The following is a 230,686-nucleotide window of genomic DNA, read 5'->3' on the forward strand; positions in this document are numbered from 1 at the left end:
GCACAGCGCCCACTTCAACCACCCGGCACCGCGTCGTTCTGCGTCGCTGCATCAGCAGCAGAGAAACGAGATTATGGAGAACTTTCGCAGCAGCGTCAACAGGTTTTTATCGCTTGCCCAACCTGCCCACCGCGCTGGAAGCCTTGCCACTGCTGGCTTTCCCGCTTCTCCGTGCCCCGGCGTCCGGAGCACGAAAGAGCGGAATTCTAGCGAGCCCCAAGAGGACTTGCAAGTGTTATCTCAAACTTTACTCAAGGCGTCTTTTCTATGCGCCGCGGTTCGTCGACCGCAGGCTCCTTCAGATCGGGCGCCAACGCACGCGCACCCGGCGAGCCGATCGTCCAGTCGTGGAGCACGGTGTACGCAACCGCCAGCAAAGTCGGCCCGATGAAAACGCCGAGGAAACCGAACGCCAACGCGCCGCCCAGGATACCCAACATCACCAGAATGAGCGGCATGTCGCTGTTCTTGCCGATCAGAATCGGCTTGATCACATTGTCAGACATGCCGACTGCCAGCACACCCCACACCACCAGAAAGATCGCCCAGCCGGTCTCGCCGCCGTGATACAGCCAGATCGCAGCAGGAAGCCACACGATCACCGGACCGCCCGGTATCACCGACAGGAAAAATGTCGCCAGTCCAAGCAGCGCCGGCGCCGGCACCCCCGCGATCCAGCAACCGAAACCAGCCAGAACCCCTTGCACGAGCGCGGTACCAAGAATCCCGTAGACCACCCCCTTCACGGTGCTGCCCGCCAGCGCCAGCAGATAGTCGGCGCGCTCGCCGGCGATGCGCCGCATGCCCGCATTGAGCCACGCAGCCGCACCCTCTCCGCCCGTATAAAAGAAGAACGCGAGCACGATGCTCAGCGCCAGCAGCCCCAGACCGTGCGTCACAGCAATCGCCGCCGCCAGAATCCACTTGCCGGCCGGCGCAGCGAGCGTGCGCAACTGCGCGATCAGCTCGGAATTGCTACTGGTCAGATGCTCCCAGAAGGCCACGATATTGGACCCAATCAGCGGAACCCGACCGACCCATGGCGGCAGATCAGGCAAGCCATCCTCGAAGAGCCTTTGCACCAGCGCGACGATCTCGTGAACGTGCGCGCCGAACGCAAAACCCGCATAGACGAACGGCCCGAGCACAACCACCAGAATGATGAGCACGATCAAAGTGGCGGCCCATTTGCGCCGCCCGCCGAGCGCGGCGGTAAGCCGCCGGTAAAGCCCCCACGAGCTATAACTGAGAATCGCGCCCCACAGCAATGCGGTCGTGAAAGGCGCCAGCACCAGCAACGAGCCGCCCACCAGAATAATCAGCGCGAATACAGCGGCAAGACGTTCGATCAGTTGGTCTGATTTCACGACGAATCTCCTCTTGCGCCAAACCACGGCGGCAAATTGACCTACGCTTGTCAGGCGCCCCACTGAACGCCGTCAGTATAGAAGCGAGTCCCGCCCTCGGGGGTGTCTTATACCATCCGGCCAAGTCGATGTGCGGCTCGCGCGGCAGACTGATTTTTCGTGCGGAAACGTCCTAATCCATCCGGCATTGCCGGCCAAACAATATGACGGCATAGAAAAGACTAGAATATAAGGTTCTCTGCCCCCCAACTTCCGGATTTATGCGCTCGCGAATCGCCAAACGTCTCCCCCCCGATGCCGACAAGCTGGTCGGTCTCTCGCTCGCGCTTTTCGCGTCGGGCAGCCGCACTGAGGACCGCTTCTGGGAAGCAAAGCTCGATGCACTGCTCGCCAGGATCGTCCGCAACGCCAATCAGACCACGCTTGACGCCGCGCTCGATCATCTGCAGCAGAATCATCCCGATGCCTATGGCGCGCTCGCCGATATGGCGGAAACCCACAGCGAATCGTTCGTGATCGAACATGACGGCGTGCCTTATGAAGCGCTGTTGATCGCGGCGCCCGTGCTCGCCTGGACCCGCTACATGATTCCGTCCGGCCCGCTCAAAGCCGAGGCGGCCGACGCGCTGCGCGCGCACCTGCAAGCGCACGTGCTTGCCGCCAACACCCGAGTCGCGATGGCACCGTTTCTGTACAGCATCGACCAGCTGCCGCGCCATCACGTCGAAACGTGGCGCCTCGCCCAGCAGCTGGCTCAGGCGGCGATGGGCGGTGGCAACGTCAAGCTCAATTTCACCGAACTGCCGGAAACCTCGCCGATTCTGGCCGACCCGCGCTTCCTGCTCGCCGTCGTCGCGGCGCCGGTGGGCGAGCCGACGTTCCGCTGGCAGGAAGAAGAGCACGGCAGCCGGATCGAGCGCGGCCAATGTCTCGAACAATGGACGACCCAAGGCGGCGCCAATCTGTCGCTGGTGCTGCCGGGCTGCGAATTCGAGTGTCTGTTGCCGGATGCGTACTACTCGGCCTGCCGCGACGCTGACGAAAGCGTGCGCCCTCACACGGTGCGGACCGCCGTGCGTTATCTATTCGACACAATTGGAGCGGCACCGCAGGAATTGCGCGCGGTTGTCGCGGGCTTCGGCGAACGCCGCATCGACGAATACCGCGTCGGCTTTACGCGCCGGGCCAGCAATGACGTGATTTACGGCGTCGTGTGGCCGCTGTACGGCCGCGAGAACGGTGAACCCGGCATCGACGAAGAACCGCAAGAGAGTTCAGCGTCCGATGATCCGCTCGAGGAAATCGTCGCGCTGCTCAAGGAGACCGGCGTGACCGACGTGCGTCGCCATGCGGGACGCTTCGAGCCGGAATATTGCGATGACTGCGGCATACCGCTTTATGCGGATCCGCTCGGCGAAATCGTCCACGCCGAAATGCCCGAGGATGCGGAGCCCGCGCAGCCGCATTTCCACTGAGCATAAGCGCGGCCATGCCGCGCGTTGCCCGAGAAAGAAAAAGCCCCGCTCAGCGGGGCTTTTTGTTTGATGGCGCATGCTTCTTATGCCTTTCGGACAGGCCGTCAAACGGGAGGGAATTTGTCATCATAGAGACGGCGACGCATTGGATGCGTCTGGCTCATACACCGGACGGATACGTCGCGCCACTTCGCCCGATTCATCTGGAGACATGCATGAGATTCTCGATACTCAACTCAAACGCTGAACGACGTGATGGACTCAAAGCATTACTGCGGCAAATCGACCGACTGGCGCGCTTTACCGAAGCCCAGGATTGGCGCCAGATCGAACGCACCTTCAAGCGTCACCGGCCCGATCTGCTCGTGATCGACTGGCAGGACTGGATGTCGATCGCGGACGCCCGCGAACTGCTCAGCCACTACCCCGATCTGCGCGTCGCAGTGCTAACCGACGACATCTCGCCCATCATCGTGCGAGCGCTCATGGACGAAGGCGTGCTCGGTGTCGTGCCGCGCGATACCGATCCGTGTCTGATTGTGCGCGCCTTCGAAATGGTGCTGCTCGGCGGTCACTACGTGCCGCCCGGCGCGCTCGCCCTCGATCCCCCGCTGCCGCCCGATACCGCCATCCGCGAATTCGACGCGAAGAATCCACCGCCACGCCGCAACCGGCTTTCCAGTGGACTGTCGCCGCGCCAGGAGCAGATCATGCGCTGCGTCCACATGGGCAGCACCAACAAGATGATCGCGCGCACGCTCGGGATCAGCGAGGGCACGGTCAAGATCCATCTGACCAGCATCTTCCAGCAACTCGGCGCGCCCAATCGCGCCGCCGCGGTCGCGCTTTACAACGGCTGGCTGACCAACCATCTACAGGTCTTACGCAACAACGGCGAAGGCTCGACTCGTCCGTTGATGGGACAAGCCGGCGTCATTCCGCTGCGGCGTCACAAACGGCGGCGCTTCCAGTATCCGTTGCCTGCCGGCGACACAAGCGCCCCGCTGCCGATGGCGGCCGAGCCCAACACGACCTACGGCGACACACCGGCCGCCGACTAACGTCGCAGCCGCTCGCGCCCGGTTCGGCATGAGGATCGCGACCACGCGCGCAGCCGCCTGAAGACACCCTCGAGGGCAGCGTTTGTATCGGCTGGCATGGAATCCGCTCACACCTTTTCTCGTCCAACGAGTAATATGAGACACATGGGTTTCCTCTACACACCGCTTCCGTTCTGGGTCGCTGTCGGTGGCTGGATCGCCACCGCGATAGTGGTCGCGCTCGCGCTGTGGAAAAATCCTTTCAAACGACTGCACGACGGCACTCTGCAGCATGTCTGGCTTGCGATCATCGTCGCTGTGTCGGTGCTGTGGGCGAGCAATGCCTGGCTCGACGACGGCACCGTGATGCACCTGCTCGGCGCCACGCTCTTTGTCACGCTATTCGACTGGGCGCTGGCAGTGATCGCGATGGCCGTCGTCACGGGTCTTGCCGCCATGATCTTCGATGCGCCCTGGCAGGGCATCGCACTAACGTTCCTCGTGTACGGTGCGGTGCCTGTCGGCATCTCGACTCTGCTCCAGCGCGTCAGCATTGCCTGGTTGCCGCGCAACCTTTTCATGTTTATCTTCGGCCAGGGTTTCGTTTCGCCCGCCATTGCCGTGTCGCTCACCGCAGCCGCGGCGCTTGGCGTCCACATCGCGCTTGCCGATGGTTCGACGATGGTGGTGCCCGCCGGCTATGTGTTCAGCGTGTTTCTGCTTGCCACCGGCGAGGCCTGGTTCACGGGCATGTCGACCGCGTTGATTGCGGTGTACCGCCCTGCGTGGGTCACCACGTATGATGTGCGCCGATACCGGTTGGGCGGCCCCCGCACCTGACACCGGCGAATGTCTAACGGATTCAGGCAGCGGTCGGCCGCGCAGGCATATCGGGCTTACCGAAGTCGCGCACAGCCCAGGACAAAATTATTTGTGTCAGGATTGAACTCCCCGCTCCCGGCGGGCATCTTACTTGCCTCATATCCTCTTCGCGTTTAAAGAACTAGATGGATCGCACCAACGTACCGCGCCGATTGCTGCGGCTGGTCGGCCGGTTGGCGACAGTTGCAGCGAGTCTTTCGCTCATCTGCGCCGCTCCCGCATTCGCCGATCAACTCGAACAGCACAACGACCTCGTCAACAAATTTGTCAATGACCTGCACGCCGACCCGCTAGTCGCGGACTGCGCCGCTCACGGCGACTTTGTCGCCGGCACTTCGACCGCCTTCGACCATGTTGATTTTCCACCCAGCTCGTTCGACAGCGCGCACGCGTCGGTCACGCCCTGGAACGATTCGTTCGATGAAGGCAAGCAGCGCGTGAAGGTCGAGAACATCGTCACCGTCGAAGGGATCGGCGTCCGTCAGAATGGGGAAGGCGACCCTACCGCACTGAAATTCCGCTGCGGCTATGTCGGCGCCCAGATGCTCGCATTCAGCTGGAACGATCCTGTGCCACCGGCTCGCGCCCGCAGCGCGGAGTCGTCAGGATCGCGAGCCGCGTCGGGCAAGCACAAGAGCACCAAGGGCAAGCACTCCGCGAGCGGCAAAACGACGAAAAAAGCGATTTCGAAGCCGTCCAAGACAAGCTCGGGCAAGTCGTCGAAAGCGACGTCGAGCAAGTCGACCGCCAAAAAAACGACGGTGAAGAAGAAGAAAACCCCATGACGGCGCCGCCGCGGCATCGATTCATCCGCCCGCGCCGCCACGGATAGCGGCGGCCCAATGAAAAAAGAGGCGCACACGTCACATCGTGTGCGCCTCTTTTTTTCAGCATCGTTCAGGCCAACGTCTCCACGTGCCGCAAAATCGCCTGCAACATCGCGGCGCCAAGCGACGCGCTGCGCTCGCCGTTCCAGCCCACCCGCTCGTCGGGCAGATTGGCGTTGTCCTTGAACGGCATCTCCAGCGTCAGCGACAGGCAGCCGAATTCGTTACCGATGTACTTCGACGCAAGCTTCAGCGCATCCTCGCGATACTTGCTCGCGGCATACCCGTACTTGTCCTGGAAATCAGGGCTCGCGTGCTTGAATGCTTCGATGAACGCTTTCTGGTCCTGACCTTGCCGTTCGGTGAAACCCGGCAGCATTTCGGAACCGGCCACGAACACATACGGCAGCGCTTCGTCCCCGTGGATGTCGAAGAACAGGTCGCATCCCGTCGCGTGAATCGCGTCGCGCACCAGCAGCACTTCAGGACTGCGCGCGGCGTCCGGCTCCATCCACTCGCGATTCAGGTTCGCACCGGCCGCGTTGGTGCGCAGATTGCCGTGCACGCTGCCGTCCGGATTCATGTTCGGCACGATGTAGAACACCGCGTGATCGTAGAGTTTGCGCGCAACCGGATCGCCCGCCCAATCGCCCCAGCCCACGAGGCGTTTGACGAGACCTTCGATAAACCACTCGGCCATCGTCTCGCCAGGATGCTGGCGCGCGATCAACCAGATCTTCTTCCTGGGCGTGTCGCCGGTTTGCGGCGTGCCGAGCGTCAGCAGCGACATCGGCCGGCCTTCGACGCTCGTGCCCAGTTCGGTGAGCGTGGCCTGCGGCATCTGCTGCACGGCGCCGAGAAACTCCGAATGACGCTCTTCGCTATACGGCTCGAAATACGCGTAGTAGATGCGATCGAAATCCGGCGTGTGATCGATCGTCAGCAGGCGGCCGTCGTACGAGGTCGGCACGCGAAACCAGTTCACCCGGTCATAGCTCGCCACCGCCTGATAGTCGCGCCAGCCTTCGGCGAACGCGCACGCGGCCGCATTCTCGAAAGTCATCACGCAGCGCGTGCCCGCCGCGCCCGACACGCGGAAATAGAACCATTGCGCAAACTCGGCGTGGCTGTCCGGCCGCACGCGCAGACGGATATTGCCGGCGTCCTCGCAGGACAACACTTCAATTGCGCCGGCGTCGAAATTGCTCGTAATCGATAACGTCATGATGTTCTTCCCTGCCTCTCTGCACGGTGCAACGCTTATTCAGCGACGCGGCGGCGGAATACGTAAGTGGAATCGTTCGAAGCCGCGGCGTCGAACCCGTAGCCTTCGGAGTCGAATGCCCTCAACTGCTCGGGCCGTTCGAGGCGGTTTTCCACCGCGTAGCGCGCCATCAGGCCGCGCGCGCGCTTTGCATGGAAGCTGATGATCTTGTAGCGGCCGCCTTTCCAGTCTTCGAACACCGGCGTGACGACGGGCGCGTCGAGCAGCTTCGGCTTGACCGATTTGAAATACTCGCCCGACGCGCAATTCACCAGCACGCGCGACGCCTTGGCGTTCTTCTTCATTTGCGCGTTCAACGCCTGCGTGATGCGCTCGCCCCAGAACGCGTACAGATCCTTGCCGCGCGGATTGGCGAAACGCGTGCCCATTTCGAGCCGGTACGGCTGCAGCAGATCGAGCGGACGCAGCAGGCCGTATAAGCCGGACAGCACGCGCACGTGATTCTGCGCATAGTCGAGATCGGCCGACGAGAGCGTCTTCGCGTTGAACCCTTCGTACACGTCGCCGTTGAATGCGAGCACCGCCTGCTTGGCGTTGTGCGTGCCGAACTGCGGCGACCATTCGGCGTAACGCTGGAAATTGAGGTGCGCGAGCTGATCGGAAATGTCCATCAGCGAAGCGATCTGCGCGGGAGACAAACGGCGCAATCCGCCGATCAGTTCGGCCGCGTCGTCGACGAAATCGGGGATCGTGTGTTTGCTGACGTGCGGCGGGGTTTCGTAGTCGAGCGATTTCGCCGGCGACAGAACGATTATCATAGAGGCTTGCAGGCACGCCGTGCCTGGCGGTCAAAGACGAAAGCCAGATTGTAACGAATGCCCGGTTCCCATGCCTCACACGGCGCTTTGCGCGTCGTCCTCGATTCCAATGTCTGGATCGATATTCTCGTGTTCGACGACCCGCACACGCGGCCGATCGCGGCCGCACTCGAAAGCGGCGCGCTGGCCGCGCTGATCGACGCGCGCTGCCTCGCCGAACTCACCTTTGTGCTCGACTATCCGCAATTCGTGCATCGGAACGTGGACAAGGCCGCCGCGCTCGCGGTCGTCGCACGTCTCGCGCAACTGGTCGAACCCGCTGCGCCCGCGGAGGACGTCAAGCCCCTGCCCAAATGCAAAGACCGCGACGACCAGAAGTTTCTCGAGCTCGCGCATGCCGCGCAGGCCGACTGGCTGGTGTCGAAAGATCGCGCGGTGCTCAAGCTCGCGAAGCGGATTGCGCGTGATTTCGGCTTCCAGATCGCGCAGCCGGCGCCGTTCGTTGCCGCAATCGGCGCTTCGATGCGCGCCGTCGGCGAGCCGGCGCCCGCATGACCCCGGCGGCATGACACCCTGGCCAAACGGCCAACGCGCAGTTCGTGGCGCGCACAGAGCGCCGCGATTCCCTACAATCAGGCTTCGTCCTTCGACGGCTCCGTTCGTCTATTTCGCCAACCCACTCGCCCACGCTCCGGACAGCGCCATGAATGCACCGCACGATACGCCCATGAGTCCCTCGTTTCCGTCTCGCCTGCCGAACGTCGGCACGACGATTTTCACCGTGATGAGCGCGCTCGCCGCCGAGAAAGGCGCCGTGAATCTGGGCCAGGGCTTTCCCGACTTCGGCTGTGACCCGCGCATTGTCGACGCGGTCGCGAACGCGATGCGCGATGGCCACAATCAGTACCCGCCCATGGCCGGCGTCGCACCGCTGCGTCAGGCGATTTCGGACAAGGTAAAGAACCTGTACGGCCGCCGCTACGACGCCGCGAGTGAAATCACCGTCACGGCAGGCGCCACCCAGGCATTGCTCACGGCGATCCTCTGCACCGTCCATCCCGGCGATGAAGTGGTCGTGATCGAGCCGACCTACGACAGCTATCTGCCGTCGATCGAACTGGCCGGCGGCAAGCCCGTCTTCGTCACGCTCGACGCGCCCTGCTACGCGATCCCGTTCGACAAACTCGCCGCTGCGATCACACCGAAAACGCGCCTGCTGCTGATCAACACACCGCACAATCCGACCGGCACGGTGTGGCGCGCCGAAGACATGCGCAAGCTCGAAGAAATCGTGCGCGGCACCAACGTACTGATCCTGTCCGACGAGGTGTATGAGCACATGGTCTACGACGGTGCGCCGCACGAAAGCGTCGCGCGTTATCCCGAACTTGCGCAGCGCAGTTTCGTGGTGTCGAGCTTCGGCAAGACCTATCACGTGACGGGCTGGAAAGTCGGCTACGTCGCGGCGCCCGCCGCGCTCACCGCCGAATTCCGTAAAGTGCACCAGTTCAACGTGTTCACGGTCAATACGCCGATGCAGATCGGCCTCGCCGACTACATGAAAAACCCGGCGCCGTATCTCGAGCTGCCGGCGTTCTATCAGACAAAGCGCGACTTCTTCCGCGCGGGCCTCGCGAATTCGCGCTTCAAGTTGCTGCCGTGCACGGGGACCTACTTTCAGTGCGTCGACTATTCGGCGATCAGCGACCTGCCCGAAGCCGAGTTTGCCCAATGGCTGACTGGCGAGATCGGCGTCGCGGCCATTCCGGTCTCAGCCTTCTATCACGAGGCGCACGAATCGGGCGTAGTACGCTTCTGCTTTGCCAAACAGGAAAGCACGCTCGCCACCGCGCTCGACCGGCTGGCGCGACTCTAGGATGTCCCGCGCGATGCTGCGAACGAACCCATGTTCCTCGCCATCGCGCGCCGCGGCCAACGCCTGCGTTGCCGCTTGCATCGCATGCATCGGCCCGTTTCAGCGGCGGCGTCTGCGCTCACGCGGAGCGCGTCGCCGCGATGTACGCCTTGCGGTCTTCGGTCACGCGCTGCGCAGCCGGCCGGGCGCCGACCGTCTTCACGTAGCTCTTCCAGTCGATGCCCGCTTCGAGCAGAAAATCACGGCCATAAATGGCCTGCGTCGCCATGCCCACGAGCGGCAAGCTCACATACCCTGCCGTGTCCGCGACGCCGAAGCGCTCGCCGCACAAATACGGACCGAACTTCGCGATCCGCCCGAACCCGGCGATGTGCTGCGCAAGCAACTTCTCGACACGCCCTTTGGTCGCATCGCTCACGCTCCCGCCGAAGAACGCTTCCTTGTAGAGATTGCGCACGGTCAGTTCGAGATGCACGTCGACGAACATGATCATCTCGCGCTCCTTGGCCGCCTGCCACGGGTCGGCCGAGAAAATCGCCTTATCGGGAAAGCGCGCGGCCAGATACTCCACGATGCATTGCGATTCGCACAGATCGCCGTCCTCGGTTTGCAGGTAAGGCACCTTGCCGAGCGGCGAATGCGCGAGCACGGCATCGTCCTGGCTCGGCAGCACCAACACCTCTTCGAACGCAATGCCGTGTTCGAGCAGTACGAACTTTACTTTGTTGTAGTAGTTGGACAGCGCGAAACCGCAGAGCTTGATCATCGGGTGTCTCCTTGCTTCAAGTTGTATGAGACCGCCTGTCACTGCCGACGCGACAGCCAAAGCAACGGCCTTCGAACAATCATCCAGTAAATTGCACGATCGTGCTATTCTAAAATAACCATGGAGTCGAGCATCACAATGAACTCTCGCAATTTCAGCATCGAGACTATCGGCATTGTTGGCACCGGCGCAATGGGCCGTGGCATTGCGCAAATCGCCGCGCTCGCGGGTCTCAAGGTGCGCCTGTATGACACCAACCCGGCCGCCGTCGGCGCTGCGCGCGATTATCTCGCCGAGACTTTCGCCAGGTTGACTGCTAAAGGCAAGCTCGACCAGGCACGCTCGCTCGCCGCGTTGGCCAACGTGAGCGGCGCGCAGGCGATTGGCGAGCTGGCAGGCTGCGACCTGGTCGTCGAGGCGATCGTCGAAAAGCTCGATGTGAAGCAGGCGCTCTTTCGCGAACTCGAAACCGTGGTGAGCGGCCGTTGCGTGCTGGCGTCCAACACATCGTCGCTATCGATCACGGCGATTGCCGCCGGTTGCACCGACCCGTCACGCGTGGTTGGCTATCACTTCTTCAATCCCGTTCCGTTGATGAAGGTGGTCGAGGTGATCGACGGTCTGCGCAGCGACCCCGCGGCGGGCGACGCCCTAATGGATCTCGCGCGCCGCATGGGCCACACGCCGGTGCGCGCGAAGGACATGCCCGGCTTCATCGTGAATCACGCGGGCCGCGGCATGAACACCGAGGGCTTGCGGGTGGCGGGTGAAGGCGTCGCGAGTTTTGCGGAGATCGACCGCATCATGCGCGAACAGGCGGGCTTTCGCCTCGGGCCGTTCGAATTATTGGACCTGACCGCGCTCGATGTCTCGCATCCGGTGATGGAGTCGATCTACCATCAGTTCTATGAAGAGCCGCGCTTCACGCCGTCGCCGATTACCGGCACGCGGCTCGCCGGCGGATTGCTCGGCCGCAAGACGGGGGAAGGCTTTTATCGCTACGAGGACGGCAAGCAGCAGGTGAGCGCCGAAGCGTCCGCACCGACGGCACTGCCGCCCAGCGTATGGATCAGCAAGCGTTATCCACAAGCTCATGAGGCCGTCGTGCAACTCGTCGGCCAAGCCGGCGTGAAGCTCGACGACGGCGCCACACCCGCATCGGACTCGCTGATCGTCGTGACGCCGTTCGGCCACGATGCGACGACGGCCGCCGTCGACGAAGCGCTCGACGCGAGCCGCGTGGTCGCCATCGACGCCCTCTTCCCGCTCGTCGGCGCACAGCGCCGCACGCTGATGACCACGCCGGCCACCACACGCGCCGCACGCGACGCCGCGCATGCGTTGTTCGCCGCCGATGGCGTGCCCGTCACCGTGATTCGCGACTCGACGGGCTTCGTCGCGCAACGCGTGGTGGCGACGATCGTCAACATCGGCTGCGACATCGCGCAAAAGCAGATCGCCACGCCCGAGGACATCGATCTCGCCGTCATGCTCGGTCTCGGCTACCCACGCGGCCCGCTCGCGCTCGGCGACGCACTCGGCGCGACCACCATCCTCACGATCCTGCGCAACATGTTCAGCGTGCTCGGCGACCCGCGTTACCGTCCGTCGCCCTGGCTCGCACGGCGCGCGCAACTCCGTCTGCCGCTCACGCAACGCGACGCAGCGGACATTCAAACGCAGACGCAAAAGGAGACCCTCGCATGAGCGCCGAACTGCTGACCTCGCGCCCGACCGAAAGCGAATCGACGCTGGTTCTCACGCTGTCGAACCCCGGCGCGCGCAACGCGCTTCATCCGGACATGTACGCGGCCGGCATCGAAGCGCTCGACTCGGCAGAGCGCGATCCGTCGCTCCGCGCAATCGTGATCACCGGCGCCGACAACTTTTTCTGCGCGGGCGGCAATCTGAACCGCCTGCTCGAAAACCGCGCGAAAGATCCGTCCGTGCAGGCGGAGAGCATCGATCTGCTCGGCCAGTGGATTTCAGCGCTGCGTCTGTCGTCGAAACCGGTGATCGCCGCGGTCGATGGCGCCGCCGCTGGCGCGGGCTTCTCGCTCGCCCTCGCGTGCGACCTGATCGTCGCCGCGGACGACGCCAAATTCGTGATGTCGTACGCACGCGTGGGCCTCACGCCCGACGGCGGCGGTTCGTGGTTTCTCGCCCAGGCATTGCCGCGCCAGCTGGCCACCGAAGTGCTGATCGAAGGCAAGCCGATGGGCGCCGTGCGTTTGCATGAACTCGGCGTCGTGAACAAGCTGGCCAAGCCGGGTGCGGCGCGCGATACCGCGGTCGGCTGGGCCGACGAGCTCGGCAAGGTCTCGCCCAATTCGGTCGCGCGTATCAAGGGGTTGATCGGCGCGGCCGGCACGCAACCGCTCGCCGAGCATCTGGTCGCGGAGCGCGACAGCTTCGTCGCTTCGCTGCATCACCGCGAAGGGCTCGAAGGGATTTCCGCGTTTCTCGAAAAACGTGCGCCGGTCTACAGATGACCTGCGAGTGAACCGCGATTGAACGAGGAGTGAATCCAGCGACCATGCCTGACTACCAACTGCCCAAACGCCGCCGCATCTTTCTGATGCGCCACGGCGACGTCACCTACTTCGACGACTCCGGCCGTGCGATCGATCCCGAGACCGTGCCGTTGAACGCGAACGGCTGCGAGCAGGCGCGCGCGGCGGGCCGCGTGTTCGCCGGGCAACAGGTGCGCTTCGATCGTGTGATCGTCAGCGGTTTGCCACGCACGGTGGAAACCGCTCAGCGCGTGCTGGCCGAAACCGGCCAGCAGATCGAACTCGAGGTCGAGCCCGCATTGCAGGAGATTCGCGGCGGCAAGCTCGGCAGCATTCCAATGCAGGATCTGGAGGCCGCGTTTCTCGGCGTGTTCGACGGCATCGTGCCGGAAAGCACGCGCTTTCTCGACGGCGAAACCATCGGCGCGTTGTTCGACCGCGTGCTGCCGGCAGTCGCGGCGCTGCGCGAAGACAGCTCGTGGGACACCATGTTGCTGGTCCTGCACGGCGGCGTGAATCGCGCGATTCTGTCGCACGCGATCACCGCGGGCGGACGCACGTTCTTCGGCCACCTGGCGCAGGCTACCGGATGCATCAATGCGCTCGATGTCGGCGCGGCGCCGCGCGACTGGGTGCTGCGCGCGCTCAACTATTCACCGCCGTCGCCGCTGCATCGCGATGTCCGCAACACCACGATGGAAATGCTCTACGCACAATTCATTCAATACAAGCGTAGCTGAACCCGACTTGGAGGAGACACATGGCGCAAGCCACACCGACTGGCGAACCCGCACACAAGCCGGACTATTCGGCCTTCGAGGGCACGCGCCCGCTCAACGAGCGGCAGCGCTTCGACACCGACGTGCTCGCCGCATGGCTCACCCGGCAGGTGGACGGATTTGCCGGACCGCTCACGCTCGAGCAATTCGCGGGCGGCCAGTCCAATCCCACGTTCAAGCTGGTTACGCCGTCGCGTTCGTATGTGATGCGCGCGAAGCCTGGGCCTGCGGCGAAACTGCTGCCCTCCGCGCACGCCGTCGAACGCGAGTACCGCGTGATGCGCGCGCTCGCCGACACCGACGTGCCGGTCGCGCAAATGCTCGCGCTGTGCGAGGACGAAAGCGTCATCGGGCGCGCGTTCTACGTGATGGAGTTCGTCGAGGGCCGCGTGTTGTGGGACCAGTCGCTGCCCGGCATGACGCCCACCGAGCGCGCGGCGATCTACGACGAAATGAATCGTGTGATCGCGGCGTTGCACAGCGTCGATGTCGAGGCCGCAGGTCTTGCCGATTACGGCAAGCCGGGCAATTACTTTGCACGGCAAATTGGCCGCTGGAGCAAACAGTACCTGGCGTCCAAGACCGAACCGATCGACGCCATGCAGCGCCTGATCGAATGGCTGCCGCAGCACATGCCGGCCGAGACCGGTGGACGCGCATCGGTCGTGCATGGCGACTACCGGCTCGACAATCTGATCTTCCATCCGCACGAACCGCGCGTGCTCGCGGTGCTTGACTGGGAACTGTCCACGCTCGGCGATCCGCTCGCCGACTTCGCCTATCACTGCATGGCATGGCATGTCGATCCGGCGCAGTTCCGCGGCATCGCCGGTCTGGATTGGGCAGCCCTCGGTATTCCCGATGAAGCGCAGTACGTCGCACGTTACTGCCAGCGCACTGGCTTCGAGATTCACGGCGACTGGAATTTCTATCTGGCCTACAACATGTTCCGCATCGCCGCGATCCTGCAAGGGATCATGAAGCGCGTCGTCGATGGCACCGCGGCCAGCGCGCAGGCGCTCGATGCGGGACGTCGCGCGAAGCCGATGGCCGAGCTTGCGTGGCGCTATGCGCAGAAGGTGCGCTGACTGAATTCGCGCGCGGGGCCGGGTGTCCGGGGCGAGGCTGCGGGGCGTACGCTCCGGGCCAGGCGTCCCGGACTGCGCGCTCCGAACCCCCATCATCCGCTGTCCGTTATCCGCGAGGTCCTAGATGAATTTCGATTACACCCCGAAGGTTCAGGCGTTGCGCGAAAAGCTGCTCGCCTTCTTCGACGAGCACATTTATCCGAACGAGCAGGCGTTCTATGCGGAGATTGCGCGCAATCGCCAGAACGGCAACGCATGGGTGCCGACGGATTTGATCGAGCAACTCAAGCAGAAGGCGCGCGACGCCGGCTTGTGGAACTTGTTCCTGCCCGACTCCGTGCGCGGCGCCGGGCTGACGAATCTCGAATACGCGCCGCTGTGCGAGATCATGGGCCGTGTGCCTTGGGCGCCCGAAGTGTTCAACTGCAACGCGCCCGATACCGGCAACATGGAAACGATCGAGCGCTACGGCAGCGAGGACAACAAGCGCGAGTGGCTCGAACCGCTGCTGCAAGGCCATATCCGTTCGGCGTTTCTGATGACGGAGCCGGAAGTGGCATCGTCGGACGCGACCAATATCCAGACCAGCATCGTGCGCGATGGCGACTATTACGTGATCAACGGCCACAAGTGGTGGTCGTCGGGCGCGGGCGATCCGCGCTGCAAGATCTACATCGTGATGGGCAAGACCGATCCGGACGCGCCGCGCCATCAGCAGCAGTCGATGATCCTCATCCCCGCCGACGCGACCGGCATTACCGTGCACCGCCCGCTGACCGTCTTCGGTTACGACGACGCACCGCACGGCCATATGGAAATCACGCTCGATAACGTGCGCGTGCCCGCCACCAACATGCTGCTCGGCGAAGGCCGCGGCTTCGAGATCGCGCAAGGCCGGCTCGGGCCGGGGCGCATCCATCACTGCATGCGCTTGATCGGCCTCGCCGAGCGCGCGCTCGAACTGATGGCGAAACGCTCGCTGCAACGCGTCGCGTTCGGCAAGCCGGTCGCGGCGCAAGGCGTCACGCAGGAACGCCTCGCCGAGGCGCGCTGCATGATCGAGCAGGCGCGCCTGCTCACGCTGAAAACCGCCTACATGATGGACACGGTCGGCAACAAGGGCGCGCGCGGCGAGATCGCGATGATCAAGGTGGTCGCGCCCAACATGGCGTGTCAGGTGATCGACTGGGCGATCCAGGCGCACGGCGGCGGCGGCGTCAGCGATGACTTTCCGCTCGCGTATGCGTACGCGTCGGCCCGCACGCTGCGCTTCGCCGATGGTCCCGACGAAGTGCACCGCAACGCCATCGCCAAACTCGAACTCGCGCGTCACATGGATGCGGGCGCGGCGGCTCGCGTGGAGATGCCGGTCACGCGGGTTTGAGCGCGCGCGCGATTGAGCCGGCGTCAATGCGCGGCTCGAAGGGGTCGTAGCGTCGAGTGTGATTCGCGGCGGCGCAAGCAGTATCGTGCGAACTATGCTCTAATTTTCGTCAATGGCGGCGCCTTGTTTCGGCGCCGCTTTCACGAACAAGGAGCCAGGATGATCGACGTCTATAGCTGGGCGACCCCGAACGGCCACAAGGTCCACATCATGCTCGAGGAGACGGGCCTCGCGTATACCGCACACGGTGTGAATATCGGCGCGGGGGACCAGTTCAAACCCGAATTTCTCGCCATCAGTCCGAACAACAAGATCCCGGCGATCGTCGATCCCGACGGCCCGAAAGGCGCCGACGGCAAACCTTTCGCGCTGTTCGAGTCGGGCGCCATCCTGATTTATCTCGCCGAGAAAACCGGCAAATTTCTACCGGCCGACCCGGCCGCGCGCTATTCGGTACTGCAATGGCTGATGTTCCAGATGGGCGGCCTGGGTCCGATGCTCGGGCAAACGCACCACTTCCGCCTCTACGCGCCCGAGCCGATCGAATACGCGATCAACCGCTACACGAACGAGACGCGGCGCCTGTATGGCGTGATGGACACCCAACTCGGCAAGACGCGGTACCTCGCGGGCAACGACTATACGATCGCGGACATCGCGGCGTTTCCGTGGACCCGTTCATGGAAAAATCAGGGCATCGACCTCGATGCGTTTCCAAACGTGAAGCGCTGGCATGAGGAGATTGCGGCGCGGCCGGCGGTGATGCGCGGCGTCGAAGTGCTGGCGTCCGCCCGTGTACCGCTGATGGACGACAAGGCTAAAGAGATGCTGTTCGGCGCGACGCAGTACGCCAAGCATTAGTCATTTCCGCTGCACCGGCAGGGGCATTGCCGTTTCTTCGGCTCAGCCAATTGCTCATTGCTCATTGCTCACTGCTGCGAAAAAAGCGCGAGCCGGCATGCGTGCCGCTCGCGCTTTTTTACGACATGTCCGCGCTGAAACGCTAGAAGTAATGCCGCGTGATGAACTCTGCCACACACACCGGCCGTTCGCTGCCCTGCCGCTCCAGCGTCACGCTCCATTGGACTTGCACGCCGGCGTTATCGACATCCGTGACCGCCTCGACCGCGAATTTCGCGCGCAGTTGCGAGCCGACCAGTACCGGCGATGTGAACCGCACGCGGTTCAGGCCGTAGTTGACGCCCATGCGTTGTTCGATCGCGACCGTCTTGCCGAGCAGAGCCGGAATCAACGACAACGTCAGAAAACCATGCGCGACAGGACCGCCGAATGGTGACTCGTGCCGGGCGCGTTCCGGGTCGACATGAATCCATTGATAGTCGCCGGTGGCCTCGGCGAAACGATCGACCTTGGCCTGATCGACGGTCAGCCATTCGCTAACCAGCGGCTCGGTGCCGATCAGCGCACGCAAGGCCGCCGCATCAGGCAGAGTCGCCGCAGGCGCTGCGACGGCCGTCATACCGCGGCTCCCGGACGACGTAGTCCAAACATGCCCTTCGAGCGCACCGTGATCACCGTTTCGCCATGCTGATTGATTCCCTCCCAGCGCGTCGACACGATGCCGCGATCCGGCTTGCTCTCCGATACACGCTTGTCGATCACGACGTTCATCATCGTGATCGTGTCGCCGACACGCACCGGTTTTAACCAGCGAATCTCGTCGATACCGGGTGAGCCCATCGACGTCGAGCCCGCCAGCACGTTGCGCACCAGCATGCCCATCATCACCGAACAGGTGTGCCAGCCGCTTGCCACCAGCCCGCGAAACGGCGACTCGGCCGCCGCCACCTCGTCGAGGTGGAACGGCTGCGGGTCGAACTTCTGCGCAAACTCGATGATCTCTTCACGCGTGAACGTGTGCTTGCCGACTTCCGTGGTCGTGCCGGCTTCCATGTCCTCGAAACTCAATCCCATCGTCGCACCTCTTTTTATCCGGTTGAACGGTTTGATCAGGCTTCGGCCGTGATGAAGCCAGGCAGCGCGGCGAACCGCGCGAGATGATGATCGACATCGCCCAATGTGGTTTCGATGATGGCGAGGCGCTTGAACAGATGCGCCGCGGCCACTTCGTTCGTGACGCCCATGCCGCCATGCAACTGCACCGCCTGTTGCCCGACGAAACGCGCGGCCTGACCGACCCGCACCTTCGCGGCGGAAATGGCGCGGCGACGCTCATCGACGTCTTCGCTCGAATAGCGCATCGCGGCCAGATAGGTGATAGAGCGCGCCTGCTCGGCGTGGATCAGCATGTCGACCATGCGATGCTGCAACGCCTGGAAGCGCGCGATCGGCTGGCCAAACTGCTGCCGCGTCTTCGTGTAGTCGACCGTGGCGAGATTCAGCGCGTCGAGCGCGCCGATCGCCTCTGCGCACAGTAGCAACGTGCCATAGTCCGCGATGTGTTCGAGCGCTGCCGCGCCCGCATGTTTGCCGGCGAGCCGACGCGCGGGCGTGGCGTTGAACTCGAGCGTCGCGGCGCGTTGCCCGTCGATCGTGCGGTAATCCGTGAGCGCGACGCCGGCCGCGTCGCGCGCAACGACAAAGAGCGCGATCTCGCCGTTCAGACGGGCCGGCACGATCCACGCATCCGCTCCTGCCCCGTGCAGCACGACCGATTTCGTGCCGGTGAGTGTGTGCTGCTCGCCCTGCCCGCTTGCTGTCGTCTTTAGTTCGAACAGGTCATAGCGCGCATGCGGCTCGTGAAATGCGACGGCCAACTTCAGCTCGCCCTTCGCCGCGCGTTCCAGCAGCGATGCGTCTTCCCCCTCGCCCGTGCCCGCGAGGCGCAGCGCCTCGATGCCAACCGCGGTCGCCCAATACGGCTCGACGACCAATGCGCGGCCAAGCTCCTGCATCACCACCAGCATGTCGATCGGACCGCCGTTGAAGCCGCCCTGCGTTTCCGGCACCGGCAGTGCGGTCAGACCCAGTTCGGTAAAGGCTGCCCAGTGCGTATCCGACACGCCGGACTCCGAGCGCACGATCGCCTGGCGCGCTTCGAACCCATAGTTCTTATCCAGATAGCGCCGCAGCGCGTCGGCGAATTGCTGCTGCTCGTCGTTGAAAGTGAAGTCCATGCGCCGCTCCTCAAAGTCCGAGAATCATCTGCGCGATGATGTTCTTTTGAATTTCGTTCGAGCCGCCGTAAATCGACGTCTTGCGGTAGTTGAAGTAGTAGGCGGCCAGCGGCGCGGCATCGTCGTCGCCAGCGAGGCTGTGCTCGCGCTCGCCTTCGAGGAACGGCACGTCGAACGGTGCCGCGAGCGGCCCGACGGCATCGAACATCAGTTCGGTCAGGCCCTGCTGCACTTCCGTGCCTTTGATTTTCAGCATCGACGCCTCCGGTCCCGGCCCACGTCCGCCGGCCTCATTGGCGACCACGCGTTGCACGGTGACTTCGAGCGCCATCAACTCGATCTCGAGACTCGCGACTTTGGCAGCGAATACCGGGTCCTGCAGCAGCGGTTTGCCGTTCTTTTTCTGATTCAGCGCAACGCGTTTCAGGAATGCGAGTTCGCGCTTCGACGAACCGACGCGTGCAATGCCCGTGCGCTCGTGGCCGAGCAGATACTTCGCATAAGTCCAGCCGCGATTCTCTTCACCGACCAGATTCTCGACCGGCACTTGCACGTCTTCGAAAAACACTTCGTTGACTTCGTGATCTTCGTCGAGCGTGATGATCGGCCGCACCGTGATGCCCGGCGTCTTCATGTCGATCAGAAGGAAAGAGATGCCCTCCTGCTTCTTCGCGCCGCTGTCGGTGCGCACGAGGCAGAACATCATGTCGGCGTACTGACCCAATGTGGTCCAGGTCTTCTGACCGTTGACCACGTAGTGGTCACCAACGCGCTCGGCGCGTGTGCGCAACGACGCCAGATCCGAACCGGAGCCCGGCTCGGAATAGCCTTGGCACCACCAGTCCGTGCCGTCGAGAATGCGCGGCAAATAGTGGCGCTTCTGTGCGTCGTTACCGTATTTCATCAGCACCGGCGCGACCATCGACACGCCGAACGGCAGCACCGAAGGCGCGCCGATACGCGCGCACTCTTCTTCCCAGATGTGCCGTTGGGTCGCGTCCCAGCCCGGGCCGCCGTATTCCCGCGGCCACGCAATCGCCGACCAGCCGCGCGTGCCGAGCAGCTTATGCCAGCCTGCGAAGTCTTCGCGGCCAAGACGCTTGTGATTGAGTACCTTGTCGCTTAGCTCGCGAGGCAGGTTCGCTTCGAGCCAGGCGCGGATGTCGGCGCGGAATGCGTCGTCAGCGGGGGAATAGTCCAGATTCATGCGTAGTGTCTCCTGGCCGCCACCATCCGCCGCCACGGAGCCACTGCGCTATTGCAGCGGTTCCTTCAGAGCGGCCGGGACCGGAAGCGGCATCACTTCGATGCCTTCTTCGACCAAGGCACGCGCGTCTTCGGGTGTCGTGACACCGCGAATGTTGCGTGCAGGCGCTTCGTTGTAGTGAATGCGCCGCGCTTCCTCGGCGAAGCGGTCGCCCACGTTCTCCGTCTTTTCCAGTACCTCGCGCAACGCACGCATGACACGCGCCTGCATTTCGCCTGCGCCCGCCGGCTTTGCGTCGGTCGCGCCCGACAGATTCAGGCGCGGGGCCGACGGCAAACGGCTGACTTCATTCGCACCGCAGATCGGGCATTCGACGAGCTTGCGCGACTGCTGCGACTCGAAGTCATCGGCCGAAGCAAACCAGCCTTCGAACCGATGGCCATGCGGACACTGTAAATCGAGGACCTTCATGTGGAATCAGGGCTTGCGTGCCAGTTTAGCGCAAAACGGAATTTTGTGAACGATCGTTCGAAAATTATTACGGACGACGCATCGACGTCAGATGCAGCGGATAAATCCGACGCGGTGCGCGATTTTAACGCTTTGCGCAAAGGGCTGCCGAAGGCTAGCTGATGTATGAGACGGAAGCCAGCCCAGACATAAAACGGAGTCGCCACAGTAATCGGCCTCTGCGGTCTTTGCGCGCTGGCCGCCGCCGTCATGGCTTCTATGACACGAGACTCGCAAGCTCGCAGTTGAGCCGTGGTTCGAGTTGATGCGCTTCCCTGGCGAGGTTGATCTGCTTCGCCGATTTTGCGACGTCCGACACGTCGGCCTTGATGTCATATCCACCGCGTTCGGACAGCCACTCAAGAATGTCCGACAGATGCCATACCGATGCACTGCCCTCGTGGACCGGTGGCGGGAAGTCGATCGGGTGGCTCAGCATCAGCTTGCGCATGTTTTGCCGCGACACGCCTGCAACCTCGGCAACGTCAGTGAGGCCGACGAAATCAGGACCCGCTTCGACGAGCCGCGCTGACGGCACTGCTCGTTTGATATCTTTGAGCGCACTGACCAATGCCTCGAACGCAGACCCCGCTTCGCGAGAAAAAAACAGCGCGATGCGGCCAGGTTGCCCGACGCCCACTGTTGCGTCGTCGCACCCTGCTTCGCCCAGGCGTTCGACGATCTCGTCGGAATCGCAATCCTGCGCCGCGAGCCGATACTTCAAGGTGAACACATATTCCATACGTTACTCCTGCGTCATTCAGCCTTAACCCTTCGCTGTTGAACAACCATGCCGCTACCGGCGAGCCGAACAGTTGTCGACGATTCGCCGCAAGTGCCTTGCGTGGTTGCCGGGATTCTTTGGCGTACTCCAGACACTCGATATGCAGAACTCTCCGCAACGACATTCCGCGTCGTTGTAAGGGCAGTAGATTTTTCCCCACGCGTGGCCTTTACCGCCGCGTTGAACCCACCAGCCGTGTTGCTCCGCATGGGCCAATGCGGCCTCGATCTCTTTCTTGGCGTGCGTTCCTCTCACCATCGACACCCTCCCAATTTAGCTGCATCCAATTAGGTTGTCAAGTGACAACCTAATTGGATGCCAACCTAGCCTCGCCCGCATACTTCGTTATCCGAAACAAACAGGGCGCGCCCGCCATCCCTCGGAAGATCCATACTAGTGCTACGGCAAGCGCTTGGCGAGACAGCCGGATGGCATAGGAAAGCGGCACCTTTTTTCAGATGGACAAAAAACCCTCGCTCGATATCGCGGCCCCTGCCAAACACAAAGCCCCTGCCGGTCATAGACCGACAGGGGCTTCTCCAGCAGACTTCAAACCGACGTGCGCCACACACGCATCGCGCCTGGCAGCGTCACTCCGGCGCCGCCATCGCCCACTCACCCGAGAGTACCTTCTCCAGCCAGAACGTGCCGATGATCGTCTTGACATCGGTGATCTTGCCAGTGCGGACCCACTCGGACATCTCGGCCACGGTCGCGGTGAAGAGCTCGAGGAACTCGCCTTCGTCCAGCTTGCGCTCGCCCGCCGTCAGACCGCGCGCGATATAAATGTCTATGAACTCGGTCGAATAAGAGATGATCGGGTGAATGCGCGTCAAATACACGTATTCACGCGCGGTATAACCGGTTTCCTCGCGCAGCTCGCGTATCGCGCACGCCAGCGCACCCTCGTTCGGATCGAGCTTGCCGGCCGGATACTCGACCATGACCTTGCCCATCGGATAGCGGTACTGGCTTTCCAGCAGCACGCGGCCGTCGTCGAACAAAGGAATCACCATCACGGCGCCCGGATGCTGCACATATTCGCGGGTCGCGTGCTTGCCGTCCGGCAGTCGCACGGTATCGCACTTGAGCGTCAGAAACGGCCCTTCATGGACCGTCTTGCTGTCGACACAGGTCTCGGTAAGCGCGGCGTCGTGATTGGGAAGTTCAGCCATATGCGGACCTCGGGACAGCTTGGTGCGCGACGGCGAGACGCCGTCAGCGGCGTTTGACGAGATATTGGAAGGTAAAGCCAGGAAAGGCGAACACGACGAACAGGGCGAAAGTGATCGCATAAAACTGCCAGCCCTGTTCGAAGCGGTTCCCCGCTCGCGCCTCGAGCAAAAAACCGAGCGCGCCGACCACGAAGTACAGCACGATCAATTCGGCAATCCGGACCCACGCGCTCTTCTTCGCCGCTTTCAACGGCACCGCGGCGAAGAGACGCTGATTCAGGAAAGGCAGGTTGGCGCCGACGAGCGCCAACAGCACGATAAACCAACCCGCAGCCGACATCAGAGCAGCAGCGTGTGCTGGATAGCCTGCAGGCAGGCGCGCAGCAGCGGATCCGGGACGATACCGAGCACCAGCACCGCGACACCGTTGAGCGCGAGCAGCGCACGCGTGCCAGTGTCGGCGACGATCGGCGATTTGTCTTGCGGCTCGTCGAAGTACATCAGCTTCACGATACGCAGGTAGTAGAACGCGCCGAACAGCGACGTGATCACCGCCAGCACCGTCAGCCAGGTCAGGCCGGCGTTCATGGTTGCCTGCAGCACCGCGAGCTTCGCGTAGAAGCCGACCGCGGGCGGAATGCCGGCGAGCGAGAACATCATGATCATCATCACGAACGCGAACACCGGGCTGCGCTGATTCAAGCCCTTGAAGTCTTCGAGCGTGTCCGCTTCGAAATCGCGGCGCGCCAGCAGCATGATGACGCCGAAGGTGCCGAGCGTCGTGATCAGGTAGATGATGCTGTAGAACATTGCCGAGCCGTATGCGCTCGCGGCGCCCACGGTCTTCTGGTCAACCACACCGGCCAGCAGACCGAGCAGCACGAAGCCCATGTTCGAGATCGCCGAGTAAGCGAGCATGCGCTTGACGTTGCGCTGCACGATACCGGTGATGTTGCCGACGATCAGCGACAGCGCCGCCAGAATCACCAGCATCTGCTGCCATTCGACCGCGAGCGGCAGCAGGCCCATCACGAGGAAGCGCAGGCCCCACGCGAATGCCGCCACCTTCGGGCCCCCGCCGACGATCAGCGTCATTGCCGTCGGAGCGCCCTGATACACGTCAGGCACCCACATGTGGAACGGCACCGCGCCCATCTTGAACGCCACGCCCGCCACGATGAAAATCACACCGAACAGCAGCACGCCCGGATCGTAATGGCTCGAGCCGATCGCCTTGAACACTTCGTTCAGGTCGAGCGAGCCAGTCGCGCCGTACAGCATCGAGATGCCGTACAGCAGGAAACCGGAAGCCAGCGCGCCGAGCACGTAGTACTTCATCGCAGCTTCGTTCGACTGCGGCACTTCGCGGCGCAGCGCGATCACAGCGTAGAGTGACAGCGACATCAGTTCCAGACCGAGATACAGCGTCAGGAAGTTGTTGCCGGAGATCATCACGAGTTGGCCGAGCAGCGCGAACATGCCTAACAGGAAGAAGTCTCCGCGGAACAGATTGCGATCTTCGAGGTAACGGCGCGAATAAACGATCGATACCGCGTAGCCGAGCGACACCACCGCCTTCATCACGCTGGCGAACGGATCCACCACGTACATGTGGCCGAAGAAATAATGCACTTGCGGGTCGAACGCATTCACCGCAAACCAGACGCCGGCAACCAGCGTCGAGAAGAATGCGATGAAATACGTGGTACGACGACCGTCCTGGCCGACGAACGTGTCGTTGAGCCACGCGACGACCACGGCGAGCATCACCAGTGCGTCGGGCAACAGAGCAGTCATAGGGGCGTTTTGCATGGTCTTTAAATTCCTCCGCTCGGCGTTACTGAGGCAACGGCAGCTTCGATTGCGCAACGTGGGAGAGGAGGTTTTCCACGGATACGTGCATCACATCGGTAAAGGGCTTCGGATACAGGCCCATGAACAGCGTCAGTGCGGCGAGCACTGCCAGCATGAAAAATTCGCGGCGGTTGATGTCGAGCAGGCTCTTCACATGATCGTTGGCGATCGCGCCGAAGTACACGCGCTTGTACATCCACAGCGTGTAGGCCGCGCCGAGAATCAGCGTGACTGCCGCACCGCCAGCAATCCAGAAGTTGTACTGGACGGCCGCGAGAATCACCATGAACTCGCCGACGAACCCAGAGGTGCCCGGCAAGCCGCAGTTGGCCATCGCGAACAGCATCACAAACGCCGCGAATTTCGGCATGACGTTGACGACACCGCCGTAATCGGCGATCTGACGCGAGTGCATACGGTCGTACAGCACGCCGATGGTCAGGAACATCGCGCCCGACACGAAACCATGCGAGATCATCTGCACGATCGCGCCTTCCGCGCCAAGCTGATTGAAGATGAAGAAGCCGAGCGTGACGAAACCCATGTGCGCGATCGACGAATACGCGACCAGCTTCTTCATGTCGGCCTGCACCATCGCGACGAGACCGATGTAGATCACCGCGATCAGCGACAGCGTGATGACGACCGGCGCCAGAAAGTGGCTCGCGTCCGGCGTGATCGGCAACGAGAAGCGCAGGAAACCGTATGCGCCCAGCTTCAGCATGATCGCGGCCAGCACGACCGAGCCGCCCGTCGGCGCTTCCACGTGCGCGTCAGGCAGCCACGTATGCACCGGCCACATCGGCACCTTCACGGCGAAGGCCAGGAAGAATGCTATGAATATCAGCACCTGAGGCGTCATCGCGATCTGTGCGTGCTGCCACGTGGCGAGATCGAACGTGCCGGTCTCGTTGTACAGGTAGAGCAACGCGACCAGCATCAGCAGCGAGCCCATCAGCGTGTACAGGAAGAATTTGAACGCCGCGTACACGCGGTTCGCCCCACCCCACACGCCGATGATGATGTACATCGGGATCAACGTCGCTTCGAAGAACACATAGAACAGCATGCCGTCGGCCGCGCTGAACACGCCGACCATGATGCCCGACAGGATCAGGAACGCGGCGAGGTACTGCGCGACGTTCTTCGTGATCACTTCCCACGCGGAGATCACGACGATCACCGTGATCAACGCGGTCAGCACAACGAACCACATCGAGATGCCGTCGACACCCAGGTGGTACGAGATGTGGAAGCGCTCGATCCAGGTCGCCTGTTCGACGAACTGCAGATCGGCGGTGCTCGAATCAAAACTCGTGATCAGCGGGATCGTCACGATGAAGCTGACGACCGAGCCGATCAGCGCAATCCAGCGCGCGGGAGCCGGGTTCCGGTCGGAACCGATAGCCAGAACCAGAAGACCGACGAGGATCGGTAACCAGATCGCGATACTGAGAATCGGATAAGCGTGCATTAGTGTCCCTCGCCTTATTTGCCGCCGAGCGTTACAAACAGGGTCAGGAGCCCCAACATGCCGATAATCATGGCAAACGCGTAGTGGTAGATGTAGCCGGATTGGAGGAAGCGGATCACACCGGCAAACCAGCCGATAAAGCGTGCGCTGCCGTTGACGATGCCGTCGATCACGACGACGTCGCCTTCCTTCCAGAGACCACGGCCAATTGCCACGGCGCCCCGCGCAAACACGACTTCGTTGATCTTGTCCATGTAATACTTGTTATCGAGCAACGTGTAGATCGGGCCGAATGCGCGCTTGATGACAGCCGGCAGATCCGGGCGAACCAGGTACAGGAACCACGCGACCACCACGCCCGCGAGCGCGAGCCATACCGGCAGACCCGATACCGAGTGCAGACCCATTGACGCCCAGCCGCGGAACTCCTCGGCCATCTCGTGCAGCGCCGGATGGTTTTCGCTGATGTAAATCACCTTGTCGAACGCCACGCCATGCTGGAAGAAGTCACCGAACAGCATCGGACCGACGCCGATCGCACCGATCACCACCGACGGAATCGCCAGCAGCACCAGCGGCAGCCACACTACCCACGGCGTTTCATGCGGCTCGTGCGCGTGGTCGTCGTGACCGTGGCCATGTGCGTCGTGACCATGGGCGTCATGCGCATGCGCCGCGGCTTCCGCGCCCATCGGCGATTCCGGATGCTTCGGATCGCGGAAACGCTCCTTGCCGTGGAATACCATGAAGTACATACGGAACGAATACAGCGCAGTGACGAACACGCTCGCCACCACCGCGAAGTACGCGAAACCCGAGCCCGGCAGATGCGACAGCTTCACGGCGTCGATGATCGAGTCTTTCGAGTAGAAGCCTGAGAAGAACGGCGTACCGATCAACGCCAGCGAACCGACCAGCGACGTGATCCACGTGATCGGCATGTACTTGCGCAGGCCGCCCATGTTGCGGATGTCCTGATCGTGGTGCATGCCGATGATCACGGAGCCCGCGCCGAGGAACAGCAGCGCCTTGAAGAACGCGTGCGTCATCAGGTGGAACACGGCGACGGAGTATGCCGACGCACCGAGCGCGACCGTCATGTAACCGAGCTGCGACAGCGTGGAATAAGCCACCACGCGTTTGATGTCGTTCTGGACGATCCCGAGGAAACCCATGAACAACGCGGTAATCGCGCCGATGATCATGACGAACGACAGCGCCGTGTCCGACAGCTCGAACAGCGGCGACATGCGCGTGACCATGAAGATACCGGCCGTCACCATGGTCGCCGCGTGAATCAGTGCGGAGATCGGCGTCGGGCCTTCCATCGAATCCGGCAGCCAGACGTGCAGCGGGAACTGCGCCGATTTGCCCATGGCACCGATGAACAGGCAAATGCAGGCAACCGTCAGCAGACCCCAGTCCGTACCCGGGAAAGTCAATGCCGCGAGCTCGGTGCGCTTCGCGAACACGTCGCCGTAGTTCATCGAACCGGCGAACGCGAACAGCAGGCCGATACCCAGCAGGAAACCGAAGTCGCCGATGCGGTTCACGATGAACGCCTTCATGTTCGCGTAGATCGCGGTCGGGCGCGTGAAGTAGAAACCGATCAGCAGGTACGACACCAAGCCCACCGCTTCCCAGCCGAAGAAGAGCTGCAGGAAGTTGTTGCTCATCACGAGCATCAACATCGAGAACGTGAACAGCGAGATGTACGAGAAGAAGCGCTGGTAGCCGTCGTCGTCGGCCATGTAGCCGATCGTGTAGATGTGCACCATCAGCGACACGAAGGTCACCACGCACATCATCATCGCCGTCAGCGAGTCGACCAGGAAGCCGACTTCGAACTGCGTCTTGCCGATCGCCATCCATTGATAAATGGTCGCGTTGAAGCTCGCGCCGTCCAGCACCTGGAAGAACACGATGGCCGACAGGATGAACGAGATCGCGACACCGAGGATCGTGACCGAATGCGCGCCCGCTCGCCCCACCGCTTTGCCGAACAGCCCTGCAACTAGGCAGCCGGCGAGCGGTGCCAGCGGGATCGCCAACAACAGGTTTTCATTGAGTATCGTGGACATAACCGCTTTTCCTGAAATTAACCTTTGAGCTGATCGAGATCCTCGACATTGATCGTGTCGAGGCTACGGAACAGGGTCACCAGAATTGCGAGACCGATCGCCGCTTCCGCGGCTGCAACCGTCAGCACGAAAAAGACGAAGATCTGGCCATGCACGTCGCCCAGGTAATGCGAGAACGCGACGAAATTGGTGTTCACCGCGAGCAGCATCAGTTCGATCGCCATCAAGATGATGATGACGTTGCGGCGGTTCAGGAAAATGCCGACGACGCTAATCGCAAACAGGATCGCGCCGAGGACAAGGTAATGGGCAAGGGTCAACATGATTTCTATCTCCTGTCCGCTCAGCTGTTCTTGGCAGAGGCCTGTTCGGCCGCTGCCGCCGCTGCGGCGGCTTCTTCTGCCGCGACGGTTGCCGCGGTTTTTTCCGACGCCATCTTCACCACGCGCACACGGTCCTGAGCACGCACCTTCACTTGCTCGCTGACGTTCTGGCGTTTGCTATCTTTCTTGTGGCTCGTGGTCAGTGCGATCGCCGCGATGATCGCCACCAGCAGCACGAGGCCGGCGATTTCGAACGCGAAGATGTAGTCGGTGTAGATGACCTTGCCGATCAGGCGCGTGTTCGACCAGTCGCCCATACCGTTCGCGGCCGCCGTGGTGTCGCGCAGCGCGGTGCCGGTTGCGCCGTAGCCGTGCCACAGGATCAGTGCGGTTTCGATCACGATGATCGCGCCCACCAGCGTGGCCATTGGCACGAAGCGTTTGAAGTCTTTGCGCAGTACGTCGAGATTGATGTCCAGCATCATCACGACGAACAGGAACAGCACCATCACCGCGCCGACATAGACCAGCACCAGCAGAATCGCCAGGAACTCGGCCTCCAGCAGCATCCAGATCGCGGCTGCGTTGAAGAACGCCAGCACCAGAAACAGTGCGGACGACACCGGGTTGCGCGAAGTGATCACCTTCAGCCCCGAGACAACCAGGAGCAGCGCGAAGATGTAGAACAGTACGGTCGTGAATTCCATGATTACCGGTTCATCGTTAGGCCATCGTCAGGCATTGTTCTTTGGCACGCGTGGTTAGCAAAAGCGGACGAAACCGCGAGAACTGCCGCACAGGTGCGCCGTGCCGCGGCATTCAGGCCGCGGCGTCCGGCCCGACAGCAGGCCGTGTTACTGCTTTTACTGCTGCATTTACTGCCGCGCTTATCCCTTAACCGGGAAACGCTTCAACGATACGGTGCGTCGGCTGCCTTGTTTGCAGCGATCTCCGCTTCGTAGCGGTCGCCGACGGCCAGCAGCATGTCCTTCGTGAAGTACAGGTCGCCGCGCTTTTCGCCGTGATATTCGAGAATGTGCGTCTCGACGATCGAATCGACCGGGCAGCTTTCTTCGCAGAAACCGCAGAAGATGCACTTGGTCAGGTCGATGTCATAGCGCGTCGTGCGACGGGTGTTGTCCGCACGCGTTTCCGATTCGATCGTGATGGCGAGCGCCGGGCACACCGCTTCGCACAGCTTGCAGGCAATGCAGCGCTCTTCACCGTTCTCATAGCGGCGCAGCGCATGCAGACCACGGAAACGCGGCGAGATCGGGGTCTTCTCTTCCGGGAACTGCACGGTCACCTTGCGCTGGAACGTATAACGTCCGGTCAGTGCGAGTCCCTTGAGCAGTTCCGTCAGGAAGAAGGTCTTGAAAAAATTTTGGATTGCGGTCATGGGTTCATCCGCCCTTTATTTCCAGATGTTCAACGGCGACATGATCCAGAAGCCGACCACCACCAGCCACACCACGCAGACCGGAATAAAGACTTTCCAGCCCAGACGCATGATCTGGTCATAGCGGTAGCGCGGGAATGTGGCGCGCGCCCAGATGAACACCGACAACAGGAAGAAAACCTTGAGGACGAGCCAGAAGATGCCCGGGATGAACGACAGAAACCCGAACGGAGCGCTCCAGCCACCAAGGAACAGCGTTGCAGCCAATGCCGAGATCACGATCATGTTGATGTACTCGGCGAGGAAGAACAGCGCGAACGCCATCCCCGAGTAATCGATCATGTGGCCCGCGACGATTTCCGACTCGCCTTCCACCACGTCGAACGGGTGACGGTTCGTTTCGGCGATGCCCGAGATGAAGTACACGACGAACATCGGCAACAGCGGCAGCCAGTTCCACGACAAAAAGTTCAAGCCGTGCGACGCGAAGAAGCCGTGTTCCTGCGAACCGACGATGCCCGACAGGTTCAGCGTGCCGGCCGTCATCAGCACGACGACGAGCGCGAAGCCCATCGAGATTTCGTATGACACCATTTGCGCCGCGGCGCGCATCGCGCCGAGGAACGCGTACTTCGAGTTCGACGCCCAACCGGCCAGAATCACGCCGTACACGCCGATCGACGAGATCGCCATTGCATACAGCAGACCGGCGTTGATGTCGCCGAGCACCGCGCCCGCCTGGAACGGAATCACCGCCCAGACCGCGAAGGCCGGCACGACCACCATGATCGGCGCGATCAGGTAAATCCAGCGGCTCGCCTGGGCCGGCTGAATCACTTCTTTCAGCAGCAGCTTCAGCACGTCGGCGATCGGCTGCAGCAAACCTGCGGGGCCGACGCGGTTCGGGCCGAGACGCACGTGCATCCAGCCGATCAGCTTCCGTTCCCAAAGAATCAGGTAAGCCACGCACAGCAGGATCACGACGGCTACCACCAGGATGCGCACTAGCGCCCACACCGTGGGCCATGCCACACCGAGAAGCTGGGTGCCGCCCGAGTTGATCGTATCGAACAAGCTCATTTACGCCTTCTCCACCACCAGTTCACCGAACAGGCTGCCCAGCGCTGCACCGGCAGGCGTAGCCGCCGATACGCGGACGACCGTCTCCGCAAGATTCGCGTCGCGCACGGCCGGCAACTGCACCGATTGCTCGCCCTGGCGCACGCGCACTGCGTCGCCTTCCTTCAAACCCAGCTTGTCGAACAGCGCGGCCGGCAGGCCGACCGAGTTCGCCGCGCGTGCCGCCGCCGTGAGGTGCAGCGAATCCGCGCGACGCGCGAGCGCGTCGGCGTGATAGATCGGTACGTTGGCGATGCGCTCGAACTTGCCTTCGGCCGCGTTTGCCGCCTTGCCACGCGCCACTGCAACACCCGTCCTGTTCGACAGACGTGAGTTCAGATCGCCGTCGCCGAGAGCGGCCACGCGCACTTCTTCTGCCGTGTCGAATTCGAAGCCCGGTACGCCGAGCAGGCTGCCCAGCACGCGCAACACTTTCCATGCCGGACGCGTGTCGCCCAGCGGGCGCACGACGCCGTTGAAAGTCTGAGCCGTCCCTTCGGCGTTGACAAACGTACCGGCTGTTTCGGTGAACGGCGCGACCGGCAACAGCACGTCCGCGTATTCGGCGCCGATCTGGAATGGCGACATCACCACGACCATTTCAGCCTGCTTCAGCGCGGCAAGCGCCTGTGCCGGGTTGGCCGTGTCGAACTCCGGCTCGACGTTCAGCAGCACATAGCCCTTGCGCGGTTGCTCGAACACTTCGCGAGCGTTCAGACCGCCTTCTCCCGGCAGCGCGTTCACAAGATGCGCGCCGACCGTGTTGGCCGCTTCCGTGAGGAAGCCGAGCGTCGCGCCCGTTGCGTCCGCGATCCACTGTGCGGCAGCGTGAATGACCGCGAAGTCCGGATGACGGACCGCGACGTTACCGAGCAATACAAGACGGCGTTCGCCAGTGGCCAGCGACTTCGCGACCTGCCTGCTGGCATCCGTAGGCTGCGTGCCGGCAAACGCTTCTGGCAGTGCAACGCCGTTGGCTTCCGCAATCGCGCCCGCGATACCGGCCAGCGCATCGAGCCATGCCGACGGGGCCGCGACCACGCGTTGCGCTTGCGGAATCAATGCGTCTTCGCCGCTGGCTTGCACGAGCGTGAGCTTCGCGCCGTTCTTCGCCGCCTGACGCAGACGCGCTGCGAACAGCGGATGATCGCGACGCAGATCCGAACCGATCACGAGCGCCGCATCGACGTTCGACAATTCGGCGATTGCCGTACCCAGCCAGGGCGCGCCGTTGGCCGGTGCGGAGAAATCCGACTGACGCAGACGGAAATCGACGTTCGGCGTGCCGAGCGCTTGAGCGAGCTGCTTCAACAGGAACAGTTCTTCGACCGTGCTGTGAGCGCTGCCGAGCGCGGCCAGCGCGTTCGCGCCGTGGTCGCCCTTGATGCCCTTCAGGCCCTTGACCACGTACTCGAGCGCGGTCTGCCAGTCGGTTTCGACCCAGTTGCCGCCTTGCTTGAGCATCGGCTGCGTCAGACGCTCGGGGCTGTTCAGGGCTTCATACGAGAAGCGGTCCTTGTCCGAAATCCAGCATTCGTTGATGGATTCGTTTTCGAACGGCAGAACCCGCATCACGCGATTGTTCTTCACCTGCACCACGAGGTTCGCGCCGACCGAATCGTGCGGGCTCACCGACTTGCGGCGCGACAGCTCCCACGTACGGGCGCTGTAACGGAACGGCTTGCTGGTCAGCGCGCCGACCGGGCACAGATCGATCATGTTGCCCGACAGTTCGGAGTCGACCGTCTTGCCGACGAACGAGGTGATTTCCGAATGCTCGCCGCGGCCCAGCATGCCCAGTTCCATCACGCCGGCAATTTCCTGGCCAAAGCGGACGCAACGCGTGCAGTGGATGCAACGCGACATTTCTTCCATGGAGATCAGCGGGCCGACGTTCTTGTGGAACACCACGCGCTTTTCTTCGCTATAGCGCGACGCCGACTTGCCGTAACCCACGGCCAGATCCTGCAACTGGCACTCGCCGCCCTGGTCGCAGATCGGGCAATCCAGCGGGTGGTTGATCAGCAGGAATTCCATCACGGCTTGCTGGCCCTTGACGGCCTTGTCCGACTTGGTGCGCACGATCATGCCCGCCGACACCGGCGTCGCGCATGCGGGCACGGCCTTCGGCATCTTCTCGACATCGACCAGACACATCCGGCAGTTGGCCGCAATCGACAGCTTCTTGTGATAGCAGAAGTGAGGAATGTACGTGTCGACCTTATGCGCAGCCTGGATCACCATGCTGCCTTCAGGCACCTCTACTTTCTTGCCGTCTATTTCAAGTTCAACCATGATGGTCAATCTTCCTTAACCTGTTACCGCTCAATCGTTCGCCTGTTCATCGCCGTGTCAGGCGATGAATCCCGCGGTTGACGTGTTCGTCTGGTGGTTATCTGGTGAGCCAGTCCAGCTGACCAACTCAAGCGGCCACTGTTTCCGTCGCCGCCGCCGCGCCGGCATGACCGCCGGTGAGGCAATGCTTGTGGGCGACGTGATATTCGAATTCGTCCCAGTAGTGCTTGAGCATGCCGCGAACCGGCATGGCCGCCGCGTCGCCGAGCGCGCAAATCGTGCGGCCCATGATGTTTTCCGCGACCGAGTTCAGCAAATCCAGATCTTCCGGACGGCCGAGCCCATGCTCGATACGATGGACGACGCGGTACAGCCAGCCCGTGCCTTCACGGCAAGGCGTGCATTGACCGCACGACTCTTCGTAATAGAAATACGACAGACGCAGCAGCGAGCGCACCATGCAGCGCGTTTCGTCCATCACGATGACCGCGCCCGAACCGAGCATCGAGCCGGCCTTGGCGATCGAGTCGTAATCCATGTCGGTCTGCATCATCATCTCGCCCGGAATCACCGGTGCCGACGAACCGCCAGGAATCACAGCCTTGATCTTCTTGCCGCCGCGGATGCCGCCGGCGAGTTCCATTAGCGTGGCGAACGGCGTGCCGAGCGGAATTTCATAATTACCCGGACGCTCGACGTCGCCCGACACCGAGAAAATCTTCGTTCCGCCGTTGTTCGGCTTGCCGATTTCGAGGTAATTCTGCGGACCGATCGCAAGCAGAAACGGCACTGCCGCGAACGTCTCGGTGTTGTTGATCGTGGTCGGCTTACCGTACACGCCGAAGCTCGCCGGGAACGGCGGCTTGAAGCGCGGCTGGCCTTTCTTACCTTCCAGCGATTCGAGCAGCGCGGTTTCCTCGCCGCAGATGTAGGCGCCGTAGCCGTGATGCGCATGCAGTTCGAACGAGAATCCCGAACCCATGATGTTCTCGCCGAGGAACCCGGCGCGGCGCGCTTCGTCCAACGCCAGTTCAAAGCGTCGATAGACTTCGAAGATTTCGCCGTGAATATAGTTGTAGCCGACCGTGATGCCCATCGCGTACGCGCCGATGGCCATGCCTTCGATCAGCGAGTGCGGATTGAAGCGCAGGATGTCGCGGTCTTTGAACGTGCCCGGTTCGCCTTCGTCCGAATTGCAGACGAGATACTTCTGCCCCGGAAACTGACGCGGCATGAAGCTCCACTTCAGACCGGTCGGGAAGCCCGCACCGCCACGGCCGCGCAGACCCGACGCCTTGACGTCGGCAATCACCTGCTCGGGCGGAATCTTTTCTTCCAGGATGCGGCGCAGCTGGGCGTAACCGCCGCGCGCCACATAGTCTTCGAGATGCCAGTTGTCGCCGTTCAGGCCGGCGAGAATCAGCGGTTTGATGTGACGATCGTGTAAAGACGTCATTTCGAAAGTTCCTCGAGCAGCTGGTCGATCTTCGCGCGGCTCATGAAGCTGCACATGCGATGGTTGTTCACCAGCATCACCGGCGCGTCGCCGCACGAACCCATGCACTCACCTTCTTTCAGGGTGAACTTGCCGTCGGGCGTGGTTTCGCCGAAGTCGATGCCGAGCTTCTGCTTCAGATAATCAGCGGCGCTGTCGGAACCGCCGTCCGGGCCGAGCTGGCACGGCAGGTTCGTGCAGAGCGTGATCTTGTGCTTGCCGACCGGCGAGGTCTCGTACATCGTGTAGAAGGTAGCCACCTCCTGCACGGCGACCGCCGGCATGCCGAGATAGTCCGCGACGAACTGCATGAGTTCGGGCGACAGCCAGCCATGCTCTTCCTGAGCAACGGCCAACGCCGACATCACGGCGGACTGTTTCTGATCGGCGGGATACTTCGTGATCGCACGATCGATTTCTTTCAGGCCTTCAGCTGAGATCATTTTCAGACACGACTCTTTCAATTCCTACCGAACGAAAACCCGTCGCTCATTCATGCTGCGACAGACCCGGCGTTCCTTTGCTTGACGCGTGTCCCCGGTGCAATCCGAAGACACGCGCCGATGAATACGTCCTAGCGATCCACTTCGCCGAACACGATGTCCTGAGTGCCGATGATCGTCACGGCGTCGGCGATCATGTGGCCGCGCGCCATTTCGTCCAGCGAGGACAGGTGCGCATAGCCCGGTGCGCGAATCTTCAGGCGATACGGCTTGTTGGCGCCGTCCGAGATCAGATAGATGCCAAACTCGCCCTTCGGATGCTCGACCGCAGCGTACGCCTCGCCTTCGGGAACGTGGAAGCCTTCCGTGAAGAGCTTGAAGTGGTGAATCAGCTCTTCCATGTTCGACTTCATGCCGACGCGCGACGGGGGCGCAACCTTGTGATTGTCGATCATCACGGGGCCTGGATTCTTGCGCAACCACTCAACGCACTGTTTCACGATGCGTATGGATTGGCGCATTTCTTCGACACGCACCAGATAGCGGTCATAGCAGTCGCCGTTCACGCCGACCGGAATGTCGAAATCGAGCTTGTCGTAGACTTCGTACGGCTGCTTCTTGCGCAAATCCCATTCGATGCCCGAGCCGCGCAGCATTGCGCCGGTCATGCCGAGCTGCAGTGCACGTTCCGGGCTGACCACGCCGATGCCGACCAGACGCTGCTTCCAGATCCGATTGTCGGTGAGCAGCGTTTCGTATTCGTCGACGCACTTTGGAAAACGCGTGAAGAAGTCGTCGATGAAATCGAGCAGCGAACCTTGACGGTTCTCGTTCATCTTCGACAATGCCTTCGCATTGCGGATCTTCGAAGCCTTGTACTGCGGCATCGCATCGGGCAAATCGCGATAGACACCACCCGGACGATAGTAGGCCGCGTGCATCCGTGCGCCGGACACTGCTTCGTACACGTCCATCAGGTCTTCGCGTTCGCGGAACGCATACAGAAACACCGCCATCGCGCCCACGTCGAGCGCATGCGCGCCGATCCACATGAGATGGTTCAGCACGCGCGTGATCTCGTCGAACATCACGCGAATGTATTGCGCGCGCACCGGCACGTCGATGCCGAGCAGCTTTTCGATCGCCATCACATAGCCGTGCTCGTTGACCATCATCGACACGTAGTCGAGACGGTCCATGTACGGCACGGACTGGATGAAGGTTTTGGTTTCGGCGAGCTTTTCAGTCGCGCGATGCAGCAGCCCGATGTGCGGATCGGCGCGCTGGATGACTTCGCCGTCGAGTTCGAGCACGAGACGCAGCACACCGTGCGCTGCCGGATGCTGAGGGCCGAAGTTGAGCGTGTAGTTCTTGATCTCTGCCATGGCGTTCTCTTAGTGTTTCAGACCGCCATAGCGATCCTCGCGGATCACGCGCGGCGTGATTTCCCGCGGCTCGATCGTCACAGGCTGATAGACGACGCGCTTCTCTTCCGGGTCGTAACGCATTTCGACGTAGCCGGAGACAGGGAAATCTTTACGGAACGGGTGACCAATGAAACCGTAGTCGGTCAGAATGCGGCGCAGGTCCGGGTGGCCTTCGAAGACGATGCCGTACAGGTCGAATGCTTCGCGCTCGTACCAGTTGACCGAATTCCAGATTTCGACGACGGACGGCAGGATCGGCACTTCGTCGTCCGGGGCGAATACGCGCAGACGCAAACGCCAGTTGTTCTGCACCGACAACAAATGCAGAACGGCTGCGAAACGCGGGCCGTCGTAAGCGCCGTCGGCATAAGTCTGATAGTCGACGCCGCACAGGTCCACGCACTGCTCAAAACCGAGCGAGCGGTCGTCCCGCAGACGCGTTGCCACGTTGAGGTAGTCGCTTGCCTTCACGACGATCGTCAACTCACCGATTGCCTCGGTGGTGCTCAGCAGGAGGCCGCCAAAGGCCGCCTCGAGGTTCGCTTTCAGGGTCTCGAGTTTGCTTGCCATATTGTGGGGGAGGCGTTGGCCTTATTGACGGGCGATGGTGTTGGTGCGGCGAATCTTGGCCTGCAACTGGATCACGCCGTAGACCAGCGCTTCAGCGGTAGGCGGGCAACCCGGCACATAGACGTCGACCGGCACGATCCGGTCGCAGCCGCGCACTACCGAATACGAGTAGTGGTAATAGCCGCCGCCATTCGCGCACGAGCCCATCGAGATCACCCAGCGCGGCTCGGCCATCTGGTCATAAACCTTGCGCAGAGCGGGCGCCATCTTATTGCACAGCGTGCCGGCGACGATCATCACGTCCGACTGACGCGGACTGGGACGAAACACCACGCCGAAGCGGTCGAGGTCGTAACGGGCAGCGCCCGCATGCATCATCTCGACCGCACAGCACGCAAGACCGAACGTCATCGGCCACAACGAGCCGGTGCGCGTCCAGTTGATCAGTTTGTCTGCCGTGGTGGTGACAAACCCTTCCTTCAAGACCCCTTCGATACTCATTTGCTTTCCACTCCAGACGGGGCGGCAAGCCTTGGCCACCCACGCAAACCGGCGATTAATCCATCATTCCCAGTCGAGGCCGCCCTTCTTCCAGATATAGGCAAAACCAAGCAGGAACTCGAGCAGGAAAATCATCATTGCCATGAAGCCAGGCCAGCCGATGTCACGCAAGGCCACGCCCCACGGGAACAGGAACGCGGTTTCAAGGTCGAAAATGATGAAGAGAATGGCGACGAGGTAGTAGCGCACGTCGAACTTCATGCGCGCATCTTCGAATGCTTCGAAGCCGCACTCGTACGGTGCGTTTTTCTCGGTATCGGGCTTGTTGGGACCAAGGATCTTACCGATACTGACCAGCGCTACGCCTAAACCAGTGCCTACAACGAGGAACAACAAGACGGGGAAATAGGCTGCGAGGTTCAAGACTATCCTCAATCGGTTGGTTCTAAAGTGCCGCCAAGAGCATAGCACTCCTGACGCGAAATCACTTCCGAAACGCACATGCCGCAAGCCCAACGCAAGCCGTGCCCTGAAAGTGAAAATGCCAGCCGAAGCGAAGCAAGCGGCTGGCATTTAGATAACATTTTGGTGCCGACGGCGAGACTCGAACTCGCACAGCTTTCGCCACTACCCCCTCAAGATAGCGTGTCTACCAATTTCACCACGTCGGCACTGCATGCAATCCGGGAAAACAACTTGTAAAACCCGCGAATCGCTTCAAGACTTGAATTGTAACTTGTTTAAACAGTTTGTTCAACGCACCAAAGGCAGTTTGAACGAAAATTTATTTCGGCACACCGGTGGCCGGAACGGACGCCGGCGAGGCCGGCGATGCCGGCAGTGCAGCCGAGCCGGCGACCGGCGCGGAAGCGCCGGGCGTGGCCGTCGGCGCAGCCGGTGCGGTCACCGCCGCGCCCAGCAAGCCCGCGGAAGGTTTCGACCGATACGCGCCAAGATAAGTGAGCGCGAGCGTCGTGACAAAAAACACTGCGGCGAGTACGGCCGTCGTCCGCGACAAAAAGTTGGCCGAACCGGTTGCACCGAACAGGCTGCCCGATGCGCCGCTACCGAAAGCAGCGCCCATATCGGCGCCTTTGCCGTGTTGCAGCAAGACAAGGCCGATGACCCCAAGAGCCGACAACAGCTGAACGACGATAATCAATGTTTTCAAATACAGCATCACACTCACCTGAGTCTTTATTTAACCGCGCCACACACAGTGTGTTTCGCGGGATGGGGTCATCCTCGACAGGGCGCCCTGCTTAACCGGCGACGCTGGTTGCAGCCGCGGCCTTGCAGATCGCCAGAAAATCCTGGTCCTTCAACGACGCGCCGCCGATCAGGCCGCCGTCGATATCCGGTTGACGGAACAATTCTTCCGCGTTTTCCGGCTTCACGCTGCCGCCATACAACAGCGGCACATCCGCCACCGCCGCGCCCTTTGCCGCCAGACGCGCGCGCAGAAACGCATGAACTGCCTGCGCCTGGGCCGAGCTCGCGCTCTTGCCGGTGCCGATCGCCCAGACCGGCTCGTACGCGACGACCAAACGGGCCGCCTCCTGCACCGACAGCTTCGCCAGCACTTCATCCAGCTGAGCGCCGACCACCTGCTCGGTCGAACCGGCTTCGCGCTCTTGGAGCGTTTCGCCGACGCACACGATCGGCGTCAAACCCGCTTCCAGCGCGCGCTGCGTTTTCACCGCGACCAGTTCGGCGCTTTCGCGATGATAGGCACGACGCTCCGAGTGACCGACGATCGCGAACGTCGCGCCGAAATCCGTCGCCATGGGTGCCGCCACTTCACCGGTATAGGCACCATGCGTGAACGCTGACACGTCCTGCAGGCCCCACGCGACCCGACTGCCTTCCAGCAACGATTGAGTCTGCGCGAGATACAGACTCGGCACACACACGCCCACGCGCACGTCAGCCGGCAGATCGCCCGAGCCTTGCGCCACAGCCTGCAACAGCGTGGCATTCGCAGCGAGACGCCCGTGCATCTTCCAGTTACCGACTACCAGTTTGGCTCGTTGTTGTTTCGACATCGTCTCGTCTAGTCTTGGCGGGCGGACTTTGTTTGCGCTTGCAGTCCGCCGTTCGGATTCATTCGGCGTGCGCAAAACGCGCAATTTTACTGCGTGGGGTGGATCGGGTCAAACCGACCGTGTCAAGCGCCCTGCCCCCAAGCCAGTACGATCTTGCCGACGTGCGTGCTGCTTTCCATCAGCGCATGCGCGTCAGCCGCCTGCGCGGCCGGAAATACGCGGTGCACGACAGGCTTGATACGGCCCGCTTCGAGATGCGGCCACACCTGTTCTTTCAGTCGCGCGGCGATCTTCGCCTTGAATTCGATCGGCCGTGGACGCAGCGTCGAGCCGGTCACGGTCAAACGGCGGCGCAGCACCTCGTTCAGATTCAGCTCCGCCTTCGCGCCGCCCAACAAAGCGATCACGACGATGCGACCACCGTCGGCGAGCGCCGCGAGCTCGCGCGGCACGTAGCTGCCCGCCACCATGTCGAGCACCACGTCGACGCCACGATCGTTGGTCAGCGACTTGATCACTTCGACGAAGTCTTCGGTCTTGTAGTTGATCGCCCGCTCGGCGCCCAGCGCCTCACATGCACGGCACTTTTCATCCGACCCGGCGGTGGCGAACACGCGAAAACCGAGCGCATGCGCAATCTGGATCGCCGTCACGCCGATGCCGCTCGAGCCGCCCTGCACCAGCAGCGTTTCGTTCGGCGCGCCCTCGCCTTTGCCGAGTTGCGCGCGATCGAACACGTTGCTCCACACCGTGAAGAAAGTCTCCGGCAGCGAAGCCGCTTCCACGTCCGACAAACCCGCCGGCACCGGCAAGCACTGCAACAGCGGCGCGACCGCATATTCCGCGTACCCGCCGCCCGCCAGCAAGGCACACACACGGTCGCCGATTTTCAAACCAAACGGGTTGCTCTTTTCGTCGATCGCACCGCCGACGATCTCACCCGCCACCTCCAGCCCCGGCAGGTCCGACGCACCGGGCGGCGGCGCATAGCCGCCCTTGCGCTGGAACACATCCGGACGGTTGATGCCGGATGCCGCCACCTTGATCAGCACCTCACCCGCTTTCGGCTGCGGCGTGGGTCGTTCCGCCAGCTTGAGGACGTCCGGCGCACCGAATTCGGTGATTTCGATCGCTTTCATCTGCGTCTACTCCAAGATTGGATTGCGTTGCATACCCGTTGCTCAGCGCGACGGACGCCATTCGTCCGACCTGCGGCAAAGCGCCCGACGCAAACAGAGTACCCGCTTGTCGCCACTTGCACTCATCTGCAACGCAATCCACCCTGCATGAAAAACGGCCGGCGCGCATGCGCGCTGCCGGCCGTTGCTCCGCTACCGCATTACTGCGGCGTCGGCTCGCCTTGCGGCGCGCCGTTCGCGGCGTCGTTCAGCAATGCCTTGGCCGACAAACGCACGCGGCCCTTCTCGTCCGTCTGGATGACCTTGACCTTGACCTGCTGGCCGTCCTTCAGATAGTCGTTGATGTCTTTGATGCGCTCGTTGGCGATTTCAGAGATATGCAGCAGACCGTCCTTGCCCGGCAGGATGTTGACGATCGCGCCGAAATCGAGCAGCTTGAGCACGGTGCCTTCGTACACCTGGCCCACTTCGACTTCCAGCGTGATGTTCTCGATACGCTTCTTCGCTTCGGCCATCCCTTCGCTGCTCGTGCTCGCGATGGTGACGACGCCGTCGTCTGAAATATCGATCGTCGTGCCGGTTTCTTCGGTCAGCGCGCGGATCACCGAACCACCCTTGCCGATCACGTCGCGGATCTTTTCCGGGTTGATCTTGATGGTGATCATGCGCGGTGCGAACTCCGACAACTGCGTGTTCGCGCCCGACACCGCCGAGGTCATCTTGCCGAGGATGTGCATACGGCCTTCCTTCGCTTGCGCGAGCGCGACCTGCATGATTTCCTTCGTGATGCCCTGGATCTTGATGTCCATCTGCAGCGCGGTCACGCCTTGCTCGGTACCCGCCACCTTGAAGTCCATGTCGCCGAGGTGATCTTCGTCGCCGAGGATGTCGGTCAGCACGGCAAAACGGTTGCCTTCGAGGATCAGGCCCATCGCGATGCCGGCGACGTGCGCCTTCATCGGCACGCCGGCGTCCATCAGCGCGAGGCAGCCGCCGCACACCGAAGCCATCGACGACGAACCGTTCGACTCCGTGATTTCCGACACGACGCGGATCGAGTAGCCGAATTCGTCGGCGCTCGGCAGGCACGCAGCCAGCGCCCGCTTGGCCAGACGGCCGTGACCGATTTCACGGCGCTTCGGCGAACCGACGCGGCCCGTTTCGCCGGTCGCGAACGGAGGCATGTTGTAGTGGAGCATGAAGCGTTCGCGGTACTCGCCTTCGAGCGCGTCGATGTTCTGCTCGTCGCCCTTCGTGCCGAGTGTGGCAACCACCAGCGCTTGCGTTTCGCCGCGCGTGAACAGTGCCGAGCCGTGCGTACGCGGCAGCACGCCGGTACGGATTTCGATCGGGCGCACGGTGCGCGTGTCACGGCCGTCGATACGCGGCTCGCCGTTCAGGATCTGCGTGCGGACGATCTTCGCTTCGATGTCGAACAGCACGTTGCCGACGGTAGCCTTGTCGGCTGCCGGCGTACCGCTTGCCGCTGCGTCTTCTTCGAGCTTCGCCGACGTCGCTGCGTAGACCTCCTTCAGCCTGGCCGAACGCGCCTGCTTGTCGCGGATCTGGTAAGCGGCGAGCAGGTCGGCTTGCGCCAGTTCCGTCACGCGTGCGATCAGCGGCTCGTTCTTCGCCGCCGGTTGCCAATCCCATTCCGGCTTGCCGCCTTCGCGGACCAGATCGTGGATCGCGTCGATCGCGATCTGCATCTGCTCATGGCCGAACACCACGCCGCCGAGCATCACTTCTTCGCTCAGTTGCTGGGCTTCCGATTCCACCATCAGCACCGCGCGCTCCGTACCGGCGACGATCAGGTCGAGCGCCGATTCCTTCATTTGCGAACGCGTCGGGTTCAACACGTATTCGTTGTTGATGTAGGCCACGCGCGCTGCGCCGACCGGGCCATTGAACGGCAGACCGGACACGGCGAGCGCCGCTGACGCGCCGATCAGCGCCGGGATGTCGGCGGGGATTTCCGGGTTCAGCGACAGCACGTGGATCACGACCTGGACTTCGTTGTAGAAGCCTTCCGGGAACAGCGGGCGCAGCGGACGATCGATCAGGCGCGAGGTCAGCGTTTCGCCTTCCGACGGACGGCCTTCGCGGCGGAAGAAGCCACCCGGGATCTTACCGGCGGCGTAGGTCTTTTCGAGGTAGTCGACGGTCAGCGGGAAGAAGTCCTGGCCCGGCTTGGCCGTCTTGGCGCCGACCACGGTTGCCAGCACGACGGTGTCTTCGACGTCGACGATCACCGCACCGCTCGCCTGGCGAGCGATTTCGCCGGTTTCGAGGCGAACGTTATGTTGTCCCCACTTGAACTCTTTGACGATCTTATTGAACATAGTCATTGCTTTCCTCATCGTAATGCCGCGCGGACCAGAAGCGGCGCGGCAACGCCAGACCGGCGCCACATGGGAAGAGTAGTGTTATGCCATTCCAGAGAACCACGCGCTGCGTCGGGTACATGCGTGGACCGCTGGAATGACACAAAGCTCTGCCCTGGGGCCCGGCCGTGTTTCTTTTTTGCTGCTTGCTCTACTGCTTTGATTACTGTCTGGGTTACTGCAAATACTGCTCTTGCCTGCCCCCGCTGCATGAACCGGCACGCCACTGCGGACGACAGGCGATGCGCACCACGTGAAGCGCATCGTGCAAAAACAAAATGCCTGTATCAGCGAAACTGACACAGGCATCTTGCTGAACGACTGGCCGATTACTTACGCAGACCCAGCTTCTCGATCAGGCTGCGGTAACGATCCGCGTCCTTGCTCTTCAGGTAGTCGAGCAGCTTACGACGGCGGCTGACCATGCGCAGCAGACCGCGGCGGCTGTGGTGATCTTTCGCGTGTGCCTTGAAGTGAACGGTCAGTTCGTTGATGCGGGTCGTGAGCAGCGCGACCTGAACTTCGGGGGAGCCGGTGTCGTTAGCTGCGCGTGCGAATTGCGCAACGACTTCGGACTTCTTGCTTGTTTCAACTGCGGACATGTCTATTTCCTTGAGAACTGGACAGGCGGTCACGGAAGAAAGGCCGTGCCGTGGATTACCCCGCATGCATGACAGAATCACAACCCTGCCTCATAACGGGACGCGTATTGTAGCACAGGCCGATCCGGCCGCGAACCCGGCCGAGCCGGGGCGAATGGTACCCACCCGCGTACGCGCGACGCCCTCGCACGCCCGCCGGCGTCACGGTCGCCGCATCTTGCAAACGGTCGGCGCGACGGTGCGCTCGGGCGGCAACGCCAACACGGTGCGGAAGCCTTAGCCGGAGCCTTCGTTGTCGAAGCGCACGCCCGGCGTGCCGGCTTTGTCCATCTCCATCACATACAGGGGCTGAATCAGCTGATGGTCGTCGGCGCGCATCCACGATGCGTGAAAGCCGTTGTCGAAGCGCAGCCCCTCCAGCGCGCGGGCAACGGCTGTGGGATCGGCGCTGCCGGCCCGCTTCATCGCCGCGGCAAGGGTTTCGATCATCAAGGGCATGCGCAGCACCGGGTAGTCGTCCTGCGCGGCGGAGAAACGGGTCCGGAACGCGGCGTACCACGCGTCGGAAGCGGCGCCGCCCGCATTCGGGTGCCAGTCGGCGACCGCAATCACGTGACCGACGCCGGCGTCGCCCAGCGCCGCTGGCGCCCCGAGGCTGTTGCCGTAGAAAGTGTAGAACTTCGTGTCCAGCCCCTGCTCACGCGCCGCCTTGACGAGCAGCGTCAGGTCGTTGCCCCAGTTACCGGTGATCACCGCGTCGGCGCCGCTCGCGCGGATTTTGGCAATGTAGGGCGCGAAATCCTTGACTCGGCCGATCGGATGAAATTCGTCGCCGACCACCACGATATCCGGGCGCTTCGCCGCCAGTGTCGAGCGCGCGAGGCTGCTGACGTCATGGCCGAAGCTGTAATCCTGATTCAGCAGATACACCTTCTTCACCGCCTTGTCGCGCTGGATCACGTCGGCCAGCGCGTCCATGCGCATGCCTGCGTGCGCGTCGAAGCGGAAATGCCAGAAGCTGCAATTGGCGTTGGTGAGCGCGGGGTCGTCGGCGGAATAGTTGAGGAACAGCGCGCGGTTGCCCGGCTCGCGGCTGTTCTGCTTGTCGATTGCGCCGATCAGCGCGGCGGCGACCGCCGAACTGTTGCCCTGCATGACGTAGCCGATATGGCGGTCGGCGGCCGCGCGCAGTTGCGTGAGCGCATCTTCGGCGCTGCCCTTGCTGTCGAGTACGACCAGTTCGAACGGGTGAGCGCCGTCGGCGAGCTTCACGCCGCCCTGCGCATTCACCTGCTCGACGCCGAAGCGCAGATTGCGCTCGACCGCTGCGCCCGCATTCGCGAACGGCCCCGACATGCCTTCGATCAGCGCGAGCCGGATCGGCGCACCGGCCGGCTTCGTCGCCGCGTTCGCGGTCGAATTGGCGCCCGGGTTCGCCGCCGTCTGGGCCGCCGCATAAGCCGCCGCGGCCATCGAAATCGCCGCCAGCGCCGTCAGCGCCGCTGCCGCCCGCCGTTGCCACATCGCCATCGTCATCGCCCCGCCTGAATCGTCGAAGCGCGGATCATAGGACGTACTGGACGGAATAAGCAAGCCGGCACAGCCGTTATCGCACCAGGCGCACGGCGTGCGCGCGAAGCGCAGATCCTTTGCCACAGCGCGTGTCAAAATGATGCGTCTCGATGATAAAAACCGCTACTCAAACACCATCGGAGGAATCCATGTTGAACCGTCATCACGCCACAGCGGCCTCGAGCGCAGCGCCGGCCGCCGGACGTCTGCGCCGCGCGGCGCTCGTCTGCCTGAGCGCGTTGACGCTCGCCGGCTGCGCGCAGCCCTGGCAGCAGTATCAACCGGGAGCCGACGAATCGACCATCGTCGCGCGCCTCGGCCCGCCGCGCGAAGTCTACGACCTGCCGAACGGCGCCAGACGCCTGATGTGGCCAACCCAGCCGATGGGCGAAACGACCACCGCCGCCGACATCGACGCGGCCGGCAAGATCGTCAACGTGCGCCAGGTGCTGCAACCCAACGAGTTCTACCGGGCCGAAATCGGCAAATGGACCAAGAGCGACGTGCTGGTGAATTTCGGCCGCCCGGTCGAAACCGCGTATTTCCCGTTGATGAAGCGCGAAGTCTGGACGTATCGCTACCTCGAAGACAACGTCTGGTACATGATGTACAGCTTCTATTTTGACGAACAGGGCATCGTGCGGCTCACGCAGAAAACGCCTGACCCGTTGCACGATCCGGGGCGCCGCAACATGTTCTGAGCGCTTGCCCGAACGCTATGCGCGGGCATCCACGAAGCCGCCTTCCTCGAGGCGGCTTTTTTTTATTTATTTATTGCGCATACCCGCGAATTTTGTTCGGGCACAGCTGATTTATTTTTTGATAGAAAGGCATTCGTAAGCATTAATTCGGCGCCGGCTCCCTGAAGAGCAGCAGGGCACAGCCCCGTGATCCGGCACCGAAAGGGTGCTCTCTCACTTACGGAGCCGCTATCGATGAACCGTCCCAAACGTCTGCTGGTCGCCAACGTTGCATGGGCGCATGAAACCGCCGCGCGCAACCCCGGTTTTTTTCGTGACCTGGTGCGTGGCCAGAACCCTCATGTGCTGTGGATCGGCTGTTCGGACAGCCGCGTGCCCGCCGAAACCATCACGCAATGCGAGCCCGGTGATCTGTTCGTCCACCGCAACATCGCCAACCTCTTTCATCCGGGCGACGACAACTCCGCGAGCGTCCTCGAATACGCGGTGCGGGTGCTGAAGGTCGGCCATGTGATCGTCTGCGGCCACTACGGCTGCGGCGGCGTGCGCGCCGCGCTGCTGCCACCGGACCCGGGGCTACCGCACGTGAATCGCCGGATCGCGCCGCTCTGCGCGCTCGCGAAAACGCTTCGCGAGGAACTGCATGGCCACGCGAGCGAACGTGAGCGTGTCGATCGCCTCGCCGAACTGAACGTGCTCGAACAGGTACGCCGGCTGCGCGCGAGTCCAATCGTGCTGGAAGCCGATCCGGCGCCGCTCGTCCACGGCTGGATCTTCGCGCTCGACGATGGGCGCATCAAGGTCCTGACGTCCGGCTATGAAGCCGACGACGCGACGACCTGCACGACCGCCGCCCATAGCGCCGCCTAGCGCACAGCGCCGTGCGCCGCGTCGTTCGAACCGCCGCTGGAACCGAAGCCGGTCCAGCCCTTTCCAGCCATCTGCCGCCATCCCTTACCGCACCGACACCATGAACCTTCAGGCTTTTTTCTCCACGTTTCAGCGCGATCTGCTAGCGGGCACGGTCGTTTTTCTGGTGGCGTTGCCGCTCTGTCTGGGCATCGCCAATGCCTCGGGTGTCGAACCGTTCGCCGGGCTGGTATCGGGCATCGTCGGCGGGCTGGTGGTGGCCGTGCTGAGCGGCTCGCGCCTGAGCGTGAGCGGACCGGCGGCGGGTCTCGTCGTGATCGTCGTCGACGGTATCGCGCAACTTGGCAGCTTTTCCGCCTTCCTGCTGGCCGTGCTGCTGTCCGGCGCGATCCAGTTCGGCTTCGGCATGCTCAAGGCCGGCCGGTTCGCCGCCTATGTGCCGTCGCCGGTCATCAAGGGCATGCTCGCGGCCATCGGCGTGCTGTTGATCGTCAAGCAATTTCCCCTCGCGCTTGGGTGGGTCGGCGCTCACGCGTCGTCCAGAGCGCAAGCCGCGGCTCAGGCGGGCGGCTCGGTCGCGACAGGGTTCGGCTCGATCTCGCTGACGGCCGGCTTGATCACGTTGCTGTCGCTCGCGATCCTGGTCGGCTGGGAAACCCGCGCGCTGCGTCGCTTCGCGCTGGTGCGCCTCGTGCCGGCGCCGCTCGCGGTGGTGCTGCTGGGAATTGGCGCGACGTTGCTGCTGAGTCTGCTGGCGCCGTCGCTCACGCCGCCTGCCGAACATCGGGTCGCGCTGCCTTCATTGGAATCGTTCGCGGCGCTGCGGCTCGCGCTCGAATGGGCCGACTTCGGGCCGCACTTCGCACAACTCGTCAATCCCGATGTCTGGCGGGTCGCCATCACGCTCGCGATCGTCGCGAGTCTTGAAACGCTGTTGAGCCTGGAAGCGATCGAGCAGATCGATCCCGAACGACGCGCCGCGCCGCCGGATCGCGAGTTGAAGGCACAAGGCGTGGGCAATCTGATCGCGGGCGCGATCGGCGGCCTGCCGATCACGTCGGTGATCGTGCGCAGCTCCGCCAACGTGCACGCGGGTGCGCAGAGCCGGCTGTCGGCGATCATTCACGGCGTCCTGCTGCTGGTCAGCGTGTTTGCGCTGACCAGCGTGATTAATCTGATTCCGCTCGCCTGCCTTGCGGCGATCCTGATCTTCACGGGGCTGAAGCTCGCCAAGCCGTCGTTGTTCGTCGCTATCGCAAGGCAGGGGTTTGCGCCGTTCGCACCGTTCATCGTCACGCTGCTCGGCGTGCTTGCGACCGACCTGCTGATCGGCATCGTGCTCGGCATTCTGTGCAGCGTGCTGCTCGCGCTGTATGCGAACCTGCGCAGTCCGATCGTGCTCGCGCAACATGGCGATCACTATCTGCTGTCGTTCCGCAAGGATGTGTCGTTTCTCGGCAAGGTGCCGCTCAAGCATTACCTGCGGCAGATTCCCGACGGCGCCACCGTGATCGTCGACGCGACGCGCGCCGATTTCGTCGACCACGATGTGCGCGAGTTGCTCGACGCGTTCGTCGTCGATGCGCCGCGCCGCGGGATCGCCGTCGACGTGCGGCACCAGGTTCAGGCGCAGGCTCGCGCGGCACGCGGCTGGTCGATGCGGCGCACGGCGGCGCAATAGTTCGCAGGACATCCAGATACGCGCAAAACGCCGCGCTGATGGCGTCATGGCATGCGCACAGCAATCCAGGCGCACCAAAACAAAAGCCCCGCGCCTGCAACGGCACGGGGCTTTGCTTCGGCATAGACGGTCACGCCATCAGCGCGCCGCGCTCGCGTCACTCCGAGCGCTGCGGATTCAACTTGTCGACATTCGAATACAGCTTGTTGAGCGCCGAGATATAAGCCTTCGCGGAAGCCGCGACGATATCCGGATCGGTGCCCACGCCATTGACGATGCGCCCGCTCTTCGACAGGCGCACGGTCACCTCACCCTGTGCCTGAGTGCCGGTCGTGATCGCGTTGACCGAGTACAGCAGCAGTTCCGAGCCGCTGCCCACTTCCGTTTCGATCGCGTTGAGCGTGGCATCGACCGGGCCGTTGCCCCGCGCCTCGCCGGTGATCTCCTTGCCTTCCACCGAGAACACGACCTTCGCGTGCGGCTGCTCGCCGGTTTCCGAATGCTGCGACAGCGCCACGAACTTGTAGTGCTCCTTCTGCTGCGCTTCGGCCGATTCTTCAGTGACGATCGCGATGATGTCCTCGTCGAAGATTTCGGCCTTGCGGTCGGCCAGTTCCTTGAAGCGCGCGAACGCGGTGTTCAACTCCGCTTCGCTGTCGAGCGCGATGCCGAGTTCCTGCAAGCGCTGCTTGAACGCATTGCGGCCCGACAGCTTGCCGAGCACGATCTTGTTCGCGCTCCAGCCCACGTCTTCGGCGCGCATGATTTCGTAGGTGTCGCGCGCTTTCAGCACGCCGTCCTGATGAATGCCGGACGCGTGCGCGAACGCGTTCGCGCCGACCACCGCCTTGTTCGGCTGCACGACGAAACCGGTGATCTGCGACACCAGCTTTGAGGCCGGCACGATCTGCGTCGTGTCGAGGCCGAGTTCGAGGCCGAAATAATCCTTGCGGGTCTTCACCGCCATCACGATTTCTTCGAGCGACGTATTGCCTGCGCGCTCGCCGAGACCGTTGATCGTGCACTCGACCTGGCGCGCACCGCCGATCTGTACACCCGCCAGCGAATTCGCCACCGCCATGCCGAGGTCGTTATGGCAATGCACCGAAAACACCGCCTTGTGCGAGTTCGGAATGCGCTCGCGCAGCGTCTTCACGAGTTGACCATACAGCTCCGGCACGCCGTAGCCGACCGTGTCCGCGATGTTGATCGTGGTCGCGCCTTCGGCGATCACCGCTTCGAGCACGCGGCACAGGAAGTCCATGTCCGAACGGCTGCCGTCTTCCGGCGAGAACTCGACGTCGTCCGTGAATTTGCGCGCAAAACGCACCGCCAGCTTCGCTTGCTCGAACACCTGGTCGGGCGTCATGCGCAGCTTCTTTTCCATGTGCAGCGGCGACGTCGCGATGAACGTATGGATGCGGAAATGATCGGCCGGCTTGAGGGCGTCGGCAGCGCGCTGGATGTCCTTGTCGTTCGCACGGGCGAGCGAGCAGATCGTGCTGTCCTTGATCAGCCCCGCGATCGTCTGGATCGAATCGAAGTCGCCGTTCGAACTTGCCGCGAAGCCGGCTTCGATCACGTCCACTTTCATCCGTTCGAGCTGCTTGGCGATGCGGATTTTCTCTTCCTTCGTCATCGACGCGCCGGGCGATTGCTCGCCGTCACGCAACGTCGTGTCGAAAATGATCAGTTTGTCGGACATGTCGGGGCTCCTCAGGAGTCGTTCAGATGGGGGATTGGATAGTGGAGTTCGGGTGTTTTGCGTGCGCTGGCGACGCTCGGCCGCTGACGCGGCACACGGAGGGCGAAATGATTGTCGACGATCAGTGCGGCAGCGGCGCCGGCACTCGCACGTGGGGACGGTATGCCGGCTTGCCGAGGCTCGCATTGCGACTCAAATGCGAGCCTGAACGCACGTTATCCGACGACTATAGCGGCATTCCCGCCGCCACGCAATTGGCGTCGGACCTGCCTTGGAAGCGTCGCCAGACAGGCCTGGCAAAACAAAAAAACGGCACCCAGAAGGATGCCGTTTTTGCATGTCGTGGCCAGGTGGACAGCCGCAGGCCGTTACCTGTCGTGCGCCACCGAGCGGGCTGGATTCGCCCTGCCGCGCAACGCCTGGTAGCCCCAGAACACATACCCGGACAAACCATACAGCACGAACAGGCCGAACAGCATCAGCGGCGGATCGGACGACACCAGCACGAACGCGACCACGACCAGCAGGATCACGCCGAACGGCACGCGATGCCGCACGTCGAGTGCCTTGCCGCTATAGAACGGCGCATTTGACACCATCGTCACGCCGGCGTAGATGGTCAGCACGAACGCGACCCACGGCAGCCAGACCAACTTCAGCGGCACGCGGTTGTCGGTGGCGAGCCACACGAAACCGGCGATCAGCGCCGCCGCAGCCGGGCTCGGCATGCCCTGAAAGAAACGCTTGTCGACCACGCCGATGTTCGTATTGAAGCGCGCAAGCCGCAACGCCGCGCCCGAACAGTAGACAAACGCCGCAAGCCAGCCCCAGCGGCCGAGGTCCTTCAGAATCCACTCGTACATGACGAGCGCGGGCGCGACACCGAACGACACCATGTCCGACAGGCTGTCGAACTGCTCGCCGAATGCGCTTTGCGTATGCGTCATACGTGCGACGCGACCGTCCATGCCGTCGAGCACCATCGCCACGAAGATCGCGATGGCCGCGATTTCGAAGCGCACGTTCATTGCCTGCACCACGGCAAAGAAGCCGCAGAACAGCGCCGCCGTCGTGAACGCGTTCGGCAACAGATAAATGCCGCGCTTTCTCAGGAACTGCTGACGCTGCGCGCGCCGGCTCTCGACGGCCGGCGACTCCGCCACCATCGGCTTGTTGCGGCGGAACGGACGCGGTAGCGGTCCGCCGCTATTACGGGGTCGACGCGGTTTGAATGCGGCCATTCGAAAACCTCCTGTGTGCCGCTTTAGAGTTCAGCGAGGATCGTGGACGATGCGGACACCTTCTCGCCGATCGACACACGCGGACGGCTGCCCACCGGCAGATAAACGTCGACGCGCGAGCCGAACCGGATGAACCCGTAACGCTGGCCACGGGTAAGCGGCTCGCCTGCCCTGACGTAGCAAAGAATACGCCGCGCGATCAACCCGGCAATCTGCACCGATGTCACCGTCTGGCCGCCGGCCATTTCGATCACCACCGCATTGCGCTCGTTCTCAGTCGAGGCCTTGTCCACCGCGGCATTCAGATAGGCGCCCGGGAAGTATTCGACCTTGGAGATCGCGCCATCCACCGGCGAACGCTGCGAGTGGACGTTGAAGACGTTCATGAACACGCTGATCTTCAGCGCTTCACGATTCGCGTACGGATCGTGCGCGGTTTCGACTGCGACGATGCGGCCGTCGGCCGGGCACAGCACGGCGTTCGCCTGGGTGGGAATCGGGCGGGCCGGATCGCGGAAGAACTGCACTATGAAGATCAGGATCAGCCAGAACAGCCATGCAATCCCGAACCCCGCGAAGGCGTGAACCAGTAATGCAACGACAGCCGCGATGGCGATGAACGGCCAGCCTTCTCGCGCGATGATCGGATGAGGGTAATTCATGGATGGCTTCTGTATTTTTGTAAAACCGTAGGATAGCAAAAGCCGCCCAGGGTTCAGCACCCTTGGACGGCTTTTTGATTTGTCCGGCCGCTGCGGGACTGCATCAGCAGCACACCGCGCCGGACTCAAGCAGCAATTCGCTTAGTTCTTCGACTGGTCGACCAGCTTGTTCTTCGCGATCCACGGCATCATCGCGCGCAGCTTCGAACCGACCTGTTCGATCTGGTGCTCGGCCGTCAGACGGCGGCGCGATTGCAGCGTCGGTGCGCCTGCCTTGTTTTCGATGATGAAGCTCTTTGCGTACTCGCCCGTCTGGATGTCGGTCAGCACGGCCTTCATCGCCTTCTTCGTTTCAGCCGTCACAATACGCGGACCCGTCACGTACTCGCCGTATTCGGCGTTGTTCGAGATCGAGTAGTTCATGTTCGCGATGCCGCCTTCGTAGATCAGGTCGACGATCAGCTTCAGTTCGTGCAGGCACTCGAAGTACGCCATTTCCGGCGCGTAACCGGCTTCCACCAGGGTTTCGAAGCCGGCCTTGATCAGGTCGACCGTACCGCCGCACAGAACAGCCTGTTCGCCGAACAGGTCGGTTTCCGTTTCTTCGCGGAAGTTCGTTTCGATGATCCCGGCACGGCCGCCGCCGTTCGCCGCTGCGTACGACAGCGCGATGTCACGTGCTGCGCCCGACTTGTCTTGCGCGACAGCGATCAGGTGCGGCACGCCGCCACCTTGCGAGTAGGTGCCGCGAACCGTGTGGCCCGGCGCCTTCGGCGCGATCATGATCACGTCGAGATCGGCACGCGGAATCACTTGACCGTAATGCACGTTAAAGCCGTGCGCGAATGCCAGCGCTGCGCCTTGTTTGGCGTTGGCGTGCACTTCCTTCGCATAGACTTCGGCGATCTGCTCGTCCGGCAGCAGCATCATGACGACGTCCGCACCCTTGACGGCTTCCGCCACTTCCTTGACTTGCAGGCCGGCGTTCTCAGCCTTGCTCCACGATGCGCCGCCCTTGCGCAGACCGACCGTGATGTTCACGCCGCTTTCCTTCAGGTTCAGCGCGTGCGCATGGCCTTGCGAGCCATAGCCGATGATGGTGACTTGCTTGCCCTTGATCAGGGAGAGGTCGGCGTCCTTGTCGTAGAAAACTTTCATGTCGGTTCCTTGGCTAAATTCGATGAATCAGTGAAATGCAAATACTGCGAATAGTGTGTTGCTGGCCGGGTTCGTCATGCACTGCCCGAGCTCGATCGAAACGTTTGGTCACGGCGCCCCAGGCACGACACCCGGGCGCCGCGCGTCAGACCTTCAGAATGCGCTCGCCGCGCCCGATGCCCGAGCTGCCCGTACGGACCGTCTCGAGAATCGCCGTGGAATCGAGCCCTTCGATGAAAGCGTCGAGCTTGTCGCTCGCACCCGTCAGTTCGATCGTGTAGGTCTTTTCAGTGACGTCGATGATGCGGCCGCGGAAAATATCCGACATCCGCTTCATTTCCTCACGTTCCTTGCCGACCGCCCGCACCTTGATCAACATCAGCTCACGCTCGATGTGGGCGCCCTCGGTAAGGTCGACCACTTTCACCACCTCGATCAGGCGGTTCAGATGCTTCGTGATCTGTTCGATCACGTCGTCCGAGCCAATTGAGACGATGGTCATGCGCGACAGCGAACGGTCTTCGGTCGGAGCCACCGTCAAGGTTTCAATGTTGTAGCCGCGTGCCGAGAACAGACCCACCACGCGTGACAACGCGCCCGGTTCGTTTTCCAGCAGGACGGAAATGATGTGTCTCATGATTCGCTTCTTCCAGATGTTTGTCGATGTCTGCGAGCCGCCTTGCGCCCCTTCGTCCGCGTTCGCCCTTCGTGAAGGCGCGCGTGACGAAGCCGGCGTCGGAAACGGTCGCTATAGATCTTCCGAACCCATGAGCATCTCGGTGATGCCCTTGCCGGCCTGGACCATCGGCCAGACGTTTTCGGTCGGATCGGTCTGGAAATCGAGAAACACCGTGCGATCTTTGAGGCGCAGCGCTTCCTTCAACGCCGGTTCGACGTCCGCCGTGCGTTCGATACGCATGCCGACGTGGCCGTACGCTTCGGCGAGCTTCACGAAGTCCGGCAGGGCATCCATGTACGAATGCGAATAGCGCTTGCTGTACTCGATCTGCTGCCACTGGCGCACCATGCCCAGATAGCGGTTGTTCAGCGAAATGATCTTCACAGGGGTGTCGTACTGCTTGCAGGTCGACAGTTCCTGGATGCACATCTGGATCGAACCTTCGCCCGTGATGCAGAGCACGTCGTCGTCCGGGTGCGCCATCTTCACACCCATCGCCGCCGGCAGGCCGAAGCCCATCGTGCCGAGGCCACCGGAATTGATCCAGCGGCGCGGCTTGTTGAACTTGTAGAACTGCGCGGCCCACATCTGGTGCTGGCCGACGTCGGAACACACGAAGGCATTGCCGTCGGTCAGTTCCCACGCCTTTTCCACCACGTACTGCGGCTTGATGATGTCGCTCTTGCGGTCGAACTTCAGGCAGTCTTTCGCGCGCCAGGCTTCGATGTCCTTCCACCAGTCGGCGAGTGCCGCGGTGTCCGGGCCATGCTCGGCCGTCTGCAACTGCTCGATCAGTTCTTTGAGCACTTCCTTCACGTCGCCGACGATTGGAATGTCGACTTTGACGCGCTTGGAAATGGAAGAAGGATCGATGTCGATATGGATGATCTTGCGCGGACGCGACGCGAAGTGCGTCGGGTCGCCGATCACGCGGTCGTCGAAGCGCGCGCCGATCGCGATCAACACGTCGCAGTGCTGCATCGCCATGTTGGCTTCGTACGTGCCGTGCATGCCGAGCATGCCGAGGAATTTTTTGTCGCTCGCGCGGTAGCCGCCCAGACCCATCAACGTGTTGGTGATCGGGTAGCCGAGCAGGTCGGCGAACTGATTCAGCTCACGCGATGCATCCGCGAGAATGATGCCGCCGCCGGTGTAGATGTACGGACGCTTGGCCGACAGCAACAGCGAGACCGCCTTGCGGATCTGGCCGGAGTGGCCCTTGGTCACCGGGTTATACGAGCGCAGCGAAACGTTCTTCACGGGTTCGTACTGGCAAGGCGCTTTCGACACGTCTTTCGGAATGTCGATCAGCACCGGGCCGGGGCGACCAGTACGGGCAATATAGAAAGCTTTCTTGACGGTGGCGGCGAGATCGCGCACGTCCTTCACGAGGAAGTTGTGCTTCACGCAAGGACGCGTGATGCCGACCGTGTCGCACTCCTGGAACGCATCCTGGCCGATCGCGGCAGTCGGCACCTGGCCGCTGATCACCACCATCGGAATCGAATCCATGTAGGCGGTGGCGATGCCGGTCACCGCATTGGTGACGCCGGGGCCGGAGGTCACGAGGCACACACCGACCTTGCCGGTGGAGCGCGCATACGCGTCGGCGGCGTGGACCGCGGCCTGCTCGTGGCGTACGAGGACGTGCTGGAATTTGTCCTGCTTGTACAACTCGTCGTAAATGTAGAGTACCGAGCCGCCGGGATAGCCCCAGATGAACTCGACGTCTTCGTCGGCCAGTGCCTTCATGAGCACGGTGCCGCCAATAGAGTCAGCTTCCTGATGGGGAGTCGTATCCGACGTGGAGAATTCCGCGCTGGGCATATTCATTTATTCACCTTTCGAATTTTCGGCAAAAAATTGATCGGGTGCTCTCTGCCGGGCTTGTGGCTCGGGTTCAAGCGGCGCGTCCAGTTGACAGGTGAGCTTCTTGGGCCACACCTCAATTGAGACAAGTCACTTATGTTGCGAACCAGCGAAGATATCTGCTGGCGCGCATGCGGTCAAGCAAATATTGCCTTGGCGCCCTGTCCCCACACTCCAGGATTGACCGCAATCACCCGAAATCCTGTTATGTCGATGCAAGGTTGACCACGTTTCGCCCCGGGCCGCGCAAAAGTTTGTTAGCATCCGCGAGCTTTGCGACATTTTTCGACCGATTACGCGCACGCTCGCTGCGCCGACCCCCAAACGGATGGCATCAGACAAGGAACTCGCCGATTTTCTGGCGGGCGTCGAAAGGCGCGCATTCAAGCAGACGGTCTACGCCGTGCGGGACGACGACGCCTCGCTCGATATCGTGCAGGACGCGATGATCAAGCTCGCCGAAAAATACGGCGACCGTCCGCCCGCCGAGTTGCCGCTGCTGTTTCAGCGTATTCTGCAGAATGCGACGCACGACTATTTCCGTCGTGCGAAAGTACGCAATACGTGGGTTAGCCTGTTCTCGTCGCTCGGCAATGCCGACGACGACGAATTCGATCCGCTGGAAACCTTCGAGGCCCAGCAAGGCTCGGCCGGGGCCGAGAGCAACGAGCGGAAACTCGAGCGCGAGCAGATCCTGCAGTCGATCGACGACGAGATCCAAAAATTACCGGCACGTCAACGGGAGGCGTTTCTCATGCGTTATTGGGAAGATATGGATGTCGCCGAGACTGCCGCCGCGATGGGCTGTTCCGAAGGCAGTGTGAAGACGCACTGTTCGCGGGCCACCCACACGCTGGCGCAAGCGCTCAAGGCCAAAGGAATCACCCTATGAGCTCCCTCGAAACCAAAGAACTCGAGTTCGCGCGCCAGGTGCGCCGCGCGCTCGACGAAAACGCCGCCAGCATTGCCCCCGCCACCGTCGATCGACTCGCCGCGGCGCGCCGTGCCGCGCTCGCCCGCAAGAAGCCCGAAGCCGTCAGCGCGCCGGTGCTGGTGCCCGCTTTCGCCGGCATGCCGTCCGGTCTGCCGCAAGTCGAATTCCCGCAGCGCCGCCGTTCGCCGCTGCGCCGCTTCGCGCTCGCGTGGCCGCTCGCCGCGCTGGTCGTGAGCCTCATCGGCATTGCCTACTGGGAAGACCAGCAGCGCACCGCCGAACTCGCCGATATCGATGCCGCCATGCTTAGCGACGACCTGCCGCTCAATGCCTATCTCGACCACGGTTTCAACGCGTACCTTTCACGCGCCCACCACTGAGCGGGAGATTTTTCGGGTGAGTTACAAGCGCGGCCTGGCCGTTCTTTTCGGATGTGCGATCGCGGCCCTGGTGTCGTTTGCCGCGACCTATCCGCGCTTTTACCCGAGCCCCTCGCCCGTCGGCGCACACTCGGCCGGCGGCAACGCCACGGCCAGGACGCCCGCTCCCACCCTCGCCGTCGAATTGCCGCGCCTGCCCGGCAGCAATAGCCCGATGGCGTGGTCGCGCCTCACCTCGGCCGAACATCTCGCGCTCGCACCGTTCGAAGCCCAGTGGGATTCGTTCAGCGACGAACGCAAGCGCAAGTGGATCAAGATCGCGTCGCGCTATCCCAGGATGTCGCCCGATGCGCAAAAGCGCCTGCATGAGCGAATGAGCGAATGGGTGCGCATGACGCCCGACCAGCGGCGCGTCGCACGCGAGAATTATCAGGTGTCGAAGGAATTGCCGCGCGAGGCTCGTCAGAACGCGTGGAAGGCCTATCAGCAGTTGCCCGAAGAACAGAAGCAGCGGCTGGCCGCGAGCGAGCGCAAACGGCGGCCGAGCGTCGTCAGCGCGCCGCCGTCGGCGCGCAACGAAATCAAGGGTCTCGACCGGATCGTCAATGCGCGCGAGCACGGCGCGAGCAGCGTAGCGGCGGCGAGCGCCGTTGCGGCCGCATCGTTGCCGGTCCCGGCCGCCGCGCCCGCGATTCCGGCCGCGGGCAGCTTCGTGCCCGCCACGCCGCTGCCGGTGTCACCGGCCGAGGCGCCGTCGCTCTTCAACGGCTCCTGATCCGGCTCCCCGTGTCCCAGACGCTCACCACCTCGACACCGCCCGCCGATGCGTCTCGCATCGCCCCCACCGTTCGGCGGCGCCTCGCCGCGCTGCTCTACGAAGCGCTGATCCTCTTCGGCGTGGTGTTCGTCGCCGGCTATCTGTTCAGCACGCTGACGCAGCAACGCAACGGACTCACCCATCACAACCTGCTTGCCGCATGGATCGGCCTCGTGGTCGGTGTGTACTTCGTCTGGTTCTGGACTCACAGCGGCCAGACCCTGCCGATGAAAACCTGGCGCTTGCGGGTCGTCGCCGCCGACGGCGCGCCGCTGTCCACGGGACGGGCGATCGCCCGTTACGTGCTCGCGTGGCTGTGGTTTCTGCCGCCGCTCGCGCTGCATCCGCTGCTCGGGCTGCGCCTGCCGCAGACGCTGGCGATCGCCGGCATCTGGTTCGTGCTGTGGGCCGCAACCGGCCGCTTCGACCCGCAGCGTCGGTTCCTGCACGACCGGCTCGCGGGTACGCGCGTGATTGCCGTCGCACGCTGAGCGAACGGCGCACTCACCCTCCGGGCGGCTGTGTCTGTTCGGCATACCCGGCAGTCCATGAAATAGCCGTTCACGCAGTCACCTCCCGCCTGGCCGCGCAAGCGAGGCCAAACACGCCAACCACGCTCTTCTGCCGCGCACCCTAAGCGCACCGCTCCGCCGCGCGATCCGCACCCCGCCCCACGCCGTAGTAATAAGAACTTCTCATGACTGTCACGGCACGGTCACGCGCGCCCGGCCCAATACAGGCACCGCAACTCGACGCGTGAGCCATGGACCCCAAAACGTCCGCGACTTCCCTGTTCCGCCAGACCGGCCCGAGCGTCGACACCGTCGCGTTCCGCCCGGACCCCAACCCCGCTCACCACGGCTTGCCGTTGCCCGTGGCGCCGCCTCTCGACGCGCACGCCGCCCATCCCGAAGACGAGCACGCCGACCCGCACCGTTACCGCACCATCTGGCTGTCCGACATCCATCTCGGTTCTAGCGGTTGCCAGGCGCCCTATCTGCTCGACTTCCTGCGTCATAACGAGTCGGAGTATCTGTACCTCGTCGGCGACATCATCGACGGCTGGCAGTTGAAGAAGGGCTGGTACTGGCCGCAGGCGCACAACGACGTCGTACAGAAGGTGCTGCGCAAGGCCCGCAAAGGCACCCAGGTCATCTACGTGCCCGGCAATCACGACGAAGCCGCGCGCCAGTTCTGCGACCTCGCATTCGGCGACATCCACGTGCGCGGCGAAGCGTTTCACACGACGCTCGCTGGCAAGCGGCTGTGGATCGTGCATGGCGATCTGTTCGACGGCGTGATCCAGCACGCGAAGTGGCTCGCGTATCTCGGCGACACGCTATACACGATGATCCTCGTCCTGAACCGCTGGTTCAACCGCATCCGCAGCAAGCTCGGCTTTCCGTACTGGTCGCTGTCGCAGTACCTGAAGCATCAGGTGAAGAACGCGGTGAACTTCATCTCGTCGTTCGAAACGGTGATGACCGACGAAGCGCGCCGCCGCGGCTGCGACGGCGTGGTCTGCGGACACATTCACAAAGCCGAGATGCGCGACATCGACGGCGTGCTGTATTGCAACGACGGCGACTGGGTCGAAAGTCTGTCGGCACTCGTCGAGACCTATGAAGGCGAACTCAAGGTGATCTACTGGACCACGCTGCGCGCGCCGCAAGCCGGCACGCAGAAGGCCCGGGCGACCGCGTAGTCTTCCTAACTTCCTTTGGACCCGAATCGAGGAACAAGCCGATGAAGATCATGATCGTCACCGACGCATGGGAACCGCAGGTCAATGGCGTCGTGCGCACGCTGAAGAACACCACGCGTGAGCTCACCGCGCTCGGCCATCGCGTCGATCTGCTGACGCCGCTTGAATTCAAAACCATTGCCTGCCCGACTTATCCGGAGATCCGTCTGTCGCTGCTGCCGCGCCGCAAGCTGCGCGAGCGCATCGACACGTTCGCGCCCGACGCGTTGCACATCGCCACCGAAGGTCCGCTCGGCATGGCCGCACGTGCGTATGCGCTGCGTCACAAGCTGCCGTTCACGACCGCCTATCACACGCGCTTTCCGGAATACGTGCAGGCGCGTTTCGGCATACCGCTCGCCGCGACCTACAAGTTTCTGCACTGGTTCCACAAGCCATCGCTCGCCGTGATGGCGCCCACGCCGGTGGTGAAGCAGGACCTCGAAAAATTCGGCTTCACGAATGTCGTGCTGTGGACCCGCGGTGTCGACCTCGAGATCTTTCATCCGATGGACTCGAAAGTGCTCAACTCCGCGCGGCCGATCTTCCTGTACGTGGGACGCGTGGCGGTCGAGAAAAACGTCGAGGCGTTTTTGAAGCTGGACCTGCCCGGCTCGAAATGGGTCGCCGGCGAAGGACCCGCACTCGCCGAGCTGAAGTCGCGCTATCCGCAAGCGAATTATCTCGGCGTGCTCACGCAGGCGGAACTCGCGAAGGTGTACGCGGCAGCCGACGTCTTCGTGTTCCCGAGCCGCACCGACACCTTCGGGCTCGTGCTGCTCGAAGCGCTCGCATGCGGCACGCCGGTGGCGGCCTATCCGGTCACCGGTCCGATCGACGTGCTGGGCGACGGCGGCGCGGGCGCGATGCACGAGGATCTGCAAGAGGCCTGCCTCGAAGCGCTGAAGATCGATCGCCATCATGCGCGCGCATGGGCGGAGCGCTTCTCGTGGGCGGCAGCTTCCGCGCAATTCGCCGCGCATCTGAAACCACTGCCGCATGCGTCGTATCGCGAGGAAAGCGCCGCCGCCTGACGCGGCGCGAGCCCTCCATGCGAACCAGCCAATCCACCCAGGCCACGCTGAGGCGCGCGTCGAACGGCGCGCTGCGCGCCGTCGATGCCGAGCGCGATGTCGGCCACGACGTCAAACACGACGCCACCGGCATCGAGCCGTTCGACGATGTCGGCGAACCCGGCGCGCCGCATCATGCGAACGCTGCGCACGATTCAAACGGCATCGACAGCACCGCACACGAGCCGCTCAGCCCCGACGATCCGCTCACGCCCCTGCCGTTCAATCCGTACAAGGGCAACCGCGGCCTCACCCGCGCGTGGCACGCGATGAAAAATTCGCTCGCCGGATTCCGTGTCGCGATCCGTGAGGAGAGCGCGTTTCGCCAGGAACTCACGCTCGCCGCGATCCTGATTCCGTGCGGCCTGCTGGTGCCGGTCGAGCCGGTGTCGCGTGTGCTGCTGCTCGGCTCGGTGCTGCTGGTGCTGATTGTCGAGCTGTTGAATTCGAGCGTGGAGGCGGCGATCGACCGGATCTCGCTCGAACGCCACGAGCTGTCACGCCGCGCGAAGGACCTCGGCAGCGCGGCCGTGATGGTCGCGCTGGGCATGTGCGTGATGACGTGGGCGCTGCTCGTCGGACCGCTCGTCGCGCGTTGGCTGCGCGCATGGCTATGACAGCGCGCCGCCTACCGGCCGCAAGCGTTTGAAACGCCGTCCCACCGCCATCGCAGCCTGTTCCCGTTGCGCGCCAACCCTCGCCGAGGACGAAAACCCTGACTATCCGCTTGGTATAAGAACGCTCGGTTTATAATCGTTCGATAGTCTCATGAGACCACGCCGGGGCCGCCCGGCGTGGTCTTGCTCCCGCGGGAGCCCTGTCGCCGAGCGGCAGGTCTGCAGGCGCTCATATACCAACCGCAACCGGGTGGACCACGCAGCAGCGGCACGCCGCCGCGCGATCATCCCGGCATAACCAGGGCCGGACGACATGGAAGCCAAACCTCCCCGCCGCACGCGCGAACGGATTCTCGAACTGTCGTTGAAGCTGTTCAACGAAATCGGCGAGCCGAACGTCACGACGACGACGATCGCCGAGGAAATGGAAATCAGTCCAGGCAACCTGTACTACCACTTTCGCAACAAAGACGACATCATCAACAGCATCTTCGGCCAGTTCGAGCAGGAGATCGAAAAGCGTCTGCGTTTCCCGGAAGACCATCGCGCGACTATCGACGAAATGTGGTCGTACCTGCAGTACATGGTCGATTTCACGTGGCGCTACCGCTTCCTGTATCGCGACCTGAACGACCTGCTCGCACGCAACCGCACGCTCGAAACGCACTTCAAGCAGATCATCAGCCACAAGGTGCGCTTTGCGAGCCAGTTCTGCGAGCAGCTCGTCGCCGACGGCGAGATGGTCGCCACGCCGGAAGAAATGCATGTGATCGCCACCAACGTCGGCGTGATCGGCACGTACTGGCTGTCGTATCAATTCGTGATGAATCCGCGCAAGTACAACGAGCAGGAAGCGATTCGCGCGGAGCTGCATCAGGTGAGCGTGCAGATCGTGTCGCTGATGGCGCCTTATCTGCGCGGCCGCTCGCGGCAGATTTTCGACGACCTCGTGTCCGGCAAGCTGCCCAAGCGCGAGTTCTACGATTACCTGCCGCCCAAGGAAGGCGCCGCGCCCCGTAACGAATCGAAGGACGTTTGAGTATGAAGTCGGTGTGTGTGTATTGCGGCTCCTCCAACGGAGCCAAGCCGTTGTATGCGGAGGCGGCGCGCGCGTTCGGCCGCGCGCTGGTGCAGGCCGATCTCGCGCTGGTCTACGGCGGCGGCAAGGTCGGGCTGATGGGTGTGATCGCCGATACGGTGATGGCCGAAGGTGGCCGCGCGATCGGCGTGATTCCCGAGCTGCTGGTCAACAAGGAAGTCGGCCATAACGGGCTGACCGAACTGCACGTGGTGCCCGACATGCACCATCGCAAGAAGATGATGGCCGACCTGTCGGACGCGTTCGTCGCGATGCCGGGTGGCGCGGGCACGCTCGAAGAGCTGTTCGAGGTCTTCACGTGGGCGCAGCTCGGCTATCACCAGAAAGCGGTGGCAGTGCTGAATATCGATGGCTTCTACGATCCGTTGATCAAGCTGCTGCAGCACACGGTCGACGAAGGCTTCATGCGCCAGACCTATTTCGACATCCTGCAGATCGATGCCGAGCCGGCCGCGCTGATCGGCAAGCTGCAGCGCTATCAGCCGCCCGCAAGCGACAAGTGGGCGATCAAGCGCGACGGGGTCTGACGCGACCCGGTCTGACGCGACCCGGTCTAACGCGACGCGTTTGATGGCAGGGGCGCACCGATTGATTCCCGCGCGTCCATCCGGGCGCTCGTCCCACCGGCTGCGCCGTTCGCGCGGCCCTCACCCGAACGATGAGGTTGCGATGACGAAAGCCGTTCTGATCACCGGTGGCAGCCGCGGCATTGGCCGCGCGAGCGCGCGTCTGCTTGGCGCGCGCGGCTGGCGCGTCGGCGTGAATTACGCGCGGAATGTGGCCGCCGCGCAAGCCACCGTCGCCGAAGTCGAGCACGCCGGCGGCCGCGCCGTGGCGATCGAAGGCGACGTCGCGAACGAAGCCGACGTGATCGCGATGTTCGACACGCTCCAGCAGAAATTCGGCCGGATCGATGCGCTCGTCAACAACGCGGGCATCGTCGCGCCGTCGAGCGCGCTCGCCGACATGGACCTCGCGCGCCTGAAGCGCGTGTTCGATGTCAACGTGCTCGGCGCATACCTGTGCGCGCGCGAAGCCGCGCGGCGCATGTCGACCGATCGCGGCGGCGCGGGCGGCGTGATCGTCAATATCTCGTCGGCGGCGGCGCGCCTCGGCTCGCCGAACGAATACGTCGATTACGCCGGCTCGAAAGGCGCGGTCGACACGATGACGCTCGGCCTCGCCAAGGAACTCGGCCCGCGAGGCGTGCGCGTGAACGCGGTGCGTCCCGGCCTGATCGACACCGAGATCCACGCGAGCGGCGGCAAGCCCGAGCGCGCCGCGCAACTCGGCGCGACTACGCCGCTCGGCCGCCCGGGCAGCGCGGACGAAGTCGCTGAAACGATCGTCTGGTTGATGAGCGACGCGGCATCGTACGTGACGGGCGCGTTGATCGACGTTTCTGGTGGACGCTGAGTCGCTTGACGCGCGCACTCGCGCCGTGGTTTGGCCGTGTTTTTTGCGCGCGGGTTTCGGCGAGCGGTTCCGGCGACGTTAAGTCGACCGGCCACGCGGTTGACGAGGCGCAGTTCGCGGCCTCAGAACGATGAGCCGGGTTCGCGCAGAAACGCGCGCTCCTCGTCCGTCGACGAGCGCCCGAGCACCCCATTGCGATGTGGAAAGCGCCCGAAGCGCTCGATGATTTCCGCATGCCGCGCGGCGAACCGGTAGTACGACTTGCCGCCCGGTTCCGCTTGCAACAGTTTGAACAAACGCAGCGATTCGCGCTGGCTGGCGAGCGTCTCGTCGTGTTCGAACGGCAGATAGGCGAACGCGCGATGATGCACGGTCGGCAACAGGCGATCCGCGCCGCTTGCGATCATCTGTTGCGCGATGCGCAGTGCTTTCTGATCGGCGGCGAACGCTCGCGGCGTGTTGCGGTGGCAATTGCGCGAAAACTGGTCCAGCACGATGATGAGCGCCAACGCGCCGAGCGGCGTGGTCTGCCAATGGTCGGGCGAGGTGGCGCTTGCCATGTCGCTCGATGCATCAACCGCCGCGTCGATCAAGGCGCCAAAGCGTTCCCGCAACATCGCATCGAATGCTTCGTCGCGGGAAAACCAGCGTTTGTGCTCCTCGCCGAAGTGCGGTGCATCCGGCGCATCGAACCAGCAGTCGAGAACCGCGCGCGCTTGCGGCGCGAGGCCCAGGTAGTCGGCGGACGTCGAGTATGTCGCGCCGGATTCGTCAGCCATTGCGGTTGCGCATCCAGTCGTTCTGAATACTACTAACAGTGAGTTCACGATAAACCCTTGAACTGAAACACCTTCTTCCAACTAACACTTTCCGCGCCTCTGGTTCTTAACTAACGAACTTCTCGGCCAAACTCAGCGGGATAACGGCGTTCACCCGAGGTTCCAAGCCTTTGGACGTTAACAGAGTATCCTTGAGCAAACAGCGCTCCCGCGTGAACTTATCGCCTACGGTTGGTTGACACGGCACTTTGGCCCTTCGGTAACAACGGACGACCAATCACAACCCCTCCGAGTGGCCCGCCGGACGCGCTGTCTCGGCTGACGTCACGACCATTGCTCGACGTCCCCTCTATCCATCGTCGCGGCGCGACAGAGCAACCACTTTACCTGACACTTCGCCACGGAGGCGGGCAATCTCGTCCCTTAGCGTCTCGTTAATTGACGCCAGTTCGTCAAGGTCTTTTTTGGCTGCGCGAAGCTCGTCTCGTAAGCCCTTCAGTGCGGCGCGGGCATCGACCAGCTCAGCAGCCTTGGCATCGCGCTGTTGACGAGTCGTACGGCCGAGTTCATGGCGAATCGCCTCTGCGAGGTCGGGATATGTATTATGGATGAGGCTTGGGCTGACACCCGCCTCCGCAGCGACCGCCGTAATGCTCAATTTCAGGCCTTTGTTTCTGACCTCGATGATTGCAGCCGTCAGCTCTTCTTTCGTCTTCTCTCGGTCTCGCGGTCGAGGCTTTCTTCTTTCAGAATCAGCGGACTTTTTCATGCGAATACCCCTAGCGCCGCATATGCAGCTGCCTGCTCGCTCGACGGCAACGGCACCTGAAGCTCGCTCAGCACCTCCTCTGAGCGCGCTATTGCTCGCTGAGCCTTTTGCCGGACACTGGGGCCACAATCAGTAATGGCTGCCAAACGCAAGTTGTCAAGATGAATCATCTGCCAAATGGCAGCGTGGTCTTCTTCGATGATGGCCTGCGAGCAACCGACGCAATTCGCCGGCTCATAGACGCCTTGCCCGTGGCAAACGCGGGTTCCGCTGAGGCACCACGAATGGCCGGTACTGCGGATTTCGATGGTCTCGGCAGTATGAAGTAGAAGCTCTTTAAAATTTTTAACTGGCGTGGCACGGGTCTGCATCAACTTTCGGCCCGCGCCCCCGCTCAGCGGTCCGTCGGAGTCCATCCAACCTTCCATCAGCTCGACGCGCGCCGCGGTTTGCTCTTCATGAAGCTCGCGGTATAACCCGAGGTCCTGGTACGGATTCGAAGCGTAAAGCTGCGTCCACGACATTGAGGCATGTTTGAGTTGCCACTTGAGAAACACCAAACCCATGCGCCCTAGACGCGAGTTGGCGACGTTATAGGCAAAGGTGCGTCGACACTGGTGGTTGGCCAACTCCCAATCCGAGCCAACTGCGCGAGCGAGGGCCTTGAGTTGCACATTACAACTTATTGCACTTATCGTTCCAATACGGGAGCCGGTCCCCAAGTGGTCCGACGCACTCGTCGAGACGCACAAAAACAAATGCCGCTTCATGTCGCGGACGTCGTTAAGCCGGCCAACGGCCTCTACGACAGCCATCCCGTTTTCAAGAAGACCGTCTTTATTGACGCCTCGTTGCAACAGCATTTCGAGCCATTGGGCTTCGTCGACCAAGCGAGCCTGCATCGGCTCGGCGTATCGCTGCAAGATTTCTAAAGCCCGTAAGGTTTCTGGTGGAACTAAAAACTCGACTTCGCCCCTTTTTGTTTTGAATTCTTTGGTACGCACCCAATGGAAAGTAACGCCATTTCGCACCTCGCTTCGCCAACAGCCACTAGTGATGGCGATGCTCTCGCTGTTGCGCATTCCAGAGGTGATTTGCGTAAGATACAAGACAGAATCGCGCACGCGAGTAAAGGCAGGATTAGATGGAGAAATCTTCCCTTCGTCTCGTTTTTGAAAGAGTTCTTCCGCCTCGCCGAGACGTGCCTCACAGTACGCAAACAGGTCACGCTGCAACGAACGAGGAACCACGGGCGTTTTGCCAGTACGGCCAGCCATGCTGTCATTGTCGTCCTCGTTAAATCCAAAAGCTTGCTGGGCCGTCACTCCTCCCCAAGGGTGCTCCGATAGTGGATAAAGCACATCCTGCGGGAAGTCCCAGACTAAGCCGATAATGTCCAGGCGGTTCCGAATTGCGCTAGGCTTGAGCGTGCGTTTCAGGTCCGCAATGTAGTCAGATAGATGCAACGCGCGCACCATCCTGAATGTAGCAATTCGCAGCGACGCCAAATGCCGCAACAAGACACGCGCACCAACTGCGGTTCGGTACACATAACTCGCGGTCCAAGGGATGCCGTGCGGGCCACGAAGCAGCGCACAGTAGAGCGCCGCCTTGGCATCGTCCAATAGTGCTTTTGGAACATCATTCGGCCAAGTGATGGAAAATTCACAGGCTTTCCTGTTCTTGACCTCCGACTCCGACGCCAAGTGCCAAACCGGGTCGCCGATTCGGCTGACTGGATATTCATTCCCAAACTCGTCGGCTACAGCAGTGACAATAAGGAGGTCACGCTCGGCTTGAGACATGCCTGCTAGGCTGACAGGCCGAGCAGCTAACAGGTCAAAGGGCCGAGGACGGGTATAGACCTTTGGTTTGACAACGTCGGCCGACTGTCTTTTCACTCGTCTCGGCTCTATGTTGGATGAGGCGACGGCTTCCTCGCGAGCATTCAAGGGCTCTGTCAAGTTCTTGGGCGTGCCGAATTGACGCAGTGTCTGCCTACGACGCATGGGTTTCTCCTGATGCGTGACTCTGTGCAGAAGTTCACATTCACTAGCTTATGGGCATGCGCGTGCGTGCCCGATGGCTCATTGTCATTTGATGTGTCCAGAACGGGTGCAAGCCCCGTTTCGTCTTGGTACGTGCTTCCTTGACGATGCGGGCTGAAAACTGTCGCTGTGTGAATTGGTCGATGTATGGAATTGCAATACGGTAGCGGTCACGCAGGTCCTCCAGCGCATCGTCATCGGTACGTTGCGAGCCGAGCATCGACTCGAGGTGCTTAAGCTCTTCCTCCGCAAATGCCTGGAAGCTGAACAGCCGCCAAAGCTCCTCGGCCGTGCCGACTATCGCAAAGCTCGAGCAAAAAAGGCACATCACGTAGCGGTCGCAGTGGTTGTGCCCGTCGCGCGGCGCGTGTTCGCCATTGAGCGTATCCTCGCAACCCGACACAGGGGTGGGCTCCATGGGTACGGCCAGTGCACCCCCGCGCGTTGTCTGCAATGGCTTGACCTCGATAACACGCTGTGACGCCAAAGCATTTCCGGGAGCCCCTCTCCGGTCGCGCACCATCGCGGTGAAGTCGGAACTCATGAATTCTGCCGCCTCGGCTTTTTGGGCCTCATTCATCGAGGGATAGCTCGAGCCAGCCACTCTTGAAGTGTTGCCCATCAAGTTCGCGGTCTTTTCCAAGTCGCCAGTGGAGCAAAAAGCGCGGTCAAAGTATGACTTGCGGGTTCGACTGAGGTTAACTCGCAGCACTCCGCCACTGTCATCAAGCAGATTGTGTCGTTTGATAAGCGCGCGGATGGCCTTCGCCAAGGTGGCATTAGTGAGACTAGTGACTGCGCCCGCCCTCCCGACGGCCCGCTTTTCAGGGCGATACAACCACACTCGGTCTTTGTATCGCGGCGGAGCTTCTTTCACCAGTTCTTCTGTGCTCGTAATTGCCTGCTGCAAAACGGCGCCCTCCGACAGCGAGAAGACCGCTTCACCAGCGTCGGCTGCGTCAAGCCCTGCTCGGGAATTTGTACTTTCTCGCACAGTCCGGCCTATACTTGAGCGAATCTTCCGGCTGCGAAACTTTACCGTCCACATGCGGATTGTGCCGGGCATGAGCCCGGGACTCATGGAATCGCGTCTCAACTCCAAAAGGGGTGTGGGGTTCTTACCTTGCCGGTGCGCGACCAGCAACAGTCTTAGCGCCTGCACGTCTCCCTGGTAAAGGGGCAATCGTCCACGGTAGATGGCTATAAGGTCCGCTTTGATTGCTCTTGCCAAACGTTCCTGTTCGCCGGCGCTCAAGCTAGTTTGATTACTTCCGCCGTGCTCCCAAGGAAGCACCCTTCTCTTAAAGAACCGCGTCGGCTCTCCCGTAATGTACCCCTGCGCAAACATCTCTCCTAGAACCGGTTTGACGCTCCTGAACCATGTTCGGATTGTCTCGGGTTTCAGCCCGCGTCTCTGTCTACGTACTTGTAGCCAACTGACAAACCCATCGATGTGCGACGGAGAAAGCTCTGCCGGCGTGGCGACGCGCGGAGCTTTTACCCCCTCAGTCAAGTATTCGAAAAATACTTTGAGACTCCTCGCGTATGTGACCACGGTGGCGGTTTCCCACGCGCCTGAGAACAACATGGCTCGAATACATGCTACCCCCGCCCAGACCCATGCGTCGATGCCATGTTCGAGCCATTGCTCGAAGTATATGTTCCTGTCGCTCCCACCAAATCTTGCGTCTGGGCCGAGCAGTGCCACCATGTCGATGTTCGCGTCGGTCCTTGAGAGCGAACCTGTGTCAGTTGCTCTAACTGTGCCTAGAGCCTGCTCTTTGCGTGCAGGGCTGGCTTGGTAGCTCTTTTTTCTCGGCATTTTGACAGTATGCGAGTTAGGGACTGAAAGGCGAACGGATGGGCCTATGCAACTGCAAACCATAGTGCTGGAGTCACGTCATAGAGACGGTCGAACTCGTCCATCAACGCTAACGCCTCGGCCCCCACTAACCGCTCAATCTGCTGAAGGTACACCATCGTGGTCTGGACGCTCGCATGCCCGAGACGGTCGCGAACATACATAAGAGGCTCTAGTTGGATTTTCGGGTTCGCTCTCAGCAACAGCAATGTATGGATGGCGTAGCTATGGCGAAGCATCAGCGGATGGATGGAAAACCCGACCTTGCGCCCCAAGTCCGACATGACCTTGTGAGCCGACCCTTTGTCATATGCATTCCCATGTACCGTCAGCAGAAGTGAATCCGGCTCTCTTTCACATTTGACGCGCCGGTTTCGTTCGAACCGAGTATATGCATGCATGTCCTCCATCAGACTATAGGGGATGTGCACAACCCGACGTTTATCAAATTTAATTTCCATGTGGCGAGGGTCAAGCGTCACGTCGATAAGTGTGCCGGGCTTAAGGTGGGGCCGCGTTGCGGGGTCGTACACATATGCCAAAGGAAAGGTTCGAGCTTCAACAGACCGCAAGCCGACACGGGCCATAAGGTCAAAGAGCAAGCGGTGCGACGTCGAACGGATAGCGTTGCGTGCAATCTTTAACTCTTCGGCCGTAAGAAACACCGGCTCCTTCTCCCATTCGTCGAGTAGGACGTCTGGTCTGCTGACAGTTTGGCTACCTCCCATCACGTGAGCCAGGTCATGCTCAATGCCGCCCGCCGTGACGTCCGAGTTCCTGAAAGGCAATCGCTCGAGCATGTGGCGCTCCAGTGCCCAGTTATAGAAGCCCGCGACAATCCTCAACCGATGATTAATGGTGCTTGGGTCCAGCTTCAAGTCAAACGCCTGCCAGTCGCGATAGACGCGCACAACGCTCTCGCCCACTGAACGGAACGACTCGTTCCACGTGAACCCATTGACATGTAGGAAGCTGGCGAAATCCCACAAGTTCCGCCCATAGTTCTCCCAGGTCTTGATGTCGAGCGCCTTGCCGCTGTCCAACAGGAGGTGTCGTAGATACTTGTGGAATGGCTCCGCCGGCGTCATGTCGTCGCTCAGTATCAACGGAAAGTCCGGGCGGGGACGCCCGGCGTAGATGAATTGTTCCGTGGTGAAGACGAGTCTCACGCTTTGGCCTCCCGCGACGCGGCAATTGCCTTCGTGGACGAGGCTTGCCACAAGTACATCACGAGGTCGACGACACCGCCCTCTTGGGCGCCGTAGAGCATCGGGCTATCAACAAGCAGTTCCGAGGCAGCGCCGGCAGCGTTGACGTGGACCCGCTGCGTTGAGCTAGACTGCCTCGGCTTGAAATCCCATTCGAGTTTGACGTGCGTTGCCGGAAGGCGGAGCACCTCGAGCGAGTGGACGCCCCTCGGCCGCTGCAGTTCCGAGTTATCCGCAGGTGCCATCTCCCCCCTGTACTTCCCATCTGCTACTTGACAGAGAGCCGAGTCGTCTCCGCGGAAACATAGACGCGCTGATGGGCAGAAAGACCGAAGACGAACTACGTATCCCCCGATAGGAAGAGGTCCTGCGGTCGGTGGGAATACCCGCGGAACGAACTGATAAGCGATGGGGTGCGCCGACAACGCGTGCGCCACCAGGAACTCATCCAGTCGCTCGAACAGTTCGAAATTGATGAGACGGCAGATAAGGGAAACCGGAAGCAACTCGCAGTGGCATTTCCACGCGCCAGCCAAGCGGCTATGGCGAGTGAATCCTTCCCCAATTTTTGAGCCCGACCGTAGAGAAGGCGAGCCGTGCGTAGCCCGTCTCGGTCGACCCATCCCCTTCCGTTCAGTTGCTTCCCGCATCGCATCCTCGCCGATATACCCTCTCATAAAAAGGCGAGGCTGCCATCGACTAAAGGCCAATGGCGTGTATCAGGTGCGATGACTCAGGTTGGCGTTGCGCCAAGAGGCAATTTAGCAAAAAGATGGCCTCCCTTCAAGTATCCACATTGCTGTGCGGCGAAAGCGTCGACCTTGCCGGCACGCGTACTGTCGTCCGGTCTTGCGTAGTTGCCCCCAGAATCTGTTAACAAGTTGGCGGCTAGACTTGGGCAGATTTGTTAACTCACTGACCGGATTTACTTTCGCGTAAGTGAACTTTCAATGAGCGCACGGTGGCAAGTTAACCTCCCGTTTGCGCGCCACGCAGGCTGCACGCCCCACGGAAGGCAATCTCACTGCGCGGTATAACTCGAATTGAGAAGTTTCAAAGTCGATGGAACCGCGTGATACCAAGCCATCAAGCGACGGGACCAACTGCGGAGCGTGTCGCTTAACAGTAGCGTTTTGCTCAAATAGCGCTATACGGTCATGCCACACGTTGGCCGAGCAGGAGCCGCCCAACGAGAGTCGCCCCGACGAACTGATGGGCTCCGGTGAGTGGCCGCTTACGCGGCGGCGGCTGAATCCACCACTAGCGCGCAGGGGATGGCCAAGACCAGAGGGAGCGCCTGAGAGATATCGGCAACAGGATGCCGAAGCTAGCGTCCCGGAGGGAGCGACGGCTCATTAACGGCGATAATGCGGGTGGAGAGGCTGATTGGAAGACTTCCCCGGGCGTTAATGCCGTAGGGAGGGCTGGGATCAGCCTCACCACCCAGCGACTCGGGCCCGCAGAGATGCTCAGGGCTGAGCCTTTGGGGGGAGATGGAATCGATGTCGATAAAGCACGGAATCTGCCGAAGTCAGTGACGGTGGCTGGCATCTCAACCGCTTTGTCGGCACCTTGTGAAACAAAAAGTTGTTCTTACATTTTAGTCAACAAATTGTTCGCGCAAATGGGCTCTTTTGCCTTCACTCTGTGCGGCCTAATTCTTTGATTTCAAATAGGAATCACGGAACTTAGCCGCGCAAGAGCGAACGTGCTGATGTGTGCAAATCCATGAGGGAAGGGGTCGCTTTAGACGGCTCCTTCGCGGGAACACTGCAAAACCTTGCTTGATATAGCGACTGTCGCTGACGGAGCTTTCGTGCTCGTCGACCTAGCTACTAGACGGAAATGTCTTCCTTGGATATTCGTCCGCTAGAGTGTGCGTTAAGAAGGTGCCGTCGGCGTTTCGACAGTTCGCTAAGAATCTCGAATTCAACCGCCCCGGCCGGATAATCTTCCGGCCACCCCTTTGCCAGCAACTCCACCGCTTCCCGCAACCGCATCCGCATCCGGAGCGCCCAATCGTCGTCGCTCGCACCGACTCTCCCCGCACTCGTTGCCGCCAAAACGGCCTGCGCGCAGGCCATCCGGCCGAGCGCACGTCGCAGGCGCACGAAACTGGCGTTAGAAATCTGCAGGTCTCTTGACGCCACCTCAATGTCGGTCAGTGCGTCAGCTAGGAAGCAGTCGAGCAAGTCGGTCGCCATGGCTAGCAAAATAAGTGAGAGCACACTTACAATAAGATTGGCCACCTGCAACGTTAGATTTTTCCATCGCAGTACAGCGATGTGGTTTGTATCGCTTTACAACAACGGAGCGGCCTCGGTGGCTGCCCAGCATCCAACGAATAGCGTGTAGAACGCCCGTCGTTTCGTTAAATCGCTCTTCGCCCGGTTGAGTTAAGACTTGTATCCACAGACGCAACGTCGCGTCTTAGTCGGCTGACGACGAATTCCGCATTGCAAGCCGCGACGCGCGGCGCTTGCTTTGGTCGTACTATACTGCTCGAAAATTGGCGGAAATGACCGGACGAGTCAATCCGCATAGTTCAAAAGACGCGAGAGATTGAGACCATGGGCCGGAAGGCGAAAAAATCGGGCTCCGGCACAGGCATGCTGGTGTTGGCCCTATTGCTGGCGATCGTATTTGCCCCGAAGGGCGGCTGGACCGTCTTCCTTCTCTTCTTGCTCGTTTCCGCGCTTGTTGCTGCCTTTAGCCAGAAAAAGGAGAAGTCGACTGTTTCCAGCGGCAAGCCCTCGCGCTCAGCCGAGCCAGGCGATATCAAATCAAACCCTCCAATGTCGCCAAACAATATTGGCAGTCGCGCTCAGCCCGAAGACGAATTTCTGACGGTGACCCTCTCATCCGATTCGACTTCTTCGTCTTATCGAATTGCCCGCCCGTCGCTCGAATCGGCGCCGAACGTCCGCTGGGTCAGCGTCGGCGACACAATTGAGATTGGCGGCGTAGCAATTCCTAGTGGCATGTTTTATCTTGGCGTGCCGCGACGGGGTGAGGCACACAGAGGACTCGACGCGTGCGTGCTCAACCCCGGAGCGAACATCGCACGTTCGGCCAGCGACGTCTCCAATGGATTGGAGGATTACTGGCTCAGCTATAACGGCTTTTCGGCCGAGCAGCGGCGCGCTTACCTTCAGTGGTTGGCATCCGACCGCTCGGACCCACGATTGCATCGAAGCTTTGCCGTTTTCTACCTGTATGGCCTCGAGAGGCGTGTCCTCGTCGACGGGATGCAGGGAAAGGTGTCGAACGACGAATTCGAAGCTATCGCGAATGAGCTGATGCGCCTGAAGACAATATATCCGGACGCCCTGAGGACGGGATACATTGACGGGTTGCTAGAGTTTATCTTCGTGCACTTGACACACCCTAAGCGCCAATACGAGCATGCGCCGGGGACAATCAAGGGAGGTTTCGAGGTCCCCCTAAGCCTACGTGTAGCGTTTGGCCAGGCCGCGGTTGATAAGAAGCCGGTTCCACCCGATTGGGCAATCACCTGGGCGCTCTCAGACCCAGGCGTAAATAAGCGCACGCCAGTGACGCGCTGCGAAAGCGAATTTCGTCAACTGTTTTTACGGAAGTACCGAGAGCGATTTCGCGAAGGCATGATGCTCTCGGCGAACAAGACAAAGCTAAGGGTGTCTGCCCGCGCCGCGTTCCCTGCACTGCAGAACGTCGAATACCCTGACTACGTTACGGCACTCCCGGATATTGCTGCGGTATCGGGGCCACGCAACAAAATCCAGCAACTGGTCAACGAGTGCTCCGACTCCCTTGACGCATATAGTCGATTTCTCGGCCGCGACCCCGATGCGAAAGGGTCGCTGGAAGGCGCGCTCCTGCTGCCAGTCGAACTATGGCCAGAAACCGCTCGGCAGGAACTCGAGTCGCTGGCGAAAGATGTTGGCAATGTGACCGTTGTGACGACCTTCGGCAGCCTGTTCGAGCGATTCAAAGCGTCGGGCGACATCTCGCGCGACAAGCTGACCACTTTTGCCCGTGTTCTGGGAGAGGCCGGCATTGCTATCGAACCGGATGTGCGAATCTCCGGCCGGACTCCGAAGAGCGCCGACTACGTCGGGTTGTATGCGACGCCGCCGAGCAACTCAACTAATTTCGTTGACGACAGTTACTTGACGTTAGCGCTGATGGTGGACATGGCGGCATCGATTGCGATGGCTGACGGCAACGCGTCTGAGCAGGAAGTTGCGTTGATTCATCGCCACATTGAGTCGTGGCCGCAATTGACCGCCCGACAGCAGGACCGGCTCAGAGCCCGCGCGGCAGTGCAGATTGCCCAGCCGCACACACCGGCGAGCCTGAAGAAGCGGCTCGAACCGCTTTCCGCGGAGGCAAAAGTTTCCGTCGCCACGTTACTTGTGCAGACAGCAAATGCGGATGGGTTTGTCTCGCAGGCCGAAGTGAAAATGCTGGAAAAACTCTACCAAATGCTTGGTCTCGACTCTCAGCGGCTTTATGGGGACCTGCACGGAAACAATGTTGCCCGTTCCTCCAACATGTCGCGAACGTCGTCCGCGGCTGGCAATGCGCCGAGCAGCTTGGTGCAAACGCCTTTTGCTCTTGATACATCGAAAATCGAGGCACTGCAGATGGAGACGGCAAAAGTCTCTGCCTTATTGGCTGATGTGTTTGCGGAAGAGGTTCCGGTTGCAGAACCTGTCCAAGAAGCCCTAGAGCCACAGACGGGCTCTGCAAGCCTGCTAGGGCTGGACGACGCGCACTCGACATTTTTGCGCCTTCTGCTGTCACGTCCGTCATGGACTCGCTCCGAGCTTTCTGACGCGGCGTCGGACCTGGAATTGATGCTCGACGGAGCAATTGAACACGTAAACGAAGCCTCGCTCGACCATTGGGACGAACCGCTGACTGACGGCGATGACCCAGTTGAAATCAACCAGGAATTTGCACAAAGGTTAGCCTCATGACAACAATTCGCCCGAAGGACCGCGATGCGGTTCTTCAGTCCCTTCGCGCCGGCGTCGTTCCGCGCATCGGACAACATCTAATCCAAGTCGGTCGCGCAAAAGAACTGGAAGCTTTGATTCAGGACATCGGTCGTGTCGCGGACGGTGGCTCGAGCTTCCGGGTGGTGGTCGGCGAATATGGCGCGGGGAAGACCTTCTTCCTGAATCTCGTTAGAGCCATCGCACTCGAGAAGAAGCTGGTCACGGTCCATGCGGACCTGAACCCTGACCGAAGATTGCATGCATCCGGTGGTCAGGCACGTTCACTGTACGCCGAACTGGCGAAGAACATGTCGACTCGCACGAAGCCTGACGGCGGTGCGCTCGCGGGGATTGTAGAGAAGTTCATTGGGCAGGCCAAAACCGAGGCCAAGGCCAAGGCCTCGGGGCGAACGAGCGAGGAGGTGATTCGCTTGCAACTCAATCACTTGACCGAGATGGTCAATGGATACGACTTCGCGGACGTTATCGCAGCATACTGCCGCGGATTCGACCAAGGAAACGAGCAGCTCAAGGGCGACGCGATTCGCTGGTTGCGCGGCGAGTTTTCCACCAAGACCGATGCCCGGACGGCACTCGGGGTTCGCACCATCATCGATGACGCATCGGTGTACGACCAACTCAAGCTCATGGCTCGGTTTGTCAAACTCGCCGGGTACGGCGGGATGATGGTGTGCCTCGACGAGCTGGTGAACCTGTACAAACTCGCGAACGTCCAAGCGCGGAACTCGAACTACGAGCAGATACTGCGGATTCTCAACGATTCGCTCCAGGGGTCTTCAGAAGGGTTGGGGGTCGTTCTTGGGGGTACCCCCGAGTTTCTGCTCGATACGAAGCGGGGGCTCTATAGCTACACCGCCCTTCAGTCGCGGCTTGCCGAAAACACGTTCGCCACGAATGGTTTTGTCGACTACACCGGTCCGGTGATACGGCTCGCCAGCCTTACGCCTGAGGACTTTTATGTTCTCCTGGATAAGATTCGCATCGTCCACGCGTTCGGCGACGCAACCAAGGCAATTTTGCCGCAGGAGGCGATTCCGGCCTTCATGGCTCATTGCGCCATGCGGCTCGGAGACACCTATTTCAGAACACCGCGCACGACGATAACGGCGTTCATTAACCTGTTAGCGGTTCTGGAACAAAATCCGTCCGCTGACTGGCGGCAGTTGATTGGGACGCTCGAAGTCAAGAAGGATACGGGAGGCGTGGCTGACGTTGCGACCGAGGGTGACGATGAATTCGCCAGCTTCCGCCTCGGCTGACTCACGAAGCTTCGACCTGCTCCACGAAAAGATTCGACATTGGGTCTGGAGGGAGGGATGGACCGAGCTACGCAACGCGCAGGAGCGTGCCGTGCCCGCGCTCATCAACGCAGACCGCGACATCATCATCGCAGCAGCGACAGCGGCCGGGAAAACGGAAGCTGCGTTCCTTCCCATTCTGTCGAATCTGCTGCGCGACGAGCCGTGTACCGGGTCTGTGCTCTATATCAGCCCGTTGAAGGCCCTTATCAACGACCAATGGTCGCGATTGAATGACCTTTGCGAAGAACTTGAGATTCCCGTGATTGGTTGGCACGGAGACGTGTCAGCTAGCCGCAAGCAGCGATTCTTTAAGAATCCCAAGGGCGTTCTGCTGATAACGCCCGAGTCCCTCGAAGCGATGTTTGTCAATCGTGGTTCGTCCTTGCAGGCAACATTCGGCGCGCTGCGCTACATCGTTGTCGATGAATTGCATGCGTTCTTCGGGTCTGAGCGGGGAAAGCAGCTCCAGTCACTGATGCACCGGGTCGAGCGCACATGCGGACGGCGGGTTCCTCGCGTGGGGCTTTCTGCCACGCTCGGCGACATGCAGCTTGCAGCGCAATTCCTTCGGCCTGGCCACGACACCGCCGTCGAGGTCATCGAATCGAAGAGCGGCGGTCAGGAACTGAAGGTGCTGATAAAGGGCTTTGTCCTCCGACCACCCAGAATCGAACTGGAACCCGATTTAAAGAATCCGGTGCTGGAGGACGCGGTCCCCGGAAGTACCGTCGACGTCGCGAACCAGCTGTTCAAGTCGCTGCGCGGCTCAAACAATCTCATATTCCCCAACAGCCGGCGGCTCGTCGAAACCTATTCCGACCTTTTGCGCCGCGCGTGCGAAAGAGACGGATATCCGAACGAATTCTGGCCTCACCATGGAAGCCTGTCGAAGGAGCTCCGGGAGGACACGGAGCAAGCTCTCAAGGACGGTAGCAGGCCGGCGAGCGCCATCTGCACTACTACCCTGGAACTCGGTATCGACATCGGTGCGGTAAAGAGCATCGCGCAGATTGGCGCACCGCCATCGGTAGCGAGCCTCCGTCAGCGTCTCGGGCGCTCAGGCCGGCGCAAGGGAGAGCCGGCAATCTTGCGCGGGTACTGCGTCGAATCCGAGCTGAAGGCGGATTCCGATTTCTCCGACCGGATACGGGAAAGTTTGGTCCAGTCAGTCGCGATGGTAAGTCTGTTGATGCGAGGATGGTTCGAGCCGCCCAGGGTCGGCGGAATGCATGCGTCGACTCTAATCCAGCAAATTCTGTCCATCATTGCCGAGCGCGGCGGGTGTACGGCCGCAGAGCTTTGGGCCAGCCTGATAGCAAGTGGTACGTTCGAGGCAATAGATAAGTCCTCATTCACGGAGGTTTTGCAGAATCTGGGCAAGCTGGACCTTCTTGTCCAATCGTCAAACGGGCTGCTCCTTCACGGTGGGGTCGGTGAAAAACTCGTCAACCACTACGAGTTCTATTCGGCTTTCACCAGCGATGAAGAATTTCGGGTGATTGCTGGCGGACGCCAGCTTGGAAGCGTCCCAGTGGCGCACCCGTTGACCAAGGGTCAAGGCTTGATATTTGGCGGACGCCGCTGGCGTGTCGAAGAAGTTCACCAGGAAGGAAAGACCATCTACGTCATACCAGACAAAGGCGGTGCCCCGCCGCAATTTGATGGCAACGCCGCCATGGTGCATGACGAAGTGCGGAGCGAAATGCGGAGCATTCTCTCCAGCAACGTACCCGTACTGTTCCTAGATGCTACGGGTCAAGAGATGCTGAGGGAGGCACGTCGATACTATACCGATGCGTCCCTAGGCGAAGCTCTTATTTTCCAGGAAGGCTCAGGCACCTTTGTCGCGACCTGGAAAGGTGATTACCTCAATGATGCTCTGGTCCTGCTGCTTCGCACCAACAAACTGGACGCTTTCAACAATGGCCCGGTTATCGGCATATCGAACGGAAGCATCAACCGCGTCACTGAAGTCTTACGTGAAATTGGACAGTTAAACCTCGCAACAGCCATGGAAACGGTCGCCGAAATAGAGAATCTGGACCGCGAAAAATGGGACTGGGCACTACCGTTGTCCGTGAAGCGCACAGCGTTCGCGTCGACACACCTCGACATCGACAGCGCATTGGTGTTCGCCCGCAGTACCGTACGGTCTGAGACGACCGGATAAATTGACAACTCTGCAGTCACAGGCAGCCAAACTCCATCAACAATACACGTATGAAAACGCGGGGGCATCATGAATATTTCTTCAATCTCGATTGCAAACTTTCGGTCGCTTCGGAATGTCCAGCTTGCTACGTCTTCATTCAACATTCTAGTCGGCCAAAACAATCACGGGAAAACGAACGTTCTGGAAGCACTAGCGTGGTTTTATACAGGCAGAACGGAAGCAGGCAGCCTGCGTCACGTGGATGCTGGCGAAGAGGAAGTCATCGTCGAGCTTGAGTTCTCCGATGTCCAAGCCGGGCTTGCACATATATCTAACGAGGAGAATCGCACAAAGCTTATTCGCATTATTGGAAATTCCGACACGATGCGGATACGCCGCACGTCCGCAGACTCCAAGAACCGTTTTCTATGGAATGCTGAATCGGGAGGTTGGGTTCGCCAACCAACAGGTGCGGACAGCGCTTTCAACAACTGCATTCCGAGGTTCGAGTTCGTAGAGGCAACCAAGAGTCTCAAGGAGGTCCTTGCTTACAAGAACACCACTCCCATCGGGCAGATGCTCAGCGGCATCGTCACGGAGGTACTCGAGAGAGATAAAGCATACAGGGAGTTCCGCGAGAAATTCGAGGTCTTGTTTGGTTCACCGGAATCAGGCGTCCGCAAAATGCTCAACGAACTGAGCGAGCGCGTTCAAAAACATCTTGAAAAGCAGTTTCCCGATTGCCGTGAAGTTACCTTTCAGGTAGAAGAACCTGAGTTCGATGAGTTGCTGAAGACCTACACCACGCACCTCGACGATGGTGTCCCAACCACCGCCGAAGAAAAAGGCGATGGAATGCAGCGAGCGTTAATGCTGGCTGTAATCAATACTCACGCCGATTTTCGTCGAGAGTCAGCGCTCGGCCGTTCGTTCATCTTCTTTCTTGATGAGGCGGAATTGCACCTGCATCCGACCGCTCAACGGCAGTTGAAGGCTGCACTGTTGTCACTCACCAGCTCTGGTGACCAAGTGTTTCTAACTACCCACTCGTCGGTGTTCATCGCGGATGAAAATCCGAGTCAAACGGTTTTCTCTGTCAGGAAGTCGGACAGAGACACAAGCGTCAGTACCGTAGAGCGCCCTGACAGGCAAGAGGTGGTCTATCAGTTACTTGGTGGCAACCCCGCCGACCTACTTCTACCGGCGAACTTCTTTGTCGTTGAAGGACCGAGCGAAGAGACCTTTCTCCGCATACTCATCAAGCGTTTCTATGCAGACAAACCAAACATTAAAGTCATCGGAGCTGACGGCGATGACGAACGCCAACGACAGTATCTCGGCGCCATCGCGCTCGCTTACGACCCCCTGAGGCACACGCCCATTTACTCCAAAAAAGTGACGATCTTGTGCGACCAGCCCAATGGCGACGAGAAGCGAAGAAGATTCGACGCTTTCAAAGCCACGAATCCGCATTTAGAACGAAACGGACAGTTGCATGTCCTGCCTGTGAATGGCCTTGAGGATTACTATCCCGCTGAGTTGCGTGAACATTTTCAAGACATTAGAAAGAAAGTGCTTCTGGCGCGCAAGGTCGCGGAGCGACTGACGAAGGAACAGTTTGAAGGCGAAATGTCCGTTTGTTTCATGGCGCTCCAGCATTGCTGGGCAAGCGCATACAGTCACTAGCGCCCTTCGACCCAAGCGCCACCCGGGGGCCGCCGGCGGCGGGACACTGTCATGCGATTGCATCGAGCGGGGCGAGCTTGTCCCGCTCGGTCATTTCAACACTGACGCGGACATGCCGCCGCCGCGGTACTGCTCTGCGTTTCATGTCACGGCAGTGCGGAGTCGTACGGCGCGCGTCGTGTCTGACGAATGCGAGCTGTTTCTCATGCACGACGCGACCAATTGCGACACTTCGCGAGCAGAGCGCGAGAGTTTTCATCGATGAGCATAGCGTTCGTAACGAATCTTGAGCCGTCGAAACGAGTGAAGCCACGCAATCGAACGCTCGACTGGCCAACGCGTTTTGCCGAGGCCACTGCCATGCGGGGAGCCGATTTTCGCGAGCACTGGCGTGATGCCTCGCTCGCGCAAGCGCTGCCGATGAGGTTCGGAACTGTAGCCCCGGTCGCCCTGAACGATTTGCGGCTTGTGCAGGGGACGGCCCCGCTTGCCCCGGATGTGGGGAATGGCGTCGACCAGCGCATCAAGCTGGGTAATGTCGTGCCGGTTCGCCTCGCTCAGGATGACCGCGAGCGGGATGCCTTGGGCGTCGACGATGAGGTGGTGTTTGCTGCCGAGCTTGCGCCGGTCCGTGGGATTCGGGCCGGTTTTTTTCCCGCCAGCACGGCGCGAATCGATGAGCTGTCGACGAGCGCACGCGAGAAATCGATTTCGCCACGGCGACGCAGTTCGGCGAGCAATGTTTCGTGGATGTGTTGCCACACACCCGCCTCTTGCCACGCGACGAGCCGTCGCCAGCAAGCTGTGCCTGAACCACATCCCATTTCTTGCGGCAGAAGGTTCCACGCAATGCCTGAGCGCGACACGAACACGATGCCGGTCAGCACCGCCCGGTCGGGTGTCGGTTTGCGGCCCGCAAACTGGCGATTGCGTGGTGCTCGCGCAGGCAGCAGTGGTTCGATGAGTGACCACAATTCGTCGTCTATCACTTCTTTGGGCATCGCTTCCTGTCAGGTAAAACAGGACAGAAAGTTAACACCAAGCCGGAAAAGTTAACAGACCCAAAACCTAATTTCGCAACAGCGTCTCAGTTCTCGCAGCTCGTTATCCTCGTGACAGACCGCGGGACAAGTCGATAACTAGACCGACGATATGCCCCGCATATTCGGCAGGTATCAGTGCACTCATCATTTCCGCCATCTGTTTGGCCGATTTCGGTTTTTGGCGATATGGTCCCACCTTCGTTTTGTGGCCAAACCATAGGACTATGAAGACGCCGACACCGTCAGCGCTCGGATTGCGCATATATCGGGGTTCGAGTTGGTCACGCCATGCATACCACAGTTCTTTGTGGTTATCCTTTTTTATCTCGACGGGCAAGATTCGCCGACCACTCTGGACGAAAATGCTTGCCTGCATATCAGCACGCCTCTCGGCGGCTGCGACACTTTCCTTTTCTATCTGCACAGAACGCAATGCCAGGGGGTCGCGCAACAAGCCAAGCAGCACGTCGCGGCAGGAGTTCTCGCTTTTCGGGGTCAGCACACCCTTCCTATCTCGGTCATAGAACAGGTCAAGAAGATTCGTCTCCTCGAAATGTATCCTTTGAGCAAAATGACTGAGGTGGTCCCTCAATAGTTCAGCCATATCCCTAGAATTTGCGGGCGCTTTGTTGGCGAGGACATTCAACACCTCTAATGGCGTCGGCGGCATGTATGCGAGGTTTTTGACCTTTCTGTCTCGCTGAAAATAAAGAGCGCCAAGCCACCAGCGCCACAATTCGAGCTCGGGGGCCTGTTGAAGCTCCCGTAGCGCTTGTTCCGCATCCGGCGACAAGGACGCTGCCAAAAGGTGAGCGATTCTTTGCAACACCGCGCTCTGATGGCTGTACGGTGAGTCATCGCTCTCATCGTCAGAGGGGGTCCGGATGCTAGGTGCGGACGCAAGCACCCGAATCAGTCGAGCAGCGATGGATGGATGTAACGCCAAGGCGTCGTAAGCAGCTTGTCCCCTTTGCTCGATAGCCTTTGCCAGCAGGTATGTACCGTCTGGTCGTTTCGACGTCTCAACTTCAATCGCATCAATCTGGCTTTGCGGGTCGTTCACAAAGACCCCCATGCGCAGCGCCAACTGAAATTTGTCGCTTGTGCCGGACCTGGAAAGAAGGTGCGTCAGGGCACCTGAGACAGCTTCGGGTCGTAAATGCCTTTCCGCTCCAGTCAATAAGACAGTGTTAACGAAATGCAGTATTCGCTCGTCCGGGTCGGCCGCAATGGTGACGAGAACGCGTGGCAAAAGGCTCTCCACCAGACCTCGGGGTGCATCTTCATCCCTCAGAAACTGAAGGGCGTCTACGTTAGGAGGGCGGGAAGAATTGAGTTGCTCTTCCCAACAAGTGAACATCAGGTCTGAAAGCGAGAGTGGATTGTCCTCTGCGATTGCTCGCATCCAGTCGGGAATCGGCGAGCTGCCATTCATCATGTAGAAGCCGACCAATGCTTCGACCACCCTTGGATTCCAAGAATTCACATCGACGCCATCGGCAAAGCAAAGTCTTGCGGCAAACAACGCCGGATAGGAAGATATGAAGGATTTGCCTTCCTTCGTACCCACTGAGATGATGTCGCGCAACGACGGAAGGTACTCTGCTGCGACGAGCCGCTTGACCGCGTCTATCGCTTGCTTTGCAACGTCATCGGCCACAACCAGAAGCTCGGCCACTCGCTGCAAAGGCTTTACATTATCGATGTTCGAAAACATCCTGTCGTAGGCCAAGGCAATTTGCTGTGCAAGCCAGTCATCACGTACCCCCGTCAAAAGCGCTCGAAGTCGCTCCCCTAAATCGGTTTGTCTTTTCGCACGCTCCTGCTGGCGCCGAGCCTCGGTCTGATATTTGTTCTCAAACTGGCGCCGCTGCCAAGAATCAAACTGCCATGCTGTGTTTCGTTCCATCCATTGTTGCGCTTGGGGCCAACGCTGCCCGTTTCTGTCAATCCAACTCCCAACCGCTTCTAGACTAATATCGAAACGTTCGGTCAGGTTGACCGCAGCGTATGAGGCGCGGTCAACGCAGTATTCGACAAATGCCTCGTCGGCGGAAGCGCTCGCTTGCTCAAGGAGCCAAAGATGCCAGTCAGCGGGGCGGCGCGCGTCGTAGAGGCGGTTCTCAACCTTGTGAATATCCAGCGACATCGTGCTATCTGACATCAGCCTGAGGCCTTCCAAAACTAGCCGTCGCTGCATCTCAGGTCGATGGCTCAGCCAGTCACTGACACGTTGAATGGCCGACGCTTCAAGCCCTGTGGAACCATACTTGTCCAATCCCAAAGAGAGCCATGTCCATAGCTGGGCTGCCGGAACTGTCTCACCTTCTAGCTCTACTGCGCGCACCAGTACCTTCGCAGCGACCTCGCGAGTTACGTCATAGGCGCGAGTTGGTGTATCGATGTCGTCGCGTGCTGCTGGCGACAGGAGAATATCATTGAGTGTTTCCAGTGCCAGCGCCAAATCCTTGTCCGGGAGGCGACGATTGAATTCGACAGCCCAGAACATCCTGAATTGACCAATCAGGTTTGGTCGCTTCGGTCGCCTGCAACACACCAAAACTTCCTTTGCTGACAAATGCGCTGGGTAGAGGCAATCCAGCAACTCGCCCAGAACCTCGTCGTCCGGGTCTTTTAACGCTCCGGAAGAAACATCGATTAACAAACGTCGAGCTGAGTCGGGTTCGAATGCGCCGTCGCGAAGCCAGGCCGCGACGGTGCAAAACCTTACTCGTTGCGCTCGGGTCTCGTCCCGAGCAATCTCCTCAAAGATACCCGCCAGGCCTGGAAACGTATCGCCGAAGCGAATCGCATCGAGGAGACAAACAATAAGGGCTTCATGCTCCATATCTCGAGATGCATCCTGCAGGAATTGCTTGAACGTCGATTCCATATCGGCCGTCCCGAGCGCGCCAAATGGATGAGCCTCCCAGTTTTCGTTGCGAAACCATGGATTCTTTTCGGCCGCACGCTGCAACTCGAAAAGCAACTTTGTCTTCTGTCCCACAGAAAACGACTTGACGTCACCATACAGCACTAGACCTAACGGGTCGTTCGCGATGAGTGTTTCTCTGTCTTTGACGCAGAAGAGCGTCAACCAGGCGTGTACGCCTCGTAGGCCGTCAACAGACTGCGTTCCTTCCAGACTCATGATTGCGAGCACGCGCCTTAGTGGTAGGCCGTGATTCGAAACCAAATCTCCAATTGTCCGCGCAGCCAGGTATTCCCCGACTGTTCGATGCACTGGAGCTCGCGCATCTCCGACTGCAGAAAAAAGCTTGGTATCAAGTACTGCGAGAGCGGTTTCCTTGTCCACATCCAGGTCGGCCGGCAAATCGTCAATATGGAAAGCATCAGCAGCGGCCGTATCAACCGCTCCAACGATAATTTTCGTACAATTTGACAGCAGCATTACTGCGGCTAGTTTTCCTGCTGCAGATAAGAGGCGTTGTGAATTTATTGAATTTCGGATGGGGCGGCTCATCTGGTGCGCACGATTGTGTTCGCGCACCAAGAGATTACAGGCTGCCGAATATGTAGCGCTGCGACTTTCCGGCCAGGCACCCTTGTCGACGACGTCAGACAAGAGTTTCAGAAAGAGAGGGTTCGAGAGAAGCGGGTCCAGTTTTCGGGCCTTCGCCTCCTGGAGAAATAAAACGGGCGCAATCGACCCGGATGTTAGCGTGCGTCCAAGAATCTCAAGAATCTCGGCTTCATCTAGAGGGTTTAACCAAAGCGTCTTGACACTTTTCGATGACGACACTTTCTCTAAATCGCTGTCACCCCGCTGTACCCAGTCGGCCTCTCGGCACGAAAGCCGGAAACGAGGGCACCCGGCCTTTTGGAGAGCCTTACGAATCTCGTCCAACGCAGTGAAGGGAGAAACGGAATCGGTACGACGCTCGTCCAACGAATCGATAAACAGGGTTTTTCCCAGCGCGTCGGGCGGCAATTCCAAAACCACAAAATCTCGAGCGGTCACGTAAAACGCCGCCTCGCCCATGCGTTTTGCTTCGGCTTCGAAAGCGGTAGTCTTTCCAGAACCGGGCTCGCCAAGCAGTACATATGCGTCTAGACCTTCCCAATCCGAAAGAAGACGCGAATCGCTCCCACTGTCACAGCTTGTGAGGGTTGCCCTGCGTTCGATAAATATCTCGTTTGTCACCTTCGTCGCAGCGACCGTGCAGTCGCACTCTCCATTTGTAATAGTTGCGTATTATAAAAGTCTACCGCTGCGTCCACAAAGAAAACCAGAATGGCATAATGTCAAGCGTACGAGCTTCGATGCCCTTGAAGAGCTGGAGTACGCACCGTTTGCACCGCTGGCTTTAGACGTGCAAGTTTACTGGAAAATCGGCATCCGAACGTGCGCTACGGTACCGCGTCAAAAAGTAGTCGGGCGCCTGTCCGATGAAATACGTCGAAATGGATGATGGTTTTGCGCACGACGGCCGGACGCTGGACCTGCTGACAATCTTCAAGGGCGAACGTGAGGACTACGGGGCGATAAATCGGATTCTGTGTATATCGGTTCCCGGCGGCGTCAGCTGCTGCACCGAACCTGCAACCCTTTCTATGGTTGAAACATATGATACGCCGCGACTACCCGTTCCGATAGTCGCTGAACGCGCCTATGCAGGATGCGTAAGCCGCGTGGCGGTAACGGTGCTTCAACTGTCTGCATTCTGAGCTTGCGCCACGCGAGCCACGCGGCGGGCTCGTTGTTGCTGCTCTTTGAGGGCATCCTGTTCTGCCTTGAGTCGTTCTACTTCAAGCGTAAGGTGTTCGACTATCTCATCTGCAACTTTCAATCTCGGAGTCAGCGAACGAAGAAAGTCAAGACAAGCCTCCTTCTTCCCAATGCTCTTGTATTCAAAGAATTTTCGCAGCTGAGTTTCGGCATGACCGGCATTGCCAGCGAAACTACGCGCGAGCCGTGTCGCGTTGACTGCACTTATCCCGCAGACTCGTATTGTGTTCTGGCCTTTGACGTTGCCGTTCAGAGAGCTGACCCGACCAACCTCATCAAACGTGAAGAAGTCATGCCACTCGTCTATGTGCGGATGAACGATTGTGTAATGCTCGTGCTGAGTCGGGACGGTATCTGTATCGACACCCTCCACAACGACCGTGGATTTACCTTTTGAGGTGTTGCAGGACTTGCACGCAGCGGCCAGGTTGTTCAGTGCGAACATGTGGTGAGGGTGGTCCGCTTTGTCAAGAATATGCTCGAGGTCATACGTATTCTGAGCATACTGAAGGTCACAGCTGCAATAACAGCAGAGCAGGTCTTGGCCCGCACGGTAATACCGCTTCACTTCACTTTTGAAGCGCGCGAACAACGGCTTCTCAGCGTCCGGTTGTTTATCCCAGTAGCCTGATGACTTCGCCCCTTGCTCTTGCAAATACAAATGCTCTGCATCCAGCAGCGTGGGCCCAAAATCAGCGAGCGTCATTACTCTCGACCTAGTGCGTCTATTTGGCATCGGAATAATTCTCTTCCGGTGTTTCATCGGACTGCAAGAGCAATCTCATGGCTTTCTGAATCATTTCGAGGTCCCCTCCGTACGATGGCCCCTCTTCGCGGTTTTCATACAAAAGGCTCAATCGGTGCAATCGAGCGAGCGCTTCATCAAGCGACTCCTTGCCTTCACGCTCCCCTTCTGTGACTATCTCAAAGAGTTGATTCGCAAGATAAACGCTTCCGGGCACCGGTGTGCCGAATACATCGAGGAGCGTCTCCTCGACTGACGTGTCGCCAGCTTGGTGATACCTCGGACCAGCAGTTGTGACGTAATCAGGTGGGAGCATCCGAAGGACTTCGATTCCCTTAATTAGCCCACTTTGAGCGATGAGCGGAGAATGGGTCGCCAAGATGACGTGGCAGCCGTTGAACTGTTCGAGAACCGAGCTTAAACGGTCCAAGAAGCCCATTTGCCACGTGGGATGGAGGCTAAGTTCTGGCTCATCGATGAGGACAAGCGAATTATCTCTGAGCTCACTCATCAGGCCGAACATCGAGCAGAGCATTTGCTGTTGCCCCGAACTCGCCTCTACGAGGTCGATTGATTTGGCGCCATTTGTCGGGGAGAGTGAGCATCGTTCCAGACGCAAAGCATCTAGCCGACTAAGCAATACGAGTGCCTGCATTCTGGCGAAATCCTCAGAAGCCCTTCCGGCTTCGAAGTCGAATGTGAATTCGAACACGCCTTTGGCCGGATACTCGCCTAGCAAATCGAGCACGCTATGCAGCAATGTGGCGAGTGCAGGTGCGCCGGTACGCCGAACCTCTTTGCTCAACTGTCCGCGGTAGTAAGGCTCGGATATGTCGGTAAGGTAAGTTTCGAGTCTGCCGTGTCGGAATTCTACGAATAGTTCCCTTGCAGTTCGTGAACCCCGATACCTGAAATCGATTCTGTCCCGAAACCCGAGCGCCCGAATTACCTTCCCCAGGGCCCGCGTATGTATCGGCGCTTCGGTCAGCTGGTAGATGCCTCGCTCAAGGACTTGCTTTGATAACTCACCCGAGATGTAACGCGTGCGCCGGTGTATGCCTACGCAACGGTAGTTGGATTCCTGCTCGGCAGCCTCTGCGTAAATATTCGTGAGGGATAACGGGGTATCTCTCGGCGGAGCGAACCGCGAGAATGGACTAAACGTCTGGGCAATGACCCTTGATGGTGAGTATTCAGAGCCAGACACCGTAGACGAGTATGCAATGCCATTTTTTCGCCACCTGATGGACACGCCGGGCCCCAACCCTCCCACCGATGGGGATGAGAACCATCTGCCAAGAGTTGCCAAAAGCTCCGTTTTCCCGGAGCCATTCGGCCCAGTAATGATGCTGATTCTGTTTTGACCGTTGCGCGAGCGGCTAAATTTCAACTCGCCGCGAGGCGAAGACACGGTGTCGACCTGAAACATCGAGGGTTCCCTTTATCTTAGAGTAAAGCAAGCCTTCACACCCCCTCGCCCCGGCATCGTGCCGCGCTCGCCCGGTTCGTGTTTCAGCTGGATAATTTTAGGTTCCGGTGGCTCACATGTGAAGCCGCGGATTGTTGAGTCGAGAAGCGGAGGCGCCGCGTGCAGCGTTCACCGCAATGGCAAAGCGCCTGCCAAACATTTTTGCTTGTCGCCGAGGTTGTCGGCGACCTGAGGCGAGACGGCCTACATCATGCGCCGTCCGCTATCGATTGCGCCAGTAACCCCTTCTGTTCAAGTTCTTGAGAAATGACCGCCGATAGCTTAAGGTCGTCGGCCGTAAGTGATGCAAGCCATGACTTGGCACGCGCCAACGTCGGATTCGAGTCTGGTATCAGGTCCTGAAGCAAAGATGCCGTCACACGCGACAGCCCTAATTCAATGAACGCCTGTCCGGCTACAGAGGAAACTCCGAGCTCTAGAGCGAGTGGGAAATCGAAGACAGAAGTGGCTTCGACATCGAGGCCCTTTTCGCGAAGTGCAAACCGGAGCAGATCGACATACGCTTTTCCAAGCTGCACATATTCGAACCGCAGCTTGTCTTCGACAAACTCGAAGGTGTTTCGCACGTGCGTGTCCACGTTTACTGGACGGTCGGTTTTCTTATTCTTTTGCGCTAGTTCGATGCTCTTTCCGATAAGTACCGGAAGAGGAGTTCCGCGCATCCACGCCAAGCCGATGGTTGCTAACTTTACGTTGTAGGCAGCGAAACTGGAGCCCACTATGTACTTGTTAATGCGGGCGAAAATCTGGACGTAGCTTTCAAAAACGTCGCCCGATGGATGGGGAGGAATCAGTTCTTCAGAACGGCCAATAGCAATCAGCACCCGGAACCGTGCTAGAAGGCGCGCTTGTCCAAAAGGATTCACGGTCCAGTTGCTCTCAAGCACTTCGGGAGGCAGGTCTAGCGCTTCGGTAGTCTTCTCTGCAGTTTCGACCAGAATCTCACGTGCTCCTGAGTCGAGCGAGGACTCAAGCCGTCCAAAGAACGTCGACAGCGAGCCTTTTGCAGCGCGAGACATCATCAGCCCAGCAGCTGCCCTTGCGTCGGCGGGCACCTTAGATATGTCGCTTTCAAGACCACTGCTAAGCACCTGCAGAACTTCGTCGTACTTTCCGGCGACGGCGGCTATAAACGCGGGTCGAAGTGAGAACGGCTGCGCGGTGCTCAACGGCTTGTCTGGCCAACTGTCATAGTTGACGAGGAATACATTGCCGACCATGTCATGATTCAGTCGACCAGCTCGTCCTGCGAAGTTCCACAGCGCGGCAGCATCGAGCTTTCCGTCTCGGCCACGCGTCGGTGTATCAATGAACACGTTCCGCGCTGGCAAATTGATACCTTGAAACAGCGTCGTCGTGCACACCAGATACTTGATGTCATCGCTCTTGAAAGCTGCCTCAATGGCTTCCCGCAGCAAACTGGGCATCTTGCCATAGTGGTACGCGACACCTTTCATGACCCGCTCGGCCAAACTGTACTTCGGATGCACATGGTCCTTGATGAACTTCGAGAGTTCGAGGAGCACAGGTGTCGCTTTGCGGGGCAATTCGGTTGCAATCTGGAGTGCAATTTTTTCGGTCTGGGACGGCCCAGTGCCATACACAAGGGAGGCGCCGTTGCTTCCAAGTTCAAGCGCGACTGCAGCCAACGCGGTTTTCGAATTGAGGAATCCTCGACTTCCAATTACCTCCCCAAGCGGCACCGACTTAGTGGATTCCAGTAGCTTCAGGTGGAGATAGGTAGGCTTCGCTGCGTCCGGGGTGACGACAATTCGGTTCTGGAGCACGGGCGATAAACCGGTCTTTTCTACCGAGATTTCGTCAAGTCCAATGGAGTTGCCGACAGCCGCGAAGCCCGTTGCTCCAGGCGCGAGAAATACGAACTGTGCCTTAGCGTTGCGGGCGCGCACCTGTTCAAGACAGTCCTGCAATATCATGCCGCGGATATCGTCGCCAATCGATTGCGCCTCATCGACAACGACCATATCGAATTTAATCGAGGTAACGCTTAGAAGCACCATCAAGCGCTCCTGCGTGAGCACGAACACTTGGCTAGGACGGCTTTCGCTGTCCAGTGTAGGAATTGTCGATACACGAACGGCGTCGGAAACGTCAGCGAGTCTGCTCGTCAGTTTCTCGTGCACTTCGGCTAACAGGGCTCGCGTCGGCGCGACATAGACCCCGCAGAATCCCGGCTCTGTCTTTGCTCGTTCGCAAAGCCGAGCGAGAACGACAAACGATTTTCCAGCGGAAGTGGGTGCACTAACAGCGAGGTTCTGGCCGGAAGGTAAAGTTTCCCACACCTTTCGCTGAAAGTCTGTCAGTGGAACGTCCGCTCCGTTGATTACTTCCGTGTTGATTTCCTGCAAAAGCTTGTTTGTCAATGACGTGCTGAGAGACGGGCGAACTTTCATCGGTCGCCGCTCAAGCTGCGACATACCCGGGAAATTTCCGATGGTCGCTAAAATACGAGTGGATGCTTCGAGAACTAACGGATTGTCAGATAGCAAAGACGTATACAGCGCGATGCGCTGCGCAAGAGACCTGTTGCTATCGGATTCCGTTTGGGCAAAGACAGATGCCGAATAGACGAGTCGCTGCGTAGCTTCGGGGATTTCACCGTCGTCGGAGCTTGTATCATCCGAAGATGGACGGATTTCCGACATCAAGCCGCGAGCGCTTACTGAATCTAGGTCATTCCAAAATTCGGGGCGAGCGAGTATGCGTGCGGAAAGCTGGTCTGCGAATGTTGTCATTTCAGTGCCTCGCCAAATTTCCTACGAAGTTCATCGACAGAAGGAACTGCGATAAAAAACGCCATGGATTTGAAAGGCTTAACATTGTTGTTGCCTAGGTGCTTCAAAAGCGCATCGTCATGGTGTTTGTGCTGCTTCGCGTAGCGTTCGACGAAATTGTCTTCGTGTATAGATGGCGGCTTCGTGTCATCGACTGGGATGCCCTTGGCATAGAGCTTTTCGTCGTAGCAGATAAAACCCACATGCCGGTCTCTCTTTTGCAGAACGGACTGAGAATCATACATATCGAAGTAGCTGAGGAACACATCCTTCTGCTCTTGCGGAAGAGCATCAAGATTGCTGAAATCGGTGACGATTGTCAGTTCTCGCAAATACTGTGCTCGGTTCGACGAGAATGAGGCAGTAGATACCGCAAACTCTTTCGCTCCGTCATTTGCACTTGGTGCGAGTTTAGACTCGAGCAAAAACACATTCATCACACCGTTCTCGAATTTGGCATGGATACCGTCGATTCCGTGAACCGGCATGTTGCTATTCGTTTTAAGCGACAACTTCGCCGCAATTTGTGCTGCCCCTAAGTGACGTTCGGCTACACAGTAAGCGATAAGCTCTCCAACTTCTCCGAACCGCCCAATGTTGTTCGGGTCATACTCCAGGAAGAGTCGCCGCCCTTCCCGTTGCAGTCGTGCAAGCGGGCGCATGTCTGCGCCAGTCCGCGAACCACTTGCACGAGCTATAGCTGCAAGACGTTTTTTCTTCGGAATAGCATATGAAACGATGGAATCAACCAGGAATTCGATGAAGGCGTCGTCGCGGGGGACGTCCTCCTCGAAACGTAGAAACAAAAGCTTGCTGCGGTGGTGGCTGCCGTTGTCGGACTCTGGAACTACCACTATCCCTACATATGTATCGACTTCCTTGTCGTTCTCGCGAAGCCCGTCGAGCCCGTTCACGCTGTTATCTGTATCCATCGCTCGGTTCTTATTTTCTTGCCAAACTAGCCATTTTTCTGGGGGCAACGCTTGCCTCCGGTTGTCGTACACACGTGCTCTCTTAGTCGAATCCGATGTCATCGACCCGTCAGAGGGACCGGAAAATCTGAAGTCACTTGACATAAACGAGGTCATAGGTCAAACAAGCCCGCATCCATGCCTGTATCAGCAACGAGGGTGCCACGCCTCCCTTGAAGAAACGCAATTGCGCCGAATCCAGCTTTATCCGCTAAGGCGGTATGGTATTCCTACACACAATTGGCGTCATAGAAACATCGACGGAATGTTGCTTTTGCGTGATAAGGTTGCGCAGAGACCGAGCAGCGCAAAGAATCGTTGAGGCGGCCGGTGGAACCACAAAAATCGCTGGTCCACCGGGCATCTTACAACTACGATTAGGTCGTCAGCTCGGCGCCAGACTCGACTGTATCCACCGGAGCGGGCACGGCCACGGTCTGCCGCGACGCTTTTTTAGCCGGCACCTTCGCGCTCACGGCCTTCCTGGCAGCAATTTTCTTCGCCGTCGGGGCCTTCTTCGCAACAGCCTTCTTGACCGTCGGTTTCGAATCGGCCGCCACACTGGCGCCATTAATCAGAAACTTGGTCCGGTCTTTGGCACCAGCCAACCATGCCGGCGCCCGACCACGCCCACTCCAGCTCGCGCCAGACTTCGGGTCGAAGTACTTAGCCGGTTGCTCGCCCTTCGGTTGCCCGTTGCCCGAAGTCACACCGGCCGACTTCGACGCCGCCTTCTTTGTCGCAGTCTTTGTCTTGCTCGCAGTACCCGAGGTCGTCGCAACAGTCCCTTCAGTACCACTTGCAATCAGAAACTTGCTCCGGTCTTTGACGCCAGCCAACCATGCCGGAGCGCGCCCACGTCCGCTCCACGTCGCGCCGGACTTTGGGTCCTGATACATCGCCGGTTGCGGACCGTGGACATAGTTGCCAGCCGCCTTCGCGTTCGTCGCGGGAACTGACTTCGCGGTCGCCGTATTTCCGTCAACCAAGAACTTGTCGCGGTTCTTCGCTGAGGCAATCCAACTGGGCGCACGGCCGTGTCCTGACCAAGTCGCGCCGCTTTTCGGGTCGCGATATTTCGCTACTGAGCTTCCAGCTTTCGCTGCAGCCTTGGCGCCAGGCTTCGGTCCACGTTTCTTGCCACCAACATGCGCGTCAATGTCAGCGGTGGTCAGGCCGTGCATCGCCATCAACTCGCGAATCTTTTCGATGACGCCCGACGATTGCTTTGCAATCAGCGCATCCGCTTGGACCTGCAATTTTTTAATCTTCGCCTGCATTGCTTCCAAAGTCGTTGCCATCAAGTGGCCTCCTCATAAATGTGGTCGCAATATGCCACGGTCGCGCTAGAAAAGGCTAGTGCATTGACTAAAGCGGTGTTTCACCAAAAATCACAACACTGCGTCGCCGCCCTCCAGGCTCTTCAATGCGGCCCGCTCACGGCTTGTCTGTGCCGCGAACATTGCCTGGTCGTTCTCGGGTACTTCCACCGCTGCTCCTTCGGCGTTGGAAGAGAGCGCCGAATCCGACCGCGACAAGCAAGGCCGTCAGCAGGCCGGCGCTCATGCCGGTCGCGCTAGGGGTTTTCTTGCTAGAAGGAGCAGAAGCCAATGTTGTCGTCAAGAATTCGATGTCGTCATTCTCAGCAAGATGTGGCAAGTCGTCCAGAAACTGGGCGCTCGGCAGCAGGGCGATGATTGCGAGACTTACGGTTCCGACGGGAGCATCATCGCATCATCAGCCGCGATTTCTGACTTGGGCACTACAAGACGTCTGCCGGCATTCCGCGATGAGTTACGTTGATGAGGTAGGCGCGTCAATAGTGCTCACACCGTCAAAAACGAACAACGAATCGATGTTTCCCGGTTAGTCCCCGAATGGTTGCTGACGTCTTTCACTTCGGTACTGAGATTGTATTCCGCACGCACGGCCTTGAGCACGCCCTCGATGTCGCGCTCGAAGCCAACCGCGTTCCCGAAGTGGGTCATGTTCCAGTTGCAGCCGGTCTTGTCAGCCTCTTGCAACTGCGGCCGCGGCACACGAATCTTCACGCCATCCTCGACGATTGCCTGCAATCGATGAATTCGCCGGTCGACCTCCTGCTGAAGTCGCGAGGCATTCAGCGTCTTGCGTATCATCATGTCTCCCGCTAGTAGCTCGAGCCAGTTCGACGCAAGTGGGGCATCCCGCGACCCGGCAAGAATACAAAGTTTAAAGAGTCGGCGCCTTGTACCGTGCCGATGTGTCACCACGCCAGCTCGCGTCAATCACGACCACGTCGCTCCCAGCCCGCCAATCACGGATATGAATACCCGACGGGCACTTCGGATGCTCGTACGGCACTGCTATGCCGCAAGCCGATGCTCGTAGTATGGCCGGTCCCTGTCATCAAGAATTGCGTACATCGCGTCGAGATTCTTCGGGTCTGGATTGAGCCAAGCGTCTATGTTTTCCGGCTTGATAGGAATGATGCACCGGTCATGTCCTGCTGCGGCTACCTATGGAGGAGGTTCATCCGTGATGGCGGCAAATGAAAGCAGGTCCGTCTCGCCCGGCGCAGTCCATCGCGACCACAGACACGCGACATGCATCAGCTCCCCGTGTTCACCGCAGAGGTGCCTCACGAAGCCATCCATTTTGTCTCGATGGGTGAACGGACACCCGTGCCGGAGCAGCAGGAGATTTTTCAGTTGCTGCACAACACGAAAATCGGACTGACGTTGTCGGCCATCGACAACGTGGGCTACGAATTCCGCCAGGAGATTACCCTGTACCCTGGTGACTTCCGGACTCCGACCATTTCACCACGAACCGCGCACATATTCGCCGGCACGAACTCCCCATTTGCCGGGATGGCGCGATGGATGATTAAGAACCATCCGTCCAGCAAACTCGTAAAAAAGACCCTGTAGTCGAAACACTGCTCTGAAGCGAGCTCGCGTAGGGCTTGGCCTTTGACCGCGAAAGATGCATTACGCATACAAGCAAATGTCGCAGAGAGCGAAATCAGCTTCAGCTAAGCCAGACCTGCATTACCCTGTTGCAGCCCCCCTCTACGAGGTGGGTTGTTTTGAAGGCCGCACCATCACGCCCGGTCGGCTGCATCTGCGCGTCAAAGGTTCAGGTATCATTCTTTCCCGCCGTAAGAAAACATCAAATAAAACATGCAACGGGGAACGAAAATGAAAAAGACTTACGTGGCGGCGATAGCTGCCCTTCTTGTCGCGGCCGGTGCGCACGCGGACAACCACAAGAAAAAGGACCATGCTGCGCAGATGACCCCTGCCGCTTCGGCGCCGGTAGCAGCCGCGCCGACAGGGCCTGTCGGTTTCGGCGCGCTCAAGCTTGGAATGACGCGCGAGTCGGTCGAAGCGCTGAGCGCGAACGACGGCTTCTATCTCACTGAGAGCCTGAAGCCGGAGGCGTCGCGCTTCCCTCCCCCGAACGGAGGGGAACGCTTCAAGGCACTTGCCCTCACGCCACTCGGTCCGAACCCAGAAAAGGTGTCGCTGACCTTCACCGAGGGTGTTCTGACGGCCTTCAGCGTCACACTCGACGATGCAACGTTTGAGCAAGCCAGGCAGCAGCTCGTGGCGAAGTACGGCCCTGGCCAGCAGACCGACGACCGGAAGGACGAGCAGTGCATTTACCGCAATGGCGCGAACTTCAAAATCAACTGGGGGAGCGTCGCGAGCCGCTGGGTCCAGGACATTTCGCCGACCGAGCAGGTAAAGAGTTCGGCGACCGAGTTCACTGTTGATATGTGCCCGCCGAGCCTGGACGGTCCGCGACTGGGTGCGAGTACGACCCGTTTCATCGTCATGGAGAAGGTGCACGTCGACGCGACGCCGAAGGCGAACGTCTTCTGACAAGAAAGCATGCGCAGCTCCGTCCGGTCGGGCTTCGCGGGCTCAAGACTTTCCTTGCACGGCCGCTGTCGGCGGTCTAAAGTGCGGCACAGGCGCCTGAGCCCAATCTATTCCCGTGTTCAAACCGGACTCGACACAAGTGATGGTACAAAGGCCAGTTGGTCCTGGCTGATGCGTAGTCGGGGAAATCGTGCTTATTACTGGCGCGGCGCAAGGCGGCCCTAGTTTTGATGGTTTTTTCGTTCGCGCAGTGCCGACCGCTGCCTGCAAGCCAGGAATATTTCCGAAGACGCCGAGGCGAATAAATGTTGACCGCAGTTTTGCAAGGAAAGCGGAGAGGTTCCGGGCTAGAGGGAGTGGGCCATGACCTTTCATTTGCCACCGGGTCCGAGGACCTGCTGACATCCCTCGTGTTCGAACGCGTGTCTTATCTTTCGGACGACGCGGTATCAGCGTTCTGGACAGCCCTCTTGCCTGAGACGGTCCGACCGGTCGGACGCATTGAACGCGTCGAGTTTTGGCCCCGCTTCGAGCTTGAAGGAAGCCTTATTGAGCCGGACCTGCTTCTCGTGACAGAAGCGGCGTTGGTCGTCGTCGAAGCGAAGCGTTGGGACCAGATGGACCAGCAATATGCCACGCAAGTAGCGAGAGAAATACAGGCAGTCCTTAAAGCTGAACCTCTTGCAGGCGAATTGCGGCTAATCATGCTTCTTGTCGGAGGCCGTCAAGACACTTCGCCAGCATCGACCTCCGCCTTTGAATCGCTAGTGCACGAGCAGCTTGTTGGCGAACAGCTCTCAGATGAGATAGAGGTTCACGCGGTAAAGTGGCTTGACACGCTCGAAGCCTTCGGTGCAATAGCTCTGACGCATCCCGGTTATCAGCGGATGAGAGACGACGTTGAGGCTGGACTGCGGTTTCATGGTCTCATCCGCGAACGTGAGTTACGGCTGCACGAGTTGTGCAAAGCTGGCCTATCTGTCGAGACCTTTAAAGTGCTCGTTGAAGCTCGCCCCGATGTTGAATCTGCAATAGTCACGGGCCAAAGACCTGTTGCTCGTGCCACGCCCCTTCATTGCCTGACCCGCCAATATATTAACTCTGAGTGCTTTCTATTCTACAAATGAGCTCACGCAACGAACTAGTTGACGTTCTGACGGACGTTCGAAAAGCCTATCGACTTCTTGCAGACTATCAATCGGCACTCTTGACTCTCGTGAACGATATTGCACAGCGGATAGGGGCGACGTATTACTCGGCGGCCTATCCGAACTATCCGTTACGGAGCTACAACGTAAACCCGTTTGGAAAGAAGGTTGGGAAGGACTTTCTGCCGATGCTGAACGCGTCACATCTTTTTCTGTCCGCACGCAAGGAGAATACGGAAGCTCATAACAACCCGGAAGCGGGAGACTTCCTTGTCGATTTTCACTTGATGTCGGACACAAATGAGCTGGAGGGACGGGAGCCGGTGCCCGCGGAAGCGGCAGAGAGCCTGCTATTAATCTATTTGTATCGCGCCACCGAAACGCTTCCTAAAGGCACGAACTGGTATCACCAGGTATGGTTAAACACCGACTACCCGGCGGCCGACGGTGTCTGGTTTCCCGCAACGTCGTTCCAATCTGTTCGCGTATCTCGACTTACAGTCGACCTAGCCGAATTCGCTGACCCGGCCGGCGCTAGTGCTGTAGCTGGCCGCATTCTCGACCACCTGAAAACAAATTAAGCCAAATGGCAGTGCGCACGGCAACTGCTCTATACGCACTGTACCGGGGCCCAGAAGAGGAGCATCCCGCAACTTCGCGCGCGCAGAATCTGTTCGACCGACCAGTGCGCGTCCGCGGTCCTTGGCGCCTTCACGTAAAGCATCTGGTAGAGCGAAAGGTCAATGTCGCCAAGTCCGAGCGCGTCCGGTAGATGCGGTGGCTGTACGAATGTTCTTGGTCTGCTTGACGTCGCGCAGCAGGCGGAAGAAGCAGGACTGGCATGGGCGCGTGCCTGGATGGACGGTCACGGATAGCGACGCGCGCACAAAGCCTGTTCAGCCGGCGAGCCGGCGGTAAGCGCTGAGATGCCGGACGAGGCCCTGCTTGTCGCCACGAATCTCGCTCAGTCGGGCGAGATTGAAATGAGCGTCGGCATACGTCGGGTCCAGCTCGATGCATCGCTGGTACGCCGCTTCCGCAGCGTCATAGCGTTTCAGTTCTTCGAGTACAACCGCGCGGTTGAAGTGCAGGAGCGGGTCATCGGGAAAGTGCTGTAACGCCGCATCGAAGATGGACAACGCCTCGTCGCAGCGCGTTTCAGCTTCGCACAGCAGTACGCCCAGATTCGTATAGGCGTCGTAATGCGGCAACGACGCGAGCTCGAGCACTTTCCGGTAAGCCTGCTCTGCGCCAACCGCGTCGGTCCCAGCAAGCTGTTCGGCAAGGGCAAACCACTCCGCTGCCTGCTCTTCACGATTGGCATCGTTTCGCGGTGCCGAGTCCAGAAACGCCACATCCCCGCGGATATGGGCGACCTCGAAATCGAGCAGATGCTGACCGGAGTCAGCGTCCCACTGGGCCTGTCCGGACCTTACCGCCACGGACTGGCCCACAGATGTGATTCGAATGCCGGAAAGCGGGAGCTCGTCAGGAAGTTCTGCTTTCAGCCTCGTAAGTGCTCTCAGAATCTTGCGTGCAGAGACGTTGGCCGATTGCAGTTGGAAAGCAGTGCGCAGGAGCACCACATCCTGGAAGGAGAATCGAAGCTCGTTGCGTCGCCCACGCGACGGGTGGACGAAGCCGGCGTCAATCAACCCCGAGAGGACACGACGCGACACGCCCAGCAGCGATTGAAGGCTGCGCAGCGAGTAGTCGTTTGACTGGTTGCGGCGGCTCACTTGCGTGCCCGGACCTTTGCGGGTGGCGCTTCCTTGACGTCCGCTCTCGGTGTCGCCCGTTTGACAGGCCGGCGGGGCTTGGCGGCGAGCACGTCGACCTCGGCTGGTGAAGCCTTCTTGGTGGCCGGCGTCTTGGTCGCGGCCGTCTTCACCGGCGCCTCACGTTTCGCCCTGTTGGCGCTGAGACTTGCGCGAAGTGCTTCCATCAGGTCAATCACCTGACCGCCTGACTCCTCGGCCGGTGCCTCAGGTGACACAATCTGTTTGCCCGCAATCTTCCGGTCAATGGCTTCCAGTATCCGCTTCTTCTCTTCGTCTTCGTAACCTGTCGGGTCATAGACGTCTTCCGACACCTGGTCGATGATTTGCAGCGCGAGCTTCAGCTCTGTATCGCTAACCGTCACCAGCTCGATGTGCAAATCGCTCAGCGCGCGCACCTCATCGGCGAACAGCAGCTGCTGGAAAACCATGCCGTCTTCCGCCGGGCGTATCTGAACGATTCGGGTTTTTCCCTTGTACGACCATTTTGCGAGCGCACAGCGTTCGCTTTCCCGCATGGCAAGCCGTAGGAGGCTGTAGGGTTTCCCTCCGCGTTTGTCCGGGGCGATGAAGTACGCTTTGTCGTAGTACAGCGAGTCTACTGACTTCTCAGGGACGAACGACACAATCTCAACCACATGGCTTGCACCTTCCTCCAGCGCTTTGAGCTCTTCCGGGGCAAAGACGACAAACTGCCCTTTCTCAAACTCGTATCCTTTCTTCATGTCCGCGCGGGCGACGACGGCGCCGGTGGCCTCTGATATGTACTGCTGCTTCACGCGACCACCCTCCGGCGTCAGAAGGTTAAAGCCCACACCGGCGGCGCTATCCGTCGCCGAATACAGTTTGACTGGTATGGACACCAGTCCAAAGGACAGAGTCAGCGATGCGATGGAACGTGCTGCCATGTGAGCCTCCTGTGAGCGGGCGCTGGGATTCACCAGCGCTGCCTGATACCAGTATCTCCGGCCAACCATAGCGAGCGCGCATCTCGTATGCCGGTGAGTCGGCTCGCTTTCGGCCATGTGGGCGCTCTACCGCGCTCCAACGCTTATCACTTGTGGTCGCTACATCTGCCGGCGCCGGCCGTCTCTCACCGGAGCCGCCTGATTGCCGACGCCAACGACTGTTTTGCAAGCCAGTACGCTTCCCACGGGTCCTGCGTCTGGAAGCTAAGATACTCTCTCGCCGTTTGCACCGTCCACTGCGCACCGCTTTTAAGGTCAGACAGTTGCTCCCATGACACGGGCATCGAGACGCCCATTCCCGGACGGGCCCTCACGGAGAAGGCGGCAGCCGTGGTCTGGGCCTTGCCATTGCGCAGATAGTCGACATAAATTTTGCCGATTCTGTTGGCTGCCCCTGATGTCGCTGAAAAGCGGTCCGGGATGGTTTTTGCGAGATGCCGGACGAACGCCTGCGAGAACGCCTTCACAGATTTGTAGTCCAGTCTTGGCGCAAGCGGAACAACGACGTGCAGCCCTTTGCCGCCGCTGGTTTTCAACCACGCTTGCAGGTCAAGCTCCTCAAGCAACGCCCGGACAAGAAGCGCGGCCTCCTGAATTTGCTGCCATTTCACTCCGTCGCCGGGGTCCAGGTCAAAAATGACCCTGTCCGGTTTATCGATGCGCTGTATTGTCGAGTTCCACGTGTGGAACTCAACAACATTCATCTGCGCAGCCGACATCAGCGCGTCCGCCGTATCGACAGTCAGCAGCGGCAGATGATTCATCCACAGCTTGCGGTCGTGCGCCTTCAAACCGGGCATCCCGGTTTTTTCCGCGTGTTTCTGGAAGAACGTCTGCCCGGCTATCCCAGTGGGCGCGCGAACCATTGCAACAGGCCGGTCCACCAGGTGCGGCAGCATCCACTGGACAACGCTTTCGTAGTACCGGACGAGTTCCAGCTTGCTAACGCCGCTGGACGGGTCAACGACACGCTCGGGGTGCGTGACCTTGACCTGCGAGACAGGAGTTGGCTTCAGCGTTTCTCCGGACTCACGGACGACGCGTCGCGCGGGTTTGTCGACGCGCAAGCCTTTCAACGACGCCTGCCGGACAACACCTTCTCCGGTCCACTCCGCGAACTCGACCTCCGCAACCAGCTCCGGGTGTACCCAACGTTCGGCGCCGGCGGCCCGCCTTGACCAGCGGCTCGGCTTCGATACCGCAACGTCGAACGGACTAGTATCGCGTTCGAGCGGCTGCAGGCGTTCCCAGAGGTCCTGGCCCGTCCGAGCCTTCCAGCCGGTGCCCACGCTACCTGCATCGTGAAGCTTGCTGCCCACGTAGTAGCCGAGCAGCAAACTGCCGACTTCGCCGTCCTTGCCGCCCCTGGCGGTGAAGCCACAGATAACGAACTCCTGCCGCAGCCTGGACTTCGCCTTCAGCCACGTCTGCGTCCTTCCAGACTCGTAGCGAGAGTCGCGACTTTTCAGCATGAGCCCTTCGAGTCCTAGGGCCGCAGCGGCTTCGAATATCTGCGCGATAGGTGCGTCGAAGTCCTGGCTGAAACGTACCCGGTCGCCATCGTTTTCAAGCAGCTGCGCCAGGCGCGCGCGCCTCGCCCATAGTGGGACGCTCGTCAGGTCATCGCCGTCGCAGTATGGAAGGTCGAACAGGAAATAGACAATTTCGTCATACGCGGCGCCGTCTATCGCGGTTTGTAGAGCGCCGAAATCCGGTAGTCCGTCCCTGAGGACCACTATCTCACCATCAAGCCATCCACTCGTGAGGGGGAGCTTCGCGACCTCAGTGGCCAGCGTCGCGAGTTTCTTCGTCCAGTCGTGGCCACCGCTCGTGAACAGCCGTACGCGACCCTTGTCGACCCGAGCCAGCATCCGGTAACCGTCCAGCTTCGATTCGACTATCCAGTCGCCGACAGTCGGCAGCGACGAGGCCGTGGTCGCGCGCTGCGGTTCGAGTTTTGCGGGTAGCGGCGCGCTGACTACGGCCGACAGGTCTATCGCCGGGTCAGCTTGACGCGCGAGCCGGGTAACTCTTGGGTTACGCTCTTCGACCAGACCCAGTGGCTTTGTGGTGACGCTGTCAGGCAGCGCCTTGATAACGTCGTACTCGGCTAGCGGCTGCGCCCACTCGTCGCGCTTTTTGAACAACATCCACTGGTCCTGGCTGTCCTCTGGCTTGGATATGCGGACCAGTTCCCAGAGACCCGCGAGCTTCTCGCCATGGAGCCGAAAGACCAGCTTCCCGGCCTTCATGGATTTGCGCGGGTCGCCGACGGGCTCCCACGTCCCGCGGTCCCACACAATGACCGTCCCGGCCCCGTACTGCTTCGGTGGAATCGTTCCTTCGAACGTCGAATATTCGACCGGATGGTCTTCCACGTGGACGGCCATCCTCTTTTCCTTGGGGTCGTAGGAAGGGCCCTTCGGAACCGCCCAGGAGAGCAGCACACCATCGAGTTCCAGACGAAAGTCGTAATGCAGGCGGCTAGCCCAATGTTTTTGAACAACGAAGCTCAGAGGCGCGCGCTCGCGTGTGACTGGCTTGGCAGGCGCCGGTTCAGGCGTGACAGTAAAGTTCCGCTTTCTCCGATAGCGGCCAAGGGATGGAGTCGTAGAATCGCGCGCGGTTACCATAGTTCCAACCGGCAAAGACCGGTGTAATGGCGGACGATGGCGCCGGCAGTGCTGTTCAGAGTCCAGCTCCGACGCCAACGACCTGCAAGCGGCCCGATTCTCGTAGCCGTAGAAGCAAACGAGGCGGTTGTAGGTCGCCACAAGATTGCCTCCGGATTATGCCGGTACCGGATAACGAACTAGCTTCTGGCTTCTGTACCTTTAAGCTCGCCGTGTTTGTGCGAATGGGTCGCGGCATACTTAAGCTCGAAATGCGCGCCCTCGCCGCTACGCGTTGGCGGGAAGTGTTCGCCCTCGACGCATGTCACCTCGAACGTGTCTTTGCCATCGTCATGCACGACCGAGTAGATGCCGGACACCTTGACGATTTCGCCCGGCTTGTAAGAGTTGTCGCCTGCCATTTTTTCCTCCCTGTTTCGCTTTGTGAAGATAACGTCTGAGCAAGACGCATACCGTTTCGTGAAAAGGCTGCGCGATTGGGATTTCTCGGAGAAAAACACGACTCCAAGACTTTTTTCGTGCGCAAATCTTGCACGCACGTGGCCAGATTCCAGCACGCAGCGTGTCCCATGCAAAATCATCACCCTTGCCGCGCGGTATACATACTGCTGCCCGTTCCGCGGTGCAGCCGCGCGACTGGTCGGACATCAACGGCAGCGGTCGTGGGACAACCGGTACTGTGGGATAGCCTTGAGACACCAAACAGGGTGGCGAAGTTAGCGCCCTGAGGCGAACGGCTGACGGGCGACGCTGGCTGCGAGGGGCATCTCACGATGCTTTGGAACGTGTCTGAAGGCCTCGCTAAGGATAAGGCTAGGCTCCTCTCCACCGAGGGGCATTCACAAATACAATAGATGTTCGCTAGAGAGAACGCTGAGACGTACGGAGGTGGGACATGGGATACGGGGTTCGGGCGCTTGCGCCGCGAGACGATGCGGGCAGTTCGGCCGATGCCGGTCGTCCACGATGGTGAAGAGCGACGCGAGGTTCTTTAGGCCGGGATGCAACTCGGCGTCGACCGTTCCCGGCCTTGATGAAACCGATTATTTGTCGCAGCCCGTGTACGAACGAGCCTTACACCAGAGCGCAATATCAGCTGTCCGGAGAATCATAACCGGCACAACCAGCGGCGCGCCATACAGACCGCTGGCAGGTACAACGATGCACACGAAGACAGTTGGCATACGAACGGCAGGCGTCGTGTTGGCATGCAACTGGGCAAGACTCAGCACCCTGGGCGACACAGGCCGTGCCGCTGGGCCGGCTCCGGCGCGAATGCCAAGAGCGACGGCCCGACGGCCGTTGTACCGGCGCGCCTTCCTGCGCGTTTTTCTTCACACAAAGCAGTGCGCGCCGCCGCTGCGAGCCGCCCCTCAGGCTTCGTACTTGAATGACAAAGATACGCGCGCGCGATACTCGACGACCTTGCCGCCATCGACCCTCATGTCGAGCTTGCAGACTTCGGCGACGCGCAAATCTCGTAGCGAATTCGCAGCGAGTTCCACAGCATTCTTCGCGGCATCTTCCCAGGAGTTCGGGCTGGTGCCGATAATCTCAGTGACGCTGTAAACGCTGCATTCAGTGTCTTGCGTGGCCATAATTTCCACTCCTCTCGGTTAGGAGGCGCGATTCCCGCACCTCGGTCATTTCATCATAGGCTTCGGCGTGCCAACCGTCGTCGCTGCCCTCGGAGCCGCGCGTCTCGGCTGGTTAGCGGCCGGTGGGAGATTTTTCGGATGTTGTGCGCCCGCCACCTATATCGCAGGCGTTCGTTCCTAACGAAGGCCGGCGCTCAATGCTCGTGGAGCGATTGGCCTCGTTCCGAGCGCTGTACAGGCAACTATCGCCACTTTCCCAACGTGATGTTGCCAAGGACGGAGCCGAAACTCTTCGCTCGAGTCGGCATTACCCTTCAAATCTCTACCTGCGCTCCCAATTCGATGACCCGATTGGGCGGAATCTTGAAGTAATCAGCCGCGTCGCGAGCGTTGCGAGACATCGCGGAATACAAGGCCTCCCGCCATAGCGCCATGCCGGCTTTCGGCGTGGCGAGGACTGTCTGGCGGGCGATAAAGAAGGAGGTTTGCATCGGGTTAATCGAGAGTCCAGCATGCCGACCGTTTTGCAAAGCGCGCGGTATGTCGCGCTCATCCGAGAACCCATAGTAGACGTTGACTTGATAGCAGTTGTGTCCAAGCGGGACCACCTTGATGCGTTCCCTATCCGGAACTCTGGGGATGTCGGTGGCGTACACAGTCAAAAATATCGTTCGTTCATGCAGCACTTGGTTATGGAGTAGGTTATGCAACAGCGCATGGGGTGCGCCGTCACCTTCTGCACGGAAGAAGATGGCCGTACCAGGCACGCGTAGCGGTGGATTGATGAAGAGCGACTGGAGGAAGTCCTCGAGAGGGATGAGTTGGCGTTGGAGGCTTTGGAATACCAGTTCGCGCCCCCTTCGCCACGTCAGCATGAGCATGACCATCAGCGCACTGATTGTTAGCGTAAACCAGCCGCCGCTAATGATTTTCAAACTCGTGGAAGAGAACAAAGCGACGTCAATCATCAAAAAGAACCCGGTCGCTGCGACCGACAGCAACAGCGGAAATTTCCAGCCGAAACGAACAACGAAGAACGTCAGCAGCGTCGTTGTCAACATCGTAGCGGTCGCAGCAATGCCATAGGCCGAAGCCAAATTGGAAGACGAGCCGAATCCCACAACGGCCAATATGACAGCCGTGAGCTGGAGCCAATTGACGAGTGGAATGTAGATTTGCCCCTTTTGACTTTCAGAGGTCTGGCGGATGCGCATACGGGGCAGGAAGCCTAGCGCAATAGCTTGCTGAGTCACTGAAAATGCACCAGAGATTGTCGCCTGCGATGCGATAACGGTCGCCATCGTCGAGAGCACTACGAGCGGATAGACGCTCCAAGGGCCAAGTTGCAGAAAGAAAGGATTCGAAACCGCTGCCGGATTCGATAACAGCAAGGCGCCTTGCCCGAGGTAATTGAGTGCCAGCGCGGGAGCGACGATAGAGAACCAGGCCAAGCGAACCGTCTTCTTGCCAAAATGGCCCATATCAGCATACAGCGCTTCCGCACCGGTGAGCGCCAGGACAACCGCACCGAGGGCGACGAAGGCCAACCACCCGTTGCGGATGAGAAAGCCGAGGGCGTGGAGCGGATTGAAGGCAATCAGAATGACCGGGTTCTTAGCGATATTAGCAACGCCCATCGCAGCAAGCATAATGAACCAGACCAGCACAATCGGGCCGAACCATTTTCCGATACCGGCTGTGCCCCTGCGCTGCAACAAGTACAGTGCGACCAGAACGGCCAATGTCACAGAGATAACATACGGCTTAAGAGCCGGCGCGGCCACTTCCAACCCTTCAATGGCCGACAAGACTGAAATGGCTGGCGTAATCACACCGTCGCCGAAAAAAAGCCCGGCGCCGACCATGCCAAGCAGCATCACCGGATAGTACCAACGGGATTTCTGAGTGACCGACGATAGCGCTAACGCGGTCATCGCCATAATGCCGCCTTCCCCTCGGTTGTCCGCCCGCAAAACAAGAGTTACGTACTTGAGCGAAATCACGATTATGAGGCCCCACAAAATCAGCGAGACCACCCCCAGCACATTGGCAGGGACAAGCGAAAGACCATGATGTTTCGCGAATACCTCCTTCATTGTGTAAAGCGGACTGGTTCCAATGTCGCCGTACACAATTCCAATGGCAGCCAGCGTCAGCGCAGCAATGCTACTTTTATTGGAGTCTGTAGTCACGCCGCCGCCTCATTGTTGAGCCTCAAAGCATGTAACTGCGGAGCAAACTGCTGCTCCAGCTCACTACAACTTCTGCAACCGTCGCATCGCATCCGACCGCAACCGACCTCCGCTTACGTTCCGGCAGTTCGCCGCGACGGCGCTTCCCACCTTGTGATAGTCATTATAGGCGGGTGCCATTCTTGCCCGCTCCGAATCCGTAGCCGCGAAGTTCGCGCAAGTCGATGCATTCGGGTTGGGACGCTGCATGGAAGTATGCGCACTCTAAAGCAAGACGTTGGCTTGCTGATAACTCATGGCGGTGATGGAGTTCTTCTCGGGAGCCCTTTATTAGCAATACGGCTCCGGACTGGTACAAACAAGAGCTCGCATCTCAATTGAATTCCATTCGACAACTGGTCGCAGCTCAGCCGTCACTTTCCGTGACGGCCCAGACCGGCACGAGCCTGGTCCCGGGCACGCTTCGGGCGCGGACGGAAACGCGTCGTCCGTAGGTGACTGACAAAACAGCAGGCGTGCCTCCTGGGGACACCGGGGGAATGAGCGTTCCCGCCGCGCTGACAAACTGGTCACCACCTCCGATTTCGTAGCACCTGCGCGCCGTCCGTATGGCGTCAGCGTCCCCCGCCGAGAGCGTGTCCTGGACCGCAAGAGACTCAATTGCCGACCGTTGGTCGGCAATTTTCATGGGTGCGGCTTAGCCGCCCCCGCCAGCACCCGTTCGAGCGCCATCGACCTGGCCGCTTCCTCCGCTTGCTCGGCCGTATCGAACACACTGCCCGACACATACACTCTGTGCCACTCCGAGTTATCAGACGCGTCACGGAAAATGCGAAAGCGCGCGCAGTAGCCACGTGGCGTAGCCGGTATCACGTCGATGTCGACGGACGCACCTTCTATCTGATGCCTGACGAAGCCGTCCATGCCACCCTCCTGACGCCTGCGTTGTACGTGAAATCCTAGCATGATGGTCGCGATGCGGTAGGTGCGTTGCAGCAAATCACCGGGCATCAATCAGACGCTCAATGACTTGCACACTCGTTCGACTTGATTGACATCGGTCCACAAGAAGGGCGCGAAAGAGTTCACGGGTGAAGACAAATGATTCGCGGCGAAGCCCGCTTCGGCGCGCCTCAAGGTGCGCCCGCTGAAGAAGCTGAAGGACGCCGCGCTGTAAGCGAAAGTGTTTCGAAGCGGTAGCGCCCCTCGCGACCAACATCCGGGGGGCGTTTTCATTTGCGGCGCACGACGTCGGCGTTGCAATTGGAAAGCGCGTCGTTTTGTGAGTGAACCGGCTAAACGTCCGGCCATACACGCCCCGTTCCCTCTATTCCAGAGCTGAAGTAAGCTCATAAGTGCGCGCCGCATCGTGGCGTCGCGACGAAACAGGAGCATGTCATGAAGCCCTTCCCGGCAACGGCGCGCGCCGGTAGCGCCCTTGCACTGCTTGCGCTGTCCGGCTGCTACTACGTCGTCCCCGGCTACTATCCATACGGCTACTATCCCGCCGTTCCTACTGACGCTACCCAGCGCGAAGTCTCTGCTCAAGGCTACGGCTTGCCGAACGGCGACGACGCCCAGAACATCCCGCCCGCGTCGCCGGGTGGACCCACATATATCTCTCCGGCGCCTATGTACGTCGCGCCCGCCTACTACCCCGCGTACTATCCCCCCTACCCGTGGTATGGCTGGCCCGGTTGGTGGGGGCCGTCGGTGTCGTTCAGCTTCGGCTACTGGGGCGGCGGACATGGTCACTGGGGCGGTCATGGCGGGCACGGAGGCGGCCATGGCCATTGAACCGCCGAGGTTCGGCAATCGAGCTGCGTAACCGCGATTCGCGGCGCGACACCCTCGCCCGCAATATTTCAGCACGGGCACATCGGGTCGCCGCGCTGATGGCCCATACGACGGCGCGAGTGCCGTGAGGCGCCGTAAGGCGCGTAAGGCAGCCTGCAGAAAAAACGCCCCTCGCGACGGAAGTCCGAAGGGGCGTTTTGCTTTGGACCTGGGCGCAGAGCGTGCCCCAGGCACCACGTCGTTTAGGCTGTTGCCTGCACCGTCACAGGCGCCGGTGCAGCGGCGACGTCAGGCTTCGCGACCGCCGTTTTGGCGGCAACAGTCTTCTTGCTCGGCGCTTTCTTCATCACGGCCTTCTTTGCAGCCGGCGCCGTCGCCTTCTTCGTCGGAGCCTTCCTGCCAACAGTCTTCTTCGCCGCAGACTTCTTCTTGCTCACAACGCCCACACCCGCAGCGGCATCGTCGGCTGCGCCCGAAATAAGGAATTTCGTTCGGTCCTTCGCACCAGCTAGCCACGCCGGAGCCGGACCGCGTCCGCTCCAGGTCGCGCCGGACTTCGAGTCGCGATACTTAGCCGCCTGCGGACCTTTCGGCTGACCCTTGGTAGAAGTCGCACCAACTACCTTCGGGGCCCTCTTCACCGCAACCTTCGTCTTGCTCACCCCAGCTGCGTTCGTCGCAACAGGTGCTTCAACACCACTTGCAATCAGGAACTTTCTCCGGTCTTTGGCGCGAGCCAACCAGGCCGGAGCACGACCGCGGCCACTCCACGTCGCGCCCGACTTTGGGTCTTGGTACATCGTCGGCTGCGGACCGCGGACGTAAGCGCCGGCCGCCTTCGCTTTGCTGGCAGGAGCCGGCTTCGCCGTCGCTGTACTTCCGTCAATCAAGAATTTGTCTCGGTTCTTCGCGGCGGCAATCCAACTTGGTGCCCGACCGTGTCCGGTCCAGGTTGCACCACTCTTCAGGTCGCGATACTTGACCACAGCAACACTGTCTTTGCTCATGGTCTTAGCAACTGCCTTCGTGGCGCCCCGCTTGCTGCCAACGTGTGCGTCAATGTCAGCGGTGGTCAGGCCGTGCTTCGCCATCAACTCGCGAATCTTTTCGATGACGCCGGACGATTGCTTTGCAATCAGCGCATCCGCTTGGGCCTGCAATTTTTTAATCTTCGCCTGCATTGTTTCCAAAGTCGTTGCCATCAAGTGGCCTCCTCATAAATGTGGTCGCAATATGCCACGGTAGCGCTAGAAAAGGCTAGTGCATTGACTAAAGCGGTGTATCACCAAAAATCACAACACTGCGCCGCCGACCTCCAGGCTCTTCAATGCAGCCCGCTCACGGCTTGTCCTTGCCGCGAAACATTGCCTGGTGGTTCTTGGGTACTTCCACCGCTCCTCCTTCGGCGTTGGAAGTGAGCGCCGAATCCGACCGCGACAAGCAAGGCCGTCATCGGGTCGGCGCTCATGCCGGTCGCGCTACTGGATTGACTTTCGCTAGAAGGAGCAGAAGCTAATGTTGTCGTCAAGAAACTGGGCGCTCGGGTGCAAGGCGATGATTGCGAGATTTACGGTTGTGACGGGAGCATCGTCGCATCATGAACCGCGATTTTCTGGACGTGGGCACTACAAGACGTCTGCCGGCATTCCGCGATGAGATACGTTGATGAGGTAGGCGCGTCAATAGTGCTCACACCGTCAAAACGAACAACGAATCGATGCTTCGCGGTTAGTCCCCAAACGGGTTGCCGGTCTCTTTCACTTCGGTATTGAGGTTGTATTCCGCACGGGCGACCTTGAGCACGCCCTCGATGTCGCGCTCGAAGCCGACTGCATTACCGAAGTGAGTCATGTTCCAGTTGCAGCCGGTCTTGTCAGCCTCTTGCAGCTGCGGCCGCGGCACGCGAATCTTCACGCCATCTTCGACGATTTCCTGCAGTCGACGGATTCGCCGGTTGACCTCCTGCTGAAGCTGCGAAGCATTGAGCGTCTTCCGTATCATCCGAGTCTCCTTCCAGTTGCTCAAGCCAGTCTAACGCAGGTGAGGCGTTCTGTGACCTTGCGCTGAAATGCAAAATGTCTGAGAGGGGCAGGCGCCTTGGTTCGCCGGCGTACGATGTCTGCCTACCCAATCGCTATGCCGCAAGTCGGTGCTCGTAGAATGGCCGGTCCCGGTCATCAAGAATTCCGTACATCGCCGCCAGGTTCTTCGGGTCCGGGTTGAGCCATGCATCTATGTTTTCCGGCTTGATAGGAATGATGCACCGGTCATGTCCTGCTGCGGCTACCTCTGGAGGAGGTTCATCCGTGATGGCGGCAAATGAAAGCAGGTCCGGCTGGCCCGGCGCGCTCCACCGCGACCACAGGCAGGCAACGTGCATCAGCTCGCCATTGCTCGGACGGAACTCGAGAACGACATTTTCATCGCGCTCGTGAGTCTCGAGTAACGTGCCTTCGAACTTCGCCTTGCTCACATTTTCGTAGAAAACTTCAACAAGAAGGACGGCATGCGTACGTCCAAAGCATGGTGTCCAGAAACCTTCAAGACTATCCCGGCGCGCATTGTAAGTCCCGGGGTATTTGGTGTCGTAAAACGCCGGCTTTCCAGCAATCCGGCACTGGTAACGCATGGGTTTCACGACCCGTTGGCCATTTTCCATAACCATCACGGGTGCGTAGTTGCCCGGAAAAATGCGCGAGTCCCGCGGTTGCAGGTCGGTTCGTTGCAAGTCTTCAAGTTTTCCCTTGGTCCATGCGATTTTGTCGGTGGCGATTCGCTGGCTTTCAGTCGCTGCTTTGGTTATTTTTGTCTGCAACGTCCGTTCGGCGTCGGCTAGTCGCTTGCGCTGTTTGAACAGGTCCTGCTCGAGTGTCGTCACCTGCGCCGATTTGAACCGGGCGATGAGAGCATTGATTTCGCGCTCTGCGTCATCCTGTGGTTCGGAGAAGGCGTCTTCCATGGCTTTTGGTATCTTCGCCCTGCTGATGCCCTCGGCGCGCTCAAAAAACAGACGGGCGAACTCGTGGATGTTCATCAGGGCGCCAAAGGTGCGCACAAATTTCCGATAGTCCGCCAGAACCTGGGCTGAGTAGCACATGCATGCCTCCGTTTTGTCCTTTCATGATACGCATTTGCGTCCGCTCAGCAGAAGTTCCTGCTCGCAGTGATGAGACCGCCCAGCAGGTGTGACATGTCGACAAGTCGCTGCGCAACGAGATGTCGCACTTCGCCCTGGCATTGCCAAGTGCCATACACAGCGAGCAGCGATGCCCCGAGGGCTTCCTTGCGCTGTCTTTCCAGCAGGCTCGGCCAGACGATGACGTTTACGTTGCCCGTTTCATCTTCAAGAGTCACAAACATCACACCTTTTGCGGTGCCGGGCCTTTGGCGCACTGTCACCAGCCCGCATCCCCGAGCCAGACGACCGTCACGATAGGTCCGCAAGGTCGATGCCGGCATCAGCCGGCTTTCAAGCAGTTGGGGCCGGAGCAGTTCCAGCGGGTGCCGCCCTAACGTCAATCCCACAGACCTGTAGTCTGCGACGATGTCGTGCGCTTCGGACGGTGCGCCCAACTCAGGCGTCTCATCCTGTACTGAGGCGATGGCAAGCATGTCTTTATCCGGCACGGCCGCGACCGACTGCCAAAGCGCTTCCCGCCTGTTTCCGGCAAGAGATGCCAACGCGTTTGCGTCAGCAAGGACATGCAGGTCCTTCCGGTCGAGTTGCGCTCTGCGGGCAAGGTCGCCAACGCTTTTGAACGGCCGAACCGCTCGCGCATTCTCGATTCTTTCTGCAGCACCGTCCTTCATGCCGCGAAGCAGCGACAGACCGAGACGCACAGCCGGTCGGGTCGCGCCAGCACCGTGCTCAAGCGACGAATCCCATCCGCTGATGGCAACATCGACTGGCAATACCCTGACATCGTGACGCTGTGCGTCCTGCACCAACTGCGAGGGTGAATAAAAGCCCATCGGCTGCGAGTTCAGCATCGCAGCGAGGAACGCTTCCGGTTCGTGGCACTTTAACCAGCTGCTCGCGTAGACAAGCAGCGCGAAGCTGGCGGCATGGCTCTCCGGAAAGCCATACTCACCGAAGCCTTTAATCTGCTCAAAAATTGACTCGGCGAAGGCAAGGTCGTACCCACGTTCCTGCATGCCGACCACTATGCGGTTGTAGTATTTTTCGAGGCCGCCCTTGCGTTTCCAGGCGGCCATGGCTCGCCGCAAGCCATCAGCCTCGCCCGGAGTGAAACCGGCTGCCAGGATGGCAACCTGCATCACCTGCTCCTGAAAAATCGGCACGCCGAGCGTGCGGCCAAGCGCGGTCTTCAGCGCATCGCTCGGATAGGTCACGGGCTCGAAGCCCTGCCGCCGCTGCAGGTACGGGTGAACAGCGCCACCCTGAATTGGGCCTGGCCGGACGATGGCGACCTCGATGACCAAATCGTAGAACGTGCGGGGTTGCATGCGCGGCAACATCGACATCTGGGCACGAGATTCAATCTGGAAGACGCCAACAGTGTCCGCCGCCGAAATCATCTCGTACGTCGCCGGGTCCTCTGCAGGGATGTCCTGCATTTCAAAACGTTCGCCGCGCTGCTCTGACACAATGTCGAGCGTGCGGCGAATCGCGGACAACATCCCGAGCGCAAGCACGTCGATTTTCAGAAGTCCGAGCGACTCCAAATCGTCCTTGTCCCATTCAATCACGCTGCGGTCTGCCATCGCAGCGTTTTCGACAGGGACGAGGCGCGTGAGCTTGCCGCGACTGATGACAAATCCACCTGAGTGCTGTGACAGATGCCGCGGAAAGCCGAGCAGTTGCGATGCAAGCTTCGCCCATGCCTGAATCAGCGGCTTCTCCGGGTCAAGGCCGGATTCAGCAAACCGTTTGAGCAGGTCCTGACTTGTATCGAACCAATGATGCGACTTCGCCACGAGGTCGACAATCTGAGGGTCAACGCCGAGTGCCTTTCCCGTCTCGCGTAGCGCGCCGCGTGGCCGATACGTCGACACCGCGGCTGCAATGGCTGCACGGTCGCGACCGTATTTCCGATAGATGTATTGAATGACCTCTTCGCGTCGCTGGTGCTCGAAGTCCACATCAATGTCCGGCGGCTCCCCGCGCTCCTTGCTGATGAATCTCTCGAACAACATGTTGCCGCGCGCCGGGTCCACTTCGGTGACACCCAGGCAGTAACAGACGGCCGAGTTGGCAGCCGACCCGCGACCCTGACAGAGGATGTGCCGGCTCCTCGCGAAACGAACGATGTCATAGACCGTGAGAAAGTACGGCTCGTATTGCAGGTCTGCTATTAGCTCGAGCTCGTGTTCAATCTGCTCCTGCACTTTGTGCGGAATGCCAGAGGGAAAGCGTCGCTGAGCGCCGATGTATGTCTCCTGTCGAAGATACGCGGCCGGTGTAATGCCTGCGGGTACCAGTTCGTCGGGATATTCGTAACACAACTCATCGAGCGAAAAAGCGCAGCGACTCGCGATGTCCACGGTCGCGGCGAGCGCATCGTCCGGATAGAGGTTGGCGAGTCGCAACCGCGAGCGCAGATGCTGTTCTGCGTTAGGTGCGAGGTCATAACCACATTCGTGAACAGGCCTGCCGACACGGATTGCAGTCATTGTGTCCTGCAGCGGCTTTCTGGAGCGCACATGCATGACAACGTCGCCGAGCGCAACTATTGGAACATCGAAGTTGCGAGCGACAAACTCAACCGCACCACGATGGATGTCGTCCATTGCGCGTTGATGTAGCACCAGACCGACCCATGCACGGCCCGTGAATGTGTCGTCGAGCCATTCAACCTGCGCTTCCAGAACGTCCTCTTTCGCAGGGAAATCCGGGACGAGAATCGCGAGACAATCCGGCGCTCCCAGCAAATGACGATATTCCTTGTCCGGTCGCGACAGGTCCTGCGGGGTGAGTCGATATTCACCCTTCGGCGCGCGTGTGCGCGCCAGCGTGATGAGTTCGGACAGGTTGCCGTATCCCTCACGATTCTTCGCGAGGAGGATAAGTCCGAAAGCAGGTGACCCATCAGCGTTGACCAGTCTGAAGTAGGAGCCGACGATAAAAGGAAGCTTTGTTGCCTTCGCGGCCACGTGCGCCCGGACGACGCCAGCAAGTGAGCACTCGTCGGTGACGGCAAGTGCTGAGTAACCCAGCTGCGCTGCGCGCTCAGCAAGCTCTTCTGCGTGCGAGGCACCTCGCAGAAACGAGAAGTTGGAGCGGCAAAAAAGCTCGGCATACGCCGGAAGGATATTGAAGGTCGTGTCCACGGCACATCACCCGAAGAGGCCGTGGAGGAACCAGCGTTGTTCTTCTTCCGCATCACGGCTGCTAACGCGTTCGCGGTAAATCCAGTAACAGCTCGTGTCCTCCCCCTGCGCGACGAAATAGTCGCGTGTGACGAGTTCACCATCGAACCAGCCGGCTTCAATGCGCTCACCTGGCGACACCATGCGCAACGGGGAGCCATAGAACGGGCGATGCTTACGCATCAATAGGCGCACGGGTGTATCGAGCATCCATGTGGGCCTCGGCAGGCCATCCGGGAGGGGGTCTGGCTTTTTCTTCTGCGATACCGGAATCCAGCGGTTAGCAATTTCGGGGCGATGGTCAGCCGTCGGCGCCGGCCGCAGGACGTTTTCCTCGCCGAGCCGTGCGACAAGTAGCTCAAGCAGCTTCTGATGGTCCTCTTTGGAGCCACCCGGTTCAGGGAAAAGCGTATCGGATGCTGGCGCCGCTGGCTCGACGTTCGTGGCATCAAGCCGCAAGGCAATCATCGGCGCGGCCAGTTCAATACGGTGCAACCGCTCCTTCAGCAGTCTGACCAGGTGTTCTTCGCGCCATGTTGGTTCTCCCAATGCGATGTCGACAATGGTTGGCTCAATTGCATCACGGCCACGCTCGTGCTCAAGCGAGAGGCGGACGCCTGTGACTGCGAGTTGTTTTGCGCAAAGCCATCCACATAGCTGAACAATCAATCGATGTGCAGCGAATACCGCTCCGTCCGCGTGCTCGAGTCGGTCTGGCATCTCGATGCGCGCAGAAAAGGTTGGTGGCAGCTCGAGCCAGTCGAATAGCTCGGGTGCGGTGCCGAAGGCTCGGTCAAGAGAATCCAGAAGGTGTTCGCCACACCGGCGTTGCAGCCCCGCGCGAGGCAGGCGCCGTATGTCAGCGACGGTCTCGCAACCAAGGCCATTGAACCAGTCGAAAAACGGACGGACCTCGGGGACGGCGGCCATTGGCAGGGCGGAGAGGCGATGCTCAAGCGATGCAAGTTTCAACACTCGCCGGTTCCCATGCTTCGCGAGCAGCCAGGCGCCCTGTCCAGTCGGCGCTGCGCTGATGCGTGCGGTGAAGCCGAGCGCACCGAGGACGGCCTTCGCCTCGCGACTCAGCGCAAGCAGGCCGCCAAAGAGGCGCAAACTCGCGCCGACCTCAACGACGACCGTCGCTTCATCGAGCAGTGCGACTTCGGGCGAGAAACGCATCAGCGCGATGCCAGCCTCGCGTTGCGCGGCGCCTTCGCGACCCATGTCGCGCTCATGCATTTCCGTTTCGGGCGACAAGGTAAGCACCCCGCCGCGCTTCATCCCAAGACGCACGCCTGCCGTGCGGGCGGTAGCGTCCGCAATGATGACCTTGTCTTTCTCGAGCACGGCGCTACCGTGCGCGGGCTCAGGTGACCACTTCGGTCTGAAGACCTCGAGCGGCAACTTCGGCAGATGAACGGCGAGAAAGACGCGCATGGCGGGAAAGCAGAACGGGGGTTGGTTGAAGGGGAATCGACAGGGGCTCTGCGCGAGAGGGACCTCGTCGTTTCACAATGTCCACAGTTAGGCCGTCGGCTGATGGTCTGAGTGCTAGCCGCAACAGCGCTGGCGACGCATCCTGAACAGACGCCAGCGGCCGCACCATGATGAAAAGCGTCTCCGATGACTGGGCAGCCAGGTGCAGACGTCGAAGCGATGAAGCCTGCGCGTACTGCGTCCAGAAAATCAGCGCGCCGCAGCTGCCGGCACGAAGAATCTGCTCCGCCGACCACAACGCATCCGCGGTTTTCGGCGTCTTCACCCGAAGCACCTGGTCCAGAGAAAGCCCGATGTAACTCAACCCCAGTCCGTCAGGGGTGTGAGGCGGCTGCACGAACGCGACCGGTCGATGTCCAGCCGCGCTGAGCGCCGGACGCAGCAGCCGGAGTTCGCCTACGCCGGCCTGCTGGACGAGCAGGTCGACTAGCGCGCCAACTGGCCATCCACCACCCGGCAGTTCCGCTGACAGCGCCGGATACCCAGTCTCGACGACCCTGCCGCGACTACGGGCGAGCTGCGACGCCCGCCATAGCGATGGGTGTATTTCCTCAGCAAGCACGGTAGCGGTAGACATTGGCAGCACAAAAACCTGTATATTTATACAGTATCGTACACGCAAATCCACGCGAGTGAACTGACACTTTTTTTACGGGTTGAACGATGGACGTGCCCAGAAACAGTCCGTCAATGCAGCAGATGCGTTCGCTCGGAGGCGGATGTTGGCCGCGTGCTTCATCCAGAGGGAGACTTCAACATGAGAGCGGACGAATGGGTTCGGGAAGCCGAACGGGAATCAAAGCTTGTGGACGCCCTGTTCAAAGCGCGTCATCTGATTTCGATGCATAACGGCATGACCGTACGATGCGACGGTGAGGAATGGCCGCTTGATTTCGGCCAGGAGCTGAAAGTGATTGACGCTACGTTGAAGATGGCAGGAATCGACACTGCACGGCTCAAGCAATAGATACTTGTCGAGCCGCTCGAGTTTAGGCAATCATTGATGAGAAGCGGACGGAGGACCGACAAGGGTCGACAGATGCAGACTGACAAATACCGTGGATACACCCTGTGGGGCCATGCCATCCTTCAGCAGGACGACATCTTGCGACCGGAGCGCTTCGCCAGCAGCGGTACAATTATGCGCGACTCGAAGGTCGTGGCAGCGTCTGGGGTGCTCGACGCATTCGATACTGAGGAAGAGGCAGAATCAGCAGGTCTTGCGTGGTGTCGCGCGTGGGTCGATAGCCACGGGTAGTGAGGGGCAAGGCGCTTCGCCGTCGATTGCGTCAGCTAACGTAGGGCGACACATAGAGCGGGCCCGACGCCGCATTGCCGTGTCGCATTTGTCACCGGGTTTGCTGAGCGAATGGGTTGATGGGGTACACCTTCTCGGGTTCCTTGACCCGTTCGAGCATCTGGACCTTAGACCAGTCCGCCACCTTTGCCTCCAGGCCCCGCACCACATTGGTTTCCAGCGGCTGTATTCCAGCGTCACCGTTGAAGTTGGCACTGAACGCTGAGTGAAACCGATACTGAAAGTATCCTGAGACTTCGGCTATTCGCTCAGGCGTTTTTGAGTCCGTGTAGATGACGGACTCGGGCGAGAACGGGTCGTAGTAAATCACGTTCGGGTAGTCAGTGTTGACTGCAACGCGCGGCTCATCGCAGACCATCAGCGACCCAACTAGCTGAATTGAACCTTTCATGCCCTTCGGCGTCTTGAATACCCAGATTCGCTCGGGTAATCGTCCCGCGAGTTCCGAGAGCTTTGGGTTGTTCGAACCAAAGTACCCGACCTCACGGTTCTTGAGGTTGGTTTCGAGCTTTTGCCAGTAGTAGAAGATGTCCATTCAACGACGCTTGATTGTTCGGTTGGTTGATAGATAGATAGATAGATAGATAGATACATGGTGATTTTACCAACTCAGTGATGCGGCCCGTCTGGCGCATGCCGCTCGTCAAGAGTAGGCGTATCGTTGGGTGTCAGCTCCAGACTCCAAATATTTTTTTCAGGCAAATCTCCCACGCATGCGGCGCAGATTTCTGCGCGCAGCGTTCCCATGCGAAATCATCACCCCTGTTGCGCGGCATACATACTGCTGCCCGTTCCGCGGTGCAGCCGCGCGACTGCTCGGACATCAACGGCAGCGGTCGCGGGACAACCGGTACTGTGGGATAGCCTTGAGACACCGGACAGGATGGCGAAGTTAGCACCCTAAGGCGAACGGCTGACGGGCGACGCTGGCTCCGAGGGGCATCTCACGATGCTTTGGAACGTGTCTGAAGGCCTCGCTCAGGATAAGGCGGGGCTCAACTTCATCAAGGGGCATTCTCAAAAACAAGAGATGCACGCCAGAGAACTGCTCAAACGTAGCAAGCTGGAGCAAAGCACTTGCAGGGTTGGAGCGCTTGCGCCGCGAGACGATGCTTGCAGTTCGCCGGTGGCCGGTCGGCCCAGGATAGCGTCGAGGTCGCCAAACCAGCCCGGAAAACGTACGTCGCCAAAATTCTAAGGCCCGCCCTTGATGTCACGCGCTAGACCGAGGGTTCATCAAAATTCCCCGAGCGTCGCCCCGTCGGTCATGCGTTCGCACCGAAGCTTGTTTCGTATAAGACATAAATTTCCTTTGGAGCCTCGTCGCCGCTAGCCGTACGGCCGGTCGCTATGCCGCCAATCGATGCTCGTAATACGGTCGCTCCCTGTCATCAAGAATCGCGTACATCGCGTCCAGACTCTTCGGGTCCGAGTTGAGCCACGCGTCGAGGTTTTTCGGCTTGATGGGAATGATGCACCGGTCATGCCCTGCTGCGGCTATCTCGGGAAGAGGTTCGTCCGTGATGGCGGCAAACGATAGCAGGTATGGCTGCCCCGGCGCGCTCCATCGTGACCAAAGACAGGCCACATGCATCAGCTCGCCGTTGCTTGGACGGAATTCGAGAACGACATTTTCGTCGCGCTGACGCGATGATTCTGGCGTCAGCCCTCCCGCAGGTGCCGGATGGCTAACGCGCCTCAGTACTAGCTGCCAGGAGCCCTAGCAATTGGCTCTCCGCGAGCAGAGCCAATGGTCTTCCGGGCTAGGTCGACGCTGGGATTGTCGCTCCTGAGTGGCCAAAGCGTCTCCCGCAGGAGTGTTTATCTGCCGCTGCGCCGCCGTCATACTCTCGCCAAATGGAGGGAGATGCTTTCTGCGGAGCCGCAAGCGCCTTCAGGCAACGCCCCAGCAACTTCAAATTTGACGGGGCAATGGCGATGGTGACAAGGCAGGCGATTAACTCCGGCGCATATCTCGAACACTTCGAGTCGCTGCCGAACCTGTGGTCGAGTGAGCGAATCCAGAACTTCCTCACTGAGACCATGGCAGAGAGGCCGGAAGGTTTGAAAGACACTTGGATTTTTGCCTACGGCTGATGTGGAATCCGATGGTCGAATTTGAAAAACGGCAGGTAGCAACGTTGCATGGCTGGCACCGAAGCTTCTGCCTGCGGATGGTCGCAGGTCGTGCAAGCCTCAATAACCCCGGGCGCATGCTGGCGTTGCAGCGTGGCAGCCACACACAGGGGGTCGTGCTGAAGTTGCCGGAGGCGACGCTGGAGGAAGAACTCGGGCTTCGCGAGATGGTGCTTGGGTCCTACCAGCCGACATGGGCCCCCGTGACATTGGATGACGGCACTGAGACGCACGCCATCGCCTTCGTTGCTGATGAAAGTCGCGAAAAGTTCGAAGCCGATTCGTGCGTCGAGACTGTTGCACCACTGATTAGCGCCGCGAGTGGGAAGTTTGGGAGCAATACCGAGTACCTGTTGAAACTTCACGAAGCCCTCAGCGAGTGCAGCGTCGAGGACCGTTATATCGCCGAACTCGCGAACGCGGTCTACCGCCTGTCGCGGGTAGCTACCTGCGATGTAACCGGGACCTCCGAATGAATGCCGCGGCATAGCAGGAGCCGCGAAGCGTAATTGCCTTAGGTGAGAATCATGGACAAACTTCAAGCGATGCAGGTCTTCACACGGGTAGTCGACACCAACAGTTTTTCCGGTGCAGCCGACTCCCTGCACATGACGCGTTCGTCGGTGACGACCATTATCCAGGCCCTCGAGTCTTACCTTAAGGTACGCCTGCTCAACCGTACGACGCGCCGCATCAGCCTCACCCCGGACGGCGCGGCTTACTATGAGCGGTGCTCCCGAATACTCGCCGAGGTCGAGGATTCAGAAAGTTCTTTCTCGACTGCCTCAGCTCCACGGGGCAAGCTCAAGGTCGATATGCCGGGTTCGATTGGACGGCTTCTTGTCGTTCCTGCGCTGGATGACTTCCACTCGCGGTACCCGGATATCGACCTCATGCTGGGTGTTGGCGACAAGGCTGTCGACCTGATACAGGATAGCGTCGACTGCGCCATCCGCATGGGCCCGATGCAGGACTCCACGCTCGTGGCAAGGCGGGTCGGTGCCTCGGAGTTTGTCACCGTAGCGAGTCCCGACTACATCGCGCGTAATGGCGAGCCCATGTCGCTTGGAGAGTTGGACACGCACACCGCGGTCAACTACTTTTCCAGTCGCAACGGTCGTATTGTCGAGATGGACTTCGTCATCGATGGCAAGCCAGTCGAAGTGAGGATGCGCTCCAAGCTCGCGGCCAACGATGGTGACGCGCACCTGCAGTGTGGCCTACAAGGTCTTGGGCTCATCCAGGTTCCGCATTTCCTGGCACACCCGCATCTGGAGTCCGGTGCTCTAGTCGAAGTGCTGGGCAAGTGGCGACCGAGCCCATTCGCGATTTCTGCGGTATATCCGCAAAACCGCCATCTCTCACCTCAGGTTCGGGTCTTCGTCGAGTGGGTTGCCGAACTGTTCGAACAATGTCAACTGCTTCGTGCGGACAACGTCCTTCCGGCCGGTCTCGCTCAATACGTCAGGAATCTGCAGCCTCCCATCCTCGCGGGCCGCGTGCAGGAGACTGTTCGTGCAACCGCCCACCACACCAGGGATATGGCTTCGATGTCACAGGCTTCGGTCGAGTGCGCGTGACCAAAGCGAGGGACGATGGCGCGCAAATTTCAACGGCACAATTCGCTGCGACCGAATTGTCTTATCGGAAGTGAACTGTTTATCTGGCGAGCCGTTGTCTGCAAAATCCGAGCAGCAAATAGAATCCTCGTTAACCCTTGGCGCACACTGCGCGGACACTTTGATGAAAGCCAGGCTGGACATCTCGGACATCACGATTGCGGGACATGCGCAGGACATCACGTTGCGCAGTTATCACCCGTCCGCTCACAACGGTATGCCAATTGTGCTGTACTTCCACGGAGGGGGCTTCGTCGACGGGTCGCTGGACGACGCGAGCAAGCCTGCTTCGCTCATTGCGTCGAGGATACCCGCATGGGTCATTGCCGTAGGCTACTCTCTCGCCCCGGAATTCCCGTTTCCGGCCGCGACTGAAGACGCACATCTCGCGCTGGAATGGGCAGTGGGAAACGCTCGGGATTTTAACGCCGACGCCACACGGATTGCGGCGGTCGGACATGACGCCGGTGGCAACATTGCGGCAGGATTGGCTGCCATCGCGCGTGACCGGGGCGTGCGTCGGCTTTCGGCTCAGGCACTCCTCGCGCCGTTGCTCGACCCGAGCATGACCCGACTGATAGATGGCAAACGCTCCAGAAAGAGCGACCTTGTGCCCGAGGACTGCGCGCGGTCCTACCGCGCCTATCTGCCACTAGCAGGCCAGCGCATTCACCCCTACGCCGCGCCACTCGAATCACGACGCCTCGGTACGCTTCCGCCGACGCTGATAGCAACCGCAGAAGAGGACGTGGTACGCGCGGATGGCGAGATTTACGCACGGGAACTCATTACGGCAGGTGTGCCCGTCGAGATGACACGCCATGCCGGGGTCTGCCATGGCGAGCTCATATCGCATGCGCCGGCACTGAACGATGTAGTCGAGTTTCTGCGCAAGCGGCTCGCACCGGATTGAAAGAAGCGCAACTGTCGCTCCGACGGATACAAAGAAACCACTGTTCGCTACTTTATAACCAGAAACACGGAGTCCATACTTTCGTCAACGCTACACCCAGTGATGGTGTGAAGCCGAGGCGGCTATGAACTGAATCCAGACCTGTCACGTTTTTACAGACCACTTTTGCATCCTTCAGGAGTACTACACATGCTCACCAATCGAAAACGACTTAGCGTGGCGCTCGGCGCCCTCGCTATTGTCGGCGCAGCAGCAGGCATTGGCTTCACCCACGGGACCTCATCTGGTCCGGTGAGTGCAGCTCAGGCTGCTGACGCACCTCCGGCCGCGACCGAAGTTGATGTCGCTGTTGTCCTCGCGCAGACCATCACCGACTGGCAAAGTTACTCGGGCCGGCTGGAGGCTATAGACCACGTCGATGTCCGCCCGTTAGTTTCCGGCACCATTGTCGCCGTGCACTTCAAGGACGGCGCGCTGGTAAAAAAAGGCGACCCGCTCCTCACGATTGACCCTCGCCCCTATCAGGCAGAAGTTGACCGAGCAGCGGCACAGGTTGCCGCAGCTAAGGCTCGTGCGATTTACACCTCGACCGATGCCGCGCGTGCTGACCGCCTGCTGGCTGATAACGCCATCGCCAAACGCGATTACGACGAGAAGCAAAATGCCTCCCGCGAGGCAGTTGCGGGCGTGAAGGCTGCTGAGGCTGCACTTGAATCCGCACAGGTGAATCTGGGCTACACGAACGTCATCGCCCCGGTGACAGGGCGCGTATCACGCGCCGAGTTGACCGTTGGCAACGTCGTCGCGAGCGGTGCGAATGCACCTTTGCTCACTACGCTCGTTTCCGTGTCACCGATTTACGCCTCGTTCGATGTCGACGAACAGACGTACCTGCAATACCTCGGCCGTGACCGTAATTCGAAGGTGCCAGTGTCGTTGGGCCTTGCGAACGAGGACGGATATTCCCGCAAAGGCTCTGTTTCATCTGTCGATAACCGGCTCGATACCTCGTCGGGCACCATCCGCGTCCGTGCCACCATCGACAACGCAGATGGCGCCCTCGTTCCGGGCCTCTACGCTCGCGTGAAGGTTGGCGGTGGGGAGCCTCATCCGGCGATTCTGATTGACGACGCAGCAGTGGGCACCGACCAGGCGAAGAAATTTGTCCTCGTCGTCGACGGCTCGAACAAGGTCGCCTATCGGGAAATTCAAGTGGGTGGATTGCACGACAACCTTCGAATCGTGACTTCCGGCCTCAAAGCCGGTGAGCGCATCGTCGTGAACGGCATGATGCATGCGAAGCCGAGCGACACCGTCAGCCCGCACATGGTCAACATGGTCGACGCTGCCAAGTCTGCGGCATAAACGAGAGGGTCATCATGAACATCTCTAAATTTTTCATCGACAGGCCAATCTTCGCGGCCGTTCTGTCGGTGGTGATTGTGCTGGCGGGCTTCATCGCGCTAACAAAATTGCCAACGGCCGAATACCCGGAAGTCGTCCCCCCGTCGGTCGTGGTTCGTGCACAGTATCCCGGCGCGAACCCGAAGGTCATTGCCGAGACCGTTGCTTCTCCAATTGAAGAGCAGATTAACGGCGTCGAAAACATGCTGTACATGCAGTCGCAGGCTAACAGCGACGGCGCAATGACCACGACCGTGACCTTCAAGCTCGGCACCGACCCGGACAAGGCCCAGCAGCTCGTGCAGAACCGGGTATCGCAGGCCATGCCGCGTCTTCCCGAAGACGTTCAGCGCCTCGGTGTCACCACAGTCAAGTCTTCACCGACCCTGACGATGGGCGTGAATCTGGTGTCTCCGAACGGGCGCTACGACCTCACCTACCTGCGCAACTACGCACTTATCAACGTCAAAGACCGGCTTGCACAGGTTCCGGGCGTCGGTGAAGTGGCGATGTGGGGCGCGGGCGATTACTCGATGCGCGTCTGGCTTGACCCAACCAAGGTGGCGCGTCAGAACCTGACGGCGACCGACGTCGTGAAGGCAATCCGCGAGCAGAACGTTCAGGTCGCGGCCGGCATCGTCGGCGGTGCGCCGATGACGACCAACGTTCCGATGCAACTGAGCGTGAACGCCCAAGGCCGCCTGAAGACTGAGGAAGAGTTCCGGAACATCATCCTGAAGACGTCCCCGGATGGTGCGGTGACGCATCTTAGCGATGTGGCGCGCGTGGAAATGGGTGCTGCGGAATACGCCCTTCGCGCAAGCCTCGATGGTAAGCCGGGCGTCCAGCTCATCATCTTCCAGCAGCCCAATGCAAACTCATTGCAAATTTCGACTGATGTTCGTCGAATCACGGCAGAGCTGCAGAAGGACATGCCCGAAGGCGTCGAAGCGAAGATTGTCTATGACCCGACGCAGTTCGTCCGTGAAAGTATCGACGCGGTTGTCCATACCCTCTTCGAAGCTATCGTCCTTGTTGTTATCGTCGTCATTGTCTTCCTGCAGACCTGGCGTGCTTCGTTGATTCCGTTGCTGGCGGTGCCCGTCTCGATTGTGGGCACGTTCTCGCTGATGCTGGCTTTCGGCTTCACCATCAATGCGCTGTCGCTCTTCGGGATGGTGCTAGCCATCGGGATTGTGGTCGACGATGCGATTGTGGTGGTCGAAAACGTCGAGCGGAACATCGCTGCGGGTCTAACACCGCTCGAGGCTTCGTACGAAGCGATGCGTGAAGTGAGCGGACCGATTATCGCCATTGCGCTGACCCTGGTTGCCGTGTTCGTGCCGCTGGCGTTCATGTCGGGTCTGACAGGTCAGTTCTACAAGCAGTTCGCGATGACCATTGCGATTTCGACCGTCATCTCGGCGTTCAACTCGCTTACCTTGTCGCCCGCACTGTCGGCATTGCTGCTGAAGGACCATCAGGCGCCGAAAGACTGGCTCACGCGAATCATGGACCGCATTCTTGGACCGTTCTTCAACGTGTTCAACAAGGTGTTCCATCGTGGCTCGGAAGCGTACGGCAAGGGAGTCGGCGGCATCATCAATCGAAAGGCCGCGATGATGGTCGTCTACGGCATCCTGCTCGGTGGCACGTTCCTGTTCGGCAAGATTGTGCCCGGAGGCTTCGTGCCGGGTCAGGACAAAGACTACCTAGTCAGCATTCTGCAGTTGCCCCCGGGCGCGTCACTCGACCGCACAGAAAAAGTCGTTCACGAGATGGGCATCATCGCCCGAAAGCAGCCGGGCGTCGTCCACTCGCCTGAATTCCCGGGCCTGAATGTAACCGGTTTGATGAATTCGTCGAGTAGCGGCCTCGTGTTCCCGGTCATGAGTCCCTCGAAGGAACGTACCAAGGGCGAATCTGCGGCGGCGATTGTTGGAAATCTGAACAAGGAATATGCGGGCATCAAGGGCGCCATGATTGCGACCTTCCCGCCTCCTCCGGTCTCGGGTCTGGGTACCATCGGCGGTTTCAAGCTACAGATTGAGGACCGTGGCGCACTGGGCTATGAAGCATTGAACAAAGCCGTCCAGGCGTTTCTGGCAGCGGCAGCCAAGGCTCCCGAACTCGGGCCCTCGTTCTCGAGCTACCAGATTAACGTTCCGCAGCTGAACGTCGAACTGGACCGCGAGAAGGCGAAGCAGCTCGGCGTGAGCGTGACAGACGTTTTCGACACGATGCAGATTTACCTAGGCTCGTTGTACGTGAACGACTTCAACAAGTTCGGTCGCGTCTACCAGGTGCGTGCACAGGCTGATGCTCCGTTCCGCACATCGGCTGAAAGCATTCTCCAGTTGAAGACCCGCAATGCGGCTGGCGAGATGGTGCCGCTATCGTCGCTCATCAAAGTGACGCCGACGTTCGGCCCAGAGACGGTGATTCGCTACAACGGCTTCCTTGCCGCCGACATCAATGGTGGTCCGGCGCCCGGCTACTCGTCTGGCCAGGCAATGGCAGCAGTCGAACGCATCGCAGCTGAGACTCTGCCGCGCGGCATCAAGTTCGAATGGACCGACCTGACGTACCAACAGATTCTGACGGGCAACGCAGCCTTCTGGGTGTTCCCTATCAGTGTTCTGCTGGTGTTCCTGGTGCTGGCCGCCATGTACGAAAGCCTGACGCTGCCGCTCGCGATTCTGCTGATTGTGCCGATGAGCATTCTGTCCGCGCTCTTCGGGGTGTGGCTCACCCAAGGTGACAACAACATCTTCACGCAGATTGGTCTGATGGTGCTGGTGGGGCTGTCGGCGAAGAACGCGATTCTGATTGTTGAATTCGCACGCGAGCTAGAAATTCAGGGCCGCACGATTGTTCAGGCCGCAATTGAGGCCTGCCGTCTGCGCCTGCGCCCGATTCTGATGACGTCCATCGCGTTCATCATGGGTGTGATTCCGCTGGTCGTGTCCACCGGTGCTGGCTCGGAGATGCGTCGTGCGATGGGTATCGCCGTCTTCTTCGGGATGCTGGGTGTGACCTTTTTCGGGCTCATCCTCACGCCGGTGTTCTACGTGATTCTGCGCAAGCTCTCGGGCGGCAAGCAGCTCACGGACAAGCACGGTAACCATCCGCATATCCATGGTCCGGACGACAGCGATGGCGAGCGTGGCGGCGGCAGCGGCCCCACTGGTGCTTCTGCGAAACCGGATGCGAAGGTTCCCGAACCAGCATTCCAGGAGTAAGGAGACCATCATGAAAGCAATTTTTTCGATGACAAAAAGTTTTACCGGCTCCGTCCTGCTGGGCACCCTGTTGATTCTGGCTGGCTGCTCGCTGGCACCAAAGTACGAGGTGCCATCCACACCGACGAGTGCGACTTTCAAGGAAGCGCCGCAGCAGCCGTTCACGCCGGAAGAAGCCGGCACGTGGAAGACTGCACAGCCGTCGGAAGAGGTCGCCCGCGGTGAATGGTGGAAGGTGTTTGAGGACGCCAAGCTGAACGACCTCGAACGGCAGGCACTGGACGCAAACCAGAACCTCAAGGCCGCGGCCGCTCGGGTGAAAGAGGCCCGGGCAATGAACCAGGCAGCGCGCGCGGGTCTGTTCCCGTCGCTTGATGCCGGCTTTGGTCCGACGCGCCAACAGGTCTCGGCAGCCTCCCTCTTCCAGCCGGATGGCTCGAATGTGCCACAGCAGACGTTCTGGCGCGCTCAGGCGAGCGCTTCGTACGAAGTCGACCTCTTCGGTCGAGTTGCGTCGACTGTTGATGCGGCGCGCGCCGACACGCAGCGCAGTGAGGCGCTCTTTCGCTCGGTGATGCTCGCCCTGCAGGCGGACGTCGCACAGAACTACTTTGCGCTGCGTGAACTTGACGCGGAGTCCGAGGTGTTCAAAAATGCCGTCGACCTGCGTCAGCAGGCGCTGAAACTGATTCAGAGCCGCTATACCGAGGGCGAAATCACTGAACTCGACGTCTCGCGTGCCAAAGCTGAACTGGCCACTGCGCAGTCGGATGCAATGACGGTGCAGCGTCTGCGTGCGGCGTCTGAGCACAGCCTCGCCGTGTTGCTCGGCAAGGCACCCGCCGAATTCTCGATGGCGGCCGACCCCATCAAACCGGTCAACCTGCGGTTGCCGCCGGGCCTCCCCTCGTCGCTGCTTGAGCGTCGGCCGGACATCGCAGCTGCAGAGCGCTCGATGGCCGCGGCGAACTCCCGTATCGGCATAGCGAAGGCTGCCTTCTTCCCGTCACTCACCATCACCGGTACGGGTGGGTTCGAATCGGCGACGATTGGCGACCTCTTCAAGTGGAGCAGCCGCGCGTTCCTGCTTGGGCCCTTTGCAGGCACCGCGCTAAATATTCCGATTTTTGATGGTGGTCGCCGCAAGGGCAACCTTGCGAACGCCCGGGCCGTCTATGAGGAAGACGTCGCAAACTACCGGCAGCAGGTGCTTGTTGCGTTCCGCGAGGTCGAAGACAACCTGTCGGACATGCGCATCCTGGAAGACCAAACGAGAACCCAGAACGAAGCGGTCAAGGCGTCTCAACGTGCAGCAGACCTCTCGCATGCGCAGTACACCGAAGGCGCCGTGAATTATCTGGACGTCATTGATTCGGAGCGGACGGTCTTGCAGGCGCGCCGTGGAGCAGTGCAACTGCAGGGTGTGCAGGCGGCCTCCACGGTCAACCTGATTCGCGCGCTTGGTGGTGGTTGGGGTGACGTTGTGCCTCAGCCTGCCCAACCGGTCGTGGGACGGGCAGCACCCGCAGAGCCAGCGCAGACAGCGGTCGCGCAAAAGTAACGAAGCCAGCATGAGCTGAGCATCACACGGGCCCCTCCAGCGTCACCGGAGGAGCCTCTCGCCTTCTGGAGTAGGGTTATGAAATCCGTCGTCACCCACACGATTCTCACCACACCGGTTAGCTGGCTACATCGTGCCATCTCCCGTGTTGAGGTGCCCTTCGCAGCAGAGATGCTACAGCTCGCCGTCATCGCGTCGGTCTGCTATTTCACTGCAGCTGTGGTGGCGATAGGAATGGCAATCGTTCTGGCGAACGCTGGCGCGATGCGATAACCAAGATTTTTTCTGAAGAACCCAGACGCGCATTGCTGTGACGTGGTCTCCACCGCGATGAAGTGGAATAAGCCCGGAGAGCGGGAAGCGGAATGATTGAACGGGGCTCGCCTGTGAGCGAAGCCCCGGGCCCGAATGACAACTTGCGAGAAGCACTTGCGCTGGCCGCATCTTATCGCGGGCAGCGCCGCCACGTAAGGTCCCGATGCACGAATTCAGTGTTCGCTCTCAACGAATAGAGCACGCCTAGGATGCGTGAGCACGAGCGTCAATTCACGAGTCGCGTCACACGTCGATTCGCGCTGGCGATTGAAGCGCTTTGTGGATTGAAAACGGGGAGAGGCGGTGATGAGGGAGAGAGCGAATCGGGACTTCGCGTGAAGAGCGCGAAGTCCCTGGCCCAGGGCAAACAACTGCGAGGAGATAGGGTTGAGCGAAGAGTAGCGCCATGTCTCCAACACGGAAGACCTCACTGGCGAATAGTCTTTTCGCTCATTCCGAACAGCGCAAGACAAGTGTTTCGCGAGTTCAACGAATACAACCATTTAGCTATCTTCCGCACTCCCCGCTTCCCCTCCCTCGCAACCCAAATCTCCTTCTTTTGCGTAGCGCCCTCCACACATCCATCACTTTGTCGTTTATCGCCATCGTTTTGACACGCTATCTTTACGTTCGCATTACCGACGTAAGTAAAACATCTGGAGAACGAAGATATGAAGCAGTACCTCCTAACCCCTCTCGCAATTGCGCTTGCTGGCTTCACGGGCGCAGCCCACGCGCAATCCAGCGTCACGCTTTACGGCATCGTCGACGCAGGCATCGGCTATGTGCACAACGCCGATGGCAACAAAAAACAGGTGGGGATGATTAACGGCAACATGAATGGCAACCGCTGGGGTATCAAGGGTTCTGAAGACCTGGGTGGTGGACTGAAAGCGGTCTTCCAGCTGGAAAGCGGCTTTGACCCGGGCACGGGCAAACTGAACCAAGGTGGCCGTGAGTTTGGTCGTCAGGCGTTCGTGGGGCTGACCAGCGACAAGTACGGCACTGTCACGCTCGGCCGTCAGTATGACCCGCTTGTCGATATGGTTCAGGGCATCACGGGTGATAACTTCTTCGGCGGCATTTTTGCCACGCCGGGCGACGTCGACAACTACGACAACAGCCTGCGCACGTCCAACGCAGTGAAGTATGTCTCGCCTACGTATGCCGGGTTCCAGGTGGAAGGCCTCTATGGCTTCAGCAATGGCGCGGGCACGACCGGCCAGGGACACACGTGGAGCGGTGCAGCAACGTACAACAATGGTCCGGTGTCGCTCGCTGCGGGCTACTTCTACGCGAACAATCCGACGGCAAATCGAACGACCGGCTGGAAAGTACGTCTTCCGACTCGCTCTTCAATAGTCCGGTCAATAACGGCTACTCTACCGCACACTCCATCGGCATTGCGCGAGTTGCGGGTCAGTACGTCTTCGGCTCCGCGACGGTCGGTCTCTCGTACAGCAACGCGCGCTACAGCCCGGATGGCAGGTCGGGCTTCAGCGAGACCGAGAAGTACAATATCGGCAACGTATTCGCGGCCTACCAGCTCACGCCGGCGTTGCTCGTGGGTGCAGGCTACACGTACATGAAGGCGAGCGGTGACACGTCAGCGAGCTATCATCAGGCTTCGCTGGGCGCTGACTACGCACTGTCCAAGCGCACTGACTTCTACGCGATGGCGGCGTATCGACACGCGAGCGGCACGCAGTCGGTGTACGACGCGGCAACTGGTACGCGCACGACGCAGGCCGCCCAAGCTTCCATTGGTTCGTACGGCTACGCCGGCACCAGCCATCAGGAAATCGCAATCGTGGGCATCCGCCACAAGTTCTAAGCTCCGTCGCCCGGCCAGCAGAGAGGAAAAAGCGCGACGACTGCCGTCCTCGCGCTTTTTTTTCACACCCAATCGAGTCAGGATTAGAGCTCGTAGGTTGTACCGCACTCGGCACACGAGACGACCACTGCCGGTGTTGCAAGCCCTCCTGTGCACCCCATTGCGCCGCGCCTGACGAACTCGAACCTCGCCCTTGCGTCTTCATCGCCGACCACTGCGACGTCCGCTGAACCGCAGATTTCGCATTCGGCCTGTGGTGCTATGTCAAAGCCGGACATTGCAACGTGGCTCCCGTTGCGGGTTATTGCGCCGTCCATAAGTCCAGCCCCTCCTCTTTACTGCGAAGCAGGCACCGTTTCGTTATCGGGGGGCGCCTGTGCCGCCAAATCGCCGACGCTATTGGCGGGCTCTTCGTATGATGGCAGCACTTTACCGTCCTCAACAGGTATGCACGTCGCTGCATATATCCGTCACGCACAAAACTGTACTTATCGAGAGCGGCCCGTTCAAGAAGGTCAGTCGCGCCCAGCATATCGGCGCGAGCACTTACGACGTTCAGCCCAAAAAGGGGTACCGGCCTCAACCGGAAGGTAAGTCGTAGGAGTGAGTGCACTCGCAACAACCCAGCCACTTGCATCGCGCACAGAACTCGGGCCACATAGCGGCAGCACAAGTTAAGGGCCCGGCCGGCACCCCGTAGCGTCCGTGCGTCAGCCCGAAATCCTGGTGATGCTTTGGCAGCCCGGCAGCCGATGCCCAGTCCAGAAGGCCGCCTAGACCGAACGTCGAATTGAACGTGAAGCGCGTCAGGTCTTCGGTGGCAGCGGTAATCTTAAATTGCAGCAGGTTATTCGCAAAGTTGGTAATGTCGCCAAGGTTAGAAAAGAAGTTGCTGAACGCCGTACGCAGGGGCGCTGGCGCTACCTTCGTGTAACCCGTGGCCACAGGCGTTGCAACATGCCTGTCGAGGCCCTCATTGAACGAGAAGACAGCCCTGTTCATCGGCTCAAGCGGGTCCGACGCCGTTGCGCATCCCGTCAGCCACGCTATCGCGGTCACGCCCATTACCAGGGAAGAGCACTGGGAATCTGTTCGCTGCTGGTCCGGCGGCAGTTGCCAATGCTGCACATCTACTGATTGCTGCAGGCGCTCGACCGATGTCTTAGACAGGTGGTCCAGCAGGCTCGGGCCACCTACGAGGCTCACCAGAAAGCCCACTACGATTGCTGCGATAGCCATTTTGTCTCCATGGCAGATTTCAGATACCTCCGCCATGTCGAAAATGCGCTCCAGCTACCGCAGGACCTTCAACGTTCGAGAAACGGGAGGCGCGTTCTGTCGTGCCGACGGCCCGCGCTGGCACGACATACTGCTTAGTGATGGTTGTGGATTCCCGGCGCTGCCTTGGCCACGCCTGATTGCGACACCACGTCGGCCGTGCCGCCCACGTCCGACGAAGCATCAGCTACCACTGCACGGTTAGCCTGTTCGCGCTTTTCCTTGCGCAGCTCGAACAGGTCTTTGTGTGATGGTGTGTTCGGCCCGAATTGCGGCGGGTAAGTGCCTGCGCGACCAATGCCTCCGCCGCCCTCCGCGAGAGCGGCAATCGCGGCGCCGGCCAGAATCAGCGCGAGCGAAACGCGCAGAAGTCGTGAACCCATTTGAATCTCCAGTTTGATGAGTGAAAGCATTGGTCATGGCAGACCCCTTCATTTGGCTACTGGAGGCATCCCGCCGCCAGGCAAATCAAGGTTAGCCAGACTGTCCCTCCAGATAAAGATTGGTTTTCCGAATTGATTTCTTGTCGTTACCGAACAATCCCGGAATTCCTGATTCCCGCATTGCACCCCGTTTGTTCGGACTCTTCTTCCAGAAGAGGTGCAAGTCTGTCGACTACGGATTGAAGAATCATCGCGTGCGCATTCAGAGGTACCGGCCGCAACTGTGGCTTGAATACTATGTCGCCACGGCGAATGGCTTTGCCGCTGATGACGCAAACACCGGACACGCGGGATACTGCAGCTCGCCAGGTCTGGTAGCCGTACCTGCAATTCGGCTCATTCCAGATGACTGTTGCCGACGTTGGCCCTGTGCGCTCCGCAATCGTCACAACGAGCTCTGGCGACGGCCTGTAAATCGTCCGCAATGCAGGTACGACTTGCGTCGTGGCGAACCGGCGTCCTGCATCCGGGGGAGGTGCCTTTGAGAAAACTTTTAGCTCGCCAAGCAGGTGGCCCCACGGGTCCGTCTGGTTTTCGAAAAAACGCATTGTCTGCTCCTGAAACAAGCCACTACCCTTGCGTTCTCTCTTGTGCGCGCCGCGACACCATGTAGAGCCATCTGCGCAAAGCCACCGCATGCCAGTAGAAAAGCTTCGTTGATGGCGCCTGTCCTCCAACCGACATCGCTGGATAACTTTGGCGTCGTTTGCGACTCAACCAATGCTCTCAATTCTGAGACCTTTCACACTTCAGATAAAGCTCGTCGGAGTGGTTACTGTGTAGCCTCAGAAGCGACAGTCAGGTTTCGCACGATGGGAGGAAACGCCACCGATATAGATTATTCTGGATTGGCGAGAATATAATTCTGAAATCAACATGAGGCAGCGCTCGCGGGATGTACAGTCGCCAGATTACTGACGGTGCCCTCTTCAAATCGGCCGGGCTCCTGGCCGGGTCGACGTCTGCCCGACTCTATGGCCAGGCAGCCAAGCGTACTCCGCTCTGTTATCCCTTCTGTAGCGTTTCGGCAAGATGGTTCACTGCTGCCCGGGTCTTGGCCGCCATCTTCTGACCGAGCGAAATGATGGCATGCACTGGCGGCCCGTCGACGTCCGCTTCGGGCAGCAGGTGCACAAGGCGGCCGGCACGCACATGCGGAAGTGCGACACGGTCGTAAATCTGCGTAATGCCGAAGCCAGCCACCGCCGCCTCGACGAGAGCCTGACCGTCGGCAAGCACGAGAACAGGATGCGGGACAATTTCCCGCACGGTATCGTTGTCTCGCGCTGTCCATGAACGTAGACGTCCCGTTGGGCCACGGAAAACTATTGCGTCGTGGTCAGTCAACTCTGCTAGCGTCTTCACGTCGCCCCGGCGCGCGAGATACTCAGGCGATGCATACAGCCCTAGCCTCAGGTCGCAGAGCTTGCGCACGGTAAATTCGCTGTCGTCCGGTAGTGCGCCAATGCGAACAACAATATCCCAGCCCTCTCCGACCGGGTCAGACATCCGGTCAGTAAGGGCCATTTCCACCGTGAGCTTGGGATACTTTTCGCGAAGCTGGATGAAGCTCGGCAGCAACAGACGACCGAAACCTGCGGGCAGGTCAATTTTGACGCGCCCCGCGGGCTCAGCCCGCCTCGATGCGAGTTGCTGCTCCGCTTCACGAAGACCTTCGAGCGCCTCCCGCGCCGCAAGGAGATACGTCTCGCCGTCTTCAGTCAGCCGGACCGCACGAGTAGTGCGCTGAAAGAGCTGGGAGCCGAGTCGTGCTTCAAGGCGCTGGACCGCCTTACCCACATTGGACTTGCTGCTACCGATTTCTTCGGCCGCGCGCGTGAAGCTGCCGGTTTGGGCAACCGCCACAAATACCGCGATTTCATTTATGGGTGCATCTACCCGCTCGCTCATCTCTTAACCCCATTACGCAAGTTGGGAAAATCAGACTGTATCAGGCGCCTGCAGCACGGGAGTTGCCGCTGTGCAATCACCGCAGAGAGGGCGTGGCGCCAGCCGGACTGACTCGACTGATGCAGAAAGGGAAAGGGGCTACCTCGTTGCAGGACAACCCCTTCAGCATCAGCACCGAGCGCTATGCGCTAACGGCCTCTTCGGCGACATCCTTCGTCTCAGACTTCGCACCCGGCTCGTCATCGTGCGCCGGAGTCTTGCTCAGGAAAGCGAACGTGGCAAACGCCGACAGCAACGTTATGACAGTCAGCACGTGCAGCAGGCTCGTGAATGCGTCCGCATAGCTTGACGACAGTGCGTGAATGGTTACTTCGGGCAAGGTCGATGCAGCATGCACCATGTCACCCGCGGTCACACGTTGTGAGGCCTCGACAACACGAGAGGAGATGTCACCACCATTGTCAGGAATGACGCGGGAAAGGCTCGTATGCGCGAGCGCCCCAAGAATCGCTGTCGCAATGGCGAGAGCGATACCTTCACCTGCTACGCGGGTCGTGCTAAAGATGCCCGACGCCATACCTGCGCGCTCTTTCGGAACCACGCTGACGGACAGGCCGTCCATCAAACCCCAAGGCATGCCTGCGCCAATACCAATCACCAGCATCGGCATGATGAGTTCAGCCTTCGGACCGCTAAAATCGACAAGGCTCAACCAGTAGAGACCGGCGGCAGCAACCAGGAAACCGATACCCGAGAGCACGCCAGCAGACATCCAGCGCGTGAACGACGCGACTAGCATCGGTACGACGAGCATGGGTGCGGAGAGCGCAATCATCTGCATACCGGCGTCAATTTCGCTCAGACCTTCGGCGCCAATAAAGCGCAACGGCAGCATCACGATAAGCACGATGTAGCAGTAGCAGGTACCTATCGGCAGAATCTGCACGCCGACAAAGCGCGGGTACTTGAACAGGCTCAGTTCGAGCATCGGCCGCTTGACGCGCGTCTCGACCGTGATGAACGCCGCGAGAAACACAGCTGATGCAGCGAGAAGCGTCACAACAAGCGGGCTGCCCCATCCGCCTTCCGGCGCCTGAATCACACCGAACGTGAACAATGCGAGCGTTGCCGTAAAGGTGACCGTTCCGGGATAGTCGAGACCAGTTGCGTTCGGGTCGCGCGTCTCACGCATGCGCGGCACACCGAAGATGAACGCGACAACACCAATCGCTGCAATAACGAGGAAAATTGAACGCCAGCCAAAATGCTCGATAAGCACGCCCGCCATCAGCGGGCCAAATGCGAGACCGAGGCCGAAGCTCGTGCCAAGCATGCTGAATGCCCGCGTACGGGCATGCCCGTCGAACTCCTGCGCAAGCGATGCGCCACCGCTCGAGAGCGACGCCGCGGCTGCGATACCTTGGACACCGCGCAGAATGTCGAGCCACAGCACCGACGGTGCAAAGCTCATGGCGAACGAAGTAATGATAAAGCCGCCCAGCCCAAGGGCGAAAAGCCGCTTGCGGCCGAACTGGTCGGCCAGCGCGCCGGCGGCCATGAGCAAGCTGCCGAAGCTCAGCATGAACGCGTTCGTCACCCAAGTCAGCATGGCGGGGCTGCCGCCCAGGTCTCGCCCGATTGCTGGCGTAGCGACGGCGCCTCCGGAGAAGGCAAGTGGCAAAACAAGAGCGGACAGGCAGACGGCTGCAAGAATCAGCAGCTTGTTACTCTCTGTTCCGGATGACGTTGCAGTTTTCATCGGTGAACCCGTTGGATGATTGGATGGCGAGGCACGTCAATGAACCCACGTGCAATGTGACCTTCGAAGCGCGTCATTCTGAACAACGAACCGTCGATGATAAACAGCGCAGCGGTGGTTAGAGCGTCTCCCTAGGAGCGACAATGCTTCACCGATACCCAAACGGGAGTTCTGCCAACTGTCTCCCGTCAAGCGACTCTGCGTCTCCAAAACGCATCTTTCTGAAATCTGCCCGCCCGCCTAGGATGGCTTCCCTCTACAGGCTTTTTACAAGGTAGGTTCGAAGATGAACACCACACCGTTTCGCATTGACATTCCGCAGTCAGAGCTCGATGACCTGAAAAAGCGTCTGGACGCCACCCGCTTTCCCGAACGCGAGACCGTGGACGACCAGTCTCAGGGCGCGCAGCTGGACCCCATCCAGAAGCTCGTCGAATACTGGCGCACCCAATACGACTGGCGCCGCGTCGAAGCTCGCATCAACAGCTATCCGCAGTTCAAGACCGAAATCGAAGGACTCGGCATCCACTTTCTGCACATCCGCTCGATGCATGAGAATGCGCTGCCGGTAGTCCTGACTCATGGCTGGCCGGGTTCCATCGTCGAATTCCTCGACATCATTGACCTGCTTGTCGACCCGACCGCGTACGGCGGCAAGGCTGAAGACGCGTTTCACGTCGTGCTGCCCTCGATTCCGGGCTACGGCTTCAGCGATAAGCCGACGGCGAAGGGATGGGAACGCAATCGCATCGGCCGCGCATGGGACACCATCATGAAGGGCCTCGGCTACAGCGAGTACGTTGCACAGGGTGGCGACTGGGGTAGCGTCATCACGACCGAGATGGGCCGCCTCAAGCTCGACGGGTTGCTCGCGATTCACGTGAACCTTCCATTCGTCGCGCCGACCCCCTTCCCAGAGGCCCCGACGGCGGAAGAGCAGATTGCAATCGACCAATGCATGCAATTCGCCACCGACGGCTCGTACTACCATCACCTTCAAACGACGCGTCCGCAAACCATCGGCTATTCGCTCGTTGACTCGCCTGCAGGCCTCGCCGCATGGATTTACGAAAAGCTCGGCGCATGGAGCGACAGCAAGGGTGTCCCGGAAGACGTTTTCTCGTACGACCAGATGCTCGACAACATCACGCTCTACTGGTTGACCAACAGCGGCGCTTCCTCTGCGCGCATGTACGCTGAACACCCGGGTCTGACCTTCGCTGCAGTGCCAGTCGACATTCCGGTCGCCGTCAGCGTGTTCCCGGGTGAAATCTACACGCCGCCGAAGGAATGGGCTGAGCGCACGTTCAGCAACATGTTCTACTGGCATCGCACCGTTAAGGGTGGCCACTTCGCCGCATTCGAACAACCGGAAATCTTCGCTGCGGAAGTTCGTGCAGCATTTGCCAAGGTCCGGCAATCGCAAGTTGAAGGCCACGTCCTGGCTCCGACGCCGAACTGATTGACCACGAGCCTGGCTGATGAAATATCAGCCTGCGCCGAAGCGCGAACGGCACCTAAGACTCTCAGGTGCCGTCTGCTTTGGGAGGTATCAGTTCTCCAGAACCTCGATGGAATCAACGCGGTCGGGATAGAACGCGAGACGCCCATCAATCTGCGCCACGGCCGGGTAAGCCCCCCCGTACGACCACACGGCGTTTGCCCCGCGCTCACCGACGCCAATGATGCTGAAGTACTACGCTTCGCCCTTGTACGCGCAATAGGTCTTTTGCTCCGTCGGCTCGAGGAACGACATGTCTACATCCTCACGCGGAATATATTGAACAGGCGCGTACTTCGATTCGGTGAAGGTTACTGCCCGCCGCGTATCCGCGATGACTCTACCTTCACTCTTCACCATCACGTGAATCCCGGTCATACCCACGGTGATGGGGTGACGGGCATCGGGCAGCTTAACGACCCTTCCGGATGGTTGCGTGAAAACTCCTCTTTCTGATGCGGGACGTCGAAGCTGCAATGAGCTGCTTGATTTCCTTCGCGGCTGTAGCGCTGCGTTGAGCGAGGCTGCGAACTTCGCCGGCGACGACTGCAAAGCCCCGGCCGTCCTCTCCGGCAGGTTAGGGCCATCTCGCAGATGGATGAGGTGACGCAGCAGAACGCCGCGCTTGTCGAGCAGGCGGCCGCGGCTGCCCAGTCACTGGAGCATCAGGCGCAGTCCCTGGCCGGGGCAGTATCCGCATTCAACGTCAAGGCCTGAAAAGGCTCTGGCCACCTTCCGGGGAGCAACTGCCTACCGGAAGGCATCCGCCTGACCAAGCCACATTGGCCATCGGGCGAGACCGGCGCGCCATCGAGGTCGGATAGGCCGTGCCGACTCCAATGCGTCCTCTGCGCATACGAGGTTCTTAGGCCTTCGGAGAAAAAATATCATTCGGCCAGACTAGACAATCAACAACGGTTTATCTGCAGTCAGATGCGCCTGTCTCATTGTCGCTTCGGCGAAGACGCTGCGTCTCCTGTATGGGAGTTTATCTGGAAGGCGTCGCCCGCCATACTTCGAAATCACCCTCTCAGGCGAATCTCTAAGAACGACTTATTGGTTCGCCGGACCACCTGTCGTTCGGGCTGATGCAAGTGCGTCAGACAACCTCGCGTGCATGCTCACCCGTAAGCGAGGTCGTGCCGCCTATAAAGAGACCCATGCCATGCTGAACCGAACTGCCATCAGCTCGGGAGCGTATCTCGAGAGCTTTGACTCGCTGCCGAAAGATATTCTCTGGACCCAAGCCCAGATAGACCAGTCGCTTGCCGAAACCATGTCGCGTCGACCAGAGCAGGGAGACCTTTGGGTCTTTGCGTATGGCTCGCTGATGTGGAATCCCGTTTCCGAGTATGACAGTCGCGTCATCGCGACACTCGATGACTGGCGCCGCAGCTTCTGTATTCGCCTCATCGCTGGCCGCGGCAGTCCCGAGAAGCCCGGAAGGATGCTGTCGCTCGAGCCTGGCGGCACGACCGAAGGTGTAGCGCTGCGTATGCCGGAGTCAACACTGAACGAAGAACTGCGCATTCTCTGGATTCGGGAGATGGTCACCGGGGCCTATACCCCAACCTGGGCACCCATCAGGTTCAGGGCGGGTGGAGAAGCAATCGCCCTCGTGTTCGTGGCGAACTCGCACCAGGCTCAATTCGAACCCGACGCCCGGCCAGCAGCGATAGCTCCGCTCATGGCAGTTGCATCCGGGTCGTTCGGCACCAATGCGGAGTACGTGTTCAAACTGCAACGCGCACTTGCCGATTGCCAGATGTGCGACTCGTACATAGACGAGCTAGCGGCCCAACTTCAGCGACTCACTTAAAGCCCCGCGTAATCGACTGCGCCGTTTGGATGGTTTGTCAGACAGAGCCGAAGTATCAATTCGCCGGCGGCGGCCTTTTCTCGCCCTCCGCGCAAGGTACATTTTTCACACGGGGTACGGACAGAAATGACTGTCTGGCGTAAGCCTGAACGCGAGTCGCGATTCGGTTCATCTATTCCTCGTCGACTGATAGCGCGGGCCACCGTACCTGAGTTCTCGCCGTAAAGGAAGTTTCAATGGGTGCTCTCATTCTGGCAGCAAGTCTCGTGATACCGCTGGCGACCAGCCGTTGCTACGCAGCTCTCCTGGATGGAAATGCACACGCCGATTGTCGCTCGTGCTTCGACAGACTGACTCTTGAACTGGTGTTTATCGGAAGCGCCGTTTTGACCATACTTCATCCCAACGGTGCAGCACACGCGCACCAACCGAAACCCGGTTAACACCGGTAATTCATCCACGTAGGAAGACGCTAAAATGAAACTCTACATCGCCCAGGCGACCTGCTCCCTCGCCGCACAGGCCATCGCTAACGAAATCGGCCTGACGCCGGAACTGGTTCATTTCGACGTTTTCGGCAAGTCGACGACCGACGGTACGACGTTCTCTGACGTGAATTCGCTTCTCTACGTGCCAGCACTCGTGCTCGACGGTGAGAAGGAAGCTCTGACCGAGACCATCACCATCACGTCCTATCTCGCAGACCAGCATCCGGAAGCGAACCTGATTCCGAAGCATGGCACGCTTGAGCGCGCTCGTATGGACCAATTGCTGACCTTCATCGCTACCGAAATCGCGCAGAAGCACATCCCCTTGATGCGCAAGCTGATGACGCCGGAAGGCATCGAATTCCACACGAACAAGCTGCTTACCGCATACGGTGTGCTCGACAAGCAACTGGCCGATGGCCGCTCGTACCTGACGGGTGAGCAGTTCACGGTTGCTGACGCATACGTGTGGGCAACGCTGTGGCATAAGCGTTCCGGTGTCAACCTAGACCATCTGAAGAACCTAGCTGCATACATCGCGCGCATCGAAGCGCGCCCTGCAGTACAAAAGGCCTTGAAGGACGAAGCTGAACTCGTCGCGCTGCACAAGGAACGACTGGCGGCGTAACGGAAGCCGGGCGGCCATAGCCGCCCAGTCCTGACAAACAAACTCCTCGTCGCGCGGCGAGGAGTTTGTTTTTTGTCGGTTAGCGCACCTCGTATCCGCCGTACTGCGAGCCGAACCAGTGTTGTCCTCTTTGATGCGATATCAGTCAAACAGCCGTGAACGAGAGCATCAAGAGCAGTGAGTCCGACCCGTCACCGTCGGCCGCACTACGTTCCCCGTTGCGGCGTCAAGCAGTTAAGGCCTGCTTAGCGGAGGTGACTCGTGCCTCCCAGCCAGTGAAACTCAGAGCTCCCAATGCGTGCTTCCTCCTGCTTTACTTTGAGGCAGATATCTGCGGCGCGCCGGTGTAATGCAAATCTTCGAGACTCTTCGCCGCCTCGTCCGTCGACTCTAACGAGGGAATGACACGCCCGACGAGTAATCCAAATCCGACGCTAGTCTTCACGTATTTCGTTTCGCCAGCGTCCAGCTTAAAAGACACCGTTTTCTCGGTCTCAGTGGCAGTCGACACGACGTACTGACCCGCGGGTTCGTCAACAAAAAAGAAGCCCCCCGGTTGCGACTTTCCGACCACCGTACCATTCAAATTAATGCCAGGCTGGAGCGCTGCGCCGAACATCGAACTGGAGCGATAAAAGTAAATACGACCCTGTGCCTCTTTCAAAGTCGGGATTGAGGAGGCGACGTCCTTATACCGAGGTCCACTGGCGCAACCAGAGGCGACAAACGCTACAAAAGCGCCGGCCACCAATGCTTTGAAAAGATTAGTCATTTATTCTCTCGAACGTTATAGATTGAGGTGGCTCTAACGGGGAAAAGTGAGATTCGCGAGGAAGGAAAAATCCCGTCAAAGTTTGACCTTTGACTACAAGATACGCCTCATGCACCTGGCGGCCTTCGATGGTGAACACTCCTCCTACGGGTTGAAAAACGACGCCTTGTGGCAATTCACCGACTGGCCGCCACTGTGAGCCGCCACGAACTTGCCGTGAATATCCAGTCGCAAGTTTAATGAACACTGGCTGGACAATGCGAACGCGCTGCTGCGTTCCGATTAGAGAAGTCAGCTGAGTGCCTTGGACCTGTATTGCCGGCGCACATGCGGAGAGCGCTACGGAAAGCAGCAGCGATGTCACGAAGACTTTAGATTCAAACAAGATAAACCCGTTGTCATTTCCCACTAAGTGTTATCGGCACAGTCGATAGAAACTTAAGCTGAAGTTGTGTAATATGTCCGTCCATAACTTCTATGATTAACGACGTTTAAGGCGACAGTTCGGAAGAGATGGAGTTGAATGCGGATATGTCGCGTATCACCGCTTTCCCTCCAAGTGAAAATCATTGTCGCCATACGGCATTTGGCCAATTGGGCTCGCCTGCCCAAGCCATCCAATCAACCGCCTTTGCTCTTGAACAGTCGCTCATGCATCCAGCCATCGTTGGTTGTAACCAGCACTGCCTTGTCTCCAGGGGACCCCGTCACATCATGCTGGACCGACGGATACGCTGTACTTGCCACCGCAGAAGGCATCCCAGTTGCCCAAGTTTCCGGCCGCCCCTTTAACGAGATACTTCTTGCCCTCATCGGTAACCGAATATTCGACGCCGGCCACCATTTGATTACCGAAGGCAGCTTTCACCTGAGTGTCCTTCGCCGAAAGCAGGCCAGCGCTTACCAACGCTGCTGCCTTTTCGGGCTCGTGGGCTCAGCCCGTGCTAGTTGCGGTCATGTCGAAATCAGCCTGCTATCACGATTGGAACGCTTCCCAGGTGCTAAGCATGTACACGTCTGCGCAACTAGGGAACGGATACGTCCCAGCGCCGTTCACGTACATGAGGTACGCCCCTAAAAACCGTTGCTTGAGCATCTTGCGGACGGACTCGTGGACGCAAAAGTCGTTGAACGCGTTCACCTTCAGGGCCGTTTATTACAGCCCGGACAGCGGTGAGAGCCAAGGTCTCACATACGAATTCATCAGGTCGGATGGCTCTTGGCTCTTGAATGCCGTACTTTAATAGCTCGCGATTGGTGGACTGAACGCTGTTCCAGTTCACGGTAATGACTCGGATACAACGCGAGGTCGTGCCACAGTTAATGTCAGCGGTACGGCTGCTCCCGGTGAACGAGAATTGCGTACAACGCCGACGCGTTGCTCGAATCCAGACCCAACCACGCGACGATGTGTTCAGCCTCAATGGGCATGATGCACCGGTCGAAACCTGCGGCGCAATTTCGGACGGTGGTCATGCAGGCGACGACGCGCACATGCGTCTTTACGGCGCGCGGTTCAACCATCACCACCAACCGATGACATATGGAACTCGCACAAAAGAATCTACCGTGACGGTGACGACATCCTCATCAAAGTAGGTATCGCCCCGGTCCAAAGAATTGGACCTGTTGCCGAGGTGGCCACGCTCGAGGGTTTACTTGGCTGGACCTGTGAAGTGACGCAGAAATCGTAGATGGGCCGCGACCTGCTGCCTCAATTCCTTGATGTCGCCGGCGAAGCCGGTGGCGTTACGTTCCGAAAACAAGTCCCGAGTATCCGCTCCGCGCACTGTCCCCTCCAGCACGAATATCCGCCTGCCCAATCACTATGCCGCCAGTTGGTGCTCGTAGTACGGCCGCTCTTTGTCATCAAGGATGGCGTACGAGGCTGCGAGGTCCGACGGGTCTGGGTTAAGCCATGCATCCATGTTTTCCGGCTTGATAGGAACGATGCACCGGTCGTGACCTGCCGCCGCGACTTCTGCTGCCGGCTCGTCCGTGATGGCCGCAAACGACATTAACTCTGGCTCGCCCGCCGCGGTACATTTCGACCAAAGGCATGCGACGTGCATCAGCTAGCCGTTACTCGGGCGAAACTCGAGGACGACGTTCTCGTCCTTAATGCGTCTCCAGTAACGTACCTTCCATCTTCGCCCTCTTCACGTTCTCGTGGAAGACCTCGACGAGCATCAAGCCATGCGTGTGGCCGAAGCATGGCTTCCAGAAGCCCTCCAGAGAATTTCTTTTAGCGTTGTATGTGCACGATTTTCCTTCAAAGATAACGCTCCGAAGTTACACGTAATACCCGAGCAAAGAGCTGATGGCAAAGCTAGCGGTCGTCAACCGCTAGAACCATGCGAAATGCATCAAACCACCGTGAAGCGTTACTGTTTGGTCTCCTCGGTGGTTTTTTTTTGGGCCGGGTAGTTGCAGCATAATCTCCGCTGTATTTTCTCTTAAAGGACAGCGACCATGCTTACGACAAACGCTATCTCAAACCCAGTGCAGGTAGTCTATTCGACCATCAGTGGCGATGAGATTCGCAAAGTTCTTGAAAGTACCTTCGCACTCGGAACCATCGACGACTGTACGTTGTTGCAGTCGGGCTTCAACGATATTTACGAAGTTGCCTTGGCAGATGGCCGGCGCTGTGTCGCACGCTTGAGCTCTCGCATCGAGAGGGGCGAACCGAATGTCAACTATGAGACGGCCTTGCTTCGGCACCTTAAGCGTGCCGGAACCGCCGTTGCTGCGCCATGGGTAGCGAAGGATGGCGGATTCAGTACTGAGATTGCCGCGCCTGAAGGGCGGCGGTCGTTAGTAGTCTTCGATTTTCTATCCGGAAAACCGCCAGGAATCCAGCTAACAGACATCGCGGTGATGGGCTCAGAGCTAGCGCGAATTCATGTCGCTTCTAGCAGCTACGATGGGCCTGGAAGTAACTATCAGCTAGATTTCGACCACCTCTTGCGTCGCCCCCTCGCACGTCTGTTAGCGCTTAGGGAGCTAGACGAGAGCGTTCGCGATATGCTGCGATTGATTGCAACAGACCTCGAGGCGCGAATAACGACGCTCACCGACCTCACACTCGTTGCATGCCACGGCGATTGCCACGGAGGCAATACGTTTATGAGCGATGGGCCGGACGGTGGGCGGGTCGCCTCGTTCTTTGACTTCGACGACGGGGGCCCAGGCTACCTTGCCTACGACCTCTCAGTGTATCTCTGGAGTAACCTGCTGGGACGCCAGCTCGCAAAGCCGGACGAAAAAGTTGAGACCAGCTGGGCGCATTTTGTGAATGGCTACCGCAGTATTCACGCGATACCATCGGTCGATTTTGAGGCCATCAGCACGTTCGTTGCTATCCGACATTTCTGGTTGATGGGAGAGTACGCAAGCCGCCTTCACCGGATGGGTTCTCGGGTCTTTCGGGGTCCATGGTTTAGAAAAAACTTTGAGCTTGTAAAAGAATGGCACACACTCTCGACACCGGGCGGCTGAATGGCAAGAAATATACATGGCTAGCGTCAGCTAGACGGTGCGGTGTCGGTTGGGGCGCCTTTGATTGCTGAGGCATTTGACGCAACCAGTCACACGTCCGCAGCACTGGCTGCGGACGTGAATGGTGCAGTCATAAGCGCGACGTCAGCCGTGCCTAACCGTCGGCCACACTACGTTCCCCGTTGCCGCGTCAAGCAGTTAGGGCCTGCTTACAGGAGGTGACTCGTGCCTCACGAACCAGAGAAACTCAGAGCTCCCAATGCGTGCTTCCTGCTGCTTTACTTTAAGGCAGATATCTGCGGCGCGCCGGTGTAATGCAAATCTTCGAGACTCTTCGCCGCCTCGTCCGTCGACTCCAAGGAGGGAATGACACGCCCGACGAGTAATCCAAATCCGACGCTAGTCTTACCGCCCGACGCTGGTATCACGAGGTTTCATCACTTTTGAAACTTCTCAATTCCCGTGAAACTTCAAGAGTCTGTCTGGAGACAGGCTCGGTTCTGACTGGTTGGGTTTGCCGTTGCAGTCCATGTCTTGCTGATGCTAGGAGAGTGGCATGACGCCGCTGCAATGCCTCTCCGCTTCCGGCCGGCTACAGTCGCACACAAATTCCATCGCTAAACGCGGCAACCTCACTTGCAATGGCATCCGGCGTAAGACGCCAGTGCTAAATCACGCGTAAACGTGCATTCGTCAGAGGTGGGTGGCATGATTGGCTTCGCAGTGTGTTCGATGCAATCAGGAGAAGATATGCAGCAGCGGGTTCAGGATGACCGTAAGAGGTTGGAAATCACATAATGGGGTGCTTGATGGTGTCCATGAGATTGCGAAGAGACTGACCACGCGCAGGCTCCCTGAGCGGAACAAGAGTCCAGTCGAGAAGTGGGTCGAACAAAAATCCAAGTCGTTGTTCAATCATTCGATTGCAATTTTCATTGCACTGTTTGTGCTCGTCGTCATTAGCGCCTTCCTTGGCAACGAGTATTTACGCGTGGCTGCTCTAGTTGCGGCTGTTCTGATTGGAATGATAGTTATTGCCGCATGGTTCATCGGTATCGGGGGGGCTGTTCCGTTCTTCAATCGAATCAGGAAAGAGCCGTATTCGCCGATGCTATGGTCAATCAGAGCTGCGACCGAGGCGGACATTGCTGACCTAGAGAGCTTGATGGCGTGCCGTAAGGAAGTTGTCGAGCTGTATCTGTTGCAGTACAGGCACGAGAGAGAGTCTTTCGAGCGAAGGGGAGCCATGATAGCGGGCGCTCTGGACAAGATTGGCTTGTTTCCGGCCATGGCCGCATTCGTTGGTGTAGCGTCATCAATATGGTCGCACTCAGAAATGTTCTTGCGAGTGCTGGTTTTTGTCGTGCCAGCCTTTTATCTGATGACCTTCGCGACCTGGCAGATTGTTCAGGAAATGAATCGCGCGATAGCCGTGCTTGAGTACGCCGTGAAGTTGCTCGGCGAAAAGGAAAAGTAAGAGCGCGGCAGTAATTTAGTCGACATTTCTCCGGCGAGGCTTGCCGGCTCGCTGGCGCGGAACCGCCTTGCGGGTCATCATCACTGGGTTTATGGTCGGCACGGGTGCGATGGTGTCCAGCCATGCCTCGCGCCCGAGTACACGAAGCACCAGGATGAGCGTGTGCAGTGACGAGCCGTCGCCGTTTTCAAGATTGCGCAAGGAGCGCACGCTGATGCCGGCGCGGGCCGCGACAGTGGCTTGGTCGAGATTCTTGTGGATTCGAAGCGTTCTCAGACTCTGCCCGAGGTCAGCTGCTATCTCACCTGGTGTTCGTATTTGCATTGGGTAGTGACGGTGATTTCCAGCTCTTTCCACCTCCGACAGCGTCTGCAATAAGCGGCAATATGTTGCTCATTCAAGCTGACAGCGCGGATAAAGGGAATATATTTGCCGCATGTTGCCGGCGGTTTCGAAAGGGGCGGTCGGCGTCTCATCGTCTTCTCATTGCGTCCCACATATCCGGTAATGCAATAGCTGTCAGCTGTATGTGCGCGTTCAGCGGATAGTGCTCGAGCAAGCGCAGTGCCTCTTCACGAACCATGCGATGCGCTATTTCGTCAGGCGCGCAAACGAGCGCTTCGAGAAGGTCACGGGTCTGAAATAAGGCGAGGGTCCGCTCGTATGATGTAGTCATTGGGTGTCTGTCAGATAGAAGCTGTTCGGGCGTGGCTCTAGATGGCTGACGTCCTACCTACATGCCAACGAGGTAAGCGATGTGTAGAACAATCGTGATTGCGATTGAAGTAGCTGTAACCAACGTAAGGCGAACCGCTACACGGTCGATGTTCTCCTGCGATGACGCGAACCGAAAGAACAAGTCGCAGAATGGACGATAGTGTTTCATCGCAATGCTTCCGAGCAGTCATCAGTGGAATCGGCGCAACGTATGGTCGATACAAAGGCTCGACAGATAACAGCATGGGCGGCCTATGTGGTTGCTAAGCGGCTAGGTGTTTGGTGTTCAATGCACCATCGGGTCGTCGTCCTCGGTCTGGGAGTCGAGGTAGGCTCCCCTTACGGTGTCTAGCTCTGCTTTGTACATCTCCCCGGAGGCGACGTCGATATCGGGCGTGCGGCATGCGTTTCTAGGCATGACCTCAATCAGCCTTCCAGACTCCACAAGCTTCTTCACATGGGCACGACTGACGAATAGAAATTCCGCAGCTTCGACTAGCGTCATGGCTTACCGCGTTTGCTTTCGTCTGCTGCGGAGGACTGCGCCCTTTCGCTGCCGAGTTCGAGCGCCGTCTCCGAGTGAACACGTGCCAGCCATCTCGCGATATGCCTCAATGCGTCGTCGTCGCCAATTCCTTTGGATGAATCGAGTAGGAGGAAATGGTCGACGAGTTCGCCCGGCACGCGCTCGAAACGCTCAACTCCGAACACTGCGTCATCGATTGCGAGCCAGTGTTTCAGACGTTTGCCATACGCATAGCTACGGATGACGTCAGTTCGCTCAGTGCCATCCAACACATAGCTGCGCCGCGGCTTGATGCTGCTGGTCGTGCCCGCCACGCGCCGTTGAAGTTCGGGCGGCAGATAGGCGATGACGCACTGCTCTGTCAAGCGGCGCGCCCACGATGTCGTCAGAACAATTTTCACGTCAGGATAGGGCGCGAGCAAGTCCAATAACAGAGGCGCGAATTCAAGCAGCGGACGGCCGGTGTCGAGTGTTATCTCGTCGCTGTCGTCGATGTAGGCATTGCCGACGTGAAGCGTGCCATCGAAATCGACGAACAGCGTCGGCGTCGTGTTGTCCATGATTAATGGCACAAGCTTCGGCTGCTCTCGCCTGGGAAAACGCCGCTCCATCACTTCATTCCAATTGACGGTATGGCCGACTGCCGCGAGTGCGTCGCTAGCGTCGTCCCGCTTCATAACGAGCATCTCAAGTCCGAAACCGGCGAACACCTTAAACAGGACCTCAGTTCGTACGGACAATCCATCTTCGATGCCGCTCAATTCGGCAACATCGACGTAGAGATATTCAGCGGCGTCTAGCAGGTTGAGTTCGCATCGCAGTCTGCAACTGCGAACCAAATGGCCGAGTGCGCGGAGGTCTACGGCGAGCGGGGTGAGCGGCGAGTTGGGTGTAGATGGCGTTAAAGGCATGGTGCTGGATTGCGCGACGGAATAAGTAGCCTAGTCCCAGAGACGGTACCCGTTCAACAGGGCTTGAATGCGAGAGATGAGCCAAGTCAGCTCCGAGCAGGACACCCAACCCTTTCGAGCGACCGCGGCGAAAATCCGCTCGAGCGTGACATCGTTGCCGTATTCGGGATGAGTTTCAGCATCCTTTTCCGCTTTCGAGAGGAGTTGGTGAGCTAGGTCCTCGCAAATGGTCCAGCGCTCTTGGCGCACGACGTCGGTTTGTCCGGCAACGTATTTGCCCGCGGACAGAACGACGCAGACCTTCGGCTGCGCCCCGGCGACGACACTGGGTGAGTTGTCGCGCGGAAAGTTGTCTGGGACGCTGGAGGGCGGGGGGATGTTGGTCTGCATGCTTGACCCGTTCATGAGGGTACGGCCACTTGCGCCCGGCGGACCTCTGGCGCGATGAAGTCGTCGCAATAAACTCTACGCCAATAGCTTTCGCGAAAAGTCCCCCCGTGCCCGCAGCTTTCGCAGACGCACAGCGCACTCCCTTCGGCGATTTCCACATACTTGCGAATGCGTCCCCAGACATCTGTCGGACACATTTTCCGAGGCAGCAGGGCAATTACGAACTTGCCGAGGACTTGCTCAATATCCGTGCAGATGGGAAGTAGCAAGTAGGTGGTTCGGCCGGATGCCAGCGCGCTATCCAGCGCAGGGAGCTTCTCTGGAAACTGGAGTTGCTCGCGCCATAGTATTCGTAGCTCAAACTCAGCGTCGCGCGCGAGTGCCTCGATGGTTGGATACCAGCCGACTCCGCGCTGAATGCCAAAATGCGAGATGTTCGCAGGGTATGAGTCGTGGTGATGCTCCGCCCGAAAGAAGAGTGGGAACCGGGAGAACAGGTCGTTTTGCCAGGCGTTCAGCATCCACAAGCGGGGCTGGGGATGAAGTTCGGTGTCCACCGGTTCGACCAATTTGACCTGTCGGCGCACCGCTGGCGAGTTCTCAACCGACCGTGTGCGACGCTGTGCTCGAGGAGCAGTCACTAAGATTCCTCCGTCGTCTACCTGCGACAGGACGAGCAAGTCCCTCGCGGTCAGCGATTGTGAAAGTGAAGTTTGCTGCCGACGCGCGACATCGATATTCGACGCTGGCGCGGCATACGGAATGAACATCTCAGCCGCGAACGACAGAAGAGAGCCGCCCGCAAACTGCGGATTGCCCGAAGTGTAGATGCATCAATATGAACTGTAAAGAGTGGCACTTTATAAAGTGCCACTTTATAGGCTGTAGATTTCGGGGCGTTGATGGGTAATGCTCCTGCCCCATATGGCAGAGAAAACTACATCGCGCCAAGCTTCATTCCGTGACCGCCTTGCGAGGAATCTGCGATTCTTCCGAGGGCAACGAGGTCTGTCCCAAGAGAATCTTGCGGACCGCGCTGGCATTCATCGCACACACATCGGCCAGCTTGAGCTCGGGCGACGCAGCGTCACGCTCGATACGCTCGTGTCATTGGCTCAGGCTCTCGGCGTGGACGAGTTCGATTTGTTGGCTGAGCGGGAGGACGTTGCCGTTCCGGTGAAGATGGGCAGAAAGAACAAGGCCGGCCCCCAGCCAGAGGAAAGCTGACTACAGGAAAGCAGGGTTCACTTCGGCGATTACGCTCCCACGCACCGATTTCCCTTTCAGGTTTCAAACTCGCTCGCACATTTATGGCTCGTGGTTCGAGTTATGACCGGTGTCGATGTGGACCGACATCAAGGTTGAGCACCGGCCGATGGCAGCTGCGTGAGCGCAACTGGACATAACCACTTTTCCTGCTACACCACTGCGCTTTTATCCATTGAAGATAGTTTGGGCATATCGCCAGGGCACCTTGGTGCTAAGCGGCTTCGAGCAGCCGGATAAAAGGTAAGCTTCACACAAGAAGAGCGCGGCTCGCACCGAGGCAATTCAGACCGCCATCAGTAATTGCGAGCGGCGAGAGGTGGCTCGGCGCTGGCGAACTATGTTGCTGGTGTGAGGCTCAAGCCATTCTGGCTTGTTGGTTCGTGGCTGAGTTTGAGTAGAAACTGCGCTAACTGAGCTCGCTCTTCCGGAGCGCGCTACATCGTGAGGAAGCAACCCAATGTTTGGCCGCGGTGCAAGTTCCCGTGTGCACAACTCTGCTATCCACACCGCAAGGGTGTGGATAGCTGCCCTGCGGGCAGTGCCAGAGTTGCACACACTCGATACTGACGCGCCGGCGTTGCCGGCTTGCCCTGCCTTGAATATATTGAGACCCACCCGAACATGTCACACCTGCGCTCAGGACCGAGCCCGGCGGCCCCTCAGAGTTACGTCATCTTCCTTACTAACGATTTCAGGTTGACCATCCAGTCGGCGGTTTCGAAAAACGAGCCGAGCAGGCGCTCGCGCAGCGCTTCGGCGAGGCCGATATCCTCCATCGCCCATGCCATGCATCTGAGCCACTGATCCCGCTCGCTCGATGCGATCGCAAACGGCAAATGCCTTGCGCGCAGACGCGGATGGCCGAAGCGGCTGATGTAGTGATCCGGGCCGCCGAGCCAGCCGCACAGGAACCAGAAAAACTTGTCGCGCGAACCGTCGAGCGATTCCGGATGCAAAGCCCGAATGCCGGCGAAATCCGCTTCCAGATCCATCAGGTCGTAAAACCGGTCGACCAGTTCGCGTACGCGCGCTTCGCCGCCTACCAGATCGAAGGCCGTCGGCTGCGCCGCGGACACTTCGTCGTTCAAATCGCTCATAACCTGCTCATCAACGGATAAGAAAAATCACGCATCCCGCAGCGACTGCAACGCGGGCCGCGCCAACACACGCCGCAAGCTCAGCCAGCCGCCGACACCGGCACAGGCGACGCCCGCGGCGATCCCCGCAGGCAGCAGCCACGGATTGAAGCTCAGATAAAACTCGAACACCCGCGTGGCCAACACCCAGCCGATGATCTGCGCGCCCACCGCGGCCATCGCCCCGGCCAGCGCGCCCACCGCGACGAACTCGGCAACCTGCACCGCGCGCACCTGGCGATGCGACGCGCCGAGCGCGCGCAGCAGCGCGGATTCTCGCATACGCTCGTCGCGCGTGCCGGCGAGCGCCGCGTACAACACCAGCACGCCTGTCGCCAGCGTAAAGGCGAACAGGAACTGCACCGCGCCGATCACCTGCTGCAACACGCGCTGAATCTGTGCGAGGATCGGACCGGTGTCGATAGCCGTGAGGTTTGGATAAGCGCCGATCAGGCCGTCGATTGTCGTCTGCTTTTCCTGCGGCAGATGAAAGCTCGTGATGAAGGTGGCCGGGAAATCCTGCAATGCGGCGGGCGGCATCAGCACGAAGAAGTTGACCTTGAATGACCCCCAGTCGAGCTTGCGCACGCTCGTCACCGGCGCGTCGATCTGCAAGCCGGTCACGTCGAAGCGCAGCACGTCGCCGGGCTTCACGTCGATTAGCTTGGCGAGCCCCTGCTCGATCGAGATCTGCGGGGTCTTCGTGTCGCCGTACCAGGTGCCAGCGGCGATGCGGTTGTCGTCGGGTAACTCGGTCGTGTACGACAGATTGAATTCGCGGTCCACGAGGCGCTTCGCGTCGTTGCCCTTGAACGAATCCGGATTGACCGGCTTGCCGTTGATCGCCGTGAGCCGCCCGCGCACCATCGGCGAGAGCACCGTGCCCGGCACGCCGTGCGTGTCCAGATAGTGCGTGACCGCGTCGCGCTGGTCAGGCTGGATGTCGATGATGAATTCGTTCGGCGCATCCGGCGGCGTCGACTTGCGCCAGCCTTCCACCAGGTCGTTGCGCGTCATCGCGATCAGCAGCAGGCACATGAGGCCGATGCCGAGCGCGGTGATCTGCAACGCGCTCGCGCCGCTGCGCCGCTCCAGCGACGCCAGCGCATAGCGCCAGCCGATTCCCGCGTTCACGCGCTCGCTGCGCACGAGGCGTGCCGCGCCCCACAGCGCGAGCCGCGCGATGCACGCGAACACCAGCAGTCCGCCGGCAAACCCGCCCGCGACGATCCCGCCGAGCTTCAACTCGCCCGCCGCGACGATCAGCAGCGCGGCGAACAGCACGATGCCGAGCGCGTAGGCGGCCCACGCGGTGCGCCCCGCTTCGCCCCACTCACGGCGCAGCACGCGCACCGGCGGCACGCGCGTGAGCGGCAACAGCGGCGGCAGCGCGAAGCCGAGCAGCAGCACGAGGCCAGCCGCGATGCCTTGGAGCGCGGGCCAGGCGCTCGGGTACGGCAGCGCGACGTCGATCAGACTGCCGAGCCAAGTCAGCAACGCGAGATGCCCGAGATAACCGAGCGCGACACCGAGCGCGCCGCCGATCACACCAAGCCCGACGAACTCCAGCGTGAACAGCGCGCGCAGCGCGGCCTGGCTCACGCCGAGACAGCGCATCGCCGCGCAGCCGTCCAGATGCCGGCGCATGTAGCGGTGCGCGGCCATCGCAATCGCCACGGCCGCGAGCAGCGCGGTGAGCAGCGACACGAGCGTGAGGAAATGACTCGCCCGATCGAGCGTCTGGCGCACTTGCGGCTGGCCGTCCTGCAATGATTCGAGCGCGACGCCGCGCATCTTGCCGTCGTCCACCTTGCCGTGCGCGAACTGCGCGAACTTCGCCACCGACGCGTCCGCGCCCGCCACCAGCAGCCGGTAAGTCACGCGGCTGCCGAAGGTGATGAGGCCGGTCGACTGCACTTCGTCGGCGCGCAACATCAAACGCGGCGAGAAGTTGACGAACGAAAAGCCGCGGTCCAACTCGCGGGTGATCAGCGCGCCGATCTTGAAGCTGCGATTGCCGACTTTCACGCTGTCGCCCACGTGGAGCTTCAGCGCGTCGAGCAATGCCTGATCGACCCAGACGGTGCCAGGCGCGGGAATCGATTGCGCGGGATGGTCCGGCGCGCCGGGCGCCGCAGCGATCCGCAACGCGCCGCGCAACGGATAACCCGGCGACACCGCCTTGATCGCGGCAAGGCGCGAGACCGGCCGCGCGCCGGACGCGCCGGTCGAATTGACCATGCTGGGGAAGATCGCCGTGCTGGCGGTGTCCAAACCGAGCGCTTTGGCTTGCGCGGCGAATTGCGCATCGACCGGATGATCGGCGCGCACGATGAAATCGGCGGCGATCATGCGCCGCGCGTCGCGCTCGAGTCCCTGATGCAAGCGGTCGGCCAGAAAGCCGACGCTCGACAACGCCGCGACGGCCAGCACCAGCGCCAGCAGCAGCATCGTCAATTCGCCGGCGCGCCAGTCGCGCGCCGTCATGCGGATGGCCTGACGCAGCAGATCTCTGCCGCCGAACCGGCGTGCGGGCGTCGGGTTAGCGCGCGCCAAGGAACCCCGTACCGTATCGCTCAATCGTGCCTGCTCCTGGCAAAACGCGACACCATGTGCGTGGCCATGCCGCGAAAGCCGCCCTGCACGCCGCGCCAGAGCCGCGGCAACGCCCAGCCCGCCAGCATCAGGAAGCCCACCATCAGCACGAGAAACACGAGCGGCACGAACAGCGCGAGCAGCATGCCGCCGAACACGAGACCGTCCTCGGCGGTCGAGGTGACCACATTCGACACCGGCTCGGGCGACAGATTGATCAGCGCGCGCGTGCCCGCCTTCGCCAGATGCGCTGTGCCCGCCAACGTGCCGCCCGCGAGCGCGGCGACGCTCAGCAGCGCCGGATCGGCATGGCCGAGCGCGCCGGCCGCCAGCACGGCGCCGGCCGGAATGCGGATGAACGTATGGACCGCGTCCCAGAGCGAATCGAACGCGGGAATCTTGTCGGCGAGGAATTCGGTGAGCGTCAGCACGGCGGCCGCGCCGATTACCCACGGCGAGGACAGCGCGGACAGCGTATCGGGAAGATGGATGAAACCGAGGCGCTCGAACACCCCGGCGAGCAGAACCGTCAGATAGAGGCGCAGACCGCTGCCCCACGAAAGGCCTGCAGCAAGCGAAAGTGATTCAAGCATGGCCGCCTCCAGGCGCGCTGTGCGTGCCGGACGCGTCGGCAGGCCGGGACAGGAGAAGCCCACACCGAAGTCGTCAGACCCGCGCCAAGCCGGCCGCGCCATGGAGGCCGCGGGCAATGTCAGGTTGGATTCGATTTCATTATAGCCACCTTAATTCGTAGGACGTAGAGTGGCGAATAATCGGCGGCGCCGGTGTGGCGCGGGGCAGACGCCGGTGCGCTCACCCAAGCTCACCCAGGCTCACCCAAGCTCGGCCAGATTCCCCCGCTTCACCCGGCTTTGCCGCGCGGGACCGGCCAGCGTGGCTCCAACGCGCGAGCTCGCAGCTTCAATGCCCCGACGACAGCTTCAGCCCAATCAAGCCAATCACGATCAGCGCCGCGCTGGCGACGCGCGCGACGCTTAGCGCCTCGCCCATCATCACGACGCCGAAGATGAATGCGCCGACCGCGCCGATCCCCGTCCACACTGCATAGGCCGTGCCGAGCGGCAGCTGGCGCATCGCGACGGCGAGCAGCGCGAAGCTGCCGAGCGCGGTCACGATCGTGAACACGGACGGCCACAGCCGGGTGAAACCTTCGGAGGTTTTGAGGCCGGCCGCCCAGGCGACTTCGAGCAAACCGGCAATCAGGAGAAGCAACCAGGACATGAGACAGCTCCATGGAAAAATGGGGCCGTCCCCGTTCGTAGCAAAAGCGTAAGGTCGTCCTTACAGAGCGTAATTATATCGAAGCGAGGTGCGCGCCGCTTCGCGGGCGGCTCACAGCGCGCCCACCAGCCGATAACCGACGCCGGTTTCCGTAATGATATGTTCCGGCTGCGCCGGATCGCGCTCCAGCTTGCCGCGCAGATGCGCCATGTAGATGCGCAGATAGTGATGGCTCTCGACATGCGAGGGCCCCCACACGTCGCGCAGCAGTTGCCGGTGCGTCAGCACGCGCCCGGCATGGCGCACGAGCGTCGCGAGCAGCCGGTATTCGATCGGCGTCAGATGGACCGCGGCGCCGTCGCGCGTGACCTGGCGCAAGGCGAGATCGACGATGACCGCGCCGAAGCGCACCTGCGGCGACTCGTTCGCGCCGCCGTGATTGCGCCGCCGCATCTGCGCGCGGATGCGCGCGAGCAGCTCGGACACGCCGAAGGGCTTGGTCAGATAATCGTCGGCGCCGGCGTCGAGCGCGGCGACCTTCTCGCTCTCCTGGGTGCGCGCCGACAGCACGATCACCGGCAGCTCGCTCCAGCCGCGCAGTTCGCGGATCACGTCGAGACCGTCGGTGTCGGGCAGGCCGAGATCCACGATCACCAGATCCGGCTTGCGGGTCGCGGCTTCGACCAGACCCTGCGTGCCCGTTTCGGCGGCGTGCACGACGATGCCCTCGCCTTCCAGCGCGGTGCGTACGAAACGGCGAATCTGCTTTTCGTCTTCGATCAGAACAACAGTGATGCTCGGCTCACTCATGGGTCGGCTTGGCCAGCGGGTTGAGGGTGGCGGCGCGCTCGGCGCCGGTGCGAGGGTCGGCGAGGAGATCGGCATGCGCCTGCGGCTCGGCGCCTTCGTCTTCCAGCGCATCCGGCGCGTCGGGCGGCGTGTGCGCCGGCAGCGTGAACCAGAAGCGCGCGCCTTCGACGCGGCCGTGCGCTGCGAGCCGGTTGAGCGCGCCGATTGTACCGTCGTGCGCCTCGACGATCGCGCGGCAGATCGCGAGCCCCAAGCCGATGCCCGGCTTGGCCGACTCTTTCTCGCCGCGCGTGAATTTCTCGAACACGCGCGCTTCCATGCCGGCGGGCAGACCGGGGCCGTCGTCGTCGACGGTGACGCGCACGGACGGCATGCCGTTCACGTCGATGCGTTGTGCGCCGATCGTCAACGGCGTCCCCGGCGCGGTGTACTTGGCCGCGTTCTCGAACAGGTTCGAGAAGAGCCGCTCCATCAGCACCGCGTCGAGATTGAGCAGCGGCAGATCGGCGGGCAGCCTGACCTGCACCGGATGACCCGCCAGCACGCGTTTGCACGCACGCAGCGCCGCGCCCACCGTTTCTTCGAGCAGCGTCCACTGCCGGTTCAGTTGCAGACTGCCCGCCTGCAGGCGCGCCATGTCGAGCAGATTGGTGACGATGCCGGTCATGCGCAGCGCTTCCTCGTGAATCGCGTCGACGAGGTCGTCGGCCGGTTGCATTGGCGCGCCTGCGTCAGTGGGGGTCTTGCGCGTTTGCGCCAGCATCGACGAAAAGCCGACGATGGTGGTCAACGGCGTGCGCAGATCGTGCGAGATGGCGGAGAGCAGCGAGTTGCGCAGGCGCTCCGACTCCATGTTGACGAGCGCATCGCGCGCGATGTCGACGTAATGCACCCGCTCCAGCGCCAGCGCGATCTGCGCGGCGAACGCGTCGAGCATGCGTTGCTGCTCGGGCACGTCCAGCTCGCGCTCGTCGCGCAGCACGGCCGCGAGCACGCCGCGCGTGCGCATCGGCGCCTTCAGCGGCAGATACAGCGCGGCAGCGGCGGGCAGAGTGTCGGTGCCGTGACCGGCCGGCTTCTGCTGATCGTAGACCCACTGGCCAACGTCGAGGTCGAGCAGTTCGCCTTCGAGCGTGATCGCCGCGTCCGGGTCCTCGATTTTCTGTCTGACCTGATCGACGCTATCCGGCAACAGGATCGCGACGCGCGCGCCGAACACCTCGCTCACGTGCCGGCTGCCAATCGCGACGATCTGCTCGGTGGTCAGCGCCGCCGCGAGTTCGCGCGCCATCGCGTACATGGCGCCGGTGCGTTGCTCGCGGCGTCGCGCGACGCTCGCCTCGCGGCGCAGGCTCGACGTCAGATGGCTGATCACGAGCGAGGTCAGCAGCATGCCGAAGAAGGTCAGCACGTACTGCGTATCGGACACCGACAGCGACATGCGCGGCGGCACGAAGAAGAAATCGAACGCGGCCACGCTCAGGAACGACAGCACGACGCCCGGCCCGCGCCCCAGCTTCACCGCCGTGAAGATCACGCCGAGCAGATACAGCATCACGAGGTTGGCCAGATCGATACGGTCGATCAGCTGGCTCGACAGCAGCGTGACGGCGGCGCAAATCAGCAGCGCGAGCCCATACGCACGCGGCGGCGAACGGCGTTCGCGCGCCGCGCTCAGCGCCTCGCGCCATGCGTTCGCGGTGGTATTCAACAAGCGCCGCGGCTCACCGCCATCACGTTCCGCCGATGCGCGAATCAGCGTGAGATCGAGCTCGCCCGCCCGCTCGGCGATGCGCTCGCCGAACGGCCGGCGCAGCCAGCGCCTCGGACCCGTGCGCGACGAAGCGCCCGCCACCAGCTTCGACACATTGCGCGCCTGGGCATAGCCGGTCAGCGCGGTGACCGCATCGGCGCCCGCGAGCGTTGCGGTTTCAGCGCCGAGGTCAGCGGCGAGCTTCAACGCGTTCAGCGTGCGTTCGCGGCGCGCGTCGGGCAGGCGTTGCAGCGCCGGCGTTTCCACATAGACGGCGAGCCAGTCCGCCTTCAGGCTGGCGGCGAGGCGCGCCGCCGCGCGCACCAGCGCGGGCGCTTCCGGGCCCGGCCCCACACACACCAGCAAGCGCTCGCGCGCCTGCCAGATGCGCTGGATCGAACGGTCCGCGCGATATTCGCGCATCTGCGCATCGACGCGGTCCGCGGTGCGGCGCAACGCCAGCTCGCGCAGCGCGATCAGATTGCCCTTGCGAAAGAAGTTGCGCACCGCGCGCTCGGCCTGCTGCGGCAAATACACCTTGCCGTCGCGCATCCGGTCGAGCAGTTCCTCGGCGGGCAGGTCGACCAGCGTGACTTCGTCGGCGCGATCAAACACGCGGTCCGGAACCGTCTCCCACACGCGAATGCCGGTGATCTGGCCGACCACGTCGTTCAGGCTTTCGAGGTGCTGGACGTTGACCGTCGTATAGACGTCGATGCCCGCGTCGAGCAGTTCGTGGACGTCCTGCCAGCGCTTCAGATGGCGCGCGCCCTGCACGTTCGAATGCGCCAGTTCATCGACGAGAATCAGCTGCGGCTTGCGCGCGAGCGCGGCATCGAGATCGAACTCGCCGAGCTTGCGGCCGCGATACTCGATATGCGCGAGCGGCAGCACGTCGAGGCCGTCGAGCAGCGCGGCGGTCTCGCTGCGGCCATGCGTTTCGGCGATGCCGACCACGACGTCCGCGCCTTCGTCATGGCGGCGGCGCGCGGCCTGCAGCATCGCGTAGGTCTTACCCACGCCGGCCGACGCGCCGAAGAAAATCTTCAGCCGGCCGCGCAGACGTTTTTCTTCATCGCGCTGTAGCTTGTCGAGCAGTTCGTCAGGATCGGGGCGGTTCATGCTCAGTGGTTTTCATAGTCGTGCGAGCGGCGCTACCCGCATGGTGGCACGGTCGCCGCCGGCCCGCAAATAGCGGCCCGGCCGGGTGCCGCGAAGAAAAATGCAAAGGCGGCATCTCGTCGACGCCGCCTTTGCGAGCCGCGGCGCCTCGCCGCGAAGCGCGTACGCACAGGCCTTTAGCCGCCTGTCATTTCGTCGAGCGCCAGATTCAGCTTCAGCACGTTCACGCGCGGCTCACCGAGAATGCCGAACTGGCGGCCGGTCGTATAACGGTCGATCAGCGCCTGCACGTCGTTCCGCGCGAGCTTGCGCGCGGCCGCGACACGCCCGATCTGATAGTCCACGGCCGCCGGGCTGATCTCCGGATCGAGTCCGCTGCCCGACGAGGTCACCAGATCGACCGGCACCGGGTTCGACATGTCCGTGCCGGCCGCCTTCAACGCATCGAGACGCCCCTTCACTTCGTCGAGCAGCGCCGGGTTGGTCGGCCCGAGGTTCGACCCGCTGGAACCCTGCGCGTTGTACGGCATCGGGCTAGTGGCTGACAAACGGCCCCAGAAGTACTGCGGCGCGTCGAACTGCTGGCCGATCAGTTGCGAGCCGACCAGCTCGCCGTTCTGTTCGATCAGGCTGCCGTTCGCCTGATCGTGGAAGGCGGCCTGACCGAAGGCGGTCATCACTGCGGGGTAAGCGAGACCCGTGAACACGGTAAGCACCGCGAAGATCACGAGCAACGGACGTAACAGATTTTTCATGATGAGTGGTTCCTTTCCTTTCGAAGCACCCGGGCTTCAGACCCAGCCGAACGCGGCCAGCACCATATCGATCAGCTTGATGCCGATGAACGGCACGATGATTCCGCCCAAACCGTAGACCAGCAGATTGCGCCGCAGCAGGATCGCCGCGCCCAGCGCGCGATAACGCACGCCCTTGAGCGCGAGCGGAATCAGCAGCACGATCACGAGCGCATTGAAAATCACCGCCGACATGATCGCCGAGGACGGCGTGGCCAGGTGCATTACGTTCAGCGCGTTCAGTGCCGGATAGGTGGTCGCGAACGCGGCCGGAATGATCGCGAAGTATTTGGCGACGTCGTTGGCGATCGAGAACGTGGTGAGCGAGCCGCGCGTCATCAGCATCTGCTTGCCGATCTCGACGATCTCGATCAGCTTGGTCGGATTCGAATCGAGGTCGACCATGTTGCCGGCCTCTTTCGCGGCCTGCGTGCCGGTGTTCATCGCCACCGCGACGTCGGCCTGTGCAAGCGCCGGGGCGTCGTTGGTGCCGTCGCCGGTCATCGCGACCAGCCGTCCTTCGGCCTGGTGCGCGCGAATCGTCGCGAGCTTCGCTTCGGGCGTCGCTTCGGCGAGGAAATCGTCGACGCCGGCTTCGGCGGCGATCGCCGCCGCGGTCAGGCGGTTATCACCGGTCACCATCACCGTCTTGATACCCATCTTGCGCAACTCGGCGAAGCGCTCCTTGATGCCGCCCTTCACGACGTCCTTCAACTCGATCGCACCGAGCACGCGCGCGTTCTGCCCGGCGAGCTTCTCGGCCACGACGAGCGGCGTGCTGCCGCGCCGCGCGAGCTCGGCTACCGCGTTGCTGACCTCGTCCGGGAAGCGGCCGCCGTTGCCTTCGACGTAGTGCTTCACCGCGTCGGCCGCGCCCTTGCGGATTTCGCGGGCCGGCGCGCCGGCGCTGTCGTTGGGCGACAGGTCGACGCCGCTCATCCGCGTTTGCGCGGTGAATGCGAGGAACAGCGCATGCAGCGCGGCCATGTCGCGTTGCCGGATGTTGAAGCGCTGTTTGGCGAGCACGACGATGCTGCGGCCTTCCGGCGTTTCATCGGCGAGCGACGAGAGCTGCGCGGCGTCCGCGAGCGCTTCTTCAGTTACGCCCGGCGCCGGCACGAACTGCGATGCCTGACGGTTGCCGAGCGTGATCGTGCCGGTCTTGTCGAGCAGCAGCACGTCGACGTCGCCGGCGGCTTCCACCGCGCGGCCCGAGGTGGCGATCACATTGGCCTGCATCATGCGGCTCATGCCCGCTACGCCGATCGCCGACAGCAAACCGCCGATGGTGGTCGGAATCAGACACACCAGCAACGCGACCAGCGCGGTGATCGTCACCACGTGGCCCGCTTGCGCGGCCTGCACGGAGAACATCGAGAACGGCAGCAGCGTCGCCGCGGCAAGCAGCATCACGATGGTCAGCGCCACCAGCAGGATCGTCAGCGCGATTTCGTTCGGCGTCTTCTGACGTTTCGCGCCTTCGACCATCGCGATCATGCGGTCGAGGAACGCCTCGCCCGGGTTCGCCGTGGCGCGCACGACGATCCAGTCCGACAGCACGCGCGTGCCGCCCGTCACCGACGAAAAGTCGCCGCCCGACTCGCGGATCACCGGCGCGGATTCGCCGGTGATCGCCGATTCGTCGACCGACGCGACGCCGTCGATCACCTCGCCGTCGGCCGGAATCACGTCGCCGGTTTCGACCAGCACGACGTCGCCCTTGCGCAGATCGGACGCCGTCAGAATGCGGATCGGCGACTTCGGATGCGGCTCGTTGAGCTTCTTGGCCATCACGTCTTTCTTCGCGCTGCGCAGCGACGCAGCCTGGGCCTTCGAACGGCCTTCGGCGAGCGCTTCCGCGAAGTTCGCGAACAGCACGGTGAACCACAGCCACAACGTGACCGCGAGAATGAAGCCCGCGGGCGCCTCGGCCTGGCCGCAGAGCGCGGCGATCCACAGAATGGTCGTCAGAATGCTGCCGACGTACACGCAGAACATCACCGGATTGCGAAACTGCGTGCGCGGCGTGAGTTTCTTGAAGGAGTCCACGATCGCCGGGCGCAGCAGCGCCGGGTCGAACATGGACCTCGTTGCATTATGTTCAGTCATTGAATCCTCGAATACCGTTATCGCGTAACGTGTGCCTGGTCAGTCGTTGGCCGCCCGTGTCACGCCGATGGGCGCCTCAATGCGCGCCCATCATCATCAGATGCTCGACACCCGGACCCAGCGCGAGCGCCGGCACATAAGTCAGCGCGCCGACCAGCAGCACCGTGCCGAGCAGCAGTACGACGAACAGCGGGCCGTGCGTCGGCAGCGTGCCGCCGGTCACGCCGATGCGCTTCTTCGCGGCGAGCGAGCCGGCGATCGCAAGGACCGGAACGATCGTGCCGAAGCGGCCGAACCACATCGCGATCGCGGTGAGCCAGTTGTAGAACGGCGTGTTCACGGAAAGCCCGGCGAATGCGCTGCCGTTGTTGTTCGACGCCGAGCTGAACGCGTAGAGGATTTCGGAGAAGCCGTGCGGGCCGGGATTGAAAATGCCGGCCCTGCCCGCGCTGCTCAACACCGCGATCGACGTGCCAACCAGCACCAGCAGCGGCGTGAGCAGCACGACGATCGACACCATCTTCATCTCGTATGCCTCGATCTTCTTGCCGACGTATTCGGGCGTGCGACCGATCATGAGGCCCGCGACGAACACGGCCAGCATCGCGAACACGAGCATCCCGTACATGCCGGAGCCCACGCCGCCGAAGATCACTTCGCCAAGCTGCATCAGCAGCATCGGATAGAGGCCGCCGATCGGCGTCAGCGAGTCGTGCGTATTGGCGACCGCGCCGCACGACGCTGCCGTGGTCGCGACCGTGAAGATGCCCGACTGCGCGATGCCGAAGCGGGTTTCCTTGCCTTCCGCATTGCCGCCCGACTGCAACGCATTCGCCGACTGGTCGATATGCAGCGCCGTGAGCGCCGGATTGCCGCCCTGCTCCGCGCCGATCTCGCCGAATACGCAGACGCCGAAGCCGATCGTCATCGCCGCGAGCACGGCCACGCCCTGCTTGCGGTCGCCGATCACGCGGCCGAACACCAGCGCGAGCGCGGCGGGGATGAGCAGCATCGAGAAGATCTCCAGGAAGTTCGAGAACGGCGTCGGGTTTTCGAACGGATGCGCCGAGTTGCCGTTGAAAAAACCGCCACCGTTGGTGCCGAGCAACTTGATCGCTTCCTGCGACGCCACCGGGCCCATCGCGATGGTCTGCGTCTTCACCGGCGTATCGACCGTGACCGGGTTGCCCTTCGCGTCCTTGACCGGATTGCCTTGCGCATCGAGTTTCGGCGCGGCGTAGGTGGTGGTTTGCAGCGTCGGCACGTCCTGATAGGCCTTGAAGTTCTGGATCACGCCCTGGCTCATCAGCACCGCGGCGACAATCATCGACATCGGCAGCAACACGTACAGCGTCACCCGCGTGATGTCGACCCAGAAGTTGCCGATGGTTTGTGCGGTATGACGCGCGAAGCCGCGGATCAGCGCGATCACGACCACGATGCCGGTCGCTGCAGAGAGGAAGTTCTGCACGGTCAGCCCGAGCATCTGCGTCAGATAGCCGACGGTCTGTTCGGGCGAATAATCCTGCCAGTTCGTGTTGGACACGAAACTCACCGCCGTGTTGAACGCGCTGTCGACCGACATCGCGCCGAACTGCTGCGGGTTGCCCGGCAGCCAGCCTTGCGCGCGCAACAGCACGTAAAGGAAAGCCACGCCGAGCACGTTGAACGCGACCGTGGCGATCGCGTAATGTTTCCAGCCCATTTCCGTCGAAGGATCGACGCCCGCGATGCGATACAGCAAACGCTCGAGCGGACCGCCCCAGCGGACCACGCGCGAGCTGCCATCCATCACCGCGCCCAGATACCGGGCCATCGGCACTGCGGCGGCCAGCAGCACGACGATGAACAGGCTTGCCTGCAGGACATTGTTCGAGTTCATTCAATGTCCTCCGCGCGCAACAGCGCATAGACCAGATAGACAAACAGCAGCGCGGTGGCCGCGCCGGACAACCACAGGGTCCAGGTCATGACCGCGCTCCCTGGCCGCGACGGAACTGCATCAACTTCTCGCAGCCGGCTATCAACGCAAAGGTCAGCGCGGCAAACAGCACCAGCCCCCCGACATACAACACATCCATTTTTGTTCTCCACTCACGGACTTTGGATAGGTGCAACGGTATGCCGTGGCGCGTAAAGGACGGGTCAAAGGTAACGGTGCGCGTATAAAGATCGCGTAAACGGACAAGGCCGCTCCATCCTGTGATGGAGCGGCCTTGCTTGTTGGGCCGTATCGAGACGGCCGCGCCCTGCTAACCGGCGCTTACGGCAGCAGCACCGTCGAGCCCGTGGTGCGGCGTCCTTCGAGGTCCGCGTGCGCCTGACCGACGTCCGCCAGCGCGTAACGCTGATTGATGCTCGTCTTGACCTTGCCCGACGCGAGCACGTCGAACAGTTCCGCCGACATCGCTTCGTAATCGGCACGCTTCGCGATATAGGTGAAGAGCGTCGGGCGCGTGAAGAACAGCGAGCCGCGTCCGGCGAATTCCGACGAATCGAGCGGCGGCAGGGGCCCCGATGCATTGCCGAAGCTCACGAACATGCCGAGTGGCGCGAGACAGTCGAGCGAGCCCGTAAACGTGTCCTTGCCGATCGAGTCGTACACGACCGGCACGCCCGCGCCGTTGGTGATCTCGCGCACGCGCTTCGTGAAATTCTCGCGTGTGTAGACGATCGCATGGTCGCAGCCATGCGCTTTCGCGATCTGCGCTTTTTCATCGGAGCCGACCGTACCGATCACGGTCGCACCGAGCGCCTTGGCCCACTGGCACGCGAGCAGACCCACGCCGCCCGCCGCGGCCTGAATGAGGATCGTGTCGCCGGCCTTCACGGGATACGTGCGGCGCAACAGATATTGCGCGGTCAGGCCCTGCAGCATCGCCGAGGCGGCCTGCTCGTCGCTCAGCGCGTCGGGCACCTTGACGACCTGCGAGGCCGGCAGCACGCGCTCCTGCGTATAGGCGCCGGGCGGGCGCGCCACGTAGGCGACGCGGTCGCCCGTTTTCAGGCCGCTCACGCCCGGGCCGACCGCGCTGACCTCGCCGGCGGCCTCCATGCCGAGGCCCCCCGGCAATGGCAGCGGATATAGGCCGGTGCGGAAATACACGTCGATATAGTTCAGCCCGACCGCCGTCTGCCGAATGCGAATCTCGCCGGCGCCGGGCTCGCCCACTTCGATATCGACCCACTTCATCACTTCCGGGCCGCCGGTTTTATCGAATCGGATTGCTTTGACCATCACGTCTCCTTGAGGCTAGGTGTTATTCAAACGTTGTTCGCGTGTCGTTCAGATCACCGCGCGTGCGTGCGCCGTCAGACCTGCTGCGTGAGGCGCATGGTCAGCACGTCGAGCACCATGCGCGCGGTCGAGATGTTGGTCGCGCACGGAATGTTATGCACGTCGCACGCGCGCACCAGCGCGTTGATGTCCGGTTCGTGCGGCTGCGGCGTCATCGGATCGCGCAGGAAGATCACCATGTCGACCCGCCCTTCCGCCAGTTGCGCACCGATCTGCAGGTCGCCGCCGTGCGGGCCCGACAGCATTCGCTCGACCGTCAGGCCGTGCGCGTCGGCGATGCGCCCGCCGGTCGTGCCGGTCGCGATGATGTCGCAGCGCCGCAGCGTATCGACGTATTCGCCGGCCAGTTTGACGATGTCGTCCTTCTTGTGATCGTGCGCGATCAGCGCAATGCGGGTGGTCATGACGTAAGACTCCTGAAACCGTTGTTGTGATTGTCGTTGTGGTGATGATGCCGGGTGGCAATGCCGGCGCCACTGCTGCGGCATTGCCACTCGTTCAGAACGTGCCCGGGTACGCGCCGCCGTCGATCAGCCAGTTCTGTCCGGTAATGTACCCGGCATGCACGCTGCAGAGGAACGCGCACGCGCGGCCGAATTCGTCGCGGTTGCCGAAGCGGCCCGCGGGGATCGTCTTCATGCGCTGCTTACGCGCGTCGTCGACGGAAATGTTTTGCGCCTTGGCCTGTGCCTCGAACGTGACCGCGATGCGGTCGGTGTCGAACAGGCCCGGCAGCAGGTTGTTGATCGTCACACCGGTCGGCGCGACCTTGCGCGCGAGCCCCGCGACGAAACCGGTGAGCCCCGAACGCGCGCCGTTCGACAGGCCCAGCACGTCGATCGGGGCTTTCACCGCCGAACTCGTGATGTTGACGATGCGGCCGTAGCCACGCGCGCTCATCGAGTCGATGGTCGCGCGGATCAGCTCGATCGGCGTGAGCATGTTGCTCTCCAGCGCGCGGATCCAGTCCTCGTGCGTGAAATCGCGGAAGTCGCCAGGCGGCGGGCCGCCCGCGTTGTTGACGAGGATGTCGGGCTGCGGACAGGCGGCGAGCGCGGCAGCCCGGCCGGCGGGCGTGGTGATGTCGCACGCCACCGTTTTCACTTCGACGCCGCTCTGCCTGCGAATCTCGGCCGCGGTCGCCTCCAGCGTTTCGGCGGTGCGCGCGACGATCGTCAGATTGACGCCCTCGGCGGCCAGCGCTTGCGCGCAACCGCGTCCCAAACCCTTGCTGGCCGCGCAAACCAGCGCGGTGCGTCCTGCGATTCCCATGTCCATGAATGCGTCCTCGTGACGTTGTGCCGGCGCATCGGCGCGCCGGCGTTGCAAAGTTCTCCCCGATTCTAGAAGAATCAGTGCTGGACCGGGCCGGGCGCTGCGCTCGCCGATCGCAATCTCCGGTATCTGCGGGCGGCACTCTTTCGGTAAACTTGCGCCGTGGCGCGTCCGCCGGCCAGCCGCATTGCGGCGGGCGGCGCGCCGAACCGATCTCCGATCGCCCCCGATTGATCTCTCTTGCGCCGCTTGCGCCCCCGCCATGACCCAGGACAGCCGCTTTCCCAATCTTTTCATCCTCGATCACCCGCTGATCCAGCACAAGCTGTCCCATATGCGCGACAGGGACACCTCGACGCGCACGTTCCGCGAGCTGCTGCGCGAAATCACGCTGCTGATGGGCTACGAGATCACCCGCAACCTGCCGATGACCACGCGCCGCATCACCACGCCGCTCGTCGACATCGACGCGCCGGTGATCGCCGGCAAGAAGCTCGCGATCGTGCCGGTGCTGCGCGCGGGCATCGGCATGTCGGACGGCCTGCTGGAGCTGGTGCCGTCGGCGCGGGTGGGCCACATCGGCGTGTACCGCGCAGACGATCACCGCCCGGTCGAATATCTGGTGCGCCTGCCGGACCTGGAGGACCGCGTGTTCATCCTGTGCGATCCGATGGTCGCGACCGGCTACTCCGCCGTGCACGCGGTCGACGTGCTCAAGCGCCGCAACGTGGCCGCCGAGAACATCATGTTTCTCGCGCTGGTGGCCGCGCCCGAAGGCGTGCAGGTGTTCCAGGACGCGCATCCGGACGTCAAGCTGTACGTCGCCTCGCTCGATTCGCACCTGAACGAGCACGCGTACATCGTGCCGGGTCTGGGCGACGCCGGCGACCGGCTGTTCGGCACGAAGAATTGAGGGTGGGTTGAAAAAAACGCTGGCGGCGCAGTGCACGCGACGAGCGGCATTCGTGTGGCTGCCGGGCTACGCGGGCACGAGGGATAACTCGAGCCGCTTGCCAAGCGCTGCCAGCGCGGACGCGATCGTGTCGATCTTGGTGGCATGGCCGAGGCCGATCACTCGCTGAACATGTTGTGGCCGTGTGTGAAGGCGCCACGCCAATTCGGAGGCTAAGCGGGTTCAGGCGTTGGCTCGCTGCTTCACCGGCCCTACTGTGTCCAGGATCACACGCCAAATATAAACATAACTGCTTATATTCCGAATACTACAGAAAGCATCCGATGACGCGAAGCGGACCCGGCACGCCAGAAAACGGCGCCTGTGGCCTACTTTTGCCTGCGCCACCCTCTGCCGCCCCCCTGCGGCGTGATAAAATTCGAATCCGCTCAAAGAACGGCTCAACCTGCGTCACCGTCTGCACCGCCGCTTCGCGCATCGCGCCTTGACGCGGCACTCGCCAGGCTAGTGCCGGGTTTGCCGCACGCCAGCCGCCCCGTTTCATCCGCGCAGCCGCCTCTGGTCCGCCAAGGTGCGCGCAAGAGCCGGCTTAAGACGGTTCGACACGGGCGGCTAGCTGGGAACGGTCGACTGCAAGCGGCAAGTCCGGACAGGCAGCCGCCGGGCGGTCTCACACCAGACGCTTTGACATCGAGGCGCGCGCAACGCAAGCGCCCGACATCGCAACGACAATTGCACTATGCGTGCGCCCCGCTGGCGCGCGCGACGGAGAACGGTATGGCGGGTCATTCGAAATGGGCCAACATCAAGCATAAGAAAGCAGCGGCCGATGCCAAGCGCGGCAAGGTCTGGACGCGGCTCATCAAGGAAATCCAGGTCGCGGCGCGCATGGGCGGCGGCGACATCGACTCGAACCCGCGTCTGCGGCTCGCCGTCGAAAAGGCGTACGACGCCAACATGCCGAAGGACAACGTCAACCGCGCGATCCAGCGCGGCGTGGGCGGCGTGGACGGTGCGAGCTACGAGGAAATCCGCTACGAAGGCTACGGCATCGGCGGCGCGGCGGTGATCGTCGACACGATGACCGACAACCGCACCCGCACGGTCGCGGAAGTGCGTCACGCGTTCTCGAAGAACGGCGGCAACATGGGTACGGACGGCTCGGTGTCGTTCATGTTCGATCATGTCGGCCAGTTCCTGTTCGCGCCCGGCACGCCGGAAGACAAGCTGATGGAAGCCGCACTCGAAGCCGGCGCCGACGACGTCGTCACGAACGAAGACGGCAGTATCGAAGTGCTGTGCCCGCCGAACGATTTCCCGAAGGTGAAGACCGCGCTCGAAGCTGCGGGCTTCAAGGCCGAGTTGGCCGAGGTCACGATGAAGCCTCAGACGGAAGTCGAGTTCACGGGCGACGACGCCGTGAAGATGCAGAAGCTGCTCGACGCACTGGAAAATCTGGACGACGTGCAGGAAGTCTATACAAACGCCGCGATCGCCGACGAGTGAGCGTGCTCCGGCAGCGCGCGGTGCGCGGGTTCGTCCTGATCGAACCCGAACCCCGCGCCGCGCTGCCGGCTGGCACTCGCGTCGCCGCTCATTGCTGTTTTTTGCCGCTGAACGGGCGTTTTGAACACGGGTGCAGCGTTGCGCGCCCGCCAGGCCATCGTCACTCGGGTTCGTCCCGGGTTCGGTCCGCGGGCTTCCTGGCCGGCGCAGGCCGACCCGGCGCGAATCTCGCTGTTTATTGCACGGCTGAGCTTTCCGCTTCAGCCGTTTATGGTTTTTAAGTCTCGGGGATTCACATGAAGTTACTCGTCGTCGGTTCCGGCGGTCGCGAACATGCACTCGCATGGAAGCTCGCGCAATCGCCGCGGGTTCAGCTCGTCTACGTCGCGCCGGGCAACGGCGGCACCGCGCAGGACGAGCGTCTGCGCAACATCGACATCACCGAGCCAGCCGCGCTGGCCGATTTCGTCGAACGGGAACAGATCGCCTTTACGCTGGTCGGGCCGGAAGCGCCGCTCGCGGCCGGCATCGTCAACCTGTTCCGCTCGCGCGGTCTGAAGATTTTCGGGCCGACCAAAGAGGCCGCCCAGCTCGAAAGCTCGAAGGACTTCGCGAAGGCGTTCATGAAACGCCACGCGATCCCGACCGCCGAATACGAAACCTTCGCCGACGTCGCCGCCGCGCATGCGTATCTGGACGCCAAGGGCGCGCCGATCGTCATCAAGGCCGACGGCCTCGCCGCCGGCAAGGGCGTAGTGGTCGCGCAGACGCTGGAAGAAGCGCATGCCGCGGTCGACATGATGCTGTCGGACAACAAGCTCGGCGATGCCGGCGCGCGCGTCGTGATCGAGGAATTCCTGGCCGGCGAGGAAGCGAGCTTCATCGTGATGGTCGACGGCAAGCACGTGCTGCCGCTCGCGTCGAGCCAGGACCACAAGCGCCTGCTTGACGCCGACCGGGGTCCGAACACCGGCGGCATGGGCGCGTACTCGCCCGCACCGATCGTCACGCCGCAACTGCATGCCCGCGTGATGCGCGAAATCATCCTTCCGACCGTGCGCGGCATGGAGAAGGAAGGCATCCGCTACACCGGCTTCCTGTACGCCGGTCTGATGATCGACGCGCAAGGCAACCCGAAGACGCTCGAATTCAACTGCCGCATGGGCGACCCCGAAACGCAGCCGATCATGGCGCGTCTGAAGGGCGACTATTCGAAGGTGGTCGAGCAGGCGATCGCCGGCACGCTGGATACGGTCGAACTCGAATGGGACCGCCGCACCGCGCTGGGCGTCGTGATCGCCGCGCACAACTATCCGGACACGCCGCGTAAGGGCGACCGCATCAACGACATCCCCGCGGAAACCTCGGATTCGGTCACCTTCCACGCCGGCACCACGCTCGCCGACGGCAAGCTGACGACCTCGGGCGGCCGGGTGCTGTGCGTGGTCGGTCTGGCGGACTCGGTGCGCACCGCGCAATCGGTCGCATACGAGACGATCAACCAGATCTCGTTCGACGGCATGCAGTATCGCCGCGACATCGGCTACCGTGCGCTGAACCGCAAGCAGGACACGCGGACCGAGGGCAAGCAGTAAAAGCCACCACCCCGCTCGCCCGCCTGCGGCGCCAACGGCGCTACACTGCGGGCGCGACCCAGCGGGTTTTGCGCGCCCAGCGCAGCCGCTGGGCCGGGCGAGGCGAAAGCCCGCCGCCCGACGCGAAATACCGTGCGCCGCGCCTTCGCAGGTTTCCTCCCTGACGCAGGCCCGGCCGTCGCCTTTCCCGAAGAACCCGCGGTACGACGAGCGTGCCGCCCCCAGCATCCGCATTCATGACTGATTCGAGCTATGACACACAGGCCGTGCGCAACTGGCTGCAAGGCCTGCAAACGCATATCGCTGACACGCTCGGCGAGTTTGACGGCACGCCGTTCGCGACCGACGCCTGGCAGCGTGGCCCGGGCGACAAGCTGCGCGGCGGCGGCTATACGCGGATTCTCGAAGGCGGCAAGTTCTTCGAACGGGCCGGCATCGGTTTCTCGGACGTCGCGGGCGACGCGTTGCCGGGTTCGGCAAGCGCGGCGCGTCCGCAACTGGCCGGGCGCGGCTTCGAAGCAATGGGTGTATCGCTCGTGCTGCATCCGCACAATCCGCACTGCCCGACCGTGCACATGAACGTGCGCCTGCTGATCGCAACCAAGGCCGGCGAAGAGCCGGTCTTCTGGTTCGGCGGCGGTATGGACCTGACGCCGTACTACGGCTACGAGGAAGACGCGCAGCATTTCCATCGCACCTGCCGCGACGCGCTGCAGCCTTATGGCGCGGATCTTTACCCGAGTTTCAAGCGCTGGTGCGACGAGTATTTCTTCCTGAAGCATCGCAACGAAGCGCGCGGCATCGGCGGGATTTTCTTCGACGATTTCTCGGCGCCGGGCTTCGATCAATCGTTCGCGATGGTGAGGAGCGTCGGCGATGCGTTCCTCAAGGCCTATCTGCCAATCATCGAAAAGCGCCGCAACATTCCGTACGGCGAAGCGGAGCGCGAATTCCAGGCATACCGGCGCGGCCGCTACGTCGAGTTCAATCTGGTCTTCGACCGTGGCACACTGTTTGGACTGCAGAGCGGCGGACGCACGGAATCGATCCTGATGTCGATGCCGCCTGTGGTGAACTGGCGCTACAACTGGCATCCCGAACCGGGCACGCCGGAAGCGCGTCTTTACAGCGATTTTCTCGTGCCGCGCGAGTGGGTGTAACGCGCATTGTGCGCACCACGCCCTTGCACGCGGCCACGACAAAGGATCTTCACCTGAAGCCGAACGCTCATCCCGCTGCCCTGCCTCGCCGGATCGGTCTGCTAGGCGGCACTTTCGATCCGATCCACGACGGCCACCTCGCGCTCGCGCGGCGTTTCGCCGAGGTGCTGCAACTGACCGAGCTGGTGCTGCTGCCCGCCGGCCAGCCGTGGCAGAAAGCGGACGTGTCAGCGGCCGTGCACAGGCTCGCGATGACGCGCGCGGCCGCCGGCACGCTGGCGCTGCCGGGCGTGACGGTACGCGTCGCGACTGACGAAATCGATCACGACGGCCCGACCTATACGATCGACACGCTGCAACGCTGGCGTGAACGCGAAGGTGAGGACGCATCGATCGCGCTTCTGATCGGCGCGGATCAACTCGTGCATCTCGATACATGGCGCGACTGGCGGCGCCTGTTCGAGTTCGCGCATATTTGCGCGGCGACCCGGCCCGGTTTCGACCTCGCGTCGATTCCACCGGCGCTCGCTCAGGAAATCGACGCGCGCCGTGCCCGCGCCGACGTTCTGCAAGCCACGCCTTGCGGCCACTTGCTGATCGATACGACGCTTGCGTTCAACGTCTCGGCCACCGACATTCGCGCGCATCTGCGCGAACAGGTGAGCCAGCGGCTCGCCCTCGCGGGCGGCGAACAGCAAGACCAGGCCGCGAGCCATGTCCCCACCGCGGTGTGGGACTATATTCTTCAACATCATCTGTACCACCGGTAACCTCATGGATATTCGCAAACTACAACGCGTGATCGTCGACGCCCTCGAAGACGTCAAGGCGCAAGACATCAAGGTGTTCAACACCAGCCACCTGACCGCGCTGTTCGATCGCGTGATCGTCGCGAGCGGCACCTCGAACCGGCAAACCAAGGCGCTCGCGTCGAGCGTGCGCGAAAGCGTGAAGGAAGCCGGCGGCGACATCGTCAGCACCGAGGGCGAGGACATCGGCGAATGGGTGCTGGTGGATTGCGGCGACGCAATCGTCCACATCCTGCAACCGGCGCTGCGCCAGTACTACAACCTCGAGGAAATCTGGGGTGACAAGCCGGTGCGCATCAAGCTGTCCACGCCCGATCCGTTCGGCGGCGCGCGTTCGAGCGAGCCCGACGACGAGGACGAAGAAGACGAAGATACGCCGGCCGTGAAGAAGCCCGCGCGCAAGAGCACGGCTCGTCGCAAGTAAGCCGGCTTTGCTGGCTGGCAACTCGTAGACCTCGGTTCGCGATTCCTTCGTTCATTGCCTCGCTAATGAAACTCCACATCCTCGCCGTCGGCCACAAGATGCCGGACTGGATCGCCACCGGCTTCGACGAATACGCGAAGCGCATGCCGCCCGAGCTGCGCATCGAACTGCGCGAGATCAAGCCCGAGCAGCGTTCGTCCGGACGGTCGGCGGAAAGCGTGATGGCCGCCGAGCGGCAGAAGATCGAAGCGGCGTTGCCGAAGAACGCCCGCATCGTCGCGCTCGACGAACGCGGCAAGGACTGGACCACGATGCAGTTGGCCAATGCCCTGCCGACCTGGCAGCAGGACGGCCGCGACGTGGCCTTTCTGATCGGCGGTGCCGACGGGCTCGATCCCGACCTGAAGGCGCGCGCCGATATGCTGTTGCGCGTGTCGAGCCTGACCTTGCCGCACGCGATGGTGCGCGTGCTGCTCGCCGAACAGCTTTACCGCGCGTGGACCATCACGCAAAATCACCCCTATCACCGCGTGTGAGCAGACGCGGTGGCCGAGCGGGCGCGCGGTTTTGGCGCGTTGCCGTTGAGGGCATGTTGCCGGCCCCGTTGCAGGTCTTCGTTGCCGTCCTGGTTATCCGCGTCGGTCGACGTGCATGGCCGATCGTTTGCGTCGACTCGTGCTGCAGAATGCGTGATCGATGCACCCGCTCGACGCCCGCCCTGCGCGCCCGCGGCGCGATCATCTCCCGCTCCTCACCCATTCCCAGCAATCCGCTTCATCGAGACCGTTCATGCCCACGCCCGCCGCCTCGCTGCATCCGCTCGTCTACCTCGCATCGCAAAGCCCACGCCGCCAGGAGTTGCTGCAACAGCTCGGCGTGCGTTTCGAACTCCTGCTGCCACGCCCCGATGAAGATGCCGAAGCGCTCGAAGCCGAGCTGCCCGGCGAATCCGCGCACGACTACGTGCAGCGCGTATGCATTGCCAAGGCACACGCCGCGCGTGCGCGGCTCGCGGCCGGCGGTCATGCGGCGCGGCCGATCCTCGTGGCCGATACGACCGTCACGATCGACGACGCGATCCTCGGCAAACCCGTCGATGCCGACGATGCCGTCGCGATGCTCACCCGTCTCGCGGGCCGCGCTCATGAAGTGCTGACCGCCGTTGCCGTGATCGACGCTGAGGGCGCGTTGCTGCCCGCCGCGCTATCGGTATCGAAGGTGCGCTTTGCTGCACTGCACGCAGACGCACTCCGTCGTTACGCGGCGAGCGGCGAGCCGCTCGGCAAAGCCGGCGCCTATGGCGTGCAGGGACGCGCCGCGGAGTTTATCGAACATATCGACGGGTCCTATTCAGGTATCATGGGTTTGCCGCTTTTTGAAACCGCTGCCCTCCTGCGTGCAGCGCGCATCGACTTCTAAAATAACACCATGAATGAAGAAATCCTGATCAATGTCACGCCGCAGGAAACGCGAGTCGCGCTCGTCCAGCAAGGCGCCGTCCAGGAACTTCACGTCGAACGAACGCTGTCGCGCGGACGCGTCGGCAATGTCTATCTCGGCAAGGTCGTCCGCGTGTTGCCGGGCATGCAATCCGCCTTCATCGACATCGGTCTCGAACGCGCCGCGTTTCTGCATGTAGCCGATATCTGGCACCCGCGCATTGCCGGCGAGCCGCAACATCAGGCGCCGCATCAGCCCATCGAAAAGATCGTCTTCGAAGGCCAGACGCTGATGGTGCAGGTCGTGAAGGACCCGATCGGCACCAAGGGCGCGCGGCTCTCCACGCAAGTGAGCATTGCCGGGCGCACGCTCGTGTATCTGCCGCAGGAGCCGCATATCGGCATCTCCCAGAAGATCGAGAGCGAGGCCGAGCGCGAAGCGGTGCGCGCGCGTCTGACCGCCGTGCTGCCCGCCGACGAGAAAGGCGGCTACATCGTGCGCACGATTGCCGAAGATGCGACTAGCGAAGAGCTTGCCGGCGACGTCGCGTATTTGCGCAAGACCTGGGCGACGATCATTTCGCAAGGTCAGCGTATGCCGCCGACCAGCCTGCTGTACCAGGATCTGAATCTCGCGCAACGCGTGCTGCGCGATTTCGTCAACGATGAAACCTCGCGCATTCAGGTCGACTCGCGCGAGACGCATCAGATGCTCGCCGACTTCGCGGCGGAGTTCACGCCGGCGGTATCGTCGAAACTGCATCACTACACCGGCGAGCGGCCGCTCTTCGATCTCTACAACATCGAAGCCGAGATTCAGCGCGCGTTGTCGCGCCGCGTCGATCTGAAGTCCGGCGGATATCTCGTGATCGACCAGACCGAAGCGATGACCACCATCGACGTGAACACCGGCGGCTACGTCGGTGCGCGAAACTTCGACGATACGATCTTCAAGACCAACCTCGAGGCCGCGCACACGATCGCACGGCAATTGCGGCTGCGCAATCTGGGCGGCGTGATCATCATCGATTTCATCGATATGGAAAACGTCGAGCATCGCGACCAGGTGCTCGGTGAGTTGAAGAAGGCTTTGTCGCGCGATCGGACGCGAGTGACGGTGAATGGCTTCTCGCAACTCGGGCTGGTGGAGATGACGAGAAAGCGTACGCGCGAGTCTTTGGCACACGTGCTGTGCGAGCCGTGCCCGGTTTGTCAGGGTAAGGGGCAAGTCAAGACGCCGCGAACGGTTTGCTATGACGTGCTGCGCGAGATTCTCCGCGAGTCGCGGCAGTTTAATCCGCGCGAGTTTCGTGTGGTGGCGTCGCAGCAGGTGATTGATCTGTTTCTTGAAGAAGAGTCGCAGCATCTGGCGATGCTGATTGATTTCATTGGCAAGCCGGTATCGTTGCAGGTGGAGTCGAATTTGAGTCAGGAACAGTACGATATTGTTTTGATGTAGCTTTGGTTGCTCTGGGTCACTGATACCCGGTCGCGGGTGAGTCGGAATACCAGTACACTGAGCAGCACAAACGGACCGCCGGCACACACCGGCAAGAGAAAGCCGACACGCAATGGTCGGCTTCTTTTTATTTGCTTTGAGCTACTGAGCATAGCCAGCCTATATCGCCAACAACTCCCCTTCTCGATCCGCCAGTTTACGCCGCCATAAGCTACGGGACCTGTCTGTTAGTAATTCTGAACGTAAAACAGACGCGTCGCAGCGGGGGATGATGTACAGCAAAGGATCTATACGAAGGCGGCCGCATCTTCTCAGCTCAGAACAGATGCAAGCGGTTGCAGAAGCAAGACGCTCTCCCAACGCACGTACGCCGACGGCCGTGGGATGCCGCGCTCGTCCAGCGTGTCCGCTCGTTTACGGGCCGAATCTTCATTGGCACCCAGCGATTGGGAAAGGATGGCGCCGACCTTTGAGGTCATACAGACCTTGCAGTCCATGGTTCGCGGCGAGCGTGTCGTGTTAATCGCCGAGCAATCCCGCATTGAGTGCGATAACGATAGGGAGCAGAACCCTACACCGCTCGGCGATGCGCTCCTTGCCTGAGCCCACCTGATCAGCAGGATATCGTTTTTCGGCGGCAAGGTCACCGCTCTAACTGGTCGCACTCTGTTCTCCCACCTTGGGATCCAAGAACGCTCTGAACAGCTTCGATCCGTGAACCTACGTTGAGCTTTTCAAAAATGTTCTTCAAATGCCACTTGACTGTCTCCGGCGCTAGTTTCAGCGATCGACCGATTTCCTTGTTCGAAAGACCGCGAGCTACGTAGCGGACTATTTCAAATTCCCTTGCACTGAGAACATCCGGCGACGTCGTCACCGGCCGAACTGGTTCATGAGACGCAGGTGGCACATTGTCGAGTTCATCGAAAGCTGCCAGCAATCGATCGACATATGCCATTTGGGAAGTAGAGACATTCCCTGAGGATCGGCGAAACCGCTGCAGCAACGTGCGCATCGGCGGCCCTTCATCTACGAAGCTATTAACCATGCCAATCGCTTCTCCAACCAGCAATGCGTGGTCGAGTGCAGCAAGCGCATCGCCGGAAGCGTTACATTGCTCGAACGCGCGGGCAAGCAGCAAGGAAACGATAGCCTCCGAATAGCGCCAACCCATAGCACCCAGCTTATCAAGCAGAAGCGTAAGAAAAATAACAGCCTTGTCAGCAAGATCCTCCGCAATGAGAACCCTCGCCCGCACGAGGCAGTAGCTTGTCCAGGTTTCCAAAGCGGCCCCCGTGCGCCCTTCCCACATCTTTGGCAAGCTCAGGCCCAGTTCTCTGGCGATCTGGCTGGCCCGCGCAACGTTGCCCTCCTCCAGAAGCAATTTCACAATTTCAGCATCGCACGCCACCCTGAGTCGTGGCCATCGTCGGGTGATCGCGACTTGCCGACTGCCTTCGAGAACGGTCAATGCGGAATCTGTCTCTCCGCTGCGGCACTTCAGCCGTGACACAGAAAGCGTATGTTGCACCAGCGCACCTAGCGGCGCCGCATCCAATACGAGGGTCGCGCGACCCGCGACTATCTCCCTTGCTTGCGGAAGTTCGTTGCACTCATAGTAAATCGATGCCAGGCAACCGGCCAGCCAGTTTGCGCCGGCCGATGACGCGCCCAGAACATTTTCGGCACGCTCAAACGTCTCCTCAAAAATCTGCCGTGCTTCAGACAACTCGCCATGTAAAAGGGCGGCAAGACCGTACATGGCGTCTCGAAACATATCCGAGTAGCCCGATCCTTGACAATACTCCACCCGGTCCTCGGCGACATTCCATATGCGACGTATTTGGCCAAACTCTCCCCTGTACATCAAACCAAAAAAATGCGCGGCTTGTACGTAACACTTTACCCATGGTGCCGAGGGTGCCGTTGAGGTCTCTACGACATGCACGAGTTCGAGCACACGCTCGCTATCGTCACTATTGCTGGCAATTAGCGCCCGGATTGCGCTAATCTCCACACCTGCAACTTCTGCGTTCATGTCGCCGTCATCGCGATGCCCACGATTAAATTCCTCAACAAGAGCATCAATTTCCCTCGTGGCGCGTGTCGTCTGAAGCGACAATGCGAGCGCCCACGCTTTCGCGAGGCGCAAACGTAATCGTCGCTGGAGAACATCCGTTGGAAGCTTCTTAATCCAGCCGAGCAGTGTGCACGGATCACCGCGCTCCAACATCTCCATTGCACAATGCTCGGCCCACTGCGCCGCCTGCTCGAATTCGCCCGCAGCCAAAGCGTGTGTGACTGCCTCGGGCCAGAGACGTGCACCCGCAAACCATTGGCACGCACGTTGATGCAGCACGGCAATCTTTTGCGGCATCTGATGAACAAGACGCCGTCGAAGTGCATCGGACAGGAGCACGTGACAGCGATACCAGTCCCGTGTCTGATCCAGCGGCTGGATAAAGACGCTATGTCGTTCGAGCCATTCAAGCTTTTGCCCGCTTCCGCCCTCGCCGCCCATGATGGCATCGCACACGGGAGCAGTGAGCCGATCAAGAATCGACGTGTATAGCAAAAACTTAAGCATCACCGGCGGCAAATGCGCGAGCACCGTATCGTTCAGGTAGTGGTCGATTCCAGAACAGGTTCCTGCAAGGTTATTGGCGATCTCAGTTGCGTCACCCATCTGACCTGCTGCAAGGGAAACCAATTGCAAGCCGATCACCCACCCTTCAGTCGCCTGATTCAAAAGTTCAATACTGCTTTGGTCGAGCGGCACTATGCCTGCCTGAGCGAAAAATTCCCGTGCATCGTCCATCGAGAATCGGAGATCGTCGGCACCGATACGTATTAGCTTCTCGGGTGTTCTGAGTTGACCAAGTGTCAAGCCCGGCTCACCGCGCGCGCCCAGTAACACATGCATGTTTTCGGGTGCATAACGCAACAGCCGGGAGACAGTGGCAAGAACAGAATCCGTGTTCAGGCGGTCGACGTCATCCAGCACGAGGAAAGCGCTCCGGCCGTACGCAGCAATCCCGTTCAGAAGTACCGAGATGACAGTCCTGATAGGCGTGCTCGCATCGTTATCCAGGAGTTGTTGCGCCTGCTGGGCGATGCTGTCGGACGTTCTGGAGAATGCAGCTACCAGATATGCGCCGAACTGCTGAGGATCGTCGTCTTCTTCGTCGAGGCTCAGCCATGCAACAGGATGCTTTTTTTTCAACGCCACTTCTCGCCATTCAGCAAGCAATGTTGTCTTGCCGAAACCCGCAGGTGCGGTCACGACGGTCACGCTGCGAGATGGTCTCTCATCAAGCTGACTGAGCAACGCAACACGTCGCACATAGCCTGACGGAATCCGTGGCGGGATCATTTTAGTCTGGATCAACGACATGTTCCACTCGCGACCAGTACCGTCTGAACTTGCGCCCATGAAATATCTCTCTCTTTTCCCATCGACTGGCCGTGCGAAACTTCAATTGCTTCCCACGGTACTTTTTATACGAGTGCGAAACCCGTACGCGGCGGCCTTTCATTTTTACAATAAAGCACGAGCGAAGTAACAATCCACCTATTTTTGGGATATGTTTATCGAGATAACAATCGACGAAAACGCTACTACTCAAGCCACTCACTATCGTAGTCGATTAGTATGCCGAAATCTCCTTCAATCACAACCCCAACTCCTACGCGGTTGCCATGACGCGACATCACACGAAGGAGGCTCGTCCTGATCGTTCCGTCGCGACCGGCTCCGCTCATCGACGAGCGCCAATGCGACATTCTTGTGACGAGTCCGCAGAGCAACCCAGCTTCCCGACCCGTCTAGCAAAGCAGCATTTTCTTCCGGACGACACCGGATCTCGCACCGCATTCGCGCTTTCGCAGTGAGGTCGGCAGTAGCTTCACGCGGTTGACGTTTCCAGCAGTACCGAGAGCTCCTTCAGGGCGTTGTTCCGCAGGCGTAGGCCGTTTTTGTGGCAGGCAGGACCGCACCAACGAAGGTCCACCTATACAAAAGCCGCAAGCTTTACAACTCGCCTTTTCCCCAACACCGAGCGGTAGCATCAATCGTGTGCACATGCGCCGACGGCCAATCTGATGTCGCTTGCGACGCATCAGTCGCGCCAACACCGGCGCTCAGAGAGACGGAGATTCCGATATCAGTTCGTCGATTCCGCGCATCAGCGACGCGTCCGCTTCGCTTACTAGCTGCGTCCGGTAAGACCCGGCCGATCGCGCGAGGCCAACAATTCGTACCTGCTGAGGGACAGGCAATACATGCATACGATCGACCATTACGCTGCGCACAGCGAGTCCACTTTGTTGAGCATGCCACCAAAAACTTTTATACAACCTGATCTGATTCAGGCGCACATCAAACGCATCCGACCGCCGCGCTCGCCATTTTCGCTTGGAATGCAGACGAGTGCGTCCGTCGGCTCTCATCGTCATTTTCCTGTCCGACCGTCCGAATTTACGCGGCCGAGGTCAATCCGCCTGGATATGTGTCAATAATTCACAATGCACTTCGGGAGACCGCCTATCATTTTTTAAGAAGATTCGCGAGTGCCACGCTTTTAACCAATGAGTTCCGTTTGGATCAGCGGTTTTTTTCCACAATCACCGGTCGACGACGGAAAGACGGAGGAGGGCCGCCGGTATGGCCTTTTTGACTGCCGCGCAATCCTGTCAACGTGGTCGCGTCTTATGGGACATTGCTCTGCGAAGATCGAGTTGGGCCCGCCTCAGCGGGGCATAACGCGCGGGACCAGGTCAATTACTCCAATGACAGACAGACTGGTTTGAGCTTGCTTCGAGGTACTCTGACCGGATGGGGGCTACGCAAATGCACGAAACGAACGCAAAAATCTCTTATAAGCAGTTGCTCGACGACTTGCAAACTTCCTCCACGCTGATTGGCAAGTCCAAGTCGGGTCTATTAGGTCATTCCTCGACTGCTTGTCTCAAAGTACAAGATGCCTCTCCTCCGGATACGCTTACGGATCGTACTGAGGTCGATCACCTCAACATCGTCGATCAGCTTGAGCGCGGATTGGAACGGAACGAATTCATGCTCGTTTTCCAGCCAAAACTGCGAGTGCCAGAGGAAAGACTATGTGGTTTTGAGGCCTTGTTGCGCTGGCGTCATCCCGTCCACGGTATCTTGACACCTACATCGTTCATCCAGACCGTAGAAAGCTCCGGCCTATCGGGGCGTTTTACAGATTTTCTTTTGGAAAAATCTGCAGAGACGCTCTCTGACTGGGCTGCGTGCAAATACACTACGCTGTCGCTCACAATCAGCCTTTCGCCCCAGGAATTAACGCGAGGGAATCTGCCAGGAAAGTTGGTCGCGTTGCTCGCTTCTCATGCCGTTGACCCGACAAAACTGGAAGTGCAGTTGAAGGAGTCCACGGAATCCGGGCCGCTCGATGTGCTTTTGGCTGCAGTCGATTCAATACGTGAAACGGGCGTTCGAGTTGCGATTGGCGACTTCGGAGCTGGAGGCTGGTCACCATCCATCTTGCATCGGCTGGAAGTCGATGTTCTAAAAATCGACCGATCATTGATTAGCCGGGTTCCCGGAAGTTCAGAGGCAACGAACGTCCTGGAAGTACTTATTCGATTTGGTCAACGCCTTGGGAAGCAGATTGTTATCGACGGCATCGAAAACGAAGCGCAGCTCAGGTGGACAAAGAACATGGCAAATGTCGACTGCCAAGGTTCTTATATTTGCATGCCAGTTCATGCTGCGCAGATCGATGATCTTGTCGCGGGGCACGGCCTCGCAACGAGTTCACGATAGGTCTGACTGTGGCAACGCTCGCGGCCGTTCAGAACTCGTATTCATATCGGAATGATCTCCTTGCGACGCAAAATTTCAGTTTTCCCATTCTGGATTCTAACCGGTACGTTGAAGCGCCGCATCGACAGGTATAGATAGTTCAGTAGTCAATTGAATGACGTCGACCATCCGACACGATACTAGACTGTCTGACAATTGAATTTCCTGCGGCCCTCACTGCGGTCAATACCGATATTTATGACAATTTTGTATGACATCATACCGAACAGAACATTTCATATAAATTCGATATAAAAAAGGGAAATCTGCAGGCTTAATCTGTGGTTCAACATTCCTTCCACGCACAGAAATATCTATGAGCCCATCCAGTCTGATTGAAGTGACGAATTTGCACAACCGCGCCGGTCTTACGCGTAACAGTCACTTCCGCCTGCAACCGTTTCGCCTTACCGCTTCGCTGCGAAAGCTGTTCGCTATCCTTTTTGCACAATAGATTTTCTGATTGATTGTTTACGGCTACCGTTGCGCGGCCGCCGAAACTGTTAATCAATCCAGCCTTGACGGTACCTCCGGATGAACTCCTTACACCCCTGAATAGTGCTATCTGCAATGTTGGTTTTGTATTGCACCGTTGTTGCGTGGTTTGACTAGGGGGCTGCTGAAATGTACCGAAGTGTTTTCCGCCACTGTGTCGTGCTCGGCCAGCCGTTGCCCTGACATCCGGTTGACGCCACAGACCCAATTCGGGCTCGCGTTCGGGTATTACAACGAGCGCCATTCTCCTGGCGCGAGTTCAGCGGCAGCGTCGATTGTCACAGATCGTCGCACGGGGGCCCATTTGACCGCATAGACATCAGCGCAGGATCGGCACCATGGAACCGATCGATGATCACTATAGGGCGCCATCAGCGCCGTCCAGTGGAGCTAGTTTTAACTTTGCCAAGTGGGCACGCTTCATCCCTTTTTTGAGCGGATCGCCCGTGACCGACCGGAGGGTCGACTCGTCTGCATATCGTCAGTCGCCGGCGGTAGAGGAGATCTAATCATCGGCACGGCGACATACTGAACTTGCAATAATAGTCGCCTGAGGAGCACATTTCTACGAGGGCATCGGCAATTGTCAACGCCTGCCGTTCAATGTCGGCAGTCCAACCCTCCGTCCTGGAGATAGTTGCGCGCAGGTCCTGACAACGCTGAAGAAGCAGCGACGGCCCGAGCACCGATAGCCCCCCCGCCACCCCGTGCGCCCACCTTCGAAGCTGCGCGACGCTTTGCGTCTTGACTACGGAATCCAGTTTCGCGACATCCAAATTTGTCTGTTCGACAAATGCCGCCGAATAATCGGTCGGCACAACGGGTAATCTGGGTACGACCGCCTTGTCGTCTGTTAGGGCATCGCGACCGTCTGGATTTGCCGCGGCATCGAGAACCCTCGTCAGTATCGACAGGGATACCGGCTTGGTGAGGTAGTCAGCGAATCCCCGCGCCCGGCCTTCAGCGATGTCGTCCGGATGAGCGCTCGCGCTGACGGCATAAATCGGCATTGAGAAGTTTTTGTTGCGAACTGCATCAATCAACTGAAACCCGCTCAGGACGGGCATATCGATGTCAGTGAGCACGATGTCCACCGACCGTTTCGAAAGCATCGACAGCGCCTCGCTACCATTGACGGCCTCGATCACGTTTGCACCCAAGGTGCTAAGCTGGTCACGCAACAAACTCCGATTCAATAGATTGTCTTCTGCAATCAGCACGGTCAATTTTTCGAAATTGCGTCTGGCGGGCCCTGCTTCTTTTGCTTTTTTTGTGAGCGTCCGGTCAAGGACAGCGGACTCCAGCATCTGCGTAGCCGTCCTGATTCCTGAGAGGCTGTAGACTGAAACTGCCACGCCACCGTTGTCGCTCGGAATCGGCACCAGAGGGCCATCCTGCCCCACCCACACAATACTGGCCGGATTTCCCCACCACCGAATGACATCAGCCGCGTCAAACTCATCCGCGACAAGCAGATAATCATAGCGACCATGATTAACGGCGTGACGTGTATCTGTAAAAACAGTCACGGTGGCCGCCTCCGGATCAAACAGATTTGTCAGCCATTCCCTATATTCGTTAGCGTGGCAAAGAATAGCCGGATTGTAATTCTGCAAAGTCCAGTCGGCTCCGTTTGGCGTGCCGTCCATCGAACGAAGCGGAAGCGTAACCGCGACGCGGGTTCCCGCTCCGACAGTGCTTTCCATCATGACGAACCCTCGCATCAACTCGCAGAGCCTCGCTGTAATGGACAGCCCAAGTCCGGTTCCTCTCGCTTGCCCAAGGCGATTGCTATCCCCCTGCATAAACGGCTGGAATAGTTGCGTTTTGAGCTCGTCCGGTATGCCGATGCCTGAGTCGGCAATGCTGATCGCCAGCGACGAGTCAATCCACTGCACCCGTACTACAATCTTTCCGGACTGCGTAAACTTAAAGGCATTGCTCAACAGATTGGTCACGATCTGGGATACACGTATCGGATCGAAAAGCAATCGTGAAGGCACGGCTCGATCGAGAACAACATAGAGTTTCAAGCCTTTCTTGACGGCGAGATGCGCATGCGAAAGGACAATGCGACCTATGAGATCGGTCACAGATCCCCATGCTTCATTAAGCCTCAATTCCCCCACATCGATTTTCGAAAAGTCCAGTACATCGTTCACGACGTGCAACAGCCCAGCAGCGGATATCTGCATGGCATGCACACGCGCCTCCTGCTCGGGCACCAGCGGTCCGAGCTTGAGCAGTTCGATGTTACCGACGAGCGATGCCAGCGGTGTGCGAATCTCATGGCTCATGGAAGCAAAAAAACTCACTTTTGCTTTCGCGGCGACTTCTGTGGTTTGCTTGGCTTCACGGAGCGCCTGTTCGGCGAGAACATGTTGAGTAGTATCGGCGATCGCGCAAAACAGAACATCTTCACGGTTGAGGATCGCCGGTGCGTAGGTAATCTCCAAATGCAAGCTATTCAGCCCTTCCCTCTCGATAGGGAATGCGAACTGGAAGATCTTCGCCCCTTCCGCTAGGGAGAAAGAGGTGTTATCGATGCCCTGTTTTTGAAATTCCCGGCTCAGTGCTGCTGGCAGTTTCATATTGGTGTTCGCGATTCTCAGCACATCACGCGCGATCTTGTTTGCCAGCACGATTTCCGAGCCGTCCTTCCGGACAATGCACAAACCGACAGGCGTTGCATGCACCAGAAGGTGATTGAGCAATTCGCTTTCAAGCGCGCGAGCAGCCTCCGCATAGGTCCGTGTCAAAAACTGATAGTTCCAGTAACGGAACATGGCAAGCAGGAGTATCACCAGCGCTGCTGTGGCGGAGAGCACCAGAATAAGTCCGCATCGCATCTCAGCGACCTGTTGGCGCAACGGCACAATGCGAAGGATATGCCCGAAACCAAACATGAGCGCCGGCCGTCGCATCACCCAGCCATAACTGGGAATCCAATGGAAGCGGCCAAACTGAAGCGTGCTCGCGCCTGTCCTTGTGTCTATCTCTGCCGCCTGCTCCGGCGCAACGAACCCGATAGCTACTGTCCCGCTATTCGTCACTACGACGGGATCGGAAATCGAGGTGTCGTCGGTGCCAGATTGAAAGACGTCTTTCAGATCTAGCGTGGTCACCACCATGGCGTAAAGCGCGCCATCCTTCAGGACAAGAGACGCCCCAATCATCCGCGACAAATCGCCTCCCGTTGTTTTGGGCGATCGCAGCCAGACGATGCGCTTTTCACGCGCAGCGATGAGCGGATCCAGTCCCAGGGAACGATATTTTTCAAGGACCGCGTCGACCACTTCTCGGGCTCTTCCCTGCGATGCCGAGTTGTAGGCACGTGGTGGTTGTGGTTGAAACGCGTGCCCATATATCCCGTGCCCATCCGTGAGAATCAACTCGAAGTTGAGATTCGAACCAGCCGCCAGAAAAAGCTGCACTGCCGCCGCGCAACTCGACATGAGGATCGACCGCGGCCCTTGCATGGGAACGCCAGCGACGCACTTGTCGTCGGCGTGGCGGGGTGTCTCAGGCAGGAGAACGCCGCTTGCCCGGAGCTCGACGATCACGCTGACGGTCGTGAGCAGGTTGTTTCGTTCCTGCAGCTCGTGGGTGAGATTCTGTATGGCTAGCCGCGTAGCCCTTTCCTCCTGGTCGAGCGAATCAGCCAGTCGCCCTGCGATCGTCACAACAGCTGCGGCAAACGCGCCGATAATCAACAGGATGATTACCATCGAAAAAACGCGCCGCTCCCGCTTTAAATTCCTTTCTATCGAATGGAAGGCATGTAGAGCAGGATCCCATGCACTCCTGGACATCAGTGGCATCAGGTCAGTCCCTGCTCTTGCGCATACTTCACCAGATCCGCGTTAGTCTCCACATGTAACTTGCGCATGGCCGAACGCTTTTGTGTAGCCACCGTGGTTGCTGTGCGATTGAGCTGTTGCGCGATCTGCGTGACAGACAGCCCCATACCAAACAGGCGGACAACCTCGAGTTCCTTCGGGGAGAGGTCCGGAGCGCTGAGAAATCCTTCCGCGGTATTGCCATCCTGAACGAGCCACTGGGTAATGCCTGGAGATAGAAATGTGCGTGCGTTCAAATGCGAACGCACCGTGACGCAAGCCTGTTCGATTACTGCCGATTCCTCGTCCTTACCCACGATGCCCGCGACGCCCATCTTGCAAAGCTTTTGCAATACTCCGCCGTTAGTGAGCATTGTAAAAACAATGATCGGCGTAGAAGGGTAATTCCGCCTGAGTCGCGCGATAAGGCGGAGTCCGTCTTCGTCGGCGGTGCCCCTCTGCATCGAGAAATCAGTAACGATCAGATCGCATTCGACTGCCGTGAGTATTTCCAGAAGCTCAGTCCCGGATTTAACGATCGCGGCGATTTTGAAGCCGGGAATCGCGTCGATTGTTTGGGCAACGGCCCTGCGAACGACCGCATGATCGTCCGCCACCACAACGTGGACAATGCGCGTAGAGTTCATAAGGATGACATACCGATTGAAAGTGCAATAGATTTCGTCGGATTGATGTTCTTCATCATGGCCCCCATTCGGCAACTCCGCGGAGCGGAATGGTGTCTGCGACGAGAGCGACTTCATAAGCCAGTACCGCCTGCAAGGAGACACCGCAAGTCGCGCGCAACGACGAACGTTCCGGCGACTGTGCAATCGCAGACCTTGTATCGTGACATGCCAGCTGTCGGATCAGGCGCTTCATCTGCACATGTATGGAGAATCATTTCTGCGGGGACGAGACAATCCGAAGGATGCGGTAGAGGGTCTATCCTGACATTCGACAAGTCTGCGAGCATTTCAAGCCGACTATGGTTGCCAACCCGCCGGCGAACATGGCGCAAATGCGAAGCATGGCACCGCAAGGAGCGACGCGGCGAGTCACCACGATAGCAGGACCGCACAGCGCGCCACCTGCCCACACGCGCTTTGCCTGCAAAAGTTAGCGGGCAAATTGGCAATTCAGCAGAAAGTCGCATGCGGGAACCTTGTGCATACTGATCGATTGTCCCGACCCGGGGCTTTCAGCATCCCGCCAGATGAATGACAACGTCGGTCTGACCTGCGGGCACCAACAGGTTAAAGCATGAGCGGATTCAAGAGATAGCGCTGCGTCAATGCCATGGTCGATATGTAGCCGCGAGAGGCCTGCGTGCGTTAAAGGCCGTTGAGTATTTCTTATCCACCAGTGAAGATGGCCAGCGAGCCGAAGTCACGCTGACACATACGGTGAGAAAGTACCTTCAAACTTCTTTCTTACCGAGATCTTTCACGCATTAAATGACCCGTACTATTGTGGCGTACGTCGAATTAATTTTTGTCACGAAATGTCAAGTTTTCGTCGACACTGACACGCTCCTACCGAACATGCGGTCTCGACACGATGGACCGTAAGGCGAAATCACCCGTGGAGAAAAATGCATTTGTCGAACGCGGGGGCCCGCTGTCAATCATCGGTTGTGTAGCGGCAGGAACGAACCGCGCGAGTTTTGTGGAGGCTCCTACTCTTGAGAGAATGGCGCCATGAACAAGAACGCAACCAAGCTTTCCCCGGAACTCCGGCAACGCGCAGCTTAAATCAACCGGCCTCCACGATTCCCGGCGCGATTCAGTTCTTCGAGCTCGGACCGCTTAAGTAGACGCAGCCGCCGTAAAAAGACAACCGCCCGGCAGAGACGGGCGGTCCTGATGATATTACCGCTCGCGCAACGCTTCTTTCCCCCTGTTCAGAGGCTTCATCAGATAGGCGAGTACGCTCTTGCGTCCGGTCTGGATGTCCACCGTTGCTACCATACCCGGCACGATTGAAAACATCTTCCCGGCCTTGTTCACGAGATGGTCGGCGTCCGTACGAATGTAGACGCGATAATAGTAAACATCCCGTTTGACATCGTCCTGAATTGTATCCGGCGAAATTACAGTCACCTTCCCCTTCAAGCCGCCGAAGATCGAATAGTCATACGCGGTAATCTTCACCGATGCGTCCTGCCCAGGATGCAGGAAGGCAACGTCGCGTGGTGAAATACGTGCCTCAACCAGCAACTTGTCATCCATCGGCACGATTTCCATCAGCTTCCCGTTCGGCGGAATAACGCCGCCCAAGGTGGTGATCGCAATATCTTTCACGATACCTCGAACCGGCGACGTAAAGGTCAAACGGGTAAGCGCATCCGCGCGCCCTCGTGTAACTGAGCGTTGCGTTTCAACTTCAGCATTCGCCTTTGCAAGTTCCTCCCGAGCCTTGACCAAGTAGTCATTGCGCAAGTCATTCTGCTTGCCTTCCAGCTCATTGATCTGCCGCTTAAGCCGCAAGACTTCCACCGCACTCGCGGCGCCCTGCGCCACCAGTGGCTCGGTCAGAGAAAGTTCGCGGCGCACTAGTACGAGAGTCTGTGATAGATCGTTGAGGCTGCTGGAAAGTCCATTACGCCGCGAACGATAGAGCTCGGTCTCGCTTCGAACCAGATTGGCATCTTCCTGGACATGCTCGGGAAATGTCAGCGGCGTACCATTCACTTCGGCCGCAAGCCGGGCTGCCATTGCCTCTGACGCACGCAGCTTCGATTCGCTTTCGTCGACGGTCGATTCGGTTCGTGTGCGGTCCAGTTGAGCCACTACCTGGCCGGCGTTCACGATATCGCCTTCCCTGACCGGCAGCTTCACCAGGATTCCCCCCTCCAGCGACTGAATGACCTGCTCCTTGGACGTCGGAACGATTTTGCCTGTCCCACTGGAGACCTCATCCAGGTTAAAAAACGCCGCCCACGCCAGAAACGTGACGATCAGCCCCGCGATCAACCATGTCACCAGCGACGACTTTGGCAACGGCGAATCCGACCGCGCAGCAATCGGATGCGCCGCAGGCACCGAGCCCGGCAACTTCGGCGCCACGCGGCGCGGACCACCCGGTACTTCACCATGCGCTGTCAACTGTGTCCGGTTAGCCGCGTCAGCCGACGGTCGGTTTCCTTCCGATTTCTTTTTAGTCCCGTCAGGCCGATTTTCAACTTCGCTCATCTGGACAGTGCTCCTAGTACTTTTTCCTTGCTGCCGTCCATGACGATCTGCCCGGCATCCACAACGATGACCCGATCAACCATCCTGAGAACCGACATGCGGTGAGTCGCCACGACGAACGTGCGTGGACCCAGCCACGCTCCCAATTCTTCGATGACGTGGCGCTCGCTCATTTCGTCGAAGCTCGCCGTTGGCTCATCGAGCAGCACGATCGACGGCTCCCGCAACAAGGTCCGCGCCAGCAGCAGCGACTGGCGCTGGCCGCCGGAGAGCCCCAATCCCCCTTCAAGGATCATCTCATCCAGACCATTGGGACGCGACTCGACGAATGCCATCGCACCGGTCATGCGGAGCACCTTCAGCACTGCCTCGTCTGTGGCAAGCGGCATGCCAAGCACAATGTTGTCTCGGACCGTTCCATGGAACAGTCGCGCGTTCTGGGTCAATAGGCCCATGTCTCGTCGCACGTCAGCTGGATCAATCAGTCCCAGCTCCGTGCCGTCCAACGTAATGCGTCCCTGCTGGGGCGCTTGCAGTCCAGCAAGCATTTGCAACAGCGTCGACTTGCCCGCGCCCATACGACCGAGCAGCGCAATCTTCTCCCCTTTGCCGATATGCAGCCGTCCGATCGACAGCGCCGGCGCCTTATCGTCCTTGCCATACTGGAAGCGCGCACCCTCGATCAAGTATTCGCCGCGCAGCGAAGACCGCTGAACCAGTTTCGATCGATCCGGCTGATCGACCGGACGTGCCATCAGCTCGTCCAGGCCTTTGCGGGCTACCTTAGCCTGCTGCCACCGCGCAAAGATAGAAGAGAGTTGGGCCAGCGGCGAAATCATCCGTGAAGCGAGAATCGACGTGGCCACGAGAGCGCCCGTTGTCATTTCGCCTTTCATCACCAGAAAGCTTCCGCACAGAAGCACCAACGCGTAAGTAATGCTCTGCACTTCCTGCGTCCACGTCATCAGCAGGCTGGTCAGAAAACGCTGACGCATGCCAACGCCCGCGGCCACGCTGTTGACGTTATTCCACTGATTCTGGAAACGTGGTTCCGCACGAAGCAACTTGATGTCTTCAATACCTTGCACAGCCTCCACGAGCATCGCGTTCCGTAACGCCGACTCGCGCATGCCCTCATTCGACAGACGAGCCAGCGGACGTTGGATCAACAGCCCAGGGACGACGAGAAGGGGCACGGCTGCGAGGGCCACGAAAACGAGCGGGCCGCCGACTGCCCACAACACAACCAGAAATAGCACAAAGAATGGCAGATCGGCGAGAGCTCCGACCGTCGTCGACGTCAGCAACTCGCGCACCTGATCGAGTTCACGGACCTGGGCAATGAAGCTTCCTGTGGACTTCGAGCGAGCATCGTTCCGTATCCTTAGCGCGTGCCCAAACACGACGTCAGATATCTTCAGATCGGCGCGCTTTCCGACGACATCGGACATATGGGTCCGTGCTACGCGGAGGCCAAATTCAAATGCAATCGCAATCATCACTCCGCCAAACAGTACCCATAGCGTGGGTTCCGACTGCGACGGCACCACACGATCATAGATCTGCATCGAGAAGGTCATGCCGGCCAGCGCAAGCAGGTTGGCAAAGAGCGACGCCAGGATGACGTCACCGTAGCGGCGCCAGTCGCGCAGAGCGATCTCCCAGAACCAGTTCGCCCGGTACGGTCGGATATAGTCGTCCACCCGCGCATCCGCAACCGAATTCTGGGGCCGAAGGATCGCGATGCGCTTTGCGCGCGAGCGAACGTCATCGATCGACATCGCTGTTTCAAGCCCGATATCACCACTGATCAGCACACCAAATTTCCCGTGCCCGTCGGATGTGTGCACCACCCCCACGGAGCCGTCATGGCATTCAATAACGAGAGGCAAGCGCCATGGGTCAAGTTGATCAACAGAGAACGGGCGTAGACGCAGTTCAAGTCCTGCCTGTCGGGACATACGCTCAAGTACCTGATCGATCGGCGCGCCCTGTTCCCAGGCTAACGAAACGCGCACGCTCTCGGCAGAGGCTGAGAGTCCGTAGTGGCGTGCAACGGCAAGCATTGCATCCAGCCAACGTGTATATTGAATGGGCAGACTCATGGAAGCACATCCATCCCTTGCACAACGGTTTTGTTAAGGCCATAGAACTCACGACCGGCTCCTGTAGCGGCGACGTAGCCAACCAAGTTGATCCAGAAATCATGCTTGACTGATTCCTCGTCAGAAACTGCCTGGAAAAACTCCTGCTCCGCGTTGAGAAGATCCAATATCGAACGCGTGCCAAGCTTGTATTGTTCGCGATAAAGATTCCGTGCTTCCGTAATGCTTCGCTTGCGCCTCTCCAGAACGCCGAATCGGCCTTTAGCACCAATCGCGAGTTCTCTGAAGCTGCGCGCGTCGTCGCTACCGTTGAGGCGCGCGACCTGAACCCGCGAACGTGCAGAAGCGAGCGCATTATCCGCTGCCTTTATCTGTGCGCTCAGTGCACCACCCTGAAAGACCTTCCAGGACACGTCAAGCATGATCGACCTATAGGAGCCATCGGGCACATAGGTCGACGGATTCACGCCACTAAGACTTTTATTTTGCGAGATATCAAGCGTAAGTGTGGGCCAGCGCTGCGCCTTGGCAACGTCAAGCTGTGCAATAGCCGACCTCATGTCTGCTTTGGCGGCTAGCACATCCGGTATGCCGTCGGTATTTGGGTCTGGATTCAGCGCCACCAGCGCGGCCTTATCTTCCGGAAGCGATGCGATCGTGCCGGCGAACCGACCACCGAGCAATGTACGCAAATGTTCAAAGGCCTGCGCTTTTTGCGCGCTTACCTGCAGCAGGTCCGCCCGCGCACTCTGGACTCGCGATTCAGCCTGGATAGGATCAGAGCGCGTACTGACTCCTGCGTCAGCCCGACGCTGCGACATAAGAAGCACCTTCTCAACAGCCGCAACCTGTTCCTTCGCAATCTGCTCCAGCACCTGATAACGGTGTGCGTTGACCACTGCCCCGGCGGTTTGCTGCGCGATCGTATCGATCTGCTTGAGAACGGTGGCCTGTTGGCGGCTTACGCCGGCCTTCGCCTGGTCAACAGCGCCAGATACCTTGCCAAAGTCGAACAGCATCTGGGAAACCGAAACGCTCGTGCTATTGCCCGTACCCGTCAAGGTGGAATTGCCACCGCCAAGCCCTGCTGTGATCTGGGGAAAGTATCCTGCGCGCGCAACGTCGATGGCGCTGGTTGATTCAGCCAGTGTCGCAATCGTGTCGGCAATTGATGGATGACGGTTAACCGCGATGGCGACAGCGTGATTTAAATCCAATTCTCGATCTAATATATCGGCATCCAGATTAACTTCCGCCTGATCGCCAGCGATCTGCTTCTCGAGTGTTGCGGGGTCCAGCCGATTGGCACCCCAGTCAAACTTGCCGGAGGGAGCACGAGGCTGACCCGGAGCCTCCGCCATAACAGGCCCGGAGCAAAGAACGAAACACAGGCATGCTGCACCCGACAAATTCAAATACACAAAAACTCCTTACCGATGCGTCGCCAGGAAATCGTCAAACACGTGGCGCAAAGACTAATTAGCAACGGACTACGCTGTTGTAGTAAAACTGAGGTGTGACAATGCGGTCGGATTCTCGAAAACCTCTTTGATCGAGCTATCAGCAGGAGAAGATATCCCGTAGACGCCTGGGAATCGGGGCAAAAGTTGTGTTGCCGCCACTGGGCTCGGCTAATGGTCTTTGATGCTGCGGAGGGACATGTATTCATGCCGCCGCGTGTGGTGCCCTGACGCCCCGCCCACTCAATATAAATCACGAAATGTTTATGTGAAGCTCACGTCCGCCAATCGCATTGTGACTCTATTCCGGAGCGCGCTCTATAGAACACGTTCGATTTCTCGGTCCGAAGTACGTTATGAACCTTGCCTGTGGTCTGCCGATTCAAGCTGTCCGTCCTGCCGCAGCGGCCAGAGCGAAAAACGACAAGCGCCATGCGCGCCGGCAGTGGCGCGTGGCTACGCGCCGGATTGCCTGATGCAGAAAGAACCTTCGATGAGATGTCGTGTGCGATACAGAGGTTTGTTTAGCGCACGTCGCATGCGCCGACTCGCTATACGCCAACGCACAATCATATAGCCGGTGTCGCAAGCTTTATCGGCCACGAGGTTTGCGGGTTACGGGCTCAGGAAGAACCACACTATCACCGGATTGTCCCAACTATTTTCCTTGCGGCTCGCGCCGCGAACCACGCGATGCTGGCTGAGCAACTCCTGGCATTCGTCGCTTTCGCACCGACTACCGCAGTCCAAATGTGCATCAACGACGTTCGTTCGTTTCTCCCCTCCCTAGTCCGCGTGCCGCGAAGCCGAAAAATAAGGCGACCAGGCTCATGCAGAGAACGAAGACGATATCCATCGCAACCAGCCACCAATCGAGTTCTCTGAAATACCATATGCAAAACAATACAGCGCAAAATGTCGTAAAGAATAGCGACAGCAGAAACAATATCGAGTTGTCCAACCAATGGCAAACAGCGACTATCTGGCCTCTGCGCGTCGATTTAATCGATGTTGCACAGACTTTCATCTAAAAAACTTCCATAAGCCACTTCGACCTCCGTGGGTCAAACAGGACAATACCCTCGGCCACCAATCTCACCACGTAGTCAGCGACTGACTCACTCATTCAACAAGGGTCAGCGCGGCACGATATCTTTTCATTCGAAATATTTACCGAAGAACTTGTCACCAAAACAGCCAGTGGCTCAAGGTACCTCACTGTACCCGGAATTGACATCGAAGGAATTCGAAATCATGAGATCAGCTGCACGGCGGAGGCCCTGTCTGGCGGATCACATGACCAGAAAGAATGGAGGATTAAATCATCCAGCAATACAGATCTCCGATCGCTCGCTCAGCGCGACATTGCCCGACATGGTCCGACTTTCCATAACCCGGTTGGAGTGTGTCGGGAACACCGCGTGAACGAGCGTTCGCATCAAGAAGATCACAGTAAGGGGCTCCGCACGGGCTTTCGGGTAGCCGCTCATGGTCCGCGCGAGGCGACCGAACCGGTTCAAGAAGCAAAAACTTCGCTCGACCACATTCCGTCGGTCGCAACAGAGCAAGTCCTTCTGTGCGTCACTCCAGCTTGATTTCCTGCACTTCCACGTCGTTATCGCGTCCGGCCTGCGCAGCGTCTTCGCCGTGTATCCACGATTCGCTAATGCCACCTCGACGGTTTGTCCCGCTAGCAACCGGACCTGGCCCCCAGCTCTGCCACTTGCGCGCGCCTGTTCATTCGTCGGCGTTCGCGCACCACCATTTAATTGCGCGTGTCCCACCCAGCGAATCGGCTATTGAGTCGCTGCTTCTTTATCGAGCCATCGGTTAGGTCAATCTGCGCCACCGACAGGTAGCGATCTACATCGTAATAGCCTGCGTAGATTTTTGAGCCACTCTGCATCGCCGGAAACGCTACTCTCGTGCCGGCCTATACACCGTCTATCCGCAGTGGCATAAAACGCGCGTTTATCGTAGCAAAAATTTTTTCAAGGGCGAGAGGCTTAGCAATATTGCAAACAACAGCCCGGCGCGCATCGAATTACGATGTCGTCGTGCACATTCGCCATCTCAGTAACTCCTCTTCATCAGGGACGGACGCTTGCGGCCTTTTCCCACGTTGCCACGCGCACACCTCTCGCATGTTTGAGAATCGCGACGGCGGCTGCCGTGTTGACCAGACAGAAATAGAATGCCAACGCCACACATTTGTTTCGCCTCACGTTCCACGGGTTAAGCCAGCCCAGAATGGCGAGGGCGTAGAGCGCAAGCTGGGCGCCAAATGTCGCGGCAACAAGCCAGCCGTGGGTGGTCAATAGCACTACATTCAACAAAAAAAGAGTAATTTGAAGGTAGAGCGCAAACCAGCGGATGAATTTGTGCGAAATAAAGACCCACAGGCGCCAGCCTGACATATCGCGACCGAATTTCTCGAACCCGGCGAGGCCGCGCGAAACAATGCGCACCTTTCGTCTATATTCGTCAAGCGCGTCGGTCGCCGAGCTTTCGTAGGAAAGCGCTTTCTCCTCGAAAATAACTTTCCAGCCGTCGTTACCGATCTGCATCGGCGTCTGGAAGTCGTTTGCAACATCGCTCTCCAACGGTTTGAATAGAGACCTACGTATTGCAAATATTGGACCGTTTCCGACCAGCACCACACCGAGCCGATTCTGCGCACGCTTGATCAGATTCTCGAATGCCCAGTATGCACCGTCTGACTTCGCAGTGCCCGAATGCTCCTTCGATACTCGACATTCCTTGCCTATCACACATCCAACATCCGCCGAGTCGAAACCCTTCACGAGTGCCGCCACAGCATGGATATCGAACATTGCATTTGCGTCGGTGAACACGACAATGTCGCCAGTAACATCGTTGATTGCCTCATTCAGACACGGGTTCTTGCCGCGACGCAACGTTGAGTGAGACAGTCGCACGCCACGTGACGCAAAACTATTGACAATTTCCACGGTTGAATCCGTCGAGCCATCCGACGCGACGATAATCTCGAGCATAGACTGGGGGTAGTCGAGCGACAGGGAATTGATAATCTTTTGCCGTATGACGCGCTCCTCGTTGTAGGCCGAGATGAGCAGGCTCACCTTGGGCAGCACAGTGTCATCTTGCCGAACGGGATGGTCAGCCGAGCCCACGAACCGCGAGGAGACCACAATCAGGACGGGAAAAACAAGATATGGATAAAGAAATACCGCTCCACATATGAGGAATGCTAACATTATCATTTAAAGTCCAAAATATCGTTAAACTTTATTATTCACGGGGTTCTTCTATTTCCAAATTTCAAAGATGTCACGCAGTAGACGAGCCCGCCTAAAACCGACGCCAACGCAAATCCCCCGATACCGAACACCCTGAAGAGGTACATTGACGACAAGAGCGTCACAAAAAAATAACAAACAAAGAAGATCTTCACCATTAATAAAATTTGCTTTTCACATTCCAGTAACTTGTGGCAAATCAGGGCCATCTGCCATGTGAGCGCTGCGAAGCATATGACCCAGTAGCTGGATGAGTCGATGTTCAGCGCCACTCCCAGCATCGGTAAGATCTGGAAGATAGCCACGTGGAAGATCAGCGAAAAAACCAAGCCGGCGCATAACTGTATGATCAACGATCTTTTCATTAGACCGGTCACTTTTTTCAGATCGCCTTGTGCATATGCCTGGAATACCAGCGGCTGCATGCTAATCGTCACCGGCAGCAAAAGGAAGGTGAATGCCCGGAATACTATGTCGAATTCGTAGGCATAGCGCCCCATCGTTACGCCGTCGGCGATATGTGTGAGTACCATCCGATCGATGAAGGGCGTCGCCAGAGAAAGCGATAACCAGATCGAAACGGGCCATCCATACCGGAAAATCTGTTGCAGATGTCCCGACCTCTCCCCGCGTTCGCGCGTGCCATTACGAAATGCCGAGGCCGAATATCGAACCACGCTCGTGTTGACCAGCATGCCAAGTAGCAGACCGAGCACGAGCCCTATGACGCCATTCTGCAGCGCAGCTCCACACCCGAGGGTTCCAACGCAAATGCACACCCCGCGAAACGCCTCCAGGCCGAAGTAACTTCTACTGTCGAACCTCGCCTGATGCATCGAGATGACCATCGAATGGAAACCTTGGCAGCACGCCACAGCACCGCACAGAAGTGCCAGACCATGATCTGCGCGAATCACCGATATGGCAGCGGCTATCAGCATGACGGCGAGCGCACATCTAAGCCACCCTGACCAGAAAATGCGCGGCGCCGAGGCCAGCAGGTCGTCTTTGCCGTTGCTAAATCGCGAAACCGCCTGATTTAACCACCCAAAGGCAAAAGCGGAGACGGCCAGCGCGATGGAAAACGACACCGAGAACTCGCCGTAAGCGCTGACGCCAAAGCGCTTCTCGACCACCACGGCGATGGCTAGCATCGCCAATGCTGGACAGGCGCGAGCGAACACGTAGAGCGGCAGGCCTCCTATTTTCAAGCTACCACCCGAGTGCCGCCGTGCACCGATCGGGTCCGCCTCCGGGCGAACCTGAGATAAAGTCCAAACAGCACGAATGCGCCCAGATGAGCGGTGTACCCGAAGAAGCTGACGATCGGACTCCATAAGCAGAAGCCATAGATAGCTATCAGCAAACCTGCAAAATGCGCTTTTCCCTGGAGACATTTCTTAAGCGCGAACGATCCGAGCAGCCCGATGATCGCCATGAAGGCAACAGCTCCGATCACTGTGAAATCCGATACCAATCCTCTATATACCGTATAGATATTCGACCACGATTCGCTTCCAATATTCACATAGTCGGTATAAAGACCGGATTTCCGGGCGTTAATTCGAAACTGGTCAAATATGCCGGCGAATGTGTAATAGCCGCCGGTAGCCGACGCGGCGAATGAATGTCGGTCTACCCAGATACTAAAGCCGGCAATGCTCCCAAAGGGCCACTCCCTTAGATGCATCAGCACCTCCTCCAGACGGCCGGGATCGGTGATTCCACCGCGCACAAATTGGAGAACAATGAACATGACCGCGATGAAAAGTATTCCGCCTGACAGCGTCAGCGCGGCGCGACGAGTGATCAATTTCAGATCGACGCGTCCGCTTAAGAGCAACGAACAACTCATGTTGGCGCAAGCCCAGAAGGTCAGATTGAACAACACGGCCGCTCGCGTCGTCATGATGACGGCAATCAGAAGTGATGGCACAATGGGCAAAAAGTATTCAAACTTTTTGTATCTTTCCTTGTTTAGGGCGAAGTTGAATCCGGCCACCGCTGACGCAAAAAAGACAAACATCTGTCCTATACGAGCCGCCAGCGGAATCTTGAATTGCGCTTCGTAACGAGCAATCGACATCGTTCGAGCAACCTGCAAAATACCTCTCACTGAAAGAATCGAACTGATTCCGAAACCTTCTGCTCTTAGAGTCGTATAGATCGCTATGGCGCCAAAGACCAGCGACCCGTAGACGATCAGGCGGAAATACCCATAGTCGCAGTTGACCGTCCGTGCGTTGCGCGCGCTCGCCGAGTCCGCGAACATATAATATGAGGCGCCTCCTAGCATCGCGCTCATCTGCATGATGAGGATGATCAGGAAGGCCATAGGCGAGAAATAGAAATCCGGTGCGAATACCGTTGTCGAAAGTACGATGACAAGCCAGAGCTGGCAAAGAACCACCACCGGGTGGTATGCGCTGCGCAGGATTTTTCGCGCCAGATACCAGACTGCGCACTGTACGAGAACGGCTATGAGCGCCATTAAAAGTAATTGTTCTTGCAAAATTGATGGGAGCGCTGCAGATACTTGATGATCTTGCGGCTAGGAATCAGCCCGGTAGTTGCGTGCTCGCGATGTATGACCTTCAGATCGGGAACGAAGACCGCAGTCAACTGCAAATTAACGCATTGTTCCGCCACAAAGATCTCCTCACAGAAAAGAAATTCCGGATACTCGAGATGACCGCCGCGCGTGAAGAACTCGTCGAGAAGCACCATGAATGATCCATGTCCCGCATAGACAATGCTGGACATAGCGCGGCTTCCGCCACGAATCGCACGCCTGAAAACCGTGCCTTTCACCTTGGCAAGAAGCCGGTGCAATACGCCCAACGGATACATCGAATAGATCGCACTCAAATATTCGAACTTCTTGCGTTTAGGCTTATGCCAATACAACGGGTTCTGGTTCTTTCCGGTTCTGGACGACTGAATGGAAGGAACGATGAGTCCAATAGCGCGCCCGGCGTTGTCGGCGACAACGCGATTTACTTCGATATCAAGCTGATCAAAGAAGTCTTTTCTTGGAAACTCGATGTCTGTGTTCGCCAACACCACACCTTCGAACTTGATGTCGCCAAACTGCTCCCGCCCCCTTCTCATCGCGGCATTCAATCCACCAAAATAGCCGAGGTTCGTGTTTGTTGACACAGAAGCCACTTTCGCGCCGAGCACCGACAGTGATGCCTCGAAGCCATCACGCGCCTCCTGTACCCGTACCGTGTTGTCCGCAACAACGACGCGAATGCGATCCGTCCCGTCCATCGAGAGCACAGTGCGCACGAATGCCAGTACCTCGACATCGTTCTGGTAATTGACGCACAGAAGCAAAAACTTGTTCATCACCTAAGCCTCGTACTTTAAAGCCACTTCAGATGCTTTGGCAGCCCGAGAGGACTCCGGGTGCGATGCCTTTGTAGCGTGTGGGTTGGAGCCGGCTATTTCGGCAAGTCGCCCGAACCGGGTTCATAACGGTAGGCCGAATATCGATAGGCGCCGTACTTCGACCCGTAGCCGAACTTGCCCCGGTTCGGATTCACGCCGTTTATCACGATCCCCGGCAGATGAACCCCCACGCGGCGGAGACGTTTGACGGATTCGAGCACCTCTCCCACCTTCGTCAGCCCTGCCATCGATACCAGCACGACCGCACCGGCCTCGGGGGCAAATAGCTCGGCATCTGTTGCCGCCAGCAATGGCGCCGTATCGAGAATCACCACGTCATAAGTTTTCGCAAGCTGGCCAAGCACGTCCGACAGCGCGCCGCTCGTCAGCAATTCGGCAGGGTTAGGCGGAAGCGTGCCAGTCGTGAGCAAATCGAGATTCTTGCCGACGTTTCGATGAATGGCATCAGCCAGCGTGCGCTTGCCGGCGATTACGTCAGCGAGGCCACCTTCGCGGAGCACCCCGAAAATTTCATGCAAACGCCCTTTTCGAATGTCGCCGTCGACGAGTAAAGTCCGCTTGTTTGCCATGCCGACCAGCGTTGCCATATTGCTCGCCACGAATGACTTACCCACGCCAGGTGACGGCCCGGCAAAAAGCACGATATTGTTCCTGGCGTCCAGCAAAGCGAACTGCATGGCAGTACGAAGACTGCGCATCGCCTCGACCGCCACATCATTGGGCGACGTCCTCGCGAGTACCTTCGGAAGGCCTGACAATGCGGCCTCTTGCTCCAAACGCGACGCATCCTTTGCCATTGCGATGGAGGCCATCACGGTGAGACCTGTATGTCTCTCCAACTCCGATGCATCGGTCACGCCGCCAAACAGCATGTCTCTGAGAATGACAAAGCAAGCCGCGAAAAAAATCCCGAAAAAACCGGCAATTGCGATGGCGAGGAGCTTGCGCGGTTTCGTCGGCACTTCCGGAAGCAACGCTCGGTCAACCACCCGCACGTTACCGGTGGCGCCTGCTTCGACCAGCTGCAATTCCTGGGCGCTATTCAACAGGGATGTATAGAGTTGCGTATTCACGCTGACATCCAGCGTCAAACGTACAACTTCCTGCTGCAACGACGGCAACCCCTTTATCTGCCCCGAAATCTGGGCGTCCCTCTGCCGCAACACCTGGATCTGTTGATCGACGCCCAGCACAGTCGGATGCAGCGCCGTCAAATGCTGGAGCAGATCACCGCGCTTCGCCTGCAATGCCACGATCTGCGCCTGGTTCTGCGATAGCTCCTGCAGAGAAATTTGCGCTTCGGCCGTCAGATCGATGGTGCCGTGCTCGTTACGGAACCTTGTGTAACGCTCCTCGGCCAGTTGCAACTGTTGCTTAAGGTCCGGCAACTGCGTGTTCAGAAAAGTGAGCGATTGCGCTGCCTGTGCGGCTTTGCGCTGCACATTCTGCGCGACGTACTGGTCCCCGATCTCGTTCATGATTCGCGTGATCCGTCGCGGGTCCTTTCCCTCAATCGACGCGGCAATTACATTCGATTGCTTGTCCGACTGCTGCACGATCAGGTTGGTTTGCAACCGCTGGATCGTATCGAGCCGCGAATATCGATAGATAGAGAAAGTGGTACCGGGATTGGCATGAACCCTTGACACTTTGACCGTCATCGCGCCCGCGGCGGTCGGAAAGCGCTTTTCGACACCAATCTCACCCTCGACTGGATCGGTCAGATCGGAACCGGCGATCCGATATCGGTTTCCTGCTAGCACAGTTAGCCTGAAGCGATCGCTTTCGTAGACCTGCGGTACGTCGAATCTTTCCACATCGATGCTTTCATCGCCCCATGCGTATCCACCGAAGCCAAACAGACCGGGCTCGGACAAACCATGACCGCGATCGGTATGGAACTTCGAGATCCAGAATCCGACAATCGGAAAATAGCGTGGGCTGGCGTCGATATAGAGTTTCAGGTTATCGACGGCACTCGTCACCACAAGTCGCGATTGCAGGATCAAAGTTTCGTCGGCGCCCGTCGACTGCACGTCGAAGAGCGATGAGACGTCGCCGAGCACTCCTTTCGAAATCGTGCCTTGTGGGCTATCCTCGATCTGGACGACAACGTCTGCCTGGTACAGAGGTCGCGCGAGGAACGCATAGGCAGTGCCCAGCAGCAGGAATACGGCAAAGATTGCTGCAATCGTCCGTTTGCTCGAAAGTATGACGTCCAGGATCGGATAGGAATAGTCTTCCCCCGGCTGGACTTCCATTTGATGTTGGGGTTCTAAATTTTTCATCTTGAATTCGATACCTGATCTGATTTTCCAGGAGTGCCGCATCGTACCCACGCGACACCGTCCGTCTTTTTCTTTCGAATCAAACACGACGGCATCAAAACGGTCCCGGCACTTTCCCGCAGCGTTGCAAACTACAGGCGACGCGTGGAGCGCCAGATCACGTCACCCTTTTGAGTCGGGCACTCCACGCACCGACACCGCGCTCAATTGCGTCAAGCGTCGTTTGGAACGCGGCCGGCCCGCGCATATACGGATCGACTACGTCCGCAGCCTCAGACTCGAGCAGGCGAAAGACTTTGCCTCTCGCAAACGGATGCCTGCGCTCCACTTCCTGCTTCTGAGCCGCCTCCATCACCAACACCATGTCATACATTCTGCACATCCAGCTTTCCAGCTGGACAGCCCGATGCATGTCGATGTGGATGGATTTCGACCTCATCACTGCGACCGCATCCGGCGCCGGCGGATTTCCAGAGAGCGCGTCGAGGCCGGCTGACGCAACGTCAAGCGTCGGGAATCGTTGCCTGAACAAGCCTTCGGCCATGGGACTACGACAAATGTTTCCCGTGCAGACTACGAGTATCGACGCAATCAATCTGCGCTCCTGATCGTACTTCGGCGTTTCTCCGTGGACATATTCGAACGCCCGACTCCGTAGTACTCAAACCCCAACCGCCCCATGTCTTCGGGTTCGTACAAGTTTCGGCCGTCGAAAATGATTGGATGCTTAAGGGTTTCGCCGATCTCTGCAAAGTTCAGACTCTTGAACTCCTTCCATTCCGTCACGACAATCAACGCGTCAGCCCCTTCAATCGCGGCCATCTTGTCAGCGACGAACGAAAGCCGGGATTTCGCGGGCAGGTCGTCGCCTAGATCGCTATCGATCACACGCGCAGCTTCTTCGATCGCGACAGGGTCGTAAGCGGCGACCGACGCGCCTCTGGACAGCAATGAGCGGATTAACACACGGCTCGTCGCTTCACGCATGTCATCCGTATTCGGCTTGAACGCCAGTCCCCATAAACCAAAGCGCTTTCCGGAGAGGTCTTGACCGAAGCGCCCAATCACTTTGTATGCCAATAGTTTTCTCTGCGCGTCATTGACCTCCTCCACGGACGACAAGATCCTCATCTGGCAATCTACGTCACTGGCGGTGCGGATCAGCGCGCGCACGTCCTTCGGAAAACACGACCCCCCCGTATCCACATCCGGCATACAAGAAGTCATATCCGATGCGCGGATCTGAACCGACACCTCGACGCACGGATTCGATGTCGACGTCCACGCGATCAGCAAGGTTCGCGAGTTCGTTCATAAACGAAATACGGGTCGCGAGCATGGCATTGGCTGCGTACTTTGTGAATTCAGCAGAACGCAGATCCATGTAGACAGTGCGCTCGTGATTCCGGTTATACGGCTCATAAAGCAACCTCATGCGCTCACGCGCAGCCACACTGGTCTCGTCATCATCGCTGCCAATCACGATACGGTGCGGTCGCATGAAGTCCTCCACCGCGGCGCCTTCCTTCAGGAACTCGGGGTTCGACACAACCGCAAAGGCGTGCGTGACGCCACGCTTCGCCAGTACGTCGGCAATAGCTCTCTTGACGCGCTCCCCCGTCCCAACCGGTACAGTGGATTTACCGACGACGATTTTCGGCTCGTTCATGTACGAGGCGATATTGATCGCCGCAGCAAGGACGTGCTGCAGATCGGCAGCCCCATCTTCGTCAGGGGGCGTACCCACCGCGATGAACTGAAACTCCCCGTGCGCGACGGCAGCTGCGACATCGGTGGAAAACCTGAGTCGGTTCGAACGCACGTTTCTGGCGATGATGTCGTCGAGGCCTTGTTCATAAATCGGAATCTCACCGCGATTCAGCATCGAAATCTTGCTGGCGTCGAGATCGAGGCAAATCACATCGTGGCCAATCTCTGCGAGACAAGCGCCGGTAACCAGTCCGACATATCCAGTGCCGACGACGGTAATCTTCATGAATGGTTTTCGCTCTCTGATTGATGCGACTTCGTTACTTGGTGACAATTGCGCCAGTCAGCCCTGCGTTGACGGCTGGCAGCAGCAGGCTCAGCACACGGCTCAGACGCACGAGACCGTTGCTATCGACATACACGATGTCTTTTGGCTGCAACTCGAATTCGTTGGCAAGCACCATGGAGACTGGTGACGCGGCGTCCAGATGAAATACTTGCGGGCTGCCGTTCAATGAACCCCGAATCACATACAGTTGCCGTGGGTCGGCGCTCATGGAATTGATGCTTCCAGCTTGCGACAGCGCGTCACTCAACGTCAGCTTGCCGCTTCGCATCGGCAACACAGTCACGGGCTTCGTGACCTCACCCATAACAAACACACCGTTGTCGTCGCGTGCGCCGACCCGCAGCAAATCGCCGTTTCTCAGTACGATTTGCGAGGGACTCTTGCCCTGCTCCAACAGTCTGGTCAAATTGATTGGATACGAGGTCCCGTTCCTGACGAGCACCACATGACTCTGGTCCGCTGTCGCCGTGAATCCACCGCTTGCGCTCACCGCATCGTAAAGCGTCATGGGGATGTCGGTTACCGGTACAACGCCGGGCGTCCTCACCTCGCCGTCCACGAACACCTGCTTCGAGCGAAACGAAGCGATCCGCAAGGTCACTTGTGGATCTTTGAAAAACTTCGACAGGCCTCGCGTGACTGCCTCCTGAACTTCCTCAGGTCGCAAACCGGCTACGTGAAGGGAACCGACATAAGGAAACTGAATATCGCCACCGTGATTGACGACGATACCGTTCGTCGGGTCGCTTGCGCGCACTGATGCGGCGGGCTGCGTGCCCAAAGCGGCGGCGAATTCCGGGTGATCCCACACAGTGATTTGCAGCACATCTCCGACGCCGAGCGTGTAGCCGTCAGCCGCTGTCTGAGGCGCAACGGGCGGTAGGCTCGAAGGCATATGCGAAGTTTCATCGCGCAGCTTCGTAATCAACTCGAGGTTGATGTCGGTAATCGGGATCTCCAGCTGAGTGGCAGCATCGCGTGCCGTCTGCGCAGCAACGGGCAGTGTGGGCGGTGTGATCATTCTCATCCCCGGCGCAGAAGAGCACGCCGCCAGAAACGCAGACACACCCAACACCAAGAACGTGCCGCGCCGCATTGTCAGATGAGCTATAGCGACAGCTCTTGTCGCTCTGGCCATTTCGTTCATTCCTTTTCCCGGTTTTTCTGGATTTCCTGCTCGCCGCTGAACCATGGCGGCCTGGCTGTCACCGCGGTGCACCATTCAATACGCTCCTTCGCGCCGCACCATGACACCGATCGTCTTCACGAGAATTGCCACGTCCCATGCCAGCGACCACCGCTTCGCATACAACACATCCATCGACACGCGTCTCGCGTAGTCCACATCGTTGCGTCCGCTCACCTGCCAGACACCTGTCATGCCTGGTTTCGTCGTCAAGTAGTAGCTCACGTCTTTGCCATACCGCTCCAATTCCTGCTCCACGACCGGCCGCGGTCCAACCAGGCTCATGTCGCCACGCACGACGTTCCACAATTGCGGCAATTCATCGAGACTCGTGCGCCGCAGAAAGCGGCCAACCGGCGTCACCCGCACGTCGTTTTTTAGCTTGAAGTCGCGAGCCCATTCCGCACGCGCGTCCGGATCGTGTTCGAGTAGCTCGCCCAAAATCTCGTCGGCGTTGACGATCATCGTGCGGAACTTCAGACAGCGGAATGTGCGGCCATGCAATCCAATCCGTTCGTGACCGAATACCGACGGACCGCCATCACGACGCACCAGCAATGCAATGACCGCGAAGAACGGTGCGAGCGAAAATAGCATCGGCACCGCGAACAGCAGATCGAAGCCGCGCTTAACCGCCAGCCGCCCAGGTTCGGCGACGCTCGCGGTCTCGTTTGGCGCGGCAGCCTGCACGCTCACGCCTTCGAGCGCCGCCCGATGCGCGCGCTTTCCGACACGCCAGCACAGCTCCAGGATGGCCAGCGCCAGCGTGCGAGCAATCAGCATCCCCAGCCCGCTTGTGATAGTCCAGTAGATGAACCACACCCGTGACACCAGATGAAAGCGATGCAATACATAAAGCAGAGCGAAGCCGCATGCCTGAACGACGGTCCACGCCAGAATCGTGCGGCTCATCAAATTGATCAACGACTGCGTGCGCACCGGGCGGTAAGTTCCGCAAGCGGGAAATACCGACAGCGCTAACGCTACAGCGAACGCCACGAGTGAGACGTCGAAGCGCATGGCGCCGGCACTGCCCGTTCCGCTAAAGTGCAAAGCACACAAGGCGCCAACCACAATGAGCGCGCCGTCCGTAACACGCGATAAAAATCCATTCATGAACGCCCCTTCCACGCCAGTCATCAAGTCGCTGGTCGATTCGGTGTACTTATTTTTTGGCGGGTTTTTTTGGTACATAATATTCGCTTCACTGCGCCTGCTATTTCCTTCGATGCGCGTTTTCTGTTTTCGATAACCTCAGACTGCCCGCCTCAGTGTGTTCCGGTGGAAGTTGATTTGAAATCTGAATTTGGACCTGCACGGCAGCAGATGAAACAACTGCGTACGATGCTCGCATAGCCGGTCCTCGCATACTTCAGGACATGGCATGACGAATCGAAACGTAGTCGGGTACGGCTACCTTCGTGAGGCCACCGTCCTGAAGAGCGATCCACTCAAGGAATTCGACTACACTGCGCCTTTGAAAGAGAGGCTTTTACGCTGAGTGAAGTCGTCGGGCGTCAAGTGCCCGCACCGCAATCGGAGCGACGTTCAGCATAATGAGGCAGACCGCGCATAGACACGCGCTGTGCACTGAAGGCGAGACGACAAAGTCCGCTTCATCCAACTACGTCAAGCGCACTGCATCGGCGCGAGCGGCGCATCGCAGCGTTCCTGCAGCGGCCAATTTCATCAAAGGCTTCGCGAGTTTATAAAATGATTTAACAATCGCCGTCAATTAATGAAGGTACTAACAATCCAAGACTGCTAACCATATTTACGGCTATGAAAGAAATTGAATATCCTGCGCGATGCACTTCACACCCTAAATCACTGAAGCAGCCATGCTACAGCCCCCTTAAGGCGTGCAACATAGAAGGGATTCGATAACTCCGGCCACTTCTTCGGCGGCGCCCACTGCACGAATGAATTTACCGCAGTAACCATCGCACCGACTCGACGGGACAGTGTGGACCCGACACCAGGCCCAAGGCAACGATCATCGGCAAGCAAGTTGAACCGTTGATTTCCCAGGCGGGAGTCCCGGTCGCCGCGTGATCCTCGCGATGGCGCCGAGCCGTGCAAACCGACCCGGAATGCAATACGTCCTCATCGATGAACCCGTCATCGAGCACGCGCCTGGTCATCACGTTCGATGCCTTTGTCACTTCCCTTGCGAAACTCGAACGAACGCGTCGATGCCAACGCAGTAGATGGCATTCGGTGCCACGGCACGCCCCGCTTCGTAAGCTTCGACCATGTCCAGGATCATGCCGCCGGTTCGTCAATATGGCGCCGATTGCACTGCAGCAACGAATTTCCCCGACGCTGCGCCTCCCCTCTGACCCTCAATTTCCCATTTGACGCCCACCGATCGAGAGGCGTATAACCATCCCATTGGATGTTATTTGGATGGCGTCCGGATGCCCACTGGAGGAAACGTGCCCAAACTCAATCTCGTCGACAGCTCCCGCCCCAAAGGCGGCGAGACCGAGAAAATCACCATCAACCTGGGGCCGATCGACCTCGGCCAGATCGATCTGCTGGTCGAAGAAGGCTTTTACACGAATCGCACCGACCTGATCCGCACGGCGATCCGTAATCAGCTTGCCGTGCACGCGCAGGTCGTCACGGAAACCGTGACGCGCCGCGCGATGGTGCTCGGCTTGCAGCACTTCTCGCGACAGGATCTCGAAGCTGCTCAGGCTGCGCACGAACAACTCGACATTCACGTGCTCGGCCTCGCCAGCATCGCCGCCGATGTGCCGCCCGAACTCGCGGCAGCCACCATCGCGTCGGTCGTCGTACTGGGTGCATTTCACGCGTCGCCGGCAGTCAAAGCGGCGCTTGCCGGCCGCATCAGCTAGGGGTTTCGCTCGACTCATCGCATCGCTGAACCTTGGCATGGCGCCGGTTCACTCATGCCACCACACAAAGGCAACGCAACCCATCATGAACATGAACGAAGATTTCCTGAAGTCGATGAAAGACGCCTTCGATCTGCTGCGTACGAAAGGTCCCCAGGAAGCGACCGCCGCGGTTCAACGCGCGCTCGCGGGCGCCAACGCTCAGGGGAGCCACGCGCAAACAGCGCAAACGCAAGCGACGGCAAGCGATTGGACGCGAGCCTGGACCGAGGTTCACACCGGCACACACGCACAGGCTCGGCCACCCCGCCACGCGCGCACGCACGCCCCTGCCCCCTACACAATCGACGCCGACACACCCGGCGCCTTCAGCGCTCACACTTTCAGCAACAGTGCGGGCCAGCGTCAATACAAGCTGTACGTGCCTGCTGTCTACAACCACGAACCGATGCCTTTGATCGTCATGCTGCACGGCTGCACGCAGAACGCCGACGACTTCGCGGCCGGCACGCGCATGAACGAAATGGCTGAGCGTCACGGCTTCATCGTCGTATATCCGAATCAATCGCAAGCGGCCAATCATTCGAAATGCTGGAACTGGTTCAAGCCAGCCGATCAACAGCGGGAGAACGGTGAACCGTCACTGATCGCGGGCATCACGCGCGAAGTGATGACGCGGTATCGCGTCGACGCCGCGCGCGTGTACGTGGCGGGTCTATCGGCGGGCGGCGCGATGGCGGACATCATGCTGAAGACCTCGCCCGATCTGTATGCCGCCGCCTGTGTGCATTCGGGGCTCGCCTACGGATGCGCGAAGGACCTGCCTTCCGCGCTCGCCGCGATGAAGGGTGGCAAGCCGTCGCGCGCCCGCATGCGCGCCGCGCCGCAGCGCCCGCTGATCGTGTTTCATGGCGATGCGGATACGACGGTACATCCGTCGAATGCCCTTGAACTCGTTGCGAGCTTCGAGGCAAACGCCACGACGGTCGCCCCGCCGTCGGCGGCGGGTGCGTCAGGCAATGGACGTACTGCGACGTTGCAGCGACTCGTCGCGGAAAACGGCGTCGAAGCGGAGTATTGGTCGATACACGGCGCGGGGCACGCATGGGCCGGCGGGAGTCAGCGCGGCTCGTACACGGACCCGGCCGGGCCGGACGCCACAGCGGAAATGCTGCGATTTTTTCTGGCTCACCCACGGGCGTAACAAGCGCCGCAGGCGCGACGAGCAAGCGTTTGACCAAAGCGCTTCGCTTCGGCTCACCTCAGGCACAAACGCAGCGCGAGGTTCGTGAAGCGCATATCGCGGACATGGCGTGTTTCGCGCCATCCGCAGTCGAAGTCGACGCGGTAATCGTCACTCGCCGACGCTTACATCAGGACGCGCATGTGCGACGCCGGGTCGGCACATAAACGCCGTTAAGCAACATTGGGCACGCGCGAGGCAAGAACACAGCGGGAGGTTCGTGGACCACGCACCACAACCGCTGGCGCCTTTGTCGCTCAAGGCACTCGAAGCGGACCGCGCGAGAGCGGGCCTCGGATGCCGCGCTCCGCGCGCCACCGTCCTCAGGCCGCCACGGGGCACCGTGCCTGTTCAAGCGCCGCCTGCGCATGCGCCTGCGAATCGCCGCCGGCGAGCGGCACGTTCCGCGTACGCCACTATGCGGCGATGCGCAGTGTCGCACCGCCGTCGTCCGGATAACCGGCGACTGTGACGACCGGCGCAAGCGTCGCGCCGCCCAACAAAGGCGGTTCGTCGGCGATCAGTTTCTTCAGTTCGCCGATCGCAGCATCGACGTCCTTGCGCTCGGCCAGTTCCACTTCGACATCGATGCGCTGCGTGCCACCGCTGCTGTAGTTGATCACCGGATTGCCCTACTCGCGGCACACGCCCATATACCCCGTCGCTCAGGACGCAGCCGCCGCGCGCGGCAACGCCGCTTCGATGAACACCGCACACAACGCTTCCATCCCCTTCGCGTCTTGCGCATCGAAGCGCGCGACGACCGGGCTGTCCACATCCCACACGCCGATCAACGTGCCGTCCGGCGCGACGAGCGGCACGACGATTTCGGATTGCGACGCCGCATCGCACGCGATATGGCCGGGAAACTCGTGCACGTCACGCACGACCTGGGTTTGACGGGTCTGCGCGGCCGTGCCGCACACGCCCTTGCCAAGGGCGATGCGCACGCACGCGGGCTTGCCCTGAAACGGTCCGACAACCAGTTCGCGGCCATCGTGAAAGTAAAAGCCGGCCCAGTTCAGATCGCTCAGCGAATGAAACACGAAGGCGGAAAAATTCGCGGCGTTGGCGATCCAGTCGGTTTCGTCGGCGAGCAGCGCGCGCGCCTGGGCAACCAGTTCGTCGTAATGCGCGGCTTTGGACAGAGGCGAGGCGGGGGAGACTTCGAACATGACGGCGTCCGTGATGAAAGCGGAAAGAGAACAGCAAGGGTGTGCAGTTTAAAGCAAGCGGGCGGTTAGTTCAGGGTGCGACGCGTCGCTGCGCGGCGCGCTGTCGTGTCGTGTCGTGTCGCTCCGTGCTGTGCCCTGCCGCGCTTGCCGCGCCTTGCATGCCGCGCGCCGCCCACACTCGTCAGCCTCGCCAGTTTCCGACCGATCACGAGAAACCGCACCGCGCCGGACCTTCGATCAGCGGCTTACTGATCGACGCCAATAATCACGCTCGACGCCTTGAAAATCGCGGTCGCCGCTTGACCACTCGCGAGGCCGAGCCGCTCGACGCTCTCGTTGGTGACGATCGCCGCGATCTGCGCACCGCCCGCGCTGATCGTGACTTCCGAGTTCACTGCGCCCTTCGTCACCGCCGACACCGTCCCGGCGATGCAGTTGCGCGCCGACACCTGGTTCTTCGCGACGTCGACCATCACGATCACCGACGACGCCTTCACCAGCGCAAACGCCTTCTTGCCGGCTACGAGGCCGAGCGACGTCGCACTGCCATGCGTGATGATCGCGACGATCTCCAGACCGTCCTGAGTGCGCAGCGTGACTTCGTCGTTCACGGCGCCGTGTTTGACTTCGGCCACTTCGCCGGCGAATTGATTGCGCGCGCTGGTTTGCATGTCGTGCTCCTTGGTTGATCAGGGCGCCTCGCACTAACATTGCGAGGCGGGGATTCAGGTATGAAACGGCTAATCGAATGCTGGCCGGCTGCGGCCCCTGCGTATGAGGTGCGCTCGCGTGCGGCCGCGCTGAGCGCTCCGAATCAGCATGAAAACACAGAAGCGTCGTGCATGAGCATGCCTGACGCAGCGCCGGCACAACACCGCGCAACACGGCGCGCGTCGCGAACACCTTATCATCGTGTCCTTCGATCCTCCACGCCGAACCCTATGTCCATTGCCGTCCTGTCCCGCTTCGCTGCTTCATGGCCGAACGCGTGCCGTGCCGCCGCGCTGTGCGCCGCTCTCACGATGCTCGCCGCGTGCAGCACTGCGCCGCCGCGCGCCGCGCACGCGCCGGTCGATACCGTTACGCTGTTTCCGCTCGCCGGTTACGACCAGGACGTCGATCACTGGCTCAAACCGGACGACGCAGGCTATGACCAGCCGTTCCTCAGCGCGGCGGATCAGCAGGCGCATTTCAGGGCGCTCTACGCGCGCTACTTCGGCACCGGCGTGAACGCAGCATCGCCGTGGAATTCAGCGTACGTGAACACGCGCGTTTATCGACAGCAAGGCGCGGACATTGCCGCATTGCAGCAGCGCCGCATCGCCAGATTCGACAACACCGGCAGGAGCGGCGCTGAGCTCGGCTATGGCGAGAACTTCCGCCCGCACGACAAGGCATGGATCGATGCGATCGCGCAGAACATGAACGTCGGGCAGTTCACGCAAGCGCCGGCCTATCAACCCGGGCGCCGCGCAATTGCCACCACCAACCTGATGGTGCGCGAACTGCCGACCTCCGATCCTTCGTTTTACGACCATCGTCTGGCCGGCGAAGGCTATCCGTTCGACAACCTGCAGATTTCGGCCACGCGGCCGGGCACGCCGTTGTATGTGCTGGGCAGCAGCGTCGACGGCGCGTGGCATTACGTGCAGACGCCCGACGTGCAGGGCTGGGTGCGTAGCGACGGCGTCGCGATGGCCGACGACCACTTCGTCGACGCATGGCGCGCCGCGGCCGGCAAATCGCTCGGCGCGGTGACGCTCGCATCGGCGCCCGTGCGCGACAGCCGCGGCATATTCCGCTTCGACGCGCCGGCGGGCACGATATTGCCGTTGCTGCCGTCGTCGTCGGACTCGCCGGCGCCCATCGAGCGGCATACGTCCGCCGACGGAAAGATCAGCGAAACAGGCAACCAGGCCGCGAGCGTCACCCCGCCCCCCGCGATGCGCGAAGTGCTCGTGCCGGTCCGCGATGCCGATGGCCGCGCGCTCATCCGCACCGCCACGCTGAGCGAAGCGCAAATCGCACCCATGCCGCTCGCCGCCACACCGCGCCACCTGGCAATGCTTATGAAAGCGCTGATCGGACGGCCGTATGGCTGGGGCAATAGCGGGCTCTACAACGACTGTTCGTCGGAACTGCAAAGCATCTTCGCCGCGTTCGGCGTGTGGCTGCCGCGCCATTCGTCGACGCAGATGAGCGCGGGGCGCATGATCGACCTGTCCGCCTCCACGCCTGCGCAGCGGCTTGACTATCTCGCCCGGCACGGCGAGCCATTTCGCACGCTGATCTACATCGGCGGCCACGTGATGCTGTACATCGGCAATACGGCGCGCGACGGCGTCACGGTGCCGGTCGTCTATCAGGACGTGTGGGGCTTGCGGCCGGCCGACAACAGCCGGCGCGCGGTGATCGGCGGCTCGGTGATCCTGCCGCTCTTCGAGCACATCCCCGAGGACGCCACGTTGCAGTCGCTGGCGGCCACGCGGACGTTCCAGATCAGCATCCTCGGCACGCCCGACGCGGTTCTGCCACCGCCGTCATCCGTGCCGCCGGATGAAGACAATCCGGCCGGTTGAATGGCTTCTGGCGGCTGATGGAGGTTCCGGCGGGTTCCGGCGCAACTCGCGGCCCCCACCCCGAAAATATTTTTTCCGGAGTGTCGATTCAACTGCGCTGGACTCGTCGTAACGTTGAAGACCTGGCTCACGCAGCCAGTCTTTCAACTCGCGAACCTGTTACTTCAAGGAGTCACCGTCATGACCAGCGCCGCCGTCAAACCGATCCCCGACGGGATGCACTCGCTCACACCGTATCTGATCTGCGCCAACGCCGCGGACGCCATCGCGTTCTACACGAAGGCCTTCAATGCCGTCGAACAGTTCCGCCTGCCGGGGCCGGGCGGCAAGGTGATGCACGCCTGCCTGAAGATCGGCGACTCCATGCTGATGCTGACCGACGAGTGGCCCGACCATCAGGCATTCGGCCCGAATACGCTCAAGGGCACGCCGGTCACGATTCACCACTACGTGCAGGACGTCGACGCCAGCTTCAACCAGGCCGTCGAGGCCGGCGCGACCGTCCTGATGCCGGTCGCCGACATGTTCTGGGGTGACCGCTACGGCCAGTTGCAGGACCCGTTCGGCCATCGCTGGTCGCTCGCCACGCACACCCGCGATCTGAGCGCGGAAGAAATCCAGCAGGCCATGGCCACGATGAAATGCGACGGCTGACGCGTCGGTAAAGCGAAAGCAGCGCAAGCCCGATCCGCCTGGCAGCAGGAGAACCGTCATGCAAAAGATAGCGCCGTGCCTGTGGTTCGACGGCAATGCGGAAGAAGCGGCCCGCTTCTATACGTCCGTGTTTTCCGCTTCGCGCATCGCCACCACGATGCATTACACGGACGCCGGACCGGGCCCGGAGGGCGACGTGCTGGTCGTCACGTTCGAGATCGAAGGCCAGGAGTTCATGGCCCTGAACGGCGGCGCGCAATTTCCGTTCACCCCGGCGATTTCGCTGTTCGTGCATTGCAGCTCCCAGGCGGAGGTCGATCACTACTGGTCGAAGCTCCTCGACGGCGGTAAGCCGTGGCAATGCGGCTGGCTGCAGGACCGCTTCGGCGTGTCCTGGCAGATCGTGCCCGACGCGCTCGGCGATATGCTGCGCGATCCGGACACCGCAAAAGCAAGCCGCGTGATGAAAGCGATGATGCAAATGGTCAAGCTGGATGTCGCGCAACTGGAGCGTGCGTATCGCGGTACAGCGTAAGCAGTCCTCGCGCCGCCCACCGGCCCCCTCACGCCGCCCACGCGGTGTTGCGGCCGACGGGCGGCGCGTCTCGCTGCGCGACTGGCGCAGCCATCTTTGATAGCATCGGTGTCGACCCATAAACGACGGGACATCCATGGTGCGCGTCAATCATCAGGCTTTCTTCTGCTCGCTGTTTGTCGCGCGTCTCGCCGATCAGATTCTGCTGTTTCTCGTTCCGCTCGTCGTGTTCCAGACGACGCGCGAGGTCTCGTGGTCGGGCCTCGCGTTTTTCATCGAAACGCTGCCCCGATACCTCGTGTTCCCTTTCTTCGGCGCGCTGTGCGACCGCATTGCGCCGCTCAGGCTGATGCGAGTGAGTCAGACCGTCCGGGCCCTGACGTGCTTCGGCGGCGTGCTCGCGTACCTGCTGTTTGGCGGGATCGGCTGGCTGATCGCGCTCTCGGCGATCTGCGGCGTGTTGACGAGCCAGGGGCTGGTGGCACGCGAGGTGATGCTGCCGCAAATCTTCAGCACACAGCAGTTTCAACGCGTGCTCGCCTACTCGCAACTCGCCGACCAGTTGGGGGTCGTCCTCGGCCCGATGCTGGCCGCGCTGCTGCTCGGCTGGTGGCGTTGGGAATGGGTGGTCGGCGCCACCGGCGTGCTGTTCGGCGCCGCCGATGGCGCGCTGCTGCTGTGGCGGCGCACGAGCGGCTTCGAGCCCGGTAATCCGCCGCCCCGTCTCGCGGGCCACTGGAGCCGGCCGCTGCGCATCGCGCTGCGCCATGTGCTGGTGTTGCCGGGTCTGAAGAGGCTCGTGCTGCTCGCAGCCGCCGAAAACCTCGTGATCGGCGTGACGCTCGCCACGTCGGCCGCGATGGTGACCGGCTATCACGCGCAATCGAACCACTACTATGCCGCGCTGCAATCAGCCGGCGCGGTCGCCACGGTGCTGATCCTGCTGACCATCGCGCGAACCGCATGGCCCGCGAGGATGCTCGGCCGGGTTGCGTTCGTGGCGATCTGCGCGGGTGGCGTGATCGCCGGCGCGAGTGGCGCGCCCCGCGGTTACGCGCTCGGCTTCCTGCTGATCGTCGGCTTCGACAAGATGTTCAACGTCTATATTCGCGGCGCGCGCCAGCGGATCATTCCGCCGGAGGACTACGGCAAGACGACCGGCGTGGTGATCCTGCTGAACAACCTGACGCAGCCGCTCGCCGGTCTGCTGGTGGGTCTGTTATCGGCGCGGACGCAAACCGGACCGTTGATCGTGGCGATGTCGCTGGCAATGGGCGGCATCGGCGCGGCGGTCTCGCTCGGCTCTTCGTTGCTGCGACGCAAGCGCGCGCTGGCACTCGGTGAATGACGCGCATCCCAATTAATGGCATGCGCAGCGACGCGATCGACACATATTTAATTCACGAATCTTAATCGGACTATTCAGCAATTATCTGGGCGGCAGCACGGCACGCTCCATGACGACCCGCGCCAAACAGTTGCAGTACGGCCTGTATCAGGACGCCGCGCATTCGCTCGCCTTGGGCTCGAGCGCACCAGCGACGGTGAATTTCTACGGTCTCGTCACCGCCAACCAGCCAACGGTGCCGACCACCGGCAACGTCAGCACCACTTATTCGCAGACCCTCAGCCAGACCTCGCTGAACTACGGCTTCTTCCTGCTGATCGCGCCGGGCTGCGCCGCACTGACGACGAGCGCCGGCAGCGTCGGTTTCACGGCCAGCGCACAGTGCGCAACAACTGCCTGATCAGCGCGGCCCATGTCGCCTTCACGTCGGCGGGCGTACTGAGTTCCTGCGTTGAGCGCGAGCGGCGCGATTACCGCGCGCTGCACCAATGGCGACGCCTTTCGGATCGCGCTGAGCAGCGGCTCGAACGGCGACGCGGCGGCGCGTCAGATGCAGCGCGTGGGCGGGGGCGGCGCGGGCGGCGCGGTGAATGACCAGCTTTACACGGACTCGGCCGAGACCAGCGCTTGGGGCAACGGCAACTCGGGCACGACGATGGCCACCGGCCGGGTAACGGCAAACGCGGTGCCGATCAAGGTGTACGGACTCGTGCCGGCGCAGAGCACGCCGATGCCCGGCAACTACAGCGACACGATTACCGCGACGATCAGTTTTTGAGTCGTGCTTGCACGCTGAAGCGAGGGCGTGAGTGAGTAGCGATTGCCTATTCACGCCGGCGACGCCTCGCAGCATGGCGTGAGCCGGAGATTGATTGGCTCAACTCATCTGAGCGGCGGTTTGGAATACAGAAGTTATCAACAGAATCTGTTCAAAAATCTGTGCATAAGTGCGAGGCAAAATCCGCAAGCCGTTGACGCGATTGCCGTTTTCGTTGCAATGCCGAAGTTGGGCAGACTGCACGTCGTTGCGATGCCGGTGATGGGCCGGTTGCGTTTCACGCACGCGCCGCCCGTGCGTCGCTCAAGTTTCGCCAACGCATGACTCACGCGTCACTCACGCCGGAATCCCGCACCGCTCCCGGCGCCACGCCGCGCTCCCCCGCCTGCGCCACGGTCGCGTTGCGCGCCTCTTCACGCCACTGCTGCCGCGAGCGCATCATTCTGCGCACGGCGAGCCGCGCCATGCGGACCCAGCCGGAAGGCCGCGGGTCCGCCAACATGCTGAGCGCGCGCGCATAGTCGAGCGTGAGGCCGGGAGTCCACGCCATCGTCGCAGCGCGTTTGCGCAGTTGCGCGGCCACCCACAATTCCGGCGTCGTGATCACGCGCAAAAACGGCCGCCAGCCGCCCAGGTTGCCCCACACGCGCGCCGATGCGCCCTCGAGCGCCGCCTCCAGCGCGCGCGACACGCTGCTCGAACAGTTGCGATGCGTCAGGTTGTAGGTCGTGTCCTGCCGATAGGTCTCCCAGAAGCGGCGCAAGCGGACCGGATCGTAGTTGCGGATGCGCACCTGCACCGTCGACGGACACCACGCCTTCGATTCGGTCGGATAGTCGGGCTGGAACACGCCCGGCACGTCGTTCTCGCTCGTGGCGCGCAACAGCCGCGTGAAATCGTCCGGTGAGCGATCGATCTCCACGCCCGGGTACAAGCTGATGTAGATGCCCTCGGGCGATTCGAGCGCGGCATGGCCGGTCGATATCACGCCATGGCGGTCCACCGCCGCGATATAGCGGTCGACGATCGGCTGCCGGCGCGCCTCGCTTTTGGCCGAGCCCACCGGGGTCCACACGTGCACGGTCAACGCGGCTTCGTCGGCGGCAGGCGGACCGTCCCATTCGAGCGTGGTCGGCCGGCCCGGCGATGCCGCACGTGCCGCCGTCTGGGCGGGCGCAGCGGGTGCGGACGCTGCATGCGCCGCGGCATCGTCGGCGGCCACCGCCGGGTTCGACGCGAGGCGCCGTGCCCGTGTGCTCAGCAAAATCAGATTCCAGCCGCCGAACATCAGCCCGAGGCCGAGACAGTACGGCACGGTGCCCACGTAGTGGGTCGGGAATGGTTGGAAGAAGAAAATCGCCAGCGCGATTTCGAGGCTGCCGCCGATGATTGCGAGCCGCCATGTGCGATAGCGGACCACCCGCGCCGAGACGATCTGCAGCAAGCCGTCGGCCAGAAACAGCATGCCGAAGATCATCGACAGAATGAAATGGCCGTGGTGGTGGCCGGCCAGAATCAGCGCCGCGGCAAAGCTGAACGCAAAGCCCTTCACGTAGCGCAGCGTGCGTTGCCCGCCCATGCCGGTCCACGCGACGGCCAGCGTGCAGAGTCCTTCGAGCAGCAGCAGTATCGCGAACGGCGTGATCGGAAAATAAAGCGCGTTATCGAGCGCGTCGATGAATATCACCACGCCGAGCAGCGCACTCAGCCAGCCGATGATCCGCAACGATCGCCAGCGGGTACGCAGATAATCGACGCCCAGCAGAATCATCACCAGACGAACCATCGCAAGCCCTCCTTGGCGGATGCACGAGTTCGACCGTCATCTTATACAGATTCGATGCGCGCAACGGCGCGTTGCGGCGGGCGCAGCCGCGCGGACGCAGAACGAAGCGCGAAATGGATCAAACGGATTCGTGTGATGGCTACCAAGGCGCTTTCGCCGACGACGCGCGCGCACTGCGCTTGCCGACGCTCAGGGTGGCCTGCGGTTGGTCATGCGGAGTAGCGTGCAAGCAGGCACGCTGCGCGAGATCACACGCGGACTGATTCGCGAGCTTGTCGCGCACCGCCCTGCAGCGCGACGGCCTGAGCGTGAAGACCCGATTGGACCACGCCGATTCAGACACCGCTGATCCAGCGAGTCGATGCCAGCGCGTCAACGCGCGACGCGCCGGTCCTTGCCGAACCAGCAGGCGGATCAGGCCGCCGCAGCCTGCGGGAGCGCGTCGCCCTGCTCGCCGCCCAACGCGTCGAGCAGATCGGTCAACAGGCGGTCGAGTTCGGCGGTCATCAGCGTGACGTCGGAATCGAAACGCTCGTCGTCGTTCTGCGCGGTCGGGTCGCTCGCTTCCTTCAGCACGTCGAGCGGCGCGATGCGCTTGATCGTCAGCGAAGGCGTCAGCACGAACGACACTCGGTCGTTCCACGTCATCGCGAGGCGCATGCACTGCTTGCCCGCTTCGATATGGCGGCGCATATCTTCGGTATCCAAAGTATGTCCGACGTAGCGTACGGTGGCGTTGCCTTCAGTAGGCGAGCGCAGTTCGGTGTCCTGGTCGAGTGTGAAGCCCGCCGGGCCTTCGCCGCAGAGGAGCCACCCGGTCATCGCCGCGACCGGCGACTGCGTGACGCGCACCGTGCCGAGCGGCAGTTGGTCGATCGACTTCACCAGCAGGCCCCGCACTTCGTCGGCGACCGTTTGTGAAGCCGCGTCGATCACGAGCCAGCCGTTCTTGCAGTCGATCCACACGCGCGTGTCGCGACGAATGCTGAACGCGCGCGGCAGCAGTTCGTCGGTGACCTGCTCCTTCAGTTCGCGCATCTGCTTGCGGCCGGGTTTGAAGCCCTGCTGTTCCTCGAGTTCGAGTGCGCGCGCCCTGGTCACCTGCGTGACGACCGACGCGGGCAGCAGTTTCTTTTCGGTGCGGAACACCAGCAGCATCTGGCCGTTGAGCGCGTACACCAGCGAATCGTTGTCGCGCGGCGACGCCCAGCCGTGGCTTTGCATCTCGACGCTATTGCCGGGGGCAAACGCGTGCGGCGCGAGCCACTTCTGCATCTGTTCGGTGGTGACGGACCACGGAGCGGGAAGACGGTGCAACTGAAGGTTTTTGAACCACATGGGCGAGGTCGTTTCCGGGCAAAGCGCGCCATTCTATATGACGAACGCACGCGGGCGTCGGGGCGGACCCGCTTGATCCGGCCAGGATTTTGAAATTGAAAGTGAAAATCCTTTTTGTTCGTCAGGCCGACTATTAAATCGTGGTGGTTAGCCGAAGCGTCTGTTTCATCCACTTACACTTCTCTGGAGCGCCCATGTCGAGCCTCACGCGTTTCGCGCCTCCTTAGTCACGTCATGCTGGCCATCGGACCCGCCGCCACCCTGAGCGCTTACGCCGCGAGCAATGCCGCCCTGCCCGCGCCGCACCACTTCGCCGTCGATGCCGCATCGGCGCAAAGCGATGCCGTTGCGCAGGCCGCGCGCCGCTACACCGCGTTCTGGAACACCGGCGACGAAGCCTGCGCGAAGCTCACGCTGTCACCGGCGTTCATCGACCGCACATTGCCGGACGGCCGGGTTTTGCCGTATCCGTCTTCCAGCGCGTTTCGCTCGCGGATCACCTAGACTTTTTGGTAGACACGACGAAGACGGAGGCGGCCATGGCCGATGAAACCGCACCCTGGCAAATGGTGGAATACGAGGGTTTCGAAATTCACGTGGCGCCGCTGCCAAAGACCCCGCCCGACGAAACCAGGCCGTCAGCCGCGGCTGATAACCGCTACACGTATGTCGGCTATGTCTGCCATCCGGGCGCCGATCCGGCGATTCCCGGCCATGCCGTGCCGTTCCATGCGGACGGCGAGGAGAGCTTCGCCAGCAAGGACGACGCGCTCTACGAAGGGGTGCATGTGGGACGCAGCATCGTCGACGGCACGCATCCGGATCTGACGGTGTTGCCGCTGGTGACGGGCGGCGTGTGACGGACTGGCCGTAGCGGCGTGGACTGCTGCGGGCCGACACGTAGCCCGCGAGGTTCGGGCGCGCGCGTGTGGACGCCCGCTTGCGCACGACAAGCCGCCGTCAGCTGAACGCCCGCTTGATCCGCGATTTCAACAGCGCGCGGCGCAGGCGCCCGCTGCGCTCGGGCTCGCTCACCGCCGCGCCGCCCTCGACAGCCGTGCCGCGCCGCAGATAGTAGCGGTCGAACGTGGCTTGGGTCATGCCCCATTTGTTCAGGAACTGACGGCGCCCGTCGTTCTTGACGACCTTGCCGGTGCTCTTCTGCTGGAAGTGATACACGAGACTGTCGCCGACGCCGAGGAACACGCGGCAGCCGGCGTCCCACAATTTCATCGAAAAGTCGTTGTCGCTGCTCATGCCGGGACTCAATTCGCTGCTATAGCCACCCACCTTGTGCCACCAGTCGCGATGCACGAGCGTCGGCGGCCATGTCGCGCCGCGCCAGTCGGCGCGCGCCATGCCGGGCGCGGCGGCGACCAGTTCGTCGGCGCGGAAAGTCTCCACGTCGCGGCCGAAGTTGCGCACCACCACGCACGGATTGCCGGAATCGACCGGCTCGACCATCGTGCCGGACAGCATGAACAGGTTGTCGGCGGGCATCTGGGCGAGGCGTTTGACGAGCGCGTCGTCCCAGCCGGGGCAGCAGTACATGTCGTCGTTCATGTAGACGATGTAATTGTGTGTCGCGCGCGCCGCGGCGATATTCACCGCATGGCAGATGCCGATGTTGCCGGGCGATGCGGTATGTTCGATGCCCTCGTCGCGCACCCAGGCGAGCGTGCCGTCCGAGCCGTCGTTGACGTGCACGATGATCTGATGCGCGTGCGTCGAATAACGCCGCAGGCTCTCGATCACGAGGCGCAGGTAAGGCAGGTTGTTCCAGGTCGGGATGATGATTGAGAACATCGATTCGGTCCGTTGAGCCGGGTGCGGGCACGGCATGCGCCGCGCGCCGGCCATGAGTTTGGCGGGATTGTACCGCCGCGGCGCGCCCGTACGACAAATGGCGGGCCGCCGCCCGCCGGGCCGCAGCCACGTGGGGCCGCTTACGCCGAGCGCAGAGCGCTGCGCGCAAGGTCACGCAGACCGCCACGCCAATCGCCACAAGTGCCGCGCCGCCTTGCGTTCGCGCCCTTACGCGCCGATTCGCCGCGCCGTGTCGTGGGCCCACCTTGCCGCACCTTTCCGCGTGCAAACTGCAAGCATTTTGCAAGGAGGGGCACGGTTATAATCCGGTTCGCTCTACCGTCTTGAAAAACGTCTCTCAATGGTCCGGCTCCCCCAGCAACTCCACCACCGGAACGGTAGTGTTCATACAAATCGTTGCCCTATGATTTTTGCTTCCAGTCTGGTCTGGCTCTGCACGGCCCTGCTGTTTCTCGCGCCCGCCGTCAATCTGACGTGGCGCGGCGGCACCGGCTACTGCTTTTTCGCAATTCTCGCGCTGGCGCTCGGCGCCGCCGTCGTCAACCGGCGCATGCCGGGCTATTTTTCGGCGCTGCGCACTTATCGCTGGTTCACCATCGGCATGCTGGCACTGGTCGTCGCGGTCGGCGCGCAGCAATTGCTATTCGGCTACTGGCTGCCCCGGCAATTCGACGCGCTGTCGCGCTTCGTGCTCGCGCTGCCGATCTTCCTGCTGCTGCGGCAATTGCCATCGCGCAATCTGCGCATGATCGGCTGGGGCTGCGCGGCGGGCGCGCTGGCGGTCGGGCTCGGGGCGATCATCGATCAGCCCCCTGGCGGCTGGACCGATGCGAATCGTCTGAATAATTCCTACACGAACGCGATTCCGTTCGGCGATACCGCGCTGCTGCTCGCTTTCCTCTCGGTCTTCACGCTCGGCTGGGACAAGCCGCGCGACTGGCGCGTGCTGGTGCCGCGTGTGCTCGCGCTGGTGGCGGGCGGCTATGCGTCGTATTTGTCGGGCACCCGTGGCGGCTGGCTGGCCGTGCCCGTGTTCGTGGTGCTGCTCGGCATGCAGTACCAGTGGTTTGCGCACAAGAAGCGTCTGCTGATCGCGACGCTGGCGATCGTGCTCGTGGCCGGCACGCTGCTGTCGACCGAGCGCATCCAGAAGCGCCTGAGCGAAGTGTCGACCGACGTCTCGATGATGCACAAGGGCGAGGATTACACCTCGGTGGGTCTGCGCCTGCAGTTGTGGAACGCGTCGCGGCTGATTTTCATGCATCACCCGGTATATGGCGTCGGCAAGGGACATCTGGCCGAGGAGCTGGGCGTGATGGCGAGGCGCGGCGAAGTGAAGGCCGAGATCGTCAACGAGCGCGCCCATAGCGACTTTTTCTCGGCGCTCGCCGAGATGGGCGCGATCGGCGTGGCGGGCCTGCTGCTGTTCTACTATGGGATTTCGGTCTATTTCTGGCGACATCGGCATTCGGCCGACCCGGCCATCCGCGCGGCCTCTTACGCGGGCCTCGCGGTCGCCACCAGCACTGTGATTTTCGGGCTGACCATCGACGTGCTCGTGCCGATCATGGTCACGGTGCTGCTCGCGTTGCTGGTCGCCACGCTGCTCGCGGTGGTCGATGCAAGAAAGCGCGAACTGCAGAGCGCGCTGGCGCCGGCCTTACATGCGGCTCGCCGCGCTGGCGGCGTCAAGGTCTGAAGGCGGACGGGCTTTCGTGAGCGGGCGCCCGGCGGGGACCGGGGCCGGCTTGCTCCCACCTCTGCCGATTCGGCGTTGTCCCGCACCCGCGCCTGCACTCTGGCCGCGCGCCCGTGGCGCGAGGCGTGCCCCAGAGGCATCAACGCCCGAGGTCGTGCGTGAGTCGCGCCAGCGGGCGCCCGGCGGATTCGGACCGGCTGCTCCCCTTGCCGCCGATTCGGCGCGCTCCCGCGCCCGTCGCTGGCGCAGCCGCGCATCAGCTGATCAGTTCACCTCGTGAACAGCTCGTAAAGCGCGGCAACATGCGCATCGACGCTCGGGTCGTACACCAGACTCTCGAGCGGCCGCGCGATCCGCGCGCCGCCTGCGCGCACCCGCTCCACCGCCTGTCCGATCGCGCGCTCGAAACTCCCGCCAGACTGCCTCGAGAACGCGATCTTCGCCGCGCCGGTGACGGTCTCCGCCGAGCCGACGTTGTCCGCGATCACGAGCGGCGTGCCGCACATCACCGACTCGACGCCGACGAGACCGAACGGCTCGTACGCCGACGCGACGACCGTGAAGTCGGCGGCCGCGAACAGCCTCTCGATCTCCTTGCTGTAGCCGACGTAGCGAATCGTCTCACTGGTCTTAGGCACCGGCCGGCCGGCGACGACAAGGCACACCGGCAGCGTGGTCCGCGCGAAAAACGCCTCCAGCAGCGGATAGCCTTTGCGCTCGTGACTGGTCGACGAGAACACGAAGATCACGCGGTCTTCGGGCAAGTCGAGCTGGCGGCGCACCGCCGCGCGGGCTTCGTCGGTGAGCGGCTGGAAGCGCGCGGTGTCGACCGGCGGATAGATGACGTCGATACGCTGCGCCGCCACACCGTAAAAGCGCTGCAGCTCGCGGCTCATCAGTTGCGAATGCGCGATGATCGAACGCGCCTGCGTGTAGACGCGCCGCTCCATGTCGATCTGCCACTCATCGCTGCGGCGCGCGCTGCGCCCGGCGGCTTCGAGCGAGCCCGGATGCGTGCCGCCGCACAACGCCACATCGGCCTGGGTGGAGTGATTGATCGAAAACACGCAGGCGGGGCGGTGCCGTTTGAGCCGCTGCTTCAGCCGCCAGTCGAACGCAAGATTGCGCAGCTTGCGCGGCGCCCAGCGCACGTTCAGCGGCTGCGCGTCGATCCATGCCGCTTCGGGCAGGCTTCGGTCGATTTCGCGGGCGAACAGCGTCGGACGCAAGCCCATCCGGTGCAGGCCGGCGATCACGTCGCGCGTATAGCGTTCGGCGCCGCCGCTGTTTTTCAGCGCCTGGGTGGTCAGCGCGATGTCGGTGAGGGGGCGGCGGGTCGGGTCGGACAAGGATCGGATCTCGGTGAAGGGCGCTCGCGGCGCACAGGCGGTGCCAGGCGGGTTGCACACGGGCATGGACACGCGGCGCCGCGCAGGCCGGTTGGTCGTAAGCAGCGGCAATTGTAAAGGATGCCTGCCGCGGCGCTGCGGATCGAAGCCGCAATCCCGCAGCCGCGTCTGCACCGATTAAAATCTAGCCCAATCGCAACCGCTCCGACTCCATGACCGATAGCCTGCCGCCTCACCCGTCCCCCGCCGCGCCCCACGCCACGCCGGGCACCGAACGCCCGCTGGTCACGATGCTGCTGATCGCCTACAACCAGGCCGGACAGATCGGCGATGCCGTGCGCAGCGCGCTCGCGCAGACCTATCAGCCGCTCGAAATCATCATCTCCGACGACGCCTCCAGCGACGCGACCTTTGCCGCGATCGAAGCGGCGCTCGCCGGCTACCACGGTCCGCATCGGGTGATCACGCGGCGCAACGCGGCCAACCAGGGCATCAGCGCGCACCTGTCGCAAATCGCGCAGCTGGCGCACGGAGAGCTGCTGTTCGTCGCCGCGGGCGACGACATGTCTGCGTCGACCCGCTGCGAGCGGGTGGTCGACTTCTGGCTCGCGCACGAGCGCCGCCCCGATCTGATCGCCACCGACCTCGCCGACATGGACGAGGCAGGCCACGTTCACGAGCGGCTGAGCCCTACCGAACTCGACGCCTATCGCAGTTTCGACGACTGGCTGGCGGGCCGGCCATGGCTGATCGGCGCGGCGCACACCTGGTCGCGGCGGCTGTTCGAGCGCTTCGGACCGATGCAGCCGGGCGCCGCGGCCGAAGATCAGATCATGGTGCTGCGCGCGATCCTGTCGGGCGGCGCCATGAGCCTGCGCGAGCCGCTGGTGCGCTACCGGCGCGGCGGGCTGTCGCGCAAACGCCGCTATGGTTCGGTGGATGAGCTGATCGCGCGGATGCGCCAGAGCAATCGCCACGGACTGGCGGAACTGGCGCAGTTGCAGCGCGACGCCGGGGTTGCCGGGGTGGGCGAACGCATGCGCGCGGCGATGGCGCCCAAGCTCGCGCGTGAGCAGTTCATCCACGCGATGTTCGAGGCAGGCAGTCTCGGCGAGCGGATCGGCTTGCTGATGCGCAGTGCCGGCGTGAAGCTCGGGCTGCGCATTCGGATGTTTCTGTACGCGAGCTGTCCGGCGGTGTATGCGCCGGGCATCTGGCTCAAGCGCGTGGTGCGCCAAGACCGTCGCTGAAAACGCGCGTTGCGATTGTGGTGCGCCGCGCGACGGACGATGCCGGCCGGAATGTGAAATGTGTTTCCCCGTTCAACGGGGCGATAAAGACGCGACGCTCAGCCAGCAGACCGGGCGTCGCTCGAACCGGTCCGATCAGGCCGCGTTCTGCTGGAACTGGATGCGGTGCAGATGCGCATACAGCCCATCCTGCTTCAGCAACTCACGATGGCTGCCGCGCTCGACGATGCGCCCTGCTTCCATCACGAGAATCCGGTCGGCGCGCTCGATTGTCGACAGACGGTGCGCAATGACCAGCGTCGTGCGGCCCTTCATCAACGTTTCCAGCGCGGACTGCACGTGGCGCTCGGATTCGGAATCGAGCGCGGAAGTGGCTTCGTCGAGAATCAGGATCGGCGCGTCCTTGTAGATCGCGCGCGCAATCGCCAGACGCTGCCGCTGGCCGCCCGAGAGCATCATGCCGTTGTCGCCGACCAGGGTCTCGATGCCGTTCGGCATCGCCTCGACGGTGTCCCACAGGTTGGCCGCGCGCAGTGCCGCCCTGACCTTCTGCGCATCGGCAGTCTGGCCGTACGCGACGTTGTTGGCGACCGTGTCGTTGAACAGCACCACGTCCTGGCTCACCATCGCGATCTGGCCGCGCAGCGCGTGCAGATCGTATTCGGGCAGCGGCACCCCGTCGACCAGAATCTGGCCGCCGGTCGGATCGAAAAAGCGCGGCAGCAGATTCACCAGCGTGGTCTTGCCGCTGCCCGACGGGCCCGCAAGCGCGACCATTTCGCCCGGCGCCACCTTGAACGACACGTGATCGAGCGTGTGGCGGTTATGCGTGGCGCTCGTGCCGTTGGTGCTGTAATTGAACGATACGTCGCGCAACTCGACCTCGCCGCGCGCACGCTCGAGCGGCTTGCCGCCGCCTTCCGGCTCGGAGGGCTCGTCGATCAGACCGAAGATCAGCTCGCAGGCCGTCATGCCGCGCTGCAGCGGCTGGTTCACGTCCATCAGATGCTTGAGCGGCGAAATGATCAGCAGCATCGACGTGACGAACGCGACGAAGCCGCCCACCGTGGTCTGGTCCGACGACGACTGCACCACCGCGATCGTAATCACGACGGCGAGCGCGATCGACGCGAGGAACTGCGTCAACGGCTGTGCGAGACCACCGGACACCGTCATGCGCATCGCGTAGCCGCGCAGGCGCTTGCTCATCGCCGTGAAGCGGTCGATCTCGTACTGCTCGCCGTTATGCACCTTGACGACCTTGTAGCCGCCGACGGTCTCTTCGACGATGTACGACAGCTCGTTGGTCAGCAGCTGATGTTCGCGGTTTAGGCGCCGCAGACGACGATTGATCTTGCCGACCAGCCAGCCGATCCCCGGCAGCAGCACCGCGACGATCAGCGTCAGTCGCCAGTTCAGATAGAACAGATAGCCGAGCAGGAAGATCACCGTCAGCGAGTCGCGCACGAGCGTCACCATCACGCTCAGCAGCACGTTGAGAATCTGATTCACCTCGAACACGATCGCGTTGATCACCGTGCTCGCGGTTTCGCGCTGGAAAAACGCAACGCTCGTGTGGATCATCCGGTTGAACATCTTCAGACGCAGGTCGAGCAGGATCTTGTTCGACACGTACGCGAGCAGATAGCCGGACGCGTATTGCGACACGCCGCGAATGAGCGCGAGGCCGATCACCGCGGCCGGCACGAACCACTTGGCGTTGTCGCTCGCGTGCGCGCCGAAGCCTTTGTCCAGCAGCGGTTTGAGCAAGGCGGGGATGGCGGCGTCGGTGCCGGCGCTGACGGCCATCGCGACGATCGCGCCGACCACCACCCACAGCAGCGGCTTGATATACGGCCACAGGCGCCGGAAGACGACGGCCGGCGACGATGCCTCACCTGAACCGATGGGTTTGCTTAACGTTGGCTTCGCGCTCAAGGAATCCTCTGTGAATGCGGGACAGCAACCGCGCGGCGCACCGGACGGGCGCCGCGGGTTATCAAAAAGAGCATTGTAATCGGTTGGAGGTGGAGGCCGGGGGGAGTGGATGGCTTTGGGGTGTGGTGGCCATTGGACGTGACAACCGGCAAAGCGAGGCGCGCGACGGCCGACGCTCCACGAGCCGCGCCTGGGTGTGGGGCCGGATGAGCGAGGCTGTGTAGAGGCTGTGTATACTCGCGAGACTCGTTTGCACGACTAGCCTCCGTCATTCCGCGTTCCTCGCCACTCGAACTCAGCCCACGCAACTCAGGTATGCAAGAAACCACCCTCGGCGTCGCCATCATCACCCGAAACGCGGCGCAGCGGCTGGCCGAATGCCTGGAAGCCGTGGCCTTTGCCGACCAGATCGTCGTGATCGACGGCGGCAGCACCGACGGCACCGCCGACATCGCTCGCGCGCACGGCGCCCGCGTGATCGAACAGACCGACTGGCCCGGCTTCGGTCCGCAAAAGAACCGCGCAGTCGACGCGCTCAGCACGAGCTGGATTCTGTCGATCGACGCCGATGAGATCGTCTCGCCGGAACTGGGCGTGGCGATCCGCGCGGCGCTCATCGCACCCACCGCCGACGTCTACGCGGTGGACCGGCTGTCGAGTTTTTGCGGCCACTGGATACATCACAGCGGCTGGTATCCGGACTGGATTCCGCGTCTGTTCAAACGCGGGGCCGCGCGTTTCTCCGACGACCTCGTGCACGAGCGACTCGTGTTCGACACGCCCGCGCAGCGTCTGACCGGCAAGCTGATGCACTACTCGTACGAGGACTTCGAAGGCGTGCTGCGCAAGCTCGACGCGTATTCGACGGCGGGCGCGCAGCAACGTCACGCGGCGGGGCAACGCGGCAGCTTCGGCAAGGCGCTCGGGCGCGGCGCGTGGGCGTTCGTGCGCACCTATCTGCTGCGGCGCGGTTTTCTGGATGGCCGCGCCGGCTTCATGATCGCGGTGTTCAACGCGGAAACGGTCTACTACCGGTTTTTGAAGCTGGCGCGTTTAGGCGAAGAGACGCGGCGCGGCAGGGGGTGAAGGAAAGGCGGCGCGGGTTATGGCGCTCAACGCGGACCGGCGTTTGTCCGCGCGAACTGCGCGGACCCACCGGACCTCAATAAACGATCTCGATCGAGCTTCCCGCAAACTCGCCACGCAACGCGGCGAGCAGTTCGTCAGTCGGCTTCACACGCCAGGCATCGCCCAGACGCATTTCACCTTGCGCATTTTCGCTGCGATAAACCACCTGCACAGCCAGGCCGTTCGGGATCTGCGCCGCCTGACGCTGACGGCCATTGTCGTTGCCATAACCGCCACCGTTGCGCCCGCCGCCGTTGCCGCGCGATGATGCTGCCGGCGCGGGAGCCGCCTGCGGCTCGTCCTTGCCGGCGCTATGCGCTTCGAGCACGCGGCGCAACGCCAGCGCATCCGCATTGCCGTTCATCTGCACCTTCACGGCTTCCGCGTAACGGCAGCGCGCTCGGCCCAGATCCATGACCATGTCGACGGTAAAGCGGATGCCGCCCGTGAACGCGTCGTTACGCGCCTGGCCTTGCACCACCAGCAGTTCGTCTTCCTTGAAGAGTTGCTTGTGCGCTTCGAAGGTCTCGTTGAAGACCGTCACTTCGCACTGGCCGGTGCCGTCGTCGAGCAGCGCGATCAGCATCTTGCCGCGCTGGGTCATCTGCGTGCGCAGCGACGCGATGACACCCGCGACCAGCTTGTCGCGCCCTTCCTTCAACTCGCCGATCTTCTGGCGCACGAAGCGGCGCACTTCGTCCTTGTACGCGTCGAACAGGTGGCCCGACAGGTAAAAGCCGAGCGCGGCCTTCTCTTCCTGGAGCTTCTTCTTTTCCGGCCATTCCGGCTCGTCGACCAGTTCGTGACCCTGCGACGGCGCGTCGCCCATGTCGAACAGACCCGCCTGCAACGCATTGGCGCTTGCCTGCTCGGCCGCTTCCATCGCGAGCGAGACCGATGCGATCAGTTGCGCGCGATTCGCATGCAAGGTATCGAACGCGCCCGCGCGAATCAACGCTTCAATGGTACGGCGATTGACGATACGGCGATCGACCCGGTTGCAGAAATCGAAGATGTCGATGAACGGCCCTTCTTCGCGCGCGCGCAGGATCTCTTCGATCGCGTTCTGGCCGCTGCCCTTGATCGCGCCCAGCCCATAACGGATCGTTTTCGAGCGCTTACCGTCGGCTTGCGCGACCGGTTCGAAGCGATACGCGGACAGATTCACGTCCGGTGGCAACACGACCATCTTGTTCGTCAGACAGTCTTCGAACAGGATCTTGACCTTGTCGGTATCGTCCATGGCGAGCGACATATTCGCCGCCATGAATTCCGCCGGATGGTGCGCCTTCAGCCACGCGGTGTAGTACGCAAGCAGCGCATACGCGGCAGCATGCGACTTGTTGAAGCCGTAGCCCGCGAATTTCTCCATCAAGTCGAAGATTTCGTCGGCCTTCTCGGCGGTGAGTCCGTTCTTCGCAGCGCCCTGGCGGAACAGTTCGCGATGCTCGGCCATTTCCTCGGCCTTCTTCTTACCCATCGCGCGACGCAGCAAGTCGGCGCCGCCCAGCGAATAGCCGCCGATGATCTGCGCCATCTGCATCACCTGCTCCTGGTAGACCATGATGCCGTAGGTCTCTTTCAGAACAGATTCGACGCGCGGATCCGGATACTCGACCACTTCGCGGCCGTGCTTACGCGCGCAGAAGCTCGGGATCAGGTCCATCGGGCCGGGACGGTACAACGCGACCAGCGCGATGATGTCCTCGAAGCGGTCGGGCTGCGCGTCTTTCAGCATGCCCTGCATGCCGCGGCTTTCCAGCTGGAACACGGCGACCGTATTCGCTTTCTTGAGAATCGAGAACGAGGCCGGATCGTCGAGCGGCACCTGGCCGAGCGACCAGTCCTGCTTCGACGGATCGAGCCGGCGGATATAGCGCTCGGCCCAGTCGAGAATCGTCAGCGTGGTCAAGCCCAGAAAGTCGAACTTCACGAGGCCGACGGCTTCGACGTCGTCCTTGTCGTACTGGCTGACGACGCCGCTTTCGTCGCCCTGTGTGTAGAGCGGACAGAAATCGGTCAGCTTGCCGGGGGCGATCAGCACGCCGCCCGCGTGCATGCCGACGTTACGCGTCAAGCCTTCGACGCGCTGCGCGAGTTCGATCAGCTGGTGCACTTCGTCTTCGTTGTCGAAGCGCTCCTGCAACAGCGGCTCTTCCTTCATCGCGTCGGCGATCGTGACGTGCTTGCCCGGCTTGAACGGAATCAGCTTGGCGATCCCGTCGGTGAACATGTAGCCGAGATCGAGCACCCGGCCGA

General features: G+C 60.4%; 191 protein-coding genes, 1 tRNA gene and 10 pseudogenes (1 of these 202 cut by a window edge). 78 read left to right on the plus strand and 124 right to left on the minus strand.

Annotation, left to right across the window (positions count from 1 at the left end):
• Positions 1-251: 251 nt before the first annotated feature.
• Positions 252-1,367 carry an AI-2E family transporter gene (locus HV770_RS17680; protein ID WP_175161624.1) on the minus strand — a complete coding sequence of 372 codons (1,116 nt, stop codon included), beginning with the start codon at positions 1,365-1,367 and terminating at the stop codon, positions 252-254.
• Between the two features lie 260 nt (positions 1,368-1,627).
• Here HV770_RS17680 and HV770_RS17685 point away from each other — a divergent pair, with 260 nt between their 5' ends.
• The 4 genes from HV770_RS17685 to HV770_RS17700 all read left to right on the plus strand — a co-directional run bounded on the left by HV770_RS17685 (position 1,628) and on the right by HV770_RS17700 (position 5,549).
• Positions 1,628-2,842 carry a DUF2863 family protein gene (locus HV770_RS17685; protein ID WP_175161626.1) on the plus strand — a complete coding sequence of 405 codons (1,215 nt, stop codon included), beginning with the start codon at positions 1,628-1,630 and terminating at the stop codon, positions 2,840-2,842.
• A gap of 215 nt (positions 2,843-3,057) precedes the next feature.
• Entirely contained in the window at positions 3,058-3,903 is an 846-nt protein-coding gene (locus HV770_RS17690) for a LuxR C-terminal-related transcriptional regulator (protein ID WP_175161628.1), read from the plus strand.
• 144 nt (positions 3,904-4,047) lie between these two features.
• Positions 4,048-4,722 (plus strand): energy-coupling factor ABC transporter permease, encoded by a 675-nt coding sequence (locus tag HV770_RS17695; RefSeq protein ID WP_175161630.1) that lies wholly within the window; start codon positions 4,048-4,050, stop codon positions 4,720-4,722.
• Between the two features lie 167 nt (positions 4,723-4,889).
• A complete protein-coding gene (locus HV770_RS17700) occupies positions 4,890-5,549 on the plus strand; it encodes a BspC domain-containing protein (protein WP_175161633.1) in 660 nt (219 codons plus the stop codon).
• Between the two features lie 112 nt (positions 5,550-5,661).
• Here HV770_RS17700 and HV770_RS17705 read toward each other — a convergent pair whose 3' ends face one another.
• On the minus strand, positions 5,662-6,816 hold the full coding sequence (locus tag HV770_RS17705) for a M14 family metallopeptidase (protein ID WP_175161635.1): 1,155 nt from the start codon (positions 6,814-6,816) through the stop codon (positions 5,662-5,664).
• A gap of 35 nt (positions 6,817-6,851) precedes the next feature.
• Positions 6,852-7,634 carry a peroxide stress protein YaaA gene (gene yaaA, locus HV770_RS17710; protein ID WP_175161637.1) on the minus strand — a complete coding sequence of 261 codons (783 nt, stop codon included), beginning with the start codon at positions 7,632-7,634 and terminating at the stop codon, positions 6,852-6,854.
• 57 nt (positions 7,635-7,691) lie between these two features.
• On the opposite strand from yaaA, the gene HV770_RS17715 reads away from it, so the two are divergent.
• Both HV770_RS17715 and HV770_RS17720 read left to right on the plus strand, forming a co-directional pair.
• Positions 7,692-8,189, plus strand: coding sequence for a putative toxin-antitoxin system toxin component, PIN family (locus tag HV770_RS17715; protein ID WP_175161639.1), 498 nt, complete (start codon positions 7,692-7,694; stop codon positions 8,187-8,189).
• Between the two features lie 148 nt (positions 8,190-8,337).
• A complete protein-coding gene (locus HV770_RS17720) occupies positions 8,338-9,510 on the plus strand; it encodes a pyridoxal phosphate-dependent aminotransferase (protein WP_175161641.1) in 1,173 nt (390 codons plus the stop codon).
• 118 nt (positions 9,511-9,628) lie between these two features.
• On the opposite strand, the gene HV770_RS17725 is transcribed toward HV770_RS17720, so the two are convergent.
• A complete protein-coding gene (locus HV770_RS17725; RefSeq protein WP_175161643.1) occupies positions 9,629-10,276 on the minus strand; it encodes a glutathione S-transferase family protein in 648 nt (215 codons plus the stop codon).
• A 138-nt stretch (positions 10,277-10,414) separates the two neighbouring features.
• On the opposite strand from HV770_RS17725, the gene HV770_RS17730 reads away from it, so the two are divergent.
• The 6 genes from HV770_RS17730 to HV770_RS17755 all read left to right on the plus strand — a co-directional run bounded on the left by HV770_RS17730 (position 10,415) and on the right by HV770_RS17755 (position 16,901).
• Positions 10,415-11,983 carry a 3-hydroxyacyl-CoA dehydrogenase gene (locus HV770_RS17730; RefSeq protein WP_175161645.1) on the plus strand — a complete coding sequence of 523 codons (1,569 nt, stop codon included), beginning with the start codon at positions 10,415-10,417 and terminating at the stop codon, positions 11,981-11,983.
• On the plus strand, positions 11,980-12,768 hold the full coding sequence (locus HV770_RS17735; protein WP_175161647.1) for an oxepin-CoA hydrolase, alternative type: 789 nt from the start codon (positions 11,980-11,982) through the stop codon (positions 12,766-12,768). Before HV770_RS17730 ends, HV770_RS17735 begins: the two co-directional genes overlap by 4 nt.
• 44 nt (positions 12,769-12,812) lie before the next feature.
• A complete protein-coding gene (locus HV770_RS17740) occupies positions 12,813-13,529 on the plus strand; it encodes a histidine phosphatase family protein (protein ID WP_175161649.1) in 717 nt (238 codons plus the stop codon).
• Positions 13,530-13,549: 20 nt separating this feature from the next.
• A complete protein-coding gene (locus tag HV770_RS17745; protein WP_175161650.1) occupies positions 13,550-14,656 on the plus strand; it encodes a phosphotransferase in 1,107 nt (368 codons plus the stop codon).
• Positions 14,657-14,780: 124 nt separating this feature from the next.
• Positions 14,781-16,040 carry an acyl-CoA dehydrogenase family protein gene (locus HV770_RS17750; protein ID WP_175161652.1) on the plus strand — a complete coding sequence of 420 codons (1,260 nt, stop codon included), beginning with the start codon at positions 14,781-14,783 and terminating at the stop codon, positions 16,038-16,040.
• 159 nt (positions 16,041-16,199) lie between these two features.
• Positions 16,200-16,901, plus strand: coding sequence for a glutathione binding-like protein (locus HV770_RS17755; RefSeq protein ID WP_175161654.1), 702 nt, complete (start codon positions 16,200-16,202; stop codon positions 16,899-16,901).
• Positions 16,902-17,043: 142 nt separating this feature from the next.
• Here HV770_RS17755 and HV770_RS17760 read toward each other — a convergent pair whose 3' ends face one another.
• The 30 genes and pseudogenes from HV770_RS17760 to HV770_RS17900 all read right to left on the minus strand — a co-directional run bounded on the left by HV770_RS17760 (position 17,044) and on the right by HV770_RS17900 (position 45,495).
• Positions 17,044-17,520, minus strand: coding sequence for a MaoC family dehydratase (locus HV770_RS17760; RefSeq protein WP_175161656.1), 477 nt, complete (start codon positions 17,518-17,520; stop codon positions 17,044-17,046).
• Complete coding sequence (locus HV770_RS17765) at positions 17,517-17,975, minus strand: MaoC family dehydratase (RefSeq protein ID WP_175161658.1); 459 nt, start codon at positions 17,973-17,975, stop codon at positions 17,517-17,519. The genes HV770_RS17760 and HV770_RS17765 overlap by 4 nt, the downstream gene beginning before the upstream one ends.
• A gap of 35 nt (positions 17,976-18,010) precedes the next feature.
• On the minus strand, positions 18,011-19,138 hold the full coding sequence (locus HV770_RS17770) for an acyl-CoA dehydrogenase family protein (RefSeq protein WP_175161659.1): 1,128 nt from the start codon (positions 19,136-19,138) through the stop codon (positions 18,011-18,013).
• A gap of 10 nt (positions 19,139-19,148) precedes the next feature.
• Complete coding sequence (locus HV770_RS17775; RefSeq protein ID WP_175161660.1) at positions 19,149-20,345, minus strand: acyl-CoA dehydrogenase family protein; 1,197 nt, start codon at positions 20,343-20,345, stop codon at positions 19,149-19,151.
• A gap of 48 nt (positions 20,346-20,393) precedes the next feature.
• A complete protein-coding gene (locus HV770_RS17780; protein WP_121317093.1) occupies positions 20,394-20,816 on the minus strand; it encodes a DUF1178 family protein in 423 nt (140 codons plus the stop codon).
• 256 nt (positions 20,817-21,072) lie between these two features.
• Positions 21,073-21,597: a helix-turn-helix transcriptional regulator gene (locus HV770_RS17785; protein WP_175161661.1), complete on the minus strand. Its 525-nt coding sequence runs from the start codon at positions 21,595-21,597 to the stop codon at positions 21,073-21,075.
• Positions 21,598-21,651: 54 nt separating this feature from the next.
• Positions 21,652-21,897, minus strand: a complete 246-nt coding sequence (locus tag HV770_RS38680; RefSeq protein ID WP_246290971.1) for a hypothetical protein — start codon at positions 21,895-21,897, stop codon at positions 21,652-21,654.
• 332 nt (positions 21,898-22,229) lie between these two features.
• The gene (locus tag HV770_RS17790) at positions 22,230-22,814 is read right to left on the minus strand and encodes an NUDIX domain-containing protein (protein ID WP_175161662.1); all 585 of its coding nucleotides are present in this window, start codon (positions 22,812-22,814) and stop codon (positions 22,230-22,232) included.
• A gap of 43 nt (positions 22,815-22,857) precedes the next feature.
• On the minus strand, positions 22,858-23,154 hold the full coding sequence (locus HV770_RS17795; protein ID WP_006052890.1) for a DUF2818 family protein: 297 nt from the start codon (positions 23,152-23,154) through the stop codon (positions 22,858-22,860).
• Positions 23,154-24,626: an NADH-quinone oxidoreductase subunit NuoN gene (gene nuoN, locus HV770_RS17800; protein ID WP_175161663.1), complete on the minus strand. Its 1,473-nt coding sequence runs from the start codon at positions 24,624-24,626 to the stop codon at positions 23,154-23,156. Before nuoN ends, HV770_RS17795 begins: the two co-directional genes overlap by 1 nt.
• Before the next feature lie 25 nt (positions 24,627-24,651).
• Positions 24,652-26,142, minus strand: a complete 1,491-nt coding sequence (locus HV770_RS17805; protein ID WP_175161664.1) for an NADH-quinone oxidoreductase subunit M — start codon at positions 26,140-26,142, stop codon at positions 24,652-24,654.
• A 14-nt stretch (positions 26,143-26,156) separates the two neighbouring features.
• The gene (gene nuoL / locus HV770_RS17810) at positions 26,157-28,223 is read right to left on the minus strand and encodes an NADH-quinone oxidoreductase subunit L (RefSeq protein WP_175161665.1); all 2,067 of its coding nucleotides are present in this window, start codon (positions 28,221-28,223) and stop codon (positions 26,157-26,159) included.
• Positions 28,224-28,240: 17 nt separating this feature from the next.
• A complete protein-coding gene (gene nuoK / locus HV770_RS17815; RefSeq protein ID WP_013339863.1) occupies positions 28,241-28,546 on the minus strand; it encodes an NADH-quinone oxidoreductase subunit NuoK in 306 nt (101 codons plus the stop codon).
• A 20-nt stretch (positions 28,547-28,566) separates the two neighbouring features.
• Positions 28,567-29,253, minus strand: coding sequence for an NADH-quinone oxidoreductase subunit J (locus HV770_RS17820; RefSeq protein ID WP_121317079.1), 687 nt, complete (start codon positions 29,251-29,253; stop codon positions 28,567-28,569).
• A gap of 203 nt (positions 29,254-29,456) precedes the next feature.
• Positions 29,457-29,945, minus strand: a complete 489-nt coding sequence (nuoI, locus tag HV770_RS17825; protein ID WP_012432383.1) for an NADH-quinone oxidoreductase subunit NuoI — start codon at positions 29,943-29,945, stop codon at positions 29,457-29,459.
• A gap of 15 nt (positions 29,946-29,960) precedes the next feature.
• Positions 29,961-31,025 (minus strand): NADH-quinone oxidoreductase subunit NuoH, encoded by a 1,065-nt coding sequence (gene nuoH, locus HV770_RS17830; protein WP_042327488.1) that lies wholly within the window; start codon positions 31,023-31,025, stop codon positions 29,961-29,963.
• The gene (gene nuoG / locus HV770_RS17835) at positions 31,026-33,359 is read right to left on the minus strand and encodes an NADH-quinone oxidoreductase subunit NuoG (protein ID WP_175161666.1); all 2,334 of its coding nucleotides are present in this window, start codon (positions 33,357-33,359) and stop codon (positions 31,026-31,028) included. It abuts the gene before it with no gap.
• Between the two features lie 127 nt (positions 33,360-33,486).
• Positions 33,487-34,815, minus strand: a complete 1,329-nt coding sequence (gene nuoF, locus HV770_RS17840; protein WP_175161667.1) for an NADH-quinone oxidoreductase subunit NuoF — start codon at positions 34,813-34,815, stop codon at positions 33,487-33,489.
• Complete coding sequence (gene nuoE, locus HV770_RS17845; RefSeq protein WP_175161668.1) at positions 34,812-35,297, minus strand: NADH-quinone oxidoreductase subunit NuoE; 486 nt, start codon at positions 35,295-35,297, stop codon at positions 34,812-34,814. The genes nuoF and nuoE overlap by 4 nt, the downstream gene beginning before the upstream one ends.
• Before the next feature lie 131 nt (positions 35,298-35,428).
• Complete coding sequence (locus tag HV770_RS17850) at positions 35,429-36,682, minus strand: NADH-quinone oxidoreductase subunit D (RefSeq protein ID WP_121317069.1); 1,254 nt, start codon at positions 36,680-36,682, stop codon at positions 35,429-35,431.
• A gap of 9 nt (positions 36,683-36,691) precedes the next feature.
• On the minus strand, positions 36,692-37,294 hold the full coding sequence (locus tag HV770_RS17855) for an NADH-quinone oxidoreductase subunit C (protein ID WP_175161669.1): 603 nt from the start codon (positions 37,292-37,294) through the stop codon (positions 36,692-36,694).
• A 21-nt stretch (positions 37,295-37,315) separates the two neighbouring features.
• Positions 37,316-37,795, minus strand: a complete 480-nt coding sequence (locus HV770_RS17860; RefSeq protein ID WP_006052903.1) for a NuoB/complex I 20 kDa subunit family protein — start codon at positions 37,793-37,795, stop codon at positions 37,316-37,318.
• Between the two features lie 63 nt (positions 37,796-37,858).
• Entirely contained in the window at positions 37,859-38,218 is a 360-nt protein-coding gene (locus HV770_RS17865; protein WP_013339872.1) for an NADH-quinone oxidoreductase subunit A, read from the minus strand.
• A 163-nt stretch (positions 38,219-38,381) separates the two neighbouring features.
• Positions 38,382-38,466: transfer RNA gene (locus tag HV770_RS17870), tRNA-Leu, on the minus strand.
• 113 nt (positions 38,467-38,579) lie between these two features.
• A complete protein-coding gene (gene secG, locus HV770_RS17875) occupies positions 38,580-38,975 on the minus strand; it encodes a preprotein translocase subunit SecG (RefSeq protein WP_121317065.1) in 396 nt (131 codons plus the stop codon).
• A gap of 82 nt (positions 38,976-39,057) precedes the next feature.
• Positions 39,058-39,840, minus strand: a complete 783-nt coding sequence (gene tpiA / locus HV770_RS17880) for a triose-phosphate isomerase (RefSeq protein WP_175161670.1) — start codon at positions 39,838-39,840, stop codon at positions 39,058-39,060.
• 122 nt (positions 39,841-39,962) lie between these two features.
• Positions 39,963-40,979, minus strand: a complete 1,017-nt coding sequence (locus HV770_RS17885) for an NAD(P)H-quinone oxidoreductase (RefSeq protein ID WP_175161671.1) — start codon at positions 40,977-40,979, stop codon at positions 39,963-39,965.
• Positions 40,980-41,179: 200 nt separating this feature from the next.
• A complete protein-coding gene (gene pnp / locus HV770_RS17890; RefSeq protein WP_175161672.1) occupies positions 41,180-43,327 on the minus strand; it encodes a polyribonucleotide nucleotidyltransferase in 2,148 nt (715 codons plus the stop codon).
• A 365-nt stretch (positions 43,328-43,692) separates the two neighbouring features.
• Positions 43,693-43,965, minus strand: coding sequence for a 30S ribosomal protein S15 (rpsO, locus tag HV770_RS17895; protein ID WP_121317057.1), 273 nt, complete (start codon positions 43,963-43,965; stop codon positions 43,693-43,695).
• 201 nt (positions 43,966-44,166) lie between these two features.
• Positions 44,167-45,495 (minus strand): annotated as a pseudogene (locus HV770_RS17900) (branched-chain amino acid ABC transporter substrate-binding protein).
• Between the two features lie 191 nt (positions 45,496-45,686).
• On the opposite strand from HV770_RS17900, the gene HV770_RS17905 reads away from it, so the two are divergent.
• The 3 genes from HV770_RS17905 (at position 45,687) to HV770_RS17915 (ending at position 48,789) form a co-directional block, all read left to right on the plus strand.
• Positions 45,687-46,238 (plus strand): hypothetical protein, encoded by a 552-nt coding sequence (locus HV770_RS17905; RefSeq protein ID WP_175161673.1) that lies wholly within the window; start codon positions 45,687-45,689, stop codon positions 46,236-46,238.
• Between the two features lie 234 nt (positions 46,239-46,472).
• Positions 46,473-47,108 (plus strand): carbonic anhydrase, encoded by a 636-nt coding sequence (locus HV770_RS17910; protein WP_175161674.1) that lies wholly within the window; start codon positions 46,473-46,475, stop codon positions 47,106-47,108.
• Positions 47,109-47,208: 100 nt separating this feature from the next.
• The gene (locus HV770_RS17915; protein WP_175161675.1) at positions 47,209-48,789 is read left to right on the plus strand and encodes a SulP family inorganic anion transporter; all 1,581 of its coding nucleotides are present in this window, start codon (positions 47,209-47,211) and stop codon (positions 48,787-48,789) included.
• Positions 48,790-48,946: 157 nt separating this feature from the next.
• On the opposite strand, the gene HV770_RS17920 is transcribed toward HV770_RS17915, so the two are convergent.
• From HV770_RS17920 to HV770_RS17945, 6 genes are all read right to left on the minus strand, one after another.
• A complete protein-coding gene (locus HV770_RS17920; RefSeq protein ID WP_175161676.1) occupies positions 48,947-50,494 on the minus strand; it encodes a 2-isopropylmalate synthase in 1,548 nt (515 codons plus the stop codon).
• Between the two features lie 368 nt (positions 50,495-50,862).
• Positions 50,863-51,735, minus strand: coding sequence for a CDP-diacylglycerol--serine O-phosphatidyltransferase (pssA, locus tag HV770_RS17925; RefSeq protein ID WP_121317047.1), 873 nt, complete (start codon positions 51,733-51,735; stop codon positions 50,863-50,865).
• Positions 51,736-51,758: 23 nt separating this feature from the next.
• Complete coding sequence (locus tag HV770_RS17930; RefSeq protein WP_042327503.1) at positions 51,759-52,397, minus strand: phosphatidylserine decarboxylase; 639 nt, start codon at positions 52,395-52,397, stop codon at positions 51,759-51,761.
• 141 nt (positions 52,398-52,538) lie between these two features.
• The gene (ilvC, locus tag HV770_RS17935; RefSeq protein WP_006048219.1) at positions 52,539-53,555 is read right to left on the minus strand and encodes a ketol-acid reductoisomerase; all 1,017 of its coding nucleotides are present in this window, start codon (positions 53,553-53,555) and stop codon (positions 52,539-52,541) included.
• 145 nt (positions 53,556-53,700) lie between these two features.
• Positions 53,701-54,192 carry an acetolactate synthase small subunit gene (ilvN, locus tag HV770_RS17940; protein WP_025602412.1) on the minus strand — a complete coding sequence of 164 codons (492 nt, stop codon included), beginning with the start codon at positions 54,190-54,192 and terminating at the stop codon, positions 53,701-53,703.
• A 111-nt stretch (positions 54,193-54,303) separates the two neighbouring features.
• Positions 54,304-56,067, minus strand: coding sequence for an acetolactate synthase 3 catalytic subunit (locus HV770_RS17945; RefSeq protein WP_175161677.1), 1,764 nt, complete (start codon positions 56,065-56,067; stop codon positions 54,304-54,306).
• 364 nt (positions 56,068-56,431) lie between these two features.
• Between HV770_RS17945 and HV770_RS17950 the strand changes: the two genes are divergently transcribed.
• The 10 genes from HV770_RS17950 to HV770_RS17995 all read left to right on the plus strand — a co-directional run bounded on the left by HV770_RS17950 (position 56,432) and on the right by HV770_RS17995 (position 64,183).
• Complete coding sequence (locus tag HV770_RS17950; RefSeq protein ID WP_175161678.1) at positions 56,432-56,995, plus strand: RNA polymerase sigma factor; 564 nt, start codon at positions 56,432-56,434, stop codon at positions 56,993-56,995.
• Positions 56,992-57,417, plus strand: coding sequence for a DUF3619 family protein (locus tag HV770_RS17955; protein ID WP_175161680.1), 426 nt, complete (start codon positions 56,992-56,994; stop codon positions 57,415-57,417). The genes HV770_RS17950 and HV770_RS17955 overlap by 4 nt, the downstream gene beginning before the upstream one ends.
• 16 nt (positions 57,418-57,433) lie before the next feature.
• The gene (locus HV770_RS17960) at positions 57,434-58,192 is read left to right on the plus strand and encodes a DUF3106 domain-containing protein (protein WP_175161682.1); all 759 of its coding nucleotides are present in this window, start codon (positions 57,434-57,436) and stop codon (positions 58,190-58,192) included.
• A gap of 11 nt (positions 58,193-58,203) precedes the next feature.
• On the plus strand, positions 58,204-58,725 hold the full coding sequence (locus HV770_RS17965; protein ID WP_175161684.1) for an RDD family protein: 522 nt from the start codon (positions 58,204-58,206) through the stop codon (positions 58,723-58,725).
• A 272-nt stretch (positions 58,726-58,997) separates the two neighbouring features.
• Positions 58,998-59,939 carry a UDP-2,3-diacylglucosamine diphosphatase gene (locus tag HV770_RS17970; protein ID WP_175161687.1) on the plus strand — a complete coding sequence of 314 codons (942 nt, stop codon included), beginning with the start codon at positions 58,998-59,000 and terminating at the stop codon, positions 59,937-59,939.
• Positions 59,940-59,980: 41 nt separating this feature from the next.
• Entirely contained in the window at positions 59,981-61,012 is a 1,032-nt protein-coding gene (locus HV770_RS17975; RefSeq protein WP_175161689.1) for a glycosyltransferase family 4 protein, read from the plus strand.
• 17 nt (positions 61,013-61,029) lie between these two features.
• Positions 61,030-61,668 carry a diacylglycerol kinase gene (locus HV770_RS17980; protein ID WP_175161691.1) on the plus strand — a complete coding sequence of 213 codons (639 nt, stop codon included), beginning with the start codon at positions 61,030-61,032 and terminating at the stop codon, positions 61,666-61,668.
• 313 nt (positions 61,669-61,981) lie between these two features.
• Complete coding sequence (locus tag HV770_RS17985) at positions 61,982-62,707, plus strand: TetR/AcrR family transcriptional regulator (protein WP_175161693.1); 726 nt, start codon at positions 61,982-61,984, stop codon at positions 62,705-62,707.
• Positions 62,708-62,709: 2 nt separating this feature from the next.
• Positions 62,710-63,294 (plus strand): LOG family protein, encoded by a 585-nt coding sequence (locus HV770_RS17990; RefSeq protein WP_175161695.1) that lies wholly within the window; start codon positions 62,710-62,712, stop codon positions 63,292-63,294.
• A gap of 142 nt (positions 63,295-63,436) precedes the next feature.
• Positions 63,437-64,183 (plus strand): SDR family oxidoreductase, encoded by a 747-nt coding sequence (locus HV770_RS17995; protein ID WP_175161697.1) that lies wholly within the window; start codon positions 63,437-63,439, stop codon positions 64,181-64,183.
• Between the two features lie 122 nt (positions 64,184-64,305).
• On the opposite strand, the gene HV770_RS18000 is transcribed toward HV770_RS17995, so the two are convergent.
• The 6 genes from HV770_RS18000 to HV770_RS18025 form a co-directional block, all read right to left on the minus strand.
• On the minus strand, positions 64,306-64,962 hold the full coding sequence (locus HV770_RS18000) for a DUF924 family protein (protein ID WP_175161699.1): 657 nt from the start codon (positions 64,960-64,962) through the stop codon (positions 64,306-64,308).
• 349 nt (positions 64,963-65,311) lie between these two features.
• Entirely contained in the window at positions 65,312-65,731 is a 420-nt protein-coding gene (locus tag HV770_RS18005; RefSeq protein ID WP_175161701.1) for a TetR family transcriptional regulator, read from the minus strand.
• Complete coding sequence (locus HV770_RS18010; RefSeq protein WP_246290972.1) at positions 65,728-67,740, minus strand: integrase; 2,013 nt, start codon at positions 67,738-67,740, stop codon at positions 65,728-65,730. Before HV770_RS18010 ends, HV770_RS18005 begins: the two co-directional genes overlap by 4 nt.
• 43 nt (positions 67,741-67,783) lie before the next feature.
• Positions 67,784-68,845 carry a hypothetical protein gene (locus HV770_RS38685; protein WP_246290974.1) on the minus strand — a complete coding sequence of 354 codons (1,062 nt, stop codon included), beginning with the start codon at positions 68,843-68,845 and terminating at the stop codon, positions 67,784-67,786.
• 800 nt (positions 68,846-69,645) lie between these two features.
• Positions 69,646-70,809 carry a tyrosine-type recombinase/integrase gene (locus tag HV770_RS18020; protein WP_175161706.1) on the minus strand — a complete coding sequence of 388 codons (1,164 nt, stop codon included), beginning with the start codon at positions 70,807-70,809 and terminating at the stop codon, positions 69,646-69,648.
• A gap of 1,874 nt (positions 70,810-72,683) precedes the next feature.
• A complete protein-coding gene (locus HV770_RS18025) occupies positions 72,684-73,103 on the minus strand; it encodes a hypothetical protein (RefSeq protein WP_175161708.1) in 420 nt (139 codons plus the stop codon).
• 315 nt (positions 73,104-73,418) lie between these two features.
• On the opposite strand from HV770_RS18025, the gene HV770_RS18030 reads away from it, so the two are divergent.
• The 4 genes from HV770_RS18030 (at position 73,419) to HV770_RS18045 (ending at position 80,993) form a co-directional block, all read left to right on the plus strand.
• Positions 73,419-75,812: a tellurite resistance TerB family protein gene (locus HV770_RS18030; RefSeq protein WP_246290976.1), complete on the plus strand. Its 2,394-nt coding sequence runs from the start codon at positions 73,419-73,421 to the stop codon at positions 75,810-75,812.
• Complete coding sequence (locus tag HV770_RS18035) at positions 75,809-77,113, plus strand: ATP-binding protein (RefSeq protein WP_175161710.1); 1,305 nt, start codon at positions 75,809-75,811, stop codon at positions 77,111-77,113. Before HV770_RS18030 ends, HV770_RS18035 begins: the two co-directional genes overlap by 4 nt.
• Entirely contained in the window at positions 77,085-79,325 is a 2,241-nt protein-coding gene (locus HV770_RS18040) for a DEAD/DEAH box helicase (protein WP_175161712.1), read from the plus strand. Before HV770_RS18035 ends, HV770_RS18040 begins: the two co-directional genes overlap by 29 nt.
• A 69-nt stretch (positions 79,326-79,394) precedes the next feature.
• The gene (locus HV770_RS18045) at positions 79,395-80,993 is read left to right on the plus strand and encodes an ATP-dependent nuclease (RefSeq protein ID WP_175161714.1); all 1,599 of its coding nucleotides are present in this window, start codon (positions 79,395-79,397) and stop codon (positions 80,991-80,993) included.
• Between the two features lie 255 nt (positions 80,994-81,248).
• On the opposite strand, the gene HV770_RS18050 is transcribed toward HV770_RS18045, so the two are convergent.
• Both HV770_RS18050 and HV770_RS18055 read right to left on the minus strand, forming a co-directional pair.
• Positions 81,249-81,994, minus strand: a protein-coding gene (locus HV770_RS18050) for an IS5 family transposase (protein ID WP_175161716.1) whose coding sequence is annotated in 2 segments (ribosomal slippage) — positions 81,249-81,640 and positions 81,640-81,994 — 747 coding nt in all. Because the reading frame shifts where the segments join, the coding sequence is not laid out codon by codon here.
• 103 nt (positions 81,995-82,097) lie between these two features.
• Positions 82,098-86,039 carry an NACHT domain-containing protein gene (locus HV770_RS18055; protein WP_217468613.1) on the minus strand — a complete coding sequence of 1,314 codons (3,942 nt, stop codon included), beginning with the start codon at positions 86,037-86,039 and terminating at the stop codon, positions 82,098-82,100.
• Positions 86,040-86,446: 407 nt separating this feature from the next.
• Between HV770_RS18055 and HV770_RS18060 the strand changes: the two genes are divergently transcribed.
• Positions 86,447-86,725 carry a hypothetical protein gene (locus HV770_RS18060; RefSeq protein WP_175161720.1) on the plus strand — a complete coding sequence of 93 codons (279 nt, stop codon included), beginning with the start codon at positions 86,447-86,449 and terminating at the stop codon, positions 86,723-86,725.
• Here the strand turns inward: HV770_RS18060 and HV770_RS18065 are convergent.
• The 7 genes and pseudogenes from HV770_RS18065 to HV770_RS38690 form a co-directional block, all read right to left on the minus strand.
• Positions 86,707-87,492, minus strand: a complete 786-nt coding sequence (locus HV770_RS18065; protein ID WP_175161722.1) for an HNH endonuclease family protein — start codon at positions 87,490-87,492, stop codon at positions 86,707-86,709. The two genes, HV770_RS18060 and HV770_RS18065, sit on opposite strands and share 19 nt — an antisense overlap.
• Positions 87,493-87,511: 19 nt before the next feature.
• Positions 87,512-88,336 (minus strand): AAA family ATPase, encoded by an 825-nt coding sequence (locus HV770_RS18070; protein ID WP_175161724.1) that lies wholly within the window; start codon positions 88,334-88,336, stop codon positions 87,512-87,514.
• 872 nt (positions 88,337-89,208) lie between these two features.
• Positions 89,209-91,776, minus strand: a complete 2,568-nt coding sequence (locus HV770_RS18075; protein ID WP_175161726.1) for a DEAD/DEAH box helicase — start codon at positions 91,774-91,776, stop codon at positions 89,209-89,211.
• On the minus strand, positions 91,773-92,747 hold the full coding sequence (locus HV770_RS18080; protein ID WP_217468614.1) for a HamA C-terminal domain-containing protein: 975 nt from the start codon (positions 92,745-92,747) through the stop codon (positions 91,773-91,775). The genes HV770_RS18075 and HV770_RS18080 overlap by 4 nt, the downstream gene beginning before the upstream one ends.
• Before the next feature lie 416 nt (positions 92,748-93,163).
• Complete coding sequence (locus tag HV770_RS18085) at positions 93,164-94,087, minus strand: H-NS family nucleoid-associated regulatory protein (protein WP_175161730.1); 924 nt, start codon at positions 94,085-94,087, stop codon at positions 93,164-93,166.
• 525 nt (positions 94,088-94,612) lie between these two features.
• On the minus strand, positions 94,613-94,924 hold the full coding sequence (locus HV770_RS18090) for a hypothetical protein (RefSeq protein ID WP_175161951.1): 312 nt from the start codon (positions 94,922-94,924) through the stop codon (positions 94,613-94,615).
• 207 nt (positions 94,925-95,131) lie between these two features.
• Positions 95,132-95,377 (minus strand): annotated as a pseudogene (locus HV770_RS38690) (SOS response-associated peptidase family protein); the annotation flags it as partial.
• Between HV770_RS38690 and HV770_RS18095 the strand changes: the two are divergent.
• The 4 genes from HV770_RS18095 to HV770_RS18110 all read left to right on the plus strand — a co-directional run bounded on the left by HV770_RS18095 (position 95,372) and on the right by HV770_RS18110 (position 98,384).
• A complete protein-coding gene (locus tag HV770_RS18095; RefSeq protein WP_175161732.1) occupies positions 95,372-95,698 on the plus strand; it encodes a hypothetical protein in 327 nt (108 codons plus the stop codon). The pseudogene HV770_RS38690 and the gene HV770_RS18095 overlap by 6 nt on opposite strands.
• A 285-nt stretch (positions 95,699-95,983) precedes the next feature.
• The gene (locus tag HV770_RS18100; RefSeq protein WP_175161735.1) at positions 95,984-96,655 is read left to right on the plus strand and encodes a hypothetical protein; all 672 of its coding nucleotides are present in this window, start codon (positions 95,984-95,986) and stop codon (positions 96,653-96,655) included.
• 305 nt (positions 96,656-96,960) lie between these two features.
• The gene (locus HV770_RS18105) at positions 96,961-97,782 is read left to right on the plus strand and encodes a hypothetical protein (protein WP_175161737.1); all 822 of its coding nucleotides are present in this window, start codon (positions 96,961-96,963) and stop codon (positions 97,780-97,782) included.
• Positions 97,783-97,871: 89 nt separating this feature from the next.
• Entirely contained in the window at positions 97,872-98,384 is a 513-nt protein-coding gene (locus HV770_RS18110) for a hypothetical protein (protein WP_175161739.1), read from the plus strand.
• Positions 98,385-98,699: 315 nt separating this feature from the next.
• Here the strand turns inward: HV770_RS18110 and HV770_RS18115 are convergent, their stop codons facing one another.
• From HV770_RS18115 to HV770_RS18145, 7 genes are all read right to left on the minus strand, one after another.
• Complete coding sequence (locus HV770_RS18115) at positions 98,700-99,542, minus strand: tetratricopeptide repeat protein (protein ID WP_175161741.1); 843 nt, start codon at positions 99,540-99,542, stop codon at positions 98,700-98,702.
• Positions 99,539-100,489, minus strand: a complete 951-nt coding sequence (gene ku / locus HV770_RS18120) for a non-homologous end joining protein Ku (RefSeq protein WP_175161743.1) — start codon at positions 100,487-100,489, stop codon at positions 99,539-99,541. Before ku ends, HV770_RS18115 begins: the two co-directional genes overlap by 4 nt.
• A gap of 185 nt (positions 100,490-100,674) precedes the next feature.
• The gene (gene ligD / locus HV770_RS18125) at positions 100,675-103,182 is read right to left on the minus strand and encodes a DNA ligase D (RefSeq protein ID WP_175161745.1); all 2,508 of its coding nucleotides are present in this window, start codon (positions 103,180-103,182) and stop codon (positions 100,675-100,677) included.
• A 179-nt stretch (positions 103,183-103,361) separates the two neighbouring features.
• A complete protein-coding gene (locus HV770_RS18130) occupies positions 103,362-103,583 on the minus strand; it encodes a hypothetical protein (RefSeq protein ID WP_175161747.1) in 222 nt (73 codons plus the stop codon).
• Between the two features lie 972 nt (positions 103,584-104,555).
• A complete protein-coding gene (locus tag HV770_RS18135; RefSeq protein ID WP_018419010.1) occupies positions 104,556-104,780 on the minus strand; it encodes a dodecin family protein in 225 nt (74 codons plus the stop codon).
• 314 nt (positions 104,781-105,094) lie between these two features.
• Positions 105,095-106,972 (minus strand): potassium transporter Kup, encoded by a 1,878-nt coding sequence (locus tag HV770_RS18140; protein ID WP_175161750.1) that lies wholly within the window; start codon positions 106,970-106,972, stop codon positions 105,095-105,097.
• A 684-nt stretch (positions 106,973-107,656) separates the two neighbouring features.
• Entirely contained in the window at positions 107,657-107,896 is a 240-nt protein-coding gene (locus tag HV770_RS18145; protein ID WP_175161751.1) for a hypothetical protein, read from the minus strand.
• A 127-nt stretch (positions 107,897-108,023) separates the two neighbouring features.
• Between HV770_RS18145 and HV770_RS40040 the strand changes: the two are divergent.
• Both HV770_RS40040 and HV770_RS18150 read left to right on the plus strand, forming a co-directional pair.
• Positions 108,024-108,149: pseudogene (locus HV770_RS40040) on the plus strand (HU family DNA-binding protein); the annotation flags it as partial.
• 221 nt (positions 108,150-108,370) lie between these two features.
• Positions 108,371-108,769: a hypothetical protein gene (locus HV770_RS18150; protein WP_175161753.1), complete on the plus strand. Its 399-nt coding sequence runs from the start codon at positions 108,371-108,373 to the stop codon at positions 108,767-108,769.
• 242 nt (positions 108,770-109,011) lie between these two features.
• Here the strand turns inward: HV770_RS18150 and HV770_RS18155 are convergent, their stop codons facing one another.
• The 6 genes from HV770_RS18155 to imuA all read right to left on the minus strand — a co-directional run bounded on the left by HV770_RS18155 (position 109,012) and on the right by imuA (position 117,173).
• On the minus strand, positions 109,012-109,971 hold the full coding sequence (locus HV770_RS18155) for an H-NS family nucleoid-associated regulatory protein (RefSeq protein WP_175161755.1): 960 nt from the start codon (positions 109,969-109,971) through the stop codon (positions 109,012-109,014).
• Positions 109,972-110,497: 526 nt separating this feature from the next.
• Entirely contained in the window at positions 110,498-110,770 is a 273-nt protein-coding gene (locus HV770_RS18160) for a hypothetical protein (protein ID WP_175161757.1), read from the minus strand.
• 133 nt (positions 110,771-110,903) lie between these two features.
• Complete coding sequence (locus tag HV770_RS18165; protein WP_175161759.1) at positions 110,904-111,866, minus strand: SOS response-associated peptidase family protein; 963 nt, start codon at positions 111,864-111,866, stop codon at positions 110,904-110,906.
• 44 nt (positions 111,867-111,910) lie between these two features.
• A complete protein-coding gene (locus HV770_RS18170) occupies positions 111,911-115,060 on the minus strand; it encodes an error-prone DNA polymerase (RefSeq protein WP_175161761.1) in 3,150 nt (1,049 codons plus the stop codon).
• Positions 115,061-115,066: 6 nt separating this feature from the next.
• Positions 115,067-116,536, minus strand: a complete 1,470-nt coding sequence (locus HV770_RS18175; protein ID WP_175161763.1) for a Y-family DNA polymerase — start codon at positions 116,534-116,536, stop codon at positions 115,067-115,069.
• The gene (imuA, locus tag HV770_RS18180) at positions 116,466-117,173 is read right to left on the minus strand and encodes a translesion DNA synthesis-associated protein ImuA (protein ID WP_175161765.1); all 708 of its coding nucleotides are present in this window, start codon (positions 117,171-117,173) and stop codon (positions 116,466-116,468) included. Before imuA ends, HV770_RS18175 begins: the two co-directional genes overlap by 71 nt.
• A gap of 180 nt (positions 117,174-117,353) precedes the next feature.
• On the opposite strand from imuA, the gene HV770_RS18185 reads away from it, so the two are divergent.
• Together HV770_RS18185 and HV770_RS38700 are read left to right on the plus strand one after the other, a co-directional pair.
• Positions 117,354-117,563, plus strand: a complete 210-nt coding sequence (locus HV770_RS18185; protein ID WP_134138565.1) for a hypothetical protein — start codon at positions 117,354-117,356, stop codon at positions 117,561-117,563.
• A gap of 72 nt (positions 117,564-117,635) precedes the next feature.
• Positions 117,636-117,854 carry a hypothetical protein gene (locus tag HV770_RS38700; protein ID WP_246290979.1) on the plus strand — a complete coding sequence of 73 codons (219 nt, stop codon included), beginning with the start codon at positions 117,636-117,638 and terminating at the stop codon, positions 117,852-117,854.
• Between the two features lie 91 nt (positions 117,855-117,945).
• On the opposite strand, the gene HV770_RS18190 is transcribed toward HV770_RS38700, so the two are convergent.
• Together HV770_RS18190 and HV770_RS18195 are read right to left on the minus strand one after the other, a co-directional pair.
• A complete protein-coding gene (locus HV770_RS18190) occupies positions 117,946-118,449 on the minus strand; it encodes a hypothetical protein (RefSeq protein ID WP_106305224.1) in 504 nt (167 codons plus the stop codon).
• Between the two features lie 813 nt (positions 118,450-119,262).
• Positions 119,263-119,559 (minus strand): annotated as a pseudogene (locus HV770_RS18195) (SOS response-associated peptidase family protein); the annotation flags it as partial.
• A gap of 287 nt (positions 119,560-119,846) precedes the next feature.
• Here HV770_RS18195 and HV770_RS39570 point away from each other — a divergent pair.
• From HV770_RS39570 to HV770_RS18235, 9 genes and pseudogenes are all read left to right on the plus strand, one after another.
• Positions 119,847-120,011: a hypothetical protein gene (locus tag HV770_RS39570; protein WP_343048289.1), complete on the plus strand. Its 165-nt coding sequence runs from the start codon at positions 119,847-119,849 to the stop codon at positions 120,009-120,011.
• 11 nt (positions 120,012-120,022) lie between these two features.
• The gene (locus HV770_RS18200) at positions 120,023-120,526 is read left to right on the plus strand and encodes a gamma-glutamylcyclotransferase (protein WP_343048290.1); all 504 of its coding nucleotides are present in this window, start codon (positions 120,023-120,025) and stop codon (positions 120,524-120,526) included.
• Between the two features lie 51 nt (positions 120,527-120,577).
• Positions 120,578-121,630: a LysR family transcriptional regulator gene (locus HV770_RS18205; protein ID WP_175161767.1), complete on the plus strand. Its 1,053-nt coding sequence runs from the start codon at positions 120,578-120,580 to the stop codon at positions 121,628-121,630.
• A gap of 163 nt (positions 121,631-121,793) precedes the next feature.
• Positions 121,794-122,582 (plus strand): alpha/beta hydrolase, encoded by a 789-nt coding sequence (locus HV770_RS18210; RefSeq protein WP_175161768.1) that lies wholly within the window; start codon positions 121,794-121,796, stop codon positions 122,580-122,582.
• A 189-nt stretch (positions 122,583-122,771) separates the two neighbouring features.
• Positions 122,772-123,947 (plus strand): efflux RND transporter periplasmic adaptor subunit, encoded by a 1,176-nt coding sequence (locus HV770_RS18215; RefSeq protein WP_175161770.1) that lies wholly within the window; start codon positions 122,772-122,774, stop codon positions 123,945-123,947.
• A 14-nt stretch (positions 123,948-123,961) separates the two neighbouring features.
• Positions 123,962-127,228: an efflux RND transporter permease subunit gene (locus HV770_RS18220; protein WP_175161771.1), complete on the plus strand. Its 3,267-nt coding sequence runs from the start codon at positions 123,962-123,964 to the stop codon at positions 127,226-127,228.
• 10 nt (positions 127,229-127,238) lie between these two features.
• Positions 127,239-128,789, plus strand: coding sequence for an efflux transporter outer membrane subunit (locus HV770_RS18225; protein ID WP_175161772.1), 1,551 nt, complete (start codon positions 127,239-127,241; stop codon positions 128,787-128,789).
• 78 nt (positions 128,790-128,867) lie between these two features.
• The gene (locus HV770_RS18230) at positions 128,868-129,062 is read left to right on the plus strand and encodes a hypothetical protein (RefSeq protein WP_175161774.1); all 195 of its coding nucleotides are present in this window, start codon (positions 128,868-128,870) and stop codon (positions 129,060-129,062) included.
• Between the two features lie 713 nt (positions 129,063-129,775).
• Positions 129,776-130,938: pseudogene (locus HV770_RS18235) on the plus strand (porin).
• Between the two features lie 436 nt (positions 130,939-131,374).
• Here HV770_RS18235 and HV770_RS18240 read toward each other — a convergent pair.
• From HV770_RS18240 to HV770_RS18260, 5 genes and pseudogenes are all read right to left on the minus strand, one after another.
• Positions 131,375-132,003 (minus strand): annotated as a pseudogene (locus tag HV770_RS18240) (MlaA family lipoprotein); the annotation flags it as partial.
• 308 nt (positions 132,004-132,311) lie between these two features.
• Entirely contained in the window at positions 132,312-132,599 is a 288-nt protein-coding gene (locus HV770_RS18245; protein WP_175161776.1) for a hypothetical protein, read from the minus strand.
• Between the two features lie 146 nt (positions 132,600-132,745).
• Entirely contained in the window at positions 132,746-133,297 is a 552-nt protein-coding gene (locus HV770_RS39755; RefSeq protein ID WP_425497446.1) for a DUF3331 domain-containing protein, read from the minus strand.
• 367 nt (positions 133,298-133,664) lie between these two features.
• Positions 133,665-134,570 carry a LysR family transcriptional regulator gene (locus HV770_RS18255; protein ID WP_175161780.1) on the minus strand — a complete coding sequence of 302 codons (906 nt, stop codon included), beginning with the start codon at positions 134,568-134,570 and terminating at the stop codon, positions 133,665-133,667.
• A 181-nt stretch (positions 134,571-134,751) separates the two neighbouring features.
• Complete coding sequence (locus tag HV770_RS18260; protein ID WP_175161782.1) at positions 134,752-136,329, minus strand: MFS transporter; 1,578 nt, start codon at positions 136,327-136,329, stop codon at positions 134,752-134,754.
• Positions 136,330-136,615: 286 nt separating this feature from the next.
• On the opposite strand from HV770_RS18260, the gene HV770_RS18265 reads away from it, so the two are divergent.
• Complete coding sequence (locus HV770_RS18265; protein WP_175161784.1) at positions 136,616-137,791, plus strand: epoxide hydrolase family protein; 1,176 nt, start codon at positions 136,616-136,618, stop codon at positions 137,789-137,791.
• 90 nt (positions 137,792-137,881) lie between these two features.
• Here HV770_RS18265 and HV770_RS18270 read toward each other — a convergent pair.
• Positions 137,882-138,208 (minus strand): annotated as a pseudogene (locus HV770_RS18270) (DUF427 domain-containing protein).
• Between the two features lie 73 nt (positions 138,209-138,281).
• Positions 138,282-138,404: pseudogene (locus HV770_RS18275) on the minus strand (methyl-accepting chemotaxis protein); the annotation flags it as partial.
• A 20-nt stretch (positions 138,405-138,424) separates the two neighbouring features.
• Between HV770_RS18275 and HV770_RS18280 the strand changes: the two are divergent.
• The 3 genes from HV770_RS18280 (at position 138,425) to HV770_RS18290 (ending at position 140,765) form a co-directional block, all read left to right on the plus strand.
• Positions 138,425-138,547 (plus strand): hypothetical protein, encoded by a 123-nt coding sequence (locus HV770_RS18280; protein ID WP_425497447.1) that lies wholly within the window; start codon positions 138,425-138,427, stop codon positions 138,545-138,547.
• Between the two features lie 448 nt (positions 138,548-138,995).
• Entirely contained in the window at positions 138,996-139,649 is a 654-nt protein-coding gene (locus tag HV770_RS18285) for a gamma-glutamylcyclotransferase (protein ID WP_175161786.1), read from the plus strand.
• A gap of 477 nt (positions 139,650-140,126) precedes the next feature.
• The gene (locus HV770_RS18290) at positions 140,127-140,765 is read left to right on the plus strand and encodes a glutathione S-transferase family protein (protein ID WP_175161787.1); all 639 of its coding nucleotides are present in this window, start codon (positions 140,127-140,129) and stop codon (positions 140,763-140,765) included.
• Between the two features lie 313 nt (positions 140,766-141,078).
• On the opposite strand, the gene HV770_RS18295 is transcribed toward HV770_RS18290, so the two are convergent.
• The 3 genes and pseudogenes from HV770_RS18295 to HV770_RS18305 form a co-directional block, all read right to left on the minus strand.
• Complete coding sequence (locus HV770_RS18295) at positions 141,079-141,537, minus strand: DUF2846 domain-containing protein (protein ID WP_175161788.1); 459 nt, start codon at positions 141,535-141,537, stop codon at positions 141,079-141,081.
• 712 nt (positions 141,538-142,249) lie between these two features.
• Complete coding sequence (locus tag HV770_RS38710) at positions 142,250-142,405, minus strand: hypothetical protein (protein ID WP_246290981.1); 156 nt, start codon at positions 142,403-142,405, stop codon at positions 142,250-142,252.
• A 958-nt stretch (positions 142,406-143,363) separates the two neighbouring features.
• Positions 143,364-143,796 (minus strand): annotated as a pseudogene (locus tag HV770_RS18305) (SOS response-associated peptidase family protein); the annotation flags it as partial.
• 213 nt (positions 143,797-144,009) lie between these two features.
• Between HV770_RS18305 and HV770_RS18310 the strand changes: the two are divergent.
• Both HV770_RS18310 and HV770_RS18315 read left to right on the plus strand, forming a co-directional pair.
• A complete protein-coding gene (locus tag HV770_RS18310; RefSeq protein WP_175161789.1) occupies positions 144,010-145,038 on the plus strand; it encodes a phosphotransferase enzyme family protein in 1,029 nt (342 codons plus the stop codon).
• A 769-nt stretch (positions 145,039-145,807) separates the two neighbouring features.
• A complete protein-coding gene (locus HV770_RS18315; protein WP_175161790.1) occupies positions 145,808-146,515 on the plus strand; it encodes a hypothetical protein in 708 nt (235 codons plus the stop codon).
• Between the two features lie 15 nt (positions 146,516-146,530).
• Here the strand turns inward: HV770_RS18315 and HV770_RS18320 are convergent, their stop codons facing one another.
• The 6 genes from HV770_RS18320 to HV770_RS18340 form a co-directional block, all read right to left on the minus strand.
• Positions 146,531-146,839 (minus strand): helix-turn-helix domain-containing protein, encoded by a 309-nt coding sequence (locus HV770_RS18320; protein ID WP_217468615.1) that lies wholly within the window; start codon positions 146,837-146,839, stop codon positions 146,531-146,533.
• A 148-nt stretch (positions 146,840-146,987) separates the two neighbouring features.
• The gene (locus HV770_RS39760; protein ID WP_425497448.1) at positions 146,988-147,191 is read right to left on the minus strand and encodes a BPSL0761 family protein; all 204 of its coding nucleotides are present in this window, start codon (positions 147,189-147,191) and stop codon (positions 146,988-146,990) included.
• Between the two features lie 327 nt (positions 147,192-147,518).
• Positions 147,519-147,737 (minus strand): MerR family transcriptional regulator, encoded by a 219-nt coding sequence (locus tag HV770_RS18325; protein ID WP_175161791.1) that lies wholly within the window; start codon positions 147,735-147,737, stop codon positions 147,519-147,521.
• On the minus strand, positions 147,734-148,669 hold the full coding sequence (locus HV770_RS18330; RefSeq protein ID WP_246290983.1) for an HAD domain-containing protein: 936 nt from the start codon (positions 148,667-148,669) through the stop codon (positions 147,734-147,736). Before HV770_RS18330 ends, HV770_RS18325 begins: the two co-directional genes overlap by 4 nt.
• Positions 148,670-148,699: 30 nt before the next feature.
• The gene (locus HV770_RS38715; RefSeq protein WP_246290984.1) at positions 148,700-149,059 is read right to left on the minus strand and encodes a hypothetical protein; all 360 of its coding nucleotides are present in this window, start codon (positions 149,057-149,059) and stop codon (positions 148,700-148,702) included.
• Positions 149,060-149,070: 11 nt separating this feature from the next.
• Entirely contained in the window at positions 149,071-149,829 is a 759-nt protein-coding gene (locus tag HV770_RS18340) for a hypothetical protein (protein ID WP_175161622.1), read from the minus strand.
• Positions 149,830-149,968: 139 nt separating this feature from the next.
• On the opposite strand from HV770_RS18340, the gene HV770_RS18345 reads away from it, so the two are divergent.
• A complete protein-coding gene (locus tag HV770_RS18345) occupies positions 149,969-150,286 on the plus strand; it encodes a helix-turn-helix domain-containing protein (protein WP_246290986.1) in 318 nt (105 codons plus the stop codon).
• A gap of 707 nt (positions 150,287-150,993) precedes the next feature.
• Here the strand turns inward: HV770_RS18345 and HV770_RS18350 are convergent.
• From HV770_RS18350 to HV770_RS18415, 14 genes are all read right to left on the minus strand, one after another.
• On the minus strand, positions 150,994-151,425 hold the full coding sequence (locus HV770_RS18350) for a group II truncated hemoglobin (protein ID WP_175161792.1): 432 nt from the start codon (positions 151,423-151,425) through the stop codon (positions 150,994-150,996).
• A gap of 27 nt (positions 151,426-151,452) precedes the next feature.
• Positions 151,453-154,044, minus strand: coding sequence for an ABC transporter permease (locus tag HV770_RS18355; protein WP_425497449.1), 2,592 nt, complete (start codon positions 154,042-154,044; stop codon positions 151,453-151,455).
• Positions 154,041-154,652 (minus strand): DUF4126 domain-containing protein, encoded by a 612-nt coding sequence (locus HV770_RS18360; RefSeq protein ID WP_175161794.1) that lies wholly within the window; start codon positions 154,650-154,652, stop codon positions 154,041-154,043. Before HV770_RS18360 ends, HV770_RS18355 begins: the two co-directional genes overlap by 4 nt.
• A gap of 328 nt (positions 154,653-154,980) precedes the next feature.
• Positions 154,981-155,301, minus strand: coding sequence for a quaternary ammonium compound efflux SMR transporter SugE (gene sugE, locus HV770_RS18365; protein WP_121317017.1), 321 nt, complete (start codon positions 155,299-155,301; stop codon positions 154,981-154,983).
• A 111-nt stretch (positions 155,302-155,412) separates the two neighbouring features.
• Positions 155,413-156,111 carry a two-component system response regulator KdpE gene (kdpE, locus tag HV770_RS18370; protein WP_175161795.1) on the minus strand — a complete coding sequence of 233 codons (699 nt, stop codon included), beginning with the start codon at positions 156,109-156,111 and terminating at the stop codon, positions 155,413-155,415.
• Positions 156,104-158,986, minus strand: coding sequence for a DUF4118 domain-containing protein (locus HV770_RS18375; protein ID WP_175161797.1), 2,883 nt, complete (start codon positions 158,984-158,986; stop codon positions 156,104-156,106). Before HV770_RS18375 ends, kdpE begins: the two co-directional genes overlap by 8 nt.
• A 176-nt stretch (positions 158,987-159,162) precedes the next feature.
• Positions 159,163-159,741 (minus strand): potassium-transporting ATPase subunit KdpC, encoded by a 579-nt coding sequence (gene kdpC, locus HV770_RS18380; RefSeq protein WP_175161799.1) that lies wholly within the window; start codon positions 159,739-159,741, stop codon positions 159,163-159,165.
• A 36-nt stretch (positions 159,742-159,777) separates the two neighbouring features.
• Positions 159,778-161,889, minus strand: coding sequence for a potassium-transporting ATPase subunit KdpB (gene kdpB / locus HV770_RS18385; protein ID WP_175161801.1), 2,112 nt, complete (start codon positions 161,887-161,889; stop codon positions 159,778-159,780).
• A gap of 76 nt (positions 161,890-161,965) precedes the next feature.
• A complete protein-coding gene (gene kdpA, locus HV770_RS18390; RefSeq protein ID WP_175161803.1) occupies positions 161,966-163,771 on the minus strand; it encodes a potassium-transporting ATPase subunit KdpA in 1,806 nt (601 codons plus the stop codon).
• Positions 163,768-163,860, minus strand: coding sequence for a K(+)-transporting ATPase subunit F (gene kdpF / locus HV770_RS18395; RefSeq protein ID WP_121317005.1), 93 nt, complete (start codon positions 163,858-163,860; stop codon positions 163,768-163,770). The genes kdpA and kdpF overlap by 4 nt, the downstream gene beginning before the upstream one ends.
• Positions 163,857-163,970: a hypothetical protein gene (locus tag HV770_RS18400; protein WP_007175652.1), complete on the minus strand. Its 114-nt coding sequence runs from the start codon at positions 163,968-163,970 to the stop codon at positions 163,857-163,859. Before HV770_RS18400 ends, kdpF begins: the two co-directional genes overlap by 4 nt.
• Before the next feature lie 182 nt (positions 163,971-164,152).
• Positions 164,153-165,127 (minus strand): quinone oxidoreductase family protein, encoded by a 975-nt coding sequence (locus HV770_RS18405; RefSeq protein ID WP_121317001.1) that lies wholly within the window; start codon positions 165,125-165,127, stop codon positions 164,153-164,155.
• A gap of 74 nt (positions 165,128-165,201) precedes the next feature.
• The gene (locus HV770_RS18410; RefSeq protein ID WP_121316999.1) at positions 165,202-165,591 is read right to left on the minus strand and encodes a methylglyoxal synthase; all 390 of its coding nucleotides are present in this window, start codon (positions 165,589-165,591) and stop codon (positions 165,202-165,204) included.
• Between the two features lie 94 nt (positions 165,592-165,685).
• Positions 165,686-166,465, minus strand: coding sequence for an SDR family oxidoreductase (locus tag HV770_RS18415; RefSeq protein ID WP_121316997.1), 780 nt, complete (start codon positions 166,463-166,465; stop codon positions 165,686-165,688).
• Between the two features lie 259 nt (positions 166,466-166,724).
• Between HV770_RS18415 and upp the strand changes: the two genes are divergently transcribed.
• The 9 genes from upp to rng all read left to right on the plus strand — a co-directional run bounded on the left by upp (position 166,725) and on the right by rng (position 175,767).
• Positions 166,725-167,375 carry a uracil phosphoribosyltransferase gene (gene upp, locus HV770_RS18420; RefSeq protein WP_042327532.1) on the plus strand — a complete coding sequence of 217 codons (651 nt, stop codon included), beginning with the start codon at positions 166,725-166,727 and terminating at the stop codon, positions 167,373-167,375.
• A gap of 777 nt (positions 167,376-168,152) precedes the next feature.
• Complete coding sequence (locus HV770_RS18425) at positions 168,153-168,881, plus strand: YebC/PmpR family DNA-binding transcriptional regulator (RefSeq protein WP_121316992.1); 729 nt, start codon at positions 168,153-168,155, stop codon at positions 168,879-168,881.
• 296 nt (positions 168,882-169,177) lie between these two features.
• Positions 169,178-170,476 carry a phosphoribosylamine--glycine ligase gene (gene purD, locus HV770_RS18430; RefSeq protein WP_175161805.1) on the plus strand — a complete coding sequence of 433 codons (1,299 nt, stop codon included), beginning with the start codon at positions 169,178-169,180 and terminating at the stop codon, positions 170,474-170,476.
• A gap of 236 nt (positions 170,477-170,712) precedes the next feature.
• Positions 170,713-171,636: an oxygen-dependent coproporphyrinogen oxidase gene (gene hemF / locus HV770_RS18435; protein WP_175161807.1), complete on the plus strand. Its 924-nt coding sequence runs from the start codon at positions 170,713-170,715 to the stop codon at positions 171,634-171,636.
• A gap of 53 nt (positions 171,637-171,689) precedes the next feature.
• Positions 171,690-172,406, plus strand: coding sequence for a nicotinate-nucleotide adenylyltransferase (locus HV770_RS18440; protein WP_246291003.1), 717 nt, complete (start codon positions 171,690-171,692; stop codon positions 172,404-172,406).
• Between the two features lie 4 nt (positions 172,407-172,410).
• Positions 172,411-172,869 carry a ribosome silencing factor gene (gene rsfS, locus HV770_RS18445; RefSeq protein WP_175161808.1) on the plus strand — a complete coding sequence of 153 codons (459 nt, stop codon included), beginning with the start codon at positions 172,411-172,413 and terminating at the stop codon, positions 172,867-172,869.
• Between the two features lie 65 nt (positions 172,870-172,934).
• On the plus strand, positions 172,935-173,405 hold the full coding sequence (rlmH, locus tag HV770_RS18450; protein ID WP_042327538.1) for a 23S rRNA (pseudouridine(1915)-N(3))-methyltransferase RlmH: 471 nt from the start codon (positions 172,935-172,937) through the stop codon (positions 173,403-173,405).
• A gap of 253 nt (positions 173,406-173,658) precedes the next feature.
• On the plus strand, positions 173,659-174,288 hold the full coding sequence (locus tag HV770_RS18455; protein WP_175161810.1) for a Maf family protein: 630 nt from the start codon (positions 173,659-173,661) through the stop codon (positions 174,286-174,288).
• Positions 174,289-174,297: 9 nt separating this feature from the next.
• On the plus strand, positions 174,298-175,767 hold the full coding sequence (gene rng, locus HV770_RS18460) for a ribonuclease G (protein ID WP_168661161.1): 1,470 nt from the start codon (positions 174,298-174,300) through the stop codon (positions 175,765-175,767).
• Between the two features lie 643 nt (positions 175,768-176,410).
• On the opposite strand, the gene HV770_RS18465 is transcribed toward rng, so the two are convergent.
• Positions 176,411-179,161 (minus strand): winged helix-turn-helix domain-containing protein, encoded by a 2,751-nt coding sequence (locus tag HV770_RS18465; RefSeq protein WP_246290988.1) that lies wholly within the window; start codon positions 179,159-179,161, stop codon positions 176,411-176,413.
• Positions 179,162-180,616: 1,455 nt separating this feature from the next.
• Between HV770_RS18465 and HV770_RS18470 the strand changes: the two genes are divergently transcribed.
• Positions 180,617-181,576: an EAL domain-containing protein gene (locus HV770_RS18470; RefSeq protein WP_175161814.1), complete on the plus strand. Its 960-nt coding sequence runs from the start codon at positions 180,617-180,619 to the stop codon at positions 181,574-181,576.
• Between the two features lie 1,043 nt (positions 181,577-182,619).
• Here HV770_RS18470 and HV770_RS18475 read toward each other — a convergent pair.
• The 14 genes and pseudogenes from HV770_RS18475 to HV770_RS18540 form a co-directional block, all read right to left on the minus strand.
• Complete coding sequence (locus HV770_RS18475) at positions 182,620-185,838, minus strand: ATP-binding protein (protein WP_246290990.1); 3,219 nt, start codon at positions 185,836-185,838, stop codon at positions 182,620-182,622.
• Between the two features lie 92 nt (positions 185,839-185,930).
• Positions 185,931-186,596, minus strand: a complete 666-nt coding sequence (locus tag HV770_RS18480) for a response regulator (RefSeq protein WP_175161964.1) — start codon at positions 186,594-186,596, stop codon at positions 185,931-185,933.
• Positions 186,597-187,820: 1,224 nt separating this feature from the next.
• A complete protein-coding gene (locus HV770_RS18485; RefSeq protein WP_175161817.1) occupies positions 187,821-189,143 on the minus strand; it encodes a beta-barrel domain-containing protein in 1,323 nt (440 codons plus the stop codon).
• Entirely contained in the window at positions 189,140-191,248 is a 2,109-nt protein-coding gene (locus HV770_RS18490) for a type I secretion system permease/ATPase (protein WP_175161820.1), read from the minus strand. The genes HV770_RS18485 and HV770_RS18490 overlap by 4 nt, the downstream gene beginning before the upstream one ends.
• Positions 191,245-192,669, minus strand: coding sequence for a TolC family outer membrane protein (locus HV770_RS18495; protein WP_175161822.1), 1,425 nt, complete (start codon positions 192,667-192,669; stop codon positions 191,245-191,247). Before HV770_RS18495 ends, HV770_RS18490 begins: the two co-directional genes overlap by 4 nt.
• A 2,129-nt stretch (positions 192,670-194,798) precedes the next feature.
• Positions 194,799-195,947, minus strand: a complete 1,149-nt coding sequence (locus tag HV770_RS18500; RefSeq protein WP_175161823.1) for a glycosyltransferase family 2 protein — start codon at positions 195,945-195,947, stop codon at positions 194,799-194,801.
• Positions 195,948-195,985: 38 nt separating this feature from the next.
• Complete coding sequence (locus HV770_RS18505; protein WP_175161825.1) at positions 195,986-197,143, minus strand: lipopolysaccharide biosynthesis protein; 1,158 nt, start codon at positions 197,141-197,143, stop codon at positions 195,986-195,988.
• A gap of 53 nt (positions 197,144-197,196) precedes the next feature.
• Complete coding sequence (locus HV770_RS18510) at positions 197,197-198,480, minus strand: O-antigen polymerase (protein WP_175161827.1); 1,284 nt, start codon at positions 198,478-198,480, stop codon at positions 197,197-197,199.
• Positions 198,480-199,340, minus strand: a complete 861-nt coding sequence (locus HV770_RS18515; RefSeq protein ID WP_175161829.1) for a hypothetical protein — start codon at positions 199,338-199,340, stop codon at positions 198,480-198,482. The genes HV770_RS18510 and HV770_RS18515 overlap by 1 nt, the downstream gene beginning before the upstream one ends.
• Before the next feature lie 95 nt (positions 199,341-199,435).
• Positions 199,436-201,691 carry a polysaccharide biosynthesis tyrosine autokinase gene (locus tag HV770_RS18520; protein WP_175161831.1) on the minus strand — a complete coding sequence of 752 codons (2,256 nt, stop codon included), beginning with the start codon at positions 201,689-201,691 and terminating at the stop codon, positions 199,436-199,438.
• Positions 201,692-201,848: 157 nt separating this feature from the next.
• Positions 201,849-202,286, minus strand: coding sequence for a low molecular weight protein-tyrosine-phosphatase (locus HV770_RS18525; protein ID WP_175161833.1), 438 nt, complete (start codon positions 202,284-202,286; stop codon positions 201,849-201,851).
• Positions 202,283-203,687 (minus strand): annotated as a pseudogene (locus HV770_RS39765) (UDP-glucose dehydrogenase family protein). Before HV770_RS39765 ends, HV770_RS18525 begins: the two are co-directional and overlap by 4 nt.
• Before the next feature lie 34 nt (positions 203,688-203,721).
• The gene (locus HV770_RS18535) at positions 203,722-204,846 is read right to left on the minus strand and encodes a polysaccharide biosynthesis/export family protein (RefSeq protein WP_246291005.1); all 1,125 of its coding nucleotides are present in this window, start codon (positions 204,844-204,846) and stop codon (positions 203,722-203,724) included.
• 126 nt (positions 204,847-204,972) lie between these two features.
• Positions 204,973-206,052: a sugar transferase gene (locus HV770_RS18540; RefSeq protein WP_175161835.1), complete on the minus strand. Its 1,080-nt coding sequence runs from the start codon at positions 206,050-206,052 to the stop codon at positions 204,973-204,975.
• Positions 206,053-207,356: 1,304 nt separating this feature from the next.
• Here HV770_RS18540 and HV770_RS18545 point away from each other — a divergent pair.
• Entirely contained in the window at positions 207,357-207,800 is a 444-nt protein-coding gene (locus HV770_RS18545) for a CopG family transcriptional regulator (RefSeq protein WP_175161838.1), read from the plus strand.
• Positions 207,801-207,885: 85 nt separating this feature from the next.
• Positions 207,886-209,004 (plus strand): extracellular catalytic domain type 1 short-chain-length polyhydroxyalkanoate depolymerase, encoded by a 1,119-nt coding sequence (locus HV770_RS18550; protein ID WP_175161840.1) that lies wholly within the window; start codon positions 207,886-207,888, stop codon positions 209,002-209,004.
• A 455-nt stretch (positions 209,005-209,459) separates the two neighbouring features.
• On the opposite strand, the gene HV770_RS18555 is transcribed toward HV770_RS18550, so the two are convergent.
• From HV770_RS18555 to HV770_RS18565, 3 genes are all read right to left on the minus strand, one after another.
• Positions 209,460-209,666, minus strand: a complete 207-nt coding sequence (locus HV770_RS18555) for a hypothetical protein (RefSeq protein WP_246290998.1) — start codon at positions 209,664-209,666, stop codon at positions 209,460-209,462.
• Between the two features lie 42 nt (positions 209,667-209,708).
• Complete coding sequence (locus HV770_RS18560; RefSeq protein WP_175161842.1) at positions 209,709-210,218, minus strand: GAF domain-containing protein; 510 nt, start codon at positions 210,216-210,218, stop codon at positions 209,709-209,711.
• Between the two features lie 245 nt (positions 210,219-210,463).
• Positions 210,464-210,889 carry a TOBE domain-containing protein gene (locus HV770_RS18565; RefSeq protein ID WP_175161844.1) on the minus strand — a complete coding sequence of 142 codons (426 nt, stop codon included), beginning with the start codon at positions 210,887-210,889 and terminating at the stop codon, positions 210,464-210,466.
• Positions 210,890-211,159: 270 nt separating this feature from the next.
• Here HV770_RS18565 and HV770_RS18570 point away from each other — a divergent pair, with 270 nt between their 5' ends.
• The 7 genes from HV770_RS18570 to HV770_RS18595 all read left to right on the plus strand — a co-directional run bounded on the left by HV770_RS18570 (position 211,160) and on the right by HV770_RS18595 (position 216,436).
• The gene (locus HV770_RS18570) at positions 211,160-212,797 is read left to right on the plus strand and encodes an SH3 domain-containing C40 family peptidase (protein ID WP_175161846.1); all 1,638 of its coding nucleotides are present in this window, start codon (positions 211,160-211,162) and stop codon (positions 212,795-212,797) included.
• A gap of 180 nt (positions 212,798-212,977) precedes the next feature.
• Positions 212,978-213,451 carry a VOC family protein gene (locus HV770_RS18575; protein WP_175161848.1) on the plus strand — a complete coding sequence of 158 codons (474 nt, stop codon included), beginning with the start codon at positions 212,978-212,980 and terminating at the stop codon, positions 213,449-213,451.
• A gap of 58 nt (positions 213,452-213,509) precedes the next feature.
• Positions 213,510-213,986, plus strand: coding sequence for a VOC family protein (locus HV770_RS18580; protein WP_175161850.1), 477 nt, complete (start codon positions 213,510-213,512; stop codon positions 213,984-213,986).
• A gap of 139 nt (positions 213,987-214,125) precedes the next feature.
• Entirely contained in the window at positions 214,126-215,334 is a 1,209-nt protein-coding gene (locus HV770_RS18585) for an MFS transporter (protein WP_175161968.1), read from the plus strand.
• A gap of 85 nt (positions 215,335-215,419) precedes the next feature.
• A complete protein-coding gene (locus tag HV770_RS38730; RefSeq protein ID WP_281366223.1) occupies positions 215,420-215,734 on the plus strand; it encodes a spore coat protein U domain-containing protein in 315 nt (104 codons plus the stop codon).
• 51 nt (positions 215,735-215,785) lie between these two features.
• Entirely contained in the window at positions 215,786-216,112 is a 327-nt protein-coding gene (locus HV770_RS38735) for a Csu type fimbrial protein (protein ID WP_246291000.1), read from the plus strand.
• Positions 216,113-216,154: 42 nt separating this feature from the next.
• Entirely contained in the window at positions 216,155-216,436 is a 282-nt protein-coding gene (locus tag HV770_RS18595) for a hypothetical protein (protein ID WP_175161852.1), read from the plus strand.
• A gap of 1 nt (position 216,437) precedes the next feature.
• Here HV770_RS18595 and HV770_RS18600 read toward each other — a convergent pair whose 3' ends face one another.
• Complete coding sequence (locus HV770_RS18600) at positions 216,438-217,898, minus strand: HdeD family acid-resistance protein (RefSeq protein ID WP_175161854.1); 1,461 nt, start codon at positions 217,896-217,898, stop codon at positions 216,438-216,440.
• A 414-nt stretch (positions 217,899-218,312) separates the two neighbouring features.
• Complete coding sequence (locus HV770_RS18605) at positions 218,313-219,236, minus strand: recombination-associated protein RdgC (protein WP_175161856.1); 924 nt, start codon at positions 219,234-219,236, stop codon at positions 218,313-218,315.
• 234 nt (positions 219,237-219,470) lie between these two features.
• Here HV770_RS18605 and HV770_RS18610 point away from each other — a divergent pair, with 234 nt between their 5' ends.
• Together HV770_RS18610 and HV770_RS18615 are read left to right on the plus strand one after the other, a co-directional pair.
• Positions 219,471-219,740 carry a nuclear transport factor 2 family protein gene (locus HV770_RS18610; protein WP_175161858.1) on the plus strand — a complete coding sequence of 90 codons (270 nt, stop codon included), beginning with the start codon at positions 219,471-219,473 and terminating at the stop codon, positions 219,738-219,740.
• A 35-nt stretch (positions 219,741-219,775) separates the two neighbouring features.
• Positions 219,776-220,096, plus strand: a complete 321-nt coding sequence (locus HV770_RS18615; RefSeq protein ID WP_175161860.1) for a hypothetical protein — start codon at positions 219,776-219,778, stop codon at positions 220,094-220,096.
• 100 nt (positions 220,097-220,196) lie between these two features.
• On the opposite strand, the gene HV770_RS18620 is transcribed toward HV770_RS18615, so the two are convergent.
• A complete protein-coding gene (locus HV770_RS18620; RefSeq protein WP_175161862.1) occupies positions 220,197-221,042 on the minus strand; it encodes a glycosyltransferase family 2 protein in 846 nt (281 codons plus the stop codon).
• Positions 221,043-221,466: 424 nt separating this feature from the next.
• Between HV770_RS18620 and HV770_RS18625 the strand changes: the two genes are divergently transcribed.
• The gene (locus HV770_RS18625; protein WP_175161864.1) at positions 221,467-222,762 is read left to right on the plus strand and encodes an O-antigen ligase family protein; all 1,296 of its coding nucleotides are present in this window, start codon (positions 221,467-221,469) and stop codon (positions 222,760-222,762) included.
• Positions 222,763-223,031: 269 nt separating this feature from the next.
• Here HV770_RS18625 and HV770_RS18630 read toward each other — a convergent pair whose 3' ends face one another.
• Entirely contained in the window at positions 223,032-224,111 is a 1,080-nt protein-coding gene (locus tag HV770_RS18630; protein WP_246291001.1) for a glycosyltransferase family 4 protein, read from the minus strand.
• A 212-nt stretch (positions 224,112-224,323) separates the two neighbouring features.
• Here HV770_RS18630 and HV770_RS18635 point away from each other — a divergent pair, with 212 nt between their 5' ends.
• Complete coding sequence (locus tag HV770_RS18635; RefSeq protein ID WP_175161868.1) at positions 224,324-225,361, plus strand: glycosyltransferase family 2 protein; 1,038 nt, start codon at positions 224,324-224,326, stop codon at positions 225,359-225,361.
• A 135-nt stretch (positions 225,362-225,496) separates the two neighbouring features.
• Here HV770_RS18635 and msbA read toward each other — a convergent pair whose 3' ends face one another.
• Positions 225,497-227,299, minus strand: coding sequence for a lipid A export permease/ATP-binding protein MsbA (gene msbA, locus HV770_RS18640; protein WP_175161870.1), 1,803 nt, complete (start codon positions 227,297-227,299; stop codon positions 225,497-225,499).
• A 315-nt stretch (positions 227,300-227,614) separates the two neighbouring features.
• Here msbA and HV770_RS18645 point away from each other — a divergent pair, with 315 nt between their 5' ends.
• Entirely contained in the window at positions 227,615-228,385 is a 771-nt protein-coding gene (locus HV770_RS18645; protein WP_175161873.1) for a glycosyltransferase family 2 protein, read from the plus strand.
• Between the two features lie 76 nt (positions 228,386-228,461).
• Here the strand turns inward: HV770_RS18645 and dnaE are convergent, their stop codons facing one another.
• Positions 228,462-230,686, minus strand: partial view of a DNA polymerase III subunit alpha gene (dnaE, locus tag HV770_RS18650; RefSeq protein ID WP_175161875.1) — the 3' portion only. Its footprint extends 1,348 nt past the window's final position; the window shows 2,225 of its 3,573 coding nt (coding positions 1,349-3,573); the start codon falls outside the window, past its right edge — the gene reads right to left on this strand; it ends in the stop codon at positions 228,462-228,464.

Origin of the sequence: Paraburkholderia fynbosensis (assembly GCF_902859935.1) — a bacterium.
Classification (GTDB): domain Bacteria; phylum Pseudomonadota; class Gammaproteobacteria; order Burkholderiales; family Burkholderiaceae; genus Paraburkholderia; species Paraburkholderia fynbosensis.

Excerpts from the sequence above, each read along its gene's own strand:
- HV770_RS18515 (WP_175161829.1), bottom strand. The coding sequence starts at position 199,340 with ATGAACAAGTTTTTGCTTCTGTGCGTCAATTACCAGAACGATGTCGAG.
- HV770_RS18265 (WP_175161784.1), top strand. The coding sequence starts at position 136,616 with ATGAACACCACACCGTTTCGCATTGACATTCCGCAGTCAGAGCTCGAT.
- HV770_RS18565 (WP_175161844.1), bottom strand. The coding sequence starts at position 210,889 with ATGCAAACCAGCGCGCGCAATCAATTCGCCGGCGAAGTGGCCGAAGTC.
- HV770_RS18045 (WP_175161714.1), top strand. The coding sequence starts at position 79,395 with ATGAATATTTCTTCAATCTCGATTGCAAACTTTCGGTCGCTTCGGAAT.
- HV770_RS18205 (WP_175161767.1), top strand. The coding sequence starts at position 120,578 with ATGGACAAACTTCAAGCGATGCAGGTCTTCACACGGGTAGTCGACACC.
- HV770_RS17775 (WP_175161660.1), bottom strand. The coding sequence starts at position 20,345 with ATGAATCTGGACTATTCCCCCGCTGACGACGCATTCCGCGCCGACATC.
- HV770_RS17795 (WP_006052890.1), bottom strand. The coding sequence starts at position 23,154 with ATGTCGGCTGCGGGTTGGTTTATCGTGCTGTTGGCGCTCGTCGGCGCC.
- HV770_RS17930 (WP_042327503.1), bottom strand. The coding sequence starts at position 52,397 with ATGAATTACCCTCATCCGATCATCGCGCGAGAAGGCTGGCCGTTCATC.
- HV770_RS17780 (WP_121317093.1), bottom strand. The coding sequence starts at position 20,816 with ATGAAGGTCCTCGATTTACAGTGTCCGCATGGCCATCGGTTCGAAGGC.
- rng (WP_168661161.1), top strand. The coding sequence starts at position 174,298 with ATGAATGAAGAAATCCTGATCAATGTCACGCCGCAGGAAACGCGAGTC.
- HV770_RS18360 (WP_175161794.1), bottom strand. The coding sequence starts at position 154,652 with ATGCTTGAATCACTTTCGCTTGCTGCAGGCCTTTCGTGGGGCAGCGGT.
- sugE (WP_121317017.1), bottom strand. The coding sequence starts at position 155,301 with ATGTCCTGGTTGCTTCTCCTGATTGCCGGTTTGCTCGAAGTCGCCTGG.
- HV770_RS18295 (WP_175161788.1), bottom strand. The coding sequence starts at position 141,537 with ATGACTAATCTTTTCAAAGCATTGGTGGCCGGCGCTTTTGTAGCGTTT.
- HV770_RS17980 (WP_175161691.1), top strand. The coding sequence starts at position 61,030 with ATGCGAACCAGCCAATCCACCCAGGCCACGCTGAGGCGCGCGTCGAAC.
- nuoL (WP_175161665.1), bottom strand. The coding sequence starts at position 28,223 with ATGTCCACGATACTCAATGAAAACCTGTTGTTGGCGATCCCGCTGGCA.
- nuoF (WP_175161667.1), bottom strand. The coding sequence starts at position 34,815 with ATGACGTCTTTACACGATCGTCACATCAAACCGCTGATTCTCGCCGGC.
- HV770_RS18215 (WP_175161770.1), top strand. The coding sequence starts at position 122,772 with ATGCTCACCAATCGAAAACGACTTAGCGTGGCGCTCGGCGCCCTCGCT.
- HV770_RS17805 (WP_175161664.1), bottom strand. The coding sequence starts at position 26,142 with ATGCACGCTTATCCGATTCTCAGTATCGCGATCTGGTTACCGATCCTC.
- HV770_RS17745 (WP_175161650.1), top strand. The coding sequence starts at position 13,550 with ATGGCGCAAGCCACACCGACTGGCGAACCCGCACACAAGCCGGACTAT.
- HV770_RS18155 (WP_175161755.1), bottom strand. The coding sequence starts at position 109,971 with ATGGCAACGACTTTGGAAACAATGCAGGCGAAGATTAAAAAATTGCAG.
- HV770_RS18130 (WP_175161747.1), bottom strand. The coding sequence starts at position 103,583 with ATGGCAGGCGACAACTCTTACAAGCCGGGCGAAATCGTCAAGGTGTCC.
- HV770_RS17760 (WP_175161656.1), bottom strand. The coding sequence starts at position 17,520 with ATGACGGCCGTCGCAGCGCCTGCGGCGACTCTGCCTGATGCGGCGGCC.
- HV770_RS17945 (WP_175161677.1), bottom strand. The coding sequence starts at position 56,067 with ATGAATATGCCCAGCGCGGAATTCTCCACGTCGGATACGACTCCCCAT.
- HV770_RS18615 (WP_175161860.1), top strand. The coding sequence starts at position 219,776 with ATGGCCGATGAAACCGCACCCTGGCAAATGGTGGAATACGAGGGTTTC.
- HV770_RS18600 (WP_175161854.1), bottom strand. The coding sequence starts at position 217,898 with ATGGTTCGTCTGGTGATGATTCTGCTGGGCGTCGATTATCTGCGTACC.
- kdpF (WP_121317005.1), bottom strand. The coding sequence starts at position 163,860 with ATGACCTGGACCCTGTGGTTGTCCGGCGCGGCCACCGCGCTGCTGTTT.
- HV770_RS18220 (WP_175161771.1), top strand. The coding sequence starts at position 123,962 with ATGAACATCTCTAAATTTTTCATCGACAGGCCAATCTTCGCGGCCGTT.
- HV770_RS18245 (WP_175161776.1), bottom strand. The coding sequence starts at position 132,599 with ATGGGTTCACGACTTCTGCGCGTTTCGCTCGCGCTGATTCTGGCCGGC.
- HV770_RS18480 (WP_175161964.1), bottom strand. The coding sequence starts at position 186,596 with ATGAACTCTACGCGCATTGTCCACGTTGTGGTGGCGGACGATCATGCG.
- HV770_RS18035 (WP_175161710.1), top strand. The coding sequence starts at position 75,809 with ATGACAACAATTCGCCCGAAGGACCGCGATGCGGTTCTTCAGTCCCTT.
- nuoE (WP_175161668.1), bottom strand. The coding sequence starts at position 35,297 with ATGATCTCAGCTGAAGGCCTGAAAGAAATCGATCGTGCGATCACGAAG.
- HV770_RS18095 (WP_175161732.1), top strand. The coding sequence starts at position 95,372 with ATGCATCAGCTCCCCGTGTTCACCGCAGAGGTGCCTCACGAAGCCATC.
- kdpA (WP_175161803.1), bottom strand. The coding sequence starts at position 163,771 with ATGAACTCGAACAATGTCCTGCAGGCAAGCCTGTTCATCGTCGTGCTG.
- HV770_RS18260 (WP_175161782.1), bottom strand. The coding sequence starts at position 136,329 with ATGAAAACTGCAACGTCATCCGGAACAGAGAGTAACAAGCTGCTGATT.
- HV770_RS17970 (WP_175161687.1), top strand. The coding sequence starts at position 58,998 with ATGGACCCCAAAACGTCCGCGACTTCCCTGTTCCGCCAGACCGGCCCG.
- HV770_RS18620 (WP_175161862.1), bottom strand. The coding sequence starts at position 221,042 with ATGTTCTCAATCATCATCCCGACCTGGAACAACCTGCCTTACCTGCGC.
- HV770_RS17915 (WP_175161675.1), top strand. The coding sequence starts at position 47,209 with ATGAACCTTCAGGCTTTTTTCTCCACGTTTCAGCGCGATCTGCTAGCG.
- ilvN (WP_025602412.1), bottom strand. The coding sequence starts at position 54,192 with ATGAGACACATCATTTCCGTCCTGCTGGAAAACGAACCGGGCGCGTTG.
- HV770_RS18000 (WP_175161699.1), bottom strand. The coding sequence starts at position 64,962 with ATGGCTGACGAATCCGGCGCGACATACTCGACGTCCGCCGACTACCTG.
- HV770_RS18030 (WP_246290976.1), top strand. The coding sequence starts at position 73,419 with ATGGGCCGGAAGGCGAAAAAATCGGGCTCCGGCACAGGCATGCTGGTG.
- HV770_RS38715 (WP_246290984.1), bottom strand. The coding sequence starts at position 149,059 with ATGCAGACCAACATCCCCCCGCCCTCCAGCGTCCCAGACAACTTTCCG.
- HV770_RS18280 (WP_425497447.1), top strand. The coding sequence starts at position 138,425 with ATGGATGAGGTGACGCAGCAGAACGCCGCGCTTGTCGAGCAGGCGGCC.
- HV770_RS18090 (WP_175161951.1), bottom strand. The coding sequence starts at position 94,924 with ATGATACGCAAGACGCTGAATGCCTCGCGACTTCAGCAGGAGGTCGAC.
- HV770_RS18605 (WP_175161856.1), bottom strand. The coding sequence starts at position 219,236 with ATGTGGTTCAAAAACCTTCAGTTGCACCGTCTTCCCGCTCCGTGGTCC.
- HV770_RS17790 (WP_175161662.1), bottom strand. The coding sequence starts at position 22,814 with ATGGCTGAACTTCCCAATCACGACGCCGCGCTTACCGAGACCTGTGTC.
- HV770_RS18080 (WP_217468614.1), bottom strand. The coding sequence starts at position 92,747 with ATGGATACAGATAACAGCGTGAACGGGCTCGACGGGCTTCGCGAGAAC.
- ligD (WP_175161745.1), bottom strand. The coding sequence starts at position 103,182 with ATGGTAACCGCGCGCGATTCTACGACTCCATCCCTTGGCCGCTATCGG.
- HV770_RS18345 (WP_246290986.1), top strand. The coding sequence starts at position 149,969 with ATGCTCCTGCCCCATATGGCAGAGAAAACTACATCGCGCCAAGCTTCA.
- HV770_RS17720 (WP_175161641.1), top strand. The coding sequence starts at position 8,338 with ATGAATGCACCGCACGATACGCCCATGAGTCCCTCGTTTCCGTCTCGC.
- kdpB (WP_175161801.1), bottom strand. The coding sequence starts at position 161,889 with ATGACTGAACATAATGCAACGAGGTCCATGTTCGACCCGGCGCTGCTG.
- HV770_RS18400 (WP_007175652.1), bottom strand. The coding sequence starts at position 163,970 with ATGGATGTGTTGTATGTCGGGGGGCTGGTGCTGTTTGCCGCGCTGACC.
- imuA (WP_175161765.1), bottom strand. The coding sequence starts at position 117,173 with ATGTCTACCGCTACCGTGCTTGCTGAGGAAATACACCCATCGCTATGG.
- HV770_RS17765 (WP_175161658.1), bottom strand. The coding sequence starts at position 17,975 with ATGGGATTGAGTTTCGAGGACATGGAAGCCGGCACGACCACGGAAGTC.
- nuoN (WP_175161663.1), bottom strand. The coding sequence starts at position 24,626 with ATGCAAAACGCCCCTATGACTGCTCTGTTGCCCGACGCACTGGTGATG.
- HV770_RS18415 (WP_121316997.1), bottom strand. The coding sequence starts at position 166,465 with ATGGACATGGGAATCGCAGGACGCACCGCGCTGGTTTGCGCGGCCAGC.
- ilvC (WP_006048219.1), bottom strand. The coding sequence starts at position 53,555 with ATGAAAGTTTTCTACGACAAGGACGCCGACCTCTCCCTGATCAAGGGC.
- HV770_RS18505 (WP_175161825.1), bottom strand. The coding sequence starts at position 197,143 with ATGCTAGCCATCGCCGTGGTGGTCGAGAAGCGCTTTGGCGTCAGCGCT.
- HV770_RS18040 (WP_175161712.1), top strand. The coding sequence starts at position 77,085 with ATGAATTCGCCAGCTTCCGCCTCGGCTGACTCACGAAGCTTCGACCTG.
- HV770_RS17820 (WP_121317079.1), bottom strand. The coding sequence starts at position 29,253 with ATGGAATTCACGACCGTACTGTTCTACATCTTCGCGCTGCTCCTGGTT.
- HV770_RS17910 (WP_175161674.1), top strand. The coding sequence starts at position 46,473 with ATGAACCGTCCCAAACGTCTGCTGGTCGCCAACGTTGCATGGGCGCAT.
- HV770_RS18425 (WP_121316992.1), top strand. The coding sequence starts at position 168,153 with ATGGCGGGTCATTCGAAATGGGCCAACATCAAGCATAAGAAAGCAGCG.
- HV770_RS18410 (WP_121316999.1), bottom strand. The coding sequence starts at position 165,591 with ATGACCACCCGCATTGCGCTGATCGCGCACGATCACAAGAAGGACGAC.
- HV770_RS18175 (WP_175161763.1), bottom strand. The coding sequence starts at position 116,536 with ATGCGCGTCTTTCTCGCCGTTCATCTGCCGAAGTTGCCGCTCGAGGTC.
- HV770_RS18490 (WP_175161820.1), bottom strand. The coding sequence starts at position 191,248 with ATGAGTCTGCCCATTCAATATACACGTTGGCTGGATGCAATGCTTGCC.
- HV770_RS18190 (WP_106305224.1), bottom strand. The coding sequence starts at position 118,449 with ATGGACATCTTCTACTACTGGCAAAAGCTCGAAACCAACCTCAAGAAC.
- HV770_RS17885 (WP_175161671.1), bottom strand. The coding sequence starts at position 40,979 with ATGAAAGCGATCGAAATCACCGAATTCGGTGCGCCGGACGTCCTCAAG.
- HV770_RS18055 (WP_217468613.1), bottom strand. The coding sequence starts at position 86,039 with ATGGGCGAGGCGGCGTTTTACGTGACCGCTCGAGATTTTGTGGTTTTG.
- HV770_RS17770 (WP_175161659.1), bottom strand. The coding sequence starts at position 19,138 with ATGGACTTCACTTTCAACGACGAGCAGCAGCAATTCGCCGACGCGCTG.
- HV770_RS18315 (WP_175161790.1), top strand. The coding sequence starts at position 145,808 with ATGACCGTAAGAGGTTGGAAATCACATAATGGGGTGCTTGATGGTGTC.
- rsfS (WP_175161808.1), top strand. The coding sequence starts at position 172,411 with ATGGATATTCGCAAACTACAACGCGTGATCGTCGACGCCCTCGAAGAC.
- HV770_RS18330 (WP_246290983.1), bottom strand. The coding sequence starts at position 148,669 with ATGCCTTTAACGCCATCTACACCCAACTCGCCGCTCACCCCGCTCGCC.
- HV770_RS17750 (WP_175161652.1), top strand. The coding sequence starts at position 14,781 with ATGAATTTCGATTACACCCCGAAGGTTCAGGCGTTGCGCGAAAAGCTG.
- HV770_RS18520 (WP_175161831.1), bottom strand. The coding sequence starts at position 201,691 with ATGAAAAATTTAGAACCCCAACATCAAATGGAAGTCCAGCCGGGGGAA.
- upp (WP_042327532.1), top strand. The coding sequence starts at position 166,725 with ATGACCCAGGACAGCCGCTTTCCCAATCTTTTCATCCTCGATCACCCG.
- HV770_RS17785 (WP_175161661.1), bottom strand. The coding sequence starts at position 21,597 with ATGGAATATGTGTTCACCTTGAAGTATCGGCTCGCGGCGCAGGATTGC.
- nuoK (WP_013339863.1), bottom strand. The coding sequence starts at position 28,546 with ATGTTGACCCTTGCCCATTACCTTGTCCTCGGCGCGATCCTGTTTGCG.
- HV770_RS18085 (WP_175161730.1), bottom strand. The coding sequence starts at position 94,087 with ATGGCAACGACTTTGGAAGCAATGCAGGCGAAGATTAAAAAATTGCAG.
- HV770_RS17950 (WP_175161678.1), top strand. The coding sequence starts at position 56,432 with ATGGCATCAGACAAGGAACTCGCCGATTTTCTGGCGGGCGTCGAAAGG.
- HV770_RS39570 (WP_343048289.1), top strand. The coding sequence starts at position 119,847 with ATGGCGATGGTGACAAGGCAGGCGATTAACTCCGGCGCATATCTCGAA.
- HV770_RS18325 (WP_175161791.1), bottom strand. The coding sequence starts at position 147,737 with ATGACGCTAGTCGAAGCTGCGGAATTTCTATTCGTCAGTCGTGCCCAT.
- HV770_RS18230 (WP_175161774.1), top strand. The coding sequence starts at position 128,868 with ATGAAATCCGTCGTCACCCACACGATTCTCACCACACCGGTTAGCTGG.
- HV770_RS17705 (WP_175161635.1), bottom strand. The coding sequence starts at position 6,816 with ATGACGTTATCGATTACGAGCAATTTCGACGCCGGCGCAATTGAAGTG.
- HV770_RS17905 (WP_175161673.1), top strand. The coding sequence starts at position 45,687 with ATGTTGAACCGTCATCACGCCACAGCGGCCTCGAGCGCAGCGCCGGCC.
- HV770_RS17740 (WP_175161649.1), top strand. The coding sequence starts at position 12,813 with ATGCCTGACTACCAACTGCCCAAACGCCGCCGCATCTTTCTGATGCGC.
- nuoG (WP_175161666.1), bottom strand. The coding sequence starts at position 33,359 with ATGGTTGAACTTGAAATAGACGGCAAGAAAGTAGAGGTGCCTGAAGGC.
- HV770_RS38685 (WP_246290974.1), bottom strand. The coding sequence starts at position 68,845 with ATGCCCGGCACAATCCGCATGTGGACGGTAAAGTTTCGCAGCCGGAAG.
- HV770_RS18350 (WP_175161792.1), bottom strand. The coding sequence starts at position 151,425 with ATGAGCGATTTGAACGACGAAGTGTCCGCGGCGCAGCCGACGGCCTTC.
- HV770_RS18065 (WP_175161722.1), bottom strand. The coding sequence starts at position 87,492 with ATGACGCTCGCTGATTTTGGGCCCACGCTGCTGGATGCAGAGCATTTG.
- HV770_RS17855 (WP_175161669.1), bottom strand. The coding sequence starts at position 37,294 with ATGGCAAGCAAACTCGAGACCCTGAAAGCGAACCTCGAGGCGGCCTTT.
- HV770_RS18455 (WP_175161810.1), top strand. The coding sequence starts at position 173,659 with ATGCCCACGCCCGCCGCCTCGCTGCATCCGCTCGTCTACCTCGCATCG.
- HV770_RS17990 (WP_175161695.1), top strand. The coding sequence starts at position 62,710 with ATGAAGTCGGTGTGTGTGTATTGCGGCTCCTCCAACGGAGCCAAGCCG.
- HV770_RS18210 (WP_175161768.1), top strand. The coding sequence starts at position 121,794 with ATGAAAGCCAGGCTGGACATCTCGGACATCACGATTGCGGGACATGCG.
- HV770_RS18290 (WP_175161787.1), top strand. The coding sequence starts at position 140,127 with ATGAAACTCTACATCGCCCAGGCGACCTGCTCCCTCGCCGCACAGGCC.
- HV770_RS18645 (WP_175161873.1), top strand. The coding sequence starts at position 227,615 with ATGCAAGAAACCACCCTCGGCGTCGCCATCATCACCCGAAACGCGGCG.
- HV770_RS38700 (WP_246290979.1), top strand. The coding sequence starts at position 117,636 with ATGCAGACTGACAAATACCGTGGATACACCCTGTGGGGCCATGCCATC.
- HV770_RS18010 (WP_246290972.1), bottom strand. The coding sequence starts at position 67,740 with ATGCGTCGTAGGCAGACACTGCGTCAATTCGGCACGCCCAAGAACTTG.
- HV770_RS39755 (WP_425497446.1), bottom strand. The coding sequence starts at position 133,297 with ATGCGGTGGCTTTGCGCAGATGGCTCTACATGGTGTCGCGGCGCGCAC.
- rlmH (WP_042327538.1), top strand. The coding sequence starts at position 172,935 with ATGAAACTCCACATCCTCGCCGTCGGCCACAAGATGCCGGACTGGATC.
- HV770_RS17920 (WP_175161676.1), bottom strand. The coding sequence starts at position 50,494 with ATGTCCGACAAACTGATCATTTTCGACACGACGTTGCGTGACGGCGAG.
- pssA (WP_121317047.1), bottom strand. The coding sequence starts at position 51,735 with ATGGCCGCATTCAAACCGCGTCGACCCCGTAATAGCGGCGGACCGCTA.
- HV770_RS18635 (WP_175161868.1), top strand. The coding sequence starts at position 224,324 with ATGACCGATAGCCTGCCGCCTCACCCGTCCCCCGCCGCGCCCCACGCC.
- HV770_RS17700 (WP_175161633.1), top strand. The coding sequence starts at position 4,890 with ATGGATCGCACCAACGTACCGCGCCGATTGCTGCGGCTGGTCGGCCGG.
- rpsO (WP_121317057.1), bottom strand. The coding sequence starts at position 43,965 with ATGTCCGCAGTTGAAACAAGCAAGAAGTCCGAAGTCGTTGCGCAATTC.
- HV770_RS18200 (WP_343048290.1), top strand. The coding sequence starts at position 120,023 with ATGGTCGAATTTGAAAAACGGCAGGTAGCAACGTTGCATGGCTGGCAC.
- tpiA (WP_175161670.1), bottom strand. The coding sequence starts at position 39,840 with ATGTCGAAACAACAACGAGCCAAACTGGTAGTCGGTAACTGGAAGATG.
- HV770_RS18570 (WP_175161846.1), top strand. The coding sequence starts at position 211,160 with ATGTCCATTGCCGTCCTGTCCCGCTTCGCTGCTTCATGGCCGAACGCG.
- HV770_RS17685 (WP_175161626.1), top strand. The coding sequence starts at position 1,628 with ATGCGCTCGCGAATCGCCAAACGTCTCCCCCCCGATGCCGACAAGCTG.
- HV770_RS18500 (WP_175161823.1), bottom strand. The coding sequence starts at position 195,947 with ATGTTAGCATTCCTCATATGTGGAGCGGTATTTCTTTATCCATATCTT.
- HV770_RS18060 (WP_175161720.1), top strand. The coding sequence starts at position 86,447 with ATGAAATACGTCGAAATGGATGATGGTTTTGCGCACGACGGCCGGACG.
- HV770_RS18150 (WP_175161753.1), top strand. The coding sequence starts at position 108,371 with ATGAAGCCCTTCCCGGCAACGGCGCGCGCCGGTAGCGCCCTTGCACTG.
- HV770_RS18550 (WP_175161840.1), top strand. The coding sequence starts at position 207,886 with ATGAACATGAACGAAGATTTCCTGAAGTCGATGAAAGACGCCTTCGAT.
- pnp (WP_175161672.1), bottom strand. The coding sequence starts at position 43,327 with ATGACTATGTTCAATAAGATCGTCAAAGAGTTCAAGTGGGGACAACAT.
- HV770_RS18625 (WP_175161864.1), top strand. The coding sequence starts at position 221,467 with ATGATTTTTGCTTCCAGTCTGGTCTGGCTCTGCACGGCCCTGCTGTTT.
- HV770_RS17995 (WP_175161697.1), top strand. The coding sequence starts at position 63,437 with ATGACGAAAGCCGTTCTGATCACCGGTGGCAGCCGCGGCATTGGCCGC.
- HV770_RS17735 (WP_175161647.1), top strand. The coding sequence starts at position 11,980 with ATGAGCGCCGAACTGCTGACCTCGCGCCCGACCGAAAGCGAATCGACG.
- HV770_RS18610 (WP_175161858.1), top strand. The coding sequence starts at position 219,471 with ATGCTGGCCATCGGACCCGCCGCCACCCTGAGCGCTTACGCCGCGAGC.
- kdpC (WP_175161799.1), bottom strand. The coding sequence starts at position 159,741 with ATGAAAAATCTGTTACGTCCGTTGCTCGTGATCTTCGCGGTGCTTACC.
- HV770_RS18470 (WP_175161814.1), top strand. The coding sequence starts at position 180,617 with ATGCACGAAACGAACGCAAAAATCTCTTATAAGCAGTTGCTCGACGAC.
- nuoH (WP_042327488.1), bottom strand. The coding sequence starts at position 31,025 with ATGAGCTTGTTCGATACGATCAACTCGGGCGGCACCCAGCTTCTCGGT.
- HV770_RS18285 (WP_175161786.1), top strand. The coding sequence starts at position 138,996 with ATGCTGAACCGAACTGCCATCAGCTCGGGAGCGTATCTCGAGAGCTTT.
- HV770_RS18580 (WP_175161850.1), top strand. The coding sequence starts at position 213,510 with ATGCAAAAGATAGCGCCGTGCCTGTGGTTCGACGGCAATGCGGAAGAA.
- HV770_RS18540 (WP_175161835.1), bottom strand. The coding sequence starts at position 206,052 with ATGAATGGATTTTTATCGCGTGTTACGGACGGCGCGCTCATTGTGGTT.
- yaaA (WP_175161637.1), bottom strand. The coding sequence starts at position 7,634 with ATGATAATCGTTCTGTCGCCGGCGAAATCGCTCGACTACGAAACCCCG.
- HV770_RS18465 (WP_246290988.1), bottom strand. The coding sequence starts at position 179,161 with ATGTCGTTGATCCAGACTAAAATGATCCCGCCACGGATTCCGTCAGGC.
- HV770_RS18485 (WP_175161817.1), bottom strand. The coding sequence starts at position 189,143 with ATGAGCGAAGTTGAAAATCGGCCTGACGGGACTAAAAAGAAATCGGAA.
- HV770_RS18160 (WP_175161757.1), bottom strand. The coding sequence starts at position 110,770 with ATGATACGGAAGACGCTCAATGCTTCGCAGCTTCAGCAGGAGGTCAAC.
- HV770_RS18255 (WP_175161780.1), bottom strand. The coding sequence starts at position 134,570 with ATGAGCGAGCGGGTAGATGCACCCATAAATGAAATCGCGGTATTTGTG.
- HV770_RS38680 (WP_246290971.1), bottom strand. The coding sequence starts at position 21,897 with ATGGTGAGAGGAACGCACGCCAAGAAAGAGATCGAGGCCGCATTGGCC.
- HV770_RS18475 (WP_246290990.1), bottom strand. The coding sequence starts at position 185,838 with ATGGTAATCATCCTGTTGATTATCGGCGCGTTTGCCGCAGCTGTTGTG.
- HV770_RS17850 (WP_121317069.1), bottom strand. The coding sequence starts at position 36,682 with ATGGCAGAGATCAAGAACTACACGCTCAACTTCGGCCCTCAGCATCCG.
- HV770_RS18005 (WP_175161701.1), bottom strand. The coding sequence starts at position 65,731 with ATGAAAAAGTCCGCTGATTCTGAAAGAAGAAAGCCTCGACCGCGAGAC.
- HV770_RS17725 (WP_175161643.1), bottom strand. The coding sequence starts at position 10,276 with ATGATCAAGCTCTGCGGTTTCGCGCTGTCCAACTACTACAACAAAGTA.
- HV770_RS18535 (WP_246291005.1), bottom strand. The coding sequence starts at position 204,846 with ATGCGGCGCGGCACGTTCTTGGTGTTGGGTGTGTCTGCGTTTCTGGCG.
- HV770_RS17695 (WP_175161630.1), top strand. The coding sequence starts at position 4,048 with ATGGGTTTCCTCTACACACCGCTTCCGTTCTGGGTCGCTGTCGGTGGC.
- HV770_RS17860 (WP_006052903.1), bottom strand. The coding sequence starts at position 37,795 with ATGAGTATCGAAGGGGTCTTGAAGGAAGGGTTTGTCACCACCACGGCA.
- HV770_RS17715 (WP_175161639.1), top strand. The coding sequence starts at position 7,692 with ATGCCCGGTTCCCATGCCTCACACGGCGCTTTGCGCGTCGTCCTCGAT.
- HV770_RS18405 (WP_121317001.1), bottom strand. The coding sequence starts at position 165,127 with ATGGTCAAAGCAATCCGATTCGATAAAACCGGCGGCCCGGAAGTGATG.
- HV770_RS18165 (WP_175161759.1), bottom strand. The coding sequence starts at position 111,866 with ATGTGCTACTCAGCCCAGGTTCTGGCGGACTATCGGAAATTTGTGCGC.
- nuoI (WP_012432383.1), bottom strand. The coding sequence starts at position 29,945 with ATGACCGCAATCCAAAATTTTTTCAAGACCTTCTTCCTGACGGAACTG.
- HV770_RS18320 (WP_217468615.1), bottom strand. The coding sequence starts at position 146,839 with ATGCAAATACGAACACCAGGTGAGATAGCAGCTGACCTCGGGCAGAGT.
- HV770_RS18225 (WP_175161772.1), top strand. The coding sequence starts at position 127,239 with ATGAAAGCAATTTTTTCGATGACAAAAAGTTTTACCGGCTCCGTCCTG.
- HV770_RS18340 (WP_175161622.1), bottom strand. The coding sequence starts at position 149,829 with ATGTTCATTCCGTATGCCGCGCCAGCGTCGAATATCGATGTCGCGCGT.
- HV770_RS17690 (WP_175161628.1), top strand. The coding sequence starts at position 3,058 with ATGAGATTCTCGATACTCAACTCAAACGCTGAACGACGTGATGGACTC.
- HV770_RS17975 (WP_175161689.1), top strand. The coding sequence starts at position 59,981 with ATGAAGATCATGATCGTCACCGACGCATGGGAACCGCAGGTCAATGGC.
- hemF (WP_175161807.1), top strand. The coding sequence starts at position 170,713 with ATGACTGATTCGAGCTATGACACACAGGCCGTGCGCAACTGGCTGCAA.
- HV770_RS18375 (WP_175161797.1), bottom strand. The coding sequence starts at position 158,986 with ATGAACCGCCCCGATCCTGACGAACTGCTCGACAAGCTACAGCGCGAT.
- HV770_RS17730 (WP_175161645.1), top strand. The coding sequence starts at position 10,415 with ATGAACTCTCGCAATTTCAGCATCGAGACTATCGGCATTGTTGGCACC.
- HV770_RS18310 (WP_175161789.1), top strand. The coding sequence starts at position 144,010 with ATGCTTACGACAAACGCTATCTCAAACCCAGTGCAGGTAGTCTATTCG.
- HV770_RS17755 (WP_175161654.1), top strand. The coding sequence starts at position 16,200 with ATGATCGACGTCTATAGCTGGGCGACCCCGAACGGCCACAAGGTCCAC.
- HV770_RS18185 (WP_134138565.1), top strand. The coding sequence starts at position 117,354 with ATGAGAGCGGACGAATGGGTTCGGGAAGCCGAACGGGAATCAAAGCTT.
- HV770_RS18075 (WP_175161726.1), bottom strand. The coding sequence starts at position 91,776 with ATGACAACATTCGCAGACCAGCTTTCCGCACGCATACTCGCTCGCCCC.
- HV770_RS17985 (WP_175161693.1), top strand. The coding sequence starts at position 61,982 with ATGGAAGCCAAACCTCCCCGCCGCACGCGCGAACGGATTCTCGAACTG.
- ku (WP_175161743.1), bottom strand. The coding sequence starts at position 100,489 with ATGGCAGCACGTTCCATCGCATCGCTGACTCTGTCCTTTGGACTGGTG.
- HV770_RS39760 (WP_425497448.1), bottom strand. The coding sequence starts at position 147,191 with ATGACTACATCATACGAGCGGACCCTCGCCTTATTTCAGACCCGTGAC.
- HV770_RS17955 (WP_175161680.1), top strand. The coding sequence starts at position 56,992 with ATGAGCTCCCTCGAAACCAAAGAACTCGAGTTCGCGCGCCAGGTGCGC.
- HV770_RS18560 (WP_175161842.1), bottom strand. The coding sequence starts at position 210,218 with ATGTTCGAAGTCTCCCCCGCCTCGCCTCTGTCCAAAGCCGCGCATTAC.
- secG (WP_121317065.1), bottom strand. The coding sequence starts at position 38,975 with ATGCTGTATTTGAAAACATTGATTATCGTCGTTCAGCTGTTGTCGGCT.
- HV770_RS18545 (WP_175161838.1), top strand. The coding sequence starts at position 207,357 with ATGCCCACTGGAGGAAACGTGCCCAAACTCAATCTCGTCGACAGCTCC.
- HV770_RS18135 (WP_018419010.1), bottom strand. The coding sequence starts at position 104,780 with ATGGCCACGCAAGACACTGAATGCAGCGTTTACAGCGTCACTGAGATT.
- kdpE (WP_175161795.1), bottom strand. The coding sequence starts at position 156,111 with ATGAGTGAGCCGAGCATCACTGTTGTTCTGATCGAAGACGAAAAGCAG.
- HV770_RS18145 (WP_175161751.1), bottom strand. The coding sequence starts at position 107,896 with ATGGACGGCTTCGTCAGGCATCAGATAGAAGGTGCGTCCGTCGACATC.
- HV770_RS18510 (WP_175161827.1), bottom strand. The coding sequence starts at position 198,480 with ATGGCGCTCATAGCCGTTCTCGTACAGTGCGCAGTCTGGTATCTGGCG.
- HV770_RS18105 (WP_175161737.1), top strand. The coding sequence starts at position 96,961 with ATGTTGACCGCAGTTTTGCAAGGAAAGCGGAGAGGTTCCGGGCTAGAG.
- purD (WP_175161805.1), top strand. The coding sequence starts at position 169,178 with ATGAAGTTACTCGTCGTCGGTTCCGGCGGTCGCGAACATGCACTCGCA.
- HV770_RS18575 (WP_175161848.1), top strand. The coding sequence starts at position 212,978 with ATGACCAGCGCCGCCGTCAAACCGATCCCCGACGGGATGCACTCGCTC.